Here is a 169,488-nt window from a genome sequence, read left to right as displayed (position 1 = left end):
CGACAACTCCTGCAGACGGTACGCAATCTTCTGCAGGAGCTGTCGAGTGCAACGAGGCTGCGATCTTTTCCAGAGCAATTACGCCTGAGCTTCCGCCTCGGCCAACTGCAGCCACAACGCCGGCGCCCCCGCCGACTTGCTGATCACTTCCAGCCGCGCCGCATGGGCCGCCAGGTCATCCTCGGTAGCGTGAATGATCCGCCCCGGCGTGCGACCGGCCGGCAAACGGCGGATTTCAGTGACCGCGCTACCCCCACCCTCACCGTCCGACGCATTGCCCGCCAGCGACAGGCTGGTCTGGCCACCGGTCATGGTCAGGTAAACGTCGGCGAGAATCTCGGAGTCGAGCAAGGCGCCGTGCAGTTCACGGCCGGAGTTGTCGACGCCATAGCGTTTGCACAGGGCGTCGAGGCTGTTGCGCTGTCCCGGGTGACGTTCCCGGGCCATCAGCAGGGTGTCGAGGATGCTGCAATGCTGGGTGATGTCCGCACGATCGTGCTGGCCCATCAGGGCGAATTCGTTGTTGATGAAGCCAACGTCGAACGCCGCGTTATGGATGATCAGCTGTGCGCCCTGGATGAACTCGAAGAACTCTTCGGCCACCTCGGCGAAACGCGGCTTGCCCACCAGGAATTCGTTGGTGATGCCGTGGACGCCAATGGCGCCTTCATCACTCTCGCGATCCGGTTGCAGGTAAACGTGAAAATGCCGGCCCGTCAGGCGCCGACCGATCAGCTCGACACAACCGATTTCGATAATCCGGTGGCCGTCGGTCACCGGCATGCCGGTGGTTTCGGTGTCGAGTACAACGGATCTGGTGGCCATCAGTGCTCAGCTCTCAATCGGTCAATCGTGCAAAAAGGCGGGGATATTAACACGGTGCCAAATGCAGGAGCTGGCGAAGGCTGCGATCTTTTGATTCTAAAAAAGCAAGATCAAAAGATCGCAGCCTTCGGCAGCTCCTGCAGAGGTGTTTTACAGCCCGCGGACTTCATCCACACCACGGTTGGCCAACTGGTCCGCCCGTTCGTTGCCATGATGGCCAATATGCCCGCGCACCCACTTCCAGGTGACGTTGTGGCGGCTGACCTGTTCATCGAGCATCTTCCACAGGTCGGCATTTTTCACCGGTTCTTTCGCCGCCGTCTTCCAGCCGCGTTTTTTCCAGTTGGCCATCCACTCGTTGATGCCTTTCATCACGTACTGCGAGTCGGTCACCAGCAGCACGTCGCAGGGCCGCTTGAGTTCTTCCAGGCCGCGGATCGCGCCCATCAGCTCCATGCGATTGTTGGTGGTGTTGGCCTCACCGCCCCACAGTTCCTTTTCAACACCCTTGTACACCAGCAATGCGCCCCAGCCGCCAGGGCCGGGATTGCCCTTGCAGGCGCCATCGGTGAACAGTTCTACGCTATCGCTCATGCCAATCCATCCAGAAAACACGCTGGCTTGCCGATCGCTGATCGACAACGCCCGAGACCGGGGGCAGCCCCGGCCGGTATATAGAAGAAGGTATTACGGTTCGATGCGGCGGCGATTGACCTTGGCCATCGGCAATGGAATCAGTTTGCCCATCGGCTCGCGGCGCTCCTGACGGACCGGCCGCAGGCCTACCACGATCTTGCGCGCCACCAGTAAATAGAAGCCGCCACCGGACAACTGCCAGTTGCCGGCCATGCGTTCCCAGCCAGCCAGGCGGGTCTGCCAGGCAGGCGAAGCAAGCGGCGGACGATAGCACCCGAAGCGGCGTTTCTCCAGCGCGAAGCCCAGCAGGTTCAGCCAGTCGGCGACCCGCGATGGCGAAATGCAGCGGGCCTTGCGCAACCCGTCATGGGCGAACACATGCCGCAGGCCCCAACTGCTCCAGGGGTTGATGCCGAGGATCAGCAGATGCCCGCCGGGCCGCACGCTGCTCGCCGCTTCGCGCAGCAAACCGTGGGGCGACAGGCAGAAATCCAGGCCGTGCTGCAACACCACCACGTCGGCGGCATGTTCGCTCAAGGGCCAGGCCTGTTCCTCGCAGACGATTTCCACGCCGGGCAACGGCGCGCCCAGTCGCACATTGCGCTGCACCTGGGGCGCCGACGGCGGCGTCTGGGCCGACGGTCCGTAGTGCACCAGATAGCCACCGAAGAACCGCCCCAGCTCCTCTTCGAGCATGCGCCGCTCTTCATCCAGCAAAAACTGCCCGAGCGGTCCGGACAGCCACTCGCGCGCCGCGCTGATCAACGCCAGCCAGTCAGGATCGGCCTGAGCGAACGCTTTATCGGTCATTGCATTCTCCAACGCGCCAGGAAGTTCTAAGATGCGCCTTTGTTTACCGCTTGGCGAATCCGACGATGATACAGATCAGTGCCCTGCCCGCCTTTACCGACAATTACATCTGGTTGCTGCAAGACCACAGCACCCGGCATTGCGCGGTGGTCGACCCGGGCGATGCCACGCCGGTACGGAACTGGCTTTCGGCGAATCCTGAATGGGTGCTCAGCGATATTCTGATCACTCACCATCATCATGACCACGTCGGCGGCGTCGAACAGCTCAAGAAAGCGACGGGCGCGAACGTCTACGGTCCGGCCAGCGAAAACATTCCAGGGCGTGACATCGCGCTCAAGGATAACGATCGCATCCGGGTGCTGGGCCATGACTTCGAGATCATCGCCGTGCCCGGTCATACCCTGGGACACATCGCCTATTATCACCACGGTCTGCTGTTCTGTGGCGACACCCTGTTCGCCGCCGGTTGCGGGCGCCTGTTCGAAGGCACGCCGCAACAGATGCACGCCTCGCTGTCGCGCCTGGCGGCGCTGCCGGACGACACTCAGGTGTACTGCACCCACGAGTACACCCTGAGCAATCTGCGCTTTGCCGCCGCGGTCGAACCGGGCAATACGGACACTCTGGAACGCCTGGCGACGGTGACCCGACAGCGGGAAGCCGGCGTCATCACCCTGCCGTCGAGCATCGCCCTGGAGAAGCGTACAAACCCGTTTTTACGTACCACTGAAACATCCGTTAAAGAAAAAGCGGACGAACGGACCGGCACCGATAACTCTCGGCCCGATATGGTTTTTGCGTCTCTGAGAGCGTGGAAAGACAAGTTCTGAACAGCTTGTACGATGGTACGAAAACCTCGAATGGTTGACCGCAGGGGGTCTGCTTTCTAGAATCGCCCGACATTTTTGCCCGGAACTAACGTTCAGCCAATGTCGTCATCCATTCGAAATGCCATCAGTTCGGACGCTTTAACCCGCCTGGCGCAAGCCATTGCGGTGGCTGTGTCCGCGACCTTGGCGGGCTGTTCCAGCCATGCGCCGCAGACCGACGCGACGCACACTCCGAATATTGCCGCGCGCGCCAAGCAGAAGCCCGTATGGCTCAGCGAAAAGCCGAGCCCGCAGATTCCGCAGGACGTCTGGGAGCGCATGCGCCAGGGCTTCCAGCTGCAGGACGGCCTGGGTGTCAACCCGCGCATCGAGCAGCAGCGCCTGTGGTTCGCCAGCAATCCTTCTTTCCTCGAGAACGCCGGCGAACGCGGCAGTCTCTACATCCATTACATCGTCGAACGCCTTGAAGAGCGCAACATGCCGTTGGAACTGGCCCTGCTGCCAGTGATTGAAAGCGCCTACAACCCGATGGCCTATTCCCGGGCCGATGCGGTTGGCCTGTGGCAATTCATTCCTTCCACCGGGCGTTACTTCAACCTGCGCCAGACCCGCTTCTACGATGGCCGTCGCGACATCACCGCCTCGACCACCGCGGCGATGGACTACCTGACCCGCCTGCACGACATGTTCAACGGTGACTGGCTGCTGGCCCTGGCCGCCTACAACGCCGGTGAAGGCACCGTCAGCCGCGCCATCGAACGCAATGAAAAGCTCGGCCTGCCAACCGATTACTGGAACCTGCCGCTGCCTGCCGAGACCCAGGCCTATGTGCCCAAGCTGCTGGCACTGTCGCAAGTGGTACTGGCGCCCGAAGCCTACGGCGTGAACCTCAACCCGATCGCCAACGAACCGTATTTCAAGGTCGTCGAGATCAACCAGCGCATGGACCTGTCCAAGGTTGCCGCGGTGGCCAACATCGACGAAGACGAACTGTTCCAGCTCAACCCGGCCTTCAAGCAGCGCACCACCATCGACGGTCCCCAGCACCTGCTGGTGCCGACGTCCAAGGCGCAACTGCTGACCACCAGCCTGCAGACCATGCGGCCTGAAGAGCTGATCAGCAAGAAGCCGCTCAAGCCGGTGTTCGACGGTTCCGGCGATACCCAGGTAGCGAGTGCCAAGCGCAACTACCGGGTCAAGCGCGGCGACAACCTGGGCTCCATTGCCAAGGCCAACAACGTCGACGTCAAGGATCTGCAACGCTGGAACAAGCTGAGCGGGAAGAATCTCAAGCCCGGTCAGACATTGGTCCTGCAAGACACCAGCAAACGCAGCTCCGGGCGCATCAACACCGTGGTCGCAGCCAACAGCAAGACCAAGGCTGAAGCCAAGAAGCCGCAAGCCAAGTACAAGGTCCAGCAAGGCGACTCGCTGTACATCGTGGCCAAGCGTTTCAACGTCGAGATGCAGCACCTCAAGCGCTGGAATCCACGTGTCGGCCAGGCGCTCAAGCCGGGGCAGATGCTGACGGTTTCGAACCCGCATTAAAGCCTGAAAGATCGCAGCCTTCGGCAGCTCCTACAGGGGAACGCATTCCTATGTAGGAGCTGCCGAAGGCTGCGATCTTTTTTCACACCTGCACCTCCTTTCCGGCACCGGCTTTTTCCTGTCCATACAAGCTGTTACTGTACGGCCCACAAAGCCCAAGCCGCCTGGATCGGATTCCATACTTGAAGCGTGCCCTCCTCCCGCTCCTGATCAGCCTGGCCTTGAGCTCCACCGCAAGCGCGACGATCAGCGAAAGCCATGGTTATGCGCAGTTCGGCGTGCTCAAGTACCCGGCCAGATTTACCCACTTCGACTGGGTCAACCCGCAAGCGCCCAAGGGCGGCACGTTGCGGGTGATGGCGTTTGGCACCTTCGATACGCTCAATCCCTACACCTTCAAGGGCACCAGCCCGGTCACCACACCGAATTTCCTGCAATACGGCATCAACGAGCTGAACGAGCCGCTGATGGTCGGCACCGGCCAGTACGCGCCATCCGGCGATGAACCGACCTCCAGCTACGGCCTGATCGCCCAATCGGTGGAGTACAGCGAGGACCGCAGCTGGGTGGTGTTCAACCTGCGGCCCGAAGCACGGTTCCACGACGGCACGCCGATCACCGCCTATGACGTGGCTTTCTCCTACCGCCTGCTCCTCAAGGAAGGCCATCCGCTGTACCGCACCAACCTGCAGGAAGTGCAGCGGGTGGACATTCTCAATCCGCAGCGCATTCGCTTCGTGTTCAAGCGTTCCGGCAATCCGTTGCTGATCCTGCGCCTGGGCGAGCTGCCGGTATTGCCGCAGCACTATTGGAAAGATCGCGACTTCAAGGCCACCACCTTCGAGCCGCCACTGGGCAGCGGGCCATACCGCATCACCTCGGTCACCCCGGGCCGGCAGATCGTCTTTGAGCGGGTCAAGGATTACTGGGGCAAGGACTTGCCGGTCAATCGCGGCAAGTACAACTTCGACCGCATGGAAGTCGAGTTCTACCGCGACAGCGATGTGGCGTTCGAAGCGTTCAAGGCCGGCGAGTTCGACATCTATATCGAACACCAGGCGAAGAACTGGGACACCGGCTACGGCTTCCCGGCGATTCGTCGCGGCGAGGTGATCAAGGCGCAGATCCCGCACCAGATCCCGACCCAGACCCAGGGCCTGTTCATGAACAGCCGCCGCCCGACCTTCGCTGACATCAAGGTGCGCGAAGCCCTGGGCCTGATGTTCGACTTCGAGTGGACCAACCGCACGCTGTTCAGCGGTGCCTACAAACGCGCCACCAGCTACTACCCCAACAGCGAATTCTCCGCCAGCGGCCTGCCGGTCGGTCATGAATGGCTGCTGCTCAAGCCCTATCGCGAACAGTTGCCCGCCAAGTTGTTCACCGAGCCGTTCAACCTGCCGCAAACCCAGGGTCGCGGCATTCCCCGGGAAACCCTGCGCAAGGCGCTGGGCCTGCTCGCGGAAGCCGGCTGGAAGCTCAACGGCCAGCGCCTGCAGAACGCGGCCGGACAACCGCTGCGCCTGGAGATCCTGCTGGTCAATCCGAACCTGGAGCGCATCCTCCAGCCCTACGTCGAGAACCTCGCCAGCATCGGCATCGATGCGCGTCTGCGCACGGTGGATCGCGCCCAGTACAAGCAGCGCCTCGACCAATTCGATTTCGACATGATTCTGATGACCCTGAACCAGACCCTCAGCCCCGGCCTGGAACAGTGGCAGTACTTTCACTCCAGTCAGGCCGCAGTCAAGGGCAGCAAAAACTACGCAGGCATCGCCAATCCGATTGTCGATCAACTGCTCGATCAACTGCTGGCCGCCAGGACGCGCGACGATCAGGTCGCCGCCGGCAAGGCGCTGGACCGGGTGCTGCTCTGGCAGCATTACATCATTCCCAACTGGTACCTCAATTATCACCGCCTGGCCTACCGCAACCGGCTGGCCTTTGTCACCACGCCGCCCTACACCCTGGGATTGAGTGCCTGGTGGCTGAAATCTTCGGAGAAAGATCGATGAGACCCATCAGCGCCCTGCTCCTGCAGGCCAGCGTCCTGTTATTCGCAGGCGTGGCCGCAGCCGCGCCGCAACATGCCCTGACCCTGTACAACGAGCCGCCCAAATACCCGGCGGACTTCAAGCACTTCGATTACGTCAACCCCGACGCGCCCAAGGGCGGGATCTTCCGCGAGGCCGGCTTTGGTGGTTTCGACAGCCTCAACCCCTTCATCAGCAAGGGTGTGTCGGCCAACAATATCGACCTGATCTACGACACCCTGGCCAAGCAGGGCCTGGACGAGCCCTTCACCGAATACGGCCTGATCGCCGGCAAGATCGAAAAGGCGCCGAACAACGATTGGGTGCGTTTCTATCTGCGCCCCGAAGCGCGCTTTCATGACGGCCATCCGGTGCGCGCCGAAGACGTGGTGTTCAGCTTCCAGACCCTGATGAAGGACGGCGCCCCGATGTACCGCGGCTACTACGCCGACGTCGCCGACGTGGTCGCCGAAGATCCGCTGACGGTGCTGTTCAAGTTCAAGCACAGCAACAACCGCGAGCTGCCGCTGATCCTCGGCCAGTTGCCGGTACTGCCCAAGCACTGGTGGGAGAACCGCGACTTCAACAAAGGCAACCTGGAAATGCCGCTGGGCAGCGGGCCGTACAAGGTCAGCGAGGTCAAGGCCGGGCGCTCGGTGCGCTATGAGCGGGTCAAGGACTATTGGGGCAAGGACCTGGCGGTCAACCGTGGTTTCTACAACTTCGATGTGATGCTCACCGACTACTACCGCGACAACACCGTGGCCCTGGAAGGTCTCAAGGCCGGGCAGTTCGATTACTGGCTGGAGATGACCGCGAAGAACTGGGCCAACGCCTACAACATCCCGGCCGTCACCGAGGGCCGACTGATCAAGGAACAGATCCCCAACGGCAACCCTACCGGCATGCAGGGCTTCGTGTTCAACCTGCGTCGTCCAGTGTTCCAGGACGTGCGGGTACGCCAGGCGCTGACGCTGTTGCTGGATTTCGAGTGGACCAACAAGCAACTGTTCAACAGCGCCTACGCGCGCACCCGCAGTTACTTCGAGAACTCGGAAATGGCTGCCACCGGCCTGCCGGACGCCGACCAGCTGGCGATCCTCGAGCCATTTCGCGGCAAGATTCCCGAGCAGGTCTTCACCGAAGCCTTCGAGAACCCGGTCACCGACGGCAGCGGCATGATCCGCACCCAGCAGCGCAAGGCCTATCAGTTGCTGCAAGAGGCCGGCTGGCGCATCGTCGACGACAAGATGGTCGATGCCACCGGCAAACCGGTGGTCATCGAGTTCCTGCTGGCGCAGACCGAATTCGAACGGGTGCTGCTGCCGTTCAAGCGCAACTTGAGCGACCTGGGCATCGACCTGGTGATCCGTCGGGTCGACGTCTCGCAGTACGTCAACCGCGTGCGTTCCCGGGACTTCGACATGATCGTCGGCAGCTTCCCGCAGTCCAACTCGCCGGGTAACGAACAGCGCGAATTCTGGATGACCGCGGCCGCCGACAAACCCGGCAGCCGCAACTCCATGGGCCTCAAGGATCCGGTGGTGGACCAGCTGGTCGAGCAACTGATCAACTCTGACTCGCGCAAAAGCCTGGTGGCCCACGCCCGCGCACTGGACCGCGTGCTGCAATGGGGCTATTACGTGATCCCTAACTGGCACATCAAGACCTGGCGCGTGGCCTACTGGAACCACATCGGTCATCCGAAGGTCTCGCCTAAATACGACATCGGCACCGCCACCTGGTGGGTCAAGCCCGATGCCAAGCCGGCGATAGAGATCGAAACCAAACTGCAGGCCGACCCTGCGGGCACGGAGTAATCAGATGCTGGCGTATATTTTTCGGCGACTGCTGCTGATCATCCCGACCCTGTTCGGCATCCTGCTGATCAACTTCGTAATCATCCAGGCCGCGCCCGGTGGACCGGTGGAACAGATGATCGCCAAGCTCGAAGGTTTCGAAGGCGCCACCAGCCGCATCGCCGGCGGCGGCGCGGAAGTGTCGGTGGCCGGCTCAGCCTATCGCGGCGCCCAGGGCCTGGACCCGGCGCTGATCAAGGAAATCGAACACATGTACGGCTTCGACAAATCGGCGCCGGAACGCTTGTGGATCATGGTCAAGAACTACGCCTCGCTGGAGTTCGGCGACAGCTTTTTCCGCGACGCCAAGGTCATCGACCTGATCAAGGAAAAGATGCCGGTGTCGATCTCCCTCGGCCTGTGGAGCACCCTGATCATGTACCTGGTGTCGATCCCGCTGGGCATCGCCAAGGCCACGCGACATGGCAGTCACTTCGACGTCTGGACCAGCTCGGCGATCATCGTCGGCTATGCAATCCCGGCGTTCCTGTTCGCCATCCTGCTGATCGTGGTGTTCGCCGGCGGCAGCTACCTGGACTGGTTCCCGTTGCGCGGGCTGACATCCAACAACTTCGATGAGCTGAGCATGGGCGGCAAGGTGCTCGATTACTTCTGGCACCTGGCGCTGCCGGTGACCGCCCTGGTGATCGGCAACTTCGCGACCATGACCCTGCTGACCAAAAACAGCTTTCTCGACGAAATCAACAAACAGTACGTGGTCACCGCCAAGGCCAAGGGCCTGACCCGAAACCGCGTGCTCTACGGCCACGTGTTCCGCAACGCCATGCTGCTGGTGATCGCCGGTTTCCCCTCGGCCTTCATCGGCATCTTCTTCACCGGATCCTTGCTGGTGGAGGTGATTTTTTCCCTCGACGGCCTCGGCCTGATGAGTTTCGAAGCGGCGATCAACCGCGATTATCCGGTGGTCTTCGGCACGCTGTTCATCTTCACCCTGCTGGGTCTGGTGGTGAAACTGATCGGCGACCTCACCTACACCTTCGTCGATCCGCGCATCGACTTCGAAAGCCGGGAGCATTGAGATGAACCTGTCCCCTCTCAATCGCCGCCGCTTCGAGCTGTTCAAGGCCAACAAGCGCGGCTGGTGGTCGCTGTGGCTGTTCCTGATCCTGTTCGGTGCCAGCCTCGGCGCCGAGCTGATCGCCAACGACAAACCGCTGGTGGTGCACTACGACAACGGCTGGTACTTCCCGGCGCTCAAGCGTTACCCGGAAACCACCTTCGGCGGCGAATTCCCGCTGGAAGCCAACTACAAGAGCCCGTACATCCGCGAACTGCTCAAGGCCAAGGACGCCTGGGTACTGTGGGCGCCGATTCCGTTCAGCTACCAGAGCATCAACTACGACCTGCGCGTCCCTGCCCCCGCGCCGCCCTCGGCGGACAACCTGCTGGGCACCGACGATCAGGGCCGCGACGTGCTGGCCCGGGTGATCTACGGTTTCCGTGTGTCGGTACTGTTCGCCCTGACCCTGACCCTGCTCAGCTCGATCATCGGCGTGATCGCCGGTGCCTTGCAGGGCTTCTACGGCGGCTGGGTGGACCTCGCCGGGCAACGTTTCCTGGAGATCTGGTCCGGATTGCCGGTGCTGTACCTGCTGATCATTCTGGCCAGCTTCGTCCAGCCGAACTTCTGGTGGCTGCTGGGGATCATGCTGCTGTTTTCCTGGATGAGCCTGGTGGACGTGGTCCGCGCCGAGTTCCTGCGCGGGCGCAACCTGGAATACGTGCGTGCGGCGCGGGCGCTGGGCATGCAGAATGGCGCGATCATGTTCCGTCATATCCTGCCCAACGCCATGGTCTCGACCATGACCTTCATGCCGTTCATCCTGACCGGCGCCATCGGCACCCTGACCGCCCTGGATTTCCTTGGCTTCGGCCTGCCGGCGGGCAGCCCGTCGCTGGGCGAACTGGTGGCCCAGGGCAAATCCAACCTGCAGGCACCGTGGCTGGGCATGAGCGCGTTTGCCGTGCTGGCGTTGATGCTGAGCTTGCTGGTGTTCATCGGCGAGTCCGCTCGCGATGCCTTCGACCCGAGGAAGTGAAATGAATCAGGACAATCTGATCGAAGTGCGCGACCTCGCCGTCGAATTCGTCGTCGGCACCCACAGCCAGCGGGTGGTGGAAAACGTCAGCTTCGATATCAAGCGCGGCGAAACCCTGGCACTGGTGGGCGAATCCGGCTCCGGCAAATCGGTGACCGCCCACTCCATCCTGCGCCTGCTGCCCTACCCGCTCGCCCGGCACCCGGCGGGCACCATCGAGTATTCCGGGCAGAACCTGCTGGACCTCAAAGAAAAAACCATCCGTCACATCCGCGGCAACCGGATCGCGATGATCTTCCAGGAGCCGATGACCTCGCTCAATCCGCTGCATTCGATCGAGAAGCAGATCAACGAGGTGCTGGGCATCCACAAGGGCCTGGTCGGCAAGGTGGCGACCAAGCGCACCCTGGAGCTGCTGGAAATGGTCGGCATTCCCGAGCCGCACAAGCGCCTCAAGGCCCTGCCCCACGAATTGTCCGGTGGCCAGCGCCAGCGGGTGATGATCGCCATGGCCCTGGCCAATGAGCCTGAGCTGCTGATCGCCGATGAGCCGACCACCGCGCTGGACGTGACCGTTCAGCTGAAAATCCTCGAATTGCTCAAGGAACTGCAGGCTCGCCTGGGCATGGCATTGCTGCTGATCAGCCACGATTTGAACCTGGTTCGAAGAATTGCGCATCGTGTATGTGTCATGCAGCGCGGTTGCATCGTCGAACAGGCATCGTGTGAGGAATTGTTTCGTGCGCCGCAGCATCCGTACACTCGGATCCTGCTCGCAGCGGAGCCCAGCGGGAAGCCGGCGGCCAATGAAATCGGCCCGCCACTGCTTGCGGTCGAGGACCTGAAAGTCTGGTTCCCGATCAAGAAAGGCCTGCTCAAGCGCACGGTGGATTACGTCAAGGCGGTGGACGGCATCAACTTCAACCTGCCCCAGGGCCAGACCCTGGGGATCGTGGGCGAAAGCGGTTCCGGCAAATCGACCCTGGGTCTGGCGATCCTGCGATTGATCGCCAGCAAGGGCGCCATCCGCTTTGAGGGCAAACAGCTGGACAGCCTGACGCAACAACAGGTCAGGCCGCTGCGTCGGGAGATGCAGGTGGTGTTTCAGGACCCGTTCGGCAGCCTGAGCCCGCGGATGTGCGTGAGCCAGATCGTGGGTGAAGGCTTGCGGATTCACGGGATCGGCACCGAGGCCGAACAGGAACGGGCGATTATCGAGGCGCTCAGGGAAGTAGGACTGGACCCGGAAACCCGGAACCGCTACCCCCACGAATTTTCCGGCGGGCAACGGCAGAGAATCGCCATTGCCCGGGCTTTAGTGCTAAAACCGGCGTTGATTTTGCTGGACGAGCCGACTTCGGCTTTGGACCGCACCGTGCAACGCCAAGTGGTGGAGCTTTTGCGTTCACTGCAAACCAAGTACAACCTGACGTATCTGTTCATCAGCCATGACCTGGCTGTGGTCAAGGCGCTGAGCCACCAGCTGATGGTGGTCAAGCATGGCCAAGTGGTCGAACAGGGAGACGCGCAAAGCATCTTTGCCGCCCCCCAACATCCGTATACACAGCAGTTACTGGAAGCCGCCTTCCTGGCTCCGGAAACTGCGCAATAACCTGAAAGAGGAGCAACACATGGGTTTTCTCGCCGGTAAGCGCGTACTGATCGTCGGTGTCGCCAGCAAGCTGTCCATCGCATCCGGCATCGCCGCCGCCATGCATCGCGAGGGCGCTGAGCTTGCCTTCACTTATCAGAACGACAAACTCAAGGGTCGTGTCGAAGAATTCGCACAAGGCTGGGGCTCGAGCCCTGAGCTGTGCTTCCCGTGCGACGTGGCCAGCGACGCGGAAATCGCCAAGGTTTTCGAAGAGCTGAGCAAGAAGTGGGACGGCCTGGACTGCATCGTGCACTCCGTGGGCTTCGCCCCGGGCGACCAACTGGACGGCGACTTCACCGAAGCCACCACCCGTGACGGTTTCCGCATCGCCCACGACATCAGCGCCTACAGCTTCGTCGCCCTGGCCAAGGCCGGTCGCGAAATGATGAAAGGCCGCAACGGCAGCCTGCTGACCCTGTCCTACCTGGGCGCCGAGCGCACCATGCCTAACTACAACGTGATGGGCATGGCCAAGGCTTCCCTGGAAGCTGGCGTCCGTTACCTGGCCGGCTCCCTGGGCCCGGACGGCACCCGCGTGAACTGCGTATCGGCCGGCCCGATCCGCACCCTCGCCGCTTCCGGCATCAAGAACTTCCGCAAGATGCTGGCCGCCAACGAAGCGCAAACCCCGCTGCGTCGCAACGTCACCATCGAAGAAGTCGGCAACGCCGGCGCTTTCCTGTGCTCGGACCTGGCGTCGGGCATCAGCGGTGAAATCATGTACGTGGACGGTGGCTTCAACACCACCGCCATGGGCAACATCGAAGAGTGATCTTCGGTTAGCCAATGAAAAACCCGCCTTGATTGGCGGGTTTTTTATTTCTGCCATTTCCGCCGGCTCCCATAGGGATTTTGCCTGACCGCGGGACCGCGAGCAGGCTCGCTCCGCCAGAAACGAGCAGGCTACACTGCTGGAAATTCCCACCCTCGAGGAACGCCTGATGCAGCTCTCCCCTTTCCACCTGGCCATTCCAGTCTACGACCTGAACGCCGCGCGGCATTTCTATGGCAGCGTTTTCGGCCTGGAAGAAGGTCGCTCGAGCGATCACTGGGTCGATTTCAATTTCTTCGGTCACCAACTGGTGATCCACCTGGCACCGAAAAACGCCTCCCAGGAAGCCGCCCACACCAACGCCGTCGACGGCCATGACGTGCCCGTGCCGCATTTCGGCGTGGTGCTGGGGATGGCGGAGTGGGAAGCGCTCGCCGAGCGGCTGACGGCACTGGAAACCCGATTCGTGATCGAGCCGGGGATTCGTTTTCAGGGATTGGTGGGGGAACAGGCGACGATGTTTTTGTTCGACCCGTGCGGCAATGCGCTGGAGTTCAAGGCGTTCAAGGATATTGGGCAGCTGTTTGCCAAATGAGGTGTTGACTGTTCCGGCCTCTTCGCGGGCAAGCCTCGCTCCTACAGGGTCACGCGGTCCTCTGCAGGAGCGAGGCTTGCCCGCGAAGAGGCCCGCAAACACACCAGAAAATTACCGCCCCAACACCCTCTCGGCCCTCTCCAGCAACTCCTCCACCGAATCATGCTCCTCAGGATCATGCTCGATCTGGCCAATGCTGAATCGAATGCCATACCCGCGATGCGCCATGGTGTTGCGCGCGTCGAGCATTTCCTCTAGCCGTGCCTTGATGGCCGTTACATCCACGCCACAGGAGCCAGTGAGCAAGGCCACGAAGGTCGCGCCTTCAAGACGGCCGATTACGTCACTTTCCCTGAAGCCGATGTTCAGCACGTCGGCGAAGGTTTTCAGTGCGTGATCGCCCTCGCTGCGGCCGAACAGGTAGTTGATGCGCTTGAATTCTTCGAGGTTGAAGAACAGCAGCGTGGCAGGTCGGCCCAGACGCTGGCAGGCGTCGAGCCCCAGTTGAGCCAGGGCGATGAAGCCGTGGCGGTTGGGCAGCAGCGTCAGTTCATCCATGCTTGCCATCTGCACGCCGATCAGTTCTTGCTCGGCCTTGCGGGCCAGATCGCGCAGCAGTTCGCGTTCCTGTTGTGGCGTCCCTGCACATACCCGTGTCTTGTGCGGTTTGCCTGAGGTCAGCATCGGATACTCCCCGTTTGATTATGTTTTTTAGAGTCCTTGATGGCGGGTTTGACTCCGCAGCATTGACCGATGGTCATGTGCCCGCCAATGGACAAGGCCCTCCAGCGTCAGCCCACAGCTTGAATTGCGTGACGAATACATCGTGCGGCACCGGCACTGGCGCGCGATTGCCGCCCGGATTCCAGCCCCACAGCACCAGCTTGTCTTCACTCACATGTTTGATCAGCGCGTCGAAATCACGGTCGCCGTTGCTCGCGCGGTCCTTGATCATGTTGCACAACCTGTCGGGCGGCAGGCCAATCCAGGCCATTTTGTGCGCCGCCGGCGGCAGGCTCCAATGCGGCGCACCCGGTGGTGTGCCGGGGCCGTAGCTGGCCGGTGGATTGGCGTCGGCGTGGCAGGTGGCACAGGGCAAGCCCGCCGCGCCCTTGCCGTCCATGCCCCGCACAACGTTCATTGCATGGGGCTTGCCAGCGTCGAACTGCAAGGGCGAATCACCCGGTATGTGGCAGTTCTGGCAGCGGGGGCTCTGGAACACCTGTCGCACGGTGTCGAAGGCCTTCAGCGCCTCCTTGTCATCGGCGAACAACTCGGTGGCATAGATGAACAGGCACACCAGGATCAACGTCCCGAGAATCCAGTGATGGCGCTTCATCTCACACCCCCGACAGCTGCAACGGCAGCTCGCGCAGGCGTTGCCCGGTCAGGGCGTACACCGCATTGGCCACGGCCGGCGCCGTGGGCGGCACACCGGCCTCGCCGATGCCGCCGGGCTTTTCGCTGCTGGGCAGGATATGCACTTCCACCACCGGCATTTCGTTGAGCCGCAGCACCTGGTAATCGTGGTAGTTGGACTGCACCACCTGGCCGTCCTTGATCGTCAGCTTGCTGTGCAGGGTGAAACCCAGGCCGAAGGCGATGCACGACTCCATCTGCGCGGCGATGCTTTGCGGGTTGACCGCGATCCCGCAATCCACCGCGCACACCACCCGATGCACGCGGATCGCCAGATTGTCCTGGGACACCTCGGCCACCTGCGCCACATAGCTGCCGAATGATTCGTGCACCGCCACGCCCAAGGCATGGCCATCCGGCAGCGGCGCCTTCCAGTTGGCCTTCTCCACGGCCAGGTTCAACACCCCCAGATGCCGGGGATGGTTCTTGAGCAGGGTGCGCCGGTACTCCACCGGGTCCTTGCTCGCCGCTGCGGCCAGTTCATCGATCAGCGACTCCATGACGAACGCGGTATGGGTATGCCCCACCGACCGCAGCCAGAGCACGCTGATGCCGGTTTTCGGCGAATGCAGCTGGACCTGATGGTCGGCCAGATCCGCAAGGTACGGACTGTCCGCCACGCCCTCCACCGAGGTCTTGTCGATGCCGTTCTTGACCGCCGCCGCTTCGAGCATCGTGCCGGCCATGATCGACTGCCCCACCAGCACATGTTTCCACGCCAGCGGCAGGCCATCAGCCCCCAGCCCGACGCGCGCATGATGCAGGAACGCCGAGCGGTAATAGCCACCACGGATGTCATCTTCCCGCGCCCACACGGTCTTCACCGGCCCACCCGCGGCCTTGGCGACCTGCACCGCCTCGGCGACAAAATCCGAGGTCGGGTTGGCCCGCCGGCCGAAACCGCCGCCCAGGAACTCGGTGTGGATCTCGACCTGCTCGGGTTTCAGACCGGTGATTTTCCCGGCGATCATCTGATCCAGCGTCTGGAACTGGGTGCCAGTCCAGATTTCGCATTTGTCCTGGGTGATTTTCACCGTGCAGTTGAGTGGTTCCATCGGCGCGTGGGCCAGGTACGGCACGCTGTATTCGACGTCCACGGTTTTGCTCGCCTTGCTCAGCGCGGCCTGGGCGTCGCCGGCCTGACTGGCAGGAAGCCCCGGCGTCGCGGCGAGTTTGCGAAAGCTCTCCAGCAGCTTCTGGCTATCGAGACCGCTGTTCGGCCCCAAATCCCATTCCACCTGCAGCGCGTCGCGCCCCAGTTTCGCCGCCCAATAGTGATCGGCGATCACCGCGACGCCGGTCGGCACCTGCACCACTTTGCGCACGCCCGGAATGGCCAGCGCCTCGGCGCCTTCGAAGGATTTGACGCTGCCGCCGAACCCCGGCGGACGGGCGACCATCGCGGTCATCAGGCCATCGAACTGCACGTCCATGCCGAACTTGGCGCGGCCGGTGATTTTCTCCGGTGTGTCCAGGCGCTTGGTGGGTTTGCCGATGATGGTCCAGTCTTTCGCGTCCTTGAGCTTGATCGACGCCGGGTCCGGCACGGGCAGCTTGCCGGCGTCGTCCGCCAGCTCGCCGTAGGTGGCGCGTTGCTCGCCGGCGATCACCACGCCCGATTCGGTGCGGATCGCCGAAGGCGCAACGTTGAAGCGTTTGGCCGCCGCCTCGATCAGCATCATCCGCGCCGTTGCGCCGGCCTGACGGTAGCGATCGAACTCAGCCCAGGTGGAGGTAGAACCCCCGGTGATCTGCATGCCGCCGAACTGCGCCAGGCCGTAATCCCTGGCGGATGCCGGAGAATGTTCGGCGCGGATTTTCGACCAGTCGGCGTCCAGTTCTTCGGCGATCAACATGGTCAGGCCGGTCCAGATGCCCTGGCCCATTTCCGAGTGACCGAGCAACACGGTGACGCTGTTGTCATTGGCGATGCGCAAAAAGGCATTGGGGGCGAAGACATTGCCCTCGTTCTCCGCGCCCTGGGCGAATCGATGGGCGCCGGGAATCACAAAGGCCACCACCAGCCCGCCGCCCAGAACGGCAGTGCCCTTGAGAAAGCCACGACGTGAAAGCGGATTGAGACTGTTCATGGTCATCAACCCAGTTGCGCGGCGCGTTTGACCGCGGCGCGAATTCTTGGATAGGTGCCGCAACGGCAGATATTGCCCGACAGGGCCTGATCGATGTCGCTGTCGGTGGGTTGCGGAATTTTCGCCAGCAATGCCGCCGCCGACATGATCTGCCCGGACTGGCAGTAGCCGCACTGGACCACATCGAGTTCGGCCCAGGCCTTTTGCACCGGGTGCGTACCGTCCAGCGACAGACCTTCGATGGTGAGGATTTTCTGGCCGTGGGCTACGGCGGTGGCCGGGGTAATGCACGATCGCAGCGGCGCACCGTCGACGTGCACGGTACAGGCGCCGCACTGGGCCATGCCGCAGCCGAACTTGGTGCCGGTCAGGTGCGCGACATCACGCAGGACCCACAGCAACGGCATGTCCGCGGGGACATCCAGTTCCTGGTCCTTGCCATTGATATTGAGGGTCAGCATTGCGAAGCTCCTCAGACTCACGGTGTCCTGAAGGGGACGTCGCTGTGGCCGTCAACGGCCTACGCGCGCCTCGGTTATCCCTTCAGCTAAGTCCAATTTGCTTCGCAGGCCGGAATGTATCGACCACCGGTCACATCCTCGGCGCCGTTCACCGAAGATATCGAGCTGATTTCCCGTCCCCCTGCAGGAGATCTTATGCCCGTGGCTTGAGGAGAATGTCGGTATAGCGCAGCAGGAACATCCCGAACGCCGCACACCAGAGCGCCGCCGACACCCCCAGGCCAGCCCCGGAAAACGGCACCAGCAGCACCCGCGACAGACCCGCCAGCAACACCAGGGCAAACCCCGCGACGATCGCCTTGGACGGCTGCAACGGCCGTCCGGTATGCCCCAGGCTGACCCGGGCAATCATCGCCAATATCAGCCCGCCCACCCCGCCGACCGCCAGCGAATGAGTGGCCAGGCTTTGCTGGGGCATCAACCCGAGATGCCACAGCGCCATGCCGATCGCCGCGACCAGCAACCATACATAAGACAGATACAGCGACCACAACAGCGGCACCCGCCACATCCCGCGATCATGCCAGCGCCACAGCCGCAGCAGGTGCAAGCCGCCCATCAGCAGGAACAACACCGCCAGCCACAACCGCGCAACGTCATTGAGCCCCAGGGCAAAGGTCAGCGCTGCGAGCAGGCTGCTCACCAGCAGCACCCGTGTCGGCCAAGGACTGGCCGCAGGCGTCGCCGGGCGATTGAGCCCGCGCTGGATGAAGAACGGAATCACCCGCCCGCCAATCACGCTCATCATCGCGCCGACCAGCCACAACGCGGCCAGCACACCACGGCGTTGCAGGCCGACGTCGTCGATCCAGAAACCCCACAGGGTCATGACCTGACATCCGGCCAACAGCGTGATCATCAACAGAATCGGGTAGTTTTCGCGCTTGCGGGCAGCGATCAGATCACGACCGAGTACAACGGCCAGCAGCGGCAGCAAAGGCAGTTGCAGGATCAGCAGCTGGCCAGGAGGAATCGGCATCAGCCAGGCCAGTCGCGCCAGCAGCCAGACCAGCACAAGCCCTATCAACGGCCAGCCTTTGAGCCCCGGCCGACCGGTCCAGTTGGGCACCGCAGTCAGCAGGAACCCGGCAATGATCGCCACGGCAAAACCGAACGGCATTTCGTGACGGTGCCAAGCGAGCATGCCGCCCACCGGTTGGGCGCCGGGTAGACGGCCGTACAGCCACAGCGCCCAGATCGCCACCGCCAGAGCGGCAAAGGTGGCACCCGCGAGAAAGAACGGACGAAAGCCGAGACTGAACACCGGTGCCGAAGGCAATTTGCTCATCAGGCCAGCGCCCCTGCCAGTGGTTTGCTCAAGCGGTGTTGCGACAGCAGGCGCATGACGTAGCCGATTTTCAGCAGGGTCGGCCCGACGATGGTCATGGCATGCAGCGACACCAGGGCCAGGATCGACAGGTGACCGTCGTAGAGGTAAGCGCCGTAGATGCCCATCAGCAGCATCGCCAGGCCGACGCCGAGTACACGGCTGGACAGTTGCAGTACATTCTGAGGATTGCTGAAGAAATGGAACATTTCCGTGACTCCTGTAGCAGTTCAGTTGTACCTGTTCTCTATCAACTCCCGTGCCAGTTTTATAGGCCTTATAAATCAGCACTCTGCCAGCGATGGTGTCATTACGACTCATTCTCGAAAGAGTCTTTTTAACTCATGATCGAGTCAATTTGACTCCGCTGATAGCGAAATACCTTCAGCACTTGTCGATCTACGGCCACACCTGTGCAACCCAGGCTGACTACGCTGATAGTCCAGCCTGCAAAAACCTGCCAGGGAGACCCACCATGCTACATGCTCAAAAACTTACCCCTTGCCTGTGGTTCGACGGTCAGGCCGAAGAGGCCGCGAAGTTCTATTGCGCGATTTTCGATCATTCGAAAATCACTGCGATCACCCATTACGGCAAGGCCGGTCAGGAAATTCACGGGCATCCGGAAGGCTCGGTGCTGACGGTCAGTTTCGAACTCGACGGCCAGACGTTCACCGGGCTCAACGGTGGTCCGAACTTCACCTTCAGCGAGGCCATCTCGTTCCAGGTCAACTGCCAGACCCAGGAAGAAGTCGACCACTTCTGGGGCCGGCTGTCCGATGGCGGGCCGGTGGAGGCGCAGCAGTGCGGCTGGCTCAAGGACAAGTTCGGCGTGTCGTGGCAGATCGTGCCGGTGGCGATGATGGAGATGCTCAAGGACCCCGACACCACCAAGTCCCAACGGGCGATGGCGGCGATGATGCAAATGAAAAAACTCGATATCGCCGAGTTGAAACGAGCCTTCAATGGCGAGAGCTAATACACTCCAGGGCTGTTTTTCCAGGGATCGACCATGAAGCGTTTACAGCCCAAGGACACCGACAAGGCCCCGCGCTTCTGGCGCGACGACGCCCTGCCCTTCATCGAGGCGCGCTCGATCGCCGATGGCCGCGAGGTCTGCTACACGCGACACGCCCACGCGCATTTTTCCATCGGCGCGATCACCGCCGGGCGTAGTACCTATATTCATGAGCAGTCGCAATTCGAGGTCAGCGCCGGCACCGTGGTACTGATGAACCCTGGCGACGTGCATGCCTGCAATCCCATCGACGACCAGCCCTGGTCATACCTGATGCTGTATGTCGAAACGCCGTGGCTGACCGACCTGCAGCATCAGTTGGGGTTCAGTGACGACCTGGCGTTGCGCCGCTTCGCTGTCACGCATACGGCGGATGCCGAACTGTTTGCGCGATTGAATGCCTTGTACGAGGTGCTGGTCGATCCGCAGCAGGACATCCTGCGCAAGCACAGTGCGGCGGTGGAGTTTTTCACTGACGTGCAGTTGCGCCTGAACCCCGCCGGACAGGCGATGCGCGAGCCCAATTTCAAGCTGGAACGCGCCGCCGATTTCATCCGCAAACATTGCACGCAGATGCTCAAGCTCGAGGATATTTGCGAGGCGGCGCAGTTGTCGCCGTCCTATCTGATTCGGGCTTTCAAGCAGCATTTGGGCATGACGCCCCACGCCTTTTTGGTGAATCAGCGTATTCAGTTTGCGCGCGATCAACTGCGCAGCGGCAGATTGATCGCCGATGTGGCGCTGGAGGCGGGATTTGCCGATCAGGCGCATTTCCAGCGGGCGTTCAAGCAGCATCTGGCGGCTACGCCGGGGCAGTATCGGGGTCAGTGAGTCCGTCAGGTCGAACGCGATCGCGGCGTACAGACTGATGGGTATCAGAGTGGCTACAGCAACAAATAAACCGCACTCACCGCCAACAACAACGCCATCACCCGATTGAACAACCGCATCCCTGCCGGATTGTTCAGATACCCACGCAAAAACGTCCCCGCATACACCCAGCACCCAACCGACACATAACAAATCACCAGGTACACCGCCGCGAATTGCCACACCAGCCGCGCCTCGCCGTCGGCCACGAACGCGCCCATGCCGGCGACGCAGGCCAGCCAGGCCTTGGGGTTGAGCCATTGCATCACCGCGCCGTAGAGCATCGACGGGGCGCGACTGGCGTCTTTGGCTTCCAGTTGCCCGTTGTCCGCCGCCAGCTTGAACGCCATGTAAAACAGGAACGCCACACCGGCCCACTGCACCACCTGAGTCATCGCCGGCCAGATCTGCAGCAACTCATGCAGCCCCAGGCCCATCAGCACCAGCAGCAACACGAACCCCAACGTCGCCCCGGCGACATGGCGCTGGCTGGCGCGAAAGCCGAAGCGCGCCCCTGAACTCAGCGCCACGATATTCACCGGCCCCGGGGTGATGGAAGCGGCCAGCGCAAACGCCGCCATGGACATCATCAGACTCATTGCACACCTTCTTTTTCTCAGTTGAACCAGGCCTCAAGGTAAAGAGCCGCTCAACGCACGTATTGAAGAAAACTGCCCTGCGTCACTGGTAGAACTCCACCACCCTCTTCACTTTCACCAGGGCCTGGCGCAGCGAATCCATGTCCACCGAACCGAGCGCCAGGCGGATGGCGTGGGGCACGTGGCTGGTAATGGCAAAGGGTTCGGCGGGCGACACCGACACCTGCTCGCGCATCAACGCCATGGCGATCTGGTCGGCGCGGGCGTCTTCGGTCAACGGTAGCCAGATGAAGTACGAGGACGGGTGGCTGATGATCCGCAGCCCCGCCAGCATCTCGCGGGCCAGTGCCTGCCGGGCCTGGGCGTCGGCGCGCTTGTGCGCTTCGAGCCGGACCACCGTGCCGTCGTCCAGCCAGGTCGTGGCGATGGCGGTCATCACCCCCGGCGTGTTCCAGGTGGTGGCCATGATCGTGCGCTCGAACGCCGCCACCCAGTGCACGGGCGCGGCAATGAAGCCGACGCGCAATCCGGTGGCGATGTTCTTCGATAAACCGCAGACGTACACCGTGCGTTCCGGCGCCAGGGTGGCCAGCGGTGGCGGCGGGTCTTCGGCGAGAAAGGCGTAGGCGGCGTCTTCGATGATCGTCAGGTCATGCTGGCGCGCAATCGCCACCAGACGCTCGCGCTGATCGGCGTCCAGCACCCAGCCCAAGGGGTTGTGCAGGGTCGGCATGCTGTAGATGGCGCGCACCGGTCGGCTGCGGCAGAGCTTTTCCAGTGCCGGCAGGTCCGGTCCGCGGTCGGTGACCGCAATGGGCAGGACTTCCAGATGCAGGGTTTCGGCCAGCGTCTTGAACCCCGGGTAGGTCAAGGCGTCGGCGGCGATCACATCACCGGGTTTGAGCAGCGTCATCATCACCACGGCCAGACCATGCTGGGCGCCGCTGACGATCAACAACTGCTCGGCCGGCAACTTGATGCCGCGAGCCTCCAGGTGCCTGGCGACCGACGCGCGCTCGTGCATGCGTCCGGCGTGGGGTTGATAGCGCAGGAGGGATTCAAGGTCACCGGACAGCGCCAGCTGGCGCAGCGCACCACGCAACAGATCGGCCTGACCGGGCAACGACGGGTAGTTGAAGTTCAGATCGATCATCCCCGCCGCCACCACCGACTGGGAAATGCCCTGCCCCGGCGGCAGCGAAGTCTCGCGAACAAAGGTCCCGCGCCCGGTCTCGCCGCTGATCAGGCCCATGCTCTCCAGCTCGGCATACACCCGGCTGGCGGTGACCAACGCCAGACCGTGTTCTGTGGCCAATTGCCGGTGAGTCGGCAGGCGCGTGCCGGGCGGCAGATGGCCCGAGCGAATGTCGGCGGCGAAGGCGTCGACCAGGGATTTGTAGCGCGAGCGAGGCATGTCGAAATGTATCCATGACAATTTTTTGATTGTACCGATACTCAGCCATAGCATGGGTTTCGTGCAACCCATCAATGAGCGTGAACAACATGGAACGAACCTCGAACCTGCAAAACCGGGCGCTGGAAAGCGGCACCAGCGGCTGGATCAATGGTCTGATCGGCGTGGTGATTTTCAGCGGCTCGCTGCCCGCAACACGGGTGGCGGTGCTGGAGTTCGATCCGGTGTTCCTCACGGTGGTACGGGCGACCATCGCGGCGCTGCTGGCGCTGGGCCTGCTGCTGTTGTTCAAGGAAAAACGTCCCGCGCGCAATCAACTGGTTCCACTGGCCATCGTGGCCCTGGGCGTGGTGGTGGGCTTCCCGCTCCTGACCGCCCTGGCGTTGCAGTACGTGACGTCCGCACACTCGATCGTCTTCGTCGGCCTGCTGCCGCTGGCGACTGCGGCCTTCGGGGTTCTGCGGGGCGGTGAACGCCCTCGCCCGGTGTTCTGGATTTTCTCGGTGCTGGGCAGCCTGCTGGTGGTCGGCTTCGCCGTGGCCCAGGGCCTGACCGCCTCACCCCAGGGCGACATCCTGATGCTGCTGGCGATCCTCGCCTGCGGCCTGGGTTATGCCGAAGGCGCGAAGCTGTCGCGCAGCCTGGGTGGCTGGCAGGTGATTTCCTGGGCGCTGGTGCTGGCCCTGCCGGTGATGGCAGCCCTGACCTGGTGGCGCATGCCGGCAACGTTCAGCGGCATCAGTACACCCGCCTGGTTCAGCCTGGCCTATGTGTCGCTGTTCAGCATGCTGATCGGTTTCGTGTTCTGGTATCGCGGCCTGGCCCAGGGCGGGATTGCCGCCGTCGGCCAGTTGCAGTTGCTGCAACCGTTTTTCGGCCTGGCGCTGGCGGCGACCTTGCTGCATGAACAGGTAAGCATCGGCATGCTCGGCGTCACCGTGGCGGTGATTCTGTGCGTGGCGGGGGCGAAGAAGTTCGCCCGCTAGCCACTGCTATGGCGCATGCCAGCGCGACTGTATGGGTCGGCCTCCCCGGGTGGCGTGGTAAAAATACGGTTCCTGTACTGGAGTCGAATCATGGACCTCGCCACCCTCACCCTTTTCCTTCCAGCCTGCTTCGCCCTGAACATGGCTCCCGGCCCGAACAACCTGCTGTCGGTCAGCAATTCGACCCAATACGGCTATCGCACCGCGTGCCTGGCCGGGGTCGGTCGCCTGCTGGCGTTCGCCGGGATGATTGCCCTGGCCTCGGCGGGCCTGGCGGTGGTGCTGCAGACGTCGGAGCTTTTGTTCTACGGGATCAAGATCCTCGGCGCGGCCTATCTGTTCTATCTCGCGTGGCAGCTGTGGCGTGCTGACACAGGGGTGGAAAACATCGTTGCCGGTGCGCCGGTGGGGATGCTGGCGTTGGCGCGCCAGGAGTTCCTGGTGGCAGCGGGCAACCCGAAAGCCATCCTGATCTTCACCGCGTTCCTGCCGCAATTCGTCGATTCGACCCGCGCCATCACTCCACAATTCGCGGTGCTGGGAGCGCTGTTTCTGGTGCTGGAGTGGATCGCCATCGCCGCCTACGCCTACATGGGCCTGCACATGCGCCGCTGGTTCGCCAAGCCGTCGGGCAAGCGGATGTTCAACCGTTGCTGCGCCGGGTTGCTGTCGGCGGCGGCTTCTGTGCTGTTGATGGCGCGCCGTACCTGAGCCTGAAAAAAATTCCCGTGTAGGAGCTGCCGAAGGCTGCGTTCTTTTGATTTTGCTTTTTGAGATCAAAAGATCGCAGCATCGTTTCACTCGACAGCTCCTACAGGGCTCCTGCGCAGTTCCAATGGGTGTGGTGTCCGGAAATTGTTTGTCGATTTTCCGGTGGAGGCGCCCTTCGCGCCGTTCTATGCTGCGCCCATGAACCTGCCAAATACGCTCCTTCCGCCCCGCGCCGAGATGGTTCGCGCCATGCTCGAACGAGACACCTCCTATGAGGGGGTGTTCTTCACTGCGGTCAAGACCACCGGGATTTTCTGCCGTCCCGGTTGTACCGCGCGCAGCCCAAGACCCGAAAACGTCGAGTTCTTCGCCCATGCCGACGAATGCCTGGCGGCGGGTTACCGCGCCTGCCTGCGTTGCAAGCCCCTGGGCGCCGCGGCCATGGCGCCGGAGTGGGTGAAGCGAGTGCTCGCACAGGTGGAGGCCGATCCCGAGCAGCGCTGGAGCGACGCGCAACTGCTGGCCGAAGGTATCGAGCCGCTGAAGTTGCGACGCTGGTTCAAGCAGCATTTCGGCACAACCTTCCATGCCTGGTTGCGCACCCGGCGCCTGGGCATGGCCCTGAGCGGGATGAAACACGGCGATTCCATCGACAGCGCGGCCTTCGATTCGGGGTACGAATCCCTGAGCGGCTTTCGCGATGCCTTCCAGAAGTCCTTTCACATCACCCCGGGCCGGGCCGCCAACAGCGAACCCCTGCTGTTCACCCGCCTGACCACGCCACTGGGACCAATGATCGCCATGGCCGAGCGGCGTGGCCTGGTGCTGCTGGAGTTTCTCGATCAGGCGTCCCTCGCCGGGGAAATCGAGGCCCTGCAAAACCGCTTTGGTTACGCCGTGGCGCCGGGGCATAACGCGCATCTGCAGCAGATCGAGCAACAACTCGCCGAGTATTTTGCCGGCCAACGCACCGAGTTCAGTGTTCCCCTGCACATGCCCGGCAGCGAGTTTTCCCGTCAGGTCTGGGCCGAGCTGTCGAAAATCCCCTACGGCCGGACGACCACCTACGGCACCATCGCCCACCTGTTGGGCAAACCCGGCGCCAGCCGCGCCGTAGGCCTGGCCAACGGTCACAACCGCATCTCGATTGTGGTGCCCTGCCACCGCGTGATCGGTGCCGACGGCTCGCTGACCGGCTACGCTGGAGGCGAACCGCGCAAGGCGTTCCTGCTGCGCCTGGAAAACGCGGCAGTGCAAATCACCGAGCAATTGGCTCTCTGAAGCCCCCATCAAGGATGCTGCATGCCTGACCCCTACCAGCCAGCCACGCAATGGCTGGCCGCCCTGGATGACGACTGGCGTCGCCACATCGACGCCATCGGCCCCTGCCTGCACCAGCCCCACGCCGCGCGCGATCCCTATGAATCGCTGGTGCGGGCGATTGCCTACCAGCAACTGCATGCCAAGGCCGGCGATGCGATCATCGGGCGATTGCTGGCGTTGTATCCGTCAGTCCCGTTTCCAAGGCCCGAACAGATTGTCGCCACGGACTTTGATCGGCTGCGCAGCTGCGGCTTTTCGGCCAGCAAGATCGCGACCATTCAGGGCATCGCCCAGGCAGCGCTGGACGGCGTGGTGCCGGATTATGCGACGGCGCGAGCGATGGAGGATGAGGCGCTGATCGAACGCCTGATCACCCTGCGCGGTGTGGGGCGCTGGACCGTGGAGATGCTGTTGATCTACAGCCTGGAGCGTCCGGATATCCTGCCCGCCGATGATTTTGGCGTGCGTGAGGGGTATCGGCGGTTGAAGGGGCTGGAGGCGCAGCCGACGCGCAAGCAGATGATTGAGATCGGATTGGCGTGGAGTCCTTACCGGACGGTGGCTTCGTGGTATTTGTGGCGGGTGCCTGCCCGGTAGACCGCGTTATCGTTCATCGCGGGCAAGCCCGCTCCCACAGGGTTCTGCGCCGATCACAAAATTGCGGTCAACCCAGAACATTGTGGGAGCGGGCTTGCCCGCGATGGCGTCAGCTCAGACAACACATCACCCAAGGCCGATCACAACCCCGACTTCAACCGACTGAACGCCCGAACCAACGCCCGGTTGAACGCCTTGCCATTGTCATTCTTGCTGTACAACGACGCACGCACCGCCTGCGGCGGATAAGTCCCCGGATCATTGCGAATCGCCGGATCGATCAGGCCGTCGGCCGCGGTAATCGCGTTGGCGTAATGAATGGTGTCGGTGATCGGCGCGATCACCTCCGGGGTCATCAAATAATCCATCAACTTCAGGCCCGCCTCGGGATGCGGGGCATCCTTGGGAATCACCATGGCATCGAACCAGATCAACGTGCCCTCCTTCGCAATCCGGTACTTGAGCGTGTACGGCTTGTTCGCCGCCTCTGCCTGGCCGGCGGCGATGGCCACGTTGCCGTTCCACGACATCGCCACGCAGGTGTTGCCGTTGGCCAGGTCGCTGATGTTCAGATCGTTGTCGAAATAGCGAATGTAGGGGCGGATCTTCGCCAGTTGCTGCTCCGCCAGCTTCAGGTCATCCAGGCTCTGGCGATTGATGTCCAGACCCATGTACTTCATGACCGCCGCGAACACTTCATTGGGATCGTTGAGCAGGCTGACCCCACAATCGGAGAATTTCGACACCACCGCCGGATCGAACAGCATCGCCCAACTGTCGGTGGGCGCATCGGGCAGGCGCTGTTTCACCGCCTGCTCCTGAAAGCCCACACCCGTGGTGCCCCAGGCGTAGATCCCGGCGTAACGGTTGCCCGGATCGAACACCGCCATGTGCTGGCGGAACTCCTCTCCCACCCCGGCAAAATGCGGCAGTTGCTGCTTGTCGATGGTCTGCACCGCGCCGCTTTCGATGGCCCGGGACAGATGCTGGCCCGCGGTGAGCACCAGATCGTAGCCACTGCGACCAGTCAGCAGTTTGGTCTCGACGGTTTCCAGAGAATCGAAATGGTCGGCCACCACCCTTATCCCGGTTTGCTTCTCGAAATTCTTCAGGGTATCCGGGGCCAGGTACTCGCCCCAGATATACAGATTGACCACCGGTTTGGCGGTGTCGGTGGCCTGCACACACAGGGGTGCAAGCACCAGCATCAACGCTAGAGTCAGTTTGTGCAGGCCCATGATCACGCTCCTTTTTTCAGGCTGGTTTTTTCAGACTGGCGCTACCGGCGTATTGCGGCATGGTGATGCACGCGACGTTGCCGCCACCGAGGAGGATTTCCCGGGAGTTTTCGATGCCGACGATCTTGTGCCGCGGGAACAGCTCGGCCAGGGTCGCCAGCGCTACCCGATCGTTACGGTCGCCAAACAGCGGCACCACGATGGAGGTGTTGCCGGCGTAGTAGTTGATGTACGACGCGCAGATTTTCGTCCCGGCCTGACGGGTGTGGGTGCTGTCCAGCTGATCCAGGCCTTCGGCCTCTTCGGCAGTCCACTCCAGCACATCCGGTTGCGGCAGCTTGTGCACGATCAGCTCGCGACCGCGGCTGTCGCGGGTGCTGCGCAGGATGTCGTAGGCCTCCTGATAGATTTCCCACTGCGGATCATCGCGATTGTCGGTCCATTGCAGCACCACTTCGCCAGGGCGCACGAAACACGCCAGGTCATCGACGTGGCCATCGGTTTCATCGAACTTGCAGCCCCGGGGCAGCCAGATCACCTGCTCGGCGCCGAGGTAGTCGTTCAGCCGGCGGGTCACTTCTTCCTTGCCCAGGTGCTGGTTGCGGTTACGGTTGAGCAGGCATTGCTCGGTGGTGAGGATGCTGCCCTGGCCGTCGCTCTGGATACCGCCCAGTTCGGCGATCAAGGGTGCGCGATAACGGTCGAAACCTTCGATTTCGAGGATCTTGCTGGCGATCTGATCATCCTTGTCCCACGGGTAGTACAGGCCGCCATCGAGGCCGCCGTAGGCATTGAACTCGAAGTCCACGCCCCGGACTTCACCGCTCTGGTCGTTGACCACGAAGCACGGCCCACTGTCGCGGAACCAGGTGTCATTGCAGGTCATCTCCACCACCCGGACCTGCGGCGGCAGCTGGCGGCGGGCGGTGGCGAACTGCGCGGCGGAGGCGCAGACCGTGACCGGCTCGCTCATGGAAATGGCAGTGACGATCTGCACCCAGACTTTCTGCGCGGGCTTGGCGCCGTTGCGCCAGACATCGGTGCGCTCCGGCCAGCCGAGCCAGCAGCCGGACTTGGCTTCGAACTCGCCGGGCAGGCGGAAACCGTCGAGTTTTGGGGTGGTATCGAGCAAGCGTGCCATGGTCAAACCTCATCAGCGGGGATTGGAATGACCACAGGCTAAGGTGGCCGGCGCCCTCCTCGCCAACGATGATTATTTCGGAACACTTGAATTCAACTCATCAATCGGCCAACTGATCGTTGAACCATTCCAGCATCTGCGCCACGGCCGGACGCTCCAGCCGTACCCGTTCACACACCAGCGCGTATTGGCCCAGCGCGGTCATGCTGGCGGTGAACGGCCGCACCAGTCGGCCGCTGAGCAAGTCTTCCTGCGCCGTCAGGTTATCGCCCATGGCTACCCCCTGCCCCTGTACCGCCGCCTCCAGCGCCAGACCGGCATGGGCAAAATACAACTGGCGTTGCGCTCGCAGGTCACCGGCATGGCTGGTGAGCCAGGCGGTCCAGGTCTTGCCATCCTGATCGTCGTGCAACAGGCAATGACGGGCCAGATCCTTCGGTGTTTTCAGGGTGCCCTGGTTGAACAGGCCCGGACTGCACACCGGGAAGAACTGCAACGCCGGCAGCGGCCGGACGAAATACGCCGTGCTGTCCACGGGGCCGGTGCCATAAGTGATCGCCAGGTCGATGTCCTCTCCTGGCGCGGTGGCGTCGATCGGCTGTTCGTAGAGGTGCAGGGTGATATGCGGGTAACGCGCATAGAAATCCGTGAGCCGGTTCATCAGCCACTTTTGCGCAAGTTCCGCGGTGACCGCCAATCGAAGCACGGCAAGGGATGAGGGGTCGCGCAGTTCATCGCAGGCTTCGCCGATCATTTCGAAGGCTTGCTGCAAACTTTGCATCAGGCGCCCGGCGGCCATCGTCGGACGGATCTGCCGACCTTCGCGGATGAACAGCGACACCCCCAACTGTTCCTCCAGCTGCCGAATCTGATGACTGACTGCGCTGTCGGTCACGCACAACTCGGCCGCCGCCCGGCCAAAATGGGCATGGCGCGCGGCGCATTCGAAGGTTTTGAGGGCTGCCAGTGAAGGAAGTCGGCGCATCGGTTCGGGTCCGGAATTCGAAGCGCCCATGCTGACCCGGTGAATGGTAACCGTCCAGTGGGCGGCGTTATCTCCTCGCGCAATACCTTCAAACAGTTACCCGTCTCGCCATATACACCCGGCAGTTTTACTGTGCCCCGGGCAATGAACTTATGTCATTGCACGCTTCATTCAACTCATTAAAACAACCAGGGATTGGTTATGACACACAGCAAACTGAGCGCCTTATCCGCAGCAATAACCACATTAATAGTATCCACATCGACTTTCGCAACGGACCTCGGCGAAGGCCTTGGCAATGGATCCGATGCGGTACTACTCAACAATCAGGATGGTCACTACAAACGCTGGAATGGCATTGGAAAGCTGTTCCTCAATGATGCCCCCGGCTGTACCGCCAGCCTTCTGGACACTCGCGACGAAAACGCTCGGGCTGTCGGACCGGCTTACCTGCTTACCGCCGCGCATTGTGTGCCTGGAGTGATCCGCTCAGCACTGACGCCAGCAGACAAGTACAACGTGAAGTTCAATTATTTCAACGACACGCCTACCCGATATAAAACCCATGCCATCAAGGGCGTCGTCTGGAAAGACTTCGAACTGACTGACCTGGCAATCATGGAACTGGACGTCGAACTCCAAGCCCTGATCAACCAAGGCATAACGCCACTTGCACTCGCCTCGCAATGGTCGAAGGACGCTACCGATGTGCTGATCGTTGGCGCCCCTGAAGGTTTGGAGCGATCCGGACTGCGCTTGGCGGCCTGCACTCAGGGCCCCACGGAGGCCGAATTGGTGGAAGGCGACCGCGTCGCTCTCAAGACCTTGAAAAACAGTTGCCGTGACATACGCCCAGGGTCCTCGGGAAGCCCCGTGCTTGACAGGCAAAGCGGCGAAATTCTCAGTGTCATGTCGACCAGCACCTACGGCGCGATAGCGGACGAGCAATGCTTTAACAACGCGCCCTGTGAAGTAAAAAACGGGACGATCGTGTGGTCACCGGACACGCACTATTCGTCTGCGGCGGATTATTTGATGAGTTGTTTCAGCGAAGGCGTTTTCAACAAAGATTCGAACCTCTGCAAGTCCGACGCTCCATTCCAGTTGACTGAACTGAAATATTGGCCAACCCAATATCTGACCATGCCAAAAAATGCAGCGAGTCCGGATCCCGTGCTCAATGCACAGTTCTCCTTGAGCACGCCTTACTACCGCTTCAAGACAGTAAGGGAAGTTGCCGATTGCAGTTCTGCGAGAAACTACAGCGGCACTCTTGATGCCAAGGATGTCGTCCTCGACACACCTATCAGCCGAGTCGCTGGCATGCACTACCTATGTGTCATTGGTGTGGAGTCAGCCGAACAAAGACCGACGGCCGATTTAATGAAAAATGCCTGGATTACGCCTGCGCAACTGGTGGAAAGAGCGCCGGTTCGCCCGGCGGAACCCACCATTACTCTGGGTGCCGACTGGAACTACCGCGTCACGTGGCACTATCGGATTCCAACTCACTTTGGCGTGCTTTATTACGCGGGCCCGGCAGCAGATACCGACTGCAGCCAGATAAAAATTGCCGACTACTCCCAGACCTTCGAAGCGGTGACGTTCATGGCCGAGCAACTACCGTTGAAGTTGTGCAGCAGAAATCAGGATTTGAGTGACCGTTACTCGGATGTTCGCACTGACCTGCTGGCGCTGCCCTGACGGTTGATCGTGAGCTGGCCCGCTCCCACAGGTTCAAGGTGATGGGAGCGGGCCCGCCCACGATCGCATCAGTACTCTTGTCCTCGATCTTCTAGGCTGTACCTGAACTCTCAAGCCATTGGTGGCCATCATGCATCTCGAAGGCTCCTGCCATTGCGGCGCGGTATCGTTCAGCCTGACCAGCGCCCACCCCTACCCTTACCAACGCTGCTATTGCTCGATCTGTCGCAAGACCCAGGGTGGCGGCGGTTACGCGATCAACCTTGCCGGCGACGCCGACAGCCTCAAAGTTCGCGGACGCAAAAACATCACGATTTACCATGCGCTGTTCAAGGGCGAAGGCGAGGCGCGAGCCCACCGTAGCAGTGCCGAGCGGCATTTCTGCTCAGTGTGCGGTTCGGGTTTATGGCTGTTCAGCCCGCAGTGGCCAGCGCTGATCCACCCGTTTGCCTCGGCTATCGATACGCCGTTACCGGTGCCGCCGGAGCACACGCATTTGCTGCTTGGCTCGAAGGCACCTTGGGTGGAAGTGGATGTACAGCCTGAAGACAAGCAATTTGAAGATTACCCCGAAGAATCCATCGCCCAGTGGCATGAACGTCTGGGTCTGGGTTCATAAACTTGCGGGGTCAGGCAGCCGGCACACCGCTGTGGAAGCGGAATTCAACGTCCGGGGACTCGATCAACTCTTGCTCGGCGGCGCGCACGCGGTCGATCACGTTGGCGATGTCCTTGGCGTCCCCGTACTGGTAAGCCAGCTTCAAATACCCCTGGAAATGCCGTGCTTCGCTCTTGAGCAGACCGAAATAAAATTTGCCCAGCTCTTCATCCAAATGCGGCACCAGCGCTTCGAAGCGCTCGCAACTGCGCGCCTCGATGAACGCGCCCACCACCAGGGTATCCACCAGTTTCACCGGCTCGTGACTGCGCACCACCTTGCGCAATCCCGAGGCATAACGCCCGGCGGAGAGCTGGCGCAGTTCGATCTTGCGCTTTTTCATCAGGCGCATGACCTGTTCGTGATGCACCAGCTCTTCCCGGGCCAGGCGCGACATCATGTTGATCAGGTCAACATGGGAGTGATATTTAGCAATCAGGCTCAGCGCGGTGCTGGCGGCCTTGAATTCGCAATTCTTGTGGTCGATCAGCAAGGTTTCCTGATCGGCCAGCGCGGCCTGGACCCAGCCATCGGGGGTGCGACAGCCAAGGAATTCGTGAATTTCGGGAAGGATCATGGGGCCCACGGAATAAAGGTTCGAAACGAAAGGCGCCGATTATACCGGCCTGCCCACAGACCACCAGCGGCCGACCGTTGATATGTATCAACACCCCGGCCGGCAGCCAGCAACTATAGTTGTGCAACGCCATGCGTTTTCATTTCAGGAGATCCCGATCATGCAAGCCATACGCAGCATTCTGGTGGTCATCGAACCCGAACACTCGGAAAGCCTGGCGCTCAAAAGAGCCAAGTTGATTGCCGGTGTGACCCAGGCGCACCTGCATCTGCTGGTGTGCGACCCCAAGCATGACCACAGCGCCATGCTCAGCGTGCTCAAGGCGGCCTTGCTGGAAGACGGTTTCAGCGTCACCACCGAACAGGCCTGGAATCAGAGCCTGCACGAAACCATCGTCGATGTGCAGCAGGCCGAAGGTTGCGGCCTGGTGATCAAGCAGCACTTCCCCGACAGCGCGCTGAAAAGAGCCCTGCTGACCCCGGCGGACTGGAAACTGCTGCGCCACTGCCCTACCCCGGTGCTGCTGGTGAAAACCGCCGGTTCCTGGAAGGACAAGGTGATTCTGGCCGCCATCGATGTCGGCAACACCGACCCGGAACACCGTCACCTGCACAACACCATCATCGATCACGGCTATGACATCGCCAGCCTGGCCAGGGCCCACCTGCACGTGATCAGCGCCCACCCTTCGCCGATGCTGTCGTCGGCCGACCCGACCTTCCAGCTCAAGGAAACCATCGAGGCGCGCTATCGCGAGCAGTGCCGGGCGTTCCAGGCCGAATTCGACATTGACGATCAGCACCTTCACATCGAGGAGGGACCTGCGGATGTGCTGATTCCGTTCATGGTGCACAAGCTGCAGGCAGCGGTGACGGTGATCGGCACCGTGGCGCGCAGCGGGCTTTCAGGGACGTTAATCGGCAATACCGCGGAAGTGGTACTCGATGCGGTGGAAAGCGATGTGCTGGTGCTCAAGCCGCAGGAGATTGAAGATCATCTGGATGAGCTGGCCAGCAAGCATTGAGATGTGTGGCGTCAGTTGAACCGCATTCGCGGGCAAGCCTCGCTCCTGCAGATCACCTCGACCTGCAGGAGCGAGGCTTGCCCGCGAAGCTCTTGAAAATCACCCGCCGAACGCATCCTTGAGAAACCCCGGCGCGATATAGCGCTGGTAATGGGCCTCGGACAGCAGAAAAAACTCCCGATCGATCGCATCGCGCAATTGCGGCAGGTTCCACTCGCGAAACTCCGGCAGCAGCACCATCCCGTAAGCCTCAAGATTGTTGATCACCCGCGCCCCCCGGGCGATCAGCTGGTACGCCCAGCAATACGCCGACTGATGGGGCACGAAGCGGATCTTGCGCTGCTCCAGCTGGGTCCTGAGCAGCGCCGTATCGAAAATTTCCACCTTGGCCGCCATCACCTGGGACAGCAACTGCTCCAGACGCAACCACACCGCGCGCTTTTCTTCCTCGTTGTAGCCGTTCCAGTGGATCACTTCATGGTGGAAACGCTTGCAGCCACGGCACACCAGATCACCGTAAACAGTGGAGCAAAGGCCGACGCAGGGAGTCTTGATGGTCTGATTGGGCATAGGGAGGCAGAAGGCCAAAAAGCGAAACAGGGCAGCATGTTAGCCCTTTGCCCGCCATTGATCACCCCTCAAAGTTCAGGGCCTTGGTCAATCGCGTCTCGCGGCACGCTCCACCAAAGTCCAATAAACCGCGACTTACCTTTAATTTTTTTTTGCCGTAGAATCAGCCAGCCTTTTTAGGCGCCAATGTCCGTTAGAAGCTGTTTTCAAAGCGTCACGAGCACAGTCGTTCCTTCAGAGCGGTGTTGGCGAGGGGTTTTTCCAGCGGGGAAAAGCCCAACGCCAACCCTCATCAGCTCCCGTTCTGCAGGCGTAAAACTTTGAAAGCAGCTTCTGTAAGGAATTGTCGGTAATTCTGGCTAAGTGGCTCACAACGCCATGCAGCGCATGAGTACGGCAATTTCGGGATGAGCGTCCCGGACACCCATTTGGGACCACTGATGAGGGTAATAACTGTGCTTGAAGCCTACCGCAAACATATCGAAGAGCGCGCAGCACTGGGTATCGTTCCCCAGCCGCTTAACGCCGAACAAACTGCAGGCCTGGTCGAGCTGCTGAAAAATCCCCCGGCTGGCGAAGAAGCTTTCCTCGTTGACCTGATCACCAATCGCGTTCCGCCAGGAGTGGACGAAGCAGCCTACGTCAAGGCCGGCTTCCTCTCCGCCATCGCCAAAGGCGAAGCCAAATCCCCTCTGATCGACAAGAAGCGCGCTGTTGAACTGCTCGGCACCATGCAGGGCGGCTACAACATCGTGACGCTGGTAAGCCTGCTGGACGACGCCGAACTGGCACCAGTGGCCGCCGAAGAACTCAAGCACACCCTGCTGATGTTCGATGCTTTCCACGACGTGGCTGAAAAAGCCAAGAACGGCAACGCTCACGCCAAGGCCGTGCTGCAGTCCTGGGCTGACGGCGAGTGGTTCGTGAAGCGTCCAACCCTGGCCGACAAGATCAGCCTGCGCGTATTCAAGGTCACCGGCGAGACCAACACCGACGACCTGTCCCCTGCTCCGGACGCCTGGTCCCGCCCTGACATCCCGCTGCACGCCCTGGCCATGCTGAAAATGGCTCGCGACGGCATCGTGCCTGACGCACAAGGCGTCACCGGTCCGATGAAGCAGATCGAAGAAATGCGTAACGGCGGCTTCCCTGTTGCCTACGTGGGCGACGTGGTCGGTACCGGTTCTTCGCGTAAATCGGCCACCAACTCGGTTCTGTGGTTCTTCGGCGACGACGTTCCTTACGTGCCGAACAAGCGTGCCGGCGGTTTCTGCTTCGGCAGCAAGATCGCTCCGATCTTCTACAACACCATGGAAGATGCTGGCGCACTGCCAATCGAATTCGACGTTTCCAACATGCACATGGGCGACGTGATCGACCTGTACCCGCATGCTGGCAAAGTCTGCAAGCACGGCACCGACGAAGTCCTGACCACCTTCGAAATGAAGACTCCGGTCCTGCTGGACGAAGTCCGCGCCGGCGGCCGTATCCCGCTGATCATCGGCCGTGGCCTGACCGAGAAGGCTCGCGCCGAGCTGGGTCTGGCACCTTCGACCCTGTTCAAGAAGCCAGAAGCCCCTGCTGAAAGCACCAAGGGTTTCACCCTGGCGCAGAAAATGGTCGGCAAGGCTTGCGGCGTGACCGGCGTTCGCCCGGGCACCTACTGCGAACCGAAGATGACCACCGTGGGTTCTCAGGACACCACCGGTCCAATGACCCGTGACGAACTGAAAGACCTGGCGTGCCTGGGCTTCTCCACCGATCTGGTGATGCAGTCCTTCTGCCACACCGCGGCTTATCCAAAGCCGATCGACGTGACCACCCACCACACCCTGCCTGACTTCATCATGACCCGCGGCGGCGTTTCCCTGCGTCCGGGCGACGGCATCATCCACTCGTGGCTGAACCGCATGCTGCTGCCAGACACCGTCGGTACCGGTGGTGACTCCCACACCCGTTTCCCGATCGGCATCTCGTTCCCGGCCGGTTCCGGCCTGGTAGCGTTCGCCGCTGCCACCGGCGTCATGCCGCTGGACATGCCTGAGTCGATCCTGGTTCGCTTCAAGGGCGAACTGCAGCCAGGCGTCACCCTGCGTGACCTGGTTCATGCCATCCCTTACTACGCGATCCAGAAAGGCCTGTTGACCGTAGAGAAGAAAGGCAAGAAGAACGCCTTCTCCGGCCGCATCCTGGAGATCGAAGGTCTGCCTAAGCTGACCGTCGAGCAAGCGTTCGAACTGTCTGACGCCTCGGCTGAACGTTCGGCTGCCGGTTGCACCATCCAGCTGTCCAAAGAGTCGATCACCGAGTACCTGCAATCGAACATCACCCTGCTGCGCTGGATGATCGGCGAAGGCTACGGCGATGCACGTACCCTGGAACGTCGCGCTCAAGCGATGGAAGCCTGGATCGCCAACCCTGAGCTGATGGAAGCGGACAAGGACGCCGAGTACGCCGAAGTCATCGAAATCGATCTGGCCGACATCAAGGAGCCTGTGCTCTGCGCGCCGAACGACCCGGACGACGCCCGTCTGCTCTCCAGCGTTGCTGGCGAGAAGATCGACGAAGTGTTCATCGGTTCGTGCATGACCAACATCGGTCACTTCCGCGCTGCCGGCAAGCTGCTGGATCAGGTCAAGGGCCAGCTGCCAACCCGTCTGTGGCTGTCGCCTCCGACCAAGATGGACGCTCACCAGCTGACCGAAGAAGGCTACTACGGCATCTACGGCAAGGCTGGCGCCCGCATGGAAATGCCAGGCTGCTCGCTGTGCATGGGTAACCAGGCACGTGTAGAGCCGAACTCGACCGTTGTGTCGACTTCGACCCGTAACTTCCCGAACCGTCTGGGTGACGGCGCGAACGTCTACCTGGCTTCGGCCGAGCTGGCGTCCGTGGCTTCCATCCTGGGTCGCCTGCCGACCGTCGAGGAGTACATGGAATACGCTGGCAAGATCGACAGCATGGCGGCCGATGTCTACCGCTACCTGTCCTTCGACCAGATCGCCGAGTTCCGTGAAGCTGCAGCGAACGCCAACATCCCGGTCGTTCAAGCCTAACGTTACAAAGCAATGAAAAACGCCGCCCTTCGTGAGAGGGGCGGCGTTTTTTTATGCCCGTAGGAGCGAGGCTTGCCCGCGAAAGCCCTAAGCCCCAACGCAATTCCGGAATTTCCCTACGCATTAAAGCGATCCGCCTGACTGCGCCAAGCAGCAGACACGCGCAAAGTCCCAAGCCTGACAAGCATACAGGGACATGTGTATGTTCACTGCTGACAAGCCAGTGGTATTCCGACTCGAAATCAAGGGTTTCCCCCACGATCTGCAAGTGCTTGAGTTCGAGTTCACGGAAGCCATCAATGAGATTTATGAAGTCAAACTTGAACTGGTCAGCGAACGCCCTGACCTGTCTCTCGAAACACTTCTGCACCAACAAGCCTATCTTTCCTTCGGCCTTGAGGGTCGCGGCGTGCACGGACAGGTCTATCGTGTCGCCCAGGGTGACTCCGGAGCGCGGCTGACCCGCTACCAGATCACGCTGGTACCTCATCTCGCCTATCTGGCCCATCGTCACAACCAGCGAATCTTTCAGCACCAGAACGTGCCGCAAATCATCCAGAGCGTACTGAGCGATCACGCAATGCAGTCCGACGTCTGGCGCTTTCTGGTGAGCGCCGACTATCCGCCCCGCCTGTATTGCGTGCAGTACAACGAGACCGATCTGGCGTTCATCCAGCGATTGTGCGAGGAAGAAGGCCTGCACTTTCATTTCGAGCACGACTCCGATGGACACGTTCTGGTTTTCGGCGACGACCAGACCGTCTTCCCCCGGCCTGACGCGCCAACCATCTATACACATGACAGCGGCATGAACGCCGCTTCGCCGGTGATCGACCGCTTCAATGTACGCCTGGAAACCCGCACCAACCACGTCATCCGCCGTGACTACCATTTCGAAAAACCCAATGTTCAGTTGGAGTCCGAAGCAGCTGAGAAGCGTGTTCCCGTGCTGGAGGATTACGCCTTTCCCGGTCAGTTCACCCACCGCGATCGTGGCAAACACCTGAGCCGGCGAGCCCTTGAGCGGCATCGCGCGGACTATCGTCAAGGCAATGGACGCAGCGACCAGAGCCTGATGCGCAGTGGCAGCTACCTCGATATGCGCGAACACCCGCGCCCCGACTGGAACGGTTTATGGTTGCTGACCCGCGTAGTGCACACGGGTCGACAACCGCAAGTGCTGGAAGAGGTCGCCGACGATGGTGATGGTGTCATTCAGGGCTACCGCAATCATTTCGTCGCGACGCCCTGGGATGTGATTTTCCGTCCGGCACTGAAACACCCCAAGCCACGGATCACCGGCAGCCAGCACGCGGTGGTGACAGGCCCGCCCGGCGAAGAAATTTACTGCGATGCCTACGGCCGAGTGAAAGTCCAGATGCTGTGGGATCGGGACGGCCAGCTCAATGAGCGGACCAGTTGCTGGCTGCGGGTGGCGACGGGTTGGGCCCATGGCCGCTATGGCAGCGTACAGATACCCCGCGTCGGCATGGAAGTACTGGTGGGCTTCACGGAAGGCGATCCCGACAAGCCCTTCGTCCTCGGCTGCCTGCCCAATGCGGTCACTCCAGTGCCACTGAACCTGCCGGCCGAACGATCCCGTAGCACCCTGCGCAGCCACAGCACTCCCGGCGGTGGCGGTTACAACGAACTGCGAATCGAGGACAGGAAAGGTGCCGAAGAAATCGCCATTCGCGCCCAACGGGACTATGTCCAGCATGTGCTGCATGACCAGCGCGTACAGGTCGACAACGAGCTGACCGTGGTGGTCGGCGGCATTGCCAGCCAGGATCTGCGCAGCGATGAGCACCACCTGACACATGGCAACCGTCTCACCGAACTCAAGCAGGATGATCATCTGTGGGTGCAAGGTGACCGCCATGTTCGAGTGGCCAGCCAGCGGCTCAGCGCCAGCCAGTACGTGCACCTCGGTGCAGGCCAGCAAGTGGTCATCGATGGCGGCGCCCACGTGACGATCAAGGCTGGCGGGCATTGGTTGACGCTGGGGCCGGAAGGCATTTTCAGCAGCGTGGCGATAGTCCAGGGAGGCGCCCCGGCAGTTGGCCTGCTGGCGGAACCCTTGGTACCGGGAGCACTGCTTGTAATGAAAGTGTCATTCGATGCGGTTCAGCAGCGCCATGCCCTGATTTCAACCCGCGCCTCGCGCTGCCTGATCTGCGAGGCCGCCCAAGCATGAGCCTTTCCACTTCTCTGCCTGAAAATCTGCCATGGGGCGAGCAGCAGGCCTATGCCCTGCTGGACGGCGCGACCCTGAGCAACTTGGCAGACCGGATAAAACAGGCCAATCACGCGGCACTCACCCTCGCCCTGTACGACCAGCCACCCTTTAGTGCATTGCGCGATGTGTCTCCATTGCTGGTGGTCATCGAGAAGCCTGACGACCCCATGATGCAATTCTTTGTCCACCATGCTCCCATGGAATGCGGTGTGCTGTTGTTCAGCCCGGTACAAGCCCATGTCGTCGCCGAACACTTAAGGAAACTGCTGACCGTGGAGCTGTCCGAAAGCTCCTCGGTGCTGTTGCGGCTGGCCGATGCTGCCGTGATGCGAGCATTGCTGAGCAGCGCAGATCAAAGCTTGTTCGGCCCGATGTCATGGGTGGTAACAGCCGACTGCGTCAACTCGGTCTGGCACAGTCACCAACCCCGACGACCCGAATGCCCCGCCCTGCTCGCGCCTTATCGGCTCGATCCGGCGCAGATCGCGGCGCTGGATCAGGTTGATCACCGACGATCGCTCATTGAACTCGACGCACATTTGCTCAGCCACTTTCCTCAACGCCACTCAGGGGAAAGCCTGGCTCAACGCTGGGCGGGACTTGAACAGCTGGAGACCGAGGCCTCGGCGCTTGGGCTGCAAGGTCAATCGGAGCTGTTTTATTACGCCAATCTCATGGCCTGGCTGGATGGCGACATCGACCAATATCCCCGTATCCGCCACCTGCTCCACACCCCCACCCTGCAATCACCCGGCGAGCGCGTCGCGCTGGCCGCGGCCCTGGCCCATGAATGGGCGTCTGAACGGGACCTATCATGAACCAGCACCCCGCCAATCTTGCAGCAGCCGCCGCCTCGAAAGCGCCTATCGGCGCGCCCGCGGCCTGCCCGCTGCGACAAACTCATGTACAACTGCTGCCGCTGCGCTACGGCCTGGTGGAAAAAAACCTCGATCCCAGTGCCGAACTGGAGATGCCTTACTCCCTCACCGCCCGCCCTGTCGGCATCCGTCTGCTGCGCGATGGCTGGCTGTACATCATCGACAGCCCAAGCGGTGAGCTGAACGAGTACAGGGTGCAGGGCGGAATCGTCAGCGCGCTGCTGCACAAAGGCAAAACGGTTCACGAGGATCAGCGAGCAGCCTTCGAGGAGGCCCCGGCGCTGATCTTTTCCCGCAAGAGCACCTTATACGTGACGTTCTCCGAAGTGCAGTGGACTGCCGCCAAATGCCGACAGGTGCTGGACAGCGCCGAGGAGCGCAGGCATTTCATGCAGGCGGTCAATCTCGCGACGGTGCATTGTCAGAAGGGTGGCAAACATCTGCTCACCGTCGCCCAGGCCCGGCAATGGCTGGCAGAACTGGCGGCAGAAGCGGAACCGGCCAGCACCCCGTCGACAGGCACCGTCTCCTTGCCCCGGGTGCAGGTCAGCGACGCCCCCGAGCATGAACGCGAACCTTATCTGTGGGAGCAACCTCGGCGCTTTCGCACAGCACACATCGGTGAATTTCTGGGACGGGTACGCGCGGCCTATCAGGACGACACGCTGTTTTTGCTGGTCAACGACGACCTCGGGGTGATGCGTGATCTGGCGGACTATCAGGACACCGTGGTCGGCTGGGTGGATGACTGGAGCAATGCCGACAACAACGAGCGAGATTATCTGCTGGCCTGCTACATCGAGTCGCTGAGTCAGCTCGGCGAACAGGATTTTGACAGTCTGGCCAAGGCCAGCGACCAACCGCAGGTCAAAGCGCTGTTTGCAGACCTTGAGCAGTTGACTGAGCCGGATCGCGAGAACACACGCAGGGCCCTGCTCGATTACCTGAACAAGGGCGGCAAGATCGAGCCGGCCGGCACCGCGGCCTCCCCGCAGCTTCAGCAATTACGCAACAAGGCACTCGACGACGCGCTGGCGCTGAACCGCTTCGACGGCGTCGCGCCGGACTTCACCGCACAAGGTCGGGCCATGGCAGAAACGGACCGACGTTATTACACGAAACAATATTTCGAGGCGGTCGCCCCACCAGCATTCGTTGATCAGCACCTGAATGCGCTGGTCGATCTCGCAAGAGATCAGGATCGGCGCATGCAGGACGTCCTTGAAGGTCCGGTATTGAGCGGTAAGCGCGGCATCAATGACCTCATCGACCGCCCAGCGATGGACCAGGTGTTGAACCGTCATCGCGACGACCTCAGCCGCTGGAACCGCCTGCTCGACCGCATCACCGCCGACCGCACCCAACTGCTATGCGCCGGCCGTTACCACCGTTCGGCGTGGTACTACGACGCCCAGGTTCCGGCGCAACTGGGCCAGGCGTTCACCGCCGAATACGCCTGCCTCAAGGACGTTTGCCGCAGCGACATTGCCAGCGAACTACTGCTCGGTTTTCTGGAAAAACACCCGGAGCTGACCCGACCGCTGTTCTACACCTTGCCGCTACGCGTGCAGTCCGAACAGGCCGGGCAGTATTCAACGCTGTTCAACGCGGGCATGGCGATGTTCAACAACCTGCCGGACTGGCTGACCCAACTGCGCAACGTCGAACATCCCCAACTACCAACCCTCGACGACCTGACCGACCCCACCCGCGCCATTGCCGAGGCCGCGCAGCACAGCTACAGCCCGGCGCTGAACCTGGGCCTGATCCGCATCCTTGAAGGTTTCGACCTCTCGGCGCAGAAATTCCCCGACCTGGATGAACTGTTCCAGCGCCTGCCCAAGGGCCTGAAGCTGCGCCTCTTCGATGCCGCGAGAACCAGCGGCGTAACCTTCACCTTCGCCACCCCCGCCGAACAAGCTGCCTTGCAATCCGAAATCAAGGAACTGCTCAGCGAACGCGACTACCTGAAAATGCTGGTTCGTGAACGCGGCCGCCTGACTCACAACAAAAACCGCCAGGGCCACAAAACCCCACGAGCCGTGGAGTTGCAGAATGAAATCGACCGGGTAAAGGCGGTAATCGCGCAAATCGAAGGACGAGTGGCCGGGGCATTGAGCCCTATTCCGGAACTGGCGAACGAAACGGTGAGTATTTACAGCCCAACACCGGCGCGGGCCGGCGTGACGGTGAAATTTCCGCCGGCGCAGCAGCAGGAGTTGCGCAATTTGATGGCGAATATTCGGTTGGGTGTGGGTGGGTTGTCGACTGGCAGTCTGGTGAAGACTGAAGGGATGGGGTTGGTGGTGGTTTTGGTGCAGGTGGTGAATTTGGTGGAGGTGGTCAAGGAGACCTTCAAACAATCAAAAACCAGTCTAACGATTGAGCCTCTTCTGGCTGCTACAGCGACAGCTGGAGCTGCTGGTTTTACTGCGGCCCAGAGTCTCGCTGATACCGCCTTGAAGGCCTACAGTGCAAACCTTGTTGCAGGGCTTCAACAACATGCGTTGCAAAACGTATTTGTGCAGGTGGGCAAGTTACATGTTGGATTGGGCGCTTTTACTTATGGTTTGGGATTGATGTCGTCAGCAATCAGCCTTGAGAAACTAATTCAAAATTTGCAGCAAACGATTCGAACTGGAAATTATCCAGCACAGGCGGCGGCTACATTAGCTACGTTGGGTTCGGGCGGAATCACCACTTTTAATGCCTATGGTCTAGGATCGACCGCATATTCCGGTTACACCGTACTAGTCGCTGAAAACAGTGCAGCACGCGTTGCGGCATGGGCCGCTGCTGGCACACGCCTTTCTACCATTTTCTTTCGCTTTAACTTGGCAGGCGCCTTGTTCACTATGCTTGAACTTAGCGGCACTTGGCTGTTCCATCGCTACAACCTCAGCGCGCACGAAAAATGGCTGCAAACCACGCCTTGGAGCCGGAACGCAGAAACACGAGGCGATCACTCACTGGAAGACTATCGTTGTCATCTCGCCTATCTGATCAACACTCCCTACGTGCAAGTCGGTCCAGAGCCATACGACTCCTGGCTGAAAAACCTGTTGCTCAAAGCCAGACCCGGCGATATCCACCTGATACTTCCCGGACTGACATTGAGTGACTTCCTCCCTCCCTTTGCCGGTAAACCGACGCACCGTTTGGATATTGGCGCAAATCGTATTTGCACGCTCGTACATGGTCGAGGAACTCCACGAGAACGCGTGGATGTAATAAGCGAAGAGATCTTTGACAGCCTGCGTATCGTAAAATCCAATCCGGAAGCATTGGTGATCTGTCTTCGATGCCCGTGGAATCGTGAGACCGAGTACACGGTAGTGAAAGAAATACTGGAACTGGCGGTCTGCATTCAGACGTTGAACGACAAAGGCAATTGGACGTCGCGAACATCTTTCATTCATCTTGACCCTCGAGGTGAAGGGCACTTTGCCGTAATCGATCGTCAATTGGTCAAAGAAACACCTCCTGTGTATCTGGTCGAAACCGAATATTTGGAGTACGCCGACCATGCCAAATGATCAGGTTCAGCAAGTAATCGGCCCGCGGCTTCAAAAGCTGACAAAAGCCGGAGACATTGACTCATTTTCCGGCGGGCGAATCACCTTTATGGCACCGCTGCCATTACCTACACTACTACCTCCATTCGGCCCGCACATAGGTGAGTTTACCGACGTCCACATGGATTTTGGCTCGGGTAGCCCTAAGGTCTATTTTTGGCAAGTCACATTCGGCGTTCCACTTGCTATCGCCTGTATGTTTGCTTTCCTTTTGCCCCTATTTAGTTTTTTTCTTGGCCTCGTTTTTGGGTACGACGCTTTGTATTCCTGGGAGTTCGCGGTACAGCTTTTTTTTGAGTCATCTACATTCGGAATGAAGGGCGGCTTTTCCATATTGCTCATCAGCTTGGCTGTCTGGCAGCACGCGCACAGAAAACGCGCCACCATCACCCCAACCCGCTTCAACCGCCAACGCCGCGAAGTCTGTTTCATGCCCAAAGGCGCGACCGAGCCCGTCTTCGCCCCATGGGAATCAATCTTTGCCTGGATCATCGAAGCGAAAGGCGCCACCCAATACGGCGTCCATCGCCAATACGGCATGGGCATCGGCTTCGAACACGGCGAAACCCTCACCAGCCTCGAATTCCCCTGCGCCGCTCTACCGCTGGTCATCAGCCATTGGGAAGCCATCCGCGGTTACATGGAATACGAAGTCAACGACCTCAAATCGATTCAGGTCTTGCAAGACCTGCAAGGCCCCGACGACCCGCCTCACGAAGGCCTGCACACCTTCCACAACGCCCGCGCCCGTATGCACCAGCAGATCCGCGAAGGTTCGCGCAGTCGAACATCAGGATTTTTCTGGTACCTGTACCACGTCATGACCTTGTGGACGATCCCCAACCACCTCGTCGAATGGGAAGTGCGCCGTTTCGAAAAAATCGGCAAAAAAGCACTGCCTGACGTCATGCGCGAATGGTCAGAACCGCTGCCTAAAGAGCAATGGGCCAAGCCGAGTGAGGAACTGCTGCGGATGAGTGAACGCGTGCGGCAATTGCAAAAACGTCAGCCGCGAAGACCCATCACCGAGATTTTTGCTCAAGTGCAACGAGGAATATGAGTCCAAGCAGGAAGCGGAAGTATCGAGGGGATATTACAGACCGGGCGGCTTTCACTGCCCTGTTTCAATCAAAAGCAAAAGATCGCAGCCTCTCGAAAGGTCCGGAGAAGGCTGCGATCTTTTGTGCGCCAGGTTACGCCGTTAACGAATAGATCAACGCCGAAATCGCCACCAGCCCAACCGCCACCACAAACACGTTAGACGCCTGGCCACGATAACGGGCCATGGCCGGGATCTTGCGCACGGCGTACATCGGCATCAGGAACAGGATCGCCGCGATCACCGGGCCTCCCAGGGTTTCGATCATGCCCAGGATGCTCGGGTTCAGGGTGGCGACGATCCAGCACACCACCAGCATGAACGCGGCGGTCATGCGGTCCAGGGTCTTGGCTGCCGGGCGCTTGCCGCTCTTGACGATCAGGCCCTTGAGGCCTTCGCTGGCGCCGATGTAGTGGCCCAGGAACGACTTGGAAATGGCCACGAAGGCAATCAACGGCGCCGCGAAGGCGATGGTCGGGTTGCTGAAGTGGTTGGCAAGGTAAGACAGGATCGACAGGTTCTGCGCCTTCGCTTCGGCCAGTTGCGCCGGCGACAGGGTCAGCACGCAGCTGAAGACGAAGAACAGCACCATCACCACCATCAGGGCGTGGGCGCGGGACAGGATCTGCGAGCTGCGCTGTTCGGCGTGCTCACCGTAGCGACGCTTCTGGTCGACGGCGAACGCCGAGATGATCGGCGAGTGGTTGAACGAGAACACCATCACCGGGATCGCCAGCCACAGGGTGTGCAGCAAGGCCGAAGGCTCGGGCAGCGTGCTGGCGGTGGTCAGGATGCCGCCGTTCCAGTGCGGAATCAGGAACACCGCCAGGAACAGCAAGGCCACGATGAACGGATAGACCATCAGGCTCATGGCCTTGACGATCATCTGCTCGCCGCAACGCACCACGGCCAGCAGGCCGAGGATCAGCACCAGAGACAGCACCGCGCGCGGTGGCGGCATGATGTGCAGTTGATGCTCCATGAAGCTGCCCACGGTGTTGGTCAGCGCCACGCTGTAGATCAACAGGATCGGAAAGATCGCGAAGAAGTAGAGCAAGGTGATCAGCGCGCCGGCCTTGAGACCGAAGTGCTCTTCCACCACGTCGGTGATGTCCGCGCCTTCACGACCGGACAACACGAAGCGGGTCAGGCCGCGGTGTGCGTAGAAGGTCATCGGGAACGCCAGCAACGCCAGGATCAGCAACGGCCAGAAGCCGCCGAGACCCGCGTTGATCGGCAAAAACAGGGTGCCCGCACCAATCGCCGTGCCAAACAGGCCCAGCATCCAGGTGGTGTCATGACGATTCCAGCTCGATAGGGTTGCTGGTGTCGCTGCTGCATAGCGTTCGTTGACGCTATTGACCTGATCATTCATCCGGTCGGATCTCCGCTTTCCGGTCTTTTGCCACCCGGCCAGGACGAGTCGGAAAAATCCGACAGGCAGCGCCCTGGCCGAAACAGCGTGCGATTCTCCGGGATTCCCGATCAGAAGCAAAGACTTAGGTGAGGAACGGTTGTACCAGGTTGCACCAGCGCCCTATCCCTTGTAGGAGCGAGCTTGCTCCCGATGGTCGTCAACGAAGACGGGGCAAACCTGATGCCCCGCGGTGATTCTGCGTGCATCGCGAGCAAGCTCGGCTCCTACAGGGGGCGGTGTCATTTCTGCCATGGCGTTTCGTCGGCGAGCGGTAGATCGGGCTTGATAAAGGTTGTTCGTAATGTATTTTGAATGAACCTGCCCTCAACCCGGAGTCATGCCATGCCACTGGTTCGCGTCGAGATCAAAAAGCAACAGGACCCTACCTACGCCAAACGCATCGGCGAGCTGATTTACGCCGCCATGCACAGCACCATCGGTGTACCCAAGGATGACAACTTCCAGATCCTCGCCGAGCACGACGAGCATCATTTCATCTTCGATCCGCAGTACCTTGGCATCCCGCGCACTGACAAACTGGTGATCATCCAGATCACCCTGAGCGAAGGCCGCACCGTCGAGCAGAAAAAACTGCTCTACAAGACCATCGCCGAGAGCCTCAACCAGGAACTGGCCGTGCGTCTGGAGGACGTTTTCATTAATCTGGTGGAAGTGAAGAAGGAAAACTGGTCGTTCGGCAACGGCATCGCCCAGTACGCCCTCTGACATCCCATTTCGATATCTGTGAGCCACCCATGCCTCGAGTTTCCCGCAAGCAAGCCGACCTCAACCGCGAAATCATCGTCGATGCCGCGACCCGCCTGTTCCGCGAGCGCGGACTGCACGGGATCAGCGTCGTCGATGTGATGGCGGCGGCCGGACTGACCCATGGCGGTTTCTATGGTCATTTCGAGTCCAAGGAAGCCTTGGCCAAGGAAGCCAGCGAGCGGGCGTTCAAGCAGGTGGGCGAGCGCTGGAAGCTCAGGGCCGATACCGGCGAAAGCAGGGCGCAGGCACGCAAGGCCCTGATCGACCCTTACCTTTCCACCCACAGCCGTGACAACCCCGGCGAGAGCTGTCCGGTGGTGGCTTTCGCCGGGGACATGTGTCACGAAAGCACCGACAGCGGCTTGCGCGAGCCGTTTCTGGCGGGGCTGAATCGACTGCTCGACTCGTTCGGCAAGATGATGGATTCGGACAACCCCGAGGAGCAGCGCCAGCAGGCGTTGGTGCAGTATTCGCTGATGATCGGCGCCCTGACCCTGGCCCGTGCGACCCGGGGTGAGGCGCTGTCGGATGAGATCCTTGATGCGGCGAAGCGCTACCTGACCAACCCCGAAGCCTGAGGCACCTGCAGGAGCGAGGCTTGCCCTGGTGCCAGTCAGTTAGGACAAACATCGCAGTGCGCGGCAGCTCCTACACTGGTTCGAATGTGACGATTGCCAAATCGCCCGGCAGGCAGCAATCTCACTGGACGTTCGAGCCCGATATCCATGCCTAAAGGAGCCAAGCATGACCGCAACCGTACTGGTACTGGTTGAGACCATCAACGATTACCTGCCCATCCTCGAACATCAGGGCTTTCACCTGATTCTGGCCCCGACCCCCGCCGAGCGCGCCGAAGCCATCAAACGCCACGGAGACGGGATCGACGCGGTGCTGACCCGCGGCCCGCTGGGCCTGACTGCCAATGAAATCGCTGCCCTGCCCAAACTGAAAATCATCTGCGTGATCGGCGCAGGTTATGAAATGGTCGACCTGCAAGCCGCCGGCGATCGCGGCATCACTGTCACCAACGGCGCCGGGGTCAACGCCTCCTCCGTCGCCGACCACGCCATGGCCCTGCTGCTGTCGCTAGTGCGCGACGTGCCTCGCTGCGACGCCGCCGTGCGCCGGGGCGAGTGGCCGAAAATCATGCGCCCTTCCCTTGCCGGCAAACGCCTGGGCATTCTCGGTCTGGGCGCGGTCGGCCTGGCCATCGCCAAGCGCGCCGCGGCCGGATTCGACATGAGCGTGTGCTACCACAACCGCCAGCATCGCGACGACGTGCCCTACGAGTTCTGCTCGACCCCCACCGAACTGGCACGCGCCTCGGACTTCCTGATCATCGCCACTCCGGGCGGCCTGGGCACCCAGCACCTGGTCAACCGCCAGGTCCTCGACGCCTTGGGGCCCAACGGATTTCTGGTGAACATCGCCCGGGCCAGCGTGGTGGTGACCGCCGACCTGATCAGCGCCCTGGAGCAACGGCGTATCGCCGGCGCCGCCCTGGACGTGTTCGATGCCGAGCCCCAAGTACCGGACGCACTCAAGACACTTGGCAACGTCATCCTGACCCCGCATGTCGCCGGCCTGTCGCCGGAAGCCACCCAGGGCACCGTCGAGCTGGTAGGCCGCAACCTCGTGGCGTTCTTCTCCGGCAAGCCCGTGCTGACCCCGATCGAGTTGCCGCGCGGCCTCAAGAACGCCGTGGTGTAGGACAATTCAAACAGGTGTATCAAAAGCAATGATTGCCCGGCAACACGCTCACCTATAAGGGCCGTTCGTGGTTGTGGCTGCCGGGTACGCACATTAGATTAGCCAATAGTTTGAGGCCTCTAGAATAAGCAGAAGGGATAAGCATGGCGCTTACTGACCAGTCCACCCGTATCCGCTCCGGCGAAGAACTCGATGCCAGCCTGATCGATCCGTACCTCAAGGCGCACATTCCCGGCCTCACCGGTTTGCCGCAGATCAGCCAGTTCCCCGGCGGTGCGTCGAACCTCACCTACCTGATCGAATACCCGGAGCAGGAATTCGTCCTGCGCCGGCCACCCTTCGGCCACAAGGCCAAGTCCGCCCATGACATGGGACGTGAATTCCGTATCCTCAATCAATTGCGCGACGGCTTTCCGTATTGCCCCAAGGCTTACGTGCACTGCACCGACGACTCGGTGATCGGCGCCGAGTTCTATGTGATGGAACGGGTCAAGGGCATCATCCTGCGCTCGGAACTGCCGCCGGAGCTGGGCTTCGATTCCGCGAAAACCGAAGCCCTGTGCAAGAGCTTCATCGACAAGTTCGTCGAACTGCATCGTGTCGACTACAACGCCTACGGCCTGGGCGACCTGGGCAAGCCCGAAGGTTACGTGGCCCGGCAGATCAAGGGCTGGAGCGACCGCTACGAGAAAGCCCTGACCCCGGACGCGCCGCAGTGGGAAGCGGTCAAGGCCTGGCTCAACGACAAGATGCCGGCCGATCACCCGACCTCCAGCATCGTACACAACGACTACCGCTTCGATAACGTGATCCTCGACCCGAACAACCCGATGCAGATCATCGGTGTGCTGGACTGGGAGCTGACCACCCTCGGCGATCCGCTGATGGACCTGGGCAACAGCCTCGCCTACTGGATCGAAGCCGGCGACCCCGCGCCCGTGCAGCTGATGCGTCGCCAACCGAGTCACGCGCCGGGCATGCTGACCCGCCGTGAGTTCGTCGATTACTACGCCGAACGCTCCGGGATCCAGATCGACAATTTCGATTTCTACTACACCTACGGCCTGTTCCGCCTGGCCGGCATCGTGCAGCAGATCTACTACCGCTTCTACCATGGCCAGACCCAGGACAAACGCTTCGCGCAGTTCATTCACATGAACAAACTGCTGGAGCAGATGAGCTTGCAGGTCATCCAGAAATCCAGCCTTTGATCGCTTTTTCCATTGCACATCAGGCCTAAAACAAGACTCACAAGGGAATCCCATGTCCAAGACTCAGTTGTTCGACCTCGACGGCAAGATCGCTTTCGTCTCCGGCGCCAGCCGCGGCATCGGTGAGGCCATCGCCAAACTGCTGGCCCAGCAAGGCGCCCATGTGATCGTTTCGAGCCGCAAGCTCGAAGGCTGCCAGCACGTGGCCGACGCGATCATCGCCGCCGGTGGCAAGGCCACTGCCATTGCCTGCCACATCGGTGAAATGGAACAGATCAGCCAGGTCTTCGCCGGCATCAAGGAACAGTTCGGCCGCCTGGACATCCTGGTCAACAACGCGGCGACCAATCCGCAGTTCTGCAACGTGCTGGACACCGACCTCGGCGCGTTCCAGAAGACCGTCGACGTCAACATCCGCGGCTATTTCTTCATGTCGGTGGAAGCCGGAAAGCTGATGCGCGAGAACGGTGGCGGCAGCATCATCAACGTTGCGTCGATCAATGGCGTCTCGCCGGGCGTGTTCCAGGGCATCTACTCGGTGACCAAGGCGGCGGTGATCAACATGACCAAGGTCTTCGCCAAGGAATGCGCGCAGTTCGGCATCCGTTGCAACGCCCTGCTCCCGGGCCTGACCGACACCAAGTTCGCCTCGGCGCTGGTCAAGAACGAGGCGATCCTCAACACCGCCCTGGCACAGATCCCGCTCAAGCGCGTGGCCGACCCGAGCGAAATGGCCGGCGCGGTGCTGTACCTGGCCAGCGATGCGTCCAGCTACACCACGGGTGTTTCGCTGAACGTGGATGGTGGGTTCCTCTCCTGATCCCACCCGCATTTGTGCAGGAGCTGCCGAAGGCTGCGATCTTCTGATTTGCTTTTGAAAATCAAAAGATCGCAGCCTCGTTTCACTCGACAGCTCCTACAGGGAGGTGTTGATTTTTGGCAGCTGCCAACCAAAGTGCACCGACAGCAAGCGCAACGCCGGATAACGCCAGTTGGCCACGGCATTGGGCGGCGTGGCGCCGATCAGCAGGTCCCGGGTCACCCCGCCACCCAGGGCGACGATGAAGGCAATCACCATCACCCCGAGCAGGTCCAGGCCGCTGCGCATGGCGCTGATCGCGCCCTCGATGGCAAACACCGCCGTGCCGACAAGATCGGCGAAAAGAACGATTTTCTCGACACGGGGCTTCAAGGACGGCGGCGCCCGGCGTTACTGAGTGACGCAGCGCGTGGTGGTCGTGATGCGCGTTATCTCGCCGTTTTCGTCACGCACATCGCCCAGCACATCGGTTTTATCCATGGCCTGGCAGGTGCGGACTGGAGGGGGCGGCGGCGCGGCAGGAGGGGGTGGTGGCGGACTGGAGCAGCCGGCGAGCAGCGCCGTGCAGAGTGCCAGAGGTGCAAAAACGCGTTTCCCAAGAGTTTTCATAGGTTGACCCGCGATAAGTGGTAGACACCCTTTTTGTGACCACGGCAACTGCGCGAAAAATCCGCGTAGCTGTCACAAAAAAAGTATTTGCGTAACACTTATAGCCCAATCATTGGCCAACGCCATGAAAACCTGACAGTTCTTACATCACAGGATCCGGGCGATTCAGGGTATTGCTATCGAGTTCGTAACGCAGCTCTTCGATCAGCGCGGCCACCGCTTCCGCTGACTGCAGGGTGGCCATGTTCAAGCCACTGACCACCAGATCCACTTGCCCCGAGAGGGGGTGGTAGAGCTTGACGGTCAGGTAGTGATCGCCGGTGATGCTGCAATCACAGGCGCGGGGAGAGAAACTGCGTTCGATCAGCATGCGCAGCTGGGCCAGCGTCATCATGGGTTCAAATCCCGGGGCAGGGATAATTCGGGGTGCAGATTCATCAGGGCATTCCTTCGGCTGCTTCGCAGGGGACACGCAGGCATTGGCAAGTACCTGTCGCACCCTTGCAGCCTAGGAGCCGCCGCCCGCGCTCAACACATCAAATTGCACCCCGCCAGCTAGTGCATTTGCACCTTACCCTCGGCCCCTGGATTTCCCGGTGCCGGAGAACAGGCCCCGCTCCCGCGCCCAGACAATCGCCTCGCTGCGGCTGTGCACATCGAGCTTGGAATAGACCGTCGCCACGTGATTGCGCACGGTGTTCGGTGCGAGTTTCAAGCGCGCGGCAATCTCCTTGTCCGCCAGGCCCTCGCAGATCAACCCCAACACATCGCGCTCCCGGGCGGTGAGATCGGTGAAGGACACGCTGGGCAATCGCGGTGAGTTGACGTTTTTCGCATTGGCCAGTTTTTCGATCAGCGTGCGGCTGAACCAGGACGCGTCCTTCATCACCTCTTCAATGGCCGACACCAGTTCCAGTTCGGTGCGTTTGCGCTCGGTAATGTCCATCAACACCAGCAGGTAGCAAGGACTGTCCTGAATGTTCACGGTGTCCGCCGACACCGCGCAATCGATCAGCCCCGCGTCTTTCCTGCATACCCGCACATCGATACGGTCCAGACGCCCGGTTTTCTCCAGCGCCGCGAACAGGCGCATGCGCGCGCCCTTGTCTTCGATGAAATCGATCTGGGTGATGCTTTCGCCAATGACTTCTTCGCTGGGGTAGCCAAGGGTATCGAGGAAGGCTTCATTGACGTCCAGCACGACCTGATCACCCGCACCACATACCAGGATCGGCACCGGTGACAGGCGAAACGCCTTGGCAAAGCGCTCCTCGCTCTGGCGCAGGGCCATTTCCGCCTGGTATCGGGGTTCGATGTCGACGAAGGAAAACAGCATGCAGGCCTCGTCGTTGAGTTCCAGCGGCTGGCCAGCGACGATCACTTGCTTGCTGCCTCCGTCGGGCAGGCGCAGTTCGGCCTGCATCTGCGGGATGGTCGCGCCTTCGAGCAGACGCTGCTTGGCCAGGTTCTTGTTCTCTGCCTGTTCCAGCACATCCAGCTCATAGGTAGAAGTGCCTATGACTTGATCCCGGGTATAACCGGTCATTTCCAGAAAACCCGGATTGACCTTGATGTAACGCAAATCGCTGAGGCGGCAGATCACCGCCGGCGCCGGGTTGGCGGCGAAGGTCTTCTCGAAACGCTGCTCGGCGCTGGCCCATTCGGTGACGTCGTCCATGATCAGCACCAGCGATTCGGGCTGATCGAAGCGATCGGTCAGCACCAGGCTGCGCACGCGATGGAACCAGGTGCGCTGTTGCTCATCCGAGGTGTCGGTCACCTCCACCAGCACATCACTGAAGGTCTCGCCACGCAGGACGCGATTGATCGGATAGCTGTCGCCGGGGACTACGTGATTGTTGCGATAGCGCAAGGCGAAACGCGTGGTGTAATCCCACGCATCGGCGCCCAGATCACTGACCTGCGCCACACCGTGCATGGCCAGCGCCGCATCGTTGGCCCAGAGAATGCTCTGGTCCGGATCGAGCACAATCACCCCGTCGGAGAGGCCGGCGATGATCTGCTGCAACTGGCGGCGATTGGTTTCGGTGGTCAGGACATCCTGGTTCATTGCATCTCCACTCGGTCGACGGGGCCTGAAATGTACGACCACCGGGGGCTGCAATCGTGCGAAGAACCTTTGGTGCAGGTGTTTCCTGTGCGAGGGGGCAAGCCCTAATGCCTGTCAGCTAAGCCGCCAGCTGCTACATGGACCGTGTTTTGCCTTAACTGACTGGCATTAGGGCTTGCCCCCTCGCCACAGGTCAGGCGGCGAGTTCTCCTTTGGCCACCGCCGCCGACGCCGCCAGCATCGCCCGCAACAACACCGCACACCCCGCCGCCAAATCATCCGGCGCGGCGTTTTCGATTTCGTTGTGGCTGATACCGCCTTCACACGGCACGAAGATCATCCCCGCCGGACCAAGCTCGGCAAGGAAGATCGCGTCATGCCCTGCCCCGCTGACGATGTCCATGTGTGACAGGCCCAGGCCTTGCGCCGCACCGCGCACGGCCTCGACGCAGCCCTTGTCGAAATACAGCGGCGGGAAATCGGCGGTGGGAGTCAGTTCATAGCTCAGGCCGTGTTCCTGGCAGGTGGTGTCGATCACCTCGCGGACTTCGGCGATCATCGAATCCAGGCGAGCCGGCTCCAGATGCCGGAAGTCCAAAGTCATGCGCACTTCGCCGGGAATCACGTTGCGTGAGCCCGGATAGGCTTGCAGGCATCCGACGGTGCCGCAGGCATGGGGTTGATGGCCCAGCGCTGCACGATTGACCGCACCGACGATCACCGCCGCCCCGACAAGGGCATCCTTGCGCAAATGCATCGGGGTTGGCCCGGCATGGGCTTCGACGCCGCGCAGTTTCAGGTCGAACCACTTCTGCCCGAGGGCGCCCATCACCACGCCGATGGTCTTGCGTTCATCTTCCAGAATCGGCCCCTGCTCGATGTGCGCTTCGAAATAGGCGCCCACCGGGTGACCACTGACCGCCCGGGGCCCGGCATAGCCGATGGCATTGAGCGCCTCGCCCACGGTCACGCCCTCGGCGTCGACCTTGGCCAGGGTTTCTTCCAGGGTGAACTTTTGCGCAAACACCCCGGAGCCCATCATGCACGGAGCGAAACGCGAGCCTTCTTCATTGGTCCACACCACCACTTCCAGCGGCGCTTCGGTTTCCACGCCCAGGTCATTGAGGGTGCGCAACACTTCGACACCGGCCAGCACGCCGAAGCAGCCATCGAACTTGCCACCGGTGGGCTGGGTGTCGATGTGGCTGCCGGTCATCACCGGCGGCAGGTCCGGATTGCGCCCCGGACGACGGGCGAAGATATTGCCCACCGCATCGATGCTGACGCTGCAGCCCGCCTCCTCGCACCACTTCACAAAGGTGTCGCGGGCCTGGCGGTCGAGATCGGTGAGCGCCAGGCGACAGACCCCGCCCTTGACCGTGGCCCCGAGCTTGGCCAGCTCCATGAGCGACTGCCACAGGCGATCGCGGTTGATGTGCTGATGGGCGGATTGCAGAACGTCTACGGCTGCGTTCATGGGGATCTCCTCAGGCAGTTCTTGTGTATTTCTTCAGGCAGTTTTCCGGTGTCTTCAAGGCCGTCTTCGCGGGCCTGTCCTCACAACGCAGATTTCACGACCGACGGGCTCGACCGCATCACGCACAACCCGTAATAGATCAACCCACCCAGCGCCGACCCGGTAAACCAGCCATAGCTGTAGAACCAGCTGAACGCATCGCTGCCCAGGGACAGCAGCGTCAGCACCACCGGCACGCCAAAGGCGAAAAACCCGCTCCAGTTCCACGCCGGGTACACGTCATCGCGATAGAGCCCGGCAAGGTCCAGTTGCTGTTTCTTGATCAGGAAATAGTCCACCACCATGATCCCGGCGATCGGTCCCAACAGGCTGGAGTAGCCCAGCAGCCAGTTGGAATACACGCTCTCCAGGCTGATATCGGAGACGATCAGCCCCAGCTTCTTCAGCAGTTCATGGGCCATCAGCGCCAGGCCGACGAAACCGGTGAGCATCACCGCCTTGGTGCGGTTGATGACCTTGGGGGCGATGTTCTGGAAGTCGTTGGTGGGCGAGACGATGTTCGCCGCGGTGTTGGTGGACAGCGTGGCGATGATGATCAGCGCCATGGCCACCGCCACCCACACCGGGCTCTGGATGTGGCCGATCAACGTCACCGGATCGGACACCGTGACGCCCACGAGCTTCACCGAAGCGGCGGTCATCACCACGCCCAGCGCGGCGAACAGGAACATGGTCAGCGGCAGCCCCATGATCTGCCCGACAATCTGCGCCTTCTGGCTTTCGGCGTAGCGACTGAAGTCCGGAATGTTCAGCGACAGCGTGGCCCAGAAGCCCACCATCGCCGTGAGACCTGCGGCGAAGTAACCGACCACACTGGCGCCTTCGGGACGCTTGGCCGGAATCGCCAGCAGTTCGGTCATCGACACATTGGGCATCGCCCACACCAGCAGCCCCACGCCCACCGCCACCAGCAGCGGCGCGGACAGGGTTTCCAGCCATTTGATCGACTCGGCGCCGCGAATCACCACCCACAGGTTCAGCGTCCAGAACATCATGAAGCCGATGACTTCACCGGTGCCGCCCAGGGATTTCCAGCCCTCGAACACCGATCCCAAAAACAGGTGAATGGCCAGCCCACCGAACATCGTCTGGATGCCGAACCAGCCGCACGCCACCAGCGCGCGGATCAGGCACGGGATGTTCGAGCCGAGGATGCCGAACGAGGAACGCAGCAACACCGGGAACGGAATGCCGTACTTGGTGCCGGGAAAGGCGTTCAGGGTCAGGGGAATCAGCACAATGATGTTGGCGAACAGAATCGCCAGCAGTGCCTCGCCCACGGTCAGGCCGAAATAGGCGGTCAGCACTCCGCCCAGGGTATAGGTCGGCACGCAGATCGACATGCCCACCCACAACGCGGTGATGTGCCATTTGTTCCAGGTTCGTTCGCGCACCTTGGTCGGTGCCATGTCGTGGTTGTAACGGGGACTGTCGAGGACATCGCTGCCGGCTTCCAGCTCAAACAAGCCGTCGCGCTCGATCACTTGGGATCTGTTCTGTTGCATGGCCGCTCCACTGTTCTTTGAATTATTTTTTTGCTCATCGAGGGCTTGCGACATCAATAACTGTGCCGCACTCCTCTCTTGAGCATCGGGCAGTTCCATAAACACTTTGCAAGCAACTGATGTTTATCAGTTTTATTTATTGGATCGAGTGCCTTGGCAACTTGTCACGGTCAAGTTGCCCGAACAGTCCGGACTCAATCTGGTGCGTGAATCTTTATTGCGAATGCTGCGCATTAAACATTGACCCGCCTCAAACAGCTGATTTCACATAGAAAATCTCGTTCATATTTCGATCCTGTCAAGTGCGTCAAAATGGTGAAAGGCCGCACCATTTTGCTGATTCCTATTTTTTATCGTTATTAATCAGAAATTTAAAACAGGAATAAGCATATAAAAAATATTCTTGCCGATTCCCGTAACTGCGACTAGCGTTTAATCCTGACAGCGTTGACAGGAATAACCTTTCAACACTGGCCGCATATAAAAATCCAGAACCGGCATCAGTCGGTCATGCCTGCGAGGAATCCGGAATGTCTCTGTTGATCCGTGGCGCTACCGTTGTTACTCATGATGAAAGTTACCGCGCCGATGTGTATTGCGCAGACGGCGTGATCAAGGCCATCGGCGACAATCTCGACATACCCGCAGGCGCCGAAATGCTCGACGGCAGCGGCCAGTACCTGATGCCCGGCGGCATCGATCCCCACACCCACATGCAACTGCCCTTCATGGGCACCGTGGCCAGCGAAGACTTCTACAGTGGCACGGCGGCGGGACTGGCCGGCGGCACCACCTCGATCATCGACTTCGTGATTCCCAACCCTCAGCAGTCGTTGATGGAAGCCTTCCATCAGTGGCGTGGCTGGGCGGAAAAATCGGCTTCCGATTACGGCTTTCACGTCGCCGTTACCTGGTGGAGCGAACAGGTCCGCGAGGAAATGGCCGAGCTGGTGAACCATCACGGGGTCAACAGCTTCAAGCACTTCATGGCTTACAAGAACGCGATCATGGCGGCGGACGACACCCTGGTGGCGAGTTTCGAGCGCTGCCTGGAACTGGGCGCGGTGCCCACGGTGCATGCGGAAAACGGCGAGCTGGTGTTTCACCTGCAACGCAAGCTGATGGCCCAGGGCATGACCGGGCCGGAAGCGCATCCGCTGTCGCGCCCTTCCCAGGTGGAAGGCGAAGCCGCGAGCCGGGCGATCCGCATCGCCGAAACCCTCGGCACACCGCTGTATCTGGTGCACGTCTCGACCAAGGAAGCCCTCGACGAAATCACCTACGCCCGGGCCAAGGGCCAGCCGGTCTACGGCGAAGTGCTGGCCGGGCACCTGCTGCTGGACGAGAGCGTCTATCAGCACCCGGACTGGCAAACCGCCGCTGGTTACGTGATGAGCCCGCCGTTCCGTCCGCGCGGCCATCAGGAAGCGCTGTGGCATGGCCTGCAAGCCGGTAACCTGCACACTACCGCCACCGACCACTGCTGCTTCTGCGCCGAACAGAAAGCCGCCGGCAAGGACGACTTCAGCAAGATCCCCAACGGCACCGCCGGCATCGAAGACCGCATGGCCGTACTCTGGGACGAAGGGGTCAACAGCGGTCGCTTCTCGATGCAGCACTTCGTCGCCCTGACCTCTACCAACACCGCCAAGATCTTTAACCTTTACCCACGCAAAGGCGCGATCCGCGTGGGGTCCGATGCCGACCTGGTGCTGTGGGACCCGAACGGCACGCGGACGATCTCGGCCAAGACCCATCACCAGCAGGTCGACTTCAACATCTTCGAAGGCAAGACCGTGCGCGGCGTGCCCAGCCACACCATCAGCCAGGGCCGGGTGGTCTGGGCCGACGGCGACCTGCGCGCCGAACGGGGTGCCGGGCGCTACATCGAACGGCCGGCATACCCGGCGGTGTTCGACTTGCTGAGCAAGCGGGCCGAGTTGAGTCAGCCGGTGGCTGTGAAACGTTGAGAGCGGCCTGCGGCCTATCGCGGGCAAGCCACGCTCCCACATTTTTGAAATGCATTCCCCTGTAGGAGCTGCCGAAGGCTGCGATCTTTTGATCCTGCTTGAAAAGATCGCAGCCTTCGGCAGCTCCTGCACGGGATCGCACAGCAACGAACAATGCCCATCAGAGGCAGCACCTCCATCACCGTGAGGCCAAAACCGTGATCAAGACCCTGACCCATCTCCCGCACCCCTACGAGAACGCGGCCGTCCTCGCCGGTCATTTCACCGACCTGGCGCCGCCGCTCAACGACCGACAAGCCCACCTGGAAGCCTCGCGCTGCCTGTATTGCTACGACGCACCCTGCGTCAACGCCTGCCCCAGCGAAATCGACATTCCCTCGTTCATCCGCAACATCCACCAGGACAACGTTCAGGGCGCCGCGCAAAAAATCCTGTCGGCCAACATCCTCGGCGGCAGCTGTGCGCGGGTGTGTCCGACGGAGATCCTTTGCCAGCAAGCCTGTGTGCGCAACAACGCCCATGAGTGCGCGCCGGTGCTGATCGGCCTGCTGCAGCGTTATGCCGTGGACAATGCGCACTTCAACCAGCATCCCTTCCCTCGCGCCGCCGCCACCGGCAAGCGCATTGCCGTGGTCGGCGCAGGTCCTGCCGGGTTGGCCTGCGCCCATCGCAGCGCCATGCACGGCCACGACGTGGTGATTTTCGAAGCGCGGGAAAAGGCCGGTGGCCTGAACGAATACGGCATCGCCAAGTACAAGCTGGTGGACGACTACGCGCAGAAGGAACTGGATTTCCTGCTGGAGATCGGCGGCATCGAAATTCGCCACGGGCAGAAACTCGGCGACAACCTGAGCCTCAGCGAACTGCATCAGCAATACGATGCGGTGTTCCTCGGCCTGGGCCTCAACGCCAGCAAACAGCTAGGCCTCGCCAATGAAGATGCCCCCGGCCTGCTCGCGGCCACCGACTACATCCGCGAACTGCGCCAGGCCGATGACCTGACCCAACTGCCGCTGGCCGACCACTGCATCGTCCTCGGCGCCGGCAACACCGCCATCGACATGGCGGTGCAAATGGCCCGCCTAGGGGCCCATGACGTCAACCTGGTGTACCGCCGTGGCGCCGAGGACATGGGCGCTACCCACCACGAACAGGAGATCGCCAAGGCCAATCAGGTGCGTCTGCTGACCTGGGCGCAACCGGACCAAGTATTGCTCGATGATCAGGGCCTGGTGCGCGGCATGCGTTTCGCCCGCACCCATCTGGTGGAGGGCCGCCTGCAAACCACTGGCGAAACCTTCGAGCTGGCTGCCGATGCGATCTTCAAGGCCATCGGCCAGCGCTTCGATGACAGCGCCCTCGCCGACCCGCTGGCCGCTCAACTCAAGCGCCAGGGCGATCGCCTGCTGGTGGACGAGAACCTGCGCACCAGCATTCCCGGCGTGTATGCCGGCGGCGACTGCACCAGCCTGGACCAGGACCTCACCGTGCAGGCCGTGCAGCACGGCAAACGGGCCGCCGAGGCCATTCATGCTCAACTGATGCTCAATGTGGAGGCTGCGTAAATGGCCGATCTGTCGATTGTCTTCGCCGGCATCAAAAGCCCCAATCCGTTCTGGCTGGCCTCCGCGCCGCCCACCGACAAGGCCTACAACGTGGTCCGCGCCTTCGAGGCCGGCTGGGGTGGCGTGGTCTGGAAAACCCTGGGTGAGGACCCGGCGGCGGTCAACGTATCGTCGCGCTATTCGGCGCACTACGGCGCCAACCGCGAGGTGCTGGGCTTTAACAACATCGAGCTGATCACCGACCGTTCGCTGGAGATCAACCTGCGGGAAATCACCCAGGTCAAGAAGGACTGGCCGGACCGCGCGCTGATCGTGTCGCTGATGGTGCCCTGCGTCGAAGAGTCCTGGAAACACATTCTGCCGCTGGTGGAAGCCACCGGCGCCGACGGCATCGAACTGAATTTCGGTTGCCCCCACGGCATGCCGGAACGCGGCATGGGCGCGGCGGTCGGCCAGGTGCCGGAGTATGTCGAGCAGGTCACGCGCTGGTGCAAGATGCACTGCTCGCTGCCGGTGATCGTCAAGCTGACGCCGAACATCACCGACATCCGCGTCGCCGCCCGTGCGGCTCATCGCGGTGGCGCCGACGCGGTGTCGCTGATCAACACCATCAACTCGATCACCAGCGTCGACCTGGAGCGCATGGTGGCCAACCCGATCGTCGGCAGCAAAAGCACCCACGGCGGCTACTGTGGTTCAGCGGTCAAGCCGATTGCCTTGAACATGGTCGCCGAAATCGCCCGCGACCCACAGACCGCCGGCCTGCCCATCAGCGGCATCGGCGGTATCGGCAACTGGCGCGATGCCGCGGAGTTCATGGCATTGGGCAGCGGTTCGGTGCAGGTGTGCACGGCGGCGATGCTTCATGGCTTTCGCATCGTCGAAGAGATGAAGGACGGCCTGTCACGCTGGATGGACAGTCAGGGCTACGCCAGCATCGCCGAGTTCTCCGGACGCGCCGTGGGGAACACCACGGACTGGAAGTACCTGGACATCAACTATCAGGTCATCGCGAAGATCGACCAGGAGGCCTGCATCGGCTGCGGCCGCTGCCACATTGCCTGCGAAGACACCTCGCACCAGGCTGTGGCCAGCCTGAAGAAACCCGACGGCACCCACAGCTATCAGGTGATCGACGAAGAATGCGTGGGCTGCAACCTGTGCCAGATCACCTGCCCCGTGCAGGACTGCATCGAAATGGTCCCGGTGGACACCGGCAAACCGTTCCTGGACTGGAACCATGATCCGAGGAATCCCTATCACGTTGCCGTTTGAGTTGTGTAGCGTCTGAGCGGACGACATCGCGAGCAGGCTCGCTCCCACATTGGATCTTCGGTGCAAACCGGCTCTTTGTGGGAGCGAGCCTGCTCGCGATGAGGCCGTCTGCAACAGCGACAATCTCAAGGCTCCAACCCAATCCCCCGCAAGATCACCTGCGTCACCGTCTGCACCGCACGCTCGAACTGCATGTCCGACAGCGCCTGATGCTCGTTGAGAATGTTCACCTGATGATCGAAATCCGCGTAATGCTGGGTCGAGGCCCAGATCATGTAGAGCAGGCTTGAGGGCTCCACCGGCAGGATGCGTTTGTCGTCGACCCACTGGCGGATCTTCGCTTCTTTCATCTTGGCCCAGTCGTAGAGGCTGGCGTCCAGGGCTTCGCCCAGGGTCGGGGCGCCGTGGATGATTTCGTTGGCCCAGACTTTCGAGCCGTAGGGACGGGTGCGCGAGTGGTGCATCTTGGCGCGGATGTAGCTGCTGAGGACCACGCGGGGGTCGTCGAACATCTCGAAGCACAGCGCGTCCTGCTTCCACACTTCCAGCAGATCGAACAGCACGGCGCTGTACAACTCGGTCTTGGTGCTGAAGTAGTAATGCAGGTTGGAACGCGGCAGTTGCACCTCGGCGGCGATGTCGGCCATGGCGGTGCTGCCGAAGCCTTTTTCGGCGAAGACCTTTTCGGCGGCGAGGAGAATTTTCTCGACGTTACTGCGACGAATCTCGATCTTGTGATTGCCCATGTGGGCTCCCTGACAACAGCGTTAAACAAGACTAGCATCCGCTCTAACGCCGGCGACAGGGGGACGGCAAACTTCCTGGAGCCGTACATTGCACTCGACGGTGCCTGCACGAGCCGCTCCCCAGCCAGGATCAAATGCCCTCTCGTCAATTTCCCAAAACGTCGCGTTGACAAGACGCGAAAAGCCCACCAATACTTCCGCACAGTCATACGACAACCTACAACAATCAATAATAAGAACGCGTAAAGGGATTTCCATGACGACCACTGCATCGACCCGCGCTCCGTTCAATCGCCTGCTTCTGACCGGTGCCGCCGGCGGGCTGGGCAAAGTCTTGCGCGACAGCCTGCGCCCTTATGCCCATGTCATTCGTCTCTCGGACATCGCCCCCATGGCACCCGCCATCGATGACCGTGAAGAAGTCGTGGTCTGCGACCTCTCCGACAAGCAGGCCGTGCATCGACTGGTCGAAGGCGTGGACGCGATCCTGCACTTTGGCGGCGTCTCCACCGAACATGCCTTCGAAGAAATCCTCGGCGCCAACATCTGCGGCGTGTTCCACATCTACGAAGCGGCCCGCCGGCATGGCGTCAAACGCGTCATCTTCGCCAGCTCCAACCACGTCATCGGCTTCTATAAACAGGATGAAGTCATCGACGCCCGCTCCCCTCGTCGTCCGGACAGCTACTACGGCCTGTCCAAGTCCTACGGCGAGGACATGGCGACGTTTTACTTCGACCGCTACGGCATCGAAACCGTCAGCATACGCATCGGCTCCTCGTTCCCGGAGCCACAGAACCGCCGGATGATGAGCACCTGGTTGAGTTACGACGACCTCACCCAATTGCTCGAACGCGCGTTGTACACCCCCGATGTTGGCCACACGGTGGTTTACGGGATGTCTGACAACAAGGACGTGTGGTGGGACAACCATTTCGCCTCCCGCCTGGGCTTTTCCCCCAGGGACACCTCCGAGGTGTTTCGCGAAAAAGTCGAAGCCCAGCCATTGCCGGCTGCCGATGATCCGGCGCGGATCTACCAGGGCGGTGCCTTCTGCGCAGCCGGTCCCTTCGGCGATTGAGTCAGGCCGTCGCTGGATCTTCATCACAACGCCAAGGGAATGAATCGCCATGCAAGCCGAAATGATTGTCGATGCCCGCAACGCCGTCGGTGAAAGCCCGGTCTGGGTCGCCGAGGAAAACGCCCTGTACTGGGTCGATATTCCCGCCGGAGGCTTGCAACGCTGGAGCGCCGAGCGCGGACATGTCGAAAGCTGGAGAACCCCGGAAATGCTCGCCTGCATCGCCCGTCATCCTGACGGTGGCTGGGTCGCCGGCATGGAAAGCGGCTTCTTCCATTTGCATGCCCACAACGATGGCAGCCTCGACAGCGAACCGTTGGCCGCAGTCGACCACATCCGCCCCGACATGCGCCTCAACGATGGTCGCTGCGATCGCCAGGGGCGGTTCTGGGCCGGCAGCATGGTGCTGGACATGGGCGCCAATGCCGACGACGGCGCGCTGTACCGCTACAGCGCCGGTCAACAGGGACCGCTGGCACCCCGCATGAGCGGTTTCATCGTGCCCAACGGCCTGGCCTTCAGCCCGGACGGGCGCACGATGTACCTGTCCGACTCGCACCCGCAGATCCAGCAGATCTGGGCCTTCGACTATGACATCGACAGCGGCGCACCGACCAATCGCCGGGTGTTCGTCGACATGCGAAAGTTTTGCGGCCGTCCCGATGGCGCCGCAGTGGATGCCGAGGGTTGCTACTGGATCTGCGCCAACGACGCCGGACTGATTCACCGGTTCACCCCCGATGGACGACTGGACCGGTCCCTCGCCGTCCCGGTGACAAAGCCGACCATGTGCGCCTTCGGTGGCAGTCGCCTGGACACGCTGTTCGTGACCTCGATCCGCCCCGGCAACGACCGCGATCCACAGTCCCTTGCCGGCGGCGTGTTCGCCCTCGACCCCGGCGTCAAAGGCTTGCCCGAACCGCTGTTCAACGATCTGTTTTAACGACCGCTCCCGCTGCACCGCTGCGCTTTTGAATACAAAAATAACAAGACTGGAGAAATGCCCATGGACTTCAAACGCACCTTGCTCCTCGCTGCGCTCCCGTTCACCTTCATCCTTGGCAACGCCGCCCAGGCGCTGGAAATCAAATTCGCCGACATCCACCCCGCCGGATACCCGACCGTGGTGGCCGAGGAACAGCTGGGCAAGACGCTGGTGGCGCAAAGCGACGGCAAACTGACCTTCAAGATGTTCGCCGGCGGCGTGCTCGGCTCGGAGAAGGAAGTGATCGAACAGGCCCAGGTCGGCGCCATCCAGATGGCCCGGGTCAGCCTGGGCATCGTCGGGCCGGTGGTGCCGGACGTGAACGTGTTCAACATGCCCTTCGTGTTCCGCGACCAGGCACACATGCGCAAGGTCATCGACGGCGAAATCGGCGACGAGATCCTCGACAGGATCACCAATTCCGAATTCAACCTCGTTGCCCTGGCCTGGATGGATGGCGGCACGCGCAACATCTACACCAAAAAACCGGTGCGCAGCCTCGAAGACCTCAAGGGCATGAAGATCCGCGTGCAAGGCAACCCGATGTTCATCGACACCATCAACGCCATGGGTGGCAACGGCATCGCCATGGACACCGGTGAAATCTTCAGCGCCCTGCAGACCGGCGTGATCGACGGCGCGGAAAACAACCCGCCGACCCTGCTCGAACACAACCACTACCAGAACGCCAAGTACTACGCCCTCACCGGCCACCTGATCCTGCCGGAACCCATCGTGATGTCGAAAATCACCTGGGACAAACTCACCCCCGAGCAACAGGCGCTGGTGAAGAAAACCGCCAAGGCCGCCCAGGCGCAGGAACGCCAGTTGTGGGACGCCAAATCGGCCAGCAGCGAGGATAAACTCAAGGCGGCCGGCGTCGAATTCATCACCGTCGACAAGAAACCTTTCTACGAAGCGACCGCCTCGATCCGCGAGAAATACGGCGCGCCCTATGCCGATCTGATCAAGCGCATCGAAGCCGTGCAGTAACCCTTCCGCTCTCCTGAAAGGCCCGGCGCCGCAGCGGTTGGCAAACCTCCGTGCGCGCCCGGTTACGGTGAAACCCGATGAAGAATCTCGCGCTGCGTATCAATGACAGGCTGTACATGGCCTGTATCTGGACCGCCGGTCTGTCGGTCCTGGCCATTTCCCTGATCATTCCCTGGGGCGTATTCGCCCGCTACGTGCTCGGCACCGGCGCCAGCTGGCCCGAGCCCACGGCGATCCTGCTGATGATGGTCTTCACCTTCATCGGCGCCGCCGCCAGCTATCGCTCAGGTTCGCACATGGCGGTGGCGATGCTCACTGATCGCCTGCCACCGCACCTGCGCAAGACCATGAGCCTCGTCGCGCAATTGCTGATGGCGACCATCTGCCTGTTCATGACGATCTGGGGCACCAAGCTCTGCCTCTCGACCTGGAACCAGTTCATGAGCGCCCTGCCCACCTTGCGGGTCGGCATTACCTACATGCCGATTCCCGTGGGTGGCCTGCTGACGCTGATTTTTGTCCTGGAAAAAATCTTGCTCGGCGATCAGAGCAACCGTCGGGTCGTGCGTTTCGACCTCGTGGAAGAAAACGAAGGGGCTGCCTGAATGGACGCTTTGATTCTGCTGGGCAGCTTTATCGCATTGATCCTGATCGGCATGCCGGTCGCCTACGCCCTGGGGCTCTCGGCCCTGATCGGTGCCTGGTGGATCGACATTCCCTTCCAGGCCCTGATGATCCAGGTCGCCGGTGGCGTGAACAAATTCTCCCTGCTGGCGATTCCGTTCTTCGTCCTGGCCGGGGCGATCATGGCCGAGGGCGGCATGTCCCGGCGCCTGGTGGCGTTCGCCGGGGTGCTGGTGGGTTTCGTGCGCGGCGGCCTGTCGCTGGTCAACATCATGGCCTCGACCTTCTTCGGCGCGATCTCCGGCTCCTCGGTGGCCGACACCGCGTCCGTCGGTTCCGTGCTGATTCCGGAAATGGAACGCCGCGGCTATCCAAGGGAATTCGCCACGGCGGTGACCGTCAGCGGCTCGGTGCAGGCCCTGCTGACACCGCCGAGCCACAACTCGGTGCTCTACTCGCTGGCGGCTGGCGGCACGGTGTCGATTGCCTCGCTGTTCATGGCCGGTGTGGTTCCGGGCCTGTTGATGAGCGCGTGCCTGATGGTCCTGTGCCTGATCTTCGCCAGGAAGCGCGACTACCCCAAGGGCGAAGTGATTCCGATGCGCGAAGCGCTGAAGATCTGCGGCGAGGCGATGTGGGGCCTGATGGCCATGGTGATCATCCTCGGCGGGATCCTGTCGGGCATCTTCACCGCGACCGAATCGGCGGCGATCGCCGTGCTCTGGTCGTTCTTCGTGACCATGTTCATCTACCGTGACTACAAGTGGAGCGAGTTGCCCAAGCTCATGCATCGCACGGTGCGGACGATTTCGATCGTGATGATCCTGATCGGCTTTGCGGCCAGTTTCGGCTACATCATGACCCTGATGCAGATTCCGGCGAAGATCACCACGCTGTTCCTGACCCTGTCGGACAACCGCTATGTGATCCTGATGTGCATCAACGTCATGCTGCTGTTGCTCGGCACCGTGATGGACATGGCGCCGCTGATCCTGATCCTGACGCCGATCCTGATGCCGGTGATTCTCGGCATTGGCGTGGACCCGGTGCAGTTTGGGATGATCATGCTGGTCAACCTGGGCATCGGCCTGATTACACCGCCGGTGGGCGCGGTTCTGTTCGTGGGGTCTGCAGTGGGTAAAGTGACAATCGAAACAACCGTGAAGGCCTTGCTGCCGTTCTACGCCGTGCTGTTCCTGGTGCTGATGGGCGTGACGTATATCCCGGCGCTGTCGCTGTGGTTGCCGCATCTGGTGCTGTAAACACATCAAAAGATCGCAGCCTTCGGCAGTTCCTGCATTGGGATGGCGCACACCCTGTAGGAGCGAGCTTGCTCGCTCCTACAGGTCTGCAGTGGGGCCTAATAACTGACTTAGCACCGCGCGCAACTTGCCGGGCTTTACCGGTTTGTTCAGCAGCGGCGCGTCGAGTCGATGCAGGGCGCTTCGGCACTGGTCGGTGCGATCGGCGGTAATGATCACCGCAGGTATCGACTGGTGGAAATGCTCGCGCAAATGCCGCACCACGTCGCAGCCGATCACGGCGTGATCGAGGTGGTAATCCGCCAGAATCAACTCCGGCGGCCTCCCCGCCAACGCCGCCAGCGCCGCGCTTTCATCGGTGGCCGTGACCACTTCGCAGCCCCACTGCCCGAGTAACGCACTCATGCTTTGCAGAATGCTCACTTCATTGTCCAGCACCAGCAATCTGCGGCCCGGCAACGGGTTTCCGGTGCTCGGCTGTGGTGCGCTCTGGCCGATCGGCAAGGGAATGTCATGGGACAGTGGCACATCGATGCTGAACATCGATCCGCGCCCAGGCCGCGATCGCACGCCGACGGGATAACCAAGGATCTTGGCGATACGCTCGACTATCGCCAGCCCCAGGCCAACGCCCTTGCGGTCGGCTGCGCGCCCGACACCCAGTTGGTTGAATTCGAGAAAGATCGAGTCGAGACGGTCCGCCGGAATCCCGCAGCCGGTGTCCCACACTTCCAGACGCAGAGACTCGCCACGCCGCCGCGCGCCGAGCAGGATGCTGCCCTCGTCGGTGTAGCGGCAGGCATTGCTGAGGAAGTTGCGCAGAATCCGGGTCATCAGGCGCAGGTCGGTGCTGATGGCGTAATCGCCCATGTGCACGCGCAGATTCAAGCCCGCCGCCTGGGCTACGGACTGGAACTCCGAGACCAGCGGCCCGAGCAATTCATCCAGCCGATAGGGCGCGATGTCCGGCTTGACCGCCGACTGATCGAGCCGGGAAATGTCCAGCAGATCGGTGAGCAGATCCTCCGCGCCTTCAAGGGCCTGGTGCGTACGCTCCACCAGCACCTGCTCGTCTCCCGGCAACTTGCGTTCGCGCAGGGTCGAAATCAGCAAGCGCGCCGCGTTCAGCGGTTGCAGCAGGTCATGGCTGGCCGCCGCCAGGTATTTGTCCTTGCTGCGATTGGCCGCCTCAGCGGCATCCCGGGCATCGCGCAGGGCCTGGGCGATCTGTTTACGCTGGGTGATCTGCTGTTGCAGGTTGCGGTTGGCTTCCAACAGCTCATCGGTGCGCGCAGTGACCCGTTGCTCCAGTTCGTCGTTGAGTTGTTGCAAACGCTCCTGAGCCTGTTTGCGCTCAGTGATGTCGGCGACAAAACCTTCCACCAGCCCTTCCTGGCCGGGCTTGAGCAACAGGTTCATCAACACATCGATGTGGCTGCCGTCCTTGCGCCGCAGGCGGGTTTCGTATCCGTTGAGGCTGCGCTGGCCCTGGAGGATTTCGCCGATGTCCTTCAGTTCCTGCGCCCCGCCGCAGAACAGCTTGCTGGCCAGGTCATCCAGGGAAAACAGCACCTCCTGCGGGTCCTGATAACCAAGCATCCGCGCCAGCGCCGGGTTGGCGGCGCGCATGCCCTCTTGCAGGCTGGCCTGGAAGATCCCGTGGACGGCGTTTTCGAACAGCCATTTGTAGCGGTTGCGCTCGGCTTCCAGTTCATCCAGGCGCGCGGCCAGTTCCGGGTAATGGCTCTTGCGCGCCGAGTGGCTGCCCAGTCCCAAAAGCCCCGTCAAGGCCGCACGTTGTTGCTCGTCAGAGGGCTTCGCCATAGACGACCTCGACATCACGCTGACTGGACTCGCGCGGGTTGGTCAGGATGCACGGGTCGTCCATGGCGTGTTGCGACAGGAAGGGAATGTCCGAGGTGCTGACCCCGTGCAAGCCGAGGGTTTCGTGGAAACCGATGGCGTGTTTCAGCGCGATCAGGTGTTCCACCAGACGCCCGCAGATCTGCCGCTGGTTAAGGCCACGGCAATCGATGCCGAAGGTCTCGGCAATGACCTTGAAGCGTTCCGGCGCCGAGCTGTAGTTGAAAGCCACCACGTGCTCCACAAGCACCGCGTTGCACAGGCCGTGGGGCAAGTCGAGGAAGCCGCCCAGGCTATGGGACATGGCATGCACCGCACCGAGGATCGCATTGGAGAACGCCAGCCCGGCCTGCATGCTCCCGAGCATGATTTTCTCTCGCAGGGCGATGTCCGTCGGGTTGGCGATCATCTGCACCAGGTTGCCATTGATCAGGCGCATCGCCTCCAGTGCATGGGGGTCGGTCAGCGGCCCGTGGCCGGTGGAGACGAAGGCTTCGATGGCGTGCACCAGGGCATCGATACCGGTACAGGCCGAGAGGAACGGGTCCATGCTAAGGGTGGTTTCCGGATCGATCAGCGACACGTCCGGCACCACCGCCTTGCTGACGATGGAGAACTTCATGCGCTCCTGCTGATTGGAAATGATCACGAACTGCGAGACGTCCGCCGAGGTGCCGGCGGTGGTCGGGATCAGGATCAGCGGCGGGCTGGGCACGCGGATGGTGTCCACCCCTTCGAATTCGAGGATGTTGCGCCCGTGGGCGACGACAATGCCGATGCCCTTGCCGCAATCCATCGGGCTGCCGCCACCGACCGCAACGATCACATCGCAATGATTTTCCCGGTACATTTCGGCGCCGAGCATGACCTCTTCGATCCGCGGATTGGGCGAGACGGCGCTGTACAGGCAGTATTCGATACCCAGCGCCTGCAGGCTGGCCTCGACATCGGCCACCCATCCGGCGGCAATCACCCCCGGATCGCTGACCACCAGCACCTTGCGCGCGCCGAAGGTCTTGGCGTAGTTACCGACGTTGTGCCGGCAACCGGCACCGAAAATGATTTCAGGCGAGACGAACTTGCGCAGCTGACTGAGACTCTGGCTCATGGGAAGCCTGTTCTTATTGTTTTGGAATGTAACGTCCACACTAAAGCATCCGGTGGTGAATGCAATGAGACCAATGACGGGACCGTGAATACAGCACAAAACCCTGTGTGCGGGCTTGCTCGCGAAGGGGTCATGTCAATCGACCTCGATGGTGATTGACACTCCGCATTCGCGAGCAAGCCCGCTCCCACAGGGGACCTGCGCCGGGTCATTCAGCCGCGGTAGATCAGCTGCGATGCCTTCTCATTACGCAATGTCAGATGTTCGATGCCGAGCCCCGGCGCTTCGGCCTCTTCCCGCGCCTTGAGGATCACTTCGTGATGGAGCGATTTGGCGCACACCGGGTCGGCATTGGCCGCGTCCCCCGTGAGCATGAACGCCTGGCAACGGCAGCCCCCCAGGTCCTTGTGCTTTTCGTCGCAGGAGCGGCACGGCTCCTTCATCCAAGCATCGCCGCGAAAACGGTTGAAGCCGAACGAATCGTTCCAGATGTGCTCGATGCTGTGCTCACGCACGTTGGGAAACTGCACCGGCAACTGCCGGGCGCTATGGCAGGGCAACGCGGTGCCGTCGGGGGTGATGTCGAGAAAAAGGTTCGCCCAGCCGTTCATGCAGGTTTTCGGGCGTTCCTCGTAATAGTCCGGGGTGACGAAAATCAGTTTGCACGGATGGCCCTGGGCCTCGAGACGCTGGCGATACTCGTTGGTGATGCGCTCGGCGCGCTGCAATTGCTCACGGGTCGGCAGCAGGCCGACACGGTTGAGTTCGGCCCAGCCGTAGAACTGGCACGTCGCCAATTCCACGAAATCCGCTTCCAGTTCCAGGCATAGTTCGATGATCCGGTCGATATTGTCGATGTTGTGCCGGTGGGTGACGAAGTTCAGCACCATCGGATAGCCCTGGGCTTTCACCGCCCGGGCCATGGCCAGCTTCTGCGCGAAGGCTTTGCGTGAGCCGGCGAGCATGTTGTTCACCGCCTCGTCGGCGGCCTGGAAACTGATCTGGATATGGTCGAGCCCGGCGACCTTGAAGTCGCGCACCTTCTGCTCGGTCAAGCCGATGCCCGAGGTGATCAGGTTGGTGTAGTAGCCCATGTCCCGCGCGGCCTTGATCAACTGCGCCAGGTCCTGACGCACCAACGGCTCGCCACCGGAAAAACCCAGTTGCGCGGCGCCCATCTCGCGCGCTTCGCGGAACACGCGAATCCATTGCTCGGTGCTCAGCTCCTCGCCGTGCCGGGCGAAGTCCAGCGGATTGGAGCAGTACGGGCACTGCAGCGGGCAACGATAGGTCAGCTCCGCCAGCAGCCACAGCGGTGGCCCCGGCAGCGTTTCACTCGATCCAGAACTGGGCATGGGCCACCTCCAGGAACGCCAGCACATCCTCATCGATTCCCGGCACCTCGGGATGCTTCGCCGACAGTTGGGCAATGATCGCGGCAACGCTGCGCCGGCCGTCCAGCAGATCGAGAATCTGTCCGGCGCTGGCGTTGAGCTTAATCATGCCTTCGGGGTACAGCAGCACATGGCAGGCCTGACGCGGTTCCCATTGCAGGCGAAACCCGCGGCGCAACGAGGGTGACTGTTCTCGATTGATCAGGTTCACAGGGCGATCCCCCGATGCCAGACATTGTCGCGGGTGACCGAGTGATAAGGCGGGCGCTCGAGTTCGTAGGCCATGGTCATGGCGTCGAGCATGGTCCAGAGAATGTCCAGCTTGAACTGCAGGATTTCCAGCATGCGCGCTTGTCCTTCGCGGGTTTGGTAATGCTCGAGGGTGATGCGCAGGCCATGCTCGACATCGCGCCGGGCCTGACCCAGGCGAGTGCGGAAATATGCGTAGCCGTCCGGGTTGATCCACGGGTAATGCTGCGGCCAGCTGTCGAGGCGCGACTGGTGGATCTGCGGGGCGAACAGTTCGGTCAGGGAGCTGCTGGCGGCTTCCTGCCAACTGGCGCGGCGGGCGAAGTTGACGTAGGCGTCTACGGCGAAGCGCACGCCGGGCAGTACGAGTTCCTGCGAAAGGATCCGCTCGCGCTCCAGTCCGACCGCTTCGCCAAGACGCAGCCAGGCTTCAATCCCGCCTTCACTGCCGGGCGCGCCGTCGTGATCCAGCAGGCGCTGAATCCATTGGCGACGGATCTCGCGGTCAGGGCAGTTGGCAAGGATCGCGGCGTCCTTGAGCGGGATGTTGACCTGGTAGTAGAAGCGGTTGGCGACCCAGCCCTGGATCTGCTCGCGGGTGGCACGGCCATGGTACATCGCCACGTGGTATGGGTGGTGGATATGGTAGTAAGCACCCTTGGCACGCAGGGCCTGCTCGAATTCGGCGGGGGTCAGTGGAGTGTTGGTCATTGTTGTTCTCCGGGAATCTTTTGGTGTCTGGTCCGGCCTCTTCGCGGGCAAGCCTCGCTCCTACAGGTGCGTGGTGCTCTCTTGTAGGCGCGAGGCTCGCCCGCGAAGGGGCGCTCCGCTACAACACAATATCCATGCCGTCATACGCCACCTCGATCCCCCGCCGCGCCAACAGTGCTCGCTCAGCCGAGTCTTCATCGAGGATCGGGTTGGTGTTGTTGATGTGAATCAGCACCTTGCGCTGGCGCGGGAACGCCTCCAGCACTTCCAGCATGCCGCCCGGCCCGCTCTGCGCCAGGTGGCCCATTTCGCTGCCCAGGCTGTGTCCGACTTCGCATAGGCGCATCTCATCATCGCGCCACAGGGTGCCGTCCAGCAGCAGGCAATCGGCGCGCTGCATCCAGCCCAGCACCTCTTCGTCGACCTGCCCCAGCCCCGGTGCGTAAAACAGCGAGGCGCCGCTGCGCTGGTCCTCGATGAACAGGCCGATGTTGTCCCCCGGCTGCGGATTGCCTCGATTGGGTGAATACGGCGGGGCGTTGCTGATCAATGGAATGGCACAAAACCGGAGGTGGTAGCAGGCCGCAATCCGGAACGGCTCGCGATTGAGACGCACAGGTTGCCACTGCAATCCGCCGTTCCAGTGACTGAGCATGGTGAACAGGGGGAAGCCCGTGTTGAGATCCTGATGCACCCGTTCGGTACACCAGACATTATGCGGGCAGCCTTCGCGCAGACTCAGCAGGCCGGTGCAGTGGTCGATCTGGCTGTCCATCAGCACCACGCCGGCGATGGCGCTGTCACGCAGGCGGCGCGCCGGTTGCAATGGCGCAAAGCTCTCGAGTTGCGCGCGGATGTCCGGTGAAGCGTTGCACAGCACCCAGTCCACTCCGTCGTCGCTCAGGGCGATCGACGACTGCGTACGCCGTTGCGCGCGCAGGCTGCCGTTGCGCACCCCGGCACATTGCCGGCAATTGCAGTTCCACTGCGGAAAACCGCCGCCGGCGGCGGAACCCAGAACCCGGATGTGCATGAGCAATGCTCCAGAAGGCAGACCCGGCCAACGCTGCCGCTGGCCGGGTGAACAATCAACGGTTGGCGAAATACATCGTCACTTCGAAGCCAATACGCAGATCGGTAAACGCGGGTTTAGTCCACATGGGTTCAATCCTCTTCTTGTGCCGGGTGATTCCGGTAGCACCATTAATGCACGGGGTGCCGGGCGGCCGAATGCTACTTTCGAAGGAAGTTTGGGGGTGCGTTGGTAGGGGGTGTGACGCGGATTTCAGGCATACGGAAAACCAATGTGGGAGCGGGCTTGCTCGCGAAAGTCGTGTGTCAGTCGCATCCTCGGTGACTGACACGGCCTCTTCGCGAGCAAGCCCGCTCCCACAGGGTATGCGGCGTATTTAATGAATCAGAAGAACCCCAGCGGATTGATGTCATAGCTCACCAGCAGGTTCTTGGTCTGCTGGTAGTGATCGAGCATCATCTTGTGGTTTTCCCGGCCGACGCCGGACTTTTTGTAGCCACCGAACGCGGCGTGGGCCGGGTACAGGTGGTAGCAGTTGGTCCAGACGCGCCCGGCCTTGATCGCCCGACCCATGCGGTAGGCGCGGTTGATGTCGCGGGTCCAGAGGCCCGCACCGAGACCGAACTCGGTGTCGTTGGCAATCGCCAGGGCTTCGGCTTCGTCCTTGAAGGTGGTCACGCCCACCACAGGGCCGAAGATCTCTTCCTGGAATACGCGCATCTTGTTGCTGCCCTTGAGCAAGGTCGGCTGGATGTAATAGCCGCTGGCCAGATCGCCCTCCAGACGCTCTGCCGCACCACCGGTGAGCAGCTGGGCGCCCTCCTCCTGAGCGATGTTCAGGTACGAGAGGATCTTGTCGTATTGCTGCTCGGAGGCCTGGGCACCGACCATGGTTTCGGTGTCGAGCGGGTTACCGCGCTTGATCTTGACGATCTTCTTCATCACCTCGGCCATGAACGGCTCGTAGATCGATTCCTGCACCAGGGCGCGGGACGGGCAGGTGCAGACTTCACCCTGGTTGAAGAACGCCAGCACCAGGCCTTCGGCGGCTTTCTCGATGAACGCGGGCTCGGCCTGCATGATGTCTTCGAAGAAGATGTTCGGCGACTTGCCGCCCAGCTCGACGGTGCTCGGAATGATGTTCTCGGCGGCGCAATGCAGGATGTGCGCGCCCACCGGGGTGGAACCGGTGAAGGCGATCTTGGCGATGCGCTTGCTGGTGGCCAACGCCTCGCCGGCTTCACGACCGAAGCCCTGGACGATGTTCAGCACGCCCGCCGGCAGCAGGTCGGCAATCAGTTCGGCAAAGACCATGATCGACAGCGGCGTCTGCTCTGCCGGCTTGAGCACGATACAGTTGCCGGCGGCCAGGGCCGGGGCGAGTTTCCAGGCGGCCATCAATAGCGGGAAGTTCCACGGGATGATCTGCCCGACCACGCCCAGCGGTTCGTGGAAGTGGTAGGCGGTGGTCAGTTCGTTGATCTCCGCAGCGCCGCCTTCCTGGGCTCGGATGCAGCCGGCGAAATAGCGAAAATGGTCGGCCGCCAGCGGCACGTCGGCGTTGAGGGTTTCGCGCACGGCCTTGCCATTGTCCCAGGTTTCGGTGACGGCGAGGATTTCCAGGTTCTGCTCGATGCGGTCGGCGATTTTCAGCAGGATCAGCGAACGATCCTGGACCGAGGTCTTGCCCCAGGCATCGGCGGCGGCATGGGCGGCATCGAGGGCCTTGTCGATGTCGGCGGCGCTCGAGCGCGGGAACTCGGCAATCACCTCACCGTTGACCGGCGAGGTATTGGTGAAGTACTCGCCATTGACCGGTGCGACGAATTCGCCACCGATGAAATTACCGTAGCGCGGCTTGAAGGAAACGACAGCGCCGGGTGTTCCGGGTTGGGCGTAGATCATGATGAAGCCTCTGTCTGGATCGATAAGATACGTTTTCTGTAGGAGCGAGCTTGCTCGCTATGGTCGTTAACGATGACGCGGGAAACCTGATGCCCTGCGGTGTTCTTGAGTCCATCGCGAGCAAGCTCGCTCCTACAGGGGGTGGAGATCTGTGTCAGTGCTTGGCCACCAGTTCCTTCGGCAATTTGAAGGTCCAGAGCATGCCGCCCTGGTTGAAGTCCTTCACCCGCTTGGCCACTTCGCCGCCCCACAGCGGCACCGCGCCGCCCCAGCCGGAAAGCACCGAGACGTACTGCTCGCCATCCATTTCCCAGGTCACGGGCGAGCCGAGGACGCCGGAGCCGGTCTGGAATTCCCAGACCTTCTCGCCGGTCTTGGCATTGAACGCCTGCAGGAAACCTTCCGGCGTACCGGTGAACACCAGGTTGCCCTTGGTGGTCAGAACCCCACCCCACAGCGGCGCGAAGTTCTTGTGGCGCCAGACTTCCTTGCCGGTCTTCGGATCGATGGCGCGCAGTACGCCGATGTAGTCTTCGTTCAACGGCTTGATGGTGAATCCGGCACCGAGGAACGCCGCGCCTTTCTTGTAGGCGATCCCCTCGTTCCAGATGTCCATGCCCCACTCGTTGGACGGCACGTAGAACAGCCCGGTGTCCCTGTTGTAGGCCATCGGCATCCAGTTTTTCGCACCGAGGAACGCCGGCGCCACGAACACCGACGTGCCGTGGGCTTCGGCCCCTGGTGCGCCGGGACGGCTGGCGTCGTTGTAGATCGGCCGGCCGTCCTTATCCAGGCCGGTGGCCCAGGTGATCTTGTCCACGAATGGGAAGCCGCGGATGAATTTGCCGTTGGTGCGGTCCAGCACGTAGAAGAAGCCGTTACGGTCGGCGGTTGCCGCCGCCTTGATTTCCTTGCCGCCTTCGCTGTAGTTGAACGACACCAGTTCGTTCACGCCGTCGAAGTCCCAGCCGTCATGTGGTGTGCTCTGGAAGTGCCATTTGATGGTGCCGTCGTCCGGGTTGAGCGCCAGGCGCGACGAGGAATAGAGGTTGTCCCCCGGACGCAAGTGCGAGTTCCACGGCGCCGGGTTGCCGGTGCCGAACAACAGCAGGTTGGTTTCCGGGTCGTAGTAGCCGCCCAGCCACGGCGCCGCACCGCCGGTCTTCCATAAATCGCCTGGCCAGGTCTTGCCCGCTTCACCGCCGGAGATGCCGTTCTCGATTGCCTTGCCGTCCTTGTAGACATAACCCATGTGGCCTTCGACGGTCGGACGGGTCCACAAAAGATCGCCGTTTTTCGGATCGTAGGCCTCGATCTTGCCCACCACGCCGAATTCGCCACCGGCGACGCCCGTGATCAGCTTGCCGTTGATCACCAGCGGTGCGGCGCTGATCGAGTAGCCTTCCTTGTGGTCAGCGACTTTCTTGCTCCAGACCACCTTGCCGGTGTCCTTGTTCAGCGCCACGAGTTTGGCATCGAGGGTGCCGAAGATCACCAGGTCGCCGTACAGCGCCACGCCACGGTTGATCACGTCGCAGCAAGGACGGATGTCATCCGGCAGGCGCGCATCGTATTGCCAGAGCTTTTTGCCGGTGCGCGCATCCACGGCGAACACCCGCGAATAGGAGCCGGTCATGTACATCACGCCGTCCTTGACCATCGGCTGCGCCTGCTGGCCGCGCTGCTTTTCGCCGCCGAACGAGAACGCCCACGCCGGGCGCAGGTCCTTGACGTTGTTGACGTTGAGAATGTCCAGCGGGCTGTAGCGCTGACCCTGAACGCCCAGGCCGTTGGTCACGACCTGCTCGGGGTTCTTCGGGTCCTGGAGAATGTCCTGGTCGGAAACCCCGGCCAATGCCTGGCCGGACAACAGCATGGCACTGAGCAGCAGGCTCAGGACGAAGGGCTGGCGACGTGCGGGTTGAGTCATGACGGCTTCCTCTGCGGTTTTTGTTTTAGTGCGGGAGATTTTCCCGGGCTGATGCAGATTTTTGAGCGCAGGCGCCTGGACAACAATTGGCCGCAATGTGGAGATTTCTAGTTCCTTGGTATGGGATTGGGAAAGTGGATTGCCAAATCCGAGAACAACATTGATCCCTTGTGGGAGCGGGCTTGCTCGCGAAGGCGTCGTGTCAGTCACCTATGTGCCGATTGCTGCAGCGCATTCGCAAGCAAGCCCGCTCCCACAGGGTTCAGCGCTGTTTGTCTACTCGCGTCATCCGCGCCCGCTCATACCGCGGATACAAATGGCTGACACTGCGAATCAACTCATACCGGCTCAGGCTGATCCCGGCGAATCGCTCGGGGATGGGGCTGCGGATCATCTCGGCCATGTCGCTGCCATTGGCGGCGCCGTCGCGCATCAGCTGGTCGAGCCAGCCCAGGTAGTCGCGCATCTGCACGAAGGGTTGCCGATCGCTGGCGACAGGCCCGTGTCCAGGCACGATCAGGGTCCAGGGCAACGCTTGCAGGGTCGCGATGTCGGCCAGCCATATCGACAGCCCCGGACTGTTGGGCGTGGTCAGCGCCCGTTGATAAAACACCAGGTCGCCAGCGAACAGCACGCCGGTTTGCTGGTCGAGAATAGCCAGATCCGCACCCGTATGCCCACCCAGACCTAGCAGGCGCAGATCGTGATTCCCAAAACTCTCGATGCCCGGCGCAAGCGTACGGGTCGGCAGCACCACCTCGGTGCCGCGCATCCAGTCGCCCACCAGGCGATACATGTTTTCGGCCATGGCATCGCCCTGCTTTTGCAGCAGCTCGGTGGTGCCGGCCAGCGCGCCGATCGGTACATCGCTGAACGCCTGATTGCCCAGTACATGATCGGGGTGATGATGGGTCAGCAGGACCTCGATCACCGGTTTGTCGGTGATCCCGGCGATGGCCCTGCGCATGGCTTCGCCGTAGCGTCTGGACGGGCCGGTATCGATCACCACCACACCGCGTTCGGTGACGATGAACGCGGTGTTGACGATGTTGCCGCCGTTGTCCTTGGCGAAATTATCGGTGCTGCCTTCCAGCAGCCAGGTGTCCGGGGCGATCTGCCTGGGCTTGAGTGTGTATTCGATATCGGCCGCGGCTTGCAGGCTCAGACCGATGAGCAACAGCAGCATCCAGCGCATGACTCGCTCCTTTGGCTCAGGGAATTAACGCATCGAACAGATTGCCGCCGCTATCGCGCAACAGCAGTCGTGTCTGCTCTGCCCCCTCCAGATCGAAGCCCAGGCTGGGGTTTTCGCTTACAGCGGGAAACAGTTCGAGACGGGCCAACAGTTGATTCTGGCCGTCCCGCAGTTCGGCGTGATTGATGTAAAACTCAGGAATGCCGCTGACCATGCCGTTGTCCATCGGATGCGCCACCTGCACGCGCAGTCGATTGAAGTCCTGGCGCGGATAACGCCCGCCCAGCACTTGGCCGATGCGCTCTTCCCAACCCGGCTCGGTGCGAACCACACTTGGCGCAGTGCAGCCACCTCCCGCTGCGTCGATCAGGGTCGATCCCACGTGCCACAGCCCATCGCGTGTCAGGACTGCCGCGCGCAGGGGCGTGGCCTGCTCGACTCGAATGCGGATCGACAGCCAGGGCAGCAGTCCATTTACCGGCTGGAAATCGACGATTTTCGGCAACGGGTTGAGCTCGGCCCAGGCAAGGATGGTCACTACCTCACCCTTGAATGCCCGGGCATCGATTTCCAGCGGGACCTGCCGCGCGTCTTCTGCGAACGGTGGCGCCAACAGCTTGACCCGATCATCGAACACGAACGGCGCATCGCCGAGCATCTGCTTGTGATAGAAGCTCCACATCACCGACGGCACCGGGTCCTTGCCCGGATCGACGGCGGCCTGCGCCGTCAGATTCAGGCAGCACGCCAGTAGACAAATCCGTTGCCATTTCATCAGCCACTCCTATTGATACATCTCGGGCACGTCATACCGCAGGCCGTAATGGCCATAAATGGTCTTCACCGCACCCTCGCGAATCAGCCCTTCCAGCGCTTCCTCCACCGCATAGGCCAGTTGCCGGTTGCTTTCGTGCACCGCCATGCCGATCTCCCAGAGCTGCTTGCCCATGTTCGGGTAGGCGTTCTCGGCCAGGGCCAATTGCGGGTCGGCTGCTTCGTGCACCTGCCAGTCGATTTCACCGCGCATGGCCATGACCGCGTCGACCTCGCCGGCCTTCATCGCGGCAAATGCCTGGGGCACGCCCGGATAGTGATGGGTCTTGCCGGCGAGCATGCCGTTGAACACCGAAGTGAGGTAGAACGACGGCACGCTGTCGACCTCGACGCCAATCGGGTGCTGCTGGAACACCGCGACGCTGGCAACCTTGTCCAGCCGTCGGCGGTCATAGGCCACCTGCCATTGCTCGTTCTGGTACGGACCGAACATCACCACATGACCGTTTTCCAGTTCGCCGAATTCGTTGCGCTTTTGCGCGTAATCGCGGTCGTAAGGCACGCGCATCATCAGGTCGGCCAGTTGCTGGTTGTGCAGGGCACTGGCGCGCCAGATGTAGTCGCGCAGATCGTCGTCGAGCTTTTCACCGGCCGGCGCCCAGATCAGCGTCAGGCGCACGCCCATTGCCTTGGCCAGAGCCTGGGCCAGCTCGACGTCAACACCACTGGGCTGGCCGCCCTTTTCGAAGCTGTAGGGTGCGAAGTCCTTGTACACCGCCACCTTCAACTCTCCGGCGGCGATCATTTCATCGTAGTTGCGTACCTGCGCCTGCACCGACTGGCAGCACAGCCACACAGCGCCGACCAACATCGCAAGCAGGCGCATGGGATCACTCCTCGACGTGCACGGTGTCCAGATAAGTGCGGACCGCCCACAGGGCTTCCTGGCTCAGATAGTCGGCCATTTTCGGCATGTACACCCGACCGTCGCGCACGGCGCCATTGCGTACCCGCTCGACGAACCATTCATCACCGGCATCGCCCGCATCGAGCATGCGCAGATCCGGAGCGATACCGCCGGACTTGGCTTCCAGGCCATGACAGGCCGCGCAGTTCTGGTTGTAGGCCGACGCGCCGATCTCCACCGCCTTGTCGTGTTCCGGCGTGGTGCGATAGGGATTCACTTCGGCCCAGCCATCGGCATTGAGTTTCACGCCGGCATCCTTGATCGGGGTCAGGCCCTGGGTGGCCACTGCCTGCGGCACCACGTTGCCGTGGGCCCACACGGAACCGGCACTGAGAAGACCGGCCAACAGTCCGGTGACGAGCAAGGCGTTGCGTTTCGTTGTCATTGTTTTGCCCTCAGGTTGCACGCAGAACCTCTTGGCAGAGGCTATGGCAGCCATCTTAGGAAGCCTGGCGAACGGGCCCCATGCTGCTTTGGTGGCCGGCGTCTCGTCCCTTGGTAGTAAGGCGTTGGAGGGGCACAGCGATCGATCACAAATTTTGCGAACGACACAAAACCTGTGGGAGCGTGGCTTGCCCGCGATGGTGGTCAACGATGACGCTGGCTGCCTGATGCCCCGCGGTGTTCTGGCGTGCATCGCGAGCAAGCCCGGCGCCTACAGGGAGTTGGGTTGTTCGCTGTTTTGCGGTTGGCATATTTACTACCTTGGTACTGGCTGCTCGGTACTTTCTGCATATTTCCACCCCGTTACGGGCTTTCTATGCTAGCGCTACCTGTACTGGAGAGCCCTATGCGCCAGATTGCCCCTTACGCCCTGATCTATCTGTTGGCGATTGCCTGCGCCGCCGGGCTGGCGACGCAAAGTCAGGCTGCGGATGCCCCCTTGCAGGTGCGGATCGGTTACCTGGGTTATCGCCCCGATCCCGGTCCGTTGCTTTCCAACGTCATTCCCGAACCTGTCGATGCCGGCCTGCGCGGCGCGGAACTGGCGATCATCGACAGCAACAGCACCGGGCGTTTTCTCAATCACGGTTACAGCCTGCAAAGCGCCAGCGTCGACAGTCCCGAAGCCTTGCTCGCAGCGGCAAAAGCCCAGCATGCGCAAGGCCTGCGTCTGTTCGTGGTGAACGCCCCCGCCAGCAGCCTGCGCCAGCTCAGTGCGGCGCTGCCCGACAGCCTGCTGTTCAACGCAGGCAGCTCCGACGACAGCCTGCGCACCTCCGATTGCCTGCCCAACGTGCTGCACAGCCTGCCCAGCCGCGCGATGCTGGCTGATGCGCTGGCGCAGTTCCTGGTGGTGCGCAAATGGCAACGGGCGCTGCTGATCGTCGGCCCCTCCGTCGACGACCAGGCCTACGCCGCCGCTCTGCGCCGCGCGGCCAAGCGCTTCGGCCTGCAACTGGTGGCGGAGAAACCCTGGACATTCGATAACGATCAGCGACGCAGCGCCCAGGCCGACATGCCGCTGTTCACCCAGACCGCCGAATACGATGTGGTGCTGGTGGCCGACGAGCGTGGCGACTTCGGCGAGTACGTGCCCTACCAGACCTGGTACCCGCGCCCGGTCGCCGGCACTCAGGGCCTGACGCCGACAAGTTGGCACAAGACTGTGGAAACCTACGGCGCCGCGCAGTTGCAGAAACGCTTCGAAGCCCTCGCCGGGCGCTGGATGAACGATCGTGATTTCGCCGCCTGGATCGCCGTGCGCAGCATCGCAAGCGCGGTCAGCAAGTCGCGCCAGACCGAGCCCATGGCGATTCGTGCGCTGGAAATCGGCGATCAGTTGCCGCTGGATGGCTTCAAGGGACGCAAGCTCAGCTACCGCCCATGGAACGGCCAGTTACGCCAGCCGATCCCTATCGTGCAGCCCCGGGCGCTGGTCAGCACGTCGCCCCAGGACGGCTTCCTGCACCCCTTCAATGAAATGGACAGCCTGGGTTACGACAAGCCCGAGGTCAGCTGCCGCTTTCCCTGAGCACAACAACGACAACAAGGAAACTGCCATGCGCCGCACAAGCCTTCACCTCAGCCTGCTCTCATGCGCCCTGCTGGTCATCGCCGGTCACGCCAGCGCCAGCACGGCCTGGGTATCCAACGAAAAAGACAACAACCTCAGCCTGATCGACATGCAGACCCTGCAGGTCACCGACACCCTGCCCGTCGGCCAGCGCCCTCGCGGCCTGCTGCTGTCCCACGACAACAAGCTGCTGTATATCTGCGCCAGCGACTCGGACCGGGTCCAGGTGATGGACGTGGCCACCCGCAAGATCATCAAGGAACTGCCCTCGGGCAAGGACCCGGAGCAATTCGCCCTGCACCCCAACAATCGGTGGTTGTACGTTTCCAACGAAGACGACGCACTGGTCACGGTGATCGATACCGAGACCTCCAAGGTCCTCGGCCAGATCAACGTTGGCGTCGAGCCCGAAGGCATGGCGGTCAGCCCCGACGGCAAATGGGCGGTCAATACCAGCGAAACCACCAACATGCTGCACTGGATCGACACCAACACCCAGACCCTGGCCGACAGCACGCTGGTCGATCAGCGCCCGCGTTTCGTCGAATTCAGCAACGATGGCAAGCAGTTGTGGGCTTCGGCGGAAATCGGCGGCACCGTGACGATCCTCGACGTCGCCAACCGCAACGTGGTCAAGACGCTCAATTTCCAGATCAAGGGCGTGCACCCGGACAAGGTGCAGCCGGTGGGCATCAAGCTCAGCGCCGACGGCAAATACGCCTTCGTGGCCCTGGGCCCGGCCAATCACGTGGCGGTGATCGATGCCAAGACCTTCGAGATCCTCGATTACCTGCTGGTGGGTCGGCGGGTCTGGCAACTGGCGTTCACCCCGGACCAGAAACAACTGCTCGCCACCAACGGCGTCAGCGGCGATGTCTCGGTGATCGATGTCGACAGCCTCAAGGTCAGCAAATCGGTAAAGGTCGGACGCTATCCATGGGGCGTGGTGGTGACGCCATGAACGCCCTGGAAGTCAGCGACGTGAGTTTCGCCTATGGGCCGCGGGAGGCCTTGCGGCAGGTGAGTTTCAGCCTGGCACCCGGCCGTTTCGCCGCATTGCTGGGGCCCAATGGTGCCGGCAAATCAACGCTGATCGCCCTGCTGACCCGGCTCTACGATCTGCAGCAAGGCGATATTCGGGTGGGCGGCTGCTCGTTGCGCGACACACCACGTCCGGCGCTCAAGCAGTTGGGCGTGGTGTTCCAGCAAAGCACCCTGGACCTGGACCTGAGCGTGGAACAGAACCTGCGCTATCACGCTGCGCTGCATGGCTTGTCCCGCCGCGAGACTGCCCTGCGCGTAGATGCGGAACTCGCTCGGCAAGGCCTGGATGAGCGCCGCAGCGAACGAGTGCGCCAGCTCAACGGAGGCCATCGTCGCCGGGTGGAAATCGCCCGCGCCCTGCTGCATCAACCGCGCCTGTTGCTGCTCGACGAGGCCAGCGCCGGCCTCGACCCGGCCAGCCGCCTGGCGCTCAACCGGCACATTCGCAACCTGTGCAGCGAGCAGCGGATCAGTGTGCTCTGGACCACCCATCTGCTGGATGAAGTCCAGCCCAGCGACGACCTGCTGATCCTGCATCAGGGCCGACTGGTGGCCCGCGGACAGGCCGACGCGCTGAGTCTGGAACACGGCGGCGACCTGGACTCGGCCTTCACTCGCCTGACTACCACGGGAGCTGCCCGATGAACGCTTACTGGCAATGTTTCAGCGGCATCGTGCTGCGCGAGTGGCTGCGCTTCGTGCTGCAACGCACACGCTTCCTCAGCGCCCTGATCCGACCGTTGCTGTGGCTGCTGGTGTTCGCCGCCGGTTTCCGCGCGGCCTTGGGCATCGCCATCATCGAGCCCTACGACACCTACATTCCCTACGAGGTCTACATCATCCCGGGACTGGCCTGCATGATCCTGTTGTTCAACGGCATGCAGGGCTCGCTGTCGATGGTCTACGACCGCGAGATGGGCAGCATGCGCGTCCTGCTCACCAGCCCACTGCCGCGAACCTTCCTGTTGTGCAGCAAACTGCTGGCCACCTCACTGATTTCGCTGCTGCAGGTCTACGCCTTCCTCGCGATCGCCTGGGTTTACGGTGTGCAGCCACCGGCCGCCGGCCTGCTGCTCGCCCTGCCCGCCTTGCTGCTGGTGGCCTTGATGCTCAGCGCCCTGGGACTGCTGCTGTCCAACGCCATCCGCCAACTGGAGAACTTCGCCGGCGTGATGAATTTCGTGATCTTCCCGCTGTTCTTCCTGTCATCGGCGCTCTACCCGCTCTGGAAAATGCGCGAAGCGAGCGAGTGGCTGTACTGGCTCTGCGCGGTAAACCCGTTCAGCCATGCGGTGGAACTGGTGAGGTTTGCCTTGTATGAGCGCTTCAACCCACTGGCGTTGGCGGTGTGTGCGGGATTGACGGTGGTCTTTGCCCTGCTGGCGATCCTGACCTTCAACCCGCAGCTTGCGGCGCTGCGCAAGTCCAGTTGATCCCACAGATTACGCGGCGAACATCAAATCACTGTAGGAGCGTTGGGAAATTACGACTTTAGTACTGGTTTTCCCTGTCTATCGTCGAATTCCCAACGCACCCCGCCTGGCATGTAATGGACTTATAACGATAAGGATAAAGCCCATGCCGCGTGCCCGACGTCGCCTGTTGCGTCCCACCCTCGCCGCGCTATCCCTCAGCCTGTGGCTGGTTGGCGCCTACGCACAATCGCCGCTGTTCTCACCCGACGGCTATCGCATCGATCTGTACCGCAGCCCCACACCCGACCAGTTGCAAGGCGCAACCATCGTCGACACCGCCGCCGTGCAAGCGTTGCTCGACCAAACTCCGCGCCCGCTGCTGATCGATGTCTACCGCCGCCAATGGCTGCAAGGCCGTTTCATCGAAGACCAACCCCACGAAAACCTGCCCGGCAGCCACTGGCTGGCCAATACCGGCGACGGTGAGCTGACACCGCAGTGGCAGGCCTACTTCGCCGACAACCTGAACAAACTGACCAGCGGCAACCTCAGGCAACCGCTGGTTTTCTACTGCCGCTCCGACTGCTGGTTGAGCTGGAACGCCGTCAAACGTGCTGCCAGCCTCGGTTATCAGTCACTGTATTGGTATCGCGATGGCCTGGATGCGTGGCAGGCGGCCAACCTGCCCGTTACCCCCGCCAGCCCCGCGCCCTTCCCCTGAGCTTTACGCCTGCGTGTTGTTGCCACACCATAATCAAAATAATGAGGTGAAAGGCCATGTACAAAATTCTGATTGCCGACGATCACCCGCTGTTTCGCGAGGCCATACATAACGTCATCAGCGATGGTTTTCACGGCAGCGAGGTCATGGAAACGGCCGACCTCGACAGCGCCCTGGCCCTTACCCAGGAACACGATGACCTGGACTTGATTCTTCTCGACCTGAACATGCCCGGCATGCACGGCCTCAATGGCCTGATCAACTTGCGCAACGAAGCGCCGACCATCCCCGTGGTGATCGTCTCCGCCGAGCAGGACAAGCAGATCGTTCTGCAAGCCATCACCTATGGTGCGGTGGGCTTCATTACCAAATCCTCGCCCCGCACGCAGATGACCGACGCGATCCAGCAGATCCTCAACGGCAACGTCTACCTGCCGCCGGACATCATCCGCACCGGCAACAGCAGCTCGCACCGACGCATGAGCGATACCCCGAGCATCCCGCCGGAACTGTTGCAAGCCCTGACCCGCAAGCAGTTGCAAGTGCTGGAGCGGATGACCAAGGGCGAATCGAACAAACAGATTGCCTACACCCTGGAAATCGCCGAAACCACGGTCAAGGCCCACGTCTCGGCGATCCTGCGCAAGCTCAATGTGCATAACCGCGTGCAGGCGATACTGAGTGCCGGGGATATTGATTTCGGGTCGTATCTGAGAAGGTGAACACCCAAACCCTGCTCGCTCCTACAGAGGGCCTAGCAAATGGCTCATCGCTGTTTTCAGTTTCATCGGCCGCACCGGCTTGTGCATCAGCGTATGGCCCAGTTCGCGGATCTGCTGTTTGAGGTCGTTGCTGTAGTTGGCGGTGATCATCATCACCGGGATCGAGCAGGCCCGGCGGGCGTTGATCCGGGCCACGGCGTCGACGCCGTTGCGGTCGTTGTCCAGGTGATAGTCGGCGATCAGCAAGTCCGCCTCGGCATGGTAGTTGTCCACCTGCCGCGCCAGATCTTCTTCCGACAGCGCCGTCACCACCCGGCACCCCCAGCCCTCCAGCAACGTACGCATGCCGGCGCAAATGGTGGCGTCATTGTCCAGCACCCAGACTTTCGCGCCGCGCAGCCGTTCCAGCATCGGCTCGCTCATCGGCGGGCTCGGCAACGGTTTGGGAGCGGTGGCGCTCAATGGCACCTCCACGGAAAACATCGAACCCTTGCCCGGCCATGAGCGCACCTGAATGCGGTGCCCGAGAATGCCGGCGATCTTCTCGACGATCGCCAGCCCCAACCCCAGACCGCGATCCTGATCCGGACGCTGCACATCGCCGCGCTTGAACTCCTGGAAAATTTCTTCCAGGCGCTCCTCGGCAATGCCCATGCCGCTGTCCCAGACCTCAATCGACAAACGTTGGTGATGACGCCGACACCCCAGCACCACACGGCCGCTGTAGGTGTAGCGAATGGCATTACTGAGCAGATTGCGCAGGATCCGCGCGAGCAATTGAATGTCACTGCGCACCAGCGCCGAGCAACCAATGAAATGCAGTTGCAGGCCTTCGCTGCGCGCCACCTGGGTGTATTCGGCGGCGAGGTTTTCCAGCAGCTCGCTCAAGGCGAACGGCGCGATATCGGCCTTGATCACACCGGCATCGAGCTTGGAAATATCCACCAGCGTACCCAACAGGGTCTCCACATCTTCCAGGGAGTTGCTGACATTACGCACCAGAATTTCGTTGGACATCGGCTCGCGCCGCTCCAGCAAGGCGCTGGTGAACAGCCGGGCGGCGTTCAACGGTTGCAGCAGGTCGTGACTGACGGCAGCAAGGAACTTGGTCTTCGACAGGTTGGCCTGCTCCGCTTCCAGCTTGGCCTCGAGCAAACGCGACTCGACCCGGCGACGCTCATCGATTTCCCGGCGCAACTGGTGGTTGAGGTCGGTCAATTCGGCCGTACGCTCGCGAACCCGCAACTCAAGATTCTGATAAGCCTGATGCAGGGCCTCGGCGGTGCGACGGCGCTCGGTGATATCGCGGATCAGCACAAAAATCCCCACCACCTCGCCGCTGGCCAGGCGGTTAGGCACGTAGGAGCGCAACATGTAGCGCTCCTGATTGTTGACGTTGGTCTCGGCGAATTCGAACGTCACGCTCTCCCCGGCCAATGCCCTGGCCACGTAGGACTCCAGACGCTGGTAATGCTGTTCGCTATGCACCTCGCGCAGGCTCTGGCCGAGCATCACCCCGCGCGGCCAGCAGTACCATTCTTCATAGACCTTGTTGGTGAACTCGTAGACCAGATCGGCATTGAGGTAGGCGATCAGTGCCGGCACATGGTCGGTGATCAGGCGGATCCAGCGCTCACTTTCGCTCAGGGCTTCGGCGTGCTGGTAGCGTTCGGTGATGTCGGTGAACGTGTTGACGAAACCGCCGGTGGGCAGCGGATGGGTACGGATTTCCAGGACCCGGCCATCGTGCATGCGCTGTTCGCACTCCCTTACCGGCCGCCCGTTGAGGCCACGGCTGGCCGGGGTCAGCAGGGTCAATTCGCTGTCGGCGATCACCTCGGCGAACGGCCGATGCGCGGCCACCGGCGCCAGACCGCTGAGCTCAAGAAACCGGCGGTTCCACAGTTCAAGAATGCCCTCGGCATTGACCATCGCCACACCTTGGGACAGGTTGTCGACCGCCCGCTGCAACAGATGCGACTTTTGTGCCAGTGCCTGTTCGCGGCGCACGGTTTCGCTGAGTTTGACGTCGGTGATGTCGGTGAAGAGAATCACCCGTCCGCCTTCCTGGGTCGGCCGTTCGCTGACCTGCAGCCAGCGCCCGTCCTGCAATCGGTACAGCAGATTTTCCTCGGCATGCCCCCGAGATTCCTCGGTGAACATCCCGTTGTTGAGCATCAGCCGCTTGACCTCTGCCAGGCGCATGCCGGCGTGGATGCGCGCCCGGCCGTTGCTCCAGAACGCCTTGAACCGGCTGTTGAACAGGACGATGCGTTGCTCGGCGTCGAACAGCACGAAGGCATCGGAAATGCTCTCGATGGCATCGATCAGGTGTTGATGGGCGGTTTCGGCGCGCAGGCGGGCTTCGCTGAGTAGATGGTTGCCGGCCTTGAGTTCGGCCATGGCCTGGTTCAGCGCGTCGGTGCGCTCACGCACCTGCTCGGCCAGCACCACCGAATGCTGGAAGGCTGCGTAGGGATCATTGCCGCGGGTGATCCCGGACTCGATCCGCTCGATCAGCGCCGCGTTGATCCGTTGCAGCTTCCGGTTGTCGTGCTGCAGGGCGTCGATCTGCGCCCGCAGCTCAGTGTTTTCCGAGGCACCGGCCCCTTGCAATGGCAACGCCGGTGAAGGTCTGGTTGATGTGCATGCCATTGAACTGTTCTCCGTACGAGTTGAACCCCATCACCCGCTGCTCGCGCAAAAACGCGCCGATCTGTTCCAGGCTGCCGTGGTCTTCCAGTTCCAGGCGCCGCAGGAAGCAGTCGCAGCCGATGGTCAGCAACAAATCGCCAAGCCGCTCCTGCAAACCGTCGAACAGGCTTTGCAGGTTCGGCAGCAGCGGCCCCGTGGTCATGACGGTGAGAACGATGCCGTTCTCCACCGCGCAGTAAAAACTCAGGCTCAGGTCCGGATGAACCTGCTGGATGGCGCGCACGTAGTACTGCTCGTTGATTCGCACGGCCAATGGGTGCGCGGCGAAGATCCGGTGGTCGAGTTCGGCCACCGGCACGCCGATGTGCCGGGCATACTCGGCGGCGGCCGGCTCGGCATTGAGTTCGAAGACCCGCCGCGAAGCGCTATCGGCACCGGTGACCACCAGCTTCTCGGCCTGGGGCAGCATGTGGTGGGTGGTGAACACTTCGAAGTCCAGCCAGGTGTTGACCAGTACCACCACCGCCGCGCCGCTGTGGAATTCGCCGTCGAAATACACATGGGTATGGGTCAGGTAGTTGTCGTCACCGGCAGAGCCACCAAAATGCGGAATGGCGCCCAGTGCCGCGCTCAGGGCGGCGAGCACCATTTCTTCGCGGCTGGACAGGCCATCGAGCAGGGTCAGGGCAAAGCTGTTGCCCTTGATCGGCGCCAGCGTGTTGCTGCGACAGCCGCCGACCAGACGCTCGACCATCTGCTGGGCGTCGATCAGGCTGAAGTGCTCCATTTCGTCGATCAGTTCCAGAGCGATGGAAAAGTGTCGATGGTCGAAGCCGATCGCCGTCACGCAATTGCGCCCGTAGCCCAGCGGAGTGATTTCCCCGGCGCTGGTGCAACCGGCCAGGCGAATGCCGCCGAAGCTCTGCTGCAAGGCCTGGCCTAGCGCCGGCAGGTCGTATTCGGCGGAACAGAAGAACAGCACGAAGCCCAGGTTCGGGTGCAACAACTGCCGCGCCAGCTCTTGCGCCGCCTGCTGCGGATCGGTGGCCAGGGACATGGCGCTGACGACACCTTCGCTATGGACCTGCTGCATCATCGCCCCCCGCAGGTGCGTGTGTATGAGGCACGAGTGTACGAAGGCTGCGGGGTGGGACGAATGCTACTTGGGTAGTGGGTAAGCGGTTCGATGGGATTAGTACCGGACCAGACTTCCAGGCTGCCGCAGATCCAATGTGGGAGCGCGCTTGCTCGCGAAGGCGGCGTGTCAGACACATTGATGTTGCCTGACCGTCCGCTTTCGCGAGCAAGCCCGCTCCCACAGGGGTGTGATGTGATGCCGTGGGGAAGGATTACCAGTTCAACACCGCCCCCACCGCAAAGGTATCGGTGTCTTCATTCTGCGCACTGGTGTCGTGGCCGTTGATTTCGAACTGGTTGTACTCGGCCACCAGTTTCAGGTTGTCGTTGACGTCATGGAACAGCGCAATGCCGCGAGTCTCGTAGTCCGCGCCGCTGCCCACCGCGCCGTTGCCATCGTCCTTGGTCTTGCCGTAGGACAGCGCCAGGCGGTTCTTGCCCAGTTTGTACGAGCCCTGCAACAGATAGCCGTCGCTGTCGACGTTACGCAGGGTCGGCTCGCCGGCGTTGTTGGTGAAGAACGGGTTGATGCCCTTGGCCTGGAAACCCGAGCCGGTCAGGGACAGGCCGCCCATTTTCGCCTGCACGCCGTAGCCGACACCTTTTGACGTGACGGTATCGACGGTGGAATCGGTGTTGTCCGAAGTCTGATAGCTGCCGTTGACCCAGCTGTAGATCTGCGCGCCGGCGAGGTCGAACTGGTAGGTGATCTCGCTCTCGGTGCGCGGGTTTTCCTGGTAGGCCTTGCCAGTCGGGCTGCTGTCGTTGGTGTCCACCGGGTCCATGATCCCAGCGGCCACGCGCAGCCCGTCCATCACCGGGGTTCGGTAGGTGATCTGCGAGGTCGGGAACGGGTATGGATAACCGGTGCCAATGTTGCCGAAAGACACCCCGCCACCATCCACCAGCCCCAGGGTGTCGCTGACCTGACCGTAACCGGCCAGTAGTTCATCGAGCAGAATGTTGGAACGGGCGAACAGGCCGAAATCCTTGCCGATCAGCACTTCGCCCCACTCGGGATTGGCCACGGTGCCGTAGAACTGGCGCACGTCGATGGCGGTGTCGGTGCCGTTGGTTTCACTGTCGTTGATGGTCACCCAGAACGAGGCACGGGCGCCGAGCTTGAGGTCATCGACCTGCTTGCCCATGTTGAAGCCAAGGTAGTTGGGCAGAAATCCCATTTTCACCCGTGACTGTCGGCGGTCGAATTGGTCGCCGGCGCGATCGACATCGCTGTTTACGTAGAAGGCGTTGATGTAGCCATCGGTGGAGAACGTGGTCTGGTCCTTGTCGTACAGCATGATCTCTGCCTGGACGGCGGAACTCAGGCCAAGGGTGGACAGACTCACCATGAAGGCCGGTAAAAAACGGTGGGTGAAATTCTTATTGTTGTGCATGGCGCGCTCCGCGACGGGGGACGAGGTGTCGGAGGCGATTATCGAAAGCGGACGGATGGCGCCATACGCTGCCTTGGAGGCGGTTTTCAGCTGCTTTGGAGGGGACGGTGATGCGCGGGAATTAGGATGTAAGACCGGATGTCGGCCAGGTTAGCCACCAAGGGCGTACACCGAAAGAATCTTGTAGGAGCGAGCTTGCTCGCGATGGAGGCACAGGCACCGCGGGCTGTCATATACCCAGCGTTATCGTTGACGACCATCGCGAGCAAGCTCGCTCCTACAGAGGATTGTGGTGTTCAGAGGGCCGTGCGCAGCAGCATGTAGGCCGCGACGATCAGGCAGACGCTGGCAAACCCCACCTGCAGCACCCGCGCCGGCACCCGGGCGCAGAGTTTGCGGCCGACGATCATGCCGATGATGCTTGAAGCGATAAACGATGCACCGAGGCCATCGATACGCACCCCGGCATGCAGCGCACCGATGACACCAATGGCCGAGATCAGGCTGATCACCATCAGCGAGGTAGCGATGATGCCGCGCATCTGCACGTCGGTCAGTTGCTTGAACGCCGGCACGATCAGGAAGCCACCACCGACCCCAAGCAGTCCCGAGACCACGCCGGTCACTGCGCCGAGGGCGGCCAGGGTCGCGGTGCATTTGGCTGTCCAGGAAAAGCGCCCGGTCTGCTGGTCGAGCATGCAGTTCTTCTGCCCCCAGTTGGCGTGACCGTGATCGCTGGGACCCTCTTGCTTGCGCTCGCGGCGCAACATCCGCGCGGCGACCATGACCATCAGCAGGCTGAACAGGATGATCAGGACCTTTTCCGGCAACTGATGGGCGAAGTAGATGCCCACCGGTGAAAACACCGCGCCCAGCGCCGCGATCAACATCGCCGCGCGATAGCGCACCAGGCCATGACGCAAGCCGTCGATTGCACCGACCGCCGCCGAACTGCCCACCGCGAACAGCGCGACCGGCGCCGCATGGGTCATGGTCCAACCCAGGCCGAGCACCAACGCCGGCACGGCCAGAATGCCGCCGCCGGCTCCGGTCAGGCCAAGCACCAATCCCATCACCACCCCAAAAAAACTCGCCAGCAACATAAAACGCTCGTAATCCATGACAAAGGCCGGGAACGCCCGGTATCGATTGAGTAACAGGATAATGCTTATCCCCACCGCTGCACGACTCGCTTCATGTAGCAGCTGGCGAACGCAGGCTTCGCCAGCTGCTACAGGGGTCTTGTGTCGGCTTGATTGACGCAGAATTGAGAGGGGGACTGGTCAGCAATGGGAAAATGAATCTAACCTCATGGCTTGCCCACGACAGAATCCTCTCCATGCCTGCCTTGATTGAAGCGTTTTTCGACGATGCCTCGTCCACCTACAGTTACGTGATCCACGAAGCCGATGGCGGGCAATGCGCGATCGTCGATCCGGTGCTCGACTACAACGCCGCCGCAGGACGGACCACCACCGTGCAGGCCGACCGGATTATCGCCTTCGTGCGCCAGCATCGCCTGCAGGTGCAATGGCTGCTGGAAACCCACGCCCACGCCGATCACCTGTCCGCCGCGCCGTACCTGCGCCGTGAGCTGGGCGGCAAGATTGCCATCGGCGAGTCGATCTGCAAGGTGCAGAACGTGTTCAAGACGCTGTTCAACCTTGAGCCGCAATTCTGCATCGACGGCTCGCAGTTCGATCACCTGTTCGCCCCCGACGAGTCGTTCATGATCGGCAACCTCAAGGCCACCGCCCTGCACGTACCCGGGCATACCCCGGCGGACATGGCCTACCTGATCGATGGCGAGCAGATTCTGATCGGCGACACCTTGTTCATGCCGGACGTGGGCACCGCGCGCTGCGACTTTCCCGGCGGCAATGCCAACCAGATGTACGCCTCGATCCACAGGCTGCTGGCCTTCCCCGCCAGCGTGCGCCTCTACGTCTGCCACGATTACCCGCCCGACGGCCGCGCACCGCAGTGCATGACCACCGTGGGCGAACAGCGCAAAAACAACATCCATGTGCGCGATGGCGTCGATGAAGCGGCATTCGTTGCGATGCGCACCCGGCGCGATGCGGGGTTGGGCATGCCGACGCTGTTGCTGCCGGCGATTCAGGTCAATGTGCGGGCGGGGAACCTGCCGCCGGCGGAGGACAACGGCGTCACCTACCTGAAAATCCCCTTGAATCAATTCTAAATTCCCGTAGGAGCGAGGCTTGCCCGCGAAGACGCCGCCTTCGCGAGCAAGCCCGCTCCCACAGGTTTCACGGGGGCGGCTGCAGATCCTTGCAGCAGCTGCCGAAGGCTGCGATCTCTTGATCTTCAGATATCCAGCGTCAACCCGTTCGCCGGCAACGGCAGCGCCGTCTTGTAGCGCACCTGCTTGAGCGCAAAGCTGGAGCGAATATTGGCCACCCCCGGCACCTTGGTCAGAAAGTCCATCATGAAGCGCTCCAGCGACTGGATGCTCGGCACCAATACCCGAATCAGATAGTCCGGATCACCGGCCATCAGGTAGCACTCCATCACCTCCGGGCGATCGGAAATCGCCTCTTCGAAATGCTGCAGCGCCCTCTCCACCTGCTTTTCCAGGCTGACATGGATGAACACGTTTACATGCAGCCCCAGCATGTCGGCGTCCAGCAGCGTCACCTGCTCGCGAATCACCCCCAGTTCTTCCATCGCCTTGACCCGGTTGAAACAGGGCGTCGGCGACAGGTTCACCGAACGCGCCAGGTCAGCGTTAGTGATGCGCGCATTCTCCTGGAGGCTGTTGAGAATGCCGATATCGGTACGGTCCAGTTTGCGCATGAGACAAAACCACCTGCTTTTTATTCGTATGCAGATTTTTTATCTGCAAATAGTCTTCAGTGCAACGAAACAGAGAGAAATATTCTCCTTGGCCGGGCCTATGATTGTTGTAGGACAAGATTTCTTCCATCGAACGAAATCTGTCAGCTCACTACAAGAAATTCACAAGATCGAGCGTAGAAGCCATGACCCAAGCGTATGAACCGCTGCGCCTGCACGTCCCCGAACCCTCGGGCCGCCCGGGCTGTAAAACCGACTTCTCCTACCTGCACCTGACCGATGCCGGCACCGTGCGCAAACCCCCTATCGACGTAGAACCCTCGGACACCGCTGACCTGGCCCGTGGCCTGATCCGTGTGCTCGACGATCAGGGCAATGCCTTGGGTCCGTGGGCCGAAAACGTGCCGGTGGAGATTCTGCGCAAAGGCATGCGCGCCATGCTCAAGACGCGGATCTACGACAACCGCATGGTGGTCGCCCAGCGTCAGAAGAAAATGTCCTTCTACATGCAGAGCCTTGGCGAGGAAGCCATCGGCAGCGCCCAGGCCCTGGCGCTGAACATCGATGACATGTGCTTCCCGACCTACCGCCAGCAGAGCATCCTGATGGCTCGTGACGTGCCGTTGGTGGACCTGATCTGCCAGCTGCTGTCCAACGAGAAGGACCCGCTCAAGGGTCGCCAGCTGCCGATCATGTATTCGGTCAAAGATGCCGGCTTCTTCACCATTTCCGGCAACCTCGCCACCCAATTCGTCCAGGGCGTCGGCTGGGCCATGGCCTCGGCGATCAAGGGCGACACAAAAATCGCTTCGGCCTGGATCGGCGACGGCGCCACCGCCGAATCCGACTTCCACACCGCCCTGACCTTCGCCCACGTGTACCGCGCGCCAGTGATCCTCAACGTGGTGAACAACCAGTGGGCGATCTCCACCTTCCAGGCGATTGCCGGTGGTGAAGCCACCACCTTCGCCGGTCGTGGCGTGGGTTGCGGCATCGCTTCGCTGCGCGTTGACGGCAACGATTTCTACGCGGTCTACGCCGCTTCCGCCTGGGCCGCCGAACGCGCCCGGCGCAACCTCGGCCCGACCATGATCGAATGGGTCACCTACCGCGCCGGCCCGCACTCGACCTCCGACGACCCGTCCAAATACCGTCCTGCCGACGACTGGAGCCACTTCCCGCTGGGTGACCCGATCGCGCGTCTCAAGCAGCACCTGATCAAGGTCGGCCACTGGTCCGAAGAGGAACACGCTGCCGTCAGCACCGAGCTGGAAGCCGAAGTGATCGCCGCGCAGAAGCAGGCCGAACAGTTCGGCACCCTCGCCGGTGGCCAGATTCCAAGCGCTGCGACCATGTTCGAAGACGTCTATAAAGAGATGCCGGAGCACTTGAAGCGCCAGCGTCAGCAGCTGGGGATCTGACATGAACGATCACAACAACAATATTCAGCTGGAAACCGCCATGACCACGACCACCATGACCATGATCCAGGCCCTGCGCTCGGCCATGGACGTGATGCTTGAGCGCGACAACAACGTGGTGGTGTTCGGCCAGGACGTCGGTTACTTCGGCGGCGTGTTCCGTTGCACCGAAGGCCTGCAGAACAAGTACGGCACCTCGCGAGTGTTCGACGCGCCGATCTCCGAAAGCGGTATCGTCGGCACCGCCGTGGGCATGGGTGCCTACGGCCTGCGCCCGGTGGTGGAGATCCAGTTCGCCGACTACGTGTACCCGGCCTACGACCAGATCATTTCCGAAGCCGCGCGCCTGCGTTATCGCTCGGCCGGCGAGTTCACCGCGCCCCTGACCCTGCGCATGCCTTGCGGCGGCGGCATCTACGGCGGCCAGACCCACAGCCAGAGCATCGAGGCACTCTTCACTCAGGTGTGCGGCCTGCGCACCGTCATGCCGTCCAACCCCTACGACGCCAAGGGCCTGCTGATCGCCTCCATCGAAAACGATGACCCAGTGATCTTCCTCGAGCCAAAACGCCTGTACAACGGCCCGTTCGACGGTCACCACGAACGTCCGGTGACCCCATGGTCCAAACACCCCGCCGCACAGGTTCCGGACGGCTACTACACCGTTCCGTTGGACGTTGCCGCCATCGCCCGTCCGGGCAAGGACGTCACCGTGCTGACCTACGGCACCACCGTCTACGTGTCGCAGGTGGCCGCTGAAGAAAGCGGCGTGGACGCCGAAGTCATCGACCTGCGCAGCCTGTGGCCGCTGGACCTGGAAACCATCACCAAGTCGGTGAAGAAAACCGGCCGTTGCGTGATCGTTCACGAAGCGACCCGCACCTGCGGCTTCGGCGCCGAGCTGGCGGCGCTGGTGCAAGAGCACTGCTTCCACCACCTGGAAGCGCCGATCGAACGCGTCACCGGTTGGGACACCCCCTACCCGCACGCGCAAGAGTGGGCGTATTTCCCCGGTCCGTCCCGAGTGGGCGCGGCTTTGAAACGGGTCATGGAGGTCTGAATGGGCACGCACGTTATTAAAATGCCGGACATTGGCGAAGGCATTGCAGAAGTTGAACTGTCGGTATGGCACGTCAAGGTGGGCGACATGGTCGTCGAAGATCAGGTGCTGGCCGATGTCATGACCGACAAGGCGATGGTGGACATTCCGTCGCCGGTGCATGGCAAGGTGATTTCCCTGGGCGGCCAGCCGGGTGAAGTGATGGCGGTCGGCAGCGTGCTGATCAGCATCGAAGTGGAAGGTGCGGGCAACGTCAAGGAGTCCGCTCACCACGCGGCACCGGCCGTTTCCGTTAAAGAAGCGCCGGTGGCAGCGCCCAAGGTCGAAGCAGTCGTCGAAAGCAAACCCGCTCCGGTAGCGGCTCCGCGTCCGGCTCCGGTTTGCCAGACACCGATGGTCTCCCGCACCGCCGATGAGCGCCCGCTGGCCTCGCCGGCCGTGCGCAAGCATGCGCTGGACATGGGCATTCAATTGCGTCTGGTACGCGGCTCCGGTCCAGCCGGCCGTATCCTGCACGAAGACCTGGACGCCTATCTGGCCCAGGGTCAGTCCAACGCTTCGTCCGCCAACGGCGCTTACGCCCAACGTAACGATGAAGAACAGATTCAGGTCATCGGCATGCGCCGCAAGATTGCCCAGCGCATGCAGGAAGCCACCCAGCGCGCCGCGCACTTCAGCTATGTCGAGGAAATCGACGTCACCGCCGTCGAAGAGCTGCGCGCGCATCTCAACGAAAAACATGGTGCGACCCGCGGCAAGCTGACCCTGCTGCCGTTCCTGGTCCGTGCCCTGGTCGTCGCCCTGCGCGACTTCCCGCAGATCAACGCCCGCTACGACGACGAAGCCCAGGTCATCACCCGCCTCGGCGCGGTGCACGTGGGCATCGCCACCCAGGCCGATATCGGCCTGATGGTGCCGGTGGTGCGTCACGCCGAGGCACGCAGCCTGTGGGACAGCGCTGCGGAGATTTCCCGCCTGGCGACCGCCGCGCGCAACGGCAAGGCCAGCCGCGATGAGCTGTCCGGCTCGTCCATTACCCTGACCAGCCTTGGCGCGTTGGGCGGCATCGTCAGCACCCCGGTGCTGAACCTGCCGGAAGTGGCGATTGTCGGCGTGAACAAGATCGTCGAACGGCCGATGGTGATCAAAGGCCAGGTGGTGATCCGCAAGATGATGAACCTCTCCAGCTCCTTCGATCACCGCGTGGTCGACGGCATGGACGCGGCACTCTTCATCCAGGCCGTGCGTGGCCTGCTCGAACAACCCGCCACATTGTTTGTGGACTGATTTCTGGTGGAGAGCTGCATGCAAACGTTGAACACCACACTGCTGATCATCGGCGGCGGCCCTGGCGGTTATGTAACGGCGATCCGTGCCGGCCAGCTGGGCATCCCGACCATTCTGGTCGAGGGCGAGTCCCTGGGCGGCACCTGCCTGAACATCGGCTGCATTCCGTCCAAGGCGCTGATTCATGTCGCCGAGCAATTCCATCAGACCCGGCACCACAGCCAGCATTCGGCGCTGGGCATCAACGTGTCGGCGCCGACCCTGGACATCGGCAAGAGCGTCGAGTGGAAGGACGGCATCGTCGATCGTCTGACCACCGGTGTCGCCGCGCTGCTGAAAAAGAACAAGGTCCAGGTGATTCAGGGCTGGGCCAAGGTGGTCGACGGCAAAACCGTCGATGTGGGCGATACCCGCATCCACTGCGAGCACCTGGTGCTGGCCACCGGCTCGAAAAGCGTGAACCTGCCGATGCTGCCGATCGGCGGGCCGATCATCTCCTCCACCGAAGCCCTGGCGCCGACTGCCGTGCCCAAGCGCCTGATCGTAGTAGGCGGTGGATATATCGGCCTGGAACTGGGGATTGCCTATCGCAAGCTCGGTGCCGAAGTCAGCGTGGTCGAAGCCCAGGAGCGCATCCTGCCGGCCTACGACGCCGAACTGACCCAGCCAGTACTGGAAGAACTGAGGAAACTGGGCGTGAAGCTTTACTTGAAGCATAGCGTCCAGGGCTTTGATTCCAATGCAAATACTTTGCAGGTATTGGACCAGCAAGGCGTCACCCTGAACCTGGAAACCGATCAGGTGCTGGTGGCCGTGGGCCGCAAGCCGAACACTCAGGGCTGGAACCTCGAAGCGCTGAACCTGGAAATGAACGGTGCCTCGATCAAGGTCGACAACCGTTGCCAGACCAGCATGCGCAACGTCTATGCCATCGGCGACCTGAGCGGCGAACCGATGCTCGCCCACCGGGCCATGGCCCAGGGCGAAATGGTGGCCGAGCTGATCAGCGGCAAGTCCCGCGAGTTCAACCCCACCGCCATCGCCGCCGTGTGCTTCACCGACCCGGAACTGGTGGTAGTCGGCATGACCCCGGACGAGGCCAATGCCGCGGGTCTGGACTGCATCGTCGCCAGCTTCCCGTTCGCCGCCAATGGCCGGGCCATGACGCTGGAGTCCAAAAGCGGCTTCGTGCGCGTGGTCGCCCGTCGCGACAATCATGTGATCGTCGGCTGGCAGGCGGTGGGTGCCGCCGTCTCCGAACTGTCCACCGCATTCGCGCAAAGCCTGGAAATGGGCGCGCGCCTGGAAGACATCGGCGGCACCATCCACGCCCATCCGACGCTGGGCGAGGCGGTGCAGGAAGCGGCGTTGCGTGCGCTGGGGCATGCGTTGCACATATAAAGGTCAAAAGATCGCCGCCTTCGGCAGCTCCTGCACGGGATTGCATTTTTCCTGCAGGAGCTGCCGCAGGCTGCGATCTTTTCCCTTCCCGGAAGGGGAATTTGATGAGCAGGCTAAGAAATCTGCCAATCCCCCTATCGCCCGGGCTGCGAAACAGGCCCGGAATGAAGTATTGTTGTCCCCATCCAAAAAACGTCAGAAGCCTTGTACCGTTTCGACGGTTGTTAAGTGATAGAGGGTGTCATGGGTAACGAAAGCATCAATTGGGACAAGCTGGGTTTTGACTACATCAAGACCGACAAGCGCTATCTGTCGTACTTTCGCAATGGCGAGTGGGACAAAGGCACCCTGACCGACGATAACGTGCTGCACATCAGCGAAGGCTCCACTGCCCTTCACTATGGCCAGCAATGCTTCGAAGGCCTGAAGGCCTATCGTTGCAAGGACGGCTCGATCAACCTGTTCCGTCCGGACCAGAACGCCATGCGCATGCAGCGCAGCTGCGGTCGCCTGCTGATGCCACAGGTCGACACCGACCAGTTCGTCGAGGCCTGTAAAGCCGTGGTTCGCGCCAACGAGCGTTTCATCCCGCCTTACGGCACCGGCGGCGCGCTGTACCTGCGCCCGTTCGTGATCGGCGTGGGTGACAACATCGGCGTGCGTACCGCGCCGGAATTCATCTTCTCGATCTTCTGCATCCCGGTCGGCGCCTACTTCAAGGGCGGCCTGACCCCGCACAACTTCATCATCTCCGACTTCGACCGCGCCGCGCCTCAGGGCACCGGTGCCGCCAAGGTCGGTGGCAACTACGCCGCCAGCCTGATGCCCGGCTCCCTGGCGAAGAAGGCGCACTACGCCGACGCCATCTACCTGGACCCGATGACTCACTCGAAGATCGAGGAAGTCGGTTCGGCCAACTTCTTCGGGATCACCCACGACAACAAGTTCGTGACCCCGAAATCGCCATCGGTACTGCCGGGCATCACCCGCCTGTCGCTGATCGAACTGGCCAAGTCCCGTCTGGGCCTGGAAGTGGTCGAAGGCGACGTGCTGATCGACAAGCTCTCGGACTTCAAGGAAGCCGGTGCCTGCGGTACTGCCGCGGTGATCACCCCGATCGGCGGCATCAGCTACAAAGACCACCTGCACGTGTTCCACAGCGAAACCGAAGTCGGCCCGATCACCCAGAAGCTCTACAAAGAGCTGACCGGCGTGCAAACCGGCGACGTCGAAGCGCCAGCGGGCTGGATCGTCAAGGTTTGACCTGACACCAGCGGCTAACAGAAGCCCCCCATTGCCTCGGCACTGGGGGGCTTTTTATTGGGCGCGATCAGCGGCGCTCGGCAATGCGCTTGCCCGCCCTGCCCTTGATGCCGCTGGCCTGGCCGTCCTGCTGTTTGCCGGTGCGCGCCTGGGTGATCAGTTCGGGGATCAATGCGCCTTCAGGCAGGTTCTTCCAGAACCGTGCCGGCAAATGTCCCTGCATGACTTTCGGGTTCAAACGCGCCGGGTTGAACGTGTGGCTGTAGTAGGTCAGCCACATGGCGCCGTGGGGATCGTCGGCGTTTTTCGCCAGTTGCTGCCACTCAGGCGAGCACTGTCGTTGGTAAATCAGTTGCTGGCCGTCGTAGTAAACCCCGTCGCGGGGTGTCGCGATCAGCCAGCGATGGCGGCCCATGCGGCCGATGAAGTGCTCGCTGGCACTGCGCAGGATGTCGTGGGCCGGTTCGTGCCAGGCCACGTATTCAGGCCCCTCACTCTGTGCCACCGCCACAAAGCGCACGAACGCATGTAAATGATGAGCTTCGCGCTGTACCTGCTTGATTCTCCTGGTTAATTCACTGCCAAGCCGGTCACCGGCCAGCATCGCGGTACGGTCGCCATGACTGACCCGCCAAAGCACTTCGTACAACAGGCTCCAGCGCTGATCGCCCCGGTATTGAGCGGCGTGTTCGAGGGTATCGAGCAGGGCCCGTGGAACCCGAGCCTGGAACGGCCCCTGGGTTGCTGGCGGTGCGTCATCACTGGCAAACAGATCCGCCACACTGTCACTGGCCCAACTGACCCGACTGGGGTCGACCTCGTGACTGAGCAGCCAGCGCGCCTGCTGGCGCCAGTTGTCGAACAGGTCGTCGCAATCGAGGTGAATCATCCCCACAACCCCATCTGTTGCGGCTGAGGCCGGTCGCGCAGTTGCTGGTAAAGCAGCTGACTGGTGACCTCGGCCTGCTGCGGGTGGTAATCGCTGGTAATGACGAAGGGTTTGGCCTTGGCCAGCACGCAACGCATCCGGGCCAGGTCTTCGTAACGAATCCGCCGCTCCCGGCGCAACGCCACCAGGCGTTCGGTGGTGCGCAGGCCGATGCCGGGGATTCGCGCGATCAGGGACGCCTCGGCGCGATTGAGATCCAGCGGAAACACCTCGCGATTGGCCAGTGCCCACGCCAGTTTCGGGTCGATGTCCAACGCCAGGTTCCCCGGTCCCTTGAGCAGTTCGCCGGCGGAGTAGCCGTAACTGCGCAGCAGAAAATCAGCCTGATACAGCCGATGCTCACGCATCAACGGCGGCGCGGCGAGCGGCACGCTCTTGGGGCTATGGGGAATCGGGCTGAACGCCGAATAATAGACCCGGCGCAGTTTGAAGTTGCCGTACAGCGCCTGCGCACCGTGGAGGATGGTGCTGTCGTCGGTGTCGTCGGCCCCGACGATCATCTGCGTGCTTTGCCCGGCCGGCGCGAACCGGGGCGTCCGGGGTTCGTTGAGCACGGTTTGCTCGCCGGTGTAGATGGTCCGCATCGCCTGCCTGATCGAGCCCAGCTGTTTTTCCGGGGCCAGGGTCTGCAGGCTGGCATCGGTGGGCAACTCGATATTGACGCTCAGGCGGTCGGCGTAGCGCCCAGCCTCCTCGATCAGCGCCGGATCGGCCTCGGGAATGGTCTTGAGGTGGATGTAGCCACGAAACTCATGCTCCTCGCGCAACAAGCGGGCGACGCGGACCAGTTGCTCCATGGTGTAGTCGGCGCTGCGGATGATCCCGGAACTGAGGAACAGCCCGCTGACGCAATTGCGCCGGTAGAAGTCCAGGGTCAGCGTTACCACCTCTTCCGGGGTAAAACGCGCGCGGGGGACATCGCTGGAACGGCGGTTGACGCAGTACTGGCAGTCGTAGAGGCAGAAATTGGTCAGCAGGACCTTGAGTAGCGAAACGCAGCGCCCGTCCGGCGTATAGCTGTGGCAGATGCCCATGCCGTCGGTAGAACCCAGCCCCCGCTTGCCCTCGGAACTGCGCTTGGGCGCCCCGCTGCTGGCGCAGGACGCGTCGTACTTGGCGGCGTCGGCGAGAATGCTGAGCTTGTCGATGAGTTCCATGGGGCGGGCCTGTACTGTTTGCATATACAGTAATGCGTCTGCCGCCACGAAACAACCCGGGCATTGGCCCCCGGTCGGATTACTCCAACTGCCCGACCCGCTCGGCGTCCGGCCAGAACAGCGCCGCCTGGCCCTGGTGCTCGCCATTGTGATCGAGCAACGTCCAGACCTTGCCTTCGTGAATCATGAACGCATGCCCTTGCCTGTCGACCCGATAGCCGCTGTAGCCATGGGCGATACCATTGGCCGTGACCTGTTCGAGCAGCGTCTGGCGCAGGGCGCGGTCCAGCGGCGATGCACTGAAGCGCGAGGGCATGCCGATGAATTGCTCGCGCGGGTACTTGAAGCTGGCCAGCGCCTGCTCATTGGCATAGTAGAAAACCGGATCGGCTTGCGTGCCATGGGCCAGCAAGGCGTAAGGCGCACGCGCGTGCAACCACTCAAGACGCTCGTCTTCGTTCGCAAAGGCAGGTGTTGGCAGGCCGGTGCCTGTCCAGTGGCGATAGGCGGCGTCCAATTGCTGGACCATTTCCTTGAAGTTCGACATTGGGGACTGTTCCGATGACTTTCATGGGCAGCGACCCTACTCAAGCGCGCCGAAAAAATACAGCCTTACACCGTCTCTGTAGGAGTCGTTCTGACTACGTGCAAGTCTTAATGACCAATTTTGATCCAGGTCAAAATAACCACAATCAACCTGGAACGCCCGTACTTGAAGGCCTCTCACCTTGGCCCGCTTTTTGGAATGTGAGCTGCAAAAGTTTACTGACCAAAAGGAAACCTCTGTATGAACAACGCTTTTCAAGATCGTCTGGCGGTGGTCACCGGCGCCAGTTCCGGGATCGGCCTGGCTGTCACCGAACGCCTGTTGGGCCAGGGGGCGCGTGTGCTGGCGATGTCGCGTCAGATCGGTGGATTGGGGGAATTGGCTGAACGCTTCAGGACCCAGCTTTCGTGGGTTGCGGGTGATGTGACCCAACCGGCCGACCTGGAACGCCTGGCAAAACAGGCCTCGAACATGGGCCCCGTAAGCTTCCTGGTACCGAACGCCGGTATCGCGCAACTGGCCGACGGCCTGGACCTGGCGGCCTTCGACCGGCAATGGGCGGTCAACGGTGCCGGCGCGCTGAACACCCTGGCCTGCCTGCGCGGGCATCTGGCGGCATCGGCCTCGGTGGTGTTCATCGGCACCTTCCTGGCACAGGTGACCTTCCCGGGCCTGGCCGCCTACATCGCCTCCAAGGCCGCGCTGATCCACCACGCGCGTACGCTGGCGGTGGAACTGGCGCCTCACGGCATTCGCATCAACACCGTGTCCCCGGGCCCGACCGCGACGCCCATCTGGTCGACCCTGGGATTGAAGAACGAAGAGCTGAACGCCGTGGCCAGCACGGTCAACCAGCGGTTGCTCGACGGTCAGTTTCTGGAGCCGGGGGCCGTGGCCGATGTGATCCTGTTCCAGCTTGGCAATGGCGCGCGCAACGTGATCGGCCAGGATTGGGTGGTGGATAGCGGGTATACCCTGCGCTGAAATCACCTGTAGGAGCTGCCGCAGGCTGCGATCTTTTGGTCTTGAAAAACAAAGTCAAAAGTTCGCAGCCTGCGGCAGCTCCTACAGAGTTGCTGCGTCAATCATCCCGCGTCAGAACTTCCAGCAATTCAATCTCGAAAATCAGGTTCGAGTTCGGCGTGATCTTGCCCATGCTGCGTTCGCCATAGCCCAGATGCGCCGGCACCAGCAGCTTGCGCTTGCCACCCACTTGCATGCCCATGAGCCCCTGATCCCATCCTTTGATTACACGCCCCGTGCCGATCACGCACTGGAACGGTTTGCCCCGACTGTAGGATGAGTCGAATTCGGTGCCGTCTTCCAGCCAGCCACGGTAATGGGTGGTGATCAGCGCGCCCTTGACGGCGGCCTTGCCGTCGCCTTGCTGGAGATCGATGATTTGCAGTTCTTCTTTCATGACGATGGTCTGTCTACCGGGAGTATTCGAGGGGCGTGGTTTTCCCAGAAAATCATCCGCCTGGCAACACCTCAGGCACCTTTGTCGGGGTGAGTCAGCTGCTCCAGGATTTTCTTGTCCTGCTCTTTTTTCCGGGCATCGACAGCGAAGTCCTTGTCGAAGATCGCTTCCGGCAGGATCCAGGTCGCCGTGCTGCTTTTCTTTTCAGTCACGATGCCGATCTGGTCGCCCTTGTTGAATTCAAACCAGTGAAAATCCGGAAACTGCTTCAGGTCGAGGATCTTGATCGTGCTGCCTTCCATGACTTCGATCTTCTTTTGCTCAGGATTCACGCTCACCACTTCCAGCGGTGATTGGGTAATGAGCGGCTGCGCGGACGCATGGATCTTGGTGTCATCCTTGCACCGCAGGCTGGTCGGCTGGATCTTTCCATCGGCCGAACGATGCGGGCGTTTGTCGCAATCGACGAAAATCCCCGACTGATCCACCGTCTGATTGCCCAGGTACTGTTCGCCACCGGGCATCATCAAAATCTGTTCGCCTTGCGCTGCGCCGACACCCGTCAAGAGTGCCAAAGCAATCAGGGATCTGGTCATAGCGCACCTGCCATCGGTCCGATCCACTGCGGACCCTTATTTGAATTGCTCCAAAGACCACGTGTCGCTCTTGCGCGACATGTTGGGCACATCGATTTGAGCGTAGGTCACCTGCTTCTTCGGCACTTGATACACCGTACCGAAGGAGTCGTAACGCTGCTCCTGTTTATCGGTTTTCATCAGCACCTTCTGCACCAGCACGTAATAGATCTCCTTCGTTTCGATCAGCAGTACCGCCTCTTTCACACCACCGTCCTTGCTGGTTGTCGCCGCCATCAGTTCAGGCGGAAAGTCATTGATGTGCTTTTCATCGAAGTGCAAGCGGATCGGGCGCAGCACTCCACCGTCCCGCACTTGTTGCGCCTGGAGCGTGCCGTAATGTTCGGCCACAACCGACGTACACCACAGGCCGATGATCAGGAAAATCGCGAACAGGGCTCTGTGCAGGAAGTAGGGAAAATGCCGGTTGTCGCAAGACCACCCGCCATTGAGTGCCACATAAAGGATTGCGCCGATGCCCAGCCCCGCCAGGGCCTGGACACCGAACTGCTTCGCCACGGTCCAGGCGAAGGCGAGATAGAAATACAGTGAGATATCCAGCGAAACCAGCGGTATGCCGAAGGTCTTGAAGTAATAGAACAGATGCAGCCACGAATAGAAAAACAAGTACGCACCGAACAACAAGGCCGGCCCGCCGAAGTGGGCGGAGAGTTGGGAGTTCTCCGATGCGGGCGCAGGGCTGGCAGAACCGGTAGTCATGCTGATGACCTCCTGCCGGGCGGACGATTAAGTTGCGGATAGCCTGCCACTCAAGTCTAGCCCTGGCTGCAAGATCGCGACGGCCTCCTATGGGTTGAACGCGGTCTGCGTAGGAGCGAGGCTTGCCCGCGAAGGCGCCAGAGCGGCCACACCCATTGATCCGTTTCACGCATCAATGCATGCCAACTATGCAATTAACATATCGATCCCCCTGCGCCACTATCCGCCCCAATAAGATCCGTGCGCCACAACCTGTCGGCGTACGTCATAAAAGCGGTGGAGTACTTATCGATGACAGCCACAATTCCGCGCGGACGCTCCCGGGCCAGCGCAATCTTCCGGGTCACCTCGGGCAACTTCCTCGAACAGTTCGATTTCTTTCTTTTCGGCTTCTACGCCACGCAGATCGCGTCGGTGTTCTTTCCTGCCAGCAGCGAATTCGCTTCCCTGATGATGACCTTCGCCGTATTCGGCGCGGGCTTTTTGATGCGTCCTTTGGGCGCGGTGGTGCTCGGTGCCTACATCGATGACGTCGGCCGGCGCAAGGGCCTGATCGTCACCCTGTCGATCATGGCCAGCGGCACGATATTGATTGTGCTGGTGCCCGGTTACGAAACCATCGGCCTGTTCGCCCCGGCGCTGGTGCTGGTCGGCCGGCTGCTGCAAGGCTTCTCGGCCGGTGCCGAACTGGGCGGCGTCTCGGTGTATCTCTCGGAGATCGCCACGCCCGGCCGCAAGGGCTTTTTCACCAGCTGGCAGTCCGGCAGCCAGCAAGTGGCGATCATTGTCGCCGCCGCCCTGGGTTATGCCCTCAACCAGTGGATGGCGCCCGCGGCCATCGCCGACTGGGGCTGGCGGATTCCGTTTTTCGTCGGCTGCATGATCGTGCCGTTCATCTTCCTGCTGCGCCGCAACCTGGAAGAAACCGAAGAGTTCGCCACCCGTAAACACCGCCCGAGCATGCGCGAAGTGTTCCGCACCTTGGCGCAAAACTGGGTCACCGTGTTCGCCGGCATGCTGATGGTCGCCCTGACCACCACCGCCTTCTACCTGATCACCGTGTACGCGCCGACCTTCGGCAAAACTGTGCTGCACCTGAGCACCTCCGATGCGCTGCTGGTGACTTTGCTGGTGGGTGTGTCGAACTTCTTCTGGCTGCCGATTGGCGGGGCATTGTCGGACCGCATCGGCCGTCGTCCGGTGCTGATCGCCATGGCCCTGCTGGCACTGGCGACGACCTATCCGGCGCTGTCGTACCTGGTGCAGGCACCAAGCTTCATCAACATGCTGCTGGTGCTGCTGTGGCTGTCGTTCATTTATGGCCTGTACAACGGCGCGATGATCCCGGCGCTGACGGAAATCATGCCGGTCGAGGTGCGGGTCGCGGGTTTCTCCCTGGCTTATAGCCTGGCCACGGCGCTGTTTGGCGGTTTCACCCCGGCGATGTCGACCTTCCTGATCCAGTACACCGGCGACAAAGCGGCGCCCGGCTACTGGATGAGTGTGGCAGCGCTCTGCGCCCTGTGCGCGACGCTGTACCTGTATCGCCGTGCCGGCGGCCGTCTGCAACCGGTGCTGTCGTGAAACCCGCCTTGATCGAGACCCTGTCCATGAAAAAACTGTTCAATGTCGCGGCCCTGGCGCTGCTGGTCAGCCTGGGCGCGAGCACCGTCGCCCAGGCCGAAGAGATCCGCGTGATGACCTCCGGCGGTTTCACTGCGGCCTATAAAATCCTCGGCCCGAAATTCGCCGCGTCCACCGGCAATACACTCGACACCGCACTGGGTCCGTCGATGGGCAAGGCCCCGGAAGCGATCCCCAATCGCCTGGCCCGTGGCGAGAAAGCCGATGTGGTGATCATGGTCGGTTACGCCCTGGACGACCTGATCAAGCAAGGCAAGGTCGACCCGGCGTCACGGGTCGAACTGGCGGACTCGCGGATCGGCCTGGTGGTGCGTGAAGGCGCGCCCAAGCCGGACATCAGCTCGGTGGACGGCCTGAAAAAGACCCTGCTCGACGCCAGATCCGTGGCCTATTCCGACAGCGCCAGCGGTGTCTACATCGAACAGCAGCTGTTCAAGCGCCTGGGCATCGAAGACCAGCTGAAGGGCAAATCGACCATGGTGCCCAAGATCCCCGTGGGCTCGGTGGTCGCCACCGGCGATTATCAACTGGGCTTCCAGCAGGTCAGCGAACTGCTGCCAGTGCCGGGGGTGAGTTTCGTGGCGAAGATTCCGGAGTCGGTGCAGTCCGTGACGCGCTTTGCCGCCGGGATCCCGGTGGGCGCGCAGCACCCGGCCGAAGCCAGGGCGCTGCTGGATTACCTGGCCTCCTGCGCCGCGCAACCGGATGTGAAGGCCACCGGCCTGGATTCGGTCAGTCGCTGACCGAGGGCGGCAGGACTTTCATTTCCACCACCAGCCGTTCCAGTTCCAGTGCAGCCGGGGTCAGGGTTCGACCCCGGCGCTTGATCAGGCCGACGCTGCGTATCACCTGCGGATCGGTGAGCGGCACCCGCGTCAGAATCGGGTGATCCGCTGCCGGCATCGCCATCAGCGGCACCGCCGCCACCCCCAATCCCGCCTCCACCAGACCGATCATGGTCGTCACATGCAGGGTCTCGCAGATGCTTGGCCGCTGCGGCACCACCCGCGTCAGCGCCTGATCCAGCAAGAAGCGGTTGCCTGAGGTCTTGTCCAGCGAGATGTAATCCTGCTGATAAAACTCGTCCCAGGTCACGCTGCTGCGCCCGGCCAGAGGGTGATCACGGCGGCAGGCGACCACGTAGCTTTCCTGCACCAGCGGCTCGAAATCCACCTCGGCCTCCAGAGTGCCCATGAAGCTCAGGCCGAAATCCGCCTCGCCATTGACCACCGCGCTCAGCACTTCGTGGGCGCTGGAGTCGAGCACCTTGACCTTGATCTTGGGAAATTGCTGGTGATAGCGCGCGATCACCCGGGGCATGAAGTAGTACGCCGCCGAGGGCACGCAGGCGACAGTGACATGGCCGAGACGGTTCGAGGCGACTTCACTGATGCCCAGCAAGGCGATGTCCAGATCATCCAGCAGGCGCTCGACCCGGGGCATGAAACCGCGACCGGCCTGGGTCAGGCTGACCTTGCGCGTGGTGCGCTCGAACAGCCGCACGCCGAGGGCGTCCTCGAGCTTTTCGATACGTCGGCTCAGGGCCGGCTGGGAGATGCGAACGGTGTCGGCGGCCTTGCGAAAACTCCCCTGTTCGACCACCGCGCGAAAGGCTTGCAGGTCGTTGAGGTCGAAGTTGATGGCCATGAGGTGCTCGGAAACAGACAGGATTGATCTGTCTATTCTATAAATGTAACTGATTGATGCAAAGAACAACGTCACACCGAGGGGCGAATCTCGCCCCTCGGTGAAACCGCTTATTTTTCAGCCATTTGCAGTTCCGGCAATTTGACACGGAACATTTGCGTGACGCTCAGCAATACCACGAGCCCAAGCGCCATCCAGCACAGTCCGATCACGAAGGACATGTGCGACAGGCTGGTCCACAGCCAGACGGTCGAGAGGAACCCCAAGGCAGGAATCAATCCATACAGTACGAAGTTCTTGAGCCCGGTTTTGCGCTCGTCGACCAGATAGTGCTTGATCACTGCCAGATTGACCGCCGAGAAGGCAAAGAGCGCGCCGAAACTGATCATGTTCGCAACGGTATCCAGGGTAATCACCAGGGCGATCATGGACAGCAGACTGACCACCAGGACCGCCGTCACCGGCACCCGTTTCTTCGTCATCAGGACCCCGAACACGCGAGGCAACGCGCCATCCCGGCCCATCGCGAACAACACCCGGGAAACGCTCGCCTGAGACACCATCGCCGAAGCGAAGCAGCCCGCGACATAGGTGGCCGTGAACGCCGTTACCAGCATCTCCCCGCCCACACGACGCATGACGTCCACCGATGCGGAATCGGCGTCGACGAAGGTTTTCCACTCAGGGAACACCAGTTGTGCGAAGTAAGCCACGATCACGAACAGCACACCGCCTATCAGGGTCACGGCCATGATTGCCGTGGGAATGCGATACCGGGGGTTGCGCGCTTCCTCGGCCATGGTCGACACCGCGTCGAACCCCAGGAAGGAAAGACACAGCACCGCTGCACCGGAGAACACGATCGGCAGGCTGAATTCGGAGTTGTGGAACGGCAGCATCAAGGACACATCGCTGGCCTGCGCACTGAAGCGCTGGATCGACAGCGTGACGAACACCACGATAAACGCCAGTTGCGCCACGACCAGCACCAGGTTCACCCGGTTGACCGACTCGATACCGACAAGATTGAGGAAGGTCACCAGCAGGATGGAACCCAACACCCAGACATAGGCGGGAATGGCCGGGAAATATTCCGCCATGTAGATGCCGATCAGCAGATAGCTGAGCAATGGCAGGAAGATGTAGTCCAGCAACAGCGTCCAGCCGGCCATGAAACCGAAGTAGGCGCCAAAGGTTTTCCGGGTGTAGGTGTAGACCGAGCCCGAATAAGGATGCGCCTGAACCATTCGACCGTAACTGTAGGCGGTCAACAACATGGCAGCCAGGGTGAACAGATAAGCCGTGGGCATGTTGCCCTTGGTCATTTGCGTGACCAGTCCGTAAGTTGTAAATACGGCGAGCGGCACCATGTAGGCCAGGCCGAAAAGAACGAGTGAAGGGATACCGAGGGACTTTCTGAAAGTTGCCGTATTACCGCTATGGTCACCTTCAACTGAATCGATTGAAGCCGAGGAGTTTGACGCTCTTATTTTTGTATTCATTAAGAACTCCTGAATCATGGGGAGTTTAGGATTGTTGATCTGCGCCCAAGGCAATACGAGGAAGAAAGTTCTTCCTGTCAGCTCGTCGAACTGCCGCAACCTGGACTATCAGCGTCTGACCGAGACAGGCGCCAACAATGAGTTGGCGCTGTCTATCCTTGTCTCCTTACAGGCGACCGATCTGCTGCGCAGTGCGATCGACTGCCTTGCGGGTTTTCTCTACCAACTCATCGATCTCCGCACGCCCGGCGACCAGTGCCGGCGCCATGATCATCCGGCCCAGTGTCGAACGAATGATCACGCCTTCCTCGAAACCGAAGGTGCGGCATTGCCAGGCGATGTCGTTCTCGTTGTCGAAACGCTTGCGCGTGGCCTTGTCTTCGGCGAACTGCAAGGCAGCCACGAGACCGGCGCCCTGAATCTCGCCAATCAGCGGGTGGTTGCCGAACACTTCACGCAGGCAACTTTGCAGGTACGGGCCGGTGTCGCTCTTGACCCGGGTGACGATGCCTTCATCGCGCAAGGCCTTGAGGTTGGCCACGGCCACGGCGGCGGCGACCGGGTGACCGGAATACGTCAGGCCGTGGGCGAACACGCCACCCTCTTCCACCAGCGCTTCGGCGATCCGCTTGGACAGCACCAGGCCACCCATCGGGATGTAGCCGCTGGTCAGGCCCTTGGCGATCGACAGGGTGTCCGGCTCGAATCCGAAGTGTTGGTGAGCGAACCATTCGCCGGTGCGCCCGAAGCCGCCGATCACTTCATCGGCACACAGCAGAACATCGTACTTGCGGCAGATGCGCTGGATTTCCGGCCAGTAGCTCTCAGGCGGGAAGATCATGCCGCCGGCGCCCTGGAACGGTTCGGCGATAAAGCCGGCGACGTTTTCAGCGCCCAGTTCGAGGATTTTCTCTTCCAGTTGCTGCGCGCACTTGTGCCCGAATTCGGCAGGAGTGAGATCGCCGCCCTGTGCGTACCAGTACGGTTCATCGATGTGCGCGATGTCCGGAATCATGCCGCCCATTTCGTGCATGAACTTCATGCCGCCCAGTGCCGTGGCTGCAAGCGTCGAGCCGTGATAACCGTTCCAGCGGCCGATCATGATCTTCTTCTGTGGCTTGCCTTCAATCTGCCAGAAACGGCGCACGGTGCGGATCAGTACTTCGTTGGCTTCGGAGCCGGAGTTGGTATAGATCACGTGGCTGTAGTGCTTGGGTAGCAGACTGAACAGCAACTCGGACAACTCGATCACCGCCGGGTGAGTGGTGTGGAAGAACATGTTGTAGTAAGCCAACTGATCCATTTGCGCGCTGGCCGCGGCGGTCAGGTCCCTGCGGCCATAACCCAGCTGGGTGCACCACAGGCCCGACATACCGTCCAGATAACGACGGCCATCGTTGTCCCAGAGATAAAGACCTTCACCTCGGACAATCACGCGCGGACCTTCGGCATTCAATGCCTTTTGATCCAGAAAGGCATGAATGTGATGCGCAGCATCGGACGCCTGATAATCTTCGGTGGCACGACTGAGCCTGAATGGAACATTCATATGATTTACCTTTTTATTTTTGGGTGATTAAAGTGCCCGGTTAATTATCCAGGCCTTTGTAGTTTTCCAGTGGATCCTTGAAATACACATCTCGAGCTTGGGATATCGAATGTATAAACAATGCAAACAATTCTGACTGCGAGTTGATATTCAACTTGTTGTAGGCGTTCTTTCGATGAGACTTCACCGTATCTTCGGAGATTGCAAGGCGGTCAGCCAACGACTTGGTAGAGTGCCCCTTCAATATCAGTTGAGTAATCCTGCATTCGCGCTGAGACAGGACTGAACAACCAAAACTGTTGAGTGCCGCATGTATCTTGCGGGCGAAGATGTTCTCGAACATGCCACTGAGTGCTTCGCCGCCGACGCCTTCCCAGTGTTTGTCCAGTAGCGCAAGTATCCAGGGGCTGATGAGCTTGAACTGCTGCAAGGACTCTTCGCTGAACTTTTCCCCACTGATCAATGACACCGCGATGGTGAAACCGGGAGAAATCTGCAGGATGTAGTTGAGTTCGTCGCCGATGCGGCCGTGCTGATAGAACGCCAGATAGTATTCGCTGCGCTCGAAATGGTCGGGGGCGATATCCGGCAGGTGATAACAGCCCGAGACGACGTTTTCGACGGAGATCCCATAGAACGGGTCCAGCAGATAGAAGCCCGACAGGTACTGCTTGACGCTTCCGTCAGGCCGCAAATGCCCTTCATCGTCGCGCTCGAACAGGGCCGTGGGCAGGCCATCGTGCGGGTAGAGATATAGCGTGGCCGCGTGGATGGGCGCCAGCGTACCCAATGCATTGACCAGCACACTGAAAAAGTCCGGGCGACCCACGACTTCAGTGGCTTTCGCCATCTGCTGGTACCACTGCACTGATGTAAGTCGCTGACTTTCCATTGCATGCCACCCAAGTCGGGACAAGCCCTGAAGGTTGTTTCGGAAGCCATGAAACGTGCTTCGTTAGTGGCGAGAATTCTCCCACGCGTCAAAAGAATCCGGTATCACCCTATAGGGGGAATCCGCGTTCATCACATCGCAGCCTCAAGCCAGCTAGATTCAACGGTAGATCTGCGCGAACCCCAGCCTTTATCCTTGTCGGCCGCCGTACCGAGTTGATGGAGTTTCCCCAATGCCCCAAGAAGGCTATCTGCTACAAGCCGCTGTCGTGTTTCTGCTCGCGGCAGTCCTCACCGTCCCCCTCGCCAAACGCCTGCAACTGGGCGCAGTGCTGGGCTATCTGTTCGCGGGGGTGATCATTGGCCCTTCGGTGCTGGGCCTGATTGGCAACCCGGAAAGCGTCGCCCATATTTCGGAATTGGGCGTGGTGTTGCTGCTGTTCATCATCGGTCTCGAGCTGTCGCCGCGACGGCTGTGGGTGATGCGCAGATCGGTGTTTGGCGTCGGCCTGGCGCAGGTGCTGCTCACGGGCGGGGTGCTGGGTGTGCTGGCGCTGTTCGTGTTCGGGCAACCGCTCAACAGCGCGATCGTGCTGGGCCTGGGCCTGGCGCTGTCCTCCACGGCTTTCGGCCTGCAAAGCCTGGCCGAGCGCAAGGAACTGACCAGCCCCCACGGGCGCCTGGCCTTCGCGATCCTGTTGTTCCAGGACATCGCCGCCATCCCATTGATCGCCATGGTGCCGCTGCTGGCAGGCGTGGATCACAACACCACGGCCGCGCAGGATCTGAACCACGGCCTGGAAGTATTGGGCAGTATCGCCATCGTGGTGGTCGGCGGGCGCTACCTGCTGCGCCCGGTGTTCCGCATCGTCGCCAAGAGCAATCTGCCTGAAGTGTCTACCGCCACCGCACTGCTGGTGGTGATCGGTACCGCGTGGCTGATGGGTATTGCCGGGATTTCCATGGCCCTGGGCGCCTTCCTCGCCGGCCTGCTGCTGGCGGATTCCGAATATCGCCATGAACTGGAAGCGCAGATCGAACCGTTCAAGGGCCTGTTGCTGGGGCTGTTCTTCATGAGCGTCGGCATGGGCGCCAACCTCAGCCTGCTGCTGCGCGAGCCTATCGTGGTGCTGGGCCTGACCGTGCTGCTGATCGTGGTCAAATTTCCCCTATTGTTCGTGCTCGGCCGACTGGCCGGTGGCCTGAACAAGGTCAGCGCCATCCGCTTGGGCATCGTGCTGGCGGCTGGTGGTGAATTTGCGTTCGTGGTGTTCAAGATCGGCCGTGACGCCTCGCTGTTCGATCCGCGCCTGTACGACCTGCTGGTGCTGGCCATCACCCTGTCGATGGCCATGACGCCGTTGTTGATCCTGCTCTGCGCACGGCTGGTCAGCCCGAAAGTGCAGCCGGTGGTGGTGCCGGAGAAATTCCGCGAAATCGACACCGACGAGCCGCGGGTGGTGATCGCCGGCATGGGCCGCATGGGCCAGATCGTGGCGCGGATCCTGCGGGCCCAGAACATCAAGTTCGTCGCCCTCGACACCTCGGTGGAAACCATCGAGCTGTCCCGCAGTTTCGGCGGTGTCCCGGTGTTCTACGGCGACCCGATGCGCCCGGAGATCCTCAGCGCGGCCAAGGTCGAACAGGCCGAGTACTTCGTGATCGCCACCGATGACCCGGACGCCAACATCAAGACCGCCGAACTGGTGCGCAAGCTCTACCCGCACATGAAGATCATCGCCCGCGCTCGTAACCGTCAGCACGTGCATCGTTTGATGGACGTGGGCGCTCATGCGATTCGTGAGACCTTCCATTCGAGTCTGGAGATGAGCCGGCAGACGTTGATCGGCCTTGGTTTGACCCAGGACCAGGCCGATGCGCGGATCAAGCGCTTCAGGCATCACGATGAACAGGTGCTCGAGGCCCAGCATGCGGTTTATGACGATGCGGCGAAGGTCATGCAGACCGCCCAGGAAGCGCGGGCGGAACTGGCGCGGTTGTTTGAGTCGGATGAGTTGGAAGAGCAGGCGAAGAAGCATTGAATTTGCGTTGAATGTACCGGCCTCTTCGCGGGCAAGCCTCGCGCCTGCAGAGATGTGGGTGTCCACACAATCCTGTAGGAGCGAGGCTCGCCCGCGAAGAACGATAACGCGGTGTAACGGATTAACCCCAATTACCAAGGCCCTGAAATGTCAGCTGACCAACCCGCCCCCGCCCTCAAGGAAATCTTCAACACCGAACGCCTCCGGCACATCGCCACCGAGATGAGCGCGGTCTATCCGGCCTTCGACGCCAAGACCTTCCTGAAGCTGGCCACCAAGGACCTGGCCGAACTCTCGATCATGCAGCGCCTGGCCCGGGTCAGCGAATCCCTGCATGCCGTGCTGCCGCTGGACTTCGAAGCCTCGCTACCGCTCTTGCGTGCCCTCGCACCGCGGCTCAACAGCGCCTTTGTCAGCATGTGCCTGCCCCACTACGTGGCGACCTATGGCGCCGACCGCTTCGAACTGTCCATGGACACGCTCAAGTATTTCACCGCCTTCGGTTCCTCGGAATTTGCGATCCGCCCGTTCTTGCGCAGCGATCTGGAACGCACGCTTGAACATATGCATGACTGGTCGCTGGACGACAACGAGCACGTCCGACGCCTGGCCAGCGAGGGTTGCCGCCCGCGCCTGCCGTGGTCGTTCCGCCTGGAACGGATTCAGGCCGACCCGCGCTTGGCCATGGGCATCCTCGACAACCTCAAGGCCGATCCCAGCCTCTATGTGCGCAAGTCCGTGGCCAATCACCTCAACGACATCACCAAGGACCATCCCGAGTGGGTCCTGGACCTGATCGAAGGCTGGTCGCTGGACAACAAACACACCGCGTGGATCGCCAAACATGCCCTGCGCAGCCTGATCAAACAGGGCAACCCGCGGGCCCTGGCGATCATCGGTGCCGGCGGCAAGCCTGAAGTGGACATCGTCGACGTGCAGGTCAACCCGCCGGTGATCGGCCTGGGAGAGAAAATCACCCTGTCCTTCGCCGTCAGATCCAGGGTCAAGGACAGCCAGCGCCTGGTGATCGACTACGCCATCGACTACGTCAAAGCCAACGGCAGCACCTCGGCTAAAGTCTTCAAGCTCAAGGCCCTGACCCTGCCCGGCCACGCCACCGAAGCCATCGCCCGGGGCCAGCACATCAAGGAACTCACCACCCGACGGCACTATGCGGGAAGGCATGCGGTGCACATCATGGTCAACGGCGAACGGCTGGCCAGCACGGCGTTCGATATCCTTCCGTGAACTATCGACCCGTCATTTGAAACACAATTCACTGTAGGAGCTGCCGCAGGCAGCTCCTACAGGGGTTGTGTGCCAAGCAACAAGTCCTGCTCGCGTTCGCACAACTCCACGACGTAATCCCACATAACCCGCAATCGCACGGATTTGTGCAGGTCCCGACGGGTGCTGATCCAGTAACTGCGCAAAATGCTTTCCTCGGCAAACAACGGCACCAACCCGGGGTCGGCGCTGGCCATGTAGCACGGCAATACCGCGATACCCAGCCCCGCGCGGGCCGCCTGTTGCTGGGCGATGACGCTGGTGCTGTGGAAGACCACCTGCGGGTTGCGACAGAAACTGTTGAGGAACATCAGTTCCTGGCTGAACAGCAGATCGTCGACGTAGCCGATCCAGGCATGCCGCCCCAGATCCTCGCGACTGCGCAACGGCGGCGCCTTGTCCAGATACGCCTGGCTGGCATAGAGCGCCAACCGGTAGTCGGTGAGCTTGCGCGTGACCAGCATGTCGGCGTCGGGGCGTTCCAGGTGAATGCTGATTTCCGCCTCGCGGTTGAGGATGCTGACGAATCGCGGCACTGCCACCAGCTCCACCTCCAGCCCCGGATAACGCTCGAACAGCCCGTTCATGCGACTGGACAGGAACATGATGCCCAATCCTTCGGTGACCCCGACACGAATCTTGCCCAGCGGCGCCGTCGACTGGGTGATTTCCTCCTGAGCCAGCAGCGCCACGTTCTCCATGGCCTCGGCATGTTTGAGCAGCGCTTCCCCCGCCGGCGTCATTTCATAGCCCTGGGCATGCTGCACGAACAATGCCGTGCCGAGGCTCTTTTCGATGGCCTCGATGTGCCGCGCAACCGTCGCGTGGGTGGTGTTCAGACGGCGGGCAGCGGTGAGCAGACGCCCACTGCGCTGGAGTTCGAGAAAAAACCGCAGGTCATTCCAGTCGAACATGAATCATCCTTGGTGCTTGGCTGTGAGCGCGGTGTTGAACGCGCTGTTTAAAAACGCACAGTGGCTGCGTAAAAACTAACATTTTTTAAACGAAAGCTAACAACTAGGATGGAGGCAACAAGAAAAACAATGCGAGGTCAGGGATGCAAGCTACCCAGGATACCTACGACTACATCGTGGTCGGGGCCGGACCGGCCGGTTGCCTGCTGGCCAATCGACTGTCGGCCAACCCGCAACACCGGGTGCTGCTGCTCGAAGCCGGTGGCCGCGATAACTATGCGTGGATTCACATCCCCGTCGGTTACCTGTTCTGCATCGGCAACCCGCGCACCGATTGGTGCTTCAAGACCGAAGCACAACCGGGCCTGCAAGGCCGCACCCTGAGCTACCCGCGCGGCAAGGTGCTCGGTGGCTGCTCCTCCATCAACGGCATGATCTACATGCGTGGCCAGGCCGGCGACTACGATCGCTGGGCCGCCGAGGGCAACCCCGGCTGGCGCTGGCAGGACGTACTGCCGCTGTTCAAGAAAAGCGAAAACCATTTTGCCGGCGACTCCGAGTTCCACGGCGCCAGCGGCGACTGGCGGGTGGAGCGCCAACGTCTGTCGTGGCCGATTCTCGATGCCTTTCGCAGCGCCGCCGAGCAAAGCGGCATCGCCAGCATCGATGACTTCAACCAGGGCGACAACGAAGGTTGTGGCTACTTCCAGGTCAACCAGAAGGCCGGCATCCGCTGGAACGCGGCCAAGGCCTTTCTCAAACCGATTCGCGATCGTGCCAACCTGACCGTATTGACCGGAGTCGAGGTCGATCGCGTGCTGCTGGAAAACACCCGCGCCTCGGCGGTGAGCGTGCGCTGGCAAGGTCAGGTCCAGAGCTTCAAGGCGCGCCAGGAAATCATTCTGTGTGCCGGTTCCGTCGGCTCACCGAGCATCCTGCAACGTTCGGGTATCGGCCCTCGCCCGCTGCTGCAACGCCTGGGCATCGGCGTCATGCATGAATTGCCCGGCGTCGGCGGCAATCTGCAGGATCACCTGCAACTGCGACTGATCTACAAGCTGGAAAACGCCCGCACCCTCAACCAGATCGCCGGCAGTGTGTGGGGCAAGATGGGCATGGGCCTGCGCTATCTGTATGACCGCAGCGGCCCGCTGTCCATGGCGCCGAGCCAGCTCGGGGCCTTTGCCCGCTCGGGGCCGGAGCAGACCTCGGCCAACCTCGAATATCACGTGCAACCGCTGTCCCTTGAACGGTTTGGCGAGCCGTTGCACAACTTCCCGGCGTTCACCGCCTCGGTCTGCGACTTGCGACCCAAAAGCCGTGGCAAGGTGGAAATCCGCTCTGTCGATCCGCAGCAGGCGCCGCTGATTCAACCCAATTACCTGAGCCATCCGGAGGACTTGCGAGTCGCCGCCGACGCCATCCGCCTGACCCGACGCATCGTCGCCGCCCCGGCCCTGAAGGCCTTCAAGCCCGTGGAATACCTACCCGGCGACAGCCTGCAAAGCGAAGAGCAACTGCACGAAGCCGCCGCGCGCATCGGCACGACGATTTTCCATCCTGTGGGCACCTGCCGGATGGGCAACGATGCCGATGCGGTGGTCGATGCCCAGTTGCGCGTCCACGGCATCCCCGGCCTGCGCATCGCCGACGCATCGATCATGCCAAACATCACCTCGGGCAACACCTGCTCGCCGACGCTGATGATCGCCGAAAAGGCCGCACAACTGATCCTCAACCCCGACACAAGGAGCATTGCCCCGGAATTGGAACTGGCTGCACATCCGTAAAGACGGACGCCCCACCACTGTAGGAGCCGAGCTTGCTCGCGATGGTCGTCAACGATCCCGCTGGAAAACTGATACCCCCGCGGTGTTCTCGGGTCCATCGCGAGCGAGTTCGGCTCCTACAGTGAAGATGTAGAAACGGTTACACCCGATGCATGGACAGTAGCGGCCCAGCCCACAAGGCAGGCGCCGACAGTGGAACAACAAAAACAATCACTGTGAGGGATACCGATATGTCAGAACACGTTCAGCCCCTGGAAGCCGTGCGCAGCGCGGGCACCAGCCAGGAAACCCAGAAAGTCATCTTCGCCTCGTCGCTCGGCACGGTGTTCGAGTGGTATGACTTCTTCCTCTACGGCGCCCTCGCGGCGGTGATCAGCAAGCAGTTCTTCGCCGGGGTCAACGACACCACCGCCTTCATCTTCGCCCTGATGGCCTTCGCAGCCGGCTTCGTGGTCAGACCATTCGGCGCATTGGTTTTCGGTCGGTTGGGGGACATGATCGGACGTAAATACACCTTCCTCGCCACCATCGTCCTCATGGGCCTGGCGACGTTCTGCGTCGGCCTGCTGCCGACTTACGCCAGCATCGGCATCGCCGCGCCGATCATCCTCGTGGTGCTGCGCATGCTCCAAGGCCTGGCCCTGGGCGGCGAATATGGCGGCGCGGCGACTTACGTAGCCGAACACGCTCCCATCGGCAAACGCGGCTTCCACACCAGCTGGATTCAGTCCACCGCCACCCTCGGCCTGCTGTTGTCGCTGCTGGTGGTACTCGGTTGCCGTTACTTCACCGGCGATCAGTTCGAAGTCTGGGGCTGGCGCATCCCGTTCCTGTTCTCGATCGTCCTGCTGGGCATCTCGACCTGGATTCGCCTGAGCCTGCACGAGTCACCGGCCTTCACCAAAATGAAAGAGGAAGGCAAGCTCTGCAAGTCGCCGATCCGTGAATCCTTCGGCAAATGGGAAAACCTCAAGGTGGTGCTGATCGCCCTGTTCAGCATCAACGCCGGGCAGGCCGTGACCTTCTACGCGGCACAGTTCTATGTACTGTTTTTCCTCACCCAATTCCTGAAAATGGACCCCGCCGTAGCCAACGGCCTGCTGATCATCAGCGTCACCATTGGCGCACCGTTCTTCATTTTCTTCGGCTGGCTGTCGGACAAGGTCGGGCGCAAACCGGTGCTGATGATCGGCCTGTTGCTGGCCACCGCGCTGTACTTCCCGATCTTCAAATCCCTGGCCCACTACGCCAACCCGGCAATCGACCTGGCCAGCCGCCAGGCGCCGATCACCGTGACGGCCGATCCTGCCACCTGCACCTTCCAGTTCGACCCGGTGGGCAAGGCCAAATTCGACAGCCCTTGCGACAAGGTCAAGACCTTCCTGGTCAAGCAGGGCCTGCCGTACGAAAGCATCGCTGCCCCCGCCGGCAGCACCGTGCAGGTGAGCGTGGGCGACGCGAAAATCGACGGTTTCGACGAAGCCGCCCTGCGCGGCGCCGTGACTCTGGCCGGTTATCCGCAGCAAGCCGACATGCAACAGATCAACAAAACCATGATCGTGGCCCTGATCGTCGCGCTGATCGTCATCTCCGCGATGTGCTACGGCCCGCTGGCGGCACTGATGGTCGAACTGTTCCCGACCCGCATCCGCTACACCTCCATGTCCCTGCCCTACCACATCGGCAACGGCTGGTTCGGCGGCTTCCTGCCAACCGTGTCGTTCGCGCTGGTGGTCTACACCGGGGATATTTTCTACGGGCTGTGGTACCCGGTGCTGATTACCGGGGTGAGCCTGGTGGTGGGGATGTTGTGTCTGCGTGAAACACGGAATGTGGATTTGAACAAGAACTGAGAGTAACCGCCAACGGGTGGGTGGAATGAGAGAGCCTGCATGCTTATGGCATGCAGGCTTTTTCAAATGTTCAGGCTTGAACGAGCGTCAGGATGCGCCGTCGCAGCCAGGATGAGGTTGCGCCAAAAGCGTCGCGCAGTTGCTGGACGTTGATATTTCTTAGGTTCGCATCAAATGCCAGTGCGGTACGCAACGCCGGCCAGCAATGTTCAGGCAAGTGTCCGGGTCGACACAGTTTGAGGTCCAGGCGCTCATCACGTGCCTGCGTTGCGGGCAAGCGGCGGAAAGGATGTTTGCCGCCTGCCAGCTCGTAGAGCACGCAAGCCACTGCGTATAGGTCAGTGCCCGCCGTCATCGCCTTGCCTTCCAGCAATTCCGGAGCGGCATAGCCGGGAGTCCACGCAACGAAGCGCTCGCGACTCAGCTTCGGCAAGCCGGGCAGTACGTCCTCCTGCACCTGACCCAGACCGAAGTCGAACAAACGTACGCCCTCTTCGCTGATCATCACGTTACTTGGTTTGATGTCGCCGTGCAGGATCCCCCGTGCATGCGCGTGAGCCAGTGCGTCGAGCAGCGGCAACGCGATGGTGCGCAAATCAGCCCATGGGATACCCAGCGGCCGCTCGCATAAAAACTTATCCAGAGTCAGTCCTCGCATCAGCTCCATGGTGATGAAGGCCCTCTGGCAATCGGTATCCACCTCGAACGTGTGAAAACGCAGCACGTTGTCATGACGCAAATGCCGAGTCATGGCGAACTCGCTGTACAGCAAGGTGCTCGCGTCGGGCCATTCGGCAAATTCTTCGCTGAGGACTTTAAGTGCGATGCAGGGGGCGGGTTCGCCGAACTGTTCGATCAGCAAGTCACGCGCACGGAAAACCAGGCCCATGCCACCGGCACCCAACAGGCGTTCGATGCGGTAACGACCTGCAAGCACGTCGGGCATTTGCCCGACGCTGGCCCGGGATGATGACGGCGCAGGTGGCGTCAGATGCGCCTTGGCGAAGGCGAAGTAAGTCGGATTGCGGTCCTGCTCTTCGCTCTGTGACAGGATGTCGGGAGATGGAGTGAGTTCGGTCATTGGCGAACCATCACGGCAGTCAGGTTGTCCCGTGCCGACCCCCTCAGGGCGCTGTCGAACAGACATTGCAGCGCAAGATGCGGTGCCGTCAGGCTCAAGGCGCTGCCAAGGGCCGCGCGGCTCACATTCTGGTACAGGCCGTCGCTGCACAGCAGAAACGCGTCACCGGGATGAACCTCGAACTCCAACACGTCGAGTGTCAGTTGCGCCGCAGCGCCAATCGCGCGGGTCAGTGCATGAGCGTCCGGGTGCGCCTTGGCCTCGGCGATACTCATTCGTTGTTCGTCAATCAAATGCTGTTGCAGCGAATGGTCCCTGGACAGCTGATACAAGCGCTGTCCTCGCCACAAGTAGCAACGGCTGTCGCCCGCCCAGATGCATGCCCCGCGATTGCCTTCCACGAGCAACAGCACCACGGTGCTGCCCATGATGCCGTCATGGCGTCCGGCAATGACCGTCAGCTCCTGACCCAGACGACGGTTGAGCCAGTGCAGGCATTGACGAACACTCTTCAATCGCTCGTCAAAGTCATCCAGCAGGGGCAAATCCGCCAGGCTGGCGACGATCAACTGGCTGGCGACGTCGCCCCCCTGATGACCACCCATTCCGTCCGCGACCACCCACATTCCTTGCTGGGGGCAGTCGAGAAAAGCGTCCTCGTTGCGCGACCGGATCTTGCCGATATCGGTGCGCGCCGCACTGCGCCAGGGGACCGCTACTCGCATCAGAGCTGCACCGGCATGCGGAAGGTGCGCAGCATGCCCATATCGAAGGGGTTTGGAGTGCGTTGGCTGGTCAGCAGGTAGTTGGCGCGCAGACCGCCCAGGTCCGCCTTGAGCACCAGCACGTCACGACCGGTCAGATATTCGGTCTGCATCAGATCGAACAGGCGGAACAGCGACCAGGGCCCGGTGTTTTTCTCGATCCCAATCGGGCGACCGACCATTTTGTCGAGGACCAGGCTGGTGCGACCATCTTCAGCGTCGGTGGGCCATTTGAATGCCACTGGGACGATTGGGCCATGCCGATACTCCATGGTCGTACCACCAAACTTGAACTCCGAACGGCTCACCGAAGGATCAAGGGTGTAGGGTTCCAGCTTGAACTGCACCTGTGGCTCCGCCGGGTTGTCGCTGAAGAAACTCTGGCGGATCACCTGCACCGCGGCCATCTGGTCCAGGTAGGTTCTGGAGATCGGGAGGCTGTGACCATCGACCGTGCGCATGCGATAGCTGCCCGGGTCGCCGCTGACAAATGGCCGTAGATAGCCGTCGAAAAAGCGATCGGCGATGCCCTGGGCCTTGAAGAACTCGCGGAAATCACCGAGCGACACGTCGCTGGGGCTGTGTGCATCGAACGGATACCGCTTGTTGATCGCCTTGAGGTAGAAGCCGAACAGCTCGGCTTGATAGCGCTGGTTAAGGTGAGCGTAGGCGTCTCCCAGCACCAGGCGCCAGGTGTCATCCCCCAACACACTGAGCCAAGCACTGACCGGTCGCGGCAAACGTGCGGAGGCATTGCGCAAGTTGCTCAGCGCATCGCGCTGGCCGCCCATGCGAGTCCTGGCCATATCGAAAGCGGCCTGCTCCGGAACGCTTGCACGAGCAAGACTGGCCATCTGCAGTTGCAGATCGTTGAGTGCATTCATGGCCGGAGTCAAATCAGCCGACGGGCCGTTTTCGTCACCCAGCAACTGGTGCAGCGGTTCAAAACGACGCTGCAGAGATTTTCTGGCCGTGTCCGGAAGATTTTTCGCCAGCGCGTCCGACACCTTGCCTGACGCCGAGGTCGCAAGCTTGCCCGGTTTTGCGTCCTTCTCTGCCAGCTTACCGACAGTGTCCGCAGCTTCATCGGGGATAACGGGAAAGCGGGTGTTCTCCCGGACTTCCACCAGCAACCGCAGGAGCGGAGAACTGGCCGACGTCAGGCTCGCCAGTTGCTCGGCGACTTCACCAAAGTCATTTGCGGGGGACAGTGCGACACGGCCAAGCGCTTCGCTCCAATAGTTGGAGTAGTCACGGAAGTAGCGTTGCTCCAGATCTACAAGAAGTCGGCGCAAGTCCATGCTGCTGATACCCGTGCCTTCACCCAGTACCCAGTTGTCATTCAGGATATCGGTGACCAGCATGGAACCTTGCACCGAGAAATATTGCCGATAACCTTGCTGGGTGTAGAACCCGGGAATCACATGGTCAGTGCCGACATACTGCGCCCCTTGCGGCCCAAGATGCTGGCTCAAACGGTAATCAGGCAAGCTGCGAGCCTGCTCGCGCAGCATCCGGTAGACCACGTTGACCAAAGACTCGCTGCGCAAAACCTGACGCGCCTGAGAGACCAACTGATCATTCACTGGATAGTTGAATGGCTGTTCCAGCAGGCGCTCGAAGTGGCTGTTCAAACCGTTCTGTACCTGGGTATTGCCGGGGTAGCGCTGTGACCACGCGGTTGAGACCCAGTCCTTGAGCCATGGCGAGTCGCGGCGGTCTTTCATGTTCAGCATCAAGTAAGCACGCAAGCTGTTAAGCAGACGCTCGCGGTCCTTCATGCTCGCGCGGATCTGCCCCTCGAGCAGCATCGCCACCTGCGGCAAAAGCCTTTCTTCAAGCTCGCGATCGTAAGCAGACTTGATTGCCGGATTGACGTATTCACCTTGATACAGGCCCACGCGTTCGTGATAGCTCACTTCGCTTTTACTCGGGAATACCTGAGTGGCCTTGTAACGATTGTCCAGGCTCTTGAGCACCGTTATGAAGTCATCGCCTGCGAGTAAGGCAGAGCTTTCTTGTGTCCGGTTTTGCGCCAGATCGCGCAACGTTTCCAGACGCGCGTGGTTGGCGGAAAATCCGCCAGCCCACAGGATGCCGAACAACACCAGTGCAGTGACTGCGCCGAGATACAGTGCACGTTGTCCCCAATGAATTCGGCTGCGCTCACGCTTGTCCAGTCCCGCAAGATCGGCCTCAGGAAAGATCACCCGACTGAACAGATGGTGTATGAACCGCGAGCGGCCACTACGCAGCGTGGGCAGCACACCGGCAGCCACCTCCAGGCTGGAACCGGTGTCCCCGGCGTTTTCATTCAACTGTTCAACCAGGTGCAGCGCGCTGGTGAAATAGAATCCACGCAACCGGGTTGCACGTTGATAGCGGTTGCCAGTGAATGCCATGTCGACAAAGAGGCAAAGTCGCTCACCGAGCTTTGCCAGTTGATGGGGGAAATCGAGAATCCGGCCACGGTGCCGGGCATTGCGCTCCTGATGCATCCGTGTGATCACCTGGCAGTTCAAGCGATGCAGCAGCGCTTCGAATTCGGCGCGCACTACGGCAGCATCGCTACCGCACTGGTCCTTGCGGAAGGTGGTACCCAGGACCTGATCGCATTCTTCTCGACTCATCTGATCGAAGAACTCGTCGAAACCAGGCAGGTGGTCGGCCTTGCTCAACACAAGGTAAACCGGTACGTCGACGTGCAGTTTCTGGTGTACCTCCTGCAAACGCGCACGCACCTGGCTGGATAGAGCGTCCAACTCCTGTTCGTTGGCGCTCAGCAGGTTTTCTACCGAGATAGTCACCAGCACGCCATTCAACGGTCGATTGCGGCTACGCTGGCGCAACAGATCGAGCAATGTACTCCATGCACTGACATCGACTTGAGCATCGGGTTGGTTCAGGTAGCGACCGGCAGTGTCGATCAGTACGCCGTGATCAGCGAAATACCAATCGCAATAACGTGTCCCGCGAGTGTCGCGCGTCAGTTTGCGGTCAATCTTGTTGATCGGAAATTCAATCCCCGAAAAATCCAGCAGGCTGGTCTTGCCACTGGCATGGGGACCAATCAGCAGGTACCACGGCAAATCATCGCGCCAGCGCTCGCTACGGCCCCGATACAGACTCGAGGACTTGAGGGTTTTCAAGGCATCTTTGAAACGTGACCTGAGCGCCTTCTGTTCTTCGTCGATGTACTTCTCGCGAAGAACACGATCCTTTCCACCCTCGCTTTCCTCGTTGGCCTTTTTAAGCACACCGGCACGCCAGCTGACGTACACCATGCACAAGCCCCAGATCAGAAACATCACACTGATGGTGAAAAGGCGCGAGGAGGAGCTTTCCCAGAACTTCTTGTCACTCACGGCCAGCAACGGCCCGACAATCCAGACCAGCAACGCAGCGAACAGTACCAGCAACAGGGCCCAGACCCATGTTTTGCGCAGGAAGGAGCCAACGCTCTTGAAAACCTTTTTCATAATTCGTCCCTGTCTACGGTCACGACTGCGGTTTGGCGGGTGCCGGATCAATGGCTTGATAAGGCTGTAGAACGGCGTCGCGCTGTTCACCCAGCACCCAGGCGAAACCCGAATACATCACCACCAGACACACACAGGTAAACAACACGACCATCCACGCCGGCACGATGCGCACCAGACTACGGCGCTGATGATTGAGCCCCTCCCACTGGGGCGACAGTTCGCGCGGTATGTCTGCGCGCAGCTGGCGAATCTGGCGGTACAAGTCATCGCGGATGCCTTCCAGTTCGAGCATGCCCCGGTTTTGCACGCGGTACTTCCCTTCAAACCCCAGCGACAGGCACACGTACATCAACTCAAGCATCGGCAGGTGCTTGACCGGGTTCCTGGACAAGCGAGTCAATAATTGAAAGAACTTTTCACCGCCAAAGGTTTCATTGTGGAACTTGCTGAGCAGGCTCATTTGCGACCATTTGCTTTCGTTGCCCCAGATCGTTGTCACTACAGCCTCATCCATTACCGAACACAGCACGTAACGGGCAGCCATGACCTGGCCGGTTTCGACGCCGTTCTGCAAAGCGCGCGCCTCGAACGATTTCAAGTCGTTGGTCAGCTGCGTGTTGAGCCCATGGAGGTCCTCGCAAGCGGTTCTGTGCTTGAGTCGCACCACCTCCGATAACAAATCGCAAGCCGCGCCAACCAACGAGTTGAGGCCTGTGTTGAATGCTTCAGCGGGGGTTGAACGCGCGGAGTAGATCATGCGTTCTGACAAATGCTCGAAACGCGGCGCAGCCACGGAATCCGTCAGCGGGGACGGCGCCAGGCCCTTTCCCTTGCGGTCAAGCAAGATGGTTTTATCGTCCTGATGTTGTTCCGTTTCCTTGGTCATGTCGGTCAGTCCCTGATAGCCCAGAAGTTCAGTTCAAGCTCGGTAAATTCACCGGACACATGGAAGGCGAAGCCCCCGGAACGCTCAAGTTGCGCCCGGTCTTCTGCACTGAGTTCGAGAATGAAATAGGTTTTGTTGGAGTGGAATGCGATCTGCCGCGGAGCCACCGGTAACGGTTTGACCTTGATGCCTGGCAGATGCAGGTTGACCAACTGGCGGATGTGTTCGACCGGGCCGACCTTGAGGTGCGACGGCAAACGCTGGCGCAACTCTTCGCTGTCGCAGTTGGCGCTGGCTGCCAGCACGAAAGACGCCGACCCCAGCAGCTTGTGGTCCTGCAACGGCGAAACGATGATGCCGTACTGCCGGGTTTGCAGGGCCAATTCGATAGCGTGCTGTTCCAGCACCATGGACAGAATTTGGCGGATCGCCTGCATCAGCTTGCGAAAGCTCACGCCCTGGTCGCTGTGTTGATAACGGCTGTCCAGACACGGCCTTTTGCTTTCGCTTGAAAATGTCGAAAGATCACCGAGCAGGCTCAGCAGCGTGCGGTACAGCTTCTCCGGATGCAGTTGCTCAAGGCCCAGATAGTGACGCAACAGCAACTCGGTACGATTGATCAGTTGCAGCATCATGAAGTCGCCGATCTCGGCGCCCCCCACCTTGCCATTGGAGCGAATTCGCTCGGCGATGGTGTCGCCCCGGTGACCGAGCATGCTGATGACTTCCTTCAGGCACGACAGGAGATACTTGGACGCATGCGCCCTGATGTACGTCGGCACAAAATCCGGATCAAGGCTGATCACACCGTCCGGTGTGGTGTTGAGCACCTCGCAGACTTTCATCTTCACGTAGGCCTGATCGGTCTGTTGCTCTCCCAGCAACAGTTTGAAATCCGGACGAGCACACATGATCTGACTTGCGGAATCATCCCCCGCATTAGAGTCGGCCACTTGCGCTTCATACACGGTGTAACGCGCCAGGACGTCCAACTGCTCCGGGCGGCGGGACTCGATGTGGTTGCCCGTCACCAGCGGCAACACCAGATACACCGACGTTTTACCCGTATTGGGTGGCACGTCCAGCGTCAGTGGCTCGGCGTTATCCCCCAGCTCGAACAGGCTGCCATCGGGCAGCACTCCGCAAGCCTGGCTCACCACCACCTTGCTCATGTTGAGAAACTGCAAGTCGAGCTCCAGATTGAGAAAACCCCATGTGTAGCTGCCCAGCAACTGGGTGCGGGTCTTCAACTGGTGATCGTAGTAACGATCGTTGTGCTGCAAATGCTGTGGGCGCAGCAACATGCCTTCCTGCCATACAACCTTGTGGGAATTCATGGTCTGCCTCCTGCGTTCACCAGCACCGAGCGGGTGTTGCGAATGCCAGTCTGATCCAGGGTCAAGTCACTGTCCGTTGACTGCAACGGGGTAACTTGCAGCGTGTAGCGCCATTGGGTATCCATCAGGTCGCGATAAGCGGCGAGGACGCCGACATAACGACTGCCCTCCTCCACACTAAGCTTGAGCTCGACGGTCTCGCCAGGGCGCAACTCCAGCTCTTCGCTGGCGACCATATCCGGTGCCAGGGACTCCCTGGCGCGTTCGTACAGGCTGAAGAAATCCGCGTTCTCGAAGGCCACGGGGTGTTTCAACTCATACAGCCGCACGACAATCGGTGACGGTCGGCCATTGAGGTCCGGGTTGAGTTGATCGCTGGCCGTAAGCTTCAGGTTCAGCTTGGTGACCCTGGAATACGGCGAGAAAGTCGAGCAGCCGGCGATCAATACAAGGACTGCCAGCAGGCTGAAGAAGGGAAATGAACGGAGTGACATGCGCATCATCCTCGGTGATCGTTATGCAGGGTCGAGATCAGGCGGATCTGTTCTTCGTAGGCCTGGGCGAAATCCCGGGACAGAAGACGTTCGCTCCACTCATCGTCCTGACGCAGCGCCTGGTGATAGCGTCCGAACGCTCTCCAGCGACTTGCCGAGGTTGCGAGCAACGGTCTGTTATCGCGCTCGAAACGCAGGGTCAGTTGCTGCGGCGAAAAGTGCTCCAATGTGGCGCGAACCGCGGCGCGGCTGGCGCTGAGCAAGGCCACCTGATGCGCTTGGAGATCAAGAAATGCACGGCAGACAGACTGTTCGGCAGACAACAGGCCCGGCTTGTCTGGCTGCAACAGAATGCCCAGTGCCTCAGAAGCATCGACGGCGAACTTCAACGGGTTCTTCTGCAACCCTTGCACCGTGGTCTGGGCCAAACGCAATTCGTTTTTCAGTTCACAACGTGTACGCAGACTCTGCTGCACCCCCACAATGCTTTGCTGGAGCAGGTGCGCCGCCTTGACCGCCAGCGCCTCCCTGGCGTCATGATCGAGCTCAGCGAGGTTTACACCCAAGGCGGCGCCGAACTTTTCCCAGAAACCATCGGACTGGCGTTCGACTGTCTGCAACGGTGGTGCGGATTCAGGCGCCGGCGCAGCAGGCACCAACTGCGGTACGGTCAGGCTCTCCATGTCGATACGCGCATAGTCCGCGCGTTGACGGGTTTCTTCGATGGTCGCGCGAGGCGAGATCACCTCTTCGATTTCCGAGCACACGCGTTCTTGACAGTCCAGCGCGTTCAGCGGGTCGAGATCAAGAAACGCATCGTCAGGGATGACGCTGCCGGCGGCCTGCGGGAGCCCCACCTCGACATTGAACAGGTCCGGGGCGCGAACCAGGCACGCACGAATTTCGACGTCGCCCAGCACATATGTGCTGCCGTGTTCGACGCGTACCGGAACGCCTTTGTCCAGACGCGCGCCGCTGACGCGATCCTTGATTCCGTTGCTGCTGGTATCGGTCAGAAAAAACGAACCGTCACGGTAACTGACTGAAGCATGGTGATTGGACACGTGCCGTTCGTTGTCTGGAATGACCCAGTCGCAGTCCTTACCTCGCCCAATCACACCGCCGGACTGCTTGAAGATCTTCTGACACCGTCCGGCAGAGATGAAGTGCTTGGTATTGAGTATTTCGAAAACCAGTTCCATGGTCATTCTCCTTGCGGTCACTTGCCGCGATTTACCGCCTGCGGATCGCCCAAGGGTCGATAGGCAGAGTCGTTGAATTTGTAGTTGCCGCTGCATCCGCCCATGCCGCATGAAACGACGAGGATCAGCAGGACGGCTTGCCAGTGACGAACGAGCATTCAGGGAGTCTCCGCAGGGACAGCACAAAGCAACCGCCCTTGCGGGTAGCGCCGGTAAAAAGGGATGGAGTGAGATCTGACATCGGCGGCCTACCCATCTACATTGGCCAGATTGATGTTCAGGCGCCTGAGCCGGTACAGGAACGTACGGCGCGGCAGGCCCAGTTCCTGGGCAGCGGTCGTCTGGTTACCGTCATATTTGCGCAGACAGTCGAGGAGCAAACTGCGCTCGAACTGTTCGAGCCGTTCGCGCAGATTCAGGCTGCCGTTTTCGGGCAAAACGTTCACACGCTTCGAGAAATGTTCGACCAGCAGTTCGCTGCCTTCACACAGCAGCACTGCGCGCTCGACCAGGCCTTTGAGCTCGCGAACGTTACCGGGGAATGCGTAACAGGCCAGATGATTCAACGCGTCGCCGGACCAACTCACCCTCCCGCGCTGCAAGAACGCACAGGCCTTGTGGGCGAAGTGCCGGGCAAGGTCGAGAATGTCGCCCTCGCGCTCGCGTAGCGCAGGCAGTTCGATGGGAAATTGTGCGAGGCGGTAGTAAAGGTCTTCACGGAACTTCCCCAGCTTGACCAGCTTTGCCAGGTCCCTATGGGTGGCGGCGACAATGCGCACGTCTATTTTATGGGTGTCGTTGGAGCCCAGCGGGCGAATCTCGCCTTCCTGCAACACCCGTAGAAGCTTGGCTTGCAAAGGCAGTGGCATATCACCCACTTCATCGAGCAACAAGGTCCCGCCGTTGGCCGCATCGAACAATCCGGCGCGGTCACGGTCGGCACCGGTGAACGCGCCCTTGCGGTAACCGAACAATTCACTTTCGAGCAGATTCTCGGGAAGTGCTGCGCAGTTCTGCACGACGAACGCACCGGCGCGACGGGGGCCGAACTCGTGGATGGCCCGGGCGACCAGTTCCTTGCCGGTACCTGTCTCGCCGTGCAGCAGGACGGTGTAGGGGCTGTGCAGGACTTTACTGATCAGCGAATAGACTTCGCGCATGGCCGCGCTGTGGCCAATCAAGCCATACCCTCTGGCATTCGGGACTGCTACCGGTACTGTGGAGGCATCCTCCTTTGGCTGCCGTAGCTGTTGAAGCAGTAAAAACTGCCCGTACACAAAGGAGGCGAGTTTGCCGATGGATTCGGCAAAGCCGTGCAGATCGATGTGCCGATGGGTCGCGCACACGATCAACCCCTTGACTTGCCTGTTACCGTTCAGCAGCGGTACACACAGCAAAGACTCCCAGGGTTTGTCCTGGCTCGGAAGAAATCCCGTTTCGTGTTGGCTGGTCCCCAATGCACCGAGGCTCACCACGCGGTTCTGGCAGAGCACGAATTGCAGCAGTTGTTCACCGCTGTAGTCCGTCGGAACACTGGTCACTTCACTTGGCTGCAGGTTGCCATTGAGAGTCTCGGCGGCCAGACCTAGACAGGTGTGGGTGGCGTCCAGTAAATACAGCTGCGCCAGTTCACAGCCATTGAGCTGCGACAGACCCTGCAGGAAATGACCGAGCAGTGCAGCTCCGTCTGTAGCTCGCGACAGACTGGCGAACTGCTCGAGCAGCGCTTCGGCGTACTCCAGCGGCTGTGCGATTGAAGTGAACATCGCACCCATCTCAGGCGAACTCGCAGGTGACGCTGGCGTTGCCAAGGATCGTTGCGTGGACTTGTTTCAGGTTCTCGCCTGTGGCCATCGCATCGAGTAAACGGTCTGCAACCAGTGGCAATACATGAACGTCAAGCAAGTGGTCGATCAGACGTGCACCGCTATCGCTCTGGGTGCAGCGTTCAGCCAAGTGATCGACAAGGCTCTGGCAGTAGGTGAAATCCAGTTGTCGATAGCGCAGGCGCTCGCCCAATCGAGCCAGCTTGATTTCGATCAACTCGCGCAGTACCGGAGCGCCCACAGGGTAGTAAGGCACTACGCGCATACGCGCCAGCAGCGCCGGTTTGAAGTGATTGACGAGTATCGGTCTGATGGCTTCTTCGAGCGCCTCGGCGGTCGGTTTGGCATCGTTCTCGCACAGTTCAATGATGCGATCGCTGCCCAGGTTGGAAGTCATCAGGATCAGTGTGTTGCGAAAATCTATCTCGCGTCCTTCGCCGTCGTTCGCAACACCCTTGTCGAAGATCTGGTAGAACAGATTGAGCACGTCCGGATCAGCTTTCTCTATCTCATCGAGCAGTAGCACGGAATACGGTTTCTGGCGCACGGCCTCGGTGAGCATGCCGCCCTCGCCGTAACCGACGTAACCCGGCGGCGCACCGATCAGGCGCGACACCGTGTGTTTTTCCTGGAACTCGGACATATTGATGGTGGTGATGAAACGGTCGCCACCGTACAACAGTTCGGCAAGGGTCAAAGCTGTTTCGGTCTTGCCGACTCCACTCGGACCAACCAGCAGGAATACACCGGCCGGGGCATCAGATTTGTTCAGACCGACAGCAGCAGCGCGCATCGAACGGTCCAGAGCATGCACGGCCTGTTCCTGACCACGAATGCGCAACCTCAGATCTGCGGCGAAGTTTGCGACCCTGGCATTGTGTTCACGGGCTAACTGAGCCAAAGGTACGCCGGTCCAGGTGCTGATCACTTCAGCCACCAGGCGCGGGCAGACCTCAAAGCTCACCAGTCGGTCATTGGCTTGCAGGTCGGTCAGGCGGCGGTAGGTTTCGTTGAGCGCGGTTTCGAGGGTTTCGACACTTTGTGCACCAGGCTTGGCGGCCATTTCTCGAGCCTTGGCCAACTGTTGACGCAGGTCCAGCAAACGCTCGGCCAACTCTTTCTGTTCAGACCACAGCAGTTGCAGCGCGATGCTTTCTTTTTCAGCTTCATCCAGACGGGCTTCGAGCGCATCCAGCGCTTCGCGGTCTATCGATAGACCGGCGTGCGCATCACGACGCAGGGCCTGGCGCTGACGGCCACCTTCGATCAGTTCACCGCGCAAGCGCTCCAGGCTTTGCGGCGCGGCAGCAAGGCTGATGCGCACCCGGGCGCAAGCCGTGTCCAGTACATCCACTGCCTTGTCCGGCAACTGACGTCCGGACAGGTAACGCGCCGACAACTCGGCGGCAGCAACCACCGCGTCATCCCGCAGGTAGATTCCGTGGCTCTTCTCATAGACCTTGGCCAGACCACGCAGGATGGTCACGGCTTCGTTAACGGTCGGTTCGTGCAACTGCACCGGCTGGAAGCGGCGCGCCAGGGCCGGGTCTTTTTCGAAGTATTTTTTGTATTCCGCCCACGTGGTGGCGGCGATGGTGCGCAATTCGCCACGGGCCAGGGCGGGCTTGAGCAGATTGGCGGCGTCAGTAGCACCCTCGTTGCCGCCCGCACCGATCACGGTATGGGCCTCATCGATGAACAGAATAATCGGCTTGGGCGAGACTTTGACTTCGTCGATCAAGCCTTTGAGACGGCGCTCGAACTCACCCTTGATGCTGGCCCCCGCCTGCAACAGGCCCATGTCCAGCGATAGCAGTTCGACGCCTTTGAGCACTGGCGGCACTTCACCAGTGGCAATACGCGAAGCGAGGCCTTCGACGACGGCGGTTTTACCGACGCCTGCCTCCCCCACCACAATCGGATTGTTCTTGCGACGTCGGGCGAGAATGTCGACCATTTGCCGGATCGCGCCGTCGCGGCACAGCACCGGGTCCAGTTTGCCGTCGCGGGCTTGTCGGGTGAGGTTGTGAGTGAAGCGCTGCAAAAGGGATTCACCCGGTACGACTGGATGGCTGGCCGGTTTTTCCTGTTGGGACAGGGCGATCGCCTTGAGGCGCTCCAGGTTGAGTTTCGCCAGCAAAGGCAGGTAGCGACTGCCCACGTATCGAAACGGGTTGCGCAGCAGTGCGAGGATCAGCGCGGCCTGTCCGATATCGGTCCGGCCCAATTCGAGGCTTGCTGCCAGCAAGGCATCCTGTAGCCATTGCACCAGTTCCGCCGAGAACACCGGATTGCGCGAAGCGCTGTGTTCGACCTGCGATTGCAACGTGGCGCTCAACTCGCCGGCGTCCACTTGCGCATCCTGCAAAGCCTGGCTGAGCAAGCCTTGCGGGCGTTCCAGCAGGCCAAGCAGCATGTCCTCGACAAGAACCTTGTAACCGCCACGAGCCACGCAGCGTTCAGCGGAGCGCTCGAGGTCGCGGCGGGTTTCGGCGTCCAGCGCCTTGATCAGCTGCTGCAGATCCACATTGCTCATGACTTTCACATCCTTAGTGAGTTTTGCTGCCCAGGGTGACGACACCGTCTGCGCTCTCGCGCCCCAGCCAACTGGTCCATCCCAGATGACAAACGTTCTGCTCGCCGATGAACAGCTCGCGTATTTCTTCCTGGCGCAACACCAGGCGAATGTCGTAGTCCAGCGGGTCACGCAGGGTGAACCGCACCAGCGCGCACAACGACTGGTAGCCAAAGCCGATCGGGAGGAATTCGTGAAAGTGTTGCCAGTCCAGTTCGCGGATGTGGATCCGGAACTTGCCACTGCTATCGCGCACGCTTTCGCCCAGCACCACATCCGCGCCGAGAGCTGTGTTGACACGCCCCAGACGGTTGCGTTGCGCGTGGACAATTGCCACGCGGCGTTCGATGCACTGTTCAATGGTCAGCGCGGCATGCTTGAAGTAGTAACGCAGCACCGCTTCGTTAAGTGCCGCCGAATGCGCGCGCAGGCTGAGCAAGCCGAGGTAAGGCAGCAGGCGCTTCCAGTTCAGCTCCCCAGCACGACGAATCTCCTCGCCGCCCAGGCCGATCAGCGCGAAAAGCTGTTTGGAGAACGGATCAAGCGCACCACTCTGGAAGCTGGCGCGGTAACGGTATTTCTTCCAGATCGGCAACATCAACCGCTGCAAGCGATGGTGGAACAGGTCCAGAAACTGTCGGGTCGGATTGCCATCTTCGCTGTCGCCCAAGGCCTGCTCGCCATAGAACGCCGGTAGCGGTGAGCTGGCCCCCACAAGACCCATAAGGTTGAAACGCATGCGCGCGCGCATCTGTCCGTATTCGTGGAAAAACTCGACGCGGTCCACATCACTGCCTGGAAACCCCAGGCTGGGGTTGGCCTGAAACTCCAGATGGTCGTACAAATCATCGTGGCTCAGGTGCGGGTGAGCCTCGCGCAGACGCTCAACTACCAGTAGCACGGCCTGATAGACCGAGTATTCGCGTATGCCTCGGGTCAATCCGCTTAGAGCAGCGGCTGAAGGCCCATACGTGGTGTCCATTGGTACACCTCTCCCTGTGTGCTGTTGACCCGCAGTTCGTGAAACGAATTGAGGCTGGCATAAAGCGCAAAAAATTCGTTGAGAACGGATGCGAAAACGAACAGATCGCCTTCACCGATATAGCCTTCCGGATCGATGGTTAATTCGGAACGCAAGCCCCGCACCGGCAAGCCTCGGTGCAGTCGATCAACATGCTGATGCCTGATGGATTTGAGCCCGCCCAGCAAACGCTTGCTGACACGCTCCGCCTGTTGGTCGAAGTAGCGCGGCAAGTCGTAGGTTTCGAGAATCACCTTCAGCGCATTCACATCGGCCAGGGACAGATAGTTGAGCGACATGTTGCTGATCAGCTTCCACAGGAAGTCCTGGGTCAGCGGCGGCGCATAGCTTGAGGTGGCTGGAGTGATGTTGCGGAAGCTCAGGAACTCAGGTGTGCCCTCACAGGCCATGCAGATCTGGCCCAGCTTGAGCTTTCGCGGCAGATTCTGGTTGGTGCAGGTGAGTTCGATCGACAGGGTTTCATGAGCTTCCTTGTGGCGAATGCCAAAGCTCAAGTAGGTGTCCAGGCCATCGTGCAGCGAGGAAGAGCGCTGGCGGATGCTGTAGTGGGGGCTGCTGTCTGGCACGTCGAAACTGGGGTCGTGCTCGAAGGATTCGAACGGCACGTATTCCTGGTAACCCAGGCCACCGGGTATCCAGCCGACGACTTTTTCGATGGCAAACACGCCGCAGTGTTCCAGGTCGAATTCGGCGGGTAACAGCAGGTATTCGTCCTGCTTGCCGTCAAGGCGGATTGGCAAGGCGTCGTGCTGGAACAGATTGACGATCGGCGTGCAATGCAGCTTCACGTTTTCCAGCGTCGGGCGCATACGCAGGATGCCGCTCTCGCGGATATCGAAACGCAACTCCAGGCCTTTCATTTGTTCGAGGGCATCTTGCGGCAGGTTTTTGAGCACACTCAGGCCATCGACGTCGACGAACAGGAATTTGTCCTGGAAAGCAAAATACTCCTGCAGGTAGCGATAGCCGCGGAAGGTATTGAGTGGGTAGGGAATCAGTGCTTCTTCTTCGGCGAACCCCACGGGCCGTACCCGGTCGCTCGGCAACTTGAATGTCAGGGGCCGGCCACCCACAACGTTGACGGGATCGCCGGCAGCATCCAGGGGAATCAGTTCGATGCCGTCCAGGTTACGCAGCAGGCACAGATAGAGCATCTGGCTGATGTAACGCTCACCGGCGAAATGCAGTCGCAGACGACTCAGATCCAACTCACCAAATTGCCCTTCGGCACTCATCGCCAGGCGCAGGCTCAACAGCGAACCGTCTCCCTTCACCGAGTACGTCAGCGCCGCCAGTTCCAGGGCCTGAACCTCCGTGGGGTAGCAGGTGCGGAAACGACAACGCACGTCATCGACCGGCATGCTCTCAACCGGTGTATTGCGCCCTACCCTCATTGGCGGGCCTGCGTGCTCGAGCGGGTCGAACTGCAGGATGCTGAACGCGGGCAGCGGCCGCATGTAGTTGGGCCACAGGAGTTGCATCAGCGAATGGCTGAGTTCTGGCAACTCGTCATCCAGTTTCTGACGTAGTCGTCCAGTAAGGAACGCGAAGCCTTCGAGCAACCGCTCTACGTCCGGATCCCGCCCAGCCTGCCCCAGGAATGGAGCCAACGCTGGGCTACGCTCGGCGAATCGGCGACCTAGCTGGCGAAGTGCGGTGAGTTCGCTTTGGTAATAGTGGTTAAAGGACATGGCGTACCTGCCTGGTGATAGGGCTCGAAAAACAGTGGGTTCCTACTTGGGTGGCACAAACGGCGCAGGCGTATGCGAATTGCCAATAATGATGGTCCCGGAGCCTGCGATGACTTCATTGCCATGGCTACCGACCGATCCCACAGTGGCCGCTGGCTTGCCGTTGATCAAAACCGTCGTCGCCAGCCCTCCCACCAACGTTCCTCCGCACTCCGACGCATCGCCTTGACGGGCAGCCGGGAGACCATCGAAAAACACGTCGGGGGAACCAGTGGCGATCGGGTTGTTTGCGTGGCCGGAAATCGCGCAAGCGGTGGGGTCGGTAACGCGGGCAGCGGGTTTACCAGACATACATGTCTCCTTGATTGACCTTGACTTGACCGCTGCCATCCAGGCACGCGGAGAAACTGACCTGACGCTTGAAGCCATCAACCTCCAGCAGGCCTTCGATGCTGAAGGACAGTCGGAGCTGATCGTGTTCTCGCGGCAAGGAAATGACGCGCACATTGCTCAGGCGCGGCTCGTAGGCTTCGATGAAACTTTCAATGGCCAGACGGGCCTGACTCAGAGCGTCGTGCAGACTCAGACGCATGTCATTGAGATCGGGAAGCCCGTAGTCGGACAGCGTTTGCACACTGCCCGCGCGGGTGCTGAGCATTTTGGCCAGATGGGCAGCCACGGACGCCGTGGCGGAGACTTCACGGCTCCAGCCGACACGTTCATCCGCGTCACCACCCAGGCGTTCGAAAAAGCTGCCGTATCCGTTCATGAGTGGCTCCGCTTACTCTTTGTCCAGCTTGCCGATCAGCGACAGGGTGAAATCAGCCCCCATGTATTTGAAGTGCGGCCGCACGTTCAGGCTCACGCGGTACCAGCCCGGCTCGCCTTCCACATCGCTCACGATGATTTGGGCGGCACGCAGCGGACGACGACCACGAACTTCGGCACTCGGGTTTTCCTGGTCGGCGACGTACTGACGGATCCACTTGTTGAGTTGCAACTCAAGGTCGGTGCGCTCTTTCCAAGAGCCGAGCTGCTCGCGCTGCAGCACTTTCAGGTAATGCGCCAGGCGGTTGACGATCATCATGTACGGCAGTTGTGTGCCGAGCTTGTAGTTCAGTTCAGCCACCTTGCCTTCTGCACTGTTGCCGAAGAGCTTTGGTTTCTGCACCGAACTCGCGGAAAAGAATGCTGCGTTGTCGGAGCCTTTGCGCATGGTCAGGGAGATGAAACCCTCATCTGCCATTTCGTATTCACGACGGTCGGACACCAGCACTTCAGTCGGAATCTTGGTCTCGATTTCGCCCATGCTTTCGAAATGGTGCAGCGGCAGATCATCCACCGCGCCTCCGCTCTGCGGACCGATGATGTTCGGGCACCAGCGGAACTTGGCAAAGCTGTCAGTGAGCTTGGTGCCGAACGCATAGGCGGTGTTGCCCCAGAGATAGTGCTCGTGGCTGTTGGCGACGGTTTCCTTGTAGGCGAACGACTTGACCGGATTATCTTCCGGGTCGTACGGGTTGCGCAGCAGGAAACGTGGCACGGTCAGACCCATGTAGCGGGAGTCTTCCGACTGGCGGAAGCTCTGCCATTTGGCGAACTGCGGACCTTCGAAGTGATCCTTCAGGTCCTTGAGATCAGGCAGGCCGGTGAAGCTTTCCAGGCCGAAGAATTTGGGGCCGGCAGCCGCGATGAACGGCGCATGGGACATGCAGGCCACGCTGGAGACGTATTGCATCAGTTTCACATCCGGCGAGCTCGGGGACATGAAGTAGTTGGCGATGATCGCGCCTACAGGCTGGCCGCCGAACTGGCCGTATTCAGCGGTGTAGACGTGCTTGTACAGGCCAGACTGCATCACTTCCGGAGAGTCTTCGAAATCGTCCAGGAGGTCGTCCTTGGAGACGTTGAGAATTTCGATCTTGATGTTTTCGCGGAAGTTGGTGCGGTCAACCAGCAACTTCAGGCCACGCCACGACGACTCCAGCGACTGGAAATCGGGATGATGAAGGATTTCGTCCATCTGCCGACTGAGCTTGGTATCGATCTCGGCGATCATGCGGTCAACCATGGCCTTCTTGACCGGCTCACCGTTGTTTTGCGGTTTGAGTAGTTCCTCAATGAAGGCCGAGACGCCACGCTTGGCGATGTCATAGGCATCATCGTCAGGCGTCAGGCGGGTTTCAGCGATGATGCTGTCGAGGATGCTGTACTCGCCGTTCCCGGCACTTTTCTGCGGTGCTGCACTGTTGCTCATGGTGTTGGCTTCCTTGGCTGATGGAACTCAGGCGTCGGGGGCTGCGGCATTCAAGCCCAGCTCACCCAGCACGCGATCGCGGGATTCGTCGTCGGCGAGCACGCCTTCGATGGCTTTGCGGAACGCCGGTGCATTGCCCAGCGGGCCTTTGAGGGCCACCAGCGCATCGCGCAGTTCCATCAGTTTTTTCAGCTCGGGCACCTGATCGACCAGGTTGGCCGGATTGAAGTCCTTCATCGAGATGACGCGCAGTTTCACGGCCAGCTCTTCGGTGTCGCTTTCTTCCTGGAGACGGTTCGGCACGCTGAGTGTCAGTTGCAGTTCCTGCTTGGCCAGCACTTCGTCGAAGGTCATGTTGTCGATACTGATCGGCTTGCGATCCTCGACCTTGCGCTCGTCCTTGCGGTGCGTGTAGTCACCGATTGCCAACAGTTTCAGCGGCAGTTCAATCTCTTCCTGGGCCCCGCCAGTGGCGGGTTTGAAGGTGACATTGATGCGTTCCTTGGGGGCGACCGAGCCTTCTTTGGCCATGGGTTTTCTCCTTGCGGTTGTGGCCCTGAGGCCTATTCGAGTACCACTTCAAGGTCGAGGTGGCACAGCCTGCGGTGAATCTCTTCCTTGCATTCACGCACTGCATGGTTCTGGGGCAGCAGTTCGCAACAGCCATGCAGCAAATGCAGCACTTGCAGCGCAAGATCCGGCTCCCAGGTGTTGAGGCCCGAGTCCTGCAGTGACCGGTCCAGCGTTTCGAGTTGGATCCTGGCCAACTCGTACTTCTTGGCCATGAAGCACAGCCGTGCGAGAGCGAACTGCCAGAAGAACCGGGCGCGTCCGCTTTGAGCGTTTTTTTGCATGCCTTGTTTGAGGATCTGTACAGCGGCCTTGAGTCCGTCCTTGCGCAGGATCGGCAATACTTCATCCAGGGCCAGTTCCCAGGGAGGCTGGGTTTCGGCAGCCTCGGCCTTGCGTGGTGCAATGGCGCGTTGCAGGTGAGGCAGGACGCTAGCGCTGATCCAGGCGCGGGTGGCGGCATCGGCGAACGGTACACCGTCGTGGAAGCGCAACTCGATGATGCCCGGCAGGCGCTGAATGAAAAGCGCGAACTGAATCTCCACCTCACGCATGGCCAGTTCCGCATTCAAGCCTTGCAGACACTCCCAGGCCATCCGCTGGCCATCGAACCAGAACGGCGATTTCCCAAGGCTCGCCTCCAGTTCCACCAGCAGGTCGGCATAGGCGCCCTGGTCATAACGTTCCTGATAGGACTTGAGTTTGTCCGCCGGCAACCCGCGCAGGGCGGTGATGTGTTCGGCATTGCGTTCGGGGACAGCGTCGATGGGTAACCACAGCAGCGTACGATTGAGGCGCAAGGCGCGCAGGTCGGTGGCTTTCTGCTTGAGCCACCAGGCACACAAAGGTCGTGCGCTTTCCTGCTGCGCGCGCAACGCTTTGTGGGCTTCCTTTTCGTTATCGATCGGCGCGCCAGGGGTGAACAGTTGACTGGCGGCCTGCTTGACCTGTGCCACGGCAGCACCGACCACCCCGGGTTCAGGTTGATTGTCGGCGGCGCGCTGCACCATGCTTTTCAGACGACGGGATACCGGTAACAGCAGTGGTGCGTCATCACCCAGTTGCGCGGTACAAGTGGCGTCGAGACCCTCAAGGTGTTCAACCAGACGCCGGAACATCGGCAATTGTTCTTTAATCGCAACGTTCTCGGTCAGCGCCTGCTCAAGACGCGGCACCAGCCAACTGATGGCTGCGCCCCGGGTACGGGTTTTGATCGGATGTACGTCAGACCAGTGATGCTCGCACAGATGGTGCAGCAGCCCGAGACCGGCCAGTAGCCCCTGGAAGGATTCACGCTGGTACAGGGCCCATGTCAGCCAGGCCCCCACGCGCAAATCCTTGGATTGAGTGCGCAGCAGACTTTCACTGTGCTCGCGGATTTTCAGCCAGTCGATCTGGCCGCTTTCATGCATGGACCGAGCCTTGCCCAACTCGCTTTCCAATGCCTCATATTCACTCGAAAAACGAACGTCCTCGCCCGCGAAACTCTCTTTGGAAATAGAGGTTTTCGCGAGTTCGAGATACTGGGCGGAAAGCTTGTTTGAGTAGGACATCCGAGACCTTTATTCAAAGGGTTATTCCACGGCCTTTAACTAGCCGGGATGAAAGACAACAACTTCAACGCCGATGTGCAATTGAGCCAAGTCTTACTGACCAGAGAGCAGAGCCTTTATCAGAGGCGAACCCAAAAACTATGCGATCAACTACATGAAGCGAATGCATACCGCGCGAGAGATACTCACGTATTTGCGGTGCGAAGACATTCACCTAATACATACACTTCAATAGCAATCTGAAACCCGCGAATCAGAGCTGATCCGGCGGCACCTTGGCTCCTTACCGGAAGGAGGTCTGTCTCCAGACACCTCACGAGCCTCCAAAAAATATTTTTTATTCAGAAGAAACGTCGTCTGCGAAGGCTACCCTAATGACAGAAAAAGAAATACAGAAGAATATTCCTAAAAACAACTAAGAAATTTCCTACAAAAATGAAACCGTTATCTACACCAATAAGAAGACACCAATGCTACCCCACAATCATCATGCGCAAAAAGTTGCGCAACAACGAAACCAATACTCAAAACAGCAAACAGTGTAAAAGACTTCTCTCTTCTAACGAGGCGAGCTCATGCCAAAACCTTACTCTCTAAAATTCTGATATAGAAAGCATAAGATATTGCAAAATGAGTAAAGGCTCTGGATTGCCCTTTGCGGTGCCCCTTCATCACAAAAATGACCGCTCTCGCACCGCCAACACAACGACCCGTGGTAGCGAACCAGCTCACTCCCACGGGAATTGCTGCTTCTCACTCTTCGAGCTCGACCACCTCAAACTTCACCTGATCCGGATAAAACGCCAGGTATTCACGAATCTGCGATACCGACACTTTCGGGTTCTCGTAACTCCACACTGCATTGGCCCCCTCATGCCCCGGGACTTGCAGGCTGAAATAGCTGGCATCGCCCTTGTACGGGCAGTAGCTGGTGTGATCGGTGCGGGCGTAGTACTTCTCGTCGATGTCTTCGCGCGGCACGTAATACACCGGCGGGTAGTTGGCCTCCAGCAGCACCAGCGCGCGCGAGGACGCGGCCACCTGGATACCGTGGAACTTCACCAGCAGACAGCCGGGTTGCTCGGCGATGGTGATGACAGGACTGGGACCGGTGCTTTTCATGAAATTCGTTCCTCATGACGGTGATTGACCTGCGGGAGCGCTGCCGGGCCTTGATGGACGGGACAGCGGCCCCAAAACCCGAGACCACGATGTATCAGGTATAACCCAACTTTGACCGGCGCGACGACCTCACAGCCGAACGGGGCGTGCAAACAAGTGCAACGCATTGACTGTACATCCATACAGATAATGGTTGCTCCAATGCTCATCTATCGCCATTCTGTGCACCTCTGCGAATCCTGATCGACGATGGTGGTTATGCGGCTGTACCTCTGTGAAAAACCTTCCCAGGCCAAAGACATTGCCGCCGTGCTCGGTGCCAGGCGTCGTGGTGATGGCTGCTGGCTGGGAACGGACGTCACGGTGACCTGGTGCATTGGCCACCTGCTGGAAACCGCGCCGCCGGACGCCTATGACGCGCGCTACAAGCGCTGGGTGCTGGCTGACCTGCCGATCATTCCGGACAAATGGAAAATGACCGTCAAACCACGCACCGCCAGCCAGTACAAGGCGGTCAAGCGCCTGCTGGGCGAGGCGTCCGAACTGATCATCGCCACCGACGCCGACCGCGAAGGCGAGATGATCGCCCGGGAACTGGTGGAACACTGTCGCTATCGCGGACCGATCCGCCGCCTGTGGCTGTCGGCACTGGACGATGCCTCGATTCGCAAGGCCCTGGCCGCACTCAAGCCGGGAGCCGAGACCTTCAGCCTTTACCATTCGGCCCTGGGCCGCAGCCGCGCCGATTGGTTGATCGGCATGAACATGAGCCGGCTGTTCACGCTGCTCGGGCGACAGTCCGGCTACCAGGGCGTGTTGCCGGTCGGCCGGGTGCAAACCCCGACCTTGCGCCTGGTGGTGGATCGCGATCGCAGCATCGCCGACTTCGTCCCGGTGCCCTACTGGGCCATCGATGTGCAACTGCTGCATGACGGTACCGCGTTCACCGCGCAATGGCGTGCCCCTTCCGATGTCTGTGACGATCAGGATCGCTGCCTGAATCAGGGGCTGGCGCAACAGGCCGCCGCGGCGATGATGGGCACAGCCAGTGCCCGGGTGATCAAACTGCGCACGGAGCGTATGCGCGAAGTGGCGCCACTGCCGTTCGATCTGGGCACTCTTCAGGAAGTCTGCTCGAAGAAGCTCGGACTGGGCGCCCAGGAAACCCTCGACATCGCCCAGGCGCTGTATGAAACCCACAAGGTCATCACCTATCCGCGAAGCGACTGCGGCTACCTGCCGTTGAGCCAGCACAGCGAGGCTCCGGCGATTCTGGCGGCGCTGCGCCAGGCGGATCCGGCGCTTGACGCCCTGCGCGATCACCTCGAACCACAGCGCCGCTCACGGGCCTGGAACGATGTCAAGGTCAGCGCACACCACGGCATCATCCCCACTGCGGCGGCAAGGAATCTTGAGCGCTTGAGCGGCAAACACCGCGCGGTCTACACGCTGATTCGTGCACGTTATCTGGCGCAGTTCCTGCCCAATCACGAATACGATCGCACCCAGGCCGACTTCGACTGCGCAGGCCAGGCCTTGCGCGCGGTGGGCAAGCAGATCGTCGAGCCCGGGTGGAAACGCGCCCTGCCCGAAGCCCTGGCACCGGCCAAGGGACGTGAAGCGCCGGCGCCGCAGACGTTGCCAAATCTGCGCGAAGGCATCGATTGTGCGGTGGACAGCGTGCAGCTCAAGGACCTCTGGACCCAGCCGCCGAAGCCCTTCACCGAGGGCGACCTGATCAAGGCGATGAAGAACGTCGCCAAACTGGTGGAAGATCCGCTGCTCAAACAGAAACTCAAGGACACCACCGGTATCGGCACCGAAGCGACTCGCGCCTCGATCATCCAGGGCCTGCTGGACCGCAGTTATCTGGTCAAGAACGGCAAGGCGCTGTCTGCCACTCCCGCCGCGTTCAGCCTGATTGATGCCGTACCCCGGGCGATTGCCGATCCGGGCACCACGGCCATCTGGGAGCAGGCGCTTGATATGGTGCAGAGCGGGGAAATGAGCCTCGAGGAATTCGTCACCAAGCAGGCGGCGTGGATGAGCAAGCAGGTCGCCCGTTGTGCCGGCCTGAACATGACCATCAGCGGCCCGGCCAGCCCTGCCGGACGCGGGGCCACACCTTGGAAAAACAAACGCAAGCCGGGCAAACGCAAGGCCTCGACCGGCGCTAAACGAACCACGAAACCCGCGAAGGCTTGAACGCGCGGCGGCGGATGAAATGGCATCGACCATACTGAACAGGCGCCAGCCAGGAGCCCACCAGCATGCTCTCGATAACACTACACGCCGCACACCGGGACGAACTGGAAACCATCGAAAACCTGATGCAGTTCTACACCTACGATTTCAGCGAGTGGCTGCCGCTGGAGTTGGGTGAGCACGGCTTTTTCAGCCTGCAGCCGCTGACGGACTACTGGCGAAATCCCGCAACCCGGCCGTTTCTGATTCGCGTCAATGGCGAACTGGCTGGTTTCGTGACCGTGGATGACAACATCCAGGTGCCCGGCGCCGAGCACAACATCGGCTACCTGTTCGTAGCACGACGCTTTCGCGGCCAAGGCGTCGCCAGGTTTGTCGTTTCCGCCCTCTTGAGCCGTGTTCCCGGTCAGTGGCAGATTTTCCATCTCGACGAAAACCCTTGTGCCAGAGCGTTCTGGGCCAGGGTTGTTGCGGATCTTGCGGCCGGTGAGTTCACTTCGCATCGGCTGATGATCGGTGGCCACCCATGCACCCTCTACCGCCTTGCAAGCCCACGGCCTGCGGCGATCTCCCCATCTTTCTAATTCCAAATCGACTTTGTCCGACAATATGTAGTGACTAAAAATAATCACTACAAAACCGTTGACGCCTTCGATTTGCCCTTGCATGATGCAGACGTCTCCCCGATCGGGAGTACAGGCAACACGTTTGAGCAAGCTCGTCTGACCGCCGAGCTGTTTTTTCCGGATGCACGCTGCCCACAAGGCAGATTGAAGAAGCTGACCTGGCCTGAACGTCCAGTACAAGGACGAGAAGCGCTGGCGATTCATCCTCATGATGCTTGTGGCCGACCCTGAAAACGTCGGCAGGGCCAACAGGTAATCGCTGCTTCTCTTCGTTGTGACGCTAACGCGTAGCAGTTATTCAACACGACTACATGCAACAGACGCAGGAACTCGCCACTACCGGCGAACGACTGCCGACGTCCTGGTTTCGGTGCCAGGGATCAACTAACCGATGGGCTACATGTATTTAGCGAATCAACTTTGAAAGATCACCAAATGGTCAAGGGGGCTCTACCATGAATCTGAACAATCAACCGACTATCGAAGAACTGGCTCGTATGTTCGCGGCGAAGAAAGACACGCTCGACAGCCATATTCTGTGGATCTGCAAATCGGGCAACGTTCACATCGACTGCCTGTCGCCCCACAGCCATGAAGCGGAATTCGACCAGAACAACCAGAATCTGCTGGCCCGCCTGAAGATGTACCGTCGCGGCCAGGGCTACGTCGGCAAGAAAGCCGCCGCCGACAAGGACTTCATGGGCAATGTTCTGCAAACGCTGAAACAGGCCTGGGGATCGATGCAGGGTCAGAATGAAGTTCGGGTGATTGACCGGTTCTGCTAATTAAATAAGTCTTTATCGACTTATAAATAAAGAGGGCCTACTCCCAATAAGAGCAGGCCCTTTTTTATTGCGCCCATGCAGGAGCTGCCGCAGGCTGCGATCTTTTGATTTTTAAATGCAAGATCAAAAGATCGCAGCCTGCGGCAGTTCCTACAGAGAGTGCGTTGTCAGTACCAGTTCAACAAAGGCCAATGCCGCCGCGCTGTGATAGTTGTTTTTGCGTCGTAGCAACGCCGCGCCGCGGCTGGGTACGTCGCCCTTCAGGGCAATCTTGCGCAACGTACGCTCACCCGAGGCAATGGCTTCTGGAAGGATGGTCGCCATGGCGGTATGGCTGATCACCTCCAGCAAGGTGTTCACGGAATTGACCTCGATGGCCACCTTCGGCGTGATCCGGGTTTGCGCGAAGTACTCGTCGATACTGGTACGCGTCACGAAATCCGCAGTCAGTAGTGCGAACTGCAGTTGCGCTACCTGCTCCCTCGTCAGCGCCTCCCGGCTCTCATACAGCGGATGCGCCCGTCCCACCATCAGCCCCAGATTTTCGGTAAAAGCCGGGATCGATTCGATCTCGGCATTCCTCACCTGATCGAACGCAATGGCGATATCCAGCGAGTCATCCGCCAGCCCGGTTTCGATGTCGTCCATCGACATCTCGAAAATCTCCAGATGGATGTTCGGATAGCGCGCCACGTACTGGCTCACCAACGGCCCCACCAGATACGCCATGAAGGTCGGAGTCATCGCCAGACGCAGGCTGCCCCGAGACAGGTCCTTCACGTCATGCAGCGCCCGCTTCCCCGCCTCCAGCTCCACCAGCACCCGCCGCGCACATTCGATGTAGGCCTCGCCGGCGTCGGTGGGCTTGACCGTGCGCGAGGTGCGGTCGAACAGGATGACGCCAAGGGTTTCTTCCAGTTGCCGGATCTGTTGCGACAGGGTCGGCTGTGACACATGCAAAGCCTCGGCGGCCCGGGTGAAACCGCCGTTGTCGGCTACAGCCAGCAGGTAACGCAAATGACGCAGCAGCATAGGATCACCATCTATAGGCAGTACTTATGCTTTGCATTGTAAATCGATCTTGGACGCTATGGGTCAATCGGAAGAATATGGCTTCACACCCAAGCAAAACCTTGCGCAACAGGAGATCCACCATGCTGCAATCCCACGCTTACAACGACACCAGCCTTGCACTGACCGCAAAAATCCTCGATGCCAAGGCGCGCAAAAAACTGTCCTTCGAACAGGTAGCCGAAGGCACCGGTCTCGGCCTGGCCTACGTCACCGCCGCCCTCCTCGGCCAGCACCCACTGCCGGAAAGCGCCGCGAAAGTCATCGGCGAGAAACTCGACCTGGATGCCGACGACGTCGCCCATCTGCAGATCATCCCCCTGCGCGGCAGCCTCGGTGGCGTACCGACCGACCCGACCATCTACCGCTTCTACGAAATGATCCAGATCTACGGCACCACCCTCAAAGCCCTGGTTCACGAACAGTTCGGCGACGGCATCATCAGCGCGATCAACTTCAAGCTCGACATGAAGAAAGTCGAAGACCCGGAAGGCGGTCACCGCGCGGTGATCACCCTGGACGGCAAGTTCCTGCCACTGCGTCCGTTCTGAGTCGAATTCGGCCCGCACCCTCGTGCGGGCCAATCCCCCACATCCATGAGGACGCACCCATGAAAGCGCTCATCGACGGTTTCCTGAAATTCCAGAAAGAAGTCTTCCCGCAACGCACCGATCTGTTCAAACACCTGGCCACCACCCAGCACCCCGGCACGCTGTTCATCACCTGCTCCGACAGCCGCGTCGTCCCGGAACTGCTGACCCAGCAGGAACCCGGCGAGCTGTTCGTGATCCGTAACGCCGGCAACATCGTGCCCTCCTACAGCCCCCATCCGGGTGGTGTGTCGGCCACGGTCGAATACGCTGTCGCCGTGCTGGGCGTGACCGATATCGTGATTTGCGGGCACTCCGATTGCGGCGCCATGACCGCGGTGGCCAAGTGCACCTGCATGGATCACCTGCCCGCCGTCGGCAGCTGGTTGCAACACGCCGAGTCGGCGAAAGTCATCAACGAGTCGCGGCCCCACACCGATGACGCGGCGAAGGTCAGTTCGATGGTGCGGGAAAACGTGATCGCGCAACTGGCCAACATCCAGACTCACCCGAGCGTGCGCCTGGCCCAGGAAAAAGGCCTGCTGAAATTGCATGGCTGGGTGTACGACATCGAAACCGGCTCGATCGACGCACTGGACGGCAGCAGCCGGCAGTTCGTGTCGCTGGCCGAGCATCCGAACACCTGCGCGGTGTTCGCCCAGACGGTCAATGCGGCGTAAGGAAAACAGAGGCAGCGACCGCCAATGACTGGCGGTCGCGAAAGGACATCCTTAGCGTTTGACGCCCAGATCGATCTGCGTCATGCGGCTGCGAACGGTGAACACACCATCGCCCGACAGAATCGCGCTGCGGGCAAACAGCCGACCGCTTTCCCAGTTCGACAGGCCCAGTTCCGGCTTGTTGAGCGCGTACTGACCATCGACCCAACGGGTAATGCCGTTGCCCACGAAAGGCGCGTTGACCGCGTTGTAGAAACGCTCCTGGGTCGCCGCGTCTTCGCTGATCAACGACACCGTGAACTGCGGGCTGTAGCGATTGAACAAGGCGATCGCGCTGTCCAGGTCGTCGACTATCTTCAGGCTGACTTCCGGGGTTTCTTCCCACTCCCATTCGCGACCCAACTGTTCTTCGGACAGCGGCTCGGCCAGCGCTTCGGTCTGATAGCCTTCGGCGCGATACACCTCGACAGTGGCGTCCTTGCAGTCCGCAGGCAAAAACCCTTCGCTGCCTTCGACGATATGCAGTTTGCAGCCTTGGCCACGCGCCTTGCCGGCCTGTTGCAGCGCATCGAGAAACAGCGGCACAAGCTCGGCTGCCCGGTCGCGATGGATCAGACAGACGTTGAGGGTGTTGCAGACCTTGCGGTCCAGGGAATTGCGCACCACGGCGGCAAAGCGCGTGGCATCGGCATCCTTATGGGCGATCAGCCAGGCGCCACCGGTGCCGTGCAGGCTCACGGCGGTGCCGGCCTGTTGCGCGATGCTGCCCAGCTGACTCACCGCGCGACCCGAACCACGGGCCACGGCCAGGGAAAGACGGCGGTCGGCGAACATCGCCCAACCGGCGGCGTGATTGACGCTTTCCACCAACGACACCGCGCCGTTCGGCAAACCGGCATCGGCCAGTGCCGGATTCAAGGCATGGGTGACGATAGCCTGGGCGGTGCCCAACGCATCGCTGCCAATGCGCAGCACGGCGGTGTTGCCGGTGCGCAGGACGCCGGCGGCATCGGCGAAGACATTCGGCCGACCTTCGAAGACGAAGGCGACGATGCCCAGCGGCGACACCACCTGCTCGACTTTCCAGCCGTCGTGCTCGACGCAGCTGATCACCTTGCCCCGGGTCGCAGGCGCATCGCGCCAGGCCCGCAGCCCGGCGATCATGTCGCGGCGCATGCGTTCATCGGCGAGCAGGCGTGTCGTGGAGCGACCACGGGACTTGGCCCGTTCGATGTCAGCCTGGTTGGCTGCCTCGATCAGGGCCCAGCAATCGGGGGTTTCCAGGCGCTGGGCGAACAGGTCGAAGAAGTGGCTGATGGCCTGATCGGACACCGTCGACATCGCCGCAAACGCCGCTTGCGCTCGCTCGATCGCCACCGCTGCCGCCTGCTGGTCGGCCACCGGAATCAACAACAGTTCACCGCTGACCTGCTCCACCAACAGGTGGTCTCCGGGCTGGAAGCGAGCCGCCATTTCGGGGCTGACCACAGTGACACGATTACCGGCGAAAGGGATCGGCGTGCCAGCGACTAGACGTTCGAGCGCAAGAGACATGAAGCGGTTACACCATGCAATGGGCGGGCGGAAAATGTATAGCAAAAGTGACGGAGCGTCACCCGCCCGCGACGGCCCGCCTCAGGCCAGGCGCGAATGCAGCAGGCCCTTGACCGTGCGCATCACCGCGGCGTTGGCCTCCTCCATCTGCCCGACCTGCCGCAGCGCCTCTTCCAGCTCGCCACGGGCGTGAGCTTCCAGCGCCGCCTGACCGCTGCTGTGCACCCGACGATGGGGCTCTTCCATGCGCCGGAAATCGGCATCGCGCTGCTGGGTCTGGTTCTCTTCGCCGTAATACCACTGGCCGAACAGGCATTGGGTTTCATCCGGCAAGGTCAGGGGCGAATGGGGCTTGGGGTTGAGCAGACGATCATAGACCGCGACCTTGAGCGTCAGCTCCTGCAGGTTGGCCAGTTCCACGTTGGACAACAGGTGCGACTGGTCGATGTCCCGTTGCATCTGTTGCGCCTCGCCGTACATGCCGGCCATGGCCTCGGCGGTTCTGTCGATCACCGCACCGAAGGCGCTGGAAACCTGGTTTTGCCGCGAAATCGCCTGCTTGGCTTCGCTGATTTCCTGCTGGATCGCCGAGGTTTCCTTGACGATTTCCCGGGTGGCTTCGGCCGTCTTCTCCGCCAGCAGACGCACCTCGCCCGCCACCACGGCAAACCCGCGTCCGGTGTCGCCGGCACGCGCAGCCTCAATGGCGGCGTTGAGCGCCAGCAGATTGGTTTTACGGGCAATATCGCTGATCAGGTCGACGATGCGGTCAATCTCGCTCGCGCGGCTGACCAGATGGGTGATCACCCCTTCCAGGGCATCGAGCCCGGCGGCCATGACCCGCGATTGCTCCTGCAGATGGGTGACCTGTTCACGGTTATCGATGGCCGCGCGGGCCACGGTTTCGGCGCGCTGGTGATTGAGCTTGAGGCGCTGGTTGAGCATCGAGAACGAATCGCTGACTGGCGACAACGAGTTGCCGCAAGTCAGCAGGTGCTGCGCCAGGCCACGGAAGAAATCCCGGTCGCGCTGCTCGGCCTTGCGGATCGCGACTTGGCTTTCATCAATGCTGCTGGCGAGCACCGGTGCCGGCGTTGACGGCTCGTTGGCAGCCTCGGCAGTTTTCCTACGCCATGTGAAATTCATCTGTATTCCCCGAGCGCAAAGCGCCAAAAAGCCCGGACGATACGAATCATCCGGGCCGGGTAAAAGATCCAATTCGACGAATTAACAGCAGACCAGTCGCTTGCTGGATTACTGATGGCGACGCCAGAACAGCTTCGACAGCAGTGCATCGAGACTGAGCTTGCCGGGACCCGAGAGCACCAGTGGCACCAGCGCCGCCAGGTAGATCAGCGGCAGCTTGAAGTTGCCGTAGCCCTTGTTGGTGATCGAGTAACCCTGGGCCAGTTCGCTCAGGCTCGACCACTCGGATGGCCAGTGCACGGCGGCGGTCGCGACGATGGTGACGACGATCAGACTGACCGCCGAAAACCGCGTGGCCAGCCCCACCAGCAAGGCCAGGGCGCAGATCAGTTCAGCCCACATCGACATTTCCCAGTTCAGCGAAGCCGAGAGGTGATCGAATGGAAACGGAAAGCGGTTCTGGATGTCGGCGAACCAGTTTTCACCGTTGAATTTTTCCAGGCCCGATTCGAAGAACTCCCAGGCCAGGAAAATCCGCAGGGTCAGCGGTGCAATCCAGTCGCCGGCACGGTCAAGGTTCAGGTGCAGGCCTTTGACGGCGGTCGAAATCGAAGTGCTCATGGACGTGGATCTCCTTCAAGTCAGGGATGTCGGGCCGTAGCGAGCCCGGTCAGCGCAATGATCGGCATGGCCAATCGATGAGTGAATTTCATCAGGCCGGTGTATCTGCGATGTGTCGCATGCGCTGGGATTTGAAGGTTTGTTGTGTCAGGAACGGGGCTGTACACACTGTGATACGTAACCCCGCCCCCCTGTAGGAGCTGTCGAATGAAACGAGGCTGCGATCGTTTAAAGGGCAAGATCAAAAGATCGCAGCCTTCGGCAGCTCCTGCAGGGTTGGCGGGTGTACGCGAAATTTGCGGTCAGCCCCCTCGCCACAATCTCCTACAGGGGCGTGAAAACACCTACAGTTTGCCGGTAAGCACCGGATCATCCCACGCAAACCGATAGACCCTGTCGTTCGCCAGCCCGGTGCACTGACCATTGTCCGCATCAGCACCGACAATCGACCACTGCGCCCGCGAGTTCTCGCCCAACTCACGGCTTGCCTCAGGCTTGAAGCAGCGGTTCAGCACCTCGTCCGGCACCAGCGCGTAATCCTTCGGATGCTCGCGCAACCACTGCGCCGCGCGCTCCACCGTGGAGTCGAGCATGCCGAAGTGGACGATCGGCTGGCGGGCGAACAGCCAGTGGCCTTCGCTCCAGTTGACCAGCACCAGGTTCGCGCCCTGGGTCATGGTGTTGGCCTGGGCCATGAGGGTCTGGTTGGGGTTGGTGCCGTCCTTGACCGGCTCGATGAAGCCACGGGCAAACCACAGCACGAACCAGGTCGCAACAATCGCCGGGAAAGCTCGACGCAGGCGCGGTCGCTGGCGGAACCAGCGTTGCAGCAGCCACGGCACCAGCGGCGCGGCGGCCAGTGCCAGCGCCGGCAATGCCGGGTAGATGTAGAGCTTGCGCTTGCCGGCGCTGATGCAGAAAAACAGCAGCACCAGCGCGATCCAGCCGAGCAGCACCAGCACCCGGCCTTCGCGCTTTTGCAGTTGCCGGCGCCAGGCCGGCACCAGCCATGGCAGGACCAGCACCAGCGGCAGCCAGTATTGCGGGATGACGTTGGTGAAGAAGTACCAGAACGGTTCGCGATGGTGCCACGACGCGGCGTAGCGACCGGCGGTCTGGCGCAGCAGGATCTCCCGCGCGTAGGCGATCTCATCCGGGCTGCCGTTGAAGACGATGGACAGTGCCAGCGGCAGCAGCCAGATCGCAATCGCCGCCAGCATCACCAGCAAGCCGAGCAGCCATTTGCGCCCCTGCCCCGGCATCGCCACCACACCCGGCCAGCCCTTGCGCGCAGCAAAGGCATAGGGAATCAGCAGCAGCGCCGGCAGAAAGCCCACGCCCTTGGTGATCACGCCAATGCCCATCGCCGCACAGCCCACGTAGAACCAGCGCCACGCCGGCCCGAGCAGCAGATGACGCGCCAGCCCGTAAAGCCCGAGCGTGGTGAACAGGATCAGGAAGCTGTCGATCTGCCCGGTGCGCAGGATGCTGTAAGTCTGATAGGTCGCCAGATACAGCAGCGCGGCATAACGACCGATACGCTGATTCCACAGCCTGCGCCCCAGGTCGTAGACCATGGCGGTGACCGTCACCGCCGAAAACAGCCCCGGGATGTACAGCGCCAGGTTGGGCTTGCCGGTCAGCCAGGTGAAAAACGCCACCGTCCACATGAAAATCGGCGGCTTGTCGCCGTAGATCTCTCCGGCGCGATGCGGGATCAGCCAGGAACCGTTGTGCAACATCTCCAGGGCGACACCGAGGAAACGCTCTTCATCGACGTTCTGCGCGGAACGCAACCCCAGGCCCGCGCCGATCAACAGCAGGGCAAGCAACATCAGACCCAGGCATTCGACCCTGGGCGTAAAGGTGCGGCGCATGGTCTATTCCTTGAGTTTTCGGCTTTTGGCAATCAGTTGCAGGTTGCGCAGGTAGACGATCGAGCCGAAGGCTTGCCCGGCGATGAACACCGGGTCCTGGCGGTAGATGGCGTAGGCGAACAGCAAGGTGCTGCCGACGATGCTCAGGTACCAGAAGCTCACCGGGATCACGCTGCGCTTTTTGTATTCGCTGTACAGCCACTGCAGGACGAAGCGCCCGGTAAAGGCGATTTGCCCGGCGAAACCGATCACCAGCCACAAGGCTTCGCGGGTCATGATCATCCTTCCAGTTCCTGGGCGTGGGTGTTCAGGCGGGTGCGTTTGATCAGCCACCAGACGCCGATCAGATCGAGGATGCCCACCAGGGCGCGGTCGATATTGCCGTACTTGGAAACCCCGGCCGTGCGCGGCCGGTGGTTGACCGGATGGACGATCATGCGGCCGTTGTGGCGCTGGATCAGTGCCGGAATGTAGCGGTGCATGTGATCGAAATACGGCAGGCGCAGAAACGCCGCGCGCTCGATCAGCTTCAGGCCGCAGCCTGTGTCCGGGGTGGCGTCCTTGAGCAGGCGACTGCGTATGCCATTGGCGAAACGCGAGGCCCAGCGTTTGCTTGCGGTATCGCGGCGGTTGGTACGGTGGCCGGCCACCAGTTGCACGTCGGCGCTGGCCCCCTCGTGGCGCACCAGCGCCAGCATTGCGGGAATGTCCGCCGGGTCGTTCTGGCCGTCGCCATCGAGGGTCGCCAGCCACTGTCCCCGCGCTTCGCGGGCCGCGTGATAGAGCGAGGTGCTCTGCCCCAGCGAGCGCTCGTGATGAAGGATGCGCAAGGTGTTCAGGCCATTGTTGCGGATCTGCCGCAGCTCCTGCAGGGTCGCGTCGGTGCTGCCGTCATCGACGACGATGATCTCGTAGACCTCGTCCGCCATGGCCACGCGTATTTCCTCGAGCAAGGGCTTGAGGTTGTTCGCTTCGTTTTTCGCTGGAATCAGTACGGATACGAAAATGTCCCGGCTCATATGTTCCTGTTCTGCCTATGACCTTTGATGTCATGAAGCTTGTAGAACAGAAATATTTCAGTTTCGGTGGCCTGGAGACATTACCGAAGGTTTTCCAGCTCAAATGCGACTACTTCGCATCGCCGCCACGAGGCTTGTAAAAGCGGAACAGGCCGATGTCCACGGTATTGACGTACTCTTTGGCCCAATCCGGTTTCACCGTGCGGTCATGGAAGTACAGCGCGCCGCCAGTGCGATCCGGCAGTTGTTTGTTCAGCGCCTTGCGCGCGATTTCCTTGGCCAGCGCGTACTGCACCTCTTCCTGCACCGAATCGGACTTGCCGTCACACCACCAGGAGAACTGGCAGCTCTTGGTTTCCGAGCCCTGCTTGACCACGCCACACACGGTATCGGGGAAGCCTTTTTTGCCAAGCCGGTTCATCACCACGTTGGCCACCGCTTCCATGTCGGCAGCGTCCTTGCCCTTGGCCTCCCAGTAGATGGAGCGAGCCATGCAGGTGATCGCATCGTCCAGCGGCGCGGAGCCCTCAGGGTCCACGGCCTGGACTTCGGACTGGGTAATCGCTTCGGTTTTCGGCACCGGTTCCGGGCTGCTCTTCTCGGCCGCCTTCTGCTCCAGCACCTCGGCCTTGTCTTCGGCGACTTTCTGTTTTTCCGCGTCGGCCGCGAAGGCGGTGGCGACAAGCAGCGTCAATGAAAAGCAGGCAGCAATCCAGGGCAGGCGCATGGTGGGGAAGACTCAGTTGGAATTATCGCTTCAGTGTAGTAGTGAAATGATTGCACACACGTCCTAACATTTCGCAGAATCCGCTGCCTTATACGATGTCACTTCGCGCATCATGGGCGCAGTCAGCCAAAGGGGATTTCCATGCATTTCGTCTCATCCGCTCTGCGCCTCGCCGGGTTTTCCCTGGCCCTGTCGTTTGCCGCTTCGGCCGTGGCGAGCGACGAATCGCAACTGATCGAATCGATCAACCTCTACCGCAGCCAGTTGCAGCGCTGCGCCGGCCAGGTGTCCTCGGAACTGCCGCCGCTGGCCGCCGATCCTCGGCTGGTACTGTCTGGCGCCAGCATCGGAAATTTGCAGCAGGCGATGGCCACCGCCGGTTACCCGATGAAGAACGTGCAGGCCATCAGCCTCTCCGGGCCTCGTGATGCGGCGGGAGCGATGAAGGCGATTCAGGAAAGTTTTTGCCAGATCGTGCTCGATCCGCAGTTCGTCGATGTCGGCGTCAGCCGCCAGGATCGCGAGTGGCGCATCGTGGTGGCGCGGCCGCTGTTGAGCGCGCGTCTGGGTGACTGGCAGGCCGAAGGCCAGAAGCTTCTGGCCGAGGTCAACGTAGCCCGCACCCGGCCGCGCCAGTGCGGGACGCAATCCTTCAACGCCACCACGCCGCTGGCCTGGAATGCCACCCTGGGCAGCGCCGCCGAAACCAACTCGCGCAGCATGGCCAACAACAATTACTTCGACCACAAGGACCGCGACGGCCGCACCCCGGGTGACCGGGCGGAACTGGCCGGTTATGACTTCCAGCAGATCGGCGAGAACATCGCCGCCGGCCAGGACAGCGTGCGCAAGGTGGTGGACGGCTGGCTGACCAGCCCCGGGCATTGCGCCAATTTGATGAACCCGCAGTTCAAGGAATTGGGCGCGGCGTATGCGACCGACCCGAAGAGCGATGCGGGGATTTATTGGACGGCGATGTTTGGTGCCCAGTAAAAACCAGGAATCCAACAACCCCCTGTAGGAGCGAGCGGTGCGACGATTCGACTTGCCCGCGAAGACGGTTGACCAGTCAACATTGATGGTGACTGATACAACGCCTTCGCGGGCAAGCCTCGCTCCTACAGGAGAAATGCGGTCAATGGGGATCAGTGACTACTCATCCCCGCCGCAAGCTGTGCCGGGTGGCATTCGCACTCATGAAAAACCAGAGCGAATACCAGCCGAATTTAAGGCTGCAGGGTTCCCCTGCAACATAGAATCTCCCACAAAGTCTTGAGTGATCGGCACTAGGCTGCGGTGGTCGAAATCAGGCTGTTGGCCTTGGCCTGTTCGAGCCGGATGGCGACGAACTTGGAGGTCGGCGTGTAGGTGCGATCACCGTAACTTTCCAGCGGCACCAGCGGATTGGTCTCCGGGTAGTAAGCCGCGGCCTGGCCGGCGGGAATGTCGTAGGCGATCAGGGTAAAACCGCTGACCCGACGCTCACGCTCGTCATCCCACAACGCCACCAGATCGACCTTCTGCCCCGGTTCGAACCCCAGTCGACGGATATCGGCCTCGTTGGCGAACACCACGTCGCGCATGCCGTAGACCCCGCGATAACGGTCGTCCAGCCCGTACAGGGTGGTGTTGTACTGATCGTGGGAACGCATGGTTTGCAGGATCAGGTGCGGCTTGACCGGCAGGTTGCGCACGCCTTCGCTGATCAGGTGCTCGGGCAGCACGCACGGGGCGAATTGCGCCTTGCCGCTGGCGGTTTTCCAGATCCGCTGCGCCGCGCTGTTGCCCAGGTGAAAACCACCGGGGTGCAGCAGTTTGCGGTTGAAGTCCTTGAAGCCTGGAATGGTGTCGGCAATCAGGTTGCGGATGCGTCCATAGTCGGCAACGGCCCAGTTCCAGTCGATCGGCTGGTTGCCCAGGGTTGCGGCGGCGATGCCGGCAATGATCGCCGGTTCCGAGCGCAGGTGTCTGGACTTGGGTTTCAGCTGGCCGTGAGAGATGTGGATCATGCTGAAGGTGTCTTCCACGGTGACGCCTTGCGGGCCTTCGGCCTGGATGTCGATGTCGGTGCGGCCCAGGCACGGCAGGATCAGTGCCTCACGACCGGTGACCAGATGGCTGCGGTTTAGCTTGGTGGAAATGTGCACGGTCAGCTCGCAGTTGCGCATCGCGGCGTGGGTGCGCGGGGTGTCGGGCGTCGCCTGGGCGAAGTTGCCGCCCAGACCGATGAACACCTTGGACTGGCCCTGCTCCATCGCCGAAATCGCCATTACCGTGTTGTGGCCATGGGCGCGAGGCGGCTTGAAGCCGAAGCGCTTCTGCAAGGCATCGAGCAGCTCGGTCGGCGCCAGTTCGTTGATGCCCATGGTGCGGTCGCCCTGCACGTTACTGTGGCCACGCACCGGCGACAGACCGGCACCGGGACGGCCGACGTTGCCGCGCAAAAGCATCAGGTTGATGACTTCCAGCAGGGTCGGCACCGAGTGCACGTGTTGGGTCAGGCCCATCGCCCAGCACATGATCACGCGCTCGGCGCGGGCATACATGCGGGCGGCCAGTTCGATATCGGCCAGGGTCATGCCCGACTGTTGCTCGATGTGCGCCCAGGTGGTGGCGTCGACTTCGGCCAGGTAATCGTCCATGCCGGTGGTGTGTTCGCGGATGAACGCGTGATCGAACACCGGCTTGCCGCCGGTGGCCTGGGCTTCACGCTCCCACTGCAGGAGGAACTTGGCCATGCCGCGCATGACCGCCATGTCGCCACCCAGGGCCGGACGGAAGTAGGCGGTGTTGGTCGGTTCCGATCCGTTGAGCAGCATTTCCAGCGGATGCTGCGGGTGCTGGAAACGCTCCAGGCCGCGCTCCTTGAGCGGGTTGATGCAGATCACCTGCGCGCCACGTTTGACCGCTTCGCGCAGCGGTTCAAGCATCCGCGGATGGTTGGTGCCGGGGTTCTGGCCAATGACGAAAATCGCGTCGGCGTGCTCCAGGTCATCGAACACCACGGTGCCCTTGCCCACACCCAGGCTTTCGATCATGGCGACGGCACTGGCCTCGTGGCACATGTTCGAGCAGTCCGGGAAGTTGTTGGTGCCGAAGGCGCGCACGAACAGCTGGTAGAGAAACGCCGCTTCGTTGCTGGCCCGGCCCGAGGTGTAGAACTCGGCCTGGTTCGGCGATTCCAGGGCATTGAGGTGCTTGGCGATCAGCGCGAACGCTTCATTCCAGCTGGTTTCCACGTAGCGGTCGGTGCTGGCGTCATAGCGCATCGGGTGGGTCAGGCGGCCCTGATACTCCAGCCAGTAATCGCTCTGCTCGGACAGGGTGGTGACGCTGTACTTGTTGAAGAACGCAGGGTCAACCAGGCGCCCGGTCGCCTCCCAGTTCACCGCCTTGGCGCCGTTTTCGCAGAACTTGACCATGCCGTTTTCCGGCGATTCGCCCCAGGCACAACCGGGGCAGTCGAAGCCGCCGTTCTGGTTGGTCTTGAGCATCATGCGGATGTTCTTCAGGGCATTTTCGCTACCCAGCCAGTTTTTGGTGACGGCGATGAGCGCGCCCCAACCGGCGGCGGCACCTTTGTAGGGTTTATAACGGTCGACTTGAGACATGCTGCTTCTCCCACAATGCACACAGGCTTCGACCCGATCGGGGTCGTTGTTCAAACTGCGAGAGAAGGATATGAATCGGCTGCGAATATTGTCTAATCGCTATTAATGACCGCATTATCGAAACGCTCTATCACGGACGTTTATCGTTTATTTTCAGTAGGTTATGAAACTTAAAAACCAACTTTCACTTGAAAACAATCCATCATAGAGCCTGTCGATCAACCGGTTATTAATAGTGATTGGACGGCCCTCGAAGTTGCTCTTAGTCTGCGCTCAATAAATCCGTTAATAGCGCAATTTCCATGAATAACGTGCACTGCCAAGTGAGGATGTCATGTCGGAACGAGTCTTGATCGATGGGTTCGCAAGGCGCGTGGACTATCTGCGGATGTCGGTGACCGACCGTTGCGATTTCCGCTGCGTCTATTGCATGGCCGAAGACATGCAGTTTCTGCCGCGCCAACGGGTGCTGACCCTGGAAGAGATCTATCAGGTGGCGCAGAGCTTCGTCGCCTTGGGTACCCGCAAAATCCGCCTGACCGGGGGCGAGCCGTTGATCCGCCCGGGGGTGGTCGAGCTGTGCCGCAAGGTCGCTGCCCTGCCCGGCCTGCGCGAACTGTGCATGACCACCAACGGTTCACAGTTGGCCAAGATGGCCGAGCCGCTGTTCGAGGCCGGGGTCAAGCGCCTGAACATCAGCCTCGACTGCCTGGACCCGCAACGCTTTCGCGAGCTGACCCGCACCGGTGACCTGGCGCAGGTGATCAAGGGCATCGATGCCGCCAACAAGGCCGGCTTTCGCAACACCAAGCTCAACTGCGTGGTGATGAACGGCCGCAACGATCACGAGATCAATGATCTGGTGAGCTTCGCCATCGACCGTAACCTGGACATCTCCTTCATCGAAGAAATGCCCCTGGGCACCATTCACGAGCACAGCCGCGCCGAGTCGTTCTACTCAAGCGCCCAGGTGCGCGAGCGGATTGCCGAGCGCTACACCCTGATCGATTCCGCCGAGTCGACCCAGGGCCCGTCGCGCTACTGGCGGCTGGCCGAGGCGCCACACATTCGTCTGGGCTTCATTTCGCCCCACAGCCATAACTTCTGCAGTACCTGCAACCGGGTTCGGCTGACCGTGGAGGGGCGTCTGCTGTTGTGCCTGGGCAACGAGCATTCCGCCGATCTCAAGGCCGTTCTGCGCAGCCATCCCGGCCAGCCCGAACGCCTGGAGCGGGCTATTATCGAGGCAATGAAACTCAAGCCCTATCGGCACAATTTTGCCGTGAACGATGAGGTGCAGGTCGTGCGCTTCATGAACATGACAGGCGGCTGAAACCATGATCGTCAGACCCAAACCCAATCTGATCGGCGTGTTGACGTCGCTCAAGGGTTCCATTGCCAAACGCATCGCCCTGCGTGCCCTGATGGTGACGCTGCTGGCTTCGGCGATCGTCCTGATCGAAACCTTGCACCCGAGTTATTTTTCCAAGTTCAGTGCCACGCCATTTACCTTGCTGGGGCTGTCGCTGTCGATCTTCATGAGCTTTCGCAACAACGCCTGTTATGACCGCTGGTACGAGGCGCGCAAGGCGTGGGGCGAGGTGATCGTGGAGATTCGCTCGATGATTCGCGAGACGCAGGTGATCAAGGATGTGGCTGAGCGACGGTCGATCCTGCGCAATCTGTGCGGGTTTGCCCATGCGCTCAATGCCAGGTTGCGCAAGGAAAGCGAACTGGCCGCCAGTGCCGGATGGTTGCAGCCCAAACCCGAGGATATGAGTTTGGAAGTCAGCGGTCAGGTGCTGCTGCACGTGGGCCAGCAGTGCTCGGCGCTCAACGAATCCGGCGCCATCAGCGAATGGCGCTACACGCTGATGGCCAATCACCTGACCGGACTGACCCGCGCCCAGGCCATCTGCGAACGGATCAAGAACACCCCGCTGCCGTTCCCCTACACCTTGCTGCTGCACCGCACCATCTACCTGTTCTGCATCCTGCTGCCGTTCGCCATGGCCGAGCCGCTGGGCTGGCTGACACCGATCTTCACCGCGATCGTCAGCTACACCTTCTTCGGCCTCGACGCGATCGCCGACGAACTCGAAGACCCCTTCTGCCGCGACGAACACGCCCTGCCCACCGACGCCATCGTGCGGTGCATCGAGCGGGATGTGTTGAGCGCATTGGGAGTGACCGAGCTGCCGCCGGCGCTGGAGCCGGTGGATTTTGTGCTCAATTGATATCGCGAACACAACACTAAACCTGTAGGAGCGAGGCTTGCCCGCGAAGGCGCTGTGATGGTCGGACACTCAGTCCGTGAACGCCCCGGTCATTGCAGGAGCTGCCGAAGGCGGCGATCTTTTGATCTTGATCTTCAAAAACAAGATCAAAAGATCGCCGCCTTCGGCAGCGCCTACAGGGGGTCGTGTGGGTCAGAACAACTCACTGAACGGGATGAATCGCACGGTGTCGCCCACTTGCAACGTACGACCTTCAACCACTTTTCCAGCGTTAGCGCATAGCCATCCATGGCGCTGTTCGGCCATGGCGGCAGATCCAGCGTCGCCACCAGATCATTGGCCAGCACCCGTTACCGGGCCTCGCCCAGCGGCACCGTTTCGCTGTCCTGCAAACGCTGCGCGTCCGCCATGGCCAGCAAGCGCTCGATGGCCTCCTCCACCGGCATCAGCGACGAAGCACTCATCCCCGTGGCCCGCAGGCTTGCACGGCTTTCAGGTGCGGAACGAAATTGCACGGCCGGTGCCGCGCGTCCAGCTGCTCGGCGAGGATGCCTTCCCAAGCGGTGCGGCAGGCGCCCGTGGAACCGGGCAGGCAGCACACCAGCGTGCCGTTGGCCAGTCCGGCCAGGGCCCGGCTCTGCACGGTCGAGGTGCCGATATCGAGGATGGAAATCGCCCGGAACAGCTCGCCGAAACCATCGATCTGTTTGTCCAGCAGACAGGCTACCGCCTCGGGCGTGCTGTCGCGTCCGGTGAAACCGGTGCCGCCGGTGATCAGCACCACCTGGATGTTGTCGTCGGCAATCCAGGTCGCCACCTGCGCGCGGATCTTGTACAGGTCATCCTTGAGCAGATTGCGCTCGCTCAAGGTATGCCCGGCTTCCAGCAGGCGGCTGACCAGCAACTGGCCGGAGGTGTCATCGGCATATTCACGGGTATCGCTCACCGTCAGCACGGCAATATTCAAAGGTATAAACAATGCATCCGGTTTAACGCTCATGGGACTCTCCGGCAGTGACGAATTAAATAACTTTCAGAGACTAAGTCTGTGCAATGAGCGTTGTCTAATCACTCTAACCAACCGGACTATCGAGCCTGTCTATCAAGTAAAGGGCATTTAAAACCGACCGATGATAGAGCCGATCGATAACCCGTTAAAACGTAGTGATTGGACGGTCTCCCGGGACAATGAGATCTTCGAGGCGAACACAGAACCTGTGGGACAGCGTTCGGCTTGTGTCCTGATCACTCGCGACAATACTTACCTCTTCCCTCTCCCATCAGCAGGTGCCGTCATGGACATCAAACAACTCAAGTTCCTGATCGCCCTGGAGCAGACCCGCCACTTCGGCCAGGCCGCCGCGCGCTGTCACATCACCCAGCCGACCCTGTCGATGCGCCTGCGCAACCTGGAGGATGAACTGGACCTGGAACTGGTGACTCGCGGCCAGCGTTTCGAAGGTTTCACCCAGGCCGGGGAACGGGTGCTGGCCTGGGCCAAGACCCTGCTGGCCGCCCACGACGGCCTGTTCGCCGAAGCCGCCGCCTGCCGGGGGCAACTGGTCGGCAACCTGCGCCTGGGCCTGGTGCCGCTGAGCAGTTTCAACCCGGTGAGCTACATCAAGGGCCTTTCCCACAGCTTTCCCGAACTCAAGTTCAGCCTGTCGTCCCTGAGCTCCGACCAGATCATCGAGAGCCTGGGCAACAACCAGCTGGATCTCGGCGTGTGCTACCTGGACCACGTCAACCCCAACTACTTCGAGTTCTTCGAGATCGGCGAAACCCGCGTCGGCCTGCTCTACGACACCCGCCACTTCCATTTCGACGGCACCGAAATGAGCTGGGAAGACGCCGCCGAACTGCCTTTGGGCATGCTCAGCAACGGCATGCACTACCGCAAATCCATCGACCTGAGCTTCCGCAGCCGTGGCCTCAATCCGCAGCCGATCATGGAGAGCGATTCGACCTATCAGTTGCTCCAGGCCATCCACGAAGGCTTCTGCTGCGCAGTCATGCCGCTGGACAGCGGCCTGGAAGAACCGATCGAACACCTGGCCTTCATCGACCTGCCGGACGCCAGCGTACTCGCGCCTCTGGGCCTGGTGATGCGCAAGACCGAACCGCGCTCGGCGATTGCCGAGAAGTGTTTTGCCGAAGCCAAACTTTTATTTCCGCCCAAACTTTGATCTTAATTAAATCACTATAAAAACCATAACTTCGTCTGTAGCGATAGACATCACCAATCGGCACATCGGAACAAGCGATTGGACGCACTTACTAGTTGCCCGTAGCCTGAACTTAATCCAGCGCTTCGAGGCTCTTTCAATGCACTCTGCAGATAATCAAGATTCACCCCCCGGTAGCCTGACTCATCTCGATAGTCAGGGCCACGCCAACAGGGTCGATGTCAGCGACAAGCAATCGACCCAACGTGAAGCCCAGGCCCAGGCCTGGGTGCGCATGTGCCACACCGACCGGGCGATCGAGGACTTCGACGAGATCGCTTTTTTCCCACCGGTCACCGGGGGTTGAGGCATGGCGGTTCTCGTGCAGTACAAGGCCGACTGTGCAAGCGCCACCAGCCTAGCTAAAGTCTCTGGCTCAAAGCGCCCCAGCACAGGAGCCTCCGCTTGAGCCCGGACCATCAACCCGTAAAGCCCGAACCCGTCAGCCTGCGCGAAGCCCTGCGCTTCTGGCTCAAGCTCGGCTTCATCAGTTTCGGCGGGCCAGCCGGACAGATCTCGATCATGCATCAGGAGCTGGTCGAGCGCCGCCGCTGGATGTCCGAACGACGCTTTCTCCACGCGCTCAACTACTGCATGTTGCTGCCCGGTCCCGAGGCTCAGCAACTGGCAACCTACATCGGCTGGCTGATGCACCGCACCTGGGGCGGCGTGATGGCCGGCGCGCTGTTCGTGCTGCCGTCGTTGTTCATTCTGATCGCCTTGTCCTGGGTGTACATCGCCTTCGGTGAAGTGCCGGTGGTGGCCGGGCTGTTCTACGGGATCAAGCCGGCGGTGACGGCGATCGTGGTCCAGGCCGCGCATCGCATCGGTTCGCGCGCGTTGAAGAATGGCTGGCTGTGGGGCATTGCCGCGGCGGCGTTCGTGGCGATCTTCGTACTCAACGTGCCCTTCCCGCTGATCGTCCTGGGCGCGGCGCTGATCGGTTATTTCGGCGGTCGCTGGGCGCCGGATAAATTCAGCACCGGCGGCCACGGCACCACCAACAAAAGCTACGGCCCGGCCCTGATCGATGACGATACGCCCACTCCTGCCCATGCCCGTTTTCGCGGCTGGAACCTGCTGCGCCTGGGGGTGATCGGCGCGCTGTTGTGGGCGCTGCCGATGGCCCTGCTCACTGCGCTGTTCGGCTGGGACGGCACGCTGACCCAGATGGGCTGGTTCTTCACCAAGGCGGCGTTGGTGACGTTCGGTGGGGCCTATGCGGTGCTGCCGTACGTGTATCAGGGCGCGGTCGGGCACTACGGGTGGCTGACGCCGACGCAGATGATCGATGGCATGGCGCTCGGCGAAACCACCCCGGGGCCGCTGATCATGGTGGTGGCCTTTGTCGGTTTCGTTGGCGGTTATGTGCATCAGGTGTTCGGTGCAGATCAGGCGTTTGTCGCAGGTGCCGTGGCCGCGACGCTGGTCACCTGGTTCACCTTTTTGCCGTCGTTCCTGTTCATCCTGGTCGGCGGGCCGTTGGTGGAGTCGACCCACAACGAACTCAAATTCACCGCGCCGCTGACGGCGATTACCGCGGCGGTGGTGGGTGTGATTCTTAATCTGGCGTGTTTCTTCGCCTACCACGTGCTCTGGCCGCAAGGGTTCAGCGGGCAGTTGGACTGGGCTTCGTTGTTGATTGCGATTGCGGCTGCGGTGGCGTTGTTGCGGTTCAAGCGCGGGGTGATTGAGGTGCTGATTGGATGTGGGTTGGTTGGGTTGGTGGTGAAGCTTATCGGTTGAGCCTAAGGCAAACCTGCGACAAGGAGGCTTGCGCGATCCATGTAGCAGCTGGCGAAGCCTGCGTTCGGCTGCGCAGCAGTCGTGAAATCGGCAACTCGGTGCTTCAGGCAGACCTCGCACTCAGGTTTTGCGACTGCTTCGCAGCCGAACGCAGGCTTCGCCAGCTGCTACAGGTCCTGCGGTGGATAGACGGATTAGTATCAGGGTGTGCCCTGTTCGATAAAACAAACATTTACAGCCGCCCCCTTTCCCCCCTAGTATCCAGACACCCACGGATGGCCGGTCTTCGGCCTCCGACGTTTTCGCTGCTGGATACATGAGCAATGCGCAACGCACCGTCAGAGCATCAAGTCTCGCTTCAGGCCGCCTCACTGCGGGCCGAGGACGGCATTGCCTCATGAACCGCATCGTCAACCTGCCCATGGCCCTGAGCCGTTCAAAACTGCGTCACTCCGCACGTCCGCCGGATAGCTCCCTTCTCGCCTGAGTCCGTTTGCCAACGGCTCGAGCCCCTGTCTTTTCGCTATCGCTGCCAGCACGCACCCGACTTGTGTCCACCGTCGTGTCCTGGCCTGAATCCGTGCGCCCGCGGGGCGCCAACGTGAGTGACGTTTATGAAATTCGCAGCCCTTGAAGATGCAAAAAACTTTCTGGCCAACAACCCGGATATCGAGATGTTCGAGCTGTTCATTCTCGATGCCAACGGTGTGCCGCGAGGCAAATTGCTGCACCGCGAAGAACTGTTGGCGGTGTATGAAAGCGGCCGTCCGCTGCCCAGCACCATCCTCGGTTTGACCGTGCAGGGCGAAGACGTCGAGAACTCCGGGCTGGTCTGGGACGTGGGCGATATCGACTGCCGCGCCTACCCGCTCGAAGGCAGCCTGGTGCGCCTGCCGTGGCGGCAGATTCCCACCGCTGCGGTGCAGGTCAGCATGCATCCGGAGCAAGGCATGCCGGCGAGCATCGCCGACCCGCGTCACCTGCTGATCAAGGTCATCGAGGGCCTGAAGGCCGAGGGTTACCACCCGGTGATGGCCTGCGAGCTGGAGTTCTATCTGCTCGATGCCAAGCGCGACTCGAACGGTCGCCCGCAGCCGGCGCTGGATGCCGACGGCGGTCGACCGCGACACACCCAGGTCTATGGTTTGCGCGAGCTGGAGCAGATCGAACCGTTCCTCGCCGACCTCTATGCGGCGTGCAAAATTCACGACATTCCGGCGCGCACGGCGATCTCCGAATACGCTCCGGGTCAGGTTGAAATCACCCTGGAACATGGCGATGCCTTGCAGGCGATGGATCAGGCGGTGCGCTACAAGCGACTGGTGAAAGCCGTCGCCCACAAGCACGGCATGCAGGCCACCTTCATGGCCAAACCCTTCGATCATCTGGCGGGCACCGGCATGCACATGCACGTCAGCATCGCCGACGCCGAAGGCCGCAACCTGTTTGCCTCGGAAAACCCAGCGGGCACCCCGCTGCTGCGCACGGCCATCGGCGGCATGCTCGCGTCCCTGCTCGACTCGCTGTTGCTGTTCTGCCCCAACGCCAACTCCTACCGGCGTTTCCAGGCCAACAGCTACGCGCCACTCGCGCCGACCTGGGGCGTCGACAACCGCACCGTCAGCCTGCGGGTGCCGGGCGGTCCGGCGAACAGTCGGCACATCGAACACCGTATCTGTGGCGCGGATGCCAACCCGTATCTGGCGGCCGCGGCGATCCTGGCGGGCATTCATCGGGGCATCCGCGAGGATCTGGATCCGGGGGAGCCGGTGCAAGGCAATGGGTATGCGCAGGCCAAGGAGTTGCTGCCTACCGATTGGCTGACTTCGCTGACGGCGCTGGAGAATTCGGCGTGGGCGCGCGATGCGTTGGGACAGGAGTTTCTGGGGGTGTATCTGGCGGTCAAGCGTGCGGAGTATCGGCAGTTCATGGCGCAGGTGGGTGAGCAGGATTGGCGGTGGTATCTGACGCAGGCGTGAGCCCGTTGGATGCACGCAATCCCAGTGGGATCCTCACTGGTTTCACTACCTCTTTTTGTCTGGATACCGTCATGATTCAACGCACCCATTCCTACTACACCGCCACCCTCAACCAGGACACCGACTACCCCACCCTGCAAGGCCAGCATCGGGTCGACGTGGTGATCATCGGCGGCGGTTTTACCGGCGTCGCCACCGCTGTGGAACTCGCGGAAAAAGGCCTGAAAGTCGCCATCGTCGAAAGCCACAAGATCGGCTGGGGCGCCACCGGGCGCAACGGTGGCCAGGTCACCGGCAGCCTGTCGGGCGATGAAGCGATGCGCAAACAGATGCGTCGCACCCTCGGCGATGAGGTCGACGATTTCATCTGGCACCTGCGCTGGCGCGGGCATCAGATCATCAAGCAGCGGGTCGAGAAATACGGCATTGCCTGCGACCTCAAGCACGGGCATCTGCACGCCGCCTACAAGCCGAGCCACATGGACGGTTTGCACAAGGATTACGACGAGGCGGTGCGTCGGGGCATGGGCGACGAAGTCAGCTTGCTCGACCGCAGCCAGGTGCGTGACCTGCTGCAAAGCGATCTCTATCACGGCGCGATCAAGAACATGCGCAACATGCATCTGCATCCGTTGAACCTGTGCATCGGTGAAGCGCGGGCGGCAGAAAGTCTCGGGGCGCTGATTTTCGAGAACAGCGAAGTGCTGGAGATCATCCACGGGCCGACGCCGGGGGTGCGCACCGCTCACGGTCGCATCGATGCCAATCAGGTGCTGCTGGCCGGCGATGTCTATCACAAGCTCGAACCCGGCCAGCTGAAGGGCAAGATCTTCCCGGCCATGGGCGGCATCGTCACCACCGCACCGCTGGGGGATCTGGCCGGGGAGATCAACCCGGAAGATCTGGCGGTGTACGACTGTCGTTTCGTGCTCGACTACTACCGCCTGACCGCCGACGGCCGCCTGTTGTTCGGCGGTGGCGCCAACTACAGCGGCAAGGATTCGCGAGACATCGCGGCTGAATTGCGCCCGTGCATCGAGCGCACTTTCCCGGCGCTCAAGGGTGTGGCTATCGACTACCAGTGGAGTTGCGCGATGGGCATCGTCATCAATCGCATTCCGCAGTTGGGCAAGCTGTCGGATAACGTCTGGTACTGCCAGGGTTACTCCGGTCACGGCATCGCCACCACGCACATCATGGGTGAAATCATGGGGCGGGCGATCACTGGGCAGTTGCAGCAGTTCGACACTTTCGCTGCCTGTCAGCATATTCGTGTGCCGATGGGGGATTTGTTGGGTAATCCGATGTTGGCGGCGGGGATGTGGTATTACCAGATGCTTGAGCGGTTGCGCTGATACGGCCCGCTACTGTAGGAGCGAGCCTGCTCGCGAGCTTTTGATTGCGGGCATATCCGATGCTGCGGTAACGGCCGCTTTCTTTGTTTCGGCCTGGCGGCCGACTCCCTTTGGCAAACGCCGGAG

General features: G+C 61.1%; 146 protein-coding genes and 4 pseudogenes. 68 read left to right on the top strand and 82 right to left on the bottom strand.

The genetic code is table 11. The features are described from left to right. Nucleotides 1-78 precede the first annotated feature (78 nt). From dnaQ to HNO86_RS12910, 3 genes are all read right to left on the bottom strand, one after another. Nucleotides 79-825, bottom strand: a complete 747-nt coding sequence (gene dnaQ, locus HNO86_RS12920; RefSeq protein WP_175377340.1) for a DNA polymerase III subunit epsilon — start codon at nucleotides 823-825, stop codon at nucleotides 79-81. A gap of 150 nt (nucleotides 826-975) precedes the next feature. Next, nucleotides 976-1,419, bottom strand: coding sequence for a ribonuclease HI (gene rnhA / locus HNO86_RS12915; protein WP_175377339.1), 444 nt, complete (start codon nucleotides 1,417-1,419; stop codon nucleotides 976-978). Between the two features lie 93 nt (nucleotides 1,420-1,512). Further along, a complete protein-coding gene (locus tag HNO86_RS12910; protein ID WP_175377338.1) occupies nucleotides 1,513-2,271 on the bottom strand; it encodes a class I SAM-dependent methyltransferase in 759 nt (252 codons plus the stop codon). Nucleotides 2,272-2,336: 65 nt separating this feature from the next. Here HNO86_RS12910 and gloB point away from each other — a divergent pair, with 65 nt between their 5' ends. From gloB to HNO86_RS12865, 9 genes are all read left to right on the top strand, one after another. Then, nucleotides 2,337-3,104 carry a hydroxyacylglutathione hydrolase gene (gene gloB, locus HNO86_RS12905; RefSeq protein WP_175377337.1) on the top strand — a complete coding sequence of 256 codons (768 nt, stop codon included), beginning with the start codon at nucleotides 2,337-2,339 and terminating at the stop codon, nucleotides 3,102-3,104. A 99-nt stretch (nucleotides 3,105-3,203) separates the two neighbouring features. Further along, nucleotides 3,204-4,652 carry a LysM peptidoglycan-binding domain-containing protein gene (locus HNO86_RS12900; RefSeq protein WP_175377336.1) on the top strand — a complete coding sequence of 483 codons (1,449 nt, stop codon included), beginning with the start codon at nucleotides 3,204-3,206 and terminating at the stop codon, nucleotides 4,650-4,652. A gap of 206 nt (nucleotides 4,653-4,858) precedes the next feature. Then, nucleotides 4,859-6,667 (top strand): extracellular solute-binding protein, encoded by a 1,809-nt coding sequence (locus HNO86_RS12895; RefSeq protein WP_372242526.1) that lies wholly within the window; start codon nucleotides 4,859-4,861, stop codon nucleotides 6,665-6,667. Then, nucleotides 6,664-8,505 (top strand): extracellular solute-binding protein, encoded by a 1,842-nt coding sequence (locus HNO86_RS12890; RefSeq protein WP_175377334.1) that lies wholly within the window; start codon nucleotides 6,664-6,666, stop codon nucleotides 8,503-8,505. The genes HNO86_RS12895 and HNO86_RS12890 overlap by 4 nt, the downstream gene beginning before the upstream one ends. A gap of 4 nt (nucleotides 8,506-8,509) precedes the next feature. Further along, nucleotides 8,510-9,583 (top strand): microcin C ABC transporter permease YejB, encoded by a 1,074-nt coding sequence (locus HNO86_RS12885; RefSeq protein WP_175377333.1) that lies wholly within the window; start codon nucleotides 8,510-8,512, stop codon nucleotides 9,581-9,583. Between the two features lies 1 nt (nucleotide 9,584). Further along, nucleotides 9,585-10,604 carry an ABC transporter permease gene (locus HNO86_RS12880; protein WP_175377332.1) on the top strand — a complete coding sequence of 340 codons (1,020 nt, stop codon included), beginning with the start codon at nucleotides 9,585-9,587 and terminating at the stop codon, nucleotides 10,602-10,604. A 1-nt stretch (nucleotide 10,605) separates the two neighbouring features. Next, nucleotides 10,606-12,216, top strand: a complete 1,611-nt coding sequence (locus HNO86_RS12875; RefSeq protein WP_175377331.1) for an ABC transporter ATP-binding protein — start codon at nucleotides 10,606-10,608, stop codon at nucleotides 12,214-12,216. 19 nt (nucleotides 12,217-12,235) lie between these two features. Then, a complete protein-coding gene (gene fabI / locus HNO86_RS12870; protein WP_175377330.1) occupies nucleotides 12,236-13,030 on the top strand; it encodes an enoyl-ACP reductase FabI in 795 nt (264 codons plus the stop codon). A 169-nt stretch (nucleotides 13,031-13,199) separates the two neighbouring features. Beyond that, on the top strand, nucleotides 13,200-13,625 hold the full coding sequence (locus HNO86_RS12865; RefSeq protein WP_175377329.1) for a VOC family protein: 426 nt from the start codon (nucleotides 13,200-13,202) through the stop codon (nucleotides 13,623-13,625). Nucleotides 13,626-13,736: 111 nt separating this feature from the next. On the opposite strand, the gene HNO86_RS12860 is transcribed toward HNO86_RS12865, so the two are convergent. From HNO86_RS12860 to HNO86_RS12835, 6 genes are all read right to left on the bottom strand, one after another. Beyond that, on the bottom strand, nucleotides 13,737-14,309 hold the full coding sequence (locus HNO86_RS12860; protein ID WP_175377328.1) for a GGDEF domain-containing protein: 573 nt from the start codon (nucleotides 14,307-14,309) through the stop codon (nucleotides 13,737-13,739). A 73-nt stretch (nucleotides 14,310-14,382) separates the two neighbouring features. Next, nucleotides 14,383-14,964: a hypothetical protein gene (locus HNO86_RS12855; RefSeq protein WP_175377327.1), complete on the bottom strand. Its 582-nt coding sequence runs from the start codon at nucleotides 14,962-14,964 to the stop codon at nucleotides 14,383-14,385. Between the two features lies 1 nt (nucleotide 14,965). After that, entirely contained in the window at nucleotides 14,966-17,134 is a 2,169-nt protein-coding gene (locus tag HNO86_RS12850) for a xanthine dehydrogenase family protein molybdopterin-binding subunit (RefSeq protein WP_175377326.1), read from the bottom strand. Between the two features lie 5 nt (nucleotides 17,135-17,139). Then, on the bottom strand, nucleotides 17,140-17,595 hold the full coding sequence (locus tag HNO86_RS12845) for a (2Fe-2S)-binding protein (RefSeq protein WP_175377325.1): 456 nt from the start codon (nucleotides 17,593-17,595) through the stop codon (nucleotides 17,140-17,142). A gap of 193 nt (nucleotides 17,596-17,788) precedes the next feature. Continuing rightward, a complete protein-coding gene (locus HNO86_RS12840; RefSeq protein ID WP_175377324.1) occupies nucleotides 17,789-18,943 on the bottom strand; it encodes an NnrS family protein in 1,155 nt (384 codons plus the stop codon). Further along, entirely contained in the window at nucleotides 18,943-19,191 is a 249-nt protein-coding gene (locus HNO86_RS12835) for a transmembrane sensor/regulator PpyR (protein ID WP_175377323.1), read from the bottom strand. The genes HNO86_RS12840 and HNO86_RS12835 overlap by 1 nt, the downstream gene beginning before the upstream one ends. Nucleotides 19,192-19,457: 266 nt before the next feature. Between HNO86_RS12835 and HNO86_RS12830 the strand changes: the two genes are divergently transcribed. Next, the gene (locus tag HNO86_RS12830) at nucleotides 19,458-19,961 is read left to right on the top strand and encodes a VOC family protein (protein WP_175377322.1); all 504 of its coding nucleotides are present in this window, start codon (nucleotides 19,458-19,460) and stop codon (nucleotides 19,959-19,961) included. A gap of 33 nt (nucleotides 19,962-19,994) precedes the next feature. Beyond that, nucleotides 19,995-20,831, top strand: coding sequence for an AraC family transcriptional regulator (locus tag HNO86_RS12825; RefSeq protein WP_175377321.1), 837 nt, complete (start codon nucleotides 19,995-19,997; stop codon nucleotides 20,829-20,831). A 53-nt stretch (nucleotides 20,832-20,884) separates the two neighbouring features. On the opposite strand, the gene HNO86_RS12820 is transcribed toward HNO86_RS12825, so the two are convergent. Beyond that, on the bottom strand, nucleotides 20,885-21,469 hold the full coding sequence (locus HNO86_RS12820; RefSeq protein ID WP_175377320.1) for a LysE family translocator: 585 nt from the start codon (nucleotides 21,467-21,469) through the stop codon (nucleotides 20,885-20,887). A gap of 82 nt (nucleotides 21,470-21,551) precedes the next feature. Continuing rightward, nucleotides 21,552-22,883 (bottom strand): PLP-dependent aminotransferase family protein, encoded by a 1,332-nt coding sequence (locus tag HNO86_RS12815; protein ID WP_175377319.1) that lies wholly within the window; start codon nucleotides 22,881-22,883, stop codon nucleotides 21,552-21,554. 89 nt (nucleotides 22,884-22,972) lie between these two features. On the opposite strand from HNO86_RS12815, the gene HNO86_RS12810 reads away from it, so the two are divergent. The 4 genes from HNO86_RS12810 (at nucleotide 22,973) to HNO86_RS12795 (ending at nucleotide 26,500) form a co-directional block, all read left to right on the top strand. Further along, complete coding sequence (locus HNO86_RS12810) at nucleotides 22,973-23,869, top strand: DMT family transporter (RefSeq protein ID WP_175377318.1); 897 nt, start codon at nucleotides 22,973-22,975, stop codon at nucleotides 23,867-23,869. Between the two features lie 90 nt (nucleotides 23,870-23,959). Next, a complete protein-coding gene (locus tag HNO86_RS12805; RefSeq protein WP_175377317.1) occupies nucleotides 23,960-24,580 on the top strand; it encodes a LysE family translocator in 621 nt (206 codons plus the stop codon). 198 nt (nucleotides 24,581-24,778) lie between these two features. Further along, entirely contained in the window at nucleotides 24,779-25,861 is a 1,083-nt protein-coding gene (locus HNO86_RS12800; RefSeq protein WP_175377316.1) for a bifunctional transcriptional activator/DNA repair enzyme AdaA, read from the top strand. A gap of 21 nt (nucleotides 25,862-25,882) precedes the next feature. Continuing rightward, complete coding sequence (locus tag HNO86_RS12795) at nucleotides 25,883-26,500, top strand: DNA-3-methyladenine glycosylase (RefSeq protein ID WP_175377315.1); 618 nt, start codon at nucleotides 25,883-25,885, stop codon at nucleotides 26,498-26,500. A 140-nt stretch (nucleotides 26,501-26,640) separates the two neighbouring features. Here the strand turns inward: HNO86_RS12795 and HNO86_RS12790 are convergent, their stop codons facing one another. The 3 genes from HNO86_RS12790 to HNO86_RS12780 form a co-directional block, all read right to left on the bottom strand. After that, the gene (locus tag HNO86_RS12790) at nucleotides 26,641-27,738 is read right to left on the bottom strand and encodes an extracellular solute-binding protein (RefSeq protein ID WP_175377314.1); all 1,098 of its coding nucleotides are present in this window, start codon (nucleotides 27,736-27,738) and stop codon (nucleotides 26,641-26,643) included. 16 nt (nucleotides 27,739-27,754) lie between these two features. Then, nucleotides 27,755-28,879: an agmatine deiminase gene (gene aguA, locus HNO86_RS12785; RefSeq protein WP_175377313.1), complete on the bottom strand. Its 1,125-nt coding sequence runs from the start codon at nucleotides 28,877-28,879 to the stop codon at nucleotides 27,755-27,757. Nucleotides 28,880-28,979: 100 nt separating this feature from the next. Continuing rightward, on the bottom strand, nucleotides 28,980-29,864 hold the full coding sequence (locus HNO86_RS12780) for a LysR substrate-binding domain-containing protein (RefSeq protein WP_175377312.1): 885 nt from the start codon (nucleotides 29,862-29,864) through the stop codon (nucleotides 28,980-28,982). A 201-nt stretch (nucleotides 29,865-30,065) separates the two neighbouring features. Here HNO86_RS12780 and HNO86_RS12775 point away from each other — a divergent pair, with 201 nt between their 5' ends. Beyond that, the gene (locus tag HNO86_RS12775; protein ID WP_175377311.1) at nucleotides 30,066-31,568 is read left to right on the top strand and encodes a serine protease; all 1,503 of its coding nucleotides are present in this window, start codon (nucleotides 30,066-30,068) and stop codon (nucleotides 31,566-31,568) included. Between the two features lie 130 nt (nucleotides 31,569-31,698). Next, a complete protein-coding gene (locus HNO86_RS12770; protein WP_175377310.1) occupies nucleotides 31,699-32,187 on the top strand; it encodes a GFA family protein in 489 nt (162 codons plus the stop codon). Between the two features lie 10 nt (nucleotides 32,188-32,197). Here HNO86_RS12770 and HNO86_RS12765 read toward each other — a convergent pair whose 3' ends face one another. Beyond that, nucleotides 32,198-32,803 carry a tRNA-(ms[2]io[6]A)-hydroxylase gene (locus tag HNO86_RS12765; protein WP_175377309.1) on the bottom strand — a complete coding sequence of 202 codons (606 nt, stop codon included), beginning with the start codon at nucleotides 32,801-32,803 and terminating at the stop codon, nucleotides 32,198-32,200. A gap of 160 nt (nucleotides 32,804-32,963) precedes the next feature. Here HNO86_RS12765 and HNO86_RS12760 point away from each other — a divergent pair, with 160 nt between their 5' ends. Beyond that, nucleotides 32,964-33,827: a universal stress protein gene (locus HNO86_RS12760; RefSeq protein ID WP_175377308.1), complete on the top strand. Its 864-nt coding sequence runs from the start codon at nucleotides 32,964-32,966 to the stop codon at nucleotides 33,825-33,827. 99 nt (nucleotides 33,828-33,926) lie between these two features. On the opposite strand, the gene HNO86_RS12755 is transcribed toward HNO86_RS12760, so the two are convergent. Beyond that, on the bottom strand, nucleotides 33,927-34,397 hold the full coding sequence (locus HNO86_RS12755) for a DUF1289 domain-containing protein (RefSeq protein ID WP_175377307.1): 471 nt from the start codon (nucleotides 34,395-34,397) through the stop codon (nucleotides 33,927-33,929). A gap of 455 nt (nucleotides 34,398-34,852) precedes the next feature. Between HNO86_RS12755 and acnB the strand changes: the two genes are divergently transcribed. The 5 genes from acnB (at nucleotide 34,853) to HNO86_RS12730 (ending at nucleotide 45,205) form a co-directional block, all read left to right on the top strand. Beyond that, nucleotides 34,853-37,453 carry a bifunctional aconitate hydratase 2/2-methylisocitrate dehydratase gene (gene acnB, locus HNO86_RS12750; RefSeq protein WP_175377344.1) on the top strand — a complete coding sequence of 867 codons (2,601 nt, stop codon included), beginning with the start codon at nucleotides 34,853-34,855 and terminating at the stop codon, nucleotides 37,451-37,453. A gap of 202 nt (nucleotides 37,454-37,655) precedes the next feature. Further along, on the top strand, nucleotides 37,656-39,650 hold the full coding sequence (locus tag HNO86_RS12745; protein WP_175377306.1) for a type VI secretion system tip protein VgrG: 1,995 nt from the start codon (nucleotides 37,656-37,658) through the stop codon (nucleotides 39,648-39,650). Continuing rightward, nucleotides 39,647-40,510, top strand: a complete 864-nt coding sequence (locus HNO86_RS12740; protein ID WP_175377305.1) for a DUF4123 domain-containing protein — start codon at nucleotides 39,647-39,649, stop codon at nucleotides 40,508-40,510. Before HNO86_RS12745 ends, HNO86_RS12740 begins: the two co-directional genes overlap by 4 nt. Then, nucleotides 40,507-44,106: a toxin VasX gene (locus HNO86_RS12735; RefSeq protein WP_175377304.1), complete on the top strand. Its 3,600-nt coding sequence runs from the start codon at nucleotides 40,507-40,509 to the stop codon at nucleotides 44,104-44,106. The genes HNO86_RS12740 and HNO86_RS12735 overlap by 4 nt, the downstream gene beginning before the upstream one ends. Further along, on the top strand, nucleotides 44,096-45,205 hold the full coding sequence (locus HNO86_RS12730; protein WP_178131187.1) for a hypothetical protein: 1,110 nt from the start codon (nucleotides 44,096-44,098) through the stop codon (nucleotides 45,203-45,205). The genes HNO86_RS12735 and HNO86_RS12730 overlap by 11 nt, the downstream gene beginning before the upstream one ends. A 133-nt stretch (nucleotides 45,206-45,338) precedes the next feature. Here the strand turns inward: HNO86_RS12730 and HNO86_RS12725 are convergent, their stop codons facing one another. Continuing rightward, nucleotides 45,339-46,619 (bottom strand): serine/threonine transporter, encoded by a 1,281-nt coding sequence (locus HNO86_RS12725; RefSeq protein WP_175377303.1) that lies wholly within the window; start codon nucleotides 46,617-46,619, stop codon nucleotides 45,339-45,341. Between the two features lie 384 nt (nucleotides 46,620-47,003). Here HNO86_RS12725 and HNO86_RS12720 point away from each other — a divergent pair, with 384 nt between their 5' ends. The 5 genes from HNO86_RS12720 (at nucleotide 47,004) to HNO86_RS12700 (ending at nucleotide 51,170) form a co-directional block, all read left to right on the top strand. Then, nucleotides 47,004-47,387, top strand: a complete 384-nt coding sequence (locus HNO86_RS12720; RefSeq protein ID WP_175377302.1) for a tautomerase family protein — start codon at nucleotides 47,004-47,006, stop codon at nucleotides 47,385-47,387. Between the two features lie 29 nt (nucleotides 47,388-47,416). Beyond that, nucleotides 47,417-48,007, top strand: a complete 591-nt coding sequence (locus tag HNO86_RS12715) for a TetR/AcrR family transcriptional regulator (protein ID WP_175377301.1) — start codon at nucleotides 47,417-47,419, stop codon at nucleotides 48,005-48,007. Nucleotides 48,008-48,173: 166 nt separating this feature from the next. Further along, entirely contained in the window at nucleotides 48,174-49,139 is a 966-nt protein-coding gene (locus HNO86_RS12710) for a 2-hydroxyacid dehydrogenase (protein WP_175377300.1), read from the top strand. Between the two features lie 143 nt (nucleotides 49,140-49,282). After that, nucleotides 49,283-50,350, top strand: a complete 1,068-nt coding sequence (locus HNO86_RS12705; protein ID WP_175377299.1) for a phosphotransferase family protein — start codon at nucleotides 49,283-49,285, stop codon at nucleotides 50,348-50,350. Between the two features lie 52 nt (nucleotides 50,351-50,402). Continuing rightward, complete coding sequence (locus HNO86_RS12700; protein WP_175377298.1) at nucleotides 50,403-51,170, top strand: SDR family oxidoreductase; 768 nt, start codon at nucleotides 50,403-50,405, stop codon at nucleotides 51,168-51,170. Nucleotides 51,171-51,266: 96 nt separating this feature from the next. Here HNO86_RS12700 and HNO86_RS12695 read toward each other — a convergent pair whose 3' ends face one another. The 5 genes from HNO86_RS12695 to HNO86_RS12675 form a co-directional block, all read right to left on the bottom strand. Then, on the bottom strand, nucleotides 51,267-51,542 hold the full coding sequence (locus HNO86_RS12695) for a trimeric intracellular cation channel family protein (protein ID WP_256672624.1): 276 nt from the start codon (nucleotides 51,540-51,542) through the stop codon (nucleotides 51,267-51,269). Between the two features lie 379 nt (nucleotides 51,543-51,921). Then, on the bottom strand, nucleotides 51,922-52,173 hold the full coding sequence (locus HNO86_RS12690; protein WP_175377297.1) for a DUF1652 domain-containing protein: 252 nt from the start codon (nucleotides 52,171-52,173) through the stop codon (nucleotides 51,922-51,924). A gap of 177 nt (nucleotides 52,174-52,350) precedes the next feature. Further along, complete coding sequence (locus tag HNO86_RS12685; RefSeq protein WP_175377296.1) at nucleotides 52,351-53,850, bottom strand: helix-turn-helix transcriptional regulator; 1,500 nt, start codon at nucleotides 53,848-53,850, stop codon at nucleotides 52,351-52,353. A gap of 193 nt (nucleotides 53,851-54,043) precedes the next feature. After that, on the bottom strand, nucleotides 54,044-55,327 hold the full coding sequence (locus HNO86_RS12680) for a Zn-dependent hydrolase (RefSeq protein ID WP_175377295.1): 1,284 nt from the start codon (nucleotides 55,325-55,327) through the stop codon (nucleotides 54,044-54,046). Nucleotides 55,328-55,407: 80 nt separating this feature from the next. Continuing rightward, nucleotides 55,408-56,892: an NCS1 family nucleobase:cation symporter-1 gene (locus HNO86_RS12675; RefSeq protein ID WP_175377294.1), complete on the bottom strand. Its 1,485-nt coding sequence runs from the start codon at nucleotides 56,890-56,892 to the stop codon at nucleotides 55,408-55,410. Nucleotides 56,893-57,422: 530 nt separating this feature from the next. Here HNO86_RS12675 and hydA point away from each other — a divergent pair. The 3 genes from hydA to preA all read left to right on the top strand — a co-directional run bounded on the left by hydA (nucleotide 57,423) and on the right by preA (nucleotide 61,702). Continuing rightward, nucleotides 57,423-58,862, top strand: coding sequence for a dihydropyrimidinase (hydA, locus tag HNO86_RS12670; RefSeq protein WP_175377293.1), 1,440 nt, complete (start codon nucleotides 57,423-57,425; stop codon nucleotides 58,860-58,862). A gap of 197 nt (nucleotides 58,863-59,059) precedes the next feature. Then, a complete protein-coding gene (locus HNO86_RS12665) occupies nucleotides 59,060-60,427 on the top strand; it encodes an FAD-dependent oxidoreductase (protein WP_175377292.1) in 1,368 nt (455 codons plus the stop codon). Further along, nucleotides 60,428-61,702, top strand: a complete 1,275-nt coding sequence (preA, locus tag HNO86_RS12660) for an NAD-dependent dihydropyrimidine dehydrogenase subunit PreA (RefSeq protein WP_175377291.1) — start codon at nucleotides 60,428-60,430, stop codon at nucleotides 61,700-61,702. 125 nt (nucleotides 61,703-61,827) lie between these two features. Here preA and HNO86_RS12655 read toward each other — a convergent pair whose 3' ends face one another. Next, the gene (locus tag HNO86_RS12655; RefSeq protein WP_175377290.1) at nucleotides 61,828-62,448 is read right to left on the bottom strand and encodes a TetR/AcrR family transcriptional regulator; all 621 of its coding nucleotides are present in this window, start codon (nucleotides 62,446-62,448) and stop codon (nucleotides 61,828-61,830) included. Between the two features lie 256 nt (nucleotides 62,449-62,704). On the opposite strand from HNO86_RS12655, the gene HNO86_RS12650 reads away from it, so the two are divergent. From HNO86_RS12650 to HNO86_RS12630, 5 genes are all read left to right on the top strand, one after another. After that, complete coding sequence (locus HNO86_RS12650; RefSeq protein ID WP_175377289.1) at nucleotides 62,705-63,529, top strand: NAD(P)-dependent oxidoreductase; 825 nt, start codon at nucleotides 62,705-62,707, stop codon at nucleotides 63,527-63,529. A gap of 49 nt (nucleotides 63,530-63,578) precedes the next feature. Next, nucleotides 63,579-64,472 carry an SMP-30/gluconolactonase/LRE family protein gene (locus tag HNO86_RS12645; RefSeq protein ID WP_175377288.1) on the top strand — a complete coding sequence of 298 codons (894 nt, stop codon included), beginning with the start codon at nucleotides 63,579-63,581 and terminating at the stop codon, nucleotides 64,470-64,472. A gap of 63 nt (nucleotides 64,473-64,535) precedes the next feature. Continuing rightward, a complete protein-coding gene (locus tag HNO86_RS12640; protein ID WP_175377287.1) occupies nucleotides 64,536-65,507 on the top strand; it encodes a TRAP transporter substrate-binding protein in 972 nt (323 codons plus the stop codon). 77 nt (nucleotides 65,508-65,584) lie between these two features. After that, the gene (locus HNO86_RS12635) at nucleotides 65,585-66,112 is read left to right on the top strand and encodes a TRAP transporter small permease (RefSeq protein ID WP_175377286.1); all 528 of its coding nucleotides are present in this window, start codon (nucleotides 65,585-65,587) and stop codon (nucleotides 66,110-66,112) included. Beyond that, on the top strand, nucleotides 66,113-67,393 hold the full coding sequence (locus HNO86_RS12630) for a TRAP transporter large permease (protein WP_175377285.1): 1,281 nt from the start codon (nucleotides 66,113-66,115) through the stop codon (nucleotides 67,391-67,393). Nucleotides 67,394-67,471: 78 nt separating this feature from the next. On the opposite strand, the gene HNO86_RS12625 is transcribed toward HNO86_RS12630, so the two are convergent. From HNO86_RS12625 to pedF, 13 genes are all read right to left on the bottom strand, one after another. Next, nucleotides 67,472-69,217 carry a NahK/ErcS family hybrid sensor histidine kinase/response regulator gene (locus HNO86_RS12625; protein ID WP_175377284.1) on the bottom strand — a complete coding sequence of 582 codons (1,746 nt, stop codon included), beginning with the start codon at nucleotides 69,215-69,217 and terminating at the stop codon, nucleotides 67,472-67,474. Next, nucleotides 69,201-70,364, bottom strand: coding sequence for an alcohol dehydrogenase-like regulatory protein ErcA (ercA, locus tag HNO86_RS12620; protein ID WP_110962520.1), 1,164 nt, complete (start codon nucleotides 70,362-70,364; stop codon nucleotides 69,201-69,203). Before ercA ends, HNO86_RS12625 begins: the two co-directional genes overlap by 17 nt. A 212-nt stretch (nucleotides 70,365-70,576) precedes the next feature. After that, entirely contained in the window at nucleotides 70,577-71,719 is a 1,143-nt protein-coding gene (gene pqqE, locus HNO86_RS12615) for a pyrroloquinoline quinone biosynthesis protein PqqE (RefSeq protein ID WP_175377283.1), read from the bottom strand. Continuing rightward, entirely contained in the window at nucleotides 71,697-71,969 is a 273-nt protein-coding gene (gene pqqD / locus HNO86_RS12610) for a pyrroloquinoline quinone biosynthesis peptide chaperone PqqD (protein ID WP_175377282.1), read from the bottom strand. The genes pqqE and pqqD overlap by 23 nt, the downstream gene beginning before the upstream one ends. After that, nucleotides 71,966-72,718 carry a pyrroloquinoline-quinone synthase PqqC gene (gene pqqC / locus HNO86_RS12605; protein WP_175377281.1) on the bottom strand — a complete coding sequence of 251 codons (753 nt, stop codon included), beginning with the start codon at nucleotides 72,716-72,718 and terminating at the stop codon, nucleotides 71,966-71,968. The genes pqqD and pqqC overlap by 4 nt, the downstream gene beginning before the upstream one ends. Before the next feature lie 118 nt (nucleotides 72,719-72,836). Further along, nucleotides 72,837-73,751, bottom strand: a complete 915-nt coding sequence (pqqB, locus tag HNO86_RS12600; RefSeq protein WP_175377280.1) for a pyrroloquinoline quinone biosynthesis protein PqqB — start codon at nucleotides 73,749-73,751, stop codon at nucleotides 72,837-72,839. Between the two features lie 55 nt (nucleotides 73,752-73,806). After that, complete coding sequence (pqqA, locus tag HNO86_RS12595) at nucleotides 73,807-73,878, bottom strand: pyrroloquinoline quinone precursor peptide PqqA (protein ID WP_003253598.1); 72 nt, start codon at nucleotides 73,876-73,878, stop codon at nucleotides 73,807-73,809. Between the two features lie 257 nt (nucleotides 73,879-74,135). Then, complete coding sequence (locus HNO86_RS12590; RefSeq protein ID WP_175377279.1) at nucleotides 74,136-75,656, bottom strand: aldehyde dehydrogenase family protein; 1,521 nt, start codon at nucleotides 75,654-75,656, stop codon at nucleotides 74,136-74,138. Nucleotides 75,657-75,810: 154 nt separating this feature from the next. Then, entirely contained in the window at nucleotides 75,811-77,586 is a 1,776-nt protein-coding gene (locus HNO86_RS12585) for a PQQ-dependent methanol/ethanol family dehydrogenase (protein WP_175377278.1), read from the bottom strand. Between the two features lie 262 nt (nucleotides 77,587-77,848). Further along, nucleotides 77,849-78,781 (bottom strand): quinoprotein relay system zinc metallohydrolase 1, encoded by a 933-nt coding sequence (locus HNO86_RS12580; protein WP_175377277.1) that lies wholly within the window; start codon nucleotides 78,779-78,781, stop codon nucleotides 77,849-77,851. 16 nt (nucleotides 78,782-78,797) lie between these two features. Then, complete coding sequence (locus tag HNO86_RS12575; protein ID WP_175377276.1) at nucleotides 78,798-79,556, bottom strand: quinoprotein dehydrogenase-associated SoxYZ-like carrier; 759 nt, start codon at nucleotides 79,554-79,556, stop codon at nucleotides 78,798-78,800. A gap of 9 nt (nucleotides 79,557-79,565) precedes the next feature. Further along, nucleotides 79,566-80,441 carry an ABC transporter substrate-binding protein gene (locus tag HNO86_RS12570; protein ID WP_175377275.1) on the bottom strand — a complete coding sequence of 292 codons (876 nt, stop codon included), beginning with the start codon at nucleotides 80,439-80,441 and terminating at the stop codon, nucleotides 79,566-79,568. A gap of 4 nt (nucleotides 80,442-80,445) precedes the next feature. Then, nucleotides 80,446-80,907: a cytochrome c-550 PedF gene (gene pedF, locus HNO86_RS12565; protein WP_175377274.1), complete on the bottom strand. Its 462-nt coding sequence runs from the start codon at nucleotides 80,905-80,907 to the stop codon at nucleotides 80,446-80,448. Between the two features lie 405 nt (nucleotides 80,908-81,312). Here pedF and HNO86_RS12560 point away from each other — a divergent pair, with 405 nt between their 5' ends. The 6 genes from HNO86_RS12560 (at nucleotide 81,313) to HNO86_RS12535 (ending at nucleotide 86,441) form a co-directional block, all read left to right on the top strand. After that, nucleotides 81,313-82,497, top strand: a complete 1,185-nt coding sequence (locus tag HNO86_RS12560; RefSeq protein WP_175377273.1) for an ABC transporter substrate-binding protein — start codon at nucleotides 81,313-81,315, stop codon at nucleotides 82,495-82,497. Nucleotides 82,498-82,525: 28 nt separating this feature from the next. Next, complete coding sequence (locus tag HNO86_RS12555) at nucleotides 82,526-83,500, top strand: YVTN family beta-propeller repeat protein (protein ID WP_175377272.1); 975 nt, start codon at nucleotides 82,526-82,528, stop codon at nucleotides 83,498-83,500. Beyond that, entirely contained in the window at nucleotides 83,497-84,228 is a 732-nt protein-coding gene (locus HNO86_RS12550; protein WP_175377271.1) for an ABC transporter ATP-binding protein, read from the top strand. The genes HNO86_RS12555 and HNO86_RS12550 overlap by 4 nt, the downstream gene beginning before the upstream one ends. Next, nucleotides 84,225-85,016, top strand: coding sequence for an ABC transporter permease (locus tag HNO86_RS12545; protein ID WP_175377270.1), 792 nt, complete (start codon nucleotides 84,225-84,227; stop codon nucleotides 85,014-85,016). The genes HNO86_RS12550 and HNO86_RS12545 overlap by 4 nt, the downstream gene beginning before the upstream one ends. A 145-nt stretch (nucleotides 85,017-85,161) precedes the next feature. After that, the gene (locus HNO86_RS12540; RefSeq protein ID WP_175377269.1) at nucleotides 85,162-85,719 is read left to right on the top strand and encodes a PQQ-dependent catabolism-associated CXXCW motif protein; all 558 of its coding nucleotides are present in this window, start codon (nucleotides 85,162-85,164) and stop codon (nucleotides 85,717-85,719) included. A gap of 56 nt (nucleotides 85,720-85,775) precedes the next feature. After that, nucleotides 85,776-86,441: a response regulator transcription factor gene (locus HNO86_RS12535; RefSeq protein ID WP_175377268.1), complete on the top strand. Its 666-nt coding sequence runs from the start codon at nucleotides 85,776-85,778 to the stop codon at nucleotides 86,439-86,441. A gap of 21 nt (nucleotides 86,442-86,462) precedes the next feature. On the opposite strand, the gene nahK is transcribed toward HNO86_RS12535, so the two are convergent. The 4 genes from nahK to HNO86_RS12515 all read right to left on the bottom strand — a co-directional run bounded on the left by nahK (nucleotide 86,463) and on the right by HNO86_RS12515 (nucleotide 92,733). Beyond that, nucleotides 86,463-89,096: a hybrid sensor histidine kinase/response regulator NahK/ErcS' gene (gene nahK / locus HNO86_RS12530; protein WP_175377267.1), complete on the bottom strand. Its 2,634-nt coding sequence runs from the start codon at nucleotides 89,094-89,096 to the stop codon at nucleotides 86,463-86,465. Then, nucleotides 89,026-90,189, bottom strand: coding sequence for a nitric oxide-sensing protein NosP (nosP, locus tag HNO86_RS12525; RefSeq protein WP_175377266.1), 1,164 nt, complete (start codon nucleotides 90,187-90,189; stop codon nucleotides 89,026-89,028). The genes nahK and nosP overlap by 71 nt, the downstream gene beginning before the upstream one ends. 256 nt (nucleotides 90,190-90,445) lie before the next feature. Then, the gene (locus HNO86_RS12520; protein ID WP_175377265.1) at nucleotides 90,446-91,630 is read right to left on the bottom strand and encodes a porin; all 1,185 of its coding nucleotides are present in this window, start codon (nucleotides 91,628-91,630) and stop codon (nucleotides 90,446-90,448) included. A gap of 296 nt (nucleotides 91,631-91,926) precedes the next feature. Beyond that, nucleotides 91,927-92,733 (bottom strand): sulfite exporter TauE/SafE family protein, encoded by an 807-nt coding sequence (locus HNO86_RS12515; protein ID WP_175377264.1) that lies wholly within the window; start codon nucleotides 92,731-92,733, stop codon nucleotides 91,927-91,929. Nucleotides 92,734-92,969: 236 nt separating this feature from the next. Between HNO86_RS12515 and HNO86_RS12510 the strand changes: the two genes are divergently transcribed. After that, nucleotides 92,970-93,833 carry an MBL fold metallo-hydrolase gene (locus HNO86_RS12510; RefSeq protein WP_175377263.1) on the top strand — a complete coding sequence of 288 codons (864 nt, stop codon included), beginning with the start codon at nucleotides 92,970-92,972 and terminating at the stop codon, nucleotides 93,831-93,833. 125 nt (nucleotides 93,834-93,958) lie between these two features. Here the strand turns inward: HNO86_RS12510 and bkdR are convergent, their stop codons facing one another. Then, nucleotides 93,959-94,447, bottom strand: a complete 489-nt coding sequence (bkdR, locus tag HNO86_RS12505) for a Bkd operon transcriptional regulator BkdR (protein ID WP_175377262.1) — start codon at nucleotides 94,445-94,447, stop codon at nucleotides 93,959-93,961. A 185-nt stretch (nucleotides 94,448-94,632) separates the two neighbouring features. Between bkdR and HNO86_RS12500 the strand changes: the two genes are divergently transcribed. The 5 genes from HNO86_RS12500 (at nucleotide 94,633) to HNO86_RS12480 (ending at nucleotide 100,879) form a co-directional block, all read left to right on the top strand. Then, entirely contained in the window at nucleotides 94,633-95,868 is a 1,236-nt protein-coding gene (locus HNO86_RS12500; protein ID WP_175377261.1) for a 3-methyl-2-oxobutanoate dehydrogenase (2-methylpropanoyl-transferring) subunit alpha, read from the top strand. Nucleotide 95,869: 1 nt separating this feature from the next. After that, on the top strand, nucleotides 95,870-96,928 hold the full coding sequence (locus HNO86_RS12495) for an alpha-ketoacid dehydrogenase subunit beta (RefSeq protein WP_175377260.1): 1,059 nt from the start codon (nucleotides 95,870-95,872) through the stop codon (nucleotides 96,926-96,928). Beyond that, nucleotides 96,929-98,215, top strand: a complete 1,287-nt coding sequence (locus HNO86_RS12490; protein ID WP_175377259.1) for a dihydrolipoamide acetyltransferase family protein — start codon at nucleotides 96,929-96,931, stop codon at nucleotides 98,213-98,215. 18 nt (nucleotides 98,216-98,233) lie between these two features. Further along, entirely contained in the window at nucleotides 98,234-99,616 is a 1,383-nt protein-coding gene (gene lpdA / locus HNO86_RS12485; RefSeq protein WP_175377258.1) for a dihydrolipoyl dehydrogenase, read from the top strand. Between the two features lie 243 nt (nucleotides 99,617-99,859). Beyond that, entirely contained in the window at nucleotides 99,860-100,879 is a 1,020-nt protein-coding gene (locus HNO86_RS12480) for a branched-chain amino acid aminotransferase (RefSeq protein ID WP_175377257.1), read from the top strand. 67 nt (nucleotides 100,880-100,946) lie between these two features. Here HNO86_RS12480 and HNO86_RS12475 read toward each other — a convergent pair whose 3' ends face one another. From HNO86_RS12475 to HNO86_RS12465, 3 genes are all read right to left on the bottom strand, one after another. After that, the gene (locus tag HNO86_RS12475; protein ID WP_175377256.1) at nucleotides 100,947-101,768 is read right to left on the bottom strand and encodes a TIGR03915 family putative DNA repair protein; all 822 of its coding nucleotides are present in this window, start codon (nucleotides 101,766-101,768) and stop codon (nucleotides 100,947-100,949) included. After that, complete coding sequence (locus tag HNO86_RS12470) at nucleotides 101,765-102,985, bottom strand: putative DNA modification/repair radical SAM protein (protein ID WP_175377255.1); 1,221 nt, start codon at nucleotides 102,983-102,985, stop codon at nucleotides 101,765-101,767. The genes HNO86_RS12475 and HNO86_RS12470 overlap by 4 nt, the downstream gene beginning before the upstream one ends. A 79-nt stretch (nucleotides 102,986-103,064) precedes the next feature. After that, complete coding sequence (locus HNO86_RS12465; RefSeq protein WP_175377254.1) at nucleotides 103,065-103,532, bottom strand: MEKHLA domain-containing protein; 468 nt, start codon at nucleotides 103,530-103,532, stop codon at nucleotides 103,065-103,067. 240 nt (nucleotides 103,533-103,772) lie between these two features. Between HNO86_RS12465 and HNO86_RS12460 the strand changes: the two genes are divergently transcribed. Further along, entirely contained in the window at nucleotides 103,773-104,516 is a 744-nt protein-coding gene (locus HNO86_RS12460) for an SDR family NAD(P)-dependent oxidoreductase (RefSeq protein WP_175377253.1), read from the top strand. Nucleotides 104,517-104,613: 97 nt separating this feature from the next. Here the strand turns inward: HNO86_RS12460 and HNO86_RS12455 are convergent, their stop codons facing one another. The 3 genes from HNO86_RS12455 to HNO86_RS12445 form a co-directional block, all read right to left on the bottom strand. Further along, a complete protein-coding gene (locus tag HNO86_RS12455; protein ID WP_175377252.1) occupies nucleotides 104,614-104,952 on the bottom strand; it encodes an FKBP-type peptidyl-prolyl cis-trans isomerase in 339 nt (112 codons plus the stop codon). Between the two features lie 71 nt (nucleotides 104,953-105,023). Next, a complete protein-coding gene (locus HNO86_RS12450; protein WP_175377251.1) occupies nucleotides 105,024-105,575 on the bottom strand; it encodes a hypothetical protein in 552 nt (183 codons plus the stop codon). A 9-nt stretch (nucleotides 105,576-105,584) separates the two neighbouring features. Continuing rightward, the gene (locus HNO86_RS12445) at nucleotides 105,585-106,307 is read right to left on the bottom strand and encodes a hypothetical protein (protein WP_175377250.1); all 723 of its coding nucleotides are present in this window, start codon (nucleotides 106,305-106,307) and stop codon (nucleotides 105,585-105,587) included. A gap of 291 nt (nucleotides 106,308-106,598) precedes the next feature. Here HNO86_RS12445 and HNO86_RS12440 point away from each other — a divergent pair, with 291 nt between their 5' ends. Together HNO86_RS12440 and HNO86_RS12435 are read left to right on the top strand one after the other, a co-directional pair. Further along, on the top strand, nucleotides 106,599-107,891 hold the full coding sequence (locus tag HNO86_RS12440; protein WP_175377249.1) for an MFS transporter: 1,293 nt from the start codon (nucleotides 106,599-106,601) through the stop codon (nucleotides 107,889-107,891). 26 nt (nucleotides 107,892-107,917) lie between these two features. Further along, on the top strand, nucleotides 107,918-108,694 hold the full coding sequence (locus HNO86_RS12435; RefSeq protein ID WP_175377342.1) for a substrate-binding domain-containing protein: 777 nt from the start codon (nucleotides 107,918-107,920) through the stop codon (nucleotides 108,692-108,694). On the opposite strand, the gene HNO86_RS12430 is transcribed toward HNO86_RS12435, so the two are convergent. The 4 genes from HNO86_RS12430 to HNO86_RS12415 all read right to left on the bottom strand — a co-directional run bounded on the left by HNO86_RS12430 (nucleotide 108,684) and on the right by HNO86_RS12415 (nucleotide 113,541). Then, nucleotides 108,684-109,598: a LysR family transcriptional regulator gene (locus HNO86_RS12430; protein WP_175377248.1), complete on the bottom strand. Its 915-nt coding sequence runs from the start codon at nucleotides 109,596-109,598 to the stop codon at nucleotides 108,684-108,686. The two genes, HNO86_RS12435 and HNO86_RS12430, sit on opposite strands and share 11 nt — an antisense overlap. Nucleotides 109,599-109,708: 110 nt before the next feature. Further along, complete coding sequence (locus tag HNO86_RS12425; RefSeq protein WP_175377341.1) at nucleotides 109,709-111,100, bottom strand: APC family permease; 1,392 nt, start codon at nucleotides 111,098-111,100, stop codon at nucleotides 109,709-109,711. A gap of 166 nt (nucleotides 111,101-111,266) precedes the next feature. Beyond that, nucleotides 111,267-112,649 (bottom strand): aspartate aminotransferase family protein, encoded by a 1,383-nt coding sequence (locus HNO86_RS12420; protein WP_175377247.1) that lies wholly within the window; start codon nucleotides 112,647-112,649, stop codon nucleotides 111,267-111,269. Between the two features lie 40 nt (nucleotides 112,650-112,689). Further along, complete coding sequence (locus HNO86_RS12415) at nucleotides 112,690-113,541, bottom strand: response regulator transcription factor (RefSeq protein ID WP_175377246.1); 852 nt, start codon at nucleotides 113,539-113,541, stop codon at nucleotides 112,690-112,692. A gap of 232 nt (nucleotides 113,542-113,773) precedes the next feature. Here HNO86_RS12415 and HNO86_RS12410 point away from each other — a divergent pair, with 232 nt between their 5' ends. Further along, nucleotides 113,774-115,582 carry a monovalent cation:proton antiporter-2 (CPA2) family protein gene (locus HNO86_RS12410; protein ID WP_175377245.1) on the top strand — a complete coding sequence of 603 codons (1,809 nt, stop codon included), beginning with the start codon at nucleotides 113,774-113,776 and terminating at the stop codon, nucleotides 115,580-115,582. 147 nt (nucleotides 115,583-115,729) lie between these two features. Continuing rightward, nucleotides 115,730-116,830, top strand: a complete 1,101-nt coding sequence (locus HNO86_RS12405; protein ID WP_175377244.1) for a DNA alkylation repair protein — start codon at nucleotides 115,730-115,732, stop codon at nucleotides 116,828-116,830. A 56-nt stretch (nucleotides 116,831-116,886) separates the two neighbouring features. On the opposite strand, the gene HNO86_RS12400 is transcribed toward HNO86_RS12405, so the two are convergent. Continuing rightward, a complete protein-coding gene (locus HNO86_RS12400; protein ID WP_175377243.1) occupies nucleotides 116,887-117,783 on the bottom strand; it encodes a LysR family transcriptional regulator in 897 nt (298 codons plus the stop codon). A 143-nt stretch (nucleotides 117,784-117,926) separates the two neighbouring features. Between HNO86_RS12400 and HNO86_RS12395 the strand changes: the two genes are divergently transcribed. Next, nucleotides 117,927-119,573: a GMC family oxidoreductase gene (locus tag HNO86_RS12395; RefSeq protein ID WP_175377242.1), complete on the top strand. Its 1,647-nt coding sequence runs from the start codon at nucleotides 117,927-117,929 to the stop codon at nucleotides 119,571-119,573. Nucleotides 119,574-119,803: 230 nt separating this feature from the next. Further along, entirely contained in the window at nucleotides 119,804-121,426 is a 1,623-nt protein-coding gene (locus HNO86_RS12390) for an MFS transporter (RefSeq protein WP_175377241.1), read from the top strand. Between the two features lie 70 nt (nucleotides 121,427-121,496). On the opposite strand, the gene HNO86_RS12385 is transcribed toward HNO86_RS12390, so the two are convergent. The 18 genes and pseudogenes from HNO86_RS12385 to HNO86_RS12300 form a co-directional block, all read right to left on the bottom strand. Then, nucleotides 121,497-122,507, bottom strand: a complete 1,011-nt coding sequence (locus HNO86_RS12385; protein ID WP_175377240.1) for a serine/threonine-protein kinase — start codon at nucleotides 122,505-122,507, stop codon at nucleotides 121,497-121,499. Next, nucleotides 122,504-123,232 carry a PP2C family serine/threonine-protein phosphatase gene (locus tag HNO86_RS12380; protein ID WP_175377239.1) on the bottom strand — a complete coding sequence of 243 codons (729 nt, stop codon included), beginning with the start codon at nucleotides 123,230-123,232 and terminating at the stop codon, nucleotides 122,504-122,506. Before HNO86_RS12380 ends, HNO86_RS12385 begins: the two co-directional genes overlap by 4 nt. Beyond that, nucleotides 123,232-126,750: a type VI secretion system membrane subunit TssM gene (gene tssM / locus HNO86_RS12375; RefSeq protein ID WP_175377238.1), complete on the bottom strand. Its 3,519-nt coding sequence runs from the start codon at nucleotides 126,748-126,750 to the stop codon at nucleotides 123,232-123,234. Before tssM ends, HNO86_RS12380 begins: the two co-directional genes overlap by 1 nt. A 19-nt stretch (nucleotides 126,751-126,769) precedes the next feature. After that, nucleotides 126,770-127,639 carry a type IVB secretion system protein IcmH/DotU gene (gene icmH / locus HNO86_RS12370; protein WP_175377237.1) on the bottom strand — a complete coding sequence of 290 codons (870 nt, stop codon included), beginning with the start codon at nucleotides 127,637-127,639 and terminating at the stop codon, nucleotides 126,770-126,772. 5 nt (nucleotides 127,640-127,644) lie between these two features. Next, entirely contained in the window at nucleotides 127,645-128,976 is a 1,332-nt protein-coding gene (gene tssK, locus HNO86_RS12365; RefSeq protein WP_175377236.1) for a type VI secretion system baseplate subunit TssK, read from the bottom strand. Further along, nucleotides 128,973-129,470, bottom strand: coding sequence for a type VI secretion system lipoprotein TssJ (gene tssJ, locus HNO86_RS12360; RefSeq protein ID WP_175377235.1), 498 nt, complete (start codon nucleotides 129,468-129,470; stop codon nucleotides 128,973-128,975). The genes tssK and tssJ overlap by 4 nt, the downstream gene beginning before the upstream one ends. A gap of 5 nt (nucleotides 129,471-129,475) precedes the next feature. After that, nucleotides 129,476-130,672 (bottom strand): type VI secretion system-associated FHA domain protein TagH, encoded by a 1,197-nt coding sequence (gene tagH / locus HNO86_RS12355; RefSeq protein ID WP_175377234.1) that lies wholly within the window; start codon nucleotides 130,670-130,672, stop codon nucleotides 129,476-129,478. 17 nt (nucleotides 130,673-130,689) lie between these two features. After that, a complete protein-coding gene (locus HNO86_RS12350) occupies nucleotides 130,690-130,830 on the bottom strand; it encodes a type VI secretion protein (RefSeq protein WP_175377233.1) in 141 nt (46 codons plus the stop codon). Nucleotides 130,831-130,920: 90 nt separating this feature from the next. Next, a complete protein-coding gene (locus tag HNO86_RS12345) occupies nucleotides 130,921-132,438 on the bottom strand; it encodes a sigma-54-dependent Fis family transcriptional regulator (RefSeq protein WP_175377232.1) in 1,518 nt (505 codons plus the stop codon). 10 nt (nucleotides 132,439-132,448) lie between these two features. After that, entirely contained in the window at nucleotides 132,449-135,034 is a 2,586-nt protein-coding gene (tssH, locus tag HNO86_RS12340; protein ID WP_175377231.1) for a type VI secretion system ATPase TssH, read from the bottom strand. Between the two features lie 13 nt (nucleotides 135,035-135,047). Beyond that, nucleotides 135,048-136,055 carry a type VI secretion system baseplate subunit TssG gene (gene tssG / locus HNO86_RS12335; protein ID WP_175377230.1) on the bottom strand — a complete coding sequence of 336 codons (1,008 nt, stop codon included), beginning with the start codon at nucleotides 136,053-136,055 and terminating at the stop codon, nucleotides 135,048-135,050. Next, a complete protein-coding gene (tssF, locus tag HNO86_RS12330) occupies nucleotides 136,019-137,806 on the bottom strand; it encodes a type VI secretion system baseplate subunit TssF (RefSeq protein WP_175377229.1) in 1,788 nt (595 codons plus the stop codon). Before tssF ends, tssG begins: the two co-directional genes overlap by 37 nt. A 48-nt stretch (nucleotides 137,807-137,854) precedes the next feature. Next, a pseudogene (locus HNO86_RS12325) lies at nucleotides 137,855-138,157 on the bottom strand (PAAR domain-containing protein); the annotation flags it as partial. Continuing rightward, complete coding sequence (gene tssE, locus HNO86_RS12320; RefSeq protein ID WP_175377228.1) at nucleotides 138,147-138,575, bottom strand: type VI secretion system baseplate subunit TssE; 429 nt, start codon at nucleotides 138,573-138,575, stop codon at nucleotides 138,147-138,149. The gene tssE and the pseudogene HNO86_RS12325, both read right to left, overlap by 11 nt. A 12-nt stretch (nucleotides 138,576-138,587) precedes the next feature. Then, nucleotides 138,588-140,063, bottom strand: a complete 1,476-nt coding sequence (tssC, locus tag HNO86_RS12315) for a type VI secretion system contractile sheath large subunit (protein ID WP_175377227.1) — start codon at nucleotides 140,061-140,063, stop codon at nucleotides 138,588-138,590. Nucleotides 140,064-140,090: 27 nt separating this feature from the next. Then, nucleotides 140,091-140,594 (bottom strand): type VI secretion system contractile sheath small subunit, encoded by a 504-nt coding sequence (gene tssB, locus HNO86_RS12310; protein WP_175377226.1) that lies wholly within the window; start codon nucleotides 140,592-140,594, stop codon nucleotides 140,091-140,093. Between the two features lie 32 nt (nucleotides 140,595-140,626). Next, a complete protein-coding gene (gene tssA / locus HNO86_RS12305; RefSeq protein ID WP_175377225.1) occupies nucleotides 140,627-142,186 on the bottom strand; it encodes a type VI secretion system protein TssA in 1,560 nt (519 codons plus the stop codon). Between the two features lie 753 nt (nucleotides 142,187-142,939). Further along, a complete protein-coding gene (locus HNO86_RS12300) occupies nucleotides 142,940-143,308 on the bottom strand; it encodes a DUF427 domain-containing protein (protein WP_175377224.1) in 369 nt (122 codons plus the stop codon). Nucleotides 143,309-143,566: 258 nt separating this feature from the next. On the opposite strand from HNO86_RS12300, the gene HNO86_RS12295 reads away from it, so the two are divergent. The 3 genes from HNO86_RS12295 (at nucleotide 143,567) to HNO86_RS12285 (ending at nucleotide 146,924) form a co-directional block, all read left to right on the top strand. Beyond that, on the top strand, nucleotides 143,567-145,513 hold the full coding sequence (locus HNO86_RS12295) for a DNA topoisomerase III (protein ID WP_175377223.1): 1,947 nt from the start codon (nucleotides 143,567-143,569) through the stop codon (nucleotides 145,511-145,513). 65 nt (nucleotides 145,514-145,578) lie between these two features. After that, the gene (locus HNO86_RS12290) at nucleotides 145,579-146,097 is read left to right on the top strand and encodes a GNAT family N-acetyltransferase (RefSeq protein ID WP_175377222.1); all 519 of its coding nucleotides are present in this window, start codon (nucleotides 145,579-145,581) and stop codon (nucleotides 146,095-146,097) included. Between the two features lie 497 nt (nucleotides 146,098-146,594). Next, nucleotides 146,595-146,924: a hypothetical protein gene (locus HNO86_RS12285; RefSeq protein WP_175377221.1), complete on the top strand. Its 330-nt coding sequence runs from the start codon at nucleotides 146,595-146,597 to the stop codon at nucleotides 146,922-146,924. 150 nt (nucleotides 146,925-147,074) lie between these two features. Here the strand turns inward: HNO86_RS12285 and cynR are convergent, their stop codons facing one another. Next, entirely contained in the window at nucleotides 147,075-147,956 is an 882-nt protein-coding gene (gene cynR / locus HNO86_RS12280) for a transcriptional regulator CynR (protein WP_175377220.1), read from the bottom strand. A 122-nt stretch (nucleotides 147,957-148,078) separates the two neighbouring features. Between cynR and cynS the strand changes: the two genes are divergently transcribed. Then, a complete protein-coding gene (gene cynS, locus HNO86_RS12275; protein WP_175377219.1) occupies nucleotides 148,079-148,546 on the top strand; it encodes a cyanase in 468 nt (155 codons plus the stop codon). 59 nt (nucleotides 148,547-148,605) lie between these two features. Next, the gene (locus HNO86_RS12270; protein WP_175377218.1) at nucleotides 148,606-149,265 is read left to right on the top strand and encodes a carbonic anhydrase; all 660 of its coding nucleotides are present in this window, start codon (nucleotides 148,606-148,608) and stop codon (nucleotides 149,263-149,265) included. 51 nt (nucleotides 149,266-149,316) lie between these two features. Here HNO86_RS12270 and HNO86_RS12265 read toward each other — a convergent pair whose 3' ends face one another. The 8 genes and pseudogenes from HNO86_RS12265 to HNO86_RS12235 all read right to left on the bottom strand — a co-directional run bounded on the left by HNO86_RS12265 (nucleotide 149,317) and on the right by HNO86_RS12235 (nucleotide 156,209). Beyond that, on the bottom strand, nucleotides 149,317-150,819 hold the full coding sequence (locus HNO86_RS12265) for an aldehyde dehydrogenase family protein (RefSeq protein ID WP_175377217.1): 1,503 nt from the start codon (nucleotides 150,817-150,819) through the stop codon (nucleotides 149,317-149,319). 81 nt (nucleotides 150,820-150,900) lie between these two features. Next, nucleotides 150,901-151,278, bottom strand: a complete 378-nt coding sequence (locus HNO86_RS30570) for a CZB domain-containing protein (protein WP_256672626.1) — start codon at nucleotides 151,276-151,278, stop codon at nucleotides 150,901-150,903. 39 nt (nucleotides 151,279-151,317) lie between these two features. Continuing rightward, nucleotides 151,318-151,596, bottom strand: a pseudogene (locus tag HNO86_RS30565) (methyl-accepting chemotaxis protein); the annotation flags it as partial. Between the two features lie 477 nt (nucleotides 151,597-152,073). Next, nucleotides 152,074-152,586: a DoxX family protein gene (locus HNO86_RS12255; RefSeq protein ID WP_175377215.1), complete on the bottom strand. Its 513-nt coding sequence runs from the start codon at nucleotides 152,584-152,586 to the stop codon at nucleotides 152,074-152,076. A 344-nt stretch (nucleotides 152,587-152,930) separates the two neighbouring features. Beyond that, nucleotides 152,931-154,463, bottom strand: a complete 1,533-nt coding sequence (locus HNO86_RS12250; RefSeq protein WP_175377214.1) for a glycosyltransferase family 39 protein — start codon at nucleotides 154,461-154,463, stop codon at nucleotides 152,931-152,933. Nucleotides 154,464-154,466: 3 nt separating this feature from the next. Continuing rightward, entirely contained in the window at nucleotides 154,467-154,745 is a 279-nt protein-coding gene (locus HNO86_RS12245; RefSeq protein WP_175377213.1) for a lipid-A-disaccharide synthase N-terminal domain-containing protein, read from the bottom strand. Further along, complete coding sequence (locus HNO86_RS12240; protein WP_175377212.1) at nucleotides 154,742-155,482, bottom strand: glycosyltransferase family 2 protein; 741 nt, start codon at nucleotides 155,480-155,482, stop codon at nucleotides 154,742-154,744. The genes HNO86_RS12245 and HNO86_RS12240 overlap by 4 nt, the downstream gene beginning before the upstream one ends. Before the next feature lie 109 nt (nucleotides 155,483-155,591). Beyond that, the gene (locus HNO86_RS12235; protein ID WP_175377211.1) at nucleotides 155,592-156,209 is read right to left on the bottom strand and encodes a cell wall hydrolase; all 618 of its coding nucleotides are present in this window, start codon (nucleotides 156,207-156,209) and stop codon (nucleotides 155,592-155,594) included. A gap of 141 nt (nucleotides 156,210-156,350) precedes the next feature. Between HNO86_RS12235 and HNO86_RS12230 the strand changes: the two genes are divergently transcribed. Then, entirely contained in the window at nucleotides 156,351-157,202 is an 852-nt protein-coding gene (locus tag HNO86_RS12230) for a CAP domain-containing protein (protein WP_175377210.1), read from the top strand. Nucleotides 157,203-157,495: 293 nt separating this feature from the next. Here the strand turns inward: HNO86_RS12230 and HNO86_RS12225 are convergent, their stop codons facing one another. After that, entirely contained in the window at nucleotides 157,496-159,820 is a 2,325-nt protein-coding gene (locus HNO86_RS12225) for an FdhF/YdeP family oxidoreductase (RefSeq protein WP_175377209.1), read from the bottom strand. A 334-nt stretch (nucleotides 159,821-160,154) separates the two neighbouring features. On the opposite strand from HNO86_RS12225, the gene moaA reads away from it, so the two are divergent. Beyond that, nucleotides 160,155-161,153, top strand: a complete 999-nt coding sequence (moaA, locus tag HNO86_RS12220) for a GTP 3',8-cyclase MoaA (RefSeq protein ID WP_175377208.1) — start codon at nucleotides 160,155-160,157, stop codon at nucleotides 161,151-161,153. A 4-nt stretch (nucleotides 161,154-161,157) separates the two neighbouring features. Beyond that, the gene (locus tag HNO86_RS12215) at nucleotides 161,158-162,057 is read left to right on the top strand and encodes a bestrophin family protein (RefSeq protein ID WP_175377207.1); all 900 of its coding nucleotides are present in this window, start codon (nucleotides 161,158-161,160) and stop codon (nucleotides 162,055-162,057) included. 257 nt (nucleotides 162,058-162,314) lie between these two features. Here HNO86_RS12215 and HNO86_RS12210 read toward each other — a convergent pair. Both HNO86_RS12210 and moaB read right to left on the bottom strand, forming a co-directional pair. Next, a pseudogene (locus tag HNO86_RS12210) lies at nucleotides 162,315-162,521 on the bottom strand (molybdopterin molybdenumtransferase MoeA); the annotation flags it as partial. After that, complete coding sequence (gene moaB / locus HNO86_RS12205; protein WP_175377206.1) at nucleotides 162,518-163,057, bottom strand: molybdenum cofactor biosynthesis protein B; 540 nt, start codon at nucleotides 163,055-163,057, stop codon at nucleotides 162,518-162,520. The pseudogene HNO86_RS12210 and the gene moaB, both read right to left, overlap by 4 nt. A gap of 295 nt (nucleotides 163,058-163,352) precedes the next feature. Between moaB and HNO86_RS12200 the strand changes: the two genes are divergently transcribed. The 5 genes and pseudogenes from HNO86_RS12200 to HNO86_RS12175 all read left to right on the top strand — a co-directional run bounded on the left by HNO86_RS12200 (nucleotide 163,353) and on the right by HNO86_RS12175 (nucleotide 169,362). Continuing rightward, nucleotides 163,353-164,243, top strand: a complete 891-nt coding sequence (locus HNO86_RS12200) for a LysR family transcriptional regulator (RefSeq protein ID WP_175377205.1) — start codon at nucleotides 163,353-163,355, stop codon at nucleotides 164,241-164,243. Between the two features lie 139 nt (nucleotides 164,244-164,382). Then, nucleotides 164,383-164,520 (top strand): annotated as a pseudogene (gene moaC / locus HNO86_RS12195) (cyclic pyranopterin monophosphate synthase MoaC); the annotation flags it as partial. Nucleotides 164,521-164,687: 167 nt separating this feature from the next. Further along, complete coding sequence (gene chrA, locus HNO86_RS12185; protein WP_175377204.1) at nucleotides 164,688-166,028, top strand: chromate efflux transporter; 1,341 nt, start codon at nucleotides 164,688-164,690, stop codon at nucleotides 166,026-166,028. Nucleotides 166,029-166,642: 614 nt separating this feature from the next. After that, nucleotides 166,643-168,007: a glutamine synthetase family protein gene (locus HNO86_RS12180; protein ID WP_175377203.1), complete on the top strand. Its 1,365-nt coding sequence runs from the start codon at nucleotides 166,643-166,645 to the stop codon at nucleotides 168,005-168,007. A gap of 71 nt (nucleotides 168,008-168,078) precedes the next feature. Further along, nucleotides 168,079-169,362: an FAD-binding oxidoreductase gene (locus HNO86_RS12175; protein WP_175377202.1), complete on the top strand. Its 1,284-nt coding sequence runs from the start codon at nucleotides 168,079-168,081 to the stop codon at nucleotides 169,360-169,362. Nucleotides 169,363-169,488 lie beyond the last annotated feature (126 nt).

This window comes from Pseudomonas sp. C1C7, assembly GCF_013359595.1.
GTDB lineage: Bacteria > Pseudomonadota > Gammaproteobacteria > Pseudomonadales > Pseudomonadaceae > Aquipseudomonas.
The sequence above is the reverse complement of the archived record's forward strand: the minus strand, read 5'-3'. Positions and strand labels throughout refer to the sequence as shown.

Excerpts from the sequence above, each read along its gene's own strand:
- dnaQ (WP_175377340.1), bottom strand. The coding sequence starts at position 825 with ATGGCCACCAGATCCGTTGTACTCGACACCGAAACCACCGGCATGCCG.
- rnhA (WP_175377339.1), bottom strand. The coding sequence starts at position 1,419 with ATGAGCGATAGCGTAGAACTGTTCACCGATGGCGCCTGCAAGGGCAAT.
- HNO86_RS12910 (WP_175377338.1), bottom strand. The coding sequence starts at position 2,271 with ATGACCGATAAAGCGTTCGCTCAGGCCGATCCTGACTGGCTGGCGTTG.
- gloB (WP_175377337.1), top strand. The coding sequence starts at position 2,337 with ATGATACAGATCAGTGCCCTGCCCGCCTTTACCGACAATTACATCTGG.
- HNO86_RS12900 (WP_175377336.1), top strand. The coding sequence starts at position 3,204 with ATGTCGTCATCCATTCGAAATGCCATCAGTTCGGACGCTTTAACCCGC.
- HNO86_RS12890 (WP_175377334.1), top strand. The coding sequence starts at position 6,664 with ATGAGACCCATCAGCGCCCTGCTCCTGCAGGCCAGCGTCCTGTTATTC.
- HNO86_RS12885 (WP_175377333.1), top strand. The coding sequence starts at position 8,510 with ATGCTGGCGTATATTTTTCGGCGACTGCTGCTGATCATCCCGACCCTG.
- HNO86_RS12880 (WP_175377332.1), top strand. The coding sequence starts at position 9,585 with ATGAACCTGTCCCCTCTCAATCGCCGCCGCTTCGAGCTGTTCAAGGCC.
- HNO86_RS12875 (WP_175377331.1), top strand. The coding sequence starts at position 10,606 with ATGAATCAGGACAATCTGATCGAAGTGCGCGACCTCGCCGTCGAATTC.
- fabI (WP_175377330.1), top strand. The coding sequence starts at position 12,236 with ATGGGTTTTCTCGCCGGTAAGCGCGTACTGATCGTCGGTGTCGCCAGC.
- HNO86_RS12865 (WP_175377329.1), top strand. The coding sequence starts at position 13,200 with ATGCAGCTCTCCCCTTTCCACCTGGCCATTCCAGTCTACGACCTGAAC.
- HNO86_RS12860 (WP_175377328.1), bottom strand. The coding sequence starts at position 14,309 with ATGCTGACCTCAGGCAAACCGCACAAGACACGGGTATGTGCAGGGACG.
- HNO86_RS12855 (WP_175377327.1), bottom strand. The coding sequence starts at position 14,964 with ATGAAGCGCCATCACTGGATTCTCGGGACGTTGATCCTGGTGTGCCTG.
- HNO86_RS12850 (WP_175377326.1), bottom strand. The coding sequence starts at position 17,134 with ATGAACAGTCTCAATCCGCTTTCACGTCGTGGCTTTCTCAAGGGCACT.
- HNO86_RS12845 (WP_175377325.1), bottom strand. The coding sequence starts at position 17,595 with ATGCTGACCCTCAATATCAATGGCAAGGACCAGGAACTGGATGTCCCC.
- HNO86_RS12840 (WP_175377324.1), bottom strand. The coding sequence starts at position 18,943 with ATGAGCAAATTGCCTTCGGCACCGGTGTTCAGTCTCGGCTTTCGTCCG.
- HNO86_RS12835 (WP_175377323.1), bottom strand. The coding sequence starts at position 19,191 with ATGTTCCATTTCTTCAGCAATCCTCAGAATGTACTGCAACTGTCCAGC.
- HNO86_RS12830 (WP_175377322.1), top strand. The coding sequence starts at position 19,458 with ATGCTACATGCTCAAAAACTTACCCCTTGCCTGTGGTTCGACGGTCAG.
- HNO86_RS12825 (WP_175377321.1), top strand. The coding sequence starts at position 19,995 with ATGAAGCGTTTACAGCCCAAGGACACCGACAAGGCCCCGCGCTTCTGG.
- HNO86_RS12820 (WP_175377320.1), bottom strand. The coding sequence starts at position 21,469 with ATGAGTCTGATGATGTCCATGGCGGCGTTTGCGCTGGCCGCTTCCATC.
- HNO86_RS12815 (WP_175377319.1), bottom strand. The coding sequence starts at position 22,883 with ATGCCTCGCTCGCGCTACAAATCCCTGGTCGACGCCTTCGCCGCCGAC.
- HNO86_RS12810 (WP_175377318.1), top strand. The coding sequence starts at position 22,973 with ATGGAACGAACCTCGAACCTGCAAAACCGGGCGCTGGAAAGCGGCACC.
- HNO86_RS12805 (WP_175377317.1), top strand. The coding sequence starts at position 23,960 with ATGGACCTCGCCACCCTCACCCTTTTCCTTCCAGCCTGCTTCGCCCTG.
- HNO86_RS12800 (WP_175377316.1), top strand. The coding sequence starts at position 24,779 with ATGAACCTGCCAAATACGCTCCTTCCGCCCCGCGCCGAGATGGTTCGC.
- HNO86_RS12795 (WP_175377315.1), top strand. The coding sequence starts at position 25,883 with ATGCCTGACCCCTACCAGCCAGCCACGCAATGGCTGGCCGCCCTGGAT.
- HNO86_RS12790 (WP_175377314.1), bottom strand. The coding sequence starts at position 27,738 with ATGGGCCTGCACAAACTGACTCTAGCGTTGATGCTGGTGCTTGCACCC.
- aguA (WP_175377313.1), bottom strand. The coding sequence starts at position 28,879 with ATGGCACGCTTGCTCGATACCACCCCAAAACTCGACGGTTTCCGCCTG.
- HNO86_RS12780 (WP_175377312.1), bottom strand. The coding sequence starts at position 29,864 with ATGCGCCGACTTCCTTCACTGGCAGCCCTCAAAACCTTCGAATGCGCC.
- HNO86_RS12775 (WP_175377311.1), top strand. The coding sequence starts at position 30,066 with ATGACACACAGCAAACTGAGCGCCTTATCCGCAGCAATAACCACATTA.
- HNO86_RS12770 (WP_175377310.1), top strand. The coding sequence starts at position 31,699 with ATGCATCTCGAAGGCTCCTGCCATTGCGGCGCGGTATCGTTCAGCCTG.
- HNO86_RS12765 (WP_175377309.1), bottom strand. The coding sequence starts at position 32,803 with ATGATCCTTCCCGAAATTCACGAATTCCTTGGCTGTCGCACCCCCGAT.
- HNO86_RS12760 (WP_175377308.1), top strand. The coding sequence starts at position 32,964 with ATGCAAGCCATACGCAGCATTCTGGTGGTCATCGAACCCGAACACTCG.
- HNO86_RS12755 (WP_175377307.1), bottom strand. The coding sequence starts at position 34,397 with ATGCCCAATCAGACCATCAAGACTCCCTGCGTCGGCCTTTGCTCCACT.
- HNO86_RS12745 (WP_175377306.1), top strand. The coding sequence starts at position 37,656 with ATGTTCACTGCTGACAAGCCAGTGGTATTCCGACTCGAAATCAAGGGT.
- HNO86_RS12740 (WP_175377305.1), top strand. The coding sequence starts at position 39,647 with ATGAGCCTTTCCACTTCTCTGCCTGAAAATCTGCCATGGGGCGAGCAG.
- HNO86_RS12735 (WP_175377304.1), top strand. The coding sequence starts at position 40,507 with ATGAACCAGCACCCCGCCAATCTTGCAGCAGCCGCCGCCTCGAAAGCG.
- HNO86_RS12730 (WP_178131187.1), top strand. The coding sequence starts at position 44,096 with ATGCCAAATGATCAGGTTCAGCAAGTAATCGGCCCGCGGCTTCAAAAG.
- HNO86_RS12725 (WP_175377303.1), bottom strand. The coding sequence starts at position 46,619 with ATGAATGATCAGGTCAATAGCGTCAACGAACGCTATGCAGCAGCGACA.
- HNO86_RS12720 (WP_175377302.1), top strand. The coding sequence starts at position 47,004 with ATGCCACTGGTTCGCGTCGAGATCAAAAAGCAACAGGACCCTACCTAC.
- HNO86_RS12715 (WP_175377301.1), top strand. The coding sequence starts at position 47,417 with ATGCCTCGAGTTTCCCGCAAGCAAGCCGACCTCAACCGCGAAATCATC.
- HNO86_RS12710 (WP_175377300.1), top strand. The coding sequence starts at position 48,174 with ATGACCGCAACCGTACTGGTACTGGTTGAGACCATCAACGATTACCTG.
- HNO86_RS12705 (WP_175377299.1), top strand. The coding sequence starts at position 49,283 with ATGGCGCTTACTGACCAGTCCACCCGTATCCGCTCCGGCGAAGAACTC.
- HNO86_RS12700 (WP_175377298.1), top strand. The coding sequence starts at position 50,403 with ATGTCCAAGACTCAGTTGTTCGACCTCGACGGCAAGATCGCTTTCGTC.
- HNO86_RS12690 (WP_175377297.1), bottom strand. The coding sequence starts at position 52,173 with ATGATGACGCTGGCCCAGCTGCGCATGCTGATCGAACGCAGTTTCTCT.
- HNO86_RS12685 (WP_175377296.1), bottom strand. The coding sequence starts at position 53,850 with ATGAACCAGGATGTCCTGACCACCGAAACCAATCGCCGCCAGTTGCAG.
- HNO86_RS12680 (WP_175377295.1), bottom strand. The coding sequence starts at position 55,327 with ATGAACGCAGCCGTAGACGTTCTGCAATCCGCCCATCAGCACATCAAC.
- HNO86_RS12675 (WP_175377294.1), bottom strand. The coding sequence starts at position 56,892 with ATGCAACAGAACAGATCCCAAGTGATCGAGCGCGACGGCTTGTTTGAG.
- hydA (WP_175377293.1), top strand. The coding sequence starts at position 57,423 with ATGTCTCTGTTGATCCGTGGCGCTACCGTTGTTACTCATGATGAAAGT.
- preA (WP_175377291.1), top strand. The coding sequence starts at position 60,428 with ATGGCCGATCTGTCGATTGTCTTCGCCGGCATCAAAAGCCCCAATCCG.
- HNO86_RS12655 (WP_175377290.1), bottom strand. The coding sequence starts at position 62,448 with ATGGGCAATCACAAGATCGAGATTCGTCGCAGTAACGTCGAGAAAATT.
- HNO86_RS12650 (WP_175377289.1), top strand. The coding sequence starts at position 62,705 with ATGACGACCACTGCATCGACCCGCGCTCCGTTCAATCGCCTGCTTCTG.
- HNO86_RS12645 (WP_175377288.1), top strand. The coding sequence starts at position 63,579 with ATGCAAGCCGAAATGATTGTCGATGCCCGCAACGCCGTCGGTGAAAGC.
- HNO86_RS12640 (WP_175377287.1), top strand. The coding sequence starts at position 64,536 with ATGGACTTCAAACGCACCTTGCTCCTCGCTGCGCTCCCGTTCACCTTC.
- HNO86_RS12635 (WP_175377286.1), top strand. The coding sequence starts at position 65,585 with ATGAAGAATCTCGCGCTGCGTATCAATGACAGGCTGTACATGGCCTGT.
- HNO86_RS12630 (WP_175377285.1), top strand. The coding sequence starts at position 66,113 with ATGGACGCTTTGATTCTGCTGGGCAGCTTTATCGCATTGATCCTGATC.
- HNO86_RS12625 (WP_175377284.1), bottom strand. The coding sequence starts at position 69,217 with ATGGCGAAGCCCTCTGACGAGCAACAACGTGCGGCCTTGACGGGGCTT.
- ercA (WP_110962520.1), bottom strand. The coding sequence starts at position 70,364 with ATGAGCCAGAGTCTCAGTCAGCTGCGCAAGTTCGTCTCGCCTGAAATC.
- pqqE (WP_175377283.1), bottom strand. The coding sequence starts at position 71,719 with ATGCCCAGTTCTGGATCGAGTGAAACGCTGCCGGGGCCACCGCTGTGG.
- pqqC (WP_175377281.1), bottom strand. The coding sequence starts at position 72,718 with ATGACCAACACTCCACTGACCCCCGCCGAATTCGAGCAGGCCCTGCGT.
- pqqB (WP_175377280.1), bottom strand. The coding sequence starts at position 73,751 with ATGCACATCCGGGTTCTGGGTTCCGCCGCCGGCGGCGGTTTTCCGCAG.
- HNO86_RS12590 (WP_175377279.1), bottom strand. The coding sequence starts at position 75,656 with ATGATCTACGCCCAACCCGGAACACCCGGCGCTGTCGTTTCCTTCAAG.
- HNO86_RS12585 (WP_175377278.1), bottom strand. The coding sequence starts at position 77,586 with ATGACTCAACCCGCACGTCGCCAGCCCTTCGTCCTGAGCCTGCTGCTC.
- HNO86_RS12580 (WP_175377277.1), bottom strand. The coding sequence starts at position 78,781 with ATGCGCTGGATGCTGCTGTTGCTCATCGGTCTGAGCCTGCAAGCCGCG.
- HNO86_RS12575 (WP_175377276.1), bottom strand. The coding sequence starts at position 79,556 with ATGAAATGGCAACGGATTTGTCTACTGGCGTGCTGCCTGAATCTGACG.
- HNO86_RS12570 (WP_175377275.1), bottom strand. The coding sequence starts at position 80,441 with ATGCGCCTGCTTGCGATGTTGGTCGGCGCTGTGTGGCTGTGCTGCCAG.
- pedF (WP_175377274.1), bottom strand. The coding sequence starts at position 80,907 with ATGACAACGAAACGCAACGCCTTGCTCGTCACCGGACTGTTGGCCGGT.
- HNO86_RS12560 (WP_175377273.1), top strand. The coding sequence starts at position 81,313 with ATGCGCCAGATTGCCCCTTACGCCCTGATCTATCTGTTGGCGATTGCC.
- HNO86_RS12555 (WP_175377272.1), top strand. The coding sequence starts at position 82,526 with ATGCGCCGCACAAGCCTTCACCTCAGCCTGCTCTCATGCGCCCTGCTG.
- HNO86_RS12550 (WP_175377271.1), top strand. The coding sequence starts at position 83,497 with ATGAACGCCCTGGAAGTCAGCGACGTGAGTTTCGCCTATGGGCCGCGG.
- HNO86_RS12545 (WP_175377270.1), top strand. The coding sequence starts at position 84,225 with ATGAACGCTTACTGGCAATGTTTCAGCGGCATCGTGCTGCGCGAGTGG.
- HNO86_RS12540 (WP_175377269.1), top strand. The coding sequence starts at position 85,162 with ATGCCGCGTGCCCGACGTCGCCTGTTGCGTCCCACCCTCGCCGCGCTA.
- HNO86_RS12535 (WP_175377268.1), top strand. The coding sequence starts at position 85,776 with ATGTACAAAATTCTGATTGCCGACGATCACCCGCTGTTTCGCGAGGCC.
- nahK (WP_175377267.1), bottom strand. The coding sequence starts at position 89,096 with ATGGCATGCACATCAACCAGACCTTCACCGGCGTTGCCATTGCAAGGG.
- nosP (WP_175377266.1), bottom strand. The coding sequence starts at position 90,189 with ATGCAGCAGGTCCATAGCGAAGGTGTCGTCAGCGCCATGTCCCTGGCC.
- HNO86_RS12520 (WP_175377265.1), bottom strand. The coding sequence starts at position 91,630 with ATGCACAACAATAAGAATTTCACCCACCGTTTTTTACCGGCCTTCATG.
- HNO86_RS12515 (WP_175377264.1), bottom strand. The coding sequence starts at position 92,733 with ATGTTGCTGGCGAGTTTTTTTGGGGTGGTGATGGGATTGGTGCTTGGC.
- HNO86_RS12510 (WP_175377263.1), top strand. The coding sequence starts at position 92,970 with ATGCCTGCCTTGATTGAAGCGTTTTTCGACGATGCCTCGTCCACCTAC.
- bkdR (WP_175377262.1), bottom strand. The coding sequence starts at position 94,447 with ATGCGCAAACTGGACCGTACCGATATCGGCATTCTCAACAGCCTCCAG.
- HNO86_RS12500 (WP_175377261.1), top strand. The coding sequence starts at position 94,633 with ATGACCCAAGCGTATGAACCGCTGCGCCTGCACGTCCCCGAACCCTCG.
- HNO86_RS12495 (WP_175377260.1), top strand. The coding sequence starts at position 95,870 with ATGAACGATCACAACAACAATATTCAGCTGGAAACCGCCATGACCACG.
- HNO86_RS12490 (WP_175377259.1), top strand. The coding sequence starts at position 96,929 with ATGGGCACGCACGTTATTAAAATGCCGGACATTGGCGAAGGCATTGCA.
- lpdA (WP_175377258.1), top strand. The coding sequence starts at position 98,234 with ATGCAAACGTTGAACACCACACTGCTGATCATCGGCGGCGGCCCTGGC.
- HNO86_RS12480 (WP_175377257.1), top strand. The coding sequence starts at position 99,860 with ATGGGTAACGAAAGCATCAATTGGGACAAGCTGGGTTTTGACTACATC.
- HNO86_RS12475 (WP_175377256.1), bottom strand. The coding sequence starts at position 101,768 with ATGATTCACCTCGATTGCGACGACCTGTTCGACAACTGGCGCCAGCAG.
- HNO86_RS12470 (WP_175377255.1), bottom strand. The coding sequence starts at position 102,985 with ATGGAACTCATCGACAAGCTCAGCATTCTCGCCGACGCCGCCAAGTAC.
- HNO86_RS12465 (WP_175377254.1), bottom strand. The coding sequence starts at position 103,532 with ATGTCGAACTTCAAGGAAATGGTCCAGCAATTGGACGCCGCCTATCGC.
- HNO86_RS12460 (WP_175377253.1), top strand. The coding sequence starts at position 103,773 with ATGAACAACGCTTTTCAAGATCGTCTGGCGGTGGTCACCGGCGCCAGT.
- HNO86_RS12455 (WP_175377252.1), bottom strand. The coding sequence starts at position 104,952 with ATGAAAGAAGAACTGCAAATCATCGATCTCCAGCAAGGCGACGGCAAG.
- HNO86_RS12445 (WP_175377250.1), bottom strand. The coding sequence starts at position 106,307 with ATGACTACCGGTTCTGCCAGCCCTGCGCCCGCATCGGAGAACTCCCAA.
- HNO86_RS12440 (WP_175377249.1), top strand. The coding sequence starts at position 106,599 with ATGACAGCCACAATTCCGCGCGGACGCTCCCGGGCCAGCGCAATCTTC.
- HNO86_RS12435 (WP_175377342.1), top strand. The coding sequence starts at position 107,918 with ATGAAAAAACTGTTCAATGTCGCGGCCCTGGCGCTGCTGGTCAGCCTG.
- HNO86_RS12430 (WP_175377248.1), bottom strand. The coding sequence starts at position 109,598 with ATGGCCATCAACTTCGACCTCAACGACCTGCAAGCCTTTCGCGCGGTG.
- HNO86_RS12425 (WP_175377341.1), bottom strand. The coding sequence starts at position 111,100 with ATGAATACAAAAATAAGAGCGTCAAACTCCTCGGCTTCAATCGATTCA.
- HNO86_RS12420 (WP_175377247.1), bottom strand. The coding sequence starts at position 112,649 with ATGAATGTTCCATTCAGGCTCAGTCGTGCCACCGAAGATTATCAGGCG.
- HNO86_RS12415 (WP_175377246.1), bottom strand. The coding sequence starts at position 113,541 with ATGGAAAGTCAGCGACTTACATCAGTGCAGTGGTACCAGCAGATGGCG.
- HNO86_RS12410 (WP_175377245.1), top strand. The coding sequence starts at position 113,774 with ATGCCCCAAGAAGGCTATCTGCTACAAGCCGCTGTCGTGTTTCTGCTC.
- HNO86_RS12405 (WP_175377244.1), top strand. The coding sequence starts at position 115,730 with ATGTCAGCTGACCAACCCGCCCCCGCCCTCAAGGAAATCTTCAACACC.
- HNO86_RS12400 (WP_175377243.1), bottom strand. The coding sequence starts at position 117,783 with ATGTTCGACTGGAATGACCTGCGGTTTTTTCTCGAACTCCAGCGCAGT.
- HNO86_RS12395 (WP_175377242.1), top strand. The coding sequence starts at position 117,927 with ATGCAAGCTACCCAGGATACCTACGACTACATCGTGGTCGGGGCCGGA.
- HNO86_RS12390 (WP_175377241.1), top strand. The coding sequence starts at position 119,804 with ATGTCAGAACACGTTCAGCCCCTGGAAGCCGTGCGCAGCGCGGGCACC.
- HNO86_RS12385 (WP_175377240.1), bottom strand. The coding sequence starts at position 122,507 with ATGACCGAACTCACTCCATCTCCCGACATCCTGTCACAGAGCGAAGAG.
- HNO86_RS12380 (WP_175377239.1), bottom strand. The coding sequence starts at position 123,232 with ATGCGAGTAGCGGTCCCCTGGCGCAGTGCGGCGCGCACCGATATCGGC.
- tssM (WP_175377238.1), bottom strand. The coding sequence starts at position 126,750 with ATGAAAAAGGTTTTCAAGAGCGTTGGCTCCTTCCTGCGCAAAACATGG.
- icmH (WP_175377237.1), bottom strand. The coding sequence starts at position 127,639 with ATGACCAAGGAAACGGAACAACATCAGGACGATAAAACCATCTTGCTT.
- tssK (WP_175377236.1), bottom strand. The coding sequence starts at position 128,976 with ATGAATTCCCACAAGGTTGTATGGCAGGAAGGCATGTTGCTGCGCCCA.
- tssJ (WP_175377235.1), bottom strand. The coding sequence starts at position 129,470 with ATGTCACTCCGTTCATTTCCCTTCTTCAGCCTGCTGGCAGTCCTTGTA.
- tagH (WP_175377234.1), bottom strand. The coding sequence starts at position 130,672 with ATGGAACTGGTTTTCGAAATACTCAATACCAAGCACTTCATCTCTGCC.
- HNO86_RS12350 (WP_175377233.1), bottom strand. The coding sequence starts at position 130,830 with ATGCTCGTTCGTCACTGGCAAGCCGTCCTGCTGATCCTCGTCGTTTCA.
- HNO86_RS12345 (WP_175377232.1), bottom strand. The coding sequence starts at position 132,438 with ATGTTCACTTCAATCGCACAGCCGCTGGAGTACGCCGAAGCGCTGCTC.
- tssH (WP_175377231.1), bottom strand. The coding sequence starts at position 135,034 with ATGAGCAATGTGGATCTGCAGCAGCTGATCAAGGCGCTGGACGCCGAA.
- tssG (WP_175377230.1), bottom strand. The coding sequence starts at position 136,055 with ATGGACACCACGTATGGGCCTTCAGCCGCTGCTCTAAGCGGATTGACC.
- tssF (WP_175377229.1), bottom strand. The coding sequence starts at position 137,806 with ATGTCCTTTAACCACTATTACCAAAGCGAACTCACCGCACTTCGCCAG.
- tssE (WP_175377228.1), bottom strand. The coding sequence starts at position 138,575 with ATGAACGGATACGGCAGCTTTTTCGAACGCCTGGGTGGTGACGCGGAT.
- tssC (WP_175377227.1), bottom strand. The coding sequence starts at position 140,063 with ATGAGCAACAGTGCAGCACCGCAGAAAAGTGCCGGGAACGGCGAGTAC.
- tssB (WP_175377226.1), bottom strand. The coding sequence starts at position 140,594 with ATGGCCAAAGAAGGCTCGGTCGCCCCCAAGGAACGCATCAATGTCACC.
- tssA (WP_175377225.1), bottom strand. The coding sequence starts at position 142,186 with ATGTCCTACTCAAACAAGCTTTCCGCCCAGTATCTCGAACTCGCGAAA.
- HNO86_RS12300 (WP_175377224.1), bottom strand. The coding sequence starts at position 143,308 with ATGAAAAGCACCGGTCCCAGTCCTGTCATCACCATCGCCGAGCAACCC.
- HNO86_RS12295 (WP_175377223.1), top strand. The coding sequence starts at position 143,567 with ATGCGGCTGTACCTCTGTGAAAAACCTTCCCAGGCCAAAGACATTGCC.
- HNO86_RS12290 (WP_175377222.1), top strand. The coding sequence starts at position 145,579 with ATGCTCTCGATAACACTACACGCCGCACACCGGGACGAACTGGAAACC.
- HNO86_RS12285 (WP_175377221.1), top strand. The coding sequence starts at position 146,595 with ATGAATCTGAACAATCAACCGACTATCGAAGAACTGGCTCGTATGTTC.
- cynR (WP_175377220.1), bottom strand. The coding sequence starts at position 147,956 with ATGCTGCTGCGTCATTTGCGTTACCTGCTGGCTGTAGCCGACAACGGC.
- cynS (WP_175377219.1), top strand. The coding sequence starts at position 148,079 with ATGCTGCAATCCCACGCTTACAACGACACCAGCCTTGCACTGACCGCA.
- HNO86_RS12270 (WP_175377218.1), top strand. The coding sequence starts at position 148,606 with ATGAAAGCGCTCATCGACGGTTTCCTGAAATTCCAGAAAGAAGTCTTC.
- HNO86_RS12265 (WP_175377217.1), bottom strand. The coding sequence starts at position 150,819 with ATGTCTCTTGCGCTCGAACGTCTAGTCGCTGGCACGCCGATCCCTTTC.
- HNO86_RS30570 (WP_256672626.1), bottom strand. The coding sequence starts at position 151,278 with ATGCAACGGGACATCGACCAGTCGCACCTGTTGTCCAACGTGGAACTG.
- HNO86_RS12255 (WP_175377215.1), bottom strand. The coding sequence starts at position 152,586 with ATGAGCACTTCGATTTCGACCGCCGTCAAAGGCCTGCACCTGAACCTT.
- HNO86_RS12250 (WP_175377214.1), bottom strand. The coding sequence starts at position 154,463 with ATGCGCCGCACCTTTACGCCCAGGGTCGAATGCCTGGGTCTGATGTTG.
- HNO86_RS12245 (WP_175377213.1), bottom strand. The coding sequence starts at position 154,745 with ATGATCATGACCCGCGAAGCCTTGTGGCTGGTGATCGGTTTCGCCGGG.
- HNO86_RS12240 (WP_175377212.1), bottom strand. The coding sequence starts at position 155,482 with ATGAGCCGGGACATTTTCGTATCCGTACTGATTCCAGCGAAAAACGAA.
- HNO86_RS12235 (WP_175377211.1), bottom strand. The coding sequence starts at position 156,209 with ATGCGCCTGCCCTGGATTGCTGCCTGCTTTTCATTGACGCTGCTTGTC.
- HNO86_RS12230 (WP_175377210.1), top strand. The coding sequence starts at position 156,351 with ATGCATTTCGTCTCATCCGCTCTGCGCCTCGCCGGGTTTTCCCTGGCC.
- HNO86_RS12225 (WP_175377209.1), bottom strand. The coding sequence starts at position 159,820 with ATGTCTCAAGTCGACCGTTATAAACCCTACAAAGGTGCCGCCGCCGGT.
- moaA (WP_175377208.1), top strand. The coding sequence starts at position 160,155 with ATGTCGGAACGAGTCTTGATCGATGGGTTCGCAAGGCGCGTGGACTAT.
- HNO86_RS12215 (WP_175377207.1), top strand. The coding sequence starts at position 161,158 with ATGATCGTCAGACCCAAACCCAATCTGATCGGCGTGTTGACGTCGCTC.
- moaB (WP_175377206.1), bottom strand. The coding sequence starts at position 163,057 with ATGAGCGTTAAACCGGATGCATTGTTTATACCTTTGAATATTGCCGTG.
- HNO86_RS12200 (WP_175377205.1), top strand. The coding sequence starts at position 163,353 with ATGGACATCAAACAACTCAAGTTCCTGATCGCCCTGGAGCAGACCCGC.
- HNO86_RS12180 (WP_175377203.1), top strand. The coding sequence starts at position 166,643 with ATGAAATTCGCAGCCCTTGAAGATGCAAAAAACTTTCTGGCCAACAAC.
- HNO86_RS12175 (WP_175377202.1), top strand. The coding sequence starts at position 168,079 with ATGATTCAACGCACCCATTCCTACTACACCGCCACCCTCAACCAGGAC.